Source organism: Halopiger aswanensis (assembly GCF_003610195.1).
GTDB lineage: Archaea > Halobacteriota > Halobacteria > Halobacteriales > Natrialbaceae > Halopiger > Halopiger aswanensis.
Map to the genome: position 1 here is coordinate 774912 of NZ_RAPO01000002.1, position 230686 is coordinate 1005597.

General features: G+C 65.3%; 196 protein-coding genes, 2 tRNA genes and 2 pseudogenes (2 of these 200 only partly in view). 94 read left to right on the forward strand and 106 right to left on the reverse strand.

What is annotated here, in order from left to right:
• From ATJ93_RS10920 to ATJ93_RS10945, 6 genes and pseudogenes are all read left to right on the forward strand, one after another.
• On the forward strand, positions 1-124 hold the 3' end of the coding sequence (locus ATJ93_RS10920) for a coiled-coil protein (protein WP_120244671.1). It extends 758 nt beyond the left edge of the window; the window shows 124 of its 882 coding nt (coding positions 759-882); the start codon falls outside the window, past its left edge; the stop codon is at positions 122-124.
• 330 nt (positions 125-454) lie between these two features.
• Complete coding sequence (gene sppA / locus ATJ93_RS10925) at positions 455-1450, forward strand: signal peptide peptidase SppA (protein WP_120244672.1); 996 nt, start codon at positions 455-457, stop codon at positions 1448-1450.
• A 119-nt stretch (positions 1451-1569) separates the two neighbouring features.
• On the forward strand, positions 1570-2928 hold the full coding sequence (locus ATJ93_RS10930; RefSeq protein ID WP_120244673.1) for a DUF373 family protein: 1359 nt from the start codon (positions 1570-1572) through the stop codon (positions 2926-2928).
• A 72-nt stretch (positions 2929-3000) separates the two neighbouring features.
• Complete coding sequence (locus tag ATJ93_RS10935) at positions 3001-3738, forward strand: diphthine--ammonia ligase (RefSeq protein ID WP_120244674.1); 738 nt, start codon at positions 3001-3003, stop codon at positions 3736-3738.
• Between the two features lie 99 nt (positions 3739-3837).
• A pseudogene (locus ATJ93_RS10940) lies at positions 3838-3966 on the forward strand (diphthine--ammonia ligase); the annotation flags it as partial.
• Between the two features lie 169 nt (positions 3967-4135).
• On the forward strand, positions 4136-4612 hold the full coding sequence (locus ATJ93_RS10945) for a YciE/YciF ferroxidase family protein (protein WP_120244675.1): 477 nt from the start codon (positions 4136-4138) through the stop codon (positions 4610-4612).
• Between the two features lie 62 nt (positions 4613-4674).
• Here the strand turns inward: ATJ93_RS10945 and ATJ93_RS10950 are convergent, their stop codons facing one another.
• Both ATJ93_RS10950 and pyk read right to left on the reverse strand, forming a co-directional pair.
• Positions 4675-5106, reverse strand: a complete 432-nt coding sequence (locus tag ATJ93_RS10950; RefSeq protein WP_120244676.1) for a DUF7312 domain-containing protein — start codon at positions 5104-5106, stop codon at positions 4675-4677.
• 93 nt (positions 5107-5199) lie between these two features.
• The gene (gene pyk / locus ATJ93_RS10955) at positions 5200-6975 is read right to left on the reverse strand and encodes a pyruvate kinase (RefSeq protein WP_120244677.1); all 1776 of its coding nucleotides are present in this window, start codon (positions 6973-6975) and stop codon (positions 5200-5202) included.
• Positions 6976-7098: 123 nt separating this feature from the next.
• Between pyk and ATJ93_RS10960 the strand changes: the two genes are divergently transcribed.
• A complete protein-coding gene (locus ATJ93_RS10960) occupies positions 7099-7386 on the forward strand; it encodes a GYD domain-containing protein (protein ID WP_120244678.1) in 288 nt (95 codons plus the stop codon).
• A 101-nt stretch (positions 7387-7487) separates the two neighbouring features.
• Here the strand turns inward: ATJ93_RS10960 and metG are convergent, their stop codons facing one another.
• Positions 7488-9602 (reverse strand): methionine--tRNA ligase, encoded by a 2115-nt coding sequence (gene metG / locus ATJ93_RS10965; protein ID WP_120244679.1) that lies wholly within the window; start codon positions 9600-9602, stop codon positions 7488-7490.
• 336 nt (positions 9603-9938) lie between these two features.
• A complete protein-coding gene (locus ATJ93_RS10970) occupies positions 9939-10274 on the reverse strand; it encodes a hypothetical protein (protein WP_120244680.1) in 336 nt (111 codons plus the stop codon).
• Between the two features lie 120 nt (positions 10275-10394).
• On the opposite strand from ATJ93_RS10970, the gene ATJ93_RS10975 reads away from it, so the two are divergent.
• Positions 10395-10703, forward strand: coding sequence for a hypothetical protein (locus tag ATJ93_RS10975; RefSeq protein ID WP_120244681.1), 309 nt, complete (start codon positions 10395-10397; stop codon positions 10701-10703).
• A 25-nt stretch (positions 10704-10728) separates the two neighbouring features.
• On the opposite strand, the gene mfnA is transcribed toward ATJ93_RS10975, so the two are convergent.
• Positions 10729-11814: a tyrosine decarboxylase MfnA gene (mfnA, locus tag ATJ93_RS10980; RefSeq protein WP_120244682.1), complete on the reverse strand. Its 1086-nt coding sequence runs from the start codon at positions 11812-11814 to the stop codon at positions 10729-10731.
• 218 nt (positions 11815-12032) lie between these two features.
• Between mfnA and ATJ93_RS10985 the strand changes: the two genes are divergently transcribed.
• Positions 12033-13325, forward strand: coding sequence for a glycosyltransferase (locus tag ATJ93_RS10985; RefSeq protein ID WP_120244683.1), 1293 nt, complete (start codon positions 12033-12035; stop codon positions 13323-13325).
• Between the two features lie 94 nt (positions 13326-13419).
• Here ATJ93_RS10985 and ATJ93_RS10990 read toward each other — a convergent pair whose 3' ends face one another.
• From ATJ93_RS10990 to ATJ93_RS11020, 7 genes are all read right to left on the reverse strand, one after another.
• Complete coding sequence (locus ATJ93_RS10990) at positions 13420-14271, reverse strand: VOC family protein (protein WP_120244684.1); 852 nt, start codon at positions 14269-14271, stop codon at positions 13420-13422.
• Between the two features lie 186 nt (positions 14272-14457).
• Complete coding sequence (gene ppsA, locus ATJ93_RS10995; RefSeq protein WP_120245252.1) at positions 14458-16806, reverse strand: phosphoenolpyruvate synthase; 2349 nt, start codon at positions 16804-16806, stop codon at positions 14458-14460.
• A gap of 176 nt (positions 16807-16982) precedes the next feature.
• On the reverse strand, positions 16983-17888 hold the full coding sequence (locus ATJ93_RS11000) for a PhzF family phenazine biosynthesis protein (protein WP_120244685.1): 906 nt from the start codon (positions 17886-17888) through the stop codon (positions 16983-16985).
• Positions 17889-17968: 80 nt separating this feature from the next.
• Positions 17969-18259, reverse strand: a complete 291-nt coding sequence (locus tag ATJ93_RS11005) for a hypothetical protein (protein ID WP_120244686.1) — start codon at positions 18257-18259, stop codon at positions 17969-17971.
• Between the two features lie 56 nt (positions 18260-18315).
• On the reverse strand, positions 18316-19749 hold the full coding sequence (thiC, locus tag ATJ93_RS11010; protein ID WP_120244687.1) for a phosphomethylpyrimidine synthase ThiC: 1434 nt from the start codon (positions 19747-19749) through the stop codon (positions 18316-18318).
• 292 nt (positions 19750-20041) lie between these two features.
• The gene (locus tag ATJ93_RS11015) at positions 20042-20662 is read right to left on the reverse strand and encodes a hypothetical protein (RefSeq protein WP_120244688.1); all 621 of its coding nucleotides are present in this window, start codon (positions 20660-20662) and stop codon (positions 20042-20044) included.
• Positions 20663-20722: 60 nt separating this feature from the next.
• Complete coding sequence (locus ATJ93_RS11020) at positions 20723-22069, reverse strand: chymotrypsin family serine protease (RefSeq protein ID WP_120244689.1); 1347 nt, start codon at positions 22067-22069, stop codon at positions 20723-20725.
• A 133-nt stretch (positions 22070-22202) separates the two neighbouring features.
• On the opposite strand from ATJ93_RS11020, the gene ATJ93_RS11025 reads away from it, so the two are divergent.
• Complete coding sequence (locus tag ATJ93_RS11025; protein ID WP_120244690.1) at positions 22203-22898, forward strand: phosphoribosyltransferase; 696 nt, start codon at positions 22203-22205, stop codon at positions 22896-22898.
• Between the two features lie 42 nt (positions 22899-22940).
• Here the strand turns inward: ATJ93_RS11025 and ATJ93_RS11030 are convergent, their stop codons facing one another.
• Positions 22941-25487: a heavy metal translocating P-type ATPase gene (locus tag ATJ93_RS11030; protein WP_120244691.1), complete on the reverse strand. Its 2547-nt coding sequence runs from the start codon at positions 25485-25487 to the stop codon at positions 22941-22943.
• 87 nt (positions 25488-25574) lie between these two features.
• Positions 25575-27041: an MATE family efflux transporter gene (locus tag ATJ93_RS11035; protein WP_120244692.1), complete on the reverse strand. Its 1467-nt coding sequence runs from the start codon at positions 27039-27041 to the stop codon at positions 25575-25577.
• 144 nt (positions 27042-27185) lie between these two features.
• On the opposite strand from ATJ93_RS11035, the gene mtnP reads away from it, so the two are divergent.
• A complete protein-coding gene (gene mtnP / locus ATJ93_RS11040; protein ID WP_120244693.1) occupies positions 27186-28046 on the forward strand; it encodes an S-methyl-5'-thioadenosine phosphorylase in 861 nt (286 codons plus the stop codon).
• Between the two features lie 33 nt (positions 28047-28079).
• Here the strand turns inward: mtnP and ATJ93_RS11045 are convergent, their stop codons facing one another.
• The 4 genes from ATJ93_RS11045 to ATJ93_RS11060 form a co-directional block, all read right to left on the reverse strand.
• The gene (locus ATJ93_RS11045) at positions 28080-29399 is read right to left on the reverse strand and encodes a methyl-accepting chemotaxis protein (protein WP_120244694.1); all 1320 of its coding nucleotides are present in this window, start codon (positions 29397-29399) and stop codon (positions 28080-28082) included.
• Between the two features lie 207 nt (positions 29400-29606).
• Positions 29607-30701, reverse strand: a complete 1095-nt coding sequence (locus tag ATJ93_RS11050) for a segregation and condensation protein A (RefSeq protein WP_120244695.1) — start codon at positions 30699-30701, stop codon at positions 29607-29609.
• Entirely contained in the window at positions 30694-34272 is a 3579-nt protein-coding gene (gene smc / locus ATJ93_RS11055; protein WP_120244696.1) for a chromosome segregation protein SMC, read from the reverse strand. Before smc ends, ATJ93_RS11050 begins: the two co-directional genes overlap by 8 nt.
• A gap of 109 nt (positions 34273-34381) precedes the next feature.
• Complete coding sequence (locus tag ATJ93_RS11060; protein ID WP_120244697.1) at positions 34382-34708, reverse strand: DUF7518 family protein; 327 nt, start codon at positions 34706-34708, stop codon at positions 34382-34384.
• 195 nt (positions 34709-34903) lie between these two features.
• Between ATJ93_RS11060 and ATJ93_RS11065 the strand changes: the two genes are divergently transcribed.
• A complete protein-coding gene (locus ATJ93_RS11065) occupies positions 34904-36952 on the forward strand; it encodes an AMP-binding protein (protein ID WP_120244698.1) in 2049 nt (682 codons plus the stop codon).
• 76 nt (positions 36953-37028) lie between these two features.
• Here the strand turns inward: ATJ93_RS11065 and ATJ93_RS11070 are convergent, their stop codons facing one another.
• Positions 37029-39260, reverse strand: coding sequence for an LUD domain-containing protein (locus ATJ93_RS11070; protein ID WP_120244699.1), 2232 nt, complete (start codon positions 39258-39260; stop codon positions 37029-37031).
• Positions 39253-39795 carry an LUD domain-containing protein gene (locus ATJ93_RS11075; protein ID WP_120244700.1) on the reverse strand — a complete coding sequence of 181 codons (543 nt, stop codon included), beginning with the start codon at positions 39793-39795 and terminating at the stop codon, positions 39253-39255. The genes ATJ93_RS11070 and ATJ93_RS11075 overlap by 8 nt, the downstream gene beginning before the upstream one ends.
• Positions 39796-40499: 704 nt before the next feature.
• Here ATJ93_RS11075 and ATJ93_RS11080 point away from each other — a divergent pair.
• Complete coding sequence (locus ATJ93_RS11080; protein WP_120244701.1) at positions 40500-42236, forward strand: L-lactate permease; 1737 nt, start codon at positions 40500-40502, stop codon at positions 42234-42236.
• 66 nt (positions 42237-42302) lie between these two features.
• The gene (locus ATJ93_RS11085) at positions 42303-42578 is read left to right on the forward strand and encodes a hypothetical protein (protein ID WP_120244702.1); all 276 of its coding nucleotides are present in this window, start codon (positions 42303-42305) and stop codon (positions 42576-42578) included.
• 29 nt (positions 42579-42607) lie between these two features.
• Here ATJ93_RS11085 and ATJ93_RS11090 read toward each other — a convergent pair whose 3' ends face one another.
• Complete coding sequence (locus ATJ93_RS11090) at positions 42608-43231, reverse strand: helix-turn-helix transcriptional regulator (protein ID WP_120245253.1); 624 nt, start codon at positions 43229-43231, stop codon at positions 42608-42610.
• A gap of 327 nt (positions 43232-43558) precedes the next feature.
• Here ATJ93_RS11090 and ATJ93_RS11095 point away from each other — a divergent pair, with 327 nt between their 5' ends.
• The gene (locus ATJ93_RS11095; RefSeq protein WP_120245254.1) at positions 43559-45340 is read left to right on the forward strand and encodes an L-lactate permease; all 1782 of its coding nucleotides are present in this window, start codon (positions 43559-43561) and stop codon (positions 45338-45340) included.
• A gap of 83 nt (positions 45341-45423) precedes the next feature.
• The gene (locus tag ATJ93_RS11100; RefSeq protein ID WP_170155558.1) at positions 45424-48537 is read left to right on the forward strand and encodes an FAD-binding and (Fe-S)-binding domain-containing protein; all 3114 of its coding nucleotides are present in this window, start codon (positions 45424-45426) and stop codon (positions 48535-48537) included.
• A gap of 323 nt (positions 48538-48860) precedes the next feature.
• Here the strand turns inward: ATJ93_RS11100 and ATJ93_RS11105 are convergent, their stop codons facing one another.
• Both ATJ93_RS11105 and ATJ93_RS11110 read right to left on the reverse strand, forming a co-directional pair.
• Positions 48861-49646, reverse strand: a complete 786-nt coding sequence (locus tag ATJ93_RS11105) for a DUF7345 domain-containing protein (protein WP_120244703.1) — start codon at positions 49644-49646, stop codon at positions 48861-48863.
• Complete coding sequence (locus ATJ93_RS11110; RefSeq protein WP_120244704.1) at positions 49612-51045, reverse strand: hypothetical protein; 1434 nt, start codon at positions 51043-51045, stop codon at positions 49612-49614. Before ATJ93_RS11110 ends, ATJ93_RS11105 begins: the two co-directional genes overlap by 35 nt.
• Positions 51046-51228: 183 nt before the next feature.
• Between ATJ93_RS11110 and ATJ93_RS11115 the strand changes: the two genes are divergently transcribed.
• Entirely contained in the window at positions 51229-52404 is a 1176-nt protein-coding gene (locus tag ATJ93_RS11115) for a DUF7345 domain-containing protein (RefSeq protein ID WP_147376642.1), read from the forward strand.
• Between the two features lie 108 nt (positions 52405-52512).
• Here ATJ93_RS11115 and ATJ93_RS11120 read toward each other — a convergent pair whose 3' ends face one another.
• Positions 52513-53838, reverse strand: a complete 1326-nt coding sequence (locus tag ATJ93_RS11120; RefSeq protein WP_120244706.1) for a dicarboxylate/amino acid:cation symporter — start codon at positions 53836-53838, stop codon at positions 52513-52515.
• Between ATJ93_RS11120 and ATJ93_RS11125 the strand changes: the two genes are divergently transcribed.
• From ATJ93_RS11125 to ATJ93_RS11150, 6 genes are all read left to right on the forward strand, one after another.
• Entirely contained in the window at positions 53832-54440 is a 609-nt protein-coding gene (locus ATJ93_RS11125; RefSeq protein WP_245977548.1) for a hypothetical protein, read from the forward strand. The two genes, ATJ93_RS11120 and ATJ93_RS11125, sit on opposite strands and share 7 nt — an antisense overlap.
• A gap of 111 nt (positions 54441-54551) precedes the next feature.
• A complete protein-coding gene (gatB, locus tag ATJ93_RS11130; RefSeq protein ID WP_120244707.1) occupies positions 54552-56042 on the forward strand; it encodes an Asp-tRNA(Asn)/Glu-tRNA(Gln) amidotransferase subunit GatB in 1491 nt (496 codons plus the stop codon).
• 148 nt (positions 56043-56190) lie between these two features.
• Positions 56191-56709, forward strand: a complete 519-nt coding sequence (locus tag ATJ93_RS11135; protein WP_120244708.1) for a hypothetical protein — start codon at positions 56191-56193, stop codon at positions 56707-56709.
• Positions 56710-56795: 86 nt separating this feature from the next.
• The gene (locus ATJ93_RS11140) at positions 56796-57833 is read left to right on the forward strand and encodes an MBL fold metallo-hydrolase (RefSeq protein ID WP_120244709.1); all 1038 of its coding nucleotides are present in this window, start codon (positions 56796-56798) and stop codon (positions 57831-57833) included.
• A 72-nt stretch (positions 57834-57905) separates the two neighbouring features.
• Positions 57906-58508: a hypothetical protein gene (locus tag ATJ93_RS11145; protein WP_120244710.1), complete on the forward strand. Its 603-nt coding sequence runs from the start codon at positions 57906-57908 to the stop codon at positions 58506-58508.
• Between the two features lie 121 nt (positions 58509-58629).
• On the forward strand, positions 58630-59355 hold the full coding sequence (locus tag ATJ93_RS11150) for a cytochrome c biogenesis protein CcdA (protein ID WP_120244711.1): 726 nt from the start codon (positions 58630-58632) through the stop codon (positions 59353-59355).
• A gap of 10 nt (positions 59356-59365) precedes the next feature.
• Here the strand turns inward: ATJ93_RS11150 and ATJ93_RS11155 are convergent, their stop codons facing one another.
• Positions 59366-60157, reverse strand: coding sequence for an N-acyl homoserine lactonase family protein (locus tag ATJ93_RS11155; RefSeq protein ID WP_120244712.1), 792 nt, complete (start codon positions 60155-60157; stop codon positions 59366-59368).
• 113 nt (positions 60158-60270) lie between these two features.
• Between ATJ93_RS11155 and ATJ93_RS11160 the strand changes: the two genes are divergently transcribed.
• Both ATJ93_RS11160 and ATJ93_RS11165 read left to right on the forward strand, forming a co-directional pair.
• On the forward strand, positions 60271-60405 hold the full coding sequence (locus tag ATJ93_RS11160; RefSeq protein WP_120244713.1) for a transporter: 135 nt from the start codon (positions 60271-60273) through the stop codon (positions 60403-60405).
• A gap of 266 nt (positions 60406-60671) precedes the next feature.
• Positions 60672-60959, forward strand: coding sequence for a hypothetical protein (locus ATJ93_RS11165; RefSeq protein WP_147376643.1), 288 nt, complete (start codon positions 60672-60674; stop codon positions 60957-60959).
• Between the two features lie 98 nt (positions 60960-61057).
• Here the strand turns inward: ATJ93_RS11165 and ATJ93_RS11170 are convergent, their stop codons facing one another.
• Both ATJ93_RS11170 and ATJ93_RS11175 read right to left on the reverse strand, forming a co-directional pair.
• Positions 61058-62827, reverse strand: coding sequence for a GMC family oxidoreductase (locus ATJ93_RS11170; RefSeq protein ID WP_120244715.1), 1770 nt, complete (start codon positions 62825-62827; stop codon positions 61058-61060).
• The gene (locus ATJ93_RS11175) at positions 62827-63960 is read right to left on the reverse strand and encodes a gluconate 2-dehydrogenase subunit 3 family protein (RefSeq protein WP_120244716.1); all 1134 of its coding nucleotides are present in this window, start codon (positions 63958-63960) and stop codon (positions 62827-62829) included. The genes ATJ93_RS11170 and ATJ93_RS11175 overlap by 1 nt, the downstream gene beginning before the upstream one ends.
• 191 nt (positions 63961-64151) lie before the next feature.
• Here ATJ93_RS11175 and ATJ93_RS11180 point away from each other — a divergent pair, with 191 nt between their 5' ends.
• A complete protein-coding gene (locus ATJ93_RS11180) occupies positions 64152-65471 on the forward strand; it encodes an NAD(P)/FAD-dependent oxidoreductase (protein ID WP_120244717.1) in 1320 nt (439 codons plus the stop codon).
• Between the two features lie 43 nt (positions 65472-65514).
• On the opposite strand, the gene ATJ93_RS11185 is transcribed toward ATJ93_RS11180, so the two are convergent.
• Entirely contained in the window at positions 65515-66270 is a 756-nt protein-coding gene (locus ATJ93_RS11185; RefSeq protein ID WP_120245256.1) for a metallophosphoesterase, read from the reverse strand.
• A gap of 90 nt (positions 66271-66360) precedes the next feature.
• Positions 66361-67377 (reverse strand): archaeosortase A, encoded by a 1017-nt coding sequence (gene artA / locus ATJ93_RS11190; RefSeq protein WP_120244718.1) that lies wholly within the window; start codon positions 67375-67377, stop codon positions 66361-66363.
• Positions 67378-67482: 105 nt separating this feature from the next.
• On the opposite strand from artA, the gene ATJ93_RS11195 reads away from it, so the two are divergent.
• The 8 genes from ATJ93_RS11195 (at position 67483) to ATJ93_RS11230 (ending at position 75674) form a co-directional block, all read left to right on the forward strand.
• The gene (locus ATJ93_RS11195) at positions 67483-67719 is read left to right on the forward strand and encodes a hypothetical protein (RefSeq protein WP_120244719.1); all 237 of its coding nucleotides are present in this window, start codon (positions 67483-67485) and stop codon (positions 67717-67719) included.
• 90 nt (positions 67720-67809) lie between these two features.
• Entirely contained in the window at positions 67810-68220 is a 411-nt protein-coding gene (locus ATJ93_RS11200; protein WP_013881355.1) for a DUF7124 domain-containing protein, read from the forward strand.
• Positions 68221-68321: 101 nt separating this feature from the next.
• On the forward strand, positions 68322-69206 hold the full coding sequence (locus tag ATJ93_RS11205) for an aldo/keto reductase (protein WP_120244720.1): 885 nt from the start codon (positions 68322-68324) through the stop codon (positions 69204-69206).
• 30 nt (positions 69207-69236) lie between these two features.
• Positions 69237-69995, forward strand: coding sequence for a class I SAM-dependent methyltransferase (locus ATJ93_RS11210; RefSeq protein ID WP_120244721.1), 759 nt, complete (start codon positions 69237-69239; stop codon positions 69993-69995).
• 89 nt (positions 69996-70084) lie between these two features.
• The gene (locus ATJ93_RS11215) at positions 70085-70621 is read left to right on the forward strand and encodes a DUF5815 family protein (protein ID WP_120244722.1); all 537 of its coding nucleotides are present in this window, start codon (positions 70085-70087) and stop codon (positions 70619-70621) included.
• A 251-nt stretch (positions 70622-70872) separates the two neighbouring features.
• Entirely contained in the window at positions 70873-71073 is a 201-nt protein-coding gene (locus ATJ93_RS11220) for a hypothetical protein (RefSeq protein ID WP_147376644.1), read from the forward strand.
• A gap of 295 nt (positions 71074-71368) precedes the next feature.
• Positions 71369-74566: a carbamoyl-phosphate synthase large subunit gene (carB, locus tag ATJ93_RS11225; RefSeq protein WP_120244724.1), complete on the forward strand. Its 3198-nt coding sequence runs from the start codon at positions 71369-71371 to the stop codon at positions 74564-74566.
• 253 nt (positions 74567-74819) lie between these two features.
• The gene (locus tag ATJ93_RS11230; protein WP_120244725.1) at positions 74820-75674 is read left to right on the forward strand and encodes a midas domain-containing protein; all 855 of its coding nucleotides are present in this window, start codon (positions 74820-74822) and stop codon (positions 75672-75674) included.
• A 21-nt stretch (positions 75675-75695) separates the two neighbouring features.
• Here the strand turns inward: ATJ93_RS11230 and mvaD are convergent, their stop codons facing one another.
• Positions 75696-76679: a phosphomevalonate decarboxylase MvaD gene (gene mvaD / locus ATJ93_RS11235; protein WP_120244726.1), complete on the reverse strand. Its 984-nt coding sequence runs from the start codon at positions 76677-76679 to the stop codon at positions 75696-75698.
• Positions 76680-76826: 147 nt separating this feature from the next.
• Between mvaD and nth the strand changes: the two genes are divergently transcribed.
• A complete protein-coding gene (nth, locus tag ATJ93_RS11240) occupies positions 76827-77510 on the forward strand; it encodes an endonuclease III (RefSeq protein ID WP_120244727.1) in 684 nt (227 codons plus the stop codon).
• Positions 77511-77610: 100 nt separating this feature from the next.
• On the forward strand, positions 77611-77877 hold the full coding sequence (locus tag ATJ93_RS11245; protein WP_120244728.1) for a hypothetical protein: 267 nt from the start codon (positions 77611-77613) through the stop codon (positions 77875-77877).
• 90 nt (positions 77878-77967) lie between these two features.
• On the opposite strand, the gene ATJ93_RS11250 is transcribed toward ATJ93_RS11245, so the two are convergent.
• Together ATJ93_RS11250 and ATJ93_RS11255 are read right to left on the reverse strand one after the other, a co-directional pair.
• Positions 77968-78789, reverse strand: a complete 822-nt coding sequence (locus ATJ93_RS11250; protein ID WP_120244729.1) for an NAD(+)/NADH kinase — start codon at positions 78787-78789, stop codon at positions 77968-77970.
• An 82-nt stretch (positions 78790-78871) separates the two neighbouring features.
• On the reverse strand, positions 78872-80188 hold the full coding sequence (locus ATJ93_RS11255) for a M28 family peptidase (protein WP_120244730.1): 1317 nt from the start codon (positions 80186-80188) through the stop codon (positions 78872-78874).
• 182 nt (positions 80189-80370) lie between these two features.
• Here ATJ93_RS11255 and ATJ93_RS11260 point away from each other — a divergent pair, with 182 nt between their 5' ends.
• Positions 80371-81435, forward strand: coding sequence for a polyprenyl synthetase family protein (locus ATJ93_RS11260; RefSeq protein WP_120244731.1), 1065 nt, complete (start codon positions 80371-80373; stop codon positions 81433-81435).
• A gap of 43 nt (positions 81436-81478) precedes the next feature.
• Here the strand turns inward: ATJ93_RS11260 and ATJ93_RS11265 are convergent, their stop codons facing one another.
• From ATJ93_RS11265 to ribH, 24 genes are all read right to left on the reverse strand, one after another.
• Positions 81479-82081 (reverse strand): hypothetical protein, encoded by a 603-nt coding sequence (locus ATJ93_RS11265; RefSeq protein WP_147376645.1) that lies wholly within the window; start codon positions 82079-82081, stop codon positions 81479-81481.
• 120 nt (positions 82082-82201) lie between these two features.
• On the reverse strand, positions 82202-84193 hold the full coding sequence (gene acs / locus ATJ93_RS11270) for an acetate--CoA ligase (RefSeq protein WP_120244733.1): 1992 nt from the start codon (positions 84191-84193) through the stop codon (positions 82202-82204).
• Between the two features lie 113 nt (positions 84194-84306).
• Complete coding sequence (locus ATJ93_RS11275) at positions 84307-85080, reverse strand: NAD(P)-binding oxidoreductase (protein ID WP_120244734.1); 774 nt, start codon at positions 85078-85080, stop codon at positions 84307-84309.
• Between the two features lie 72 nt (positions 85081-85152).
• On the reverse strand, positions 85153-85968 hold the full coding sequence (locus ATJ93_RS11280; RefSeq protein ID WP_120244735.1) for a CBS pair associated ParBc domain-containing protein: 816 nt from the start codon (positions 85966-85968) through the stop codon (positions 85153-85155).
• Positions 85969-86057: 89 nt separating this feature from the next.
• Positions 86058-86183: a hypothetical protein gene (locus tag ATJ93_RS24355; RefSeq protein ID WP_281271543.1), complete on the reverse strand. Its 126-nt coding sequence runs from the start codon at positions 86181-86183 to the stop codon at positions 86058-86060.
• Between the two features lie 124 nt (positions 86184-86307).
• Positions 86308-87783, reverse strand: coding sequence for a DHH family phosphoesterase (locus ATJ93_RS11285; RefSeq protein WP_120244736.1), 1476 nt, complete (start codon positions 87781-87783; stop codon positions 86308-86310).
• 109 nt (positions 87784-87892) lie between these two features.
• Positions 87893-89422, reverse strand: coding sequence for an NADH-quinone oxidoreductase subunit N (locus ATJ93_RS11290; RefSeq protein ID WP_120244737.1), 1530 nt, complete (start codon positions 89420-89422; stop codon positions 87893-87895).
• Positions 89422-90948, reverse strand: a complete 1527-nt coding sequence (locus ATJ93_RS11295) for a complex I subunit 4 family protein (RefSeq protein ID WP_120244738.1) — start codon at positions 90946-90948, stop codon at positions 89422-89424. The genes ATJ93_RS11290 and ATJ93_RS11295 overlap by 1 nt, the downstream gene beginning before the upstream one ends.
• Positions 90945-92987 (reverse strand): NADH-quinone oxidoreductase subunit L, encoded by a 2043-nt coding sequence (nuoL, locus tag ATJ93_RS11300; protein WP_120244739.1) that lies wholly within the window; start codon positions 92985-92987, stop codon positions 90945-90947. Before nuoL ends, ATJ93_RS11295 begins: the two co-directional genes overlap by 4 nt.
• 3 nt (positions 92988-92990) lie before the next feature.
• Positions 92991-93296, reverse strand: coding sequence for an NADH-quinone oxidoreductase subunit NuoK (nuoK, locus tag ATJ93_RS11305; RefSeq protein WP_120244740.1), 306 nt, complete (start codon positions 93294-93296; stop codon positions 92991-92993).
• Complete coding sequence (locus tag ATJ93_RS11310) at positions 93296-93751, reverse strand: NADH-quinone oxidoreductase subunit J (protein ID WP_120244741.1); 456 nt, start codon at positions 93749-93751, stop codon at positions 93296-93298. The genes nuoK and ATJ93_RS11310 overlap by 1 nt, the downstream gene beginning before the upstream one ends.
• Complete coding sequence (locus tag ATJ93_RS11315; protein WP_120244742.1) at positions 93748-94032, reverse strand: NADH-quinone oxidoreductase subunit J; 285 nt, start codon at positions 94030-94032, stop codon at positions 93748-93750. Before ATJ93_RS11315 ends, ATJ93_RS11310 begins: the two co-directional genes overlap by 4 nt.
• Positions 94033-94126: 94 nt before the next feature.
• Positions 94127-94588 carry a NuoI/complex I 23 kDa subunit family protein gene (locus ATJ93_RS11320; RefSeq protein ID WP_013881331.1) on the reverse strand — a complete coding sequence of 154 codons (462 nt, stop codon included), beginning with the start codon at positions 94586-94588 and terminating at the stop codon, positions 94127-94129.
• Complete coding sequence (locus ATJ93_RS11325; protein WP_120244743.1) at positions 94585-95688, reverse strand: complex I subunit 1/NuoH family protein; 1104 nt, start codon at positions 95686-95688, stop codon at positions 94585-94587. Before ATJ93_RS11325 ends, ATJ93_RS11320 begins: the two co-directional genes overlap by 4 nt.
• The gene (locus ATJ93_RS11330; protein ID WP_120244744.1) at positions 95685-97337 is read right to left on the reverse strand and encodes an NADH-quinone oxidoreductase subunit D; all 1653 of its coding nucleotides are present in this window, start codon (positions 97335-97337) and stop codon (positions 95685-95687) included. The genes ATJ93_RS11325 and ATJ93_RS11330 overlap by 4 nt, the downstream gene beginning before the upstream one ends.
• Entirely contained in the window at positions 97334-98041 is a 708-nt protein-coding gene (locus ATJ93_RS11335; protein ID WP_013881328.1) for an NADH-quinone oxidoreductase subunit B, read from the reverse strand. The genes ATJ93_RS11330 and ATJ93_RS11335 overlap by 4 nt, the downstream gene beginning before the upstream one ends.
• Positions 98038-98451, reverse strand: coding sequence for an NADH-quinone oxidoreductase subunit A (locus ATJ93_RS11340; RefSeq protein WP_120244745.1), 414 nt, complete (start codon positions 98449-98451; stop codon positions 98038-98040). Before ATJ93_RS11340 ends, ATJ93_RS11335 begins: the two co-directional genes overlap by 4 nt.
• A 261-nt stretch (positions 98452-98712) precedes the next feature.
• The gene (locus tag ATJ93_RS11345) at positions 98713-99351 is read right to left on the reverse strand and encodes an AIR carboxylase family protein (RefSeq protein WP_120244746.1); all 639 of its coding nucleotides are present in this window, start codon (positions 99349-99351) and stop codon (positions 98713-98715) included.
• A gap of 12 nt (positions 99352-99363) precedes the next feature.
• Positions 99364-100581 (reverse strand): 5-(carboxyamino)imidazole ribonucleotide synthase, encoded by a 1218-nt coding sequence (locus ATJ93_RS11350; protein ID WP_120244747.1) that lies wholly within the window; start codon positions 100579-100581, stop codon positions 99364-99366.
• Between the two features lie 182 nt (positions 100582-100763).
• Positions 100764-101885 (reverse strand): guanosine monophosphate reductase, encoded by a 1122-nt coding sequence (locus ATJ93_RS11355; protein ID WP_120244748.1) that lies wholly within the window; start codon positions 101883-101885, stop codon positions 100764-100766.
• A 170-nt stretch (positions 101886-102055) separates the two neighbouring features.
• A tRNA-Gln gene (locus ATJ93_RS11360) sits at positions 102056-102158 on the reverse strand.
• A 109-nt stretch (positions 102159-102267) separates the two neighbouring features.
• The gene (locus ATJ93_RS11365) at positions 102268-103017 is read right to left on the reverse strand and encodes an HNH endonuclease (RefSeq protein ID WP_120244749.1); all 750 of its coding nucleotides are present in this window, start codon (positions 103015-103017) and stop codon (positions 102268-102270) included.
• 105 nt (positions 103018-103122) lie between these two features.
• On the reverse strand, positions 103123-104271 hold the full coding sequence (locus tag ATJ93_RS11370; RefSeq protein WP_120244750.1) for a pyridoxal phosphate-dependent aminotransferase: 1149 nt from the start codon (positions 104269-104271) through the stop codon (positions 103123-103125).
• Between the two features lie 40 nt (positions 104272-104311).
• On the reverse strand, positions 104312-104740 hold the full coding sequence (ribH, locus tag ATJ93_RS11375) for a 6,7-dimethyl-8-ribityllumazine synthase (RefSeq protein ID WP_120244751.1): 429 nt from the start codon (positions 104738-104740) through the stop codon (positions 104312-104314).
• 193 nt (positions 104741-104933) lie between these two features.
• Here ribH and ATJ93_RS11380 point away from each other — a divergent pair, with 193 nt between their 5' ends.
• The 13 genes from ATJ93_RS11380 to ATJ93_RS11440 all read left to right on the forward strand — a co-directional run bounded on the left by ATJ93_RS11380 (position 104934) and on the right by ATJ93_RS11440 (position 115765).
• On the forward strand, positions 104934-105497 hold the full coding sequence (locus tag ATJ93_RS11380; protein WP_120244752.1) for a hypothetical protein: 564 nt from the start codon (positions 104934-104936) through the stop codon (positions 105495-105497).
• A complete protein-coding gene (locus ATJ93_RS11385; RefSeq protein WP_120244753.1) occupies positions 105497-106120 on the forward strand; it encodes a hypothetical protein in 624 nt (207 codons plus the stop codon). Before ATJ93_RS11380 ends, ATJ93_RS11385 begins: the two co-directional genes overlap by 1 nt.
• 102 nt (positions 106121-106222) lie before the next feature.
• Positions 106223-106600, forward strand: a complete 378-nt coding sequence (locus tag ATJ93_RS11390; protein WP_120244754.1) for a NifU family protein — start codon at positions 106223-106225, stop codon at positions 106598-106600.
• A gap of 326 nt (positions 106601-106926) precedes the next feature.
• On the forward strand, positions 106927-107502 hold the full coding sequence (locus ATJ93_RS11395) for an amino acid-binding protein (RefSeq protein ID WP_120245257.1): 576 nt from the start codon (positions 106927-106929) through the stop codon (positions 107500-107502).
• Positions 107502-108455, forward strand: coding sequence for a homoserine dehydrogenase (locus ATJ93_RS11400; RefSeq protein ID WP_120244755.1), 954 nt, complete (start codon positions 107502-107504; stop codon positions 108453-108455). Before ATJ93_RS11395 ends, ATJ93_RS11400 begins: the two co-directional genes overlap by 1 nt.
• A 288-nt stretch (positions 108456-108743) precedes the next feature.
• Positions 108744-110006 (forward strand): translation elongation factor EF-1 subunit alpha, encoded by a 1263-nt coding sequence (gene tuf, locus ATJ93_RS11405; protein ID WP_120244756.1) that lies wholly within the window; start codon positions 108744-108746, stop codon positions 110004-110006.
• A 3-nt stretch (positions 110007-110009) separates the two neighbouring features.
• The gene (gene rpsJ, locus ATJ93_RS11410) at positions 110010-110318 is read left to right on the forward strand and encodes a 30S ribosomal protein S10 (RefSeq protein ID WP_004215311.1); all 309 of its coding nucleotides are present in this window, start codon (positions 110010-110012) and stop codon (positions 110316-110318) included.
• Between the two features lie 256 nt (positions 110319-110574).
• On the forward strand, positions 110575-111285 hold the full coding sequence (locus ATJ93_RS11415) for a rhomboid family intramembrane serine protease (protein ID WP_120244757.1): 711 nt from the start codon (positions 110575-110577) through the stop codon (positions 111283-111285).
• A gap of 118 nt (positions 111286-111403) precedes the next feature.
• On the forward strand, positions 111404-112564 hold the full coding sequence (locus tag ATJ93_RS11420) for a M48 family metallopeptidase (protein WP_120244758.1): 1161 nt from the start codon (positions 111404-111406) through the stop codon (positions 112562-112564).
• Between the two features lie 103 nt (positions 112565-112667).
• Positions 112668-112739, forward strand: a tRNA-Ala gene (locus tag ATJ93_RS11425).
• Positions 112740-112907: 168 nt separating this feature from the next.
• Complete coding sequence (locus ATJ93_RS24025; RefSeq protein ID WP_120244759.1) at positions 112908-113147, forward strand: DUF7563 family protein; 240 nt, start codon at positions 112908-112910, stop codon at positions 113145-113147.
• A complete protein-coding gene (locus ATJ93_RS11435; protein ID WP_211334046.1) occupies positions 113140-113949 on the forward strand; it encodes a hypothetical protein in 810 nt (269 codons plus the stop codon). Before ATJ93_RS24025 ends, ATJ93_RS11435 begins: the two co-directional genes overlap by 8 nt.
• A 196-nt stretch (positions 113950-114145) precedes the next feature.
• A complete protein-coding gene (locus tag ATJ93_RS11440) occupies positions 114146-115765 on the forward strand; it encodes a DUF7845 domain-containing protein (protein WP_120244760.1) in 1620 nt (539 codons plus the stop codon).
• A gap of 324 nt (positions 115766-116089) precedes the next feature.
• Here the strand turns inward: ATJ93_RS11440 and ATJ93_RS11445 are convergent, their stop codons facing one another.
• Positions 116090-120124 (reverse strand): Eco57I restriction-modification methylase domain-containing protein, encoded by a 4035-nt coding sequence (locus ATJ93_RS11445; RefSeq protein WP_120245258.1) that lies wholly within the window; start codon positions 120122-120124, stop codon positions 116090-116092.
• A 251-nt stretch (positions 120125-120375) separates the two neighbouring features.
• Between ATJ93_RS11445 and ATJ93_RS11450 the strand changes: the two are divergent.
• Positions 120376-120572, forward strand: a pseudogene (locus tag ATJ93_RS11450) (DUF7692 domain-containing protein); the annotation flags it as partial.
• Between the two features lie 8 nt (positions 120573-120580).
• Here ATJ93_RS11450 and ATJ93_RS11455 read toward each other — a convergent pair.
• The 8 genes from ATJ93_RS11455 to ATJ93_RS11490 all read right to left on the reverse strand — a co-directional run bounded on the left by ATJ93_RS11455 (position 120581) and on the right by ATJ93_RS11490 (position 128323).
• On the reverse strand, positions 120581-122395 hold the full coding sequence (locus ATJ93_RS11455; RefSeq protein ID WP_120244761.1) for an ATP-dependent nuclease: 1815 nt from the start codon (positions 122393-122395) through the stop codon (positions 120581-120583).
• Positions 122396-122475: 80 nt separating this feature from the next.
• A complete protein-coding gene (locus ATJ93_RS24030; RefSeq protein ID WP_120245259.1) occupies positions 122476-122859 on the reverse strand; it encodes a hypothetical protein in 384 nt (127 codons plus the stop codon).
• A 160-nt stretch (positions 122860-123019) separates the two neighbouring features.
• Entirely contained in the window at positions 123020-124189 is a 1170-nt protein-coding gene (locus tag ATJ93_RS11465) for a P-loop NTPase family protein (protein WP_120244762.1), read from the reverse strand.
• The gene (locus ATJ93_RS11470) at positions 124186-124719 is read right to left on the reverse strand and encodes a phosphatase PAP2 family protein (RefSeq protein ID WP_120244763.1); all 534 of its coding nucleotides are present in this window, start codon (positions 124717-124719) and stop codon (positions 124186-124188) included. The genes ATJ93_RS11465 and ATJ93_RS11470 overlap by 4 nt, the downstream gene beginning before the upstream one ends.
• Positions 124716-125528: a hypothetical protein gene (locus tag ATJ93_RS11475; protein WP_120244764.1), complete on the reverse strand. Its 813-nt coding sequence runs from the start codon at positions 125526-125528 to the stop codon at positions 124716-124718. Before ATJ93_RS11475 ends, ATJ93_RS11470 begins: the two co-directional genes overlap by 4 nt.
• Positions 125525-126046: a hypothetical protein gene (locus tag ATJ93_RS11480; protein WP_120244765.1), complete on the reverse strand. Its 522-nt coding sequence runs from the start codon at positions 126044-126046 to the stop codon at positions 125525-125527. Before ATJ93_RS11480 ends, ATJ93_RS11475 begins: the two co-directional genes overlap by 4 nt.
• Before the next feature lie 2 nt (positions 126047-126048).
• Positions 126049-127872, reverse strand: a complete 1824-nt coding sequence (locus ATJ93_RS11485; protein ID WP_120244766.1) for a hypothetical protein — start codon at positions 127870-127872, stop codon at positions 126049-126051.
• A gap of 16 nt (positions 127873-127888) precedes the next feature.
• Entirely contained in the window at positions 127889-128323 is a 435-nt protein-coding gene (locus ATJ93_RS11490) for a hypothetical protein (RefSeq protein WP_120244767.1), read from the reverse strand.
• Between the two features lie 102 nt (positions 128324-128425).
• On the opposite strand from ATJ93_RS11490, the gene ATJ93_RS11495 reads away from it, so the two are divergent.
• The gene (locus ATJ93_RS11495; RefSeq protein WP_120244768.1) at positions 128426-128611 is read left to right on the forward strand and encodes a hypothetical protein; all 186 of its coding nucleotides are present in this window, start codon (positions 128426-128428) and stop codon (positions 128609-128611) included.
• Positions 128612-128856: 245 nt separating this feature from the next.
• Complete coding sequence (locus tag ATJ93_RS24540; protein ID WP_120244769.1) at positions 128857-129117, forward strand: DUF7386 family protein; 261 nt, start codon at positions 128857-128859, stop codon at positions 129115-129117.
• Here the strand turns inward: ATJ93_RS24540 and ATJ93_RS11505 are convergent, their stop codons facing one another.
• Positions 129118-129780, reverse strand: coding sequence for a transcription initiation factor IIB family protein (locus ATJ93_RS11505; protein WP_170155559.1), 663 nt, complete (start codon positions 129778-129780; stop codon positions 129118-129120). It abuts the gene before it with no gap.
• A 477-nt stretch (positions 129781-130257) separates the two neighbouring features.
• Positions 130258-130503: an ArsR family transcriptional regulator gene (locus ATJ93_RS11510; protein WP_120244771.1), complete on the reverse strand. Its 246-nt coding sequence runs from the start codon at positions 130501-130503 to the stop codon at positions 130258-130260.
• A gap of 580 nt (positions 130504-131083) precedes the next feature.
• On the opposite strand from ATJ93_RS11510, the gene ATJ93_RS11515 reads away from it, so the two are divergent.
• Entirely contained in the window at positions 131084-132097 is a 1014-nt protein-coding gene (locus tag ATJ93_RS11515) for a tyrosine-type recombinase/integrase (RefSeq protein WP_120245260.1), read from the forward strand.
• Positions 132098-132692: 595 nt separating this feature from the next.
• Here ATJ93_RS11515 and ATJ93_RS23655 read toward each other — a convergent pair.
• On the reverse strand, positions 132693-132863 hold the full coding sequence (locus ATJ93_RS23655; RefSeq protein ID WP_170155535.1) for a hypothetical protein: 171 nt from the start codon (positions 132861-132863) through the stop codon (positions 132693-132695).
• A gap of 148 nt (positions 132864-133011) precedes the next feature.
• On the opposite strand from ATJ93_RS23655, the gene ATJ93_RS11520 reads away from it, so the two are divergent.
• Positions 133012-133641, forward strand: coding sequence for a DsbA family oxidoreductase (locus tag ATJ93_RS11520; RefSeq protein WP_120244772.1), 630 nt, complete (start codon positions 133012-133014; stop codon positions 133639-133641).
• 132 nt (positions 133642-133773) lie between these two features.
• Here ATJ93_RS11520 and ATJ93_RS11525 read toward each other — a convergent pair whose 3' ends face one another.
• Positions 133774-134106 (reverse strand): hypothetical protein, encoded by a 333-nt coding sequence (locus ATJ93_RS11525; RefSeq protein WP_120244773.1) that lies wholly within the window; start codon positions 134104-134106, stop codon positions 133774-133776.
• A 151-nt stretch (positions 134107-134257) separates the two neighbouring features.
• On the opposite strand from ATJ93_RS11525, the gene ATJ93_RS11530 reads away from it, so the two are divergent.
• Positions 134258-134674, forward strand: a complete 417-nt coding sequence (locus ATJ93_RS11530; RefSeq protein ID WP_211334047.1) for a hypothetical protein — start codon at positions 134258-134260, stop codon at positions 134672-134674.
• 80 nt (positions 134675-134754) lie between these two features.
• On the opposite strand, the gene ATJ93_RS11535 is transcribed toward ATJ93_RS11530, so the two are convergent.
• On the reverse strand, positions 134755-135165 hold the full coding sequence (locus tag ATJ93_RS11535; RefSeq protein WP_120244774.1) for a CBS domain-containing protein: 411 nt from the start codon (positions 135163-135165) through the stop codon (positions 134755-134757).
• A gap of 162 nt (positions 135166-135327) precedes the next feature.
• Here ATJ93_RS11535 and ATJ93_RS11540 point away from each other — a divergent pair, with 162 nt between their 5' ends.
• From ATJ93_RS11540 to ATJ93_RS11555, 4 genes are all read left to right on the forward strand, one after another.
• Positions 135328-137658, forward strand: coding sequence for a PD-(D/E)XK nuclease family protein (locus ATJ93_RS11540; RefSeq protein WP_120244775.1), 2331 nt, complete (start codon positions 135328-135330; stop codon positions 137656-137658).
• Positions 137651-138781, forward strand: coding sequence for a hypothetical protein (locus ATJ93_RS11545; protein ID WP_120244776.1), 1131 nt, complete (start codon positions 137651-137653; stop codon positions 138779-138781). The genes ATJ93_RS11540 and ATJ93_RS11545 overlap by 8 nt, the downstream gene beginning before the upstream one ends.
• Positions 138774-142523, forward strand: coding sequence for an ATP-dependent DNA helicase (locus ATJ93_RS11550; RefSeq protein ID WP_120244777.1), 3750 nt, complete (start codon positions 138774-138776; stop codon positions 142521-142523). The genes ATJ93_RS11545 and ATJ93_RS11550 overlap by 8 nt, the downstream gene beginning before the upstream one ends.
• Positions 142524-142597: 74 nt before the next feature.
• A complete protein-coding gene (locus ATJ93_RS11555; RefSeq protein WP_120244778.1) occupies positions 142598-143140 on the forward strand; it encodes an 8-oxo-dGTP diphosphatase in 543 nt (180 codons plus the stop codon).
• A gap of 20 nt (positions 143141-143160) precedes the next feature.
• Here the strand turns inward: ATJ93_RS11555 and ATJ93_RS11560 are convergent, their stop codons facing one another.
• Positions 143161-144921 carry an alpha-amylase domain-containing protein gene (locus tag ATJ93_RS11560; protein WP_120244779.1) on the reverse strand — a complete coding sequence of 587 codons (1761 nt, stop codon included), beginning with the start codon at positions 144919-144921 and terminating at the stop codon, positions 143161-143163.
• A gap of 176 nt (positions 144922-145097) precedes the next feature.
• Between ATJ93_RS11560 and proS the strand changes: the two genes are divergently transcribed.
• Positions 145098-146579 carry a proline--tRNA ligase gene (gene proS, locus ATJ93_RS11565; protein WP_120244780.1) on the forward strand — a complete coding sequence of 494 codons (1482 nt, stop codon included), beginning with the start codon at positions 145098-145100 and terminating at the stop codon, positions 146577-146579.
• A gap of 381 nt (positions 146580-146960) precedes the next feature.
• Positions 146961-151520: a glutamate synthase large subunit gene (gene gltB, locus ATJ93_RS11570; RefSeq protein ID WP_120244781.1), complete on the forward strand. Its 4560-nt coding sequence runs from the start codon at positions 146961-146963 to the stop codon at positions 151518-151520.
• Positions 151521-151630: 110 nt separating this feature from the next.
• Here the strand turns inward: gltB and ATJ93_RS11575 are convergent, their stop codons facing one another.
• The gene (locus tag ATJ93_RS11575) at positions 151631-152080 is read right to left on the reverse strand and encodes a GIY-YIG nuclease family protein (protein ID WP_120244782.1); all 450 of its coding nucleotides are present in this window, start codon (positions 152078-152080) and stop codon (positions 151631-151633) included.
• 129 nt (positions 152081-152209) lie between these two features.
• Positions 152210-153151: a hypothetical protein gene (locus tag ATJ93_RS24035; RefSeq protein WP_245977549.1), complete on the reverse strand. Its 942-nt coding sequence runs from the start codon at positions 153149-153151 to the stop codon at positions 152210-152212.
• Positions 153152-153253: 102 nt separating this feature from the next.
• Between ATJ93_RS24035 and ATJ93_RS11590 the strand changes: the two genes are divergently transcribed.
• The gene (locus tag ATJ93_RS11590) at positions 153254-154006 is read left to right on the forward strand and encodes a hypothetical protein (RefSeq protein ID WP_120244784.1); all 753 of its coding nucleotides are present in this window, start codon (positions 153254-153256) and stop codon (positions 154004-154006) included.
• A 221-nt stretch (positions 154007-154227) separates the two neighbouring features.
• On the opposite strand, the gene ATJ93_RS11595 is transcribed toward ATJ93_RS11590, so the two are convergent.
• Entirely contained in the window at positions 154228-155241 is a 1014-nt protein-coding gene (locus tag ATJ93_RS11595) for an RAD55 family ATPase (RefSeq protein ID WP_120244785.1), read from the reverse strand.
• A gap of 121 nt (positions 155242-155362) precedes the next feature.
• On the opposite strand from ATJ93_RS11595, the gene ATJ93_RS11600 reads away from it, so the two are divergent.
• Together ATJ93_RS11600 and ATJ93_RS11605 are read left to right on the forward strand one after the other, a co-directional pair.
• A complete protein-coding gene (locus tag ATJ93_RS11600; protein ID WP_120244786.1) occupies positions 155363-156352 on the forward strand; it encodes an NAD-dependent epimerase/dehydratase family protein in 990 nt (329 codons plus the stop codon).
• Between the two features lie 400 nt (positions 156353-156752).
• Positions 156753-157625: an SMP-30/gluconolactonase/LRE family protein gene (locus ATJ93_RS11605; RefSeq protein ID WP_120244787.1), complete on the forward strand. Its 873-nt coding sequence runs from the start codon at positions 156753-156755 to the stop codon at positions 157623-157625.
• Between the two features lie 113 nt (positions 157626-157738).
• Here ATJ93_RS11605 and ATJ93_RS11610 read toward each other — a convergent pair whose 3' ends face one another.
• The 6 genes from ATJ93_RS11610 to ATJ93_RS11635 all read right to left on the reverse strand — a co-directional run bounded on the left by ATJ93_RS11610 (position 157739) and on the right by ATJ93_RS11635 (position 164758).
• The gene (locus tag ATJ93_RS11610; protein WP_120244788.1) at positions 157739-158761 is read right to left on the reverse strand and encodes an ABC transporter permease; all 1023 of its coding nucleotides are present in this window, start codon (positions 158759-158761) and stop codon (positions 157739-157741) included.
• Complete coding sequence (locus ATJ93_RS11615) at positions 158758-159582, reverse strand: ATP-binding cassette domain-containing protein (protein ID WP_120244789.1); 825 nt, start codon at positions 159580-159582, stop codon at positions 158758-158760. Before ATJ93_RS11615 ends, ATJ93_RS11610 begins: the two co-directional genes overlap by 4 nt.
• A 33-nt stretch (positions 159583-159615) precedes the next feature.
• The gene (locus tag ATJ93_RS11620; protein ID WP_120244790.1) at positions 159616-160785 is read right to left on the reverse strand and encodes a substrate-binding domain-containing protein; all 1170 of its coding nucleotides are present in this window, start codon (positions 160783-160785) and stop codon (positions 159616-159618) included.
• A 225-nt stretch (positions 160786-161010) separates the two neighbouring features.
• Positions 161011-161772: an IclR family transcriptional regulator gene (locus tag ATJ93_RS11625; protein ID WP_120244791.1), complete on the reverse strand. Its 762-nt coding sequence runs from the start codon at positions 161770-161772 to the stop codon at positions 161011-161013.
• 231 nt (positions 161773-162003) lie between these two features.
• Positions 162004-162876, reverse strand: coding sequence for a fumarylacetoacetate hydrolase family protein (locus tag ATJ93_RS11630; RefSeq protein ID WP_120244792.1), 873 nt, complete (start codon positions 162874-162876; stop codon positions 162004-162006).
• A 139-nt stretch (positions 162877-163015) separates the two neighbouring features.
• Complete coding sequence (locus ATJ93_RS11635) at positions 163016-164758, reverse strand: ABC transporter substrate-binding protein (RefSeq protein WP_245977550.1); 1743 nt, start codon at positions 164756-164758, stop codon at positions 163016-163018.
• A gap of 463 nt (positions 164759-165221) precedes the next feature.
• Here ATJ93_RS11635 and xacF (ATJ93_RS11640) point away from each other — a divergent pair, with 463 nt between their 5' ends.
• Entirely contained in the window at positions 165222-166670 is a 1449-nt protein-coding gene (xacF, locus tag ATJ93_RS11640) for a 2,5-dioxovalerate dehydrogenase (protein ID WP_120244794.1), read from the forward strand.
• A 703-nt stretch (positions 166671-167373) separates the two neighbouring features.
• On the opposite strand, the gene ATJ93_RS11645 is transcribed toward xacF (ATJ93_RS11640), so the two are convergent.
• Both ATJ93_RS11645 and ATJ93_RS11650 read right to left on the reverse strand, forming a co-directional pair.
• A complete protein-coding gene (locus tag ATJ93_RS11645; RefSeq protein ID WP_120244795.1) occupies positions 167374-168462 on the reverse strand; it encodes a Gfo/Idh/MocA family protein in 1089 nt (362 codons plus the stop codon).
• Between the two features lie 125 nt (positions 168463-168587).
• Positions 168588-169556: a sugar phosphate isomerase/epimerase family protein gene (locus tag ATJ93_RS11650; RefSeq protein WP_120244796.1), complete on the reverse strand. Its 969-nt coding sequence runs from the start codon at positions 169554-169556 to the stop codon at positions 168588-168590.
• A 163-nt stretch (positions 169557-169719) separates the two neighbouring features.
• On the opposite strand from ATJ93_RS11650, the gene ATJ93_RS11655 reads away from it, so the two are divergent.
• Together ATJ93_RS11655 and ATJ93_RS11660 are read left to right on the forward strand one after the other, a co-directional pair.
• Positions 169720-170928: an ABC transporter ATP-binding protein gene (locus ATJ93_RS11655; RefSeq protein ID WP_120244797.1), complete on the forward strand. Its 1209-nt coding sequence runs from the start codon at positions 169720-169722 to the stop codon at positions 170926-170928.
• Positions 170929-170998: 70 nt separating this feature from the next.
• Positions 170999-171688, forward strand: coding sequence for a hypothetical protein (locus tag ATJ93_RS11660; RefSeq protein WP_120244798.1), 690 nt, complete (start codon positions 170999-171001; stop codon positions 171686-171688).
• Here ATJ93_RS11660 and ATJ93_RS11665 read toward each other — a convergent pair.
• The gene (locus ATJ93_RS11665) at positions 171685-173352 is read right to left on the reverse strand and encodes a TCP-1/cpn60 chaperonin family protein (protein ID WP_245977551.1); all 1668 of its coding nucleotides are present in this window, start codon (positions 173350-173352) and stop codon (positions 171685-171687) included. The genes ATJ93_RS11660 and ATJ93_RS11665 overlap by 4 nt on opposite strands.
• A 93-nt stretch (positions 173353-173445) precedes the next feature.
• Positions 173446-173637, reverse strand: a complete 192-nt coding sequence (locus ATJ93_RS11670; protein WP_120244800.1) for a hypothetical protein — start codon at positions 173635-173637, stop codon at positions 173446-173448.
• A 261-nt stretch (positions 173638-173898) separates the two neighbouring features.
• On the opposite strand from ATJ93_RS11670, the gene ATJ93_RS11675 reads away from it, so the two are divergent.
• The 5 genes from ATJ93_RS11675 to ATJ93_RS11695 all read left to right on the forward strand — a co-directional run bounded on the left by ATJ93_RS11675 (position 173899) and on the right by ATJ93_RS11695 (position 179848).
• The gene (locus ATJ93_RS11675) at positions 173899-175461 is read left to right on the forward strand and encodes a sugar ABC transporter substrate-binding protein (RefSeq protein ID WP_120244801.1); all 1563 of its coding nucleotides are present in this window, start codon (positions 173899-173901) and stop codon (positions 175459-175461) included.
• 44 nt (positions 175462-175505) lie between these two features.
• Positions 175506-176435: a carbohydrate ABC transporter permease gene (locus ATJ93_RS11680; RefSeq protein WP_120244802.1), complete on the forward strand. Its 930-nt coding sequence runs from the start codon at positions 175506-175508 to the stop codon at positions 176433-176435.
• Between the two features lies 1 nt (position 176436).
• The gene (locus tag ATJ93_RS11685; RefSeq protein WP_211334048.1) at positions 176437-177348 is read left to right on the forward strand and encodes a carbohydrate ABC transporter permease; all 912 of its coding nucleotides are present in this window, start codon (positions 176437-176439) and stop codon (positions 177346-177348) included.
• A gap of 474 nt (positions 177349-177822) precedes the next feature.
• Complete coding sequence (locus ATJ93_RS11690) at positions 177823-178281, forward strand: universal stress protein (RefSeq protein WP_120244803.1); 459 nt, start codon at positions 177823-177825, stop codon at positions 178279-178281.
• A gap of 94 nt (positions 178282-178375) precedes the next feature.
• Positions 178376-179848, forward strand: coding sequence for a family 4 glycosyl hydrolase (locus ATJ93_RS11695; protein WP_120244804.1), 1473 nt, complete (start codon positions 178376-178378; stop codon positions 179846-179848).
• A 152-nt stretch (positions 179849-180000) separates the two neighbouring features.
• On the opposite strand, the gene ATJ93_RS24450 is transcribed toward ATJ93_RS11695, so the two are convergent.
• On the reverse strand, positions 180001-182058 hold the full coding sequence (locus ATJ93_RS24450) for an ABC transporter permease subunit (RefSeq protein WP_120244805.1): 2058 nt from the start codon (positions 182056-182058) through the stop codon (positions 180001-180003).
• A gap of 798 nt (positions 182059-182856) precedes the next feature.
• Between ATJ93_RS24450 and ATJ93_RS11705 the strand changes: the two genes are divergently transcribed.
• Positions 182857-185100: a glycoside hydrolase family 3 N-terminal domain-containing protein gene (locus tag ATJ93_RS11705; RefSeq protein WP_120245264.1), complete on the forward strand. Its 2244-nt coding sequence runs from the start codon at positions 182857-182859 to the stop codon at positions 185098-185100.
• Between the two features lie 57 nt (positions 185101-185157).
• Here ATJ93_RS11705 and uxaC read toward each other — a convergent pair whose 3' ends face one another.
• Entirely contained in the window at positions 185158-186522 is a 1365-nt protein-coding gene (gene uxaC, locus ATJ93_RS11710; RefSeq protein WP_120244806.1) for a glucuronate isomerase, read from the reverse strand.
• 134 nt (positions 186523-186656) lie between these two features.
• On the opposite strand from uxaC, the gene ATJ93_RS11715 reads away from it, so the two are divergent.
• Positions 186657-187739, forward strand: a complete 1083-nt coding sequence (locus tag ATJ93_RS11715; protein WP_120244807.1) for an LLM class flavin-dependent oxidoreductase — start codon at positions 186657-186659, stop codon at positions 187737-187739.
• 36 nt (positions 187740-187775) lie between these two features.
• Here ATJ93_RS11715 and ATJ93_RS11720 read toward each other — a convergent pair whose 3' ends face one another.
• Positions 187776-188018 (reverse strand): hypothetical protein, encoded by a 243-nt coding sequence (locus ATJ93_RS11720; RefSeq protein ID WP_120244808.1) that lies wholly within the window; start codon positions 188016-188018, stop codon positions 187776-187778.
• 150 nt (positions 188019-188168) lie between these two features.
• Here ATJ93_RS11720 and ATJ93_RS11725 point away from each other — a divergent pair, with 150 nt between their 5' ends.
• Positions 188169-189143, forward strand: coding sequence for an endo-1,4-beta-xylanase (locus tag ATJ93_RS11725; RefSeq protein WP_120244809.1), 975 nt, complete (start codon positions 188169-188171; stop codon positions 189141-189143).
• Between the two features lie 19 nt (positions 189144-189162).
• Here ATJ93_RS11725 and ATJ93_RS11730 read toward each other — a convergent pair whose 3' ends face one another.
• Entirely contained in the window at positions 189163-190845 is a 1683-nt protein-coding gene (locus tag ATJ93_RS11730; RefSeq protein ID WP_120244810.1) for an endo-1,4-beta-xylanase, read from the reverse strand.
• A 204-nt stretch (positions 190846-191049) separates the two neighbouring features.
• Between ATJ93_RS11730 and ATJ93_RS11735 the strand changes: the two genes are divergently transcribed.
• Positions 191050-193125, forward strand: coding sequence for an alpha-glucuronidase family glycosyl hydrolase (locus tag ATJ93_RS11735; RefSeq protein ID WP_120244811.1), 2076 nt, complete (start codon positions 191050-191052; stop codon positions 193123-193125).
• A 117-nt stretch (positions 193126-193242) separates the two neighbouring features.
• On the opposite strand, the gene ATJ93_RS11740 is transcribed toward ATJ93_RS11735, so the two are convergent.
• The gene (locus ATJ93_RS11740; protein ID WP_120244812.1) at positions 193243-193491 is read right to left on the reverse strand and encodes a hypothetical protein; all 249 of its coding nucleotides are present in this window, start codon (positions 193489-193491) and stop codon (positions 193243-193245) included.
• Positions 193492-193649: 158 nt separating this feature from the next.
• On the opposite strand from ATJ93_RS11740, the gene ATJ93_RS23245 reads away from it, so the two are divergent.
• Positions 193650-193877: a hypothetical protein gene (locus ATJ93_RS23245; RefSeq protein ID WP_147376646.1), complete on the forward strand. Its 228-nt coding sequence runs from the start codon at positions 193650-193652 to the stop codon at positions 193875-193877.
• 149 nt (positions 193878-194026) lie between these two features.
• On the opposite strand, the gene ATJ93_RS24050 is transcribed toward ATJ93_RS23245, so the two are convergent.
• Entirely contained in the window at positions 194027-195184 is a 1158-nt protein-coding gene (locus ATJ93_RS24050) for an ABC transporter ATP-binding protein (RefSeq protein ID WP_120244813.1), read from the reverse strand.
• On the reverse strand, positions 195181-196242 hold the full coding sequence (locus tag ATJ93_RS24055; RefSeq protein ID WP_120244814.1) for an ABC transporter ATP-binding protein: 1062 nt from the start codon (positions 196240-196242) through the stop codon (positions 195181-195183). The genes ATJ93_RS24050 and ATJ93_RS24055 overlap by 4 nt, the downstream gene beginning before the upstream one ends.
• 280 nt (positions 196243-196522) lie before the next feature.
• Between ATJ93_RS24055 and gfo6 the strand changes: the two genes are divergently transcribed.
• Both gfo6 and ATJ93_RS11760 read left to right on the forward strand, forming a co-directional pair.
• Positions 196523-197596: a D-xylose 1-dehydrogenase Gfo6 gene (gene gfo6, locus ATJ93_RS11755; protein WP_120244815.1), complete on the forward strand. Its 1074-nt coding sequence runs from the start codon at positions 196523-196525 to the stop codon at positions 197594-197596.
• A gap of 159 nt (positions 197597-197755) precedes the next feature.
• Entirely contained in the window at positions 197756-199585 is a 1830-nt protein-coding gene (locus ATJ93_RS11760) for an ABC transporter substrate-binding protein (RefSeq protein WP_120244816.1), read from the forward strand.
• Between the two features lie 439 nt (positions 199586-200024).
• Here the strand turns inward: ATJ93_RS11760 and ATJ93_RS11765 are convergent, their stop codons facing one another.
• The gene (locus ATJ93_RS11765; RefSeq protein WP_120244817.1) at positions 200025-200912 is read right to left on the reverse strand and encodes a fumarylacetoacetate hydrolase family protein; all 888 of its coding nucleotides are present in this window, start codon (positions 200910-200912) and stop codon (positions 200025-200027) included.
• A gap of 175 nt (positions 200913-201087) precedes the next feature.
• On the opposite strand from ATJ93_RS11765, the gene xacF (ATJ93_RS11770) reads away from it, so the two are divergent.
• Together xacF (ATJ93_RS11770) and ATJ93_RS11775 are read left to right on the forward strand one after the other, a co-directional pair.
• Positions 201088-202536: a 2,5-dioxovalerate dehydrogenase gene (gene xacF, locus ATJ93_RS11770; protein WP_120244818.1), complete on the forward strand. Its 1449-nt coding sequence runs from the start codon at positions 201088-201090 to the stop codon at positions 202534-202536.
• Positions 202537-202713: 177 nt separating this feature from the next.
• Positions 202714-203949 carry a mandelate racemase/muconate lactonizing enzyme family protein gene (locus ATJ93_RS11775; RefSeq protein WP_120244819.1) on the forward strand — a complete coding sequence of 412 codons (1236 nt, stop codon included), beginning with the start codon at positions 202714-202716 and terminating at the stop codon, positions 203947-203949.
• A 900-nt stretch (positions 203950-204849) separates the two neighbouring features.
• Here ATJ93_RS11775 and ATJ93_RS11780 read toward each other — a convergent pair.
• The gene (locus tag ATJ93_RS11780; RefSeq protein WP_120244820.1) at positions 204850-205215 is read right to left on the reverse strand and encodes a hypothetical protein; all 366 of its coding nucleotides are present in this window, start codon (positions 205213-205215) and stop codon (positions 204850-204852) included.
• Positions 205216-205359: 144 nt separating this feature from the next.
• On the opposite strand from ATJ93_RS11780, the gene ATJ93_RS11785 reads away from it, so the two are divergent.
• From ATJ93_RS11785 to ATJ93_RS11795, 3 genes are all read left to right on the forward strand, one after another.
• On the forward strand, positions 205360-206805 hold the full coding sequence (locus ATJ93_RS11785; RefSeq protein ID WP_120244821.1) for an MATE family efflux transporter: 1446 nt from the start codon (positions 205360-205362) through the stop codon (positions 206803-206805).
• A 112-nt stretch (positions 206806-206917) separates the two neighbouring features.
• The gene (locus ATJ93_RS11790) at positions 206918-207685 is read left to right on the forward strand and encodes an SDR family NAD(P)-dependent oxidoreductase (protein WP_120244822.1); all 768 of its coding nucleotides are present in this window, start codon (positions 206918-206920) and stop codon (positions 207683-207685) included.
• A 253-nt stretch (positions 207686-207938) separates the two neighbouring features.
• On the forward strand, positions 207939-209000 hold the full coding sequence (locus ATJ93_RS11795; RefSeq protein WP_120244823.1) for an NAD(P)-dependent glycerol-1-phosphate dehydrogenase: 1062 nt from the start codon (positions 207939-207941) through the stop codon (positions 208998-209000).
• Between the two features lie 102 nt (positions 209001-209102).
• Here ATJ93_RS11795 and ATJ93_RS11800 read toward each other — a convergent pair whose 3' ends face one another.
• The 5 genes from ATJ93_RS11800 to ATJ93_RS11820 form a co-directional block, all read right to left on the reverse strand.
• Complete coding sequence (locus tag ATJ93_RS11800) at positions 209103-209288, reverse strand: hypothetical protein (protein ID WP_120244824.1); 186 nt, start codon at positions 209286-209288, stop codon at positions 209103-209105.
• A gap of 161 nt (positions 209289-209449) precedes the next feature.
• Positions 209450-210595, reverse strand: coding sequence for a cytochrome b/b6 domain-containing protein (locus ATJ93_RS11805; RefSeq protein WP_245977552.1), 1146 nt, complete (start codon positions 210593-210595; stop codon positions 209450-209452).
• Positions 210592-211404, reverse strand: a complete 813-nt coding sequence (locus ATJ93_RS11810; RefSeq protein ID WP_120244825.1) for a hypothetical protein — start codon at positions 211402-211404, stop codon at positions 210592-210594. Before ATJ93_RS11810 ends, ATJ93_RS11805 begins: the two co-directional genes overlap by 4 nt.
• Entirely contained in the window at positions 211401-212063 is a 663-nt protein-coding gene (locus tag ATJ93_RS11815; RefSeq protein ID WP_211334062.1) for a 4Fe-4S dicluster domain-containing protein, read from the reverse strand. Before ATJ93_RS11815 ends, ATJ93_RS11810 begins: the two co-directional genes overlap by 4 nt.
• A 29-nt stretch (positions 212064-212092) precedes the next feature.
• The gene (locus ATJ93_RS11820) at positions 212093-215440 is read right to left on the reverse strand and encodes a molybdopterin-dependent oxidoreductase (RefSeq protein ID WP_120244827.1); all 3348 of its coding nucleotides are present in this window, start codon (positions 215438-215440) and stop codon (positions 212093-212095) included.
• A 264-nt stretch (positions 215441-215704) separates the two neighbouring features.
• Between ATJ93_RS11820 and ATJ93_RS11825 the strand changes: the two genes are divergently transcribed.
• Positions 215705-217906 (forward strand): hydrogenase iron-sulfur subunit, encoded by a 2202-nt coding sequence (locus ATJ93_RS11825; RefSeq protein WP_120244828.1) that lies wholly within the window; start codon positions 215705-215707, stop codon positions 217904-217906.
• Positions 217903-218535, forward strand: coding sequence for a TorD/DmsD family molecular chaperone (locus ATJ93_RS11830; RefSeq protein WP_120244829.1), 633 nt, complete (start codon positions 217903-217905; stop codon positions 218533-218535). The genes ATJ93_RS11825 and ATJ93_RS11830 overlap by 4 nt, the downstream gene beginning before the upstream one ends.
• Here ATJ93_RS11830 and ATJ93_RS11835 read toward each other — a convergent pair whose 3' ends face one another.
• The 6 genes from ATJ93_RS11835 to ATJ93_RS11860 form a co-directional block, all read right to left on the reverse strand.
• Complete coding sequence (locus tag ATJ93_RS11835; RefSeq protein WP_120244830.1) at positions 218536-218730, reverse strand: hypothetical protein; 195 nt, start codon at positions 218728-218730, stop codon at positions 218536-218538. It lies immediately after the preceding gene.
• 115 nt (positions 218731-218845) lie between these two features.
• Positions 218846-219199: a hypothetical protein gene (locus ATJ93_RS11840; RefSeq protein ID WP_120244831.1), complete on the reverse strand. Its 354-nt coding sequence runs from the start codon at positions 219197-219199 to the stop codon at positions 218846-218848.
• A 114-nt stretch (positions 219200-219313) separates the two neighbouring features.
• Positions 219314-219574: a hypothetical protein gene (locus ATJ93_RS11845; RefSeq protein ID WP_120244832.1), complete on the reverse strand. Its 261-nt coding sequence runs from the start codon at positions 219572-219574 to the stop codon at positions 219314-219316.
• A 135-nt stretch (positions 219575-219709) separates the two neighbouring features.
• Positions 219710-220540: an ABC transporter permease gene (locus ATJ93_RS11850; protein WP_120244833.1), complete on the reverse strand. Its 831-nt coding sequence runs from the start codon at positions 220538-220540 to the stop codon at positions 219710-219712.
• A complete protein-coding gene (locus tag ATJ93_RS11855; protein ID WP_120244834.1) occupies positions 220537-221517 on the reverse strand; it encodes an ABC transporter ATP-binding protein in 981 nt (326 codons plus the stop codon). The genes ATJ93_RS11850 and ATJ93_RS11855 overlap by 4 nt, the downstream gene beginning before the upstream one ends.
• A gap of 135 nt (positions 221518-221652) precedes the next feature.
• Positions 221653-223488: a S9 family peptidase gene (locus ATJ93_RS11860; protein ID WP_120244835.1), complete on the reverse strand. Its 1836-nt coding sequence runs from the start codon at positions 223486-223488 to the stop codon at positions 221653-221655.
• Positions 223489-223771: 283 nt separating this feature from the next.
• On the opposite strand from ATJ93_RS11860, the gene ATJ93_RS11865 reads away from it, so the two are divergent.
• The 7 genes from ATJ93_RS11865 (at position 223772) to ATJ93_RS11895 (ending at position 229639) form a co-directional block, all read left to right on the forward strand.
• Positions 223772-224836 carry an ATPase gene (locus ATJ93_RS11865; protein WP_120244836.1) on the forward strand — a complete coding sequence of 355 codons (1065 nt, stop codon included), beginning with the start codon at positions 223772-223774 and terminating at the stop codon, positions 224834-224836.
• A gap of 97 nt (positions 224837-224933) precedes the next feature.
• Positions 224934-225995: a glycosyltransferase gene (locus ATJ93_RS11870; protein WP_120244837.1), complete on the forward strand. Its 1062-nt coding sequence runs from the start codon at positions 224934-224936 to the stop codon at positions 225993-225995.
• Between the two features lie 125 nt (positions 225996-226120).
• Complete coding sequence (locus ATJ93_RS11875) at positions 226121-227914, forward strand: aldehyde ferredoxin oxidoreductase family protein (protein WP_120244838.1); 1794 nt, start codon at positions 226121-226123, stop codon at positions 227912-227914.
• Positions 227911-228666 carry a DUF7124 domain-containing protein gene (locus tag ATJ93_RS11880; protein ID WP_120244839.1) on the forward strand — a complete coding sequence of 252 codons (756 nt, stop codon included), beginning with the start codon at positions 227911-227913 and terminating at the stop codon, positions 228664-228666. The genes ATJ93_RS11875 and ATJ93_RS11880 overlap by 4 nt, the downstream gene beginning before the upstream one ends.
• A gap of 85 nt (positions 228667-228751) precedes the next feature.
• The gene (locus tag ATJ93_RS11885; protein ID WP_120244840.1) at positions 228752-229018 is read left to right on the forward strand and encodes a hypothetical protein; all 267 of its coding nucleotides are present in this window, start codon (positions 228752-228754) and stop codon (positions 229016-229018) included.
• A gap of 1 nt (position 229019) precedes the next feature.
• Entirely contained in the window at positions 229020-229358 is a 339-nt protein-coding gene (locus ATJ93_RS11890; protein WP_211334050.1) for a hypothetical protein, read from the forward strand.
• 98 nt (positions 229359-229456) lie between these two features.
• Entirely contained in the window at positions 229457-229639 is a 183-nt protein-coding gene (locus ATJ93_RS11895; protein WP_120244841.1) for a hypothetical protein, read from the forward strand.
• A 74-nt stretch (positions 229640-229713) separates the two neighbouring features.
• Here the strand turns inward: ATJ93_RS11895 and ATJ93_RS11900 are convergent, their stop codons facing one another.
• Together ATJ93_RS11900 and ATJ93_RS11905 are read right to left on the reverse strand one after the other, a co-directional pair.
• On the reverse strand, positions 229714-230346 hold the full coding sequence (locus ATJ93_RS11900; RefSeq protein WP_120244842.1) for a TorD/DmsD family molecular chaperone: 633 nt from the start codon (positions 230344-230346) through the stop codon (positions 229714-229716).
• Positions 230346-230686, reverse strand: the end of a protein-coding gene (locus ATJ93_RS11905) for a hydrogenase iron-sulfur subunit (RefSeq protein WP_120244843.1). Its footprint extends 1819 nt past the window's final position; 341 of the gene's 2160 nt are visible here — the last part of the coding sequence; its start codon lies beyond the right edge, outside the window; its stop codon occupies positions 230346-230348. The genes ATJ93_RS11900 and ATJ93_RS11905 overlap by 1 nt, the downstream gene beginning before the upstream one ends.

The window sequence follows — 230686 nt, forward strand, 5'->3', positions numbered from 1 at the left end:
CGAGCGCGACAAGAAGCAGGAAGAGGCCAAGGAAGAGGCCGAGGAGATCTATCAGAAGTTCAAGGAAGGCGAGACCCTCGACACCGAGGACCTGATGAAGCTCCAGAAGACCGGCCTGCTCTAGAGGTCCGTCAGTTCGATTCGTCCCACGGTCGCGGCTGCGTTGCTCCGATTTTCGGCGGGAGCGCGTCGTTCGTCCGATCTCGAGTCATTACGCTCGAGTGTGGACTGACGCGCCGTCGATGCACCACGCGAACCGGACACGGGACGGAAGCGGGCGACGCGTAGCGGAACCGATTTCTAGCCGGCGCAATCGTGTTCTCGAGAGCGTCAGTCACAGAACTCAACCTGACGACGGGAACAGTTCCTCGAGCGGCCTTGTTGTCCGTGACGGTAACGGTTAACAGGTCGGCACCCACAGCATCGGGCATGCACCGAGGTGTTCGCGAGAGCGATGGTTAGTACGGAGGGACTCGGACGACTCGCGATCGTACTGCTCGCCGTCGCGGCGTTCGCCGCGATCGGCGTCGCACTGTTCGTCGTCTATCCGACGTCGCTAACGGATCTGTTCGGCGTGCTCGTCGCGCTCGCCGTCGTCGGCGTCGGCGTCAGAGTCGGCGGGAACATCGCGTCGTCGCTGTTTCCCGGCTACAACGTTGCCGAGGTCGCCGTCGAAGGACCGATCACCCGCGACGGCGGCGGCAGCTCGTTCCCGCCGAGTCCGCGGGGGACCACCGCCGACGAGGTCGTCGAGCAGATAGAGCGCGCGGACGACGACGGCAGCGTCGGCGCGCTCCTCCTCAAGTTGAACACGCCCGGCGGCGAGGTCGTCCCGAGCGACGACATCCGCCTCGCCGCGGAGCGGTTCGACGGCCCGACGATCGCCTACGCGACCGACACCTGCGCCAGCGGCGGCTACTGGATCGCCAGCGGCTGCGACGAACTGTGGGCCCGCGAGGGGTCGATCGTCGGCTCGATCGGCGTCATCGGCTCGCGGGTCAACGCCAGCGACCTCGCCGAGAAGGTCGGGCTCTCCTACGAGCGGTTCGCCGCCGGCGAGTACAAGGACGCCGGCACCCCGCTGAAGGAACTCGAGGACGACGAGCGCGAGTACCTGCAGGGGATCATCGACGACTACTACGAGACGTTCGTCGAGCGGGTCAGCGACGGGCGCGACCTCGAGGAGGAGTTCGTCCGCGACACGGAAGCGCGGATCTACCTCGGCGACACCGCCCACGAACTCGGGCTGGTCGACGAACTCGGCACCCGCCGGGAGATCGAGGACGAACTGGCCGACCGGCTCGCGGTCGAAGACGTGACCGTCGAGGAGTTCGAACCCGAGCGACCGCTGATGGCTCGCGTCGGCGCCGGCGCCCAGCAGTGTGCGTACGCCCTCGGGGCCGGAATCGCCGGCCTCGCGGACGAGCGGGAGTTCCGCCTGCGGACCTGATCGGACCGAGTCTGCTCGCGTTCTCTCGAGTCCGATCGCCGTTACCGTCCACGATTACGCGCGGCGAATCCGTCGTCCGAGTGAGTGGTTTTATCGTCACACGGGAAGGAACGACTACCGTGACAACGCTGGTCGTCTGCCTCGACCGGACCGACGACGTCGGTCGCCGGACCGGACTCCAGTCGCCGATCGTCGGCTGGGAGGCGGTTCGCGCGCTCGTAACCGATATCGGGCTCGCGGATCCCGAAGACTCGGGAGTCAATACGCTGCTCGAGACGCTGCGGGTCGCCCAGGACCTCCGCGACGACGACGAGGAAGCCGTCGTCGCGGTCGTCTCGGGGGACCGCGAGTCGATGGTCTCGGCCGATCGGGCGGTCGCTCGGCAACTCGACGGCCTCATCGCGGAGTACGACCCCGATTCGGCGATCGTCGTCCTCGACAGCGCGGAGGACGAGCGGCTGGTCCCGATCGTCGAGAGCCGCGTGCAGGTCGATTCTGTCGATCGCGTCGTCGTCCGCCAGGCGCGGGACATCGAGTCGACCTACTACCTCATGAAGCAGTTTTTGGCGGACGAGGAGCTCCGACAGACGGTGCTCGTCCCGCTTGGGCTGACGCTGCTGGTCTTCCCGTTCCTCGCGATGCGGATCGGCGCCGCGGAGGGAGCGGCCGCGATTACGACCGTGATCGGGCTGTTCCTGCTCTACAAGGGGTTCAACGTCGACGAGATCGTGACCGGTCTCGCCCATCAGATCCGGGAGTCGCTGTACTCCGGTCAGGTGTCGGTCGTCACCTACGTCGTCGCCGCCGGCCTGACCTTCGTCGGACTGTTCGTCGGCGCGCTCGGCGTCTCGAGTCTCGGCGAGACGCAGGGGGTGGTCGTTCCGGCGGTGCGGTTCGCTTACGACAGCATTCCGTGGCTTGCGGTCGCCGCGCTGACCGCCAGCGCCGGCCGGCTGCTCGACGAGGTGATCGGCGAGGAGCCGATCCGTAGCTCCTTCCTCAACCTCCCCTTCATCGTCGTCGCCGTCGGGCTCGTAATCAGGGGCTTCGCCGCGTACTTCCTGCAGCAACAGGGCGTAATCGGAGCGGTCGGCATTCCGGCGATCGAACTCGGCGTCCTCACGATCGAGCAGTTCAGGCTCGAGGCCGGCCAGCGACTCGCGCTGTACGTCGTGACTGCCATCGTCGTGAGCCTCGTCGGCGCCCGCGTCGCCTCCTACTTCGGCGGGGCGGAAGACGGCGGCGAGCCGGCGGTTCCTAACGGCGGAACCGGGACTGGGACCGAACCGGACTCGGAAGTCACCGACGGCGGGCCGTCGCCAGCCCCGGTACCGACGCCGGCACCCGATGCGATCCCCGATGGCGAAGACGACCACGAGACCGAGCACGAGCCGCACTCGGACACCGAGACGGATGCTGATAGCGGGGCCGACACAGACTCGGAGACGGACGGCAACGCAGATACGTCAGATACGTAGCGTCGGTCACGGACGTCCGATCGGCCTCAGCGAACTCGTCACTCATTTACACTCCTGTCGCAAGTATCGACTATGAGCGACGCAGACGGCGCGTGGGTCGGCCTCTTCTCCGGTGGGAAAGACTCCTCGTGGGCAGTGTACCGCGCCCTCGAGGAAGGGCTCGACGTCCGACGACTCGTCACCGTCCACCCCTCGGACGACTCGTACATGTATCACGTCCCCGCAACGGATCTCGCCTCGCTGGCCGCCGAGAGCATCGGCATCGAGCTGGTCGACGTCGATCCGGGCGACCTCGAGGCCGAGACGGTCGCCGACTCGAGCGCCCAGGGCGACGACGAACTCGAGCCGTTGGAGGCTGCACTCGAGGAGGTCGACGACGACCTCCGGACAGCGGGCAGGGGCGGCATCGCGGGCGTCACGGCCGGTGCCGTCGAAAGCGAGTACCAGACGAACCGAATCCAGGCGATGTGCGACCGCCTCGGCTGTGACCTCTTTGCCCCCCTGTGGCAGGAGGACCCGCGAGAACTCGCCGACGCGATGCTCGAGGCCGGGTTCGAAATCAAGATCATCCAAGTCGCAGCACACGGGTTAGACGAGTCATGGCTTGGCCGAATCCTCGACGAAGCCGCGCTCGCCGACCTCGAGGCCCTCAACGAGGAGTACGGCGTCCATATCCTCGGCGAGGGCGGCGAGTTCGAGACACTGGTGGTCGACGGCCCGCACATGGATCGGCGGATCGACCTCGAGTACGAGCGCGAGTGGGACGGGACCCGCGGGCGACTACGGATCACCGAAGCTACTCTAACATAGCGTACTGAACCGCGAGTGAACGGCGTGAACGAGCGGCGTTTTTTGGTCCAGATTTTTGCACCGAGTGGTTCGCTCGCGAGACGAGCGAACCCCGAGGTGGAAAAAGGTGGTTCTGAGACACTGGTGGTCGACGGCCCGCACATGGATCGGCGGATCGATCTCGAGTACGAGCGCGACTGGGACGGAACGCGCGGGCGGTTACGGATCACGGACGCGAAACTGGAATAGGAAGTTACCGTCCTGCGAGCGAGCAAGGCTAGCGAGCGGCGCTTTTTCGCCCGTATTTTTGCGCCAATTGGGTGGGCCGTCCGCCCGCTATCCGAGGCGGAGAAGCTGGGGAGGCGTTTCAATTGACGGCCGAACCTCTTTGCGCGTCACCGGTGACGCCGTGAGTGTGATGATGGAACGCCAACGCGACCTCTTCGCCCGCACGCTGCAGGAACTCTACCACATCGAGCAAGAACTCGAGGAACTCCAGTCCGGTCTAGCTGAGGCTGCGACCGACGAAGACTTAGAGGAGTTCTACATGGCCCACAGCGAGCGGACCACCGAACAGCTCGGCCGGCTCGAGCCGCTGTTCGACGCCACAGAGATCGAGATCGAACCCGGCGTCGCCGACAACGCGGCGTTGGAGGGGCTCCGAACCGAGCGCGAGGAACTGGTACAGGATACGCAGGACCCCGTCGTCGGAGACCTCGTCGAGGCCGAACTGGGCCGGGCGATCGAACGGCTCGAGATCACGAAACTCGAGACGCTGCTCGAACTCGCCGATCGGATGGAACTCCCCGACGAGATCGTCGACCCGCTCGAGCAGACCAAGGCGGAAGCGGAGAACGGTCTCGAGGAACTCGAGGAGTTGACGGCGGCGGCCTAAGCCGACGGTCGCGATCGAACGGAAAGACCGAACTCTCAATCGAGAGTTGCAGTTGAACCGCGTTACAGCGGCAGGGAGGCGAGTCGGGCAATCACGAGGAGCATCGCAAGTGCGCCGATGACGACGAACACGACGTTCTCGAGTTCCGGATCGCCGGGTTCGACCGGCGTCGAGTTGGGCTCCGGTTCGTAGGATTCGTCCTCGTTAGCGGCCGCTCCGGCACCGGTATCGGTACTGCCATCGGCTTCGTCCCGGTCGCGGGAGAGATCGATCGGGATTCGGTCGTCCGGTTCCGACTCGGGGCCCGGTTCGCTTCCGTCCTCGTCCTCGAGACTCGCATCCGCATCCGTATCGCCGTCGGCGCCGGAGTCAGAGTCGGACCGGCCGCTACTGTCGGTGCCCCACGTGTCTGTATCGTCCCACGCACTCGAGCGGTCCCACTGGGCGTCGTCGCCTCCGGACGCGTCGCGATCGCCGGAGTCATCGTCAGCCATACGCCTGGGTAGGGGAGCCCCCGTCAAAAAGCCGCGGTCACGGGAAGTGGCGTGGCGGCCGCGTCCCCACCTCGCCGCCGCGAGTCGACGTGACTACTCGAGCGGATCGGCTCGTTCTTGGGCGGCTCGATCGCCGATGTCGCCGCCGTAGACGACGCCGCGTTCGGCGTCGATCGTCACGGTCTGGCCCTCGGCCTCCTCGGAGACGTCCGCGCCGCTGATCATCGGGAGATCCATCTCGCGAGCGACGAGCGACGGGTAGCCGGTCATCCCGCGCTGGGCGTCGATGATGCCGGCGATCTTCTCGAGGTCGCCCTCGAACTCCTCGTCGAAGTCCGACGGGACGGCGACGATCGCGCCGTCGGGGACGTCCGAGAGGTCGCCGTCGGTCAGGTGGACGAGCGGCCCCGTGGCGCGGCCCTCGACGACGACGCGGCCCGTCGTCAGCGCCTCCGCGGCGACGTGGACCTTCAGCATGTTCGTCGTGTTCGCGCCCTCGAGTTCGGTCATCATGCCACAGAGGACGACGACGGTGTCGCCGCTCTCGGCGACGCCGGCCGAGAGCGCCGCCTGCACGGCTTTCTCGACGACGGCGCCGGCACCCTGATCGGAGACGCGGGCGTACAGCGGCGTCACGCCCCACGAGAGCGCGAGTCGGCGCCGGACCTCGTGGCTCGGCGTCGAGGCGACGACCGGGACGCCCGGACGGTACTTCGCGGTCTTCAGGGCCGTGTAGCCGGATTCGGTCGCGGCCACGACCGCATCCGCGCCGATGTCGCGTGCGAGGAAGCGCGCGGAGCGGGCCAGCGCATCGGTTCGGGCCTCGCCGGCGGCGGGCACGCGCTGCTCTAAGAGTTCGGCGTACTCGCCGGAGGCTTCGACCTCGCGGATGATGCTGTCCATTGCATCGACGACCTCGGCGGGGTGATCGCCGACGGCCGTCTCGGCCGAGAGCATCACGGCGTCGGTGCCGTCGAGGACGGCGTTGGCCACGTCCGAGGCTTCCGCGCGGGTGGGCCGTCGGGCGTGGACCATCGAATCGAGCATCTCCGTGGCCGTGATGACCGGGAGGCCGGCCTCGCGACACTGCCGGATGATCCGCTTTTGAATCATCGGGACGTCCTCCATGGGACACTCGACGCCTAAGTCGCCCCGGGCGACCATGATCCCGTAGGAGGCTTCCATGATCTCGTCTAGGTTCTCGACCGCGCCGGCGCGCTCGATCTTCGAGATGATCGGAATCTCGGCGTCGAACTCCTCGAGGACCTCGCTGACCTCGTAGACGTCCTCGGCGTCCCGGACGAAACTCGCCGCGACGAAGTCGACCTCCTTCTCGGCGGCCAGTTCGAGGTCGCGGCGGTCCTTCTCGGTGACGACGTCCAGATCGAGGTCGACGCCGGGGACGTTGACGCCCTTGCGGCCGGCCAGTTCGCCGCCGGTGTCCACGCGGGCTCGGATCGCGTCGCCGTCGCGTCCGATGACGGTCGTCTCGATGAGGCCGTCGTCGAGCAGGATGCGGTCGCCCTCTTCGACCTCGTCGATCGGCAGGGAGAGGCCGACGCGGTCGGACGACGCCTCGTCACCTTCGACGAACTCGATCTCCGAGCCCGTCTCGAGGGGGACGGTTTCGCCCTCCGGAAGGGGTGCGGTTCGGATCTCGGGGCCCTGCGTGTCGAGCATGACGGCGACCGGCTCGTCGCGTTCCTCGTCGACGTCGCGGACGCGGTCGACGAGTTCGGCGCGGTCTTCGGGGCTGCCGTGGCTGGCGTTCAGCCGGGCGACGGACATGCCGGCGTCGGCCAGCTCGCGGATGGTCCGGCGGTCGCTCGAGGCCGGACCGAGGGTACAGACGATCTTCGCGTTTCTCATGGCCTGAACTAGCGGGGGCACGGCCAAAAAGCCACGTGCTTTGACTTACTCGGATCCGAGTTCGAGTTCCTGCCGTCCTGTGCCACGACAATCGTTTTCCGCGGGACCGGCATCGCTGCACGTGTGCCAACCTACGTCTCCCTCATCGACGTCGAGGACCGCACCGTCCAGAACGCGCAGGATCTCGCGTCAATCTGGGGCGAGATCAAGACGGAACTCGAGGAACACGACGCCGAACTCGTCGATTCGTACGCCGCGCTCGGCGGCCACGACTTTCTCGTCATCTTCGAGGCGGACGACCGCGAGGGCGGGTTCAAGTCGGCGCTGACGTTCCGCCGGCACGGGCTGCGGGGCCAGACGATGGAACTCGTCCACACCGACGATTTCTCGCAGTTGGTCGACGAAATCTAACCCGGCGAGGCGTCTCACCGGATCGTCGGTAGTCGAGGCAAGTCTCGAGTCGTCGAAAACGGAAATTCGTGGGCTGTTCGATGGCCGTTGCTCGGGTCGGCTTATCGAATCTTCTCGCCGACTTCAGCGTCGCCGTGAGTCGTCAGCAGGTCGGCCTCCTCGCCGGCCGCGAGGATCATGCCGTTGGACTCGACGCCGAACAGTTCGGCTTTTTCCATGTTCGCCAGCAGCACGCACTTCTCGCCGGGCAGTTCGTCGAGGTCGTGGAGTTGCTTGATGCCCGCGACGATCTGTCGGGTCTCGAAACCGATGTCGACCTCGAGGCGCGCGAGGTCGTCCGCGCCCTCGATGCCCTCGGCGGCCTCGATGCGGCCCACGCGGATGTCCAGTTCCTGGAAGTCGTCGAAGCTGATGCGCTCGTCTGCGAGCGGCTCGAGGTCGTCTGCGTCTGCCATGTCACCGGATTCGTCCGCGGCGGTGTCGTCGCTTTCGGTTTCTTCGTTCTCGTCCTCGTCCCCGTCTTCAGCCTCGGCGACGCGCTCCGCGAGCTTCTCGTTGAGTTCCGCGACGCGGTCGTCCTCGATCTTCTCGAAGAGTTCGCCGGGTTCCTCGAAGTTCCGCGGCGGGGCCTCGAGCGCGTCCTCGAGGAGGGCGTCGCTCACGTCGCCGTCCTCGCCGAGCTGTTCCCAGAGATTCTGGGCCTTGTCGGGTGCGATCGGCTCTAAGAGGACGCCGACGGCCTTGGCGATCTGGACGCAGTCGCGGATGACCTGCGCGGCTTCCCCGGGCTCCTCGTCGGTGAGCTTCCAGGGCTCGTTGCGCTGGATGTACTCGTTGCCGAACTGGGCGAGTTCGACGGCGGCCTGGCCGATGCCGCGGAGGTCGTAGTCGTTGACGGCTGCGCGAGTGGCGGCGATGGCGTCCTGGATGCGCTCGTGGACCTCCTCGGAGACGTCTGCCTCCGGGGTACCCTCGTAGTTTCGGTAGGCAAAGAGCAGCGAGCGGTACCAGAAGTTGCCCACCGTGCCCACGAGTTCGCCGTTGACCTTCTCCTGGAAGGCGTCCCAGGAGAAGTCGACGTCCTGCTGGAGGCCGCCGGTCGTCGTCAGGTAGTACCGCAGCAGGTCGGGGTGGAACCCTTCCTCGAGGTACTCCTTGGCCCAGATCGCACGATTTCGGCTCGTCGAGAGGCCCTTGCCGTTGATTGTGATGAAGCCGGTCGCGGCGATGCCGCGGGGCTTGTTGTAGCCGGCGCCCTCGAGCATCGCGGGCCAGAAGATGGTGTGGTGCTGGATGATGTCGCGGCCGATGATGTGGACGATTTCGCCGTCGTCCGTCCAGACCTGCTCCCAGTCGTACTCGTCGGTGCCGACGCGCTCGGAGTACTGTTTCGTCGAGGCGACGTACTCGATCGGGGCGTCGACCCAGACGTAGAGGACGAGATCGCTCTCGTCTTCGTCCTCGGCGGTCGGGTAGTCGATCCCCCAGTCCATGTCGCGGGTGATACACCAGTCCTGCAGCCCGTCTTCGATCCACTGCCGGGGCTGGTTGCGGGCGTTCGAGGTTCCCTCGAGGCCGTCTAAGAACTCGGTGAGGAAGTCCGCGAACTCGGAGACCTCGAAGAACTTGTGGGTGCGCTCACGGTACTCCGCCGGGTTGCCGGTGATCGTACTCGTCGGATCCTCGACTTCGCCCGGTTCGAGGTGGCGCTGGCAGCCCTCGTCGCACTCGTCGCCGCGGGCCTTCTCGCCGCAGTAGGGGCAGGTGCCCTCGACGTAGCGGTCGGGGAGGTACTGGTCGGCGTCGGGGTCGTAGGCGACCTGAATCTCCTTTTCGTAGATGTAGCCCTCTTCGTCGAGCGTGCGGACGATCTCCTGAGTGAGTTCGGTGTTCGTCTCGTCGTGGGTGTGGCCGTAGTTGTCGAACTCGACGTTGAACTTCGGGAACGTTTCGGCGTACTGCTCGTGCCACTCTAAGGCGAAGTCCTCGGGATCGACGCCCTCCTGCTCGGCGTTGACGGCGACCGGCGTGCCGTGCATGTCCGAACCGCAGACGTAGGCTGTCTCCTGGCCGAGTGTCTGGAGCGCGCGGTTGAACGCGTCTGCGCCGATGTACCCCCGCAGGTGACCGATGTGGAGGTCCCCGTTCGCGTAGGGGAGCCCGCAGGTCACGACGGCGGGATTGTCCGTCGGAAAGTCGTCGTTGTGCGTGCTCATATACGTGTGCTGTCGGTGGCGGGCGTAAAACCCGCCGGTTTCGATCGCGGATCGGTTGGTTCGGTATCGGCCGAAGGGGGTCGAACGCTACGCGTCGCTGCTGTCTCGAATCGTTCGCGTCCGGGTTTCGACGCCGCGAACAAGACCGTCTGACCGGTCGCGTCGCGGCGCGTTCCCCGGTGACGGCGCCGTCGCTACATGTACGTGTGCATACCGCGGGGCACGCGAACGCGAGAATCGACGACGGCGACGGCGCGCGTCGACATACTCACGCTCGGCTACTCGTTCCGACGGGATAACTGTTGACGGTCGCCCGCCGAGCGCGCCCTCGAGGCGTCACCCGTCTCGAGCGGTCGACTCGACGCGCCAGACGTCCCGCAGATAGCCGGACCGGCCGCCGATCAGGAGGAAGGCGCCGACGAGCCCGAATCCGAGGAAGGCCGTCATCGAGACCGCGCCGCCGATGCCGAAGACGAGCGTCCCCGCCGCGCCGACCCAGGCGAGCCACCCCAGCGCCTCCCAGACTCGGCCCGCGTACAGCCGCCAGACCGACAGCGAGAGCAGGAAGCCCGCCAAACAAGCCCCGACGAGGAGCCGCTCGAGGTCGAACAGCAGCGCCGACGCTGCGAACAGCGCGAAGCCGACGAGCGCGGCCGCATCGATCCGATCCATCGTCGTACGGGGCTCGAGCGGCGAGTACGAAATAGGTGACGAGGCTCGCATCGCCGTGAGTTGAGCCGCTCGAGATCGGTCGCCCTCTCATTAAGTACGATCACGAAACATATCGAGTGAATGCTCGACTGGATCGGCGCCCCGTCGAATCTCGCGCGTCCGGTGGTAATCGGAACTGGACTGCTGCAACTCGTCGTACTCAAATCGTATTATCGCCCGCAACGAGGGTGGCGGTACATCGTCACAGCCATTTTCTGCTGGCTCGGGTTCGAACTCGTCCTCGCTACTGAGGCCGGATCGGTCGTACCCGCTCCGTCGCGTCTCCGGTTGTCGCTCGCAGCGCTCCTGCTGATCGGGTTCCTGTTCTGCTACGTCGTCGAATTCGTCGCCATCGGGCTCGAGCCCGTACGGAACGGACAAAACGGGTGAGTTGCGACGGAACCTGGGTTGCCCGTCAGTCGTCGCAGGCGACCGGCACGCTCGCGCGCACCTCGAGCCGGTCCAGATCGCTGATGAAGGAAGCGAGCATCTCGCGGGTGACGTGGGGCATACAGACGATCCGGAGTTCGTCCGTCGCGGTCCGGGAGATCCGCCACCCCTTCGCGCGGAGGGCGTCGAACGTCGATCGCGGCACGTCGGCCGCGACCAGCGGCAGCGTCGGATCGACGACGTCGTAGCCCCGCTTCTCTAAGGCGTCGGCGAGCCACTCGGCGTTGTTCTGTGAGCGGACGTACTGGCTCCGATAGCCGCTGGGCCACAACTCCTCCATCGCGGCGACGGCGCTCGCGACGCCGGCGCCCGACCGAGTCCCGGTCAGGGTCGCCTGCGAGGTCGACTCGAGGTAGGGCGTGTCGACGGCGAGTTCGTCCAGCAGCGCGGAGTCGCGGACGAGCAGTCCGCCCGCGGGCACTGCGGCCTGGCCCATCTTGTGCGGATCGATCGCCATCGTATCCACGGGTGCGTGGGAGAAGTTCCACTCGTAGTCCGTGAAGGGGAGGACGAAGCCGCCCCAAGCGGCGTCGACGTGGAGCATCGCGCCAACCGACTGGGCGATCTCGCCGAGTTCCGGGATCGGGTCGACGCGGCCGTACTCGGTCGAGCCCGCGACGCCGATCACCGCCGCGGTGTCGTCGTCGACGGCGGCCCGGACCGCCTCGAGGTCGGCCCGGTAGCGGTCGTCGGTGGGGACGACCCGCAGGTCGACGCCCAGCAGGTCCGCGGCCTTCCGGAAGCTGAAGTGGGCCGACTCGGGCATGACGACGTTCGGGCGCGCCGCGTCGGCGCGCTCGCGGGCGATCCGGACCGCCTGGATGTTGGCCTCGGTCCCGCCGCTGGCGATGTAGCCTGACGGATCGTCGAGGCCGGCGATCTCGCCGAGCACGGCGATCGCCTCGTCCTCGAGCGCCGAGACGGTCGGGTAGGTGCCGGGGTCGCCGGGATTCGTCGCGAGAAACCGTTCGGCCGCCTCGCGCGCTACCGGGTGGGGCTCGGTACACATCGAGGAGAGCACCCGGTCGAACGCCTGCGGCTCGGTCTGCATATCACGTATGTGGACGGTCGATCGTTTATGCGTTGCGTTTATCCGCTCGTTCGGACACTCACGGTGGCCGTTTCCGGGCGTTCCAGCACCACTGGTGCCGATATCCCTTCGATCATCGCGTCGTGCGGTCGATCGCCGACCCCCGAGTACCGGTTTCACTCGCAGCGGTGGTCTCCAAGTGAGAATATTGATACCGGATCGATAAAAACCACCGAGCGATGCAATTCGTCCCGTCGCGGTTGCTCGAGCACGGCGGCACCGCGTGCGGCGTCGCCGTCCTGTTCGTGCTCGGACTCCTCCAGGGAACCGAAATACAAACACTCACGCTCGATCTGCTCGTCGTGAGCGTCAGATTCGTCGTCCTCGAGGCGCTGTCGGCGATGGCCGTCTTTACGTTCTTCGTCGGCCTCACCGGCCTGCTGTTGATCCGCGAGGTCTGGCAGTCCCGCGAGCCCCTCGAGACCGTCACGGACGGCCCGCGGCTGACGGCGATCGTCCCCGTCTATCGCGACCACGCGGTGATGGACGTCAGCGTCGAGAGCCTCGTCGAAAGCGCCTACGAGAACCTCGAGATCGTCATCGTCGCCGAACCGAACGACGAGGCGACCCTCGAACGGGCGCGCGAACTGGCGGCCGAGTACGACCCCGTCGAGGTGCTGGTCAACGGCGAGCCGGGGTCGAAGGCCGGCGCGATCAACTACGCGGTCCGCGAGCGCGATACCGACCGCTTCGCGGTCTTCGACGCCGACGAGTGGATCGCGCCCGAGTTCCTGCCGACGGCGATGGGCCAGTTGCTCGAGGGCGTAGACGTCTTCCAGGGCCGGCGGGTACCGCGGCCGACCGGGCCGGTCGAGACGGTCGCCTACTGCGAGCGGATCGTCTTCCACGCCAGCTACAAGATGGTCGAGTTGTGCGGCTTCACGAACTGCCGCAGTTCCTCGACCGCCTTTACCCGCGAGGCGCTCGAGCGGGTCGGCGGCTACGACGACATGCTCACCGAGGACCTGGACTTCGCCCACGCTTGCTACCGCGAGGGGCTCGAGGTTCGCCAGGCCCGCAACTGCACGAACACGATGGAAGCGCCCCACACGCTGCGGGATCTCTGGGGCCAGCGCAAGCGCTGGCGCGTCGGCCAGATCGAAGTCCTGCACGCGACGCTCGTCGATCTACTGCGCGGGCAGGCCGGCCGGCGCGGGCTCATCTCGGTCGGGCGCATGTGCTCGAGTCTCTTCGGCAGCCTCGTCACGCTCGTGCTCGTCTCGAAGCTCCTCCTGTTGCTCGTGCTGGACGTCGAATCGGCGTTTCTCGTGCCGGCCGCGGTCCTGATCGCGACGATCGGAGTGGTCGCCTGGCGCGACGCCCGCGACGACCGCATCGACGACCTCGGCTGGAGCCTGCTGTTCGCGCCGCTGCTGTACCCCGCGTTCGGCGTCTTGACGCTCAGGTCGCTGCTCGAGTACTGTCTGAGCTGGGACGGTAGCTGGTACCGGGTCGAGAAGACGGGCACGTAATCGACGGCGGATCGACGGCCGTTCGTCGCGCCGATTCGGCCCGAAACGAATTCGACGACGATAGTTCGGCGTGACGATACGGTGAACGCAGCGGCTACGGTGGCGCGGCCCGGAACCGGAGTTCGACACCGTCCGGGTCGGTGACGGCGAATCCGTTCGCCGTTTCGGCGATCTCCGTTTTTCGATCCGGGATTCGCTCTCGAACCGCGTCGAGGCGTTCCGAGCCCGGGACGACCACTTCGAACCAGGCGAGCCCCTGTCCCTCGGCCGGGTCCGTCCGCCCGTTCCACGTGTTCGCCCCGACGTGATGGTGATAGCCGCCGGCCGCCACGAACAGCGCGCCGGGGACGTCCGCCCGCACGTCGAATCCGAGCGTCTCCGCGTAGAAGTCCTCGAACGCCTCGAGCGAGGACACCTCGAGGTGGACGTGACCGACGTCGGTTCCCGACGGCGCGCTCGCGTCGCCCGTCGCGGCGGCTTCGATGCCGGCGAAATCCAGCGGATCGGTCGCCATCCGGACGCGACCGTCGTCGGTCGTCGGCCACTCCGCTCGCGGCCGGTCCCGGTAGATCTCGACGCCGTTCCCCGCCGGATCGGACAGGTAGAGCGCTTCGCTCACCAGGTGGTCCGCAGCGCCGTCGAGCCGCCAGCGATTCCGTATCCGCGCCAGCGCGTCGCCGAGTGCGGCGCGCGATGGCACCCTGAACGCGTTGTGGTAGAGACCCGTCTCCGCCCGCCGGCGTTCGGGTGCGTTTTCGTCGCGCTCGAGGACGAGCAGCGGCGTTTCGTCGACGCCGAGGACGGCCGTCGTCTCGGCGCGCCGCAGGACGGAGAGTCCGACGACGTCTCGATAGAATTCGACGAGGTTATCGAGAGCCGAGGCGCGAAGCGCGGTTCGTCCGAGGTGCGTTCCGTCCGGGAGCGCGGTCGTATTTGCTGTGTTCATGCGGTAATCCTGTGTGCAGAGCGGCAGGCCGCGGCGCCTCGCCGACCGTCGCCCCCGCTCCGCCCGCTCACACCGACCGATAGGACCTCCGTGCTGTTGAGTGACTCGGCCGCAGGCGACCGACTCGAGCGGTCGACAAAAATGAGCGCCGAATCGTCGGCAGTTCGCCTGAAAATCCGGGCTCGCTCAGCGCACCGACTCGAGCAGCAGTTTCTGCTCGACCCGCTTTACTTCGTGCTGGACGTCGCGGACGGCGTCGATGTTCGCCGAGATGGAGCTGACGCCCTCGTTGACGAGGAACTGGACCATTTCGGGCTTCGACCCGGCCTGGCCGCAGATGCTCGTGGCGACGTCGTGCTCGCGGCAGGTCTCGATCACGTCGCCGATCAGCCGCAGCACGGAGGGGTGGAGTTCGTCGAACCGGTCGGCCACGTTCTCGTTGTTGCGGTCGACCGCGAGCGTGTACTGCGTGAGGTCGTTCGTCCCGAACGAGGCGAAATCGATCCCCGTCTGAGCCATCTCCTCGACGGCCAGCGCGGAGGCGGGCGTCTCGATCATTACGCCCCACTTGCGCTTGTCCGGATCGATGCCGGCCTCCTGCATCAGTTGCTTGACCCGGTAGACGTCCTCCGCGTCGTTGACCAGCGGGAACATCATCTCGACGTTGTCGTAGCCCATCTCGTAGAGCCGGCGGAACGCCTCGAGTTCGTGGGCGAAGACGTCCGGTCGGTCGAGCGACCGGCGGATGCCGCGGTAGCCCAGCATCGGATTGTGCTCCTTCGGCTCGTCCTCGCCGCCCTCGAGTTGGCGGAACTCGTCGGTCGGGGCGTCCAGGGTTCGGGTCCGGACGGGACGGGGGTAGAACTCGTCGGCAACGTGGCGGATGCCCTGGACGAGTTCCTGCACGTAGGCGTCCTCGCCGTTCTCCTCGATGAACTTCGCCGGCGTCTGGTTCAGCGAGAGGATCATGTGCTCCATCCGCAGCAGGCCGACGCCGTCGGCGCCGGTCGCGGCCGCGCGCTCCGCGGCTTCGGGGATGGAGACGTTGACCTTCACCTCGGTCGCGGTCATCGGCTTGACCGGCGACTGCGGACGGACCTCCTCGACGGGTTCTGTCTCCTCCTCGGGTTCGACGCTCTTCCCCTCGAGGACCTGCCCCTTGTCGCCGTCGAGCGTGACGACCTGGCCGTCCTCTAAGACCGAGGTGGCGTTCGTCGTGCCGACGACGGCGGGAACGCCGAGTTCGCGCGAGACGATGGCGGCGTGGCTGGTCATGCCGCCCTCGTCGGTGATGATCCCCGAGGCGCGTTTCATCGCCGGCACCATGTCGGGCATCGTCATCTCGGTGACGATGATGTCGCCCTCCTTGACCTTGTCCAGGTCGTCGAGTTTCGTTACGATCCGCGCGGCGCCGCTGACGGTGCCCGGACTCGAGCCGAGGCCGTCGACGACGACCTCGCCGGCCTCTGTACTGTCGGCGCTCCCGGCGCTGCCGGAATCGACCGTCTGGACGCCGCCGCTGCCGTCGGTGACGCCCTTCGATTTTGCGGCGTCGACGGTGTCCTCGATCGGATCCGCCGCGTCGCCGCTGCTGTCGTCGATCGTGGTGATCGGCCGCGACTGAAGCATGTAGACGTCCCCCTCGACGATCGCCCACTCGACGTCCTGGGGTTCGTCGTAGTGGTCCTCGACGCGCTCGCCGAGATCGACGAGCGCATCGATTTCCTCGTCGCTGATGACGCGTTCGGTCTGTTTCTCGTCGGGGACCGGCCGTTCGACGGTCTCGCCGGTCTCCTCGTCCTTGACGTGCATTACCTTCTTCTCGGCGACGGTGACGTCGATCGAGCGATCGTCGCGCGTCACGGCGTAGTTGTCCGGCGAGACGGCGCCGGAGACGACCGCTTCGCCCAGCCCCCACGCGGCCTCGATGATCATCGTCCGATCGCCCGTCGAGGGGTGGCTGGTGAACATGACGCCCGACTTCTCGGCGTCGACCATCTGCTGGACGACCACGGCGATGTTCACGGCGGAGTGGTCGAACCCCTGCTCCTGACGGTAGTAGATCGCCCGCTGCGTGAAGAGGGAGGCCCAACACTCCCGGACGCGGTCGAGCAGGTCTTCCTCGGTGACGTTGAGGAAGGTCTCCTGCTGCCCCGCGAAGGAGGCGTCGGGCAGGTCTTCGGCGGTCGCCGACGAGCGGACGGCGACGAACGCCTCCCCGTCGCCGACCTCCCGATACGAGGCGAGAATCTCCTCGCGGAGGTCGTCGGGGAACCGCGTCTCGAGGATGAGTTCCTGGGCGCGGTCGGCGGCCTCGGCGAGGGCGCTCGAGTCGTCGACGTCGACGTCGACGGCCTCGAACAGTTCCTCGTCGATGCCCGCTTCCTCGATGAACGAGCGGTAGGTCCCCGCCGTGACGACGAAGCCCGGCGGGACGGGGAGCCCCGCACCCGTGAGTTCCCCGAGAGAAGCACCTTTGCCGCCGACCCGCTCGAGATCGCCGGCGTTGATCTCGTCCAGCCAGAGTACAGCCATCTGTATCTCCGTGGTCATCGGAACAGCTAATGAAGGTTGCGAACGATCGTTATGGATAACAACTCGTAATCGAGTGAACCGACGCCGCAGCCCGGCCAGTACTGCCGGTTTCGATAGCTGATGTAAGTAATGTATCAGTATGAATAGTCGGGCTGAACTCGGTTAACAAGCGGTCGTCAGGCCTCGAGGATGTCGTCTTCCTCGATGTCGGGAACGGTAATCGTTCCGTCCAGCGCGGTCACGCCGCGGCCGCCGACGCGAACGCCGTCCTCGAGGCGGACCCGGACCAGCCCCGGCCGATCGACGTAGTGGCCCTGCTCGAGGCGCAGTTCCTCGGGGAAGTCGTCGTCGAACGCGCCGAAGCGGTCGAGGTAGGCGGCGACCGCACCGCTCGCGGTTCCCGTAACCGGATCCTCGGGGACGCCCGCGCCGGGCGCGAACATCCGCCCGTGTAGCGTCGAGTCGCGGCCGAGCGCGTCGAACGTAAAGAGATAGACGCCGGTCGCGTCGACCGACTCGGCGAGTTCCTCGACCGCGTGCATGTCCGGGTCGGCGTCACCGAGATCCGAGAGGTAGGTGATCGGGACGATGAGGAAGGGGAGACCGGTCGAAGAGACTGCCAGCGGGATATCGTCGCTAGCCCCCTCGAGCGCCGCCTGACTGACTCCCAGCGCGTCGGCGACCCGGTCGTACCCGACGTCGACCTCGCGGATCTGCGGGTCGTCTTGGGTCATCCAGACCGTGCCGTCCGCGTCGACCTCGATCTCGAGGACGCCGACGTTGGTCTCGAGGGTCGTCGTCCCCGGCTCGAGGCCTTCGTCGTGGAGGTGGGCGAAAGAGCCGATGGTCGCGTGGCCGCAGAGGTCGACCTCCTGCGTGGGGGTGAAGTAGCGCACGCGACGGTCGGCCTCGGGGTCGTCGCTCGAGCGCAGGAAGGCCGTCTCGCTGACGGCCATCTCGGCGGCGATCGACTGCATCTGTTCGTCGGTGAGCCCGTCCGCGTCCGGCACGACGCCGGCGGGGTTGCCGGAAAGCGGTTCGTCGGTGAAGGCGTCGACCTGCACGATTCGCGTCGTCTCCATACGGCATCGGTCGGCCGAGCACGGTATGAATCCTCGGTCCTCGAGTTCTCGCGCGCTGCTGTCGCACCGTACCGCGCCCGTCAGTCCTTCGCGCTCACCACCTCGAGCGCGTCGCCGTCGTCGGTTACGCGGACGTACAACAGTACGCGGTTCGGGTCGGGGTCGGTCACGTCCTCGAGTTCGGGCGCACAGCCCATCATGCCGATCTCGTTGAAGCCGCAGGCGTCGCAGACCGCCGCGTCGGCGATCGGTTCGTAGCCGTCCTTGTCCTCGTCCTCGCGTTCGACGGCCGGCAGGTAGCCCGCGTCCTCGATCGGCTCGCCGCACTCCGAGCAGGACAGCGTCGGCGTCGAGAGCAGTTCCGTGGCCATACTCCCACTCACTGCCCGCAACGCCAAAGAACTGGGTGAACGAAGCGCCGGAGCCGTCAGTCGTCGCTCGGCGTCTCCGCGGCGGACTCGGAACCGTCCTCGAGCGACGGCCCTCCGGAGTCGTGGGTGCCGACCGGCGGCAGGTTCACCTCGGCGGCCGGCGAGGCTTCGAGGTCCGTCTCCGTGTCCAGTTCGTCCATCTCGCCGGCTTTCCGCGCATCCTGATCGATCCGCATCGAGCAGAACTCGGCGCCGCACATCGAGCAGAATCGGGCCTCCTTGTAGTTGTCCTCCGGGAGGGTCTGGTCGTGGTAGTCTCGAGCGCGGTCGGGATCGAGCGCGCGGCGGAACTGCTCGCGCCAGTCGAAGTCGTAGCGCGCCTCCGAGAGGGCGTCGTCCCAGTCGCGGGCGCCGGGCCGTTCGTTCCCGACGTCGCCCGCGTGGGCGGCGATCCGGTAGGCCGCGAGCCCGTCGCGGACGTCTTCCTCCTCGGGGAGCCCGAGGTGCTCCTTCGGCGTGACGTAACAGAGCATCGCCGCACCGGCTTGGGCGGCCATCGCGGCGCCGATGGCGCTGGTGATGTGGTCGTAGCCGGGCGCGATGTCCGTCACGAGCGGCCCGAGCACGTAGAACGGCGCGCCGTCACAGACCTCCTGCTGGCGCTCGACGTTTTCGGCGACCTTGTGCATCGGGACGTGACCCGGCCCTTCGACCATCACCTGGACGTCGTGCTCCCACGCGCGGCGCGTCAACTCGCCCAGCGTGTCGAGTTCGGCGTACTGCGCCTCGTCGCAGGCGTCGGCCAGACAGCCCGGTCGGAGGCTGTCCCCGAGGCTGAAGGTGACGTCGTGCTCGGCGAAGACCTCGCAGATTTCGTCGTAGATCTGGAACAGCGGGTTCTGCTCGGCGTGTTCTTCCATCCACGAGGCCATGATCGACCCGCCACGGGAGACGATGCCCGTCTTCCGCCCGTCGGTCAGCGGCAGGTGCTCGGCGAGGATGCCGGCGTGGATCGTCATGTAGTCGACGCCCTGCTCGGCCTGCTTCTCGATAATCTCGAGCAGCAGGTCCGTGGTGATCTCCTCGGGACTCCCCGCCTGCTTGACCGCCTCGTACAGCGGGACCGTCCCGATCGGGACCGGCGAGTGCTCGATGTGCGTCTCGCGAATCTCGTCTAAGTCGCTGCCCGTCCCGAGGTCCATCACCGTATCCGCGCCGTAGTGAACCGCGGTGTGGAGCTTCTCGAGTTCCGTCTCGAGGTCGCTCGTGGTCTCGCTGTTGCCGATGTTGGCGTTGACCTTGGTCGCGAACTCGCGGCCGATGATCATCGCATCGAGGGCGTCGTGGTTCCGATTGGCCGGGATCACGGCCTGCCCCTCGGCGACCTGCTCGCGAACGAATTCGGGCTCGCGGTTCTCGCGCTCGGCGACGCGCTCCATCTCCTCGGTGATCGTGCCGTTGCGGGCGGCGCCGATTTGGGTGTTCGCCATCGATAACTAGGTTGTATTATCCGATTATAAATAGTTGTCCCGTTGTGACGACGGGCTCGTGTCGGGTCAGTCCGTCCCGAGGAGGGGTGACCGACGCAGCGGCTTCACGGCAGCCGTGGAGTGGTCGCTTCGAATCTCGGCGGCGAATCCAAACCACGATTCCGAGACGGAGTGTCGGTTCGCGTAGCCGTCACGCGCCCGACCGGACGAACCACACCGTGACGAGAATTCCTGCGACAGAATGCTGTGAAACCGCCGGGACAGTTACCGTCGGCGACGTGCTCGGTCGTCCTTACTCCCGGCGTCGCCGTTCGACGGCCCGCAGCCGCTCGATTCGCGCCTCGGTCGTCGGATGCGTCGCCGGTCGCCACGCGAGTGCCCGGCGGACACTCGTCGTCACTGGATCGACGATTCGATCCGAAAGCCACGTTTTGACGCGTTCTCCGGCCCGATCCACGTACCCGGGCTCGTCGCTCGAGGAATCTTCCTCGACGGTCTCGACCGCGAACTGATCGACGAACCACCGATCGAACCAGTGTTGCTCGTCGTCCTCATCCGCGCCGTCTTCCCGGTCGAACGGCAGCCGTCGGGGGACGATCCCGAGCGTCGCGCTCGCGTCCAGTCGAGCGTCCCGCTCCGGGCGTTCGTCCTCGAGTTCCTCGGGATCGAGTCCGCCGACGATCGTGCGCGAACCGTATCGCGCCTGCAGGACGACGAGTGCGACGGCGCCGAAGAGCACCGTCCCGACGGCGAGCGGAACGTCGAGTTCGACCGGGACCGATCGCCCGCTCGCAGAAAGGGCGCGGCGTCCGCACCAGACGAGCGCGGAGAGCACGAGCCCGTTGACGAGCACCACCAGCGCGAGCGCACCGGCGATGCGAACCTGCAGCCGTCTATCCGGTGCGAGCGTCACGGTACGAAATCGGATCGGAACTGTCAACAGCGTTTCGGGAACACGGCGCGTCTCGGCGCGCTACTCGAGCGTCGCGATCGGTCCGCCGCGAACCCGGATCGTCACCGACTCGGTCGCGTCGTCGGGAACCGAAACCGGCAGCGTCGTCGCCGCGCGATCCTCGTCCGCGCCGATCGGTACCGTCGTCCGTTCCTCGGCGATCTCGAGCCAGTACTCGCCCGGCGCGCCGGCGACCGTCGCGGTAGCGTCGACGGTCGCGCCCGGCCGTAATTCGCCGTCGAAGTGGAGGGCCTCGAGCGTCAGCTCGGGGGTCTCGAGGTCGACCGAGACGGTGCGGTCCAGCGTCGTCACGGAGACGGGGACGCCGTCTTCGTCCTCGTTCGGACCCTCCCGGTCGCCCTCGTCACCGGTTCCGTCCGACCCCGATCCCGGCTCCGCGGTCAAAATCTCGACGCCCAGTTCCGCCTCGACGTTCGCGATCCGGTTACAGATCGTCTGTCGGGCCGACCCAGCAAAGAGGAGGCCGACGAGGGTGCCGTCCTCGAGGAAGACCGGCGAGCCGCTGTCGCCGGGTTCGGACATCGGGCCGGCGACGAGTTGCTCGCGGAGCGTCACGACGCCCTGCTCGCCGAAATCGACGCGGACGCTCGCACCGGTCGCCTCGATCGGGGCGCTCGAGACGCCCGTCGTGCGACCGGTCTTCGTTACCGTCTCGCCGCGGAGGTCGGCGTAGTTCTCGCGGCGGACGCCGGTCGGCCACGCGTCCTCGAGTTCGTAGTAGGTCGCCGACTCTCGCTCGGGATCGGCCGAGCGGGCCGCGACGTCGACGCGGACGCCGTCCTCGACGGGGACGTAGCCGACGAGATCGCCGACCCGATCGTCGCCGTCGCCGCCGTCCTCCGGCGACGGCTGGAGAACGGCCTCGCCGAGGTCGGCCGCGTTCGAGCGGGCGTAGACGTGATTGTTCGAGAGCCGAACGAGGTCGCCGGCCGCGACGTCGTCGCGCCAGACCGCACCGTCGTCGTCGGAGGCTACATCTGGGTCCTCGACCCGCGCCGGATACGGCCCGCCGGTGCCGGCCGTCGAGTTCGCGTTGATCTCGCTGACGCCGGCGGGGACGGGCCGGTGGCGGTCGGTCCGCCCGGGGGCGGCTTCGGGGACCGGCTCGAGGACCGAGAGGGCGTCGAACCCCTCGCGTTCCTCGTCGTAGCCGGAGTCGACGACCTCGACGTCCACGTCGTCGCCGGCGTCCGCGATGCGCTTCTCGACGTCGTCCTTCTCGGCCAGGCAGTCCTTCGGCCGTTTCCGAGAGACGAACACCGTGACGCGGTTGGCCTCGTCGTCGTAGTCGACGCCGATCACGTTCTCGCACTCGAGGAGGTACTCGTAGTCCTGCGTGGAGGGCATCGCTACCGAAACCGTTCGTGTTTCCAACGGATATATCTAGGTGCTATTATATGGGGTGCGAGGCACGATCGACGGACTGTATTCAGCCCACTTATGAGGATGCCGCCCGGTCACTCGAGTAGGTGGCCACCAGATGTCCGACTTACCGGACGATTTCGACTGTACGATCACGAACTGGGAGTACATTTACAGCCTCTGTCGCGACGTCAGCGACGACGTCCGGCGCGACGAGTTCGAACCGGACGTCATCGTCGCGCTGGCCCGGGGCGGCTGGTTCGCCGGCCGATGTCTCTGCGACTTCCTCGGACTGGACGACCTGACGAGCCTGAAGATGGAACACTACGTCGGCACCGCCCAGAAATCTGGCGAGCCCACGGTTCGGTACCCGATGCCAGAGGGCAGCGTCGAGGACAAGGACGTCCTCATCATCGACGACATCGCCGACACCGGCGGCTCGATCAAGCGCGCCTACGAGTACGTCGACGACCGCGGCGCCGGCGAGGTCCGCACCGCGACCCTGCAGTTGCTCCAGACCAGCGAGTTCGAACCCGACTACGTCGGCGAGCAACTCGAGGACTGGACCTGGATCGTCTACCCCTGGAACTTCATCGAGGACATGATCGACCTTATCTCGGGCGTTATGGACCAGGCCGACCAGGAGTCGTTCACGCAGGAGGACATCCGACACTACCTCGCGGAGTTCCACGGCGTCGACCGCATCGAGATGGAAATCGCCCAGCCGAATCGGATTCCGGAGGTGCTCTCGGAGATGGAGCGCCGCGATGTCATCGAGGGGAGCGGCCCCGGCGAGTGGAAACTGGCCGAGTGAGGGACCGAGCGGCGTCGCTCGTTCTGACGCCGATTTCGCCGGCTACGAATCGTTGAGCAACGGCCACGACACGTTCGCCCCGATACAGAGCGCGCCGACAGCGACGGCAGCGGTCGCGAACAGCGGATTCAGCAGGCCGGCCGCGGCGACCGGAATCGCGATCGCGTTGTAGACCAGCGCCAGCGCGAGGTTCCGCCTGACGCGCCGCCGCGCCGCCGCCGCCAGCCGGAAGGCCCGCTCGACCGCGGACAGGTCGTCCTCGACGATCGCGAGGTCCGACGCGTCCGAGGCCAGCGCGGTGCCGCTCCCGAGCGAGATGCCCAGATCGGCCTCGGCCAGCGCCGGCGCGTCGTTGGTCCCGTCGCCGACCATCGCGACGCGTCCCTCACGCTCGAGGCGCCGGACCGCTTCGGTCTTCCCTTCGGGCGGGACACCGGCGAACACGCGGTCGACGGCGTCGTGGCCGCTGAAGAACGCTGTCGCCGCCCGCTCGTCGCCGGTCAGGACGACGACCTCGATGCCGTTCTCGTGGAGGCCCGTCACGGTCTCCGCCCAGTCGCCTCTGGGTTCGTCGCCGACCACGACGTGCCCGGCAGCGCGGCCGTTCCGGCCGACGACGATCGGCAGGTGGCCCGCCTCCCGGGCGTCGGCGAGTCGAGTCTCGAGATCGTCCTCGAGTTCCCACCCGCGCTCCCGAAAGAGGTCGGGGTGGCCGACGAGGATCGAATCGGTGTCGATACGGCCGGAGACGCCGGTGGCGTGGTTCTCGAAGTCACGGACCTCGAGGCTCGATCCGCCGTCGGGACGGACCGCCTCGTCACCGTCGGTAGCGGATTCGCCGGTGTCACCGAACGCCCCTGCGATCGCCGTCGCCGCCGGATGGGACGCGCGTCGCTCGAGCGCCGCCGCGGCCGCTAGGAGGCCGTCTGGCGCGTCGGCCTCGAGAACGGTCATCTCGCCGGTCGTGAGCGTCCCGGTTTTGTCGAAGACGACGACGTCGACGTCGCGGAGCCGCTCGAAGACGGTCTCGTCGAAGACGACGATGCCGTGGGCCATCGCGTCTCGGATGTTGGCGGCGACGGAGGCCGGCGTAGCGAGGCCGAGGGCCCACGGACTCGCGACCATGATCGTTAGAAGGACGGCCAGCGCGGCGGTCACGGGGTCGCCGATCCGGACGTACTGCACGGCGCCGACGACGACCGCAGCGCCGAGGACCAGCGGTGCGATCCGCACTGCGAGCGCGTCCGCGCGGCGCTGCACGCCGTGGGCGGCGCTTTGGAGGTTCCAGACGACTTCCGTCAGCTGCTCGATGCTGCTTTCCGTCGCCGGGCCGACGTCGACGACCGCGGCGCCGTCGGTGACGACCGAACCGCCGATCACCTCGTCGCCCGACTCCTTCGCGACCGGGAGCGACTCGCCGGTGACGACCGCCTCGTCGACCGTACATGTGCCGTCGACCAGCACCCCGTCGACGGGCACGCGCTCGCCTTCCCGGACGAGCACGCGGTCGTCCGGCTCGAGGTCCTCGACCGGAACGTCGGTCGTTCCGCCGTCGGACTCGAGCACGCGAGCCGTATCGACCTGCGAGACGGTGAGGTCGGTGAGCCGCTCGGTTGCTTGGCGCTTGATCGTCGCCTCGGCGAAGATTGCGCCCATGACGAGGGCGGCGACGACGATCGTCAGGTCGTAGTAGAGGTCGGTTCGGCCGAGGAAGAAGGAGGCAGTCCCGTAGACGTACGCGCTGACGATCGTGAGCGCGGCGAGCAGTTGCGTGTTCGGCCGGCGCAGTTTCAGGCTGACGTACGCGCCGCGCAACACCGGAAGTCCGGTCAGGTAGAGGACGACGCCGGTGACGATGGAAAACAGCGGCAGGAAGAGGAGATTGTCGAAGCCCGTAAAGGCGGTATCGTAGTAGCGCAGCGGCCCCCAGTCGGAGTAGGCCGCGAGGAACATCGGGTAGAACACCGCGGCGTAGGGCACCAACAGGAACGAGCCGAAGACGATGCCGGCGATGTACTGGATCTCGAGGAAGTCGTCGCTACGGCGCTTTCGCAGGCCCGACATCTCCCGCGCGCGGCGGGTGGCGCCCGCCTCGTCGTCGGCCGTCGCCTCCTCGCGGAGGTAGGCCGTGTAGCCGACCGTACTCAGCGCGTCGCGCAGGTCGGCCTTCGAGATGCGCTCGGGATCGTAGTCGACCCTGACGGTCTCGGTAACGTAACTCGCCGCGGCGTCGGCGACCCCGTCGCGCTGCTCGGCGACCGACTCGAGGAACGACTCGCACGTCGCGGAGTGCATCCCGTCGACGCGGAAGAAGGTACGTTCGCAGTCGTCTTCGTTTTCGAGCGCCTCGCTCTCGTCGCCGCGTTGGTCGTCGCTGCGGACTGCGTCGCCGGTATCGGCCGCTGCGGGCGCCTCGAGCGCCACGTCGATCTCGCGACAGCCGCTCGAGCAGTAGGCGTCGCCGTCCGTCGCTGCGCTCGCGTCCACCTCGTCGGCGTCCGGGTCGGCAGTAACGACCGTTGCCGGAAGCGGACGCTCGCACAGTGCACACCGCGACTCGTCGGCTCGCGCGTCCGATGACGATGCCACACCGGACGTGCGCGCTCGAGGACAATAACGGTGGTCGGAACCCGTTGCTTGGCGTGACGGTACAGTCCGCTGGCAGCGCGAGTGCGCTCACTCGGCGACGGGTTCGCCGTCAGCGTCGGTCGGCTCCGGCGCCTCGGCTTCCGAGTCGGGATCGGCCCTCCCCTCGTCGACGATCGCCTCCTTCCACGTCCCGCGGGTAAACCACGCGACGGCTGCGGTCGCGCCCGCGACGTCGCCGAGGACGACCGCCGTCCAGATGCCGGTCGTCCCCCAGCCGGCGACGAAGATCAAGTAGTAGGCGAGCGGGATACGGACGATCCAGAGGCCGAAGACGGCGAATGCCAGCGCCGTCTTCGTGTTTCCGGCGCCGCGGAACGCCCCCTGAATGACCTGCAGAACGCCCATGAAGACGAACATGAACGCGGCGAACCGGAGGTACGTCGAACCGTACGCGATCGTCGCTGCGCGTCCTTCCTCCTCGGCCGTGACGAACACCGAGACGAACGGCTCCGGAAAGAGGAAGGCGAACAGCCCGGCGACGGCCATGATCGCCGCGACGACGCCGGCGCCGAGCCAGGTCGCCCGCTCCGCGCGGTCCGGTCGGTCAGCCCCGAGGTTCTGCCCAACGATCGAGTCTATCGCCTGTCCCATCCCCATCGCGGGGAGGAACGCCAACGAGATCAGCCGGTTGCCAAGCCCGTAGGCCGCGACGACCGGCGGCGGGAACGTGACGACCATCGCCGTCATCCCCGTCAGCGCCAGCGCCGTCATCGACTGCTCGAGCGACGTCGGCACGCCCAGTCGGATGATCTCGCGGACGTACTCCAGGCGCGGCCGGAGGTGGTCGGCTCGAATGTCCGGCCCGACGTCGGTGTAGTACAGCAGGTAGAACCCGATCGCCGTCGCGATCGCTCTCGAGAAGGCGGTCGCCAGCGCGGCGCCGGCCATCTCGAGGCGCGGCAGCGGGCCGACGCCGAAGATCAGCAGCGGGTCGATGACGACGTTGATCAGGACGCTGACGAACATCACGCGCATCGGCGCGCGGGTGTTGCCGTAGCCCCGCATGAGCGAGACGAACACGAAGAAGCCGAAAACGAACGGCAGCCCGAGGAAGAAGATCCGCAGGTACTCCGCGGCCAGCGGGATGATCGCCGCCTGCGTGTCGGCGTCCGCGGGCAGGACCGAGAGCATCGGCTCGGTGGCGACGTAGCCTACGATACCGAGGCCGATCGCGACCAGCGAGACGAACGAGATCGTCTGTCCGGCGATCAGGCCACCCTCACCGCTCTCGGCGCCGGTGTGCTGGGCGACCAGGATCGCGCCGGCGGTCGTGAAGCCGCCGCCGACGGCGATCAGCAGGAAGAGCAGCGGAAAGGCGAGGCTGATCGCGCCGACGGCGTCGGGCGACAGCGCGCCGAGCCAGAAGGTGTCGCCGACGTTGTACGCGACCTGCAGCAACTGAATGACGACCAGCGGCCACGCCAACTCGAACATCGGTCGGACGAGAGAGCCCTCGGTCAGCTTCCCCTCGTCCGCTACTCCACCGGACGACATACCCGTATCCTCTCGAGCCGGCTACTTGACGGCTCGTGAGATGTGATATCGATACGCAATAATCAGGAAGGAAACGGTAACCGCGGCTCGAGAGCGACGATCGAATCGGCCGATATTTGAATCCCGGTCGACCCACTACCAAGCATGACGATCGGAGTCATCGGCGGCAGCGGTATCTACGAAGCACTGCCCCTCGAGAACACCCGCAAGGAGGAGGTATCGACGCCCTACGGCGAACCCAGCGACGCGGTGACGCTCGGCGAACTCGCCGGGAAAGAGGTCGCCTTCCTGCCGCGCCACGGCGAGGACCACCAGCACGCGCCGACCGACGCCTCGTACCGAGCGAACATCTACGCGCTCAAGTCCGTCGGCGTCGACCGCGTCATCGCGACGAACGCGGTCGGCAGTCTCCGGGAGGATCTGCCGCCGCGCACGCTGGTCGTCCCCGACCAGATCTTCGACCGCACCAAGCACCGCTCGCCGTCGTTCTTCGGCGACGGGATGGTCGTCCACATGGGCTTCGCCGACCCCTACTGTCCCGCGATGGTCGATCACCTCTCGAGCGCCGCGGCCGAGGCGACCGACGACGACACGAAGACCGAGGAGGGCGGCACCTACGTCTGCATCGAAGGGCCCCAGTACTCCACCCGCGCGGAAAGCGAGTTCTACCGCGATCAGGGCTGGGATATCGTCGGCATGACCGCGATTCCGGAAGCGAAACTCGCGCGCGAGGCCGAACTGAGCTACGCGACCGTCGCCGGCGTCACCGACTACGACGTGTGGAAGGCAGACAACGAGGTCACGCTCGAGGAAGTCCTGGCGAACGCCGAAGCGAATCAGGACGCGATCAACGAGGTCGTCGAGCACGCCATCCGAACGATGCCCGAGGACTTCGAGAGTTCGGCCTGGAATGCTCTCGAGGGAACGATCAACACGCCGACGGAAGCGATCCCCGAGGAGACGCGCGAGCGCATCGACCTGCTGGCCGGCCAGTACCTCGACTGATCGGCCGGCCCGGATCTTCAAAAACGAGCGCGTTCAGTCGAGGACATCCTCGATATCCCGCTCGAGGGCTTTGATACTCGCCTCGATGTTTTCGACCATTGCGGTCTGTTGTTCGGTCGCCGCGGCGACGTCCTGTACCGACTCCGCGACGGCGTCGCCGCGTTCGGCGACCGAATCGACCATCGTCGCGATCTCCTCCGCGCTCGCGGCCTGCTGGTCGGTCGCGGTGGCGATCTCGGCGATCCCCTGATCGGTGTCCTCGATCGCGGAGAGGATCTCCCGCTGGTTCTCGACGACCGTCTCGATGTCGGCGACGACGCCGCCGATCTCCTCGTTCGTCGCCTCCACGCTGTCGACCGTCTCGAGCGTGGTTTCGCGAACCTCCTGCACGATTCGTTCGATCTCGTCGGCGCGCTCCTTCGACTGCTCCGCAAGGCTCTTGATCTCGTTCGCGACGACGGCGAATCCGTCGCTCGAGGCGTCGCTGTGGGCGGCTTCGATGTTCGCGTTGAGCGCCAGGAGGTTCGTCTGATCGGCGATGTCGTTGATGACCTCGACGATCTCGTCGATCTCGTCGATCCGTTCGGCTAACTGCGTCGCGTCCGCGGCGACCTCGTCCGCCTCCGCGGCGACGTCGTCCATCGTTTCGAGCGTGTCCTGGGCCGTGTCGACCGACTCCTCGGAGAGGGTCCGCGCCTGTTCGCTCTGGCCGCTGACCTCCTCCGCGCTGGACGCGATCTCCTCGACGGTCGCGCTGAACGTCGACACTTCGTCTTGTACGTCTCCGAGGCTCTCGGACTGATCCGCTGCGAGGTCGCTGATCTCCTGGGAGTTCTCGGCGACGTCAGACGTCGACTCGCGGAGTTCGTCGACAGCGCCTTCGACCTCGTCGCTCATTTGCTCCTGGAGGTTCTGTATCCGCTCCTGTTGTTCGATGAGAGTCGTGACCCGCATCAGAATTTCGACGGCGCCGACGACATCGCCGTCCGGTGTCGTGATCGGCACACCGAGCGCTCGAGCGTGCGCCATCTCGCCGTCGGCTGTTTCCGCGGACCGGACCTGCTCCTCGCGGATGACCCGGCCGGTGCGGAGGACCTCCTCGGCGAGCGTTTCGTCCTGCCCTTCGGTCCCGAAAACGTCGTACGCGTGCTGGCCGACGACCTGCTCGGACGGGTAGCCCGTGAGACCCTCCGCGCCGGCGTTCCAGTCCGTGATGTATCCGCCGTCGTCGACGATGAACGCGGGTTCGGGGAACGTCTCGACGAGGGAGGTAAAGGCGTGGCGCCAGAACGAAGCGCTGTCTGCGTCCGTTTCCGGTTCGATATCGTGCACCGGGCGTGTTTCGGTCGCCATTGGTTTCTGCTGAAGACACTCCCCCCGTCCCCCTTATAGACGATGGCGGAATAGATTCGGTGATACCCAGCGGAAATCGGCTCTCGTTTCAAATCGCTGTACGGTAACCACGCACCTTGCGGGACGCCGGACGCGAGGACCCTATCCGAAACGAACGCGACACGCCACTCGGAGCGGCAGCGTCTTTGCAGCGACGAAAATCCGTCGTCAGTCCGCGACCGCTTCGTCCGGCTCCGCGCCGACCGTCACCCGCTGAATCCAGAGATCGCCGAACAGTTCGTCCTGCTCGAGTTCGATCCGGCCGCGGTGGGCCAGAAAGAGCAGTGCGAGGTAGGTCATCACGCGCGAGCCGCCGACCTCGTCGATTTCGGCGTACAGCACCTCGGCGCGGCCCTGCTCGTAGTGCTCCTCGAGCGCCGCGTCGACGTCGTCGATGACGGTCTCGATGTCCTCCTCGTGGGTCGTGTGGGTGACGTCGTCGCTGGTCGGTTCGTCGTCGACGCGGAACTGGTCCTCCGAATGGTAGCTCAGTTCCTGGACGCCGCGGTCGTAGCCCCGCGGCGAGTCGCTGGTATCGTAGCTTCGCGATTCCTTCCACCAGCTATCGCGCTCGGCGCTGCGCAGCTCTCGGACCAGTTCGTCCAGCGTCTCCGGCTTCCCGCGGGCGTGCTTGCGCTCGAGGCGCCGTTCCATCTCGTTCTCGAGGTTCTCGACGGGGTCGAAGCCGGGCGGGTGGCTGCCGTCGTCGTCGCCACCTTCGGCGCCGTCCATCGGCCCCTCGTCCGCGAAGGGGGCTTCCCACGGCGGGAGTTCCTCCTCCTCGGGTTCGTCGGGGGCGAACAGTTCGTCGCTTTTCATCCGCAGGAGGACGCTCGCGTAGAACAGCGCCCGTCCCGACGTCCGGAGGTCGGCGTCCTCGATCGCCTCGAGGAACTTGTCGGTGACCCGGACGACGTCGATGTCCCAGGGGTCGATCTCGCCGTTCTCGGCGAGTTGCACGAGGAGTTCGACGGGTTCGACTTCGTCCTCGTCCGTCTCGTCGTCCTCGTCGGTAGCGGGTATCGCGTCGACGTCCGGAGAGTCGTCCGACTCCCGTTCAGCGTCCGATTCCGAGAACTCGAGGACCGTCTCGTCTGCGCCGTCGGAGCTCGAGTCGTCCGAGCCGGGTCGCTCGCGGTCTTCGTGGCCGGCGATATTCAGCGGGATGTCGTCCCCGCCGTCGGTACGAACCTCCCGGTAGAACTCGTCGTGAGCCGGAATATCGCCCTCGTCCTGCTCCCTGGGGTCGGCGTCGCTAGTCATCGGCCGGAACCTCCTCGCCCTCGCTGCTCAGGTCGATCCCGGTCACCGCGCTCACGTTGTCCTGCTGCATCGTGACGCCGATCGCCCGCTGGGAGCGATCGAGCATCGCCGAGCGGTGCGAGACGACGACGAACTGGGCCTGATCGGCCAGTTCCTCGACCATCTCGCCGATCCGTTCGGCGTTGACGGCGTCGAGGAAGGCGTCGACCTCGTCCAGGGCGTAGAACGGGGCCGGGTTGTGCCGCTGAATCGCGAAAATAAAGGCCAGCGCGGTCAGGGACTTCTCCCCGCCGGACATCGCGTCCAGACGCTGAATCGGCTTGTCGCCCGGCTGGGCCTTCATCGTCAGCCCGCCGTCGAAGGGATCGTCCTCGTTCTCGAGGTGCAGCGTGCCTGTTCCTTCGGAGAGCTTCTCGAAGATCTCCGTGAAGTGCGCGGAGATCGCCTCGTAGGCCTCCATGAACGTCTCCTTCTTGCGGGTCTCGTACTGCTCGATCCGGTCGCGGATGCCCTCGGCCTCCTCGACGAGCGTCGCCTTCGCGTCCTCGAGTTCCTCGAGATCCTCGCGGACCTCGTCGTACTCGTCGATCGCGAGCATGTTGACCGGCTCCATGGCCTCCATGTCGGCCTCGAGGAGGTCGATCATCTCGAGGACGGTGTCGTGATCGGGGACGTCCTCGGGGTCGTAGTCGCCGACCTCCGACTCGAGACCCTCGATCTCCCACTCGAGGTCCTGGACGCGCTCGCGCTTGCTCTCGAGTTTGCTCTCGACGGCGTTGACGCGATCCTGCTGCTGGTCGCGTTTCGTCCGCGCGTCCTCGAGGTCCTCGCGGAGCTCGTTGCGGTCTTCCTTGAGCTCGGCGAGTTCCTCCTCGAGTTCCTCGACGGCTTCGCGCTTGTCCTCGAGTTCGGCTTCCTTCTCCTCGATCGTCGCCTCGCACTCCTCGATGCGGTCCTCGTGTTCGGCCTTCTTGTTCTGGGCCGCCTCGATGTCGTCGTGGAGGTCTTCGATCGCGTCCTCGGCGTACTCCTTCTCGAGTTCGAGCTCGTTGAGCTTGCCGTCGATCTCGTCGATCTGGGCCTCGCGCTCGTCGATCTCGCCCTCGAGTTCCTCGATCTGCTCGGTGAGTTCCGGAATCTTCGAGTCCTCGAGTTCGGCCTCGAGTTCGTCGATGTCCGACTGGATCTCCTCGATCTCGGCGGTCTTCTCGTCGATCTCGCCGGCAATCTCGTTCATCCGCTCGTCGACCGACTCCCGCTCCTCGCGCAGGTCCTCGAGTTCGCTCTCGAGCGTCTCGATCTCGCTCTCGATGGACTCGCGTTTCTCCTCGAGGCTCTCGATCTCGCTCTCGATCGAGCGCACCTCGTCGGCGGCGTCGGTCTTGCGGTCGCGGGCGTCGTCGAGTCGCTCCTCGACGCCCCGCAGGTCCTCGCGCAGCGACTCGCGCTCCTCCTGCAGGTCGGTGATCTGCTTGGCGACGCGCTCGAGTTGGCCCTCGCCGCCGCCGGTGAACGAATAGCGGGAACCGCTGCCGGAGCCGCCGGTCATCGCGCCGCTCTTCTCGACCAAGTCGCCGTCGAGGGTAACCATCCGGTAGTCGCCCATGTACGAGCGGGCGGTCTCGATGTCCTCGACGACGAGCGTGTCGCCGAGCACGTAGGAGAAGACGCCGGCGTACTGGTCGTCGAAGTCGACGAGGTTGTACGCGAAGTCGACGACGCCCGGGTCGCTGGGGGCGTTGGGCAGTCGGCGCTGGCTCATGTCGGTCAGCGGCAGGAAGGTCGCACGGCCCGCGTTGCGGGACTTGAGGTGCTCGATACACTGCTGGCCGACGACGTCGTCGTCGACGACCACGTTCGCGAGCCGGCCGCCCGCGGCGGTTTCACAGGCCACGGCGTACTCCCCCGGCACGTTCCCGAGCTGGGCGACCGCGCCGTGGACGCCGTCGATCCCCGAGTTGAGGATCGTCGTCACCGCGCGGCCGAAGGAGGAGTCGCCGCTCTCGCCGGCGTTGGCCTCGAGTTCGGCGTACTCCTGCTGTTTCGCCTGGATCTTATCGTCCAGTTCGTCGATGTCGGACTGGATGCGTCGCTTCTCGTCTTTCAGGTCGTCGACGACGCCCGCGATGTTCGCGCGGTTCTTCTTCGCCTTCTCCAGTTCGCGCTCTAAGTCGCTCTTGCGGCCCTCGAGTTCCGGAATCTCCTCGCGTCGGTCCTCGATCGTCTGCTCCTTCTCGCTGATCTCGTTCGAGCGCCGCCGGGCCTCGTCGAGCAGGCGGTCCTGCTCGCGCTGGAGGTCGTTCTTCTCGGTCTTGGCGTCCTCGAGTTCCTCCTTGCGCTCGGCGAGATCGGCCTTCAGTTCGTCGAACTCGGTGTCGACGGCTTCGATTTCGGCCTCGAGTTGCTGCTTTTCCTGCTCGCGCTCTTGAATCTCGGTCTTGATCGAGGCCTTCTCGAGTTTGTGTTCGCGCATCTCGTCCTCGAGGTCCTCGATCTCCTCCTGCTTGCGGTCGATCTGGACGAACGCTTCCCGGCGCTTTCCTTCGGCCTCCTCGATCTGCTCCTCGCTGGCCTCGATCTTGTCCTCGAGCCGCGAGATGTCGCCCTTGATCTCCTCGATCTCGCTTTTGATGCGCAGTTGCTCGTCCTCGCCCTTGCGCTCGATCTCGGCGTTTAGGTCCTCGAGGTCCTCCTGTAAGCGGACGACCTTGCCCTGCCGTTCGTCGAGTTCGCGCTGGAGATCCTCGAGCTCCTCGCCGAGGTCGTCGACGTTCTCCTCGGCGGCGGCGAGTTCCTCGCGTTTCTCCTCGAGTTCGCTGGCCTTCTTGTAGCCCTCGTACTCCTCCTTCTCGTCGCGGAGGCGCCGATAGCGGAGGGCCGTACGGCGCTCGTCCTCGAGTTGTGCGAGCCGGTCGCGCTTCTCCTCGATGCGGAGTTCGGCCTCGTCGATCCGTTCTTGAACGGTCTCGAGTTCCTCGAAGGCGTCCTCCTTCTTGGCGTCGAACTCCGCCACGCCGGCGATCTCGTCGATGATCTCCCGCCGGGCGTGGGGCGTCATGTTGATGATCTCGGTGACGTCGCCCTGCATGACGACGTTGTACCCCTCGGGCGTGACGCCGGCTTGGGCCAGCAGGTCCTGGATGTCCGAGAGGTTGACCGAGCGATCGTTCAAGTAGTAGTACGAGTAGTAGTTGTCCTCGGTTTCCTTGACCCGGCGGCGGATGCGGATCTCGTCGACGTCGCCGACGTCGTCGCTGCCGGCGGCGTTGACGACCTGCGAGCGGTCGAGGGTGCCGTCGCTGTTGTCGAGGACGACCTCCACGGTCGCCTCCCGGGGCCCGCTCGAGGACGAGCCGTCCTCGTGGCCGGGGTTGTAGATGAGGTCGGTTAGCTTCTCCGCGCGGATCCCGCGGGTGCGGGCGAGTCCGAGCGCGAAGAGAATCGAATCGATGATGTTGGACTTCCCGGAGCCGTTCGGGCCGGTGACGACCGTGAAATCCTCGTAGAACGGGATCTTTGTCTTCCGGCCGAAGCTCTTGAAGTTGTCCAGAACGACTGCCTTGATGTGCATTCCCTTCTCGAGACCTCCGTTCCGCGATGGTCAGCGCCGACGGCGAGAGACGGAGAGAGTCGGGGTCGCACGGACCCCGATTCGCCTGCCGTCGCTTCCCAGTGTGCAGTTACGCGATAATGATGTCGTCGGTACCTGAGTCTTCCGCTTCGTCGCCGGACAGGTCCTCGTCGGCGTCCGTTTCGGCGTCGACGTTGGCGGCGTCGGCGGCCTCGGCAACTTCGTCCGGTGCCGCTTCCGTCGTCGTTGCGGTATCGTCCGTCTTGGCCTCGTCGCTCCGTCGCTCGGGGACGCGCGTCGGCGTTTCGGCATCGAGCTCCGCCTCGAGGACGCGGATGCGCTCTTTCGCTTCGATGAGCTCGTCCGTGAGTCCCTCTACCGTCGACTCGAGTTCCGCGACCGTCGATTCGAGCTGCTCGACGCGGTTGTTCGACATATCCGCTAGGGCGACACCCTGAACCATAAACGTACGTCAGACAATGATACGTTCCCTGTCACGTGAACGCGACTCAATCGAGGGGTCGTTCCGAGTCACAGCGCGGATAGCTCGACGGACGGTGGGATTCGTCATTCCGTCGGGTTCGACCCCGCGTTTGATGGTTGGGTGTGATAAACACACAGTATTAGAACCATGCCCGAGAACACCGACACCGATGCCGGAACTGACGGCGACAGCGGTCTCGAGGCCGTCGACGAGATCGTCCACGAGCCCGATCCCGCGTTCGTCGAGTCGACCAACGTCTACGCGTTCATGCGGGAGTACGGGATCGACGACTACGACGAACTGATCGAGCGAACGACGACTGACCTCGAGGGGGTCGAGGAATCGGGGCTCGAGTGGTTCTGGGACGAGGTGGTCGACTATCTCGGAATCGAGTTCGACGAGGACTACGACAGGGTACGGGACGACAGCGACGGCCCGCAGTTCTCCGACTGGTACGTCGGCGGCGAGCTCAACGTCGCCCACAACGCCGTCGACCGACACGCCGCCGTCGACGAGGAGCGGCGCAACAAAGTCGCGACCATCTGGGAGGGCGAGGACGGCGAGGTCCGCGAGGTAACCTACCACGAACTCCACCGGCAGGCGAATCAGGTCGCGAACGCCCTCGAGGAGCGCGGGATCGACACGGGCGACACCGTCGGACTCTACATGCCGATGGTACCGGAGGTCGTCTCGATTCTCTACGGCTGTCTCAAGGTCGGCGCGATCGCGGTGCCGATCTTCTCCGGCTTCGGCGTGGACGCGGTCGCGACCCGCCTCGAGGACGCCGAGTGCTCGGTGCTGTTCACGGGCGACGGGTTCTACCGACGCGGGGATCCCGTCTTCCTCAAGTCGACGGCCGACAGGGCGATCGAACAGGCGGGCCGCGTCGAGCGCGCGATCGTCTTCGATCGATTGGGTTCCAGCGACCGGGCGAACGAACACGAAATTCCCTGGACCGACGACCGCGACGAGTGGTGGGGCGCGGCCGTCGACGCGCAAGACGACGCCTACGAGACGAAATCGCTGCCCTCGAGCCACGAGTCGATGCTCCTCTACTCGTCGGGGACGACCGGGAAGCCGAAGGGGATCGTCCAGACTCACGCGGGCGTGCAGGTTCAGTGTGCGAAGGAGGTCTACTTCGGGATGGACCTCAAGCCCGCGGATCGGTTCTTCTGGGTCTCGGACATCGGCTGGATGATGGGGCCGTGGACGCTGATCGGAACCCACACCTTCGGCGGCACGGTCTTCATGTACGAGGGCGCGCCCGACTACCCCGATCCCGACCGGTTCTGGTCGATGATCGACCGGCACAACCTGACGCAGTTCGGCATCTCTCCCACGGCGATCCGGGCGCTCCGCAAGCACGGGGACCAGTGGCTCGAGGACCACGACCTCTCCTCCCTTCGCGTACTGGGTTCGACGGGCGAGCCGTGGGATCCCGAATCCTGGCGCTGGTTCTACGAGAACGTGGGGAACGGCGAGTGCCCGATCATCAACATCTCCGGCGGCACGGAGATCTGTGGCTGTTTTCTGATGCCGATGCCGATCCAGTCGCTCAAACCCTGCACGCTCGGCGGGCCCGGGCTCGGAATGGACATCGATATCGTCGACGAGAACGGTGACTCCGTGGCCGACGAGCACGAGCGCGGCTACCTCGTCGCCCGCAGTTCCTGCCCCTCGATGACGAAGTCCCTGTGGTCCGGAGACGACCGCTATCTCGAGGAGTACTGGTCGACCTGGCCGGACCTGTGGGACCACGGCGATTGGGCCCAGCAGGACGAAGACGGGTTCTGGTTCCTCCACGGCCGGGCCGACGACGCCCTGAACGTCGCCGGGCGCAAGGTAGGGCCCGCCGAAGTCGAAGGCGCCTTGATCGACCACGACGCGGTCAACCAGGCCGCAGCGATCGGCGCACCGGACGAGACGACCGGAACGGCGGTCGTTACCTACGTCGTTCTCGAGGACGGCTACGGGGAAAGCGACGAGTTACGCGAGGAACTGCGCGAGCAGGTCGGTGCCGAGTTGGGCAAGCCGTTCCGCCCGCGCGAGGTGCTGTTCGTCGACGAATTCCCCAAAACCCAGTCGGGTAAAATCATCCGCCGAGCCATCGAAGCGACCTACGCGGGCGACGATCTGGGCGACCTGAGCAGCATCGAAAATCCGGAAGCGCTCGACGAACTCGAGGCGGCCCGATGACGGAGCGAGTTGGGTCGAGGCGGCCGCTCGTTCGCTTCTCCGGCGAGCCGGTGTCGGCAGTGCGACGTCGCTCCGCTCACTCGAGCCGGGAGCGCGACTGCGGATCGAGCACTTCGACCGGGTGCACCGCGTCTCGGGCGAGCAGGTCCCCTAACTGTTCTTCGCAGGACGTCCCGCTGGCGACGACGAGCCGCTCACGGGCCTCGGGCTCGGTGAACTGCTCTGCGAGGCGGTCGCCGACGTCCATACTCAGTTCGTAGTACTCGCGCTTGTAACCGAAACTGCCGGCCATGCCGCAACACTCGACGTCGCTTTCGATCACGTCGTACTCGAGTTCCTCCAGGACGGCGCGAGTGTACCGATCGAGGCCGAGCGTCCGCTGCTGGCAGTGGGAGTGGTAGGCGATCTCCGGTCCGCCGTCGCCGGTCCGGAGCCCCGTCCCGTCGGCCCCGTTCTCGAGCAGCCCGTAGACGTACTCGAGCACGTCGTAGCTTCTCTCCCGCAGCCGCTCGTATGACTGCTCGGGGAGTAGCTTCTCGTACTCGCTGCGGAACATCGCGAGGTCGCTGGGCTCGATCGCGACGACGTCCCGACCGGCGTCGACGTGTTCGGCCAGGGCGGCGTAGACGCGACTCGCCTTCTCGTCGGCCGTCTCGATCATCCCCTGCGAGAGCGGTGCGCGGCCGCTGCCTGGAACCGACGGGATCCGGACGTGAACGCCGAGGGACTCGAGGACGCGGACGGCTGCCTTTCCGCGCTCGACGTCGACGTAGTTCGTGTAGACGTCGGGGTAGAGGACGACCTCGCGGTCGGCGTCCCCAGCGGGGACGCGCGGCCCGCGGGCTTCGAACCAGTCGACGAGCGTCCGTCGCTCGAACTCGGGCAGTTCGCGCCGGCCGTCGATGCCGACGAGACGTTCCATGAGCGACCGAACGGGGCCGACGCTCGCCGTCCAGTTCGAGAGCGGCGCGGTCGCAGACCCGAGCTTCGCGAGCGTCTCGTAGTTGCCGAACAGCCGCTTTTGCAGGTCGAGGCCGGCCGGTTCCTCGTCGGGCGTGAGCCCCTCGACGAGGAACTCGAACCGCCCGTCGTCGCCCTCGCGGTTGATCCGGTCGCGGACGACGGTGTTGATCCACGGGATGTCGATCTTCACCGGACACGCCTCGACGCAACGCGAACAGCCCGTACAGAGGTCGTTGAACTCCGCGGCGCTGTCCTGACCGTGGACGCCGGCTTCCCAGCCGGTTGCGATGCCGCCGGTGTAAGTCTCGCCGCCGAAGGCGTGACCGCCGACCGACTGGAAGTTCGCGCACGTGTTGGCACAGGCCGAACACCGGATACAGTAGAGGGTTTCGCGGAGGTGTTCGTCCTCGCGCAGCGCCGTCCGGCCGTTGTCGATCAACACGAGGTGAAACTCGCGGTCGTCGTCGCGGTCGGCGAACGCGACGTCGGGGTCGTCGAAGTCGACGACGGGCGAGTCGACCGGCGGCGTTAGCAAGGAGATGTAGGAGGTAATATCCTGGCCGGTTCCCGATCGGCCGATCAGTTCGATGAACGGCGCGAGGTCCTCCACGGAGGGCACGATCTTCTCGACGCCCGCGACCGCGACGTGCGTGTCGGGAACGACGGCCGACTTCCGAGCGTTGCCCTCGCTCGTGACCAGCATGATCGAGCCCGAATCGGCCGTGATAAAGTTCGCACCGGTCATGCCGACGTCAGCGTCGGCGATCAGTTCGCCCAGCCGCTCGCGCGCGAACATCGTCAACTCCTCGGCGGTCTCGAGCGGTTCCTCGGGGTCGAACTGCGTGTTGAAGAGTCGGGCTATCTCCTCGCGGGACTTGTGGATCGCCGGCGCGACGATGTGGCTGGGCGCGTCGTCGGCGACCTGCAGCACCCACTCGCCGAGGTCGGTCTCGACGACATCGACGCCGTCGCGCTCGAGCGCCTCGTTGACTTCGAGTTCCTCGCTGGTCATCGACTTCGACTTCACCACTCGATCGGCCGATTTCTCGCTGGCAACCTCCCGAATGTAGCGATTGGCGTCGGCAGCGTCGTCGGCGAGGTAGACCGTCCCGCCGTTTTCCTCGACTGCCGCCCGGACTTCGTCGATCAGTTCGGGGAGGCGCTCGATCGCGTCCTCCTTGATCGCGCGGGCCTCCGTTTTCAGCGCCTCGTAGTCCTCGAGTTCGGCGACCGACTCGTACCGGCCCCGATTGAAGCCGAGCGTGTTCGCCTCGACGGCGTCGCCCTCGGTCTCGAGGAGGTGGCGAATTCGTTCGGCTTTCGCCTCGCGGTCGGCACTACTCATCCGTCTCACCCGCCGTTTCCGACTCGGTCCCTCGGAGAACGACGACGTGGACCTCCTTGGGCCCGTGTGCACCTTGCACGAGCGCGCCCATGTCGGCGGTTGCACTCGGTCCGGTCGCAACGATGGCGCTGCCCCCGTCGCGGAGGTGGGGACCCAGGCGATCGATCGCGGTTTGCATGTTCGGAACGATGTCCGCCAGGCGAACGACGGCGACGTGCAGATCCGGAAAGAGACTCACCTGTTCCGCTCCCTCGTCGGTCGCGGGCAGGACGACGCTTCCGTAGTCCGCGATCGCCATCGAGGCGGCCGTAATTCCCGTCTTCGCCGACTCGAGACTCGTGGGCGTCGGATCCTCGTCGACCCACTCGGGGAGCGAGACCGATTCGAACGGGAGCGGCGTTCCGATCGCGGGGTCGCGGGCGATCGACCGTAGCGTGCGATCGAACGCCGTCGGTTCGGCGTACGTGACCGGTACGTCGAGGTCCGCGAGCGCGGCTTCGAACCGCTCAGAGGCGACTCCTGTGTCGATACTCATAGAACGATGCTACCGTCGTGACCATATTATTGTTATGTTTGTTCACGTTGAACACACCATCACGCGCCGAAAGCTCGCCCTCCGACTCGCAACGACCTTCGGACGGCGGAGCGCGCTGGCTGATTTCAGTGCCGGCTCGAACCGGAGCGATCCGACCCGCAAGAATTCGTCTCGGCGTCGAAGCGTGTGAGTCGTGAGCGCGCGCCAACCACCGTAACCTCTACACACGAATGAAATACCCAGTTCGGACGACTGAATCACCTCTACACACGACTGAATCACCTCTACATTCGACTGCAACCTCTCTACAGACGTGTAAACAGGAATTGATGCACCGTCTTCAACCTGGTCGGCGGAGCGGTCGATTCTAAATTCGCCGCGAGAGCCCCGAAGAATACGACACCAGGGCATTGTTGGCGAATGGCACGAAGGTTGCGTGAAGCGATCAGTGTAGGGATCGTAATACCGACGTGAAAGGCACTGAAGAGGCCTTTCGAGGCGTTTCAGCGGAATTATTGCTCTGCGATAGAAGCGGCTTATTATACGTCGAATCTAGCCCACTGGACGGACTAACCGACTCGAACGATCGAAGATTATATATAATCGTTGTATGGTTCCCTCTCTCATGCCAGGTTCAATTCCACATGGCATCGACAGGGACCGCATATCACCGGCTTCCGTAGCGGGGTACAGAGGTGAGACCGATGGCTAGCGGGCTCGAGATCGCGGCCGCAGCGTTGCCGCTCGTTCTGGCTGGCGTCCTCCTCGTTGGGCTGCTCTGGCCCGCCACGCGGTCGATGCCGATCGCCTACGTCACTGCAGTGGCTGTCGGGCTCGGCATCTGGGGGATGCCGGTCGATTACGTGGCCGCAGCGTCGATCGTCGGCGCCATGACGGCGATACAGATCCTCTGGATCGTCTTCGGCGCGTTGCTCCTGCTATACACGCTGATGCAGGCCGGCGCGTTCGACCGCATCAACCAGGGGTTCGCAACGATCAGCGACGATCGACGAGTACAGATCATTCTGCTCGGACTCTTCCTCGCCGCGTTCATCGAGGGGGCAGCTGGCTTCGGCACTCCGGCGGCGGTCGTCGCCCCGCTCTTACTGGCCCTCGGCTTCCCGGCGCTTGCCGCGGTGATCGCCGGACTGATCGGTCACATACTCGCGGTCACGTACGGGGCCGTCGGGACGCCGATTATCATCGGGATCGAAAACCCGCTGGCCTCGGCTGAGGCGACGAATACGGCGATCACCAACGCCGGGTTTACCGTTCAGGAGTACTCCCTCGAGGTCGCTGTGTGGGCGGCGACTTACCACACGCTCATCGGCTTCGTGATGCCGCTTTTCGCGGTCGGCATGGTCGTTTACTTCTTCGGCGACACCGAAGAACGGAGCCTCGAGCCAATGTGGGAAGTCGCACCGCTGTGTCTGTTTTCGGGAATCGCGTTCGTCGTCCCGTACTGGCTGTCGGCACAGATCAGTGCGGAGTTCCCAAGCTTGGTGGGTGCGATGGTCGGCGGTGCGATCGTCGTCAGCACGCTCAAAGCAGGCTACTTCACGCCTGACGAAGAGTGGGACTTCCCGCCCCGCGAGGAGTGGCCCGACCACTGGGTCGGAACGATCGAACCCGGCCAGTCCAGTTCGCCAGACGTGACCAGCGGCACCGGCGACCCTGCGGCTGCGGACGGCGGCGTCAGCTCGGCCAACATGTCGCTGCTCCGTGCCTGGACGCCGTACATTCTGCTGGTCGTCTTGCTCGTCGTCACGCGAGTCGTCGATCCGCTTCCGTCCATCCTGCAGCAGTTCGGAACGCAGTGGACCAACATCCTCGGCACGGGACTCAGCGGCGGGATCGACTGGGTGTACGTCCCCGGCTTCTGGTTGGTGGTCTGTGCGCTGATCGCGATCCCCCTGTACGGGATGTCCGGACGGCAGGTCAAATCCGCCTTCGCGGAGACGGGGCAGAAACTCGTTTCACCGCTGATCGCGCTCGTGTTCGTCATCGCGATGGTCCAGGTGATGCTCCAGTCGGGCGCTCACGCGGAGAGCGCCGAGAGTATGATCTTCGTCCTCGCCCAGACGACTGCGGACATCGTCGGTCCGGCCTATCCGTTCATCTCCGCGCTCATCGGCGCGCTCGGCGCGGCGATGGCCGGCTCGAACACGGTGTCGAACATCACCTTCGGCGGCTTCCAGTTCGAGGCCGCCCAACAGCTCGGGCTGCCGACGCAGATCATCGTCGGCGCCCAGGCCGTCGGCGGCGCCATCGGCAACCTCGTGGCGATCCACAATGTCGTCGCCGCGCTCGCGACCGTCGGCCTCGTCGGTCAGGAAGGCCGCGTGATGCGGTTGAACCTGATCCCGCTGATCTACTACGCGACCGGGGTCGGGATCGTCGCGACGCTGTTCAGCTACGTCCTCTTCCCCGGCCTCTTCTAGGGCCGGGAAGGAGGGTTCCATTTCGACAACCGGAGATTCGACACAGGACGGGACGTCACGAATCAGATGAATACGGTGCTACTCGAGCGACGGACCGACGACGAACGGCTGGCCAGCGTCGCCATCGTCGACGGGCCCCGGCTACTCGAGGTCCCGGGCCCGGACGCGACGGTCGACGGACCCGAATTCGCGCTCGGCGAGCACGCCGCTCCCGAGGCGCGCGACGCGATCATCGCGGGCGGCACCGGCGACGGAGGCCGCGTCGGTTCTCGGTTCGTTCTCGCTCGAGGCGTATCGACTGGTCGTGACGAACGCCGGACGCGGACGACGCCGAACCCGTGAGCGACGAACTGTCGCCGCGCGGACCGGTTTCACCCGAGCGTCGGCGTGAACCGATCGGGCCCGAGGAAGTTCCAGATGTGGCCGCGCTCTTCCGGCGGGTCGACGCCCGGCAACTCCTTCAGCGCGGGCTGGATCGCGTTCCACCAGCCCTCGTCCGTTTCGAACTCCGCGGGGTGATCCGGGTAGACGTTCTCGAGGAAGTCGGACTTTCTGGCGCTCGGGTTTTCGATGAGGTACTCGTAGGACGCGAGGAGGGCCTCCCGGCGGGCCTCGAGCGTCGCACCCGTGCCGGGGAGGTCGACCGCAGCCATCGCTTCTCGGACCGCGGGCGGCGGGCTCTCCGTCTCGGATCGGGTCGCAGTCTGCTGATGTTCCAGATTCGGATCCGGGTCCGGGTCCGGATCGCCCTCGATCGGGACCCACCAGACCCGTCCGCGAGCGCCGACCTTGCGCGTCTCGAGCGTTCCGTCCTCGACGAGGGCGTTGAGTTTGTTGTGCGCGGTCCGCCGCGAGCAGTCCAGGTGGTCCATGACGTCGTCCGCCGTCAGCGGGCGGCCGAGATCCTCCCGGTCGTCGAACGCCTCGAGGGCGGCCGTCGCCGGGATTCGGTCCGCGTACTGACCCTGGCCGTTTCGCTCACGATCGTCGCTCATGCGAAAGACCTGCACACACGTCTGCATATGCCTTTGCATCTCGCCGAATACGGGTTAGCGACCGATCGGACGCGCCGATCGAGCGCGTTCGACGGTGCGAGTCGAGTGTCGCCGTCGGTACTCGCCGGACCCGACCGGCGACCATCGAGGGAGTCGCTCGCCGCGAGTGACCGCAGAGGCGTTCGCCGATCGTCCCGCGTTAGCCGAGCGAGAAGTCGTGCGAGACGTTCACTGGGTCCGGTAGCTATAAACGGTCGATCTTCCCATGATATATTATGACATGATTAACTCGCGACGGTACTCGTGCACGGGGAAGAGGTGGAGTCGATGGCTGAGTTGATCGCGGTCGCCCTCGCGGCGGTCCCGCTGATCGTCGTCAGCGTGCTCCTCGTCGGCTTCCTCTGGCCCGCCACGCGCGCGATGCCGATCGCTTGGCTCTCGGCGCTCGTCGTCGCCGCGTTCGGCTGGGGGATGCCCGTTAGATGGTTGGCCGCGGCGACCATCGAAGGGGTGTTGATCGCCGTCCAGATCCTCTTTATTGTCTTCGGGGCGCTCGTCCTGTTGTACACGATGCTTCGGGCGGGGGCGTTCGACGTACTCAACGCCGGATTCGCGCGAATCAGCGACGATCGTCGCGTCCAGATCGTCCTGATCGCGTTCTTCCTCTCGACGTTCATCGAGGGCGCGGCCGGCTTCGGGGCGCCGGCCGCGGTCGTTGCACCGCTGCTGCTCGGCCTGGGCTTCCCCGCGCTGGCCGCCGTCGTCGCCGCACTGATCGGCCACATCATCGCGGTTACCTACGGCGCAGTCGGGACGCCGATCATCGTGGGTATCAGGGAACCGATGGCGAACGTCTCCGGGATCGCGTCGGCGATCGAATCCGGCGGGCTGACGCCGAACGAGTTCGCGGTCAACGTCGCCGCGTGGGCCGCGACCTACCACCTGCTGGTCGGCTTCGTCATGCCGCTTTTCGTCGTCGGGATGGTCGTCTACTTCTTCGGCGACTCCGACGATCGATCGATCAGACCGGCGCTCGCGGTGTGGCCCCTCTGTCTGTTCGCCGGCCTGGCTTTCGTGGTTCCCTACTGGCTGTCCGCGTGGTTCATCAGCGCCGAATTCCCGGCGCTCGTGGGCTCGATGGTCGGTGCGGCGATCACGATCGCCGCGCTCCGCGCGGGATACTTCCTCCCCGACGAGGAGTGGACCTTTCCCGACCAGAGCGAGTGGCCCGACCACTGGACCGGATCGATCCAGCCGACGGACGCCAGGAGCGTCCTCGCCGGAACACACGATATCTCGCTCGCACGCGCCTGGTCTCCGTACCTCCTGCTGGTCGTGTTATTGATGTTCACCCGCCTCTTCGACCCGTTCCCGGCCCTGCTTCGCGGTGAGCAGGTGTCGCTTTTCGGGCGGCAAGTGTCGCTCGTGCTGGGAACGACCGCGACGGAGTTCGGCGAGTTCACCGTCGGCCTGTTCCTCTTCGAGTGGACGAACGTTCTCGGGACCGGTCTCGGAAGCGGCATCAACTTCGTTTCCGTCCCCGGCACCTGGCTGCTGGTGAGCGCGATCGTGGCGGTCAGCCTCTTCGATATGAATCGTCGGCAGATCGCGGAGGCGTGGGGCGGCGCGACCTCGAAGCTGATCTCGCCGCTGATCGCGCTGGTGTTCGTGCTCGCGATGGCGCAGGTGATGCTTCAATCGGGCTCGCACGCCGAAGGGACCGAGAGCATGATCGTCGTCCTCGGTACCGCGACGGCGAACGTGGTCGGGCCGGCTTACCCGATGGTCGCCGCGCTCATCGGCGCGCTCGGCGCCGCGCTCGTCGGATCGAACACCGTCTCGAACATCACGTTCGGCCCGTTCCAGTTCGTGGCGGCCCAGCGACTCGGCTTCTCGAAGGAACTGATCGTCGGCGCCCAGGCCGTCGGCGGCGCGATCGGCAATCTCGTGGCGATCCACAACGTCGTCGCCGCACTCGCGACCGTCGACCTCATCGGCGAGGAGGGGCGCGTGATCCGACTCAATCTGGTCCCGCTCGTCTACTACACCGTGTTCGTCGGCTTCTGGGCGCTCCTGTTTACCTACGTGCTCTTCCCGGAGGTGTTCTAATCCGATGACCGAGAACGCGACCGTACCGTCCGACGACTACAGACGAACTGCAGCGACACGTAGCAACCGATCCAACCGAACACATGGCAACTGATCCAACTGATTCCACCGATCCGATCGTGTCGGCCGATCGACCGACGACAGACCAGGACCCTGCACTCGATCCGCAGGCGAACTACGACTACCGCAGCGACGATATCGATCGGCCGGAGCTGGTCGCCGACCTCGAGCGGCGGATCGCCGGCGAGGTCCGCGCTGACTCGTACTCACGTCAGCTGTACGCGACCGACGCGAGCATCTACGAGGTGACGCCGATCGGGGTCGTCTTCCCGCGATCGACCGAGGACGTCGCCGCCGTCGTCGAGTACTGCGCCGAGCGGGGGATTCCGGTGCTACCCCGCGGCGGCGGAACGAGCCTCGCCGGCCAGACCGTCAACGAGGCCGTCGTCCTCGATTTCACGAGAGACATGGACGGCGTCGTCGACGTCGATCCAGACGCGCGGCGGGCGACCGCCCAGACGGGGATCTACCTCGAGTCGCTTAACGAGGCGCTGGCACCCCACGGACTGAAGTTCGCGCCCGATCCCGCCTGGGGGGACAAGAGCGCGCTCGGCGGCGCGATCGGCAACAACTCGACCGGCGCTCACTCCCTGCAGTACGGGAAGACCGACGCCTACGTCGAGGAGGTCGAGGTCGTCCTCGCGGACGGCACCGTCACGACCTTCGGCGAGGTCGCCGTCGACGACCTGCCCGAGCTCGCCGACGGCGACGACCTCGAGGCGGCGATCTACGCCGAGGTGGCTCGCATTTTAGAGGAGCGGGGCGACCTGATCGAGGAGACCTATCCCGACCTCAAGCGCAACGTCTCCGGCTACAACCTCGACTGGCTCGTCGAGGACGCTCGCGGTGCCGAGCGCGGGATCGGCGAACCCGACGCCGAGGGCGGCACCGTCAACCTCGCGAAACTGCTCTGTGGCAGCGAGGGGACCCTGGCGATCGTCACCGAGGCGACGGTGTCGCTCGAGCCGATCCCCGAGGAAAAGAGCATGGCCCTGCTGGCCTACGAGTCGGTACTCGACGCGATGGACGACGTCGAGCCGATCGTCGACCACGATCCCGCCGCGGTCGAGGTGATCGACGACGTGATGATCGACCTCGCCCGGAACACGCCCGAGTTCGCTCCCGTCACCGAGATGCTTCCGGACGGGACGGCCGCCGTGTTAGTCGTCGAGTTCTACGCCGACGACCTCGACGACGGCAAGCGGAAGGTCGCGAACCTGCTCGCCGATCGCTGCCCGACCGTCGATCCCGACGGCGAGGCCGACGACGAGACCGATCGAACGATCTCCGACGCCGACGAGCTCGCGTTCGACGCGATCGAGGCCTACGACGCGGACAGTCGGGCGAAGATCTGGAAGCTCCGCAAGTCCGGCCTGCCGATCCTCCTCTCGCGGACGACCGACGAGAAACACGTCGCGTTCATCGAGGACACCGGGATCCCGCCGGAAAACCTCCGGGCGTTCGTCGCGGACTTTCAGCGGGTCCTCGAGGATCACGACACCTACGCCAGCTTCTACGCCCACGCCGGCCCCGGCGTCCTCCACATTCGACCGCTCGTGAACACGAAGACGGAAGCGGGACTCGAAGCGATGGAATCGATCGCCGACGCCGTGACGGACCTCGTCGTCGAGTACGACGGCTCGGTCTCGGGCGAACACGGCGACGGTCGCGCGCGCACCCAGTGGAACCGCAAGCTGTACGGCGAGGAGATGTGGGAGACGTTCCAGGAGCTGAAAACGGCGTTCGACCCCGACTGGCTCCTGAACCCGGGACAGGTCGTCTTCCGCGACGACGATCCCACCGACATGACGGAGAACCACCGGTTCGGCCCCGACTACGCGTTCGACGCCGGATTCGATCCGCACCTCGAGTGGGACAACGACAACGGCTTCCAGGGGATGGCCGAGCTCTGTCACGGCTGTGGCGGCTGTCGGGGCGAGCAGTCCACGACGGGGGGCGTGATGTGTCCGACGTTCCGCGCCGAAGACGAGGAGATCCTCTCGACGCGAGGGCGAGCGAACGCCCTCAGACAGGCGATGAGCGGGAATCTCGATCCCGACGAACAGTTCAGCGACGAGTTCGTCGAGGAGGTACTGGATCTCTGTATCGGCTGCAAGGGCTGTAAGCACGACTGCCCGAGCGGGGTCGACATGGCCAAGATGAAGGCGGAACTCACCTACGAACACCACAAGCGAGCGGGCACCTCGCTACGGGACCGCATGTTCGCCAACTTCGAGACGCTCGCGAAGCTGGGGTCGGCGACCGCGCCGCTCTCGAACTGGGCGACCGCGATCCCCGGCAGCGGCCTCGTCGCCGAGAAACTGCTCGGCATCTCGCGGGAGCGAGACCTGCCGACGTTCCGGCGAAACACGTTCGCAAAGCGCGTCGCGGACCACCGGCCAGCCGTCCCGGCGGCGGACGCCGAACGGCGAGTCGTCCTCGTCCCGGACGTCTACACCAACCACGAGTACCCCGAGGCCGGCGAGGCAGCCCTCGAGGTGCTCGAGGCCGCGGGGGTCCACGTCGAGGTCGCGGAGCCGCGCGACGTGGGCCGCCCCGCCTACTCGAAAGGGCTGCTCGACGAGGCCGCCGAAAACGCACAGCAGACCGTCCACGACCTGCTGCCCTACGTCGAGGACGGGTACGACGTGGTCCTGCTCGAGCCGTCCGACGCCGTCATGATCCAGTCGGATTACCGCGACCTGTTCGACCACGAGCAGGTCGAGGCGGTCGCGGAGAACACCTACGGCGTCTGCGAGTACCTCGATACGTTCCGTCTCGACGAGACGCTCGCGTTCGACGCACCCGACACCCACCTCGCCTATCACGGCCACTGCCACCAGAAGGCCCACGCCAAGGACCACCACGCCGTCGGGGTCCTCCGACGGGCGGGGTACGCGGTCGATCCGCTCGACTCGACGTGCTGCGGGATGGCCGGTTCGTTCGGCTACGAAGCCGAGCACTACTCGATGAGCAAGGCGATCGGGGAGGTGCTGTACGAGCAGGTCGACGACAGCGAGGGCGACCGCGTCGTCGCCCCCGGCGCGTCCTGTCGGACGCAGCTCGGAGACCGGTCCGACGCGGCCGAGGAGCCGCCGACGCCGATCGAAGTCGTCGCCGAGGCGCTCGCGGAGTAACGCGGAGCGCGGACGCTCGGCGCGAGAGTGTCGGTGACCGTGACGTCCCCTCCACTCGAGTTGGTCACCGCCTGCGGCCGCGTCGTCCCGATCTCGAGCCACCTCGGGCGAACGCTCGAACTGTGGCACCGCGAACGGTAGCGTGATCAGTCCCGGATCGCCCGCGAGCGACGACCGCGGTGGCCTGCGCAGCACGAGAGTCCCGCGGCGCTCGAGAACCTGTTCGAGGCGGCCCGGTAGTCTGCGGAATTGAAACGGAAAATCGAAGCCGACCACGACCGCGGCGGCGTCGGGTCGCGGTCGGCTAGGAGCCGTGGAACCGCCTAGCGGCGACGAGACAGCCAGACGCCGCCGCCGATCGCCACCAGCGAGCCGACGACGCCGGGGCCGGGCAGGGAGTCGCCCGTTCCCTCGGCAGCCGTCCCGCCGTCGTCCGCCGGCTCGATCGCGGCCTCGTACCCCTCGAAGGAGGTGTTCGCGTCCCAGACCGCACGCTCGGCGGTCCGGTCGGCCGGTGTCGGATCGGACGCGGCGAGTTCGTACCCGTCCGGTAGCTCGAGGACGACCGGCCGATCGGCCGTGAATCCGCTGGCGAACGGCTCGGTCACGCGGAGGGTCCCGTCCGCCGTCGCCGCGAGGCCGCGCCAGTCGGCAGCCACGGAGACGACACCGCGGTCGCCCCCATCGACCGTCTCGAACGACGTGCGGACGTTTTCGACGGTCATCTCGCGCCCGGTTTCGGAAGCTGCCTCGGCGGCGATCGTCCGAAACCGCTGCTCGGTCCGCGCCTCGAGGCGGTCGCGCTTCGTTTCGTTCTCGCGCAGCGAGTCGAAGGCCGCTCGCTCGGCTTCGTCCGTCAGGTCGAACGCGACGCGGACGGTCACCGTCGCGTCGCCGTCGTCCTCGAGGGCGACGACGAATGCCTCGTCGGAGGCCGCCCGGTCGTCGCCCTGCTCGGCGCTTTGACCGGTACCGACGCCGGGGCTTGCGGCGGCGCCCCCGGTCGCGGCGACGGCGACGAGCGCGAGGGCGAGGAGCCACGCGGCGTACGTTCGCAGACGTCCCCGACCGCGATCAGTTCGTGGATTCGTCCGTTGTATCGGTCTCATTGTCGGTCTCGTCGTCTTCGTCGTCCTCGTCCGCGTCGTCTTCGTCGTCCGAATCGTCCCGTTCGTCACCATCCTCGCGGTCCGCGCCGTCCTCGGCACGGCGGTCGTCGTCCGCGAGATCGAGTTCGAGTTCGGCCTCGAGGTCGCCGTGGGTCACGTCGATCTCGAGTTCGTCCGCGCCGTCGGGGACCGCGAACGAGACGGTGCCGTCGTCGCCGGTGGTGCCGACGGACTCGTCGTTCGCGACGACGTCGGCTCCCGACACCGCACTGCCGTTGTGCGTCACCGTGACAGTCACGGTGCCGTTCTCGACGGTAGCGTCGGTCTCGAGCGCCCCGTCGTCGTCGCGGTCGGTCTCTCGTTCGTCGTCGTTCTCGCGCTCGCTTTCGTTTTCGCGTTCGTCTTCGTCCGCATCATCGTCATCCCGTTCGTCGATCTCCGGCGCTTCGGCGTCGTCAGCGTCGCCGGCGTCGGGCGCTTCGATCTCCTCCTCGAGTTCGAAGACGGTGCCCGTTTCGCCGTCGACGCTAATCTCGGCCTCGCCGGTCGCATTGCCGGTCAGGCTGAACTCGAACTCGTAGACGCCGTCGTCGGCGTCGCTCTCGCTTTCGTCGAGCGTCCAGTTGCCGTCGACGGCCGAGAGCGCGTCAGTTGCAGCCTCGCGTGCCTCGGACTGGGAGATGTCGAGGGAGCCGTCGCCGTCGCGCGGTCGCTCGAACTCGCGGCTCCGCTCGCCGTCCTCGGTTTCGGCTTCGATCGAGACGCCACCGCCGGTCTCGATCTCGATTTCGGCTTCGCCCTGCGCCTCGCCGGTGAACTGCCGGCGGAGCGCGTCGGTGCCCGTACTGGTCAGCTGGGCGACCGCGTCGCGCTGCTCGCGCAGTTCCGACGCGGACACGTTGGCCGCGTCGAGCGCGTCGGGCGAGACGTCGTCGGCTCGCTCGAGGAGCCGGTCGTAACTCGAGACGACGCCCTGTGCGCGGGCGTTCACCGACGCGAGCCGCTGGGCGTAGGTCGATTCGTCGATGTCGCCGGCCTCGTAGGCCGCGGTCGCCTCGTCGTACTCAGCCTGCAGCGTCGCGGATCGGTTCTCGAGGACCGCAGCACGGTCGGCGATCGCGGCCGCGCGGGCCTCGTCGTCGCTGTCGGTGCGTTCCAGCCGTTCCTCGAACGCCGCGTTTTCGAACTCCGTGCGCACCTCGTTGCTCGTCGCGGTGACGAGCGTCGAGAGCTGTGCGCCGGTCGTCACGGTGACGCTGTCGTTCGTCGTCGATTCGTTTTGGGTCTGGGTCGCCACACTGGCGCCGGTACCGGCACCGGCGCCGGCGACGACCGCCGGGCCGATGGCGCTCGTACAGAGCAGTACAGCCAGGGAGGCGATCAGTAGTCGTCGGATCATCGTCGCTTGCGCATCGACGGGACGTCCCCATAAACGGGGTCGATCATCGGGCCGATTTGCGGCGATTTGCACCGTTTGCGCGGATGCACGGGAGCCCGTTTGCACCGATTTGCATCGATTTTCTGTCTATTTTCTGCCCAGACAGTACGCTTATACGATAGCTCTCACAACAGCGGGGCACCCGTGAGAACCGTATTCGACTGCATCGTAACTGCACTATTTGTTGCTGTTCTTATACTATCGGCAGCGGTCGTTCCCGTCGGCGCGTCGACGGTGCCCGCCCAATCGGGTAGCGCGAGCGACGACACGTCCCTCATCGCAACGGCGGACCTCCCCGAAGCCGACGCGACGGTCACGCGGATCGAACTCGAGGCGAACGGGACCGCCCGCTGGTCGATCTCGGTTCGGACGCGCCTCACGAACGAGTCCGACGTCGAGGACTATCGGGCCTTTCAGGAGCAGTTTCGCGCCGACCGCGAGACCTACCGCGACCGGTTCGAGCAGCGGATGACCGGCGTCGTCTCGGGCGCGGCCGACGCGACCGGTCGGAACATGACCGCGTCGGCGTTTCGCGCGGAGACGTCGATCCAGGAACTGCCGCGGCGGTGGGGCGTCGTCACCTACTCGGTCACCTGGACGAACTTCGCCACGGTTGCGGACGACGCGGTCGTCGTCGGCGACGTGTTCGAGGGCGGCCTCTACCTCGGCGACGGCGACTACCTCGAGGTCGTGCCGCCCGCGGAGTACGAACCGACGGAGACGTCGCCGCCGCCGACCGAAACCGAAGGGCGGACGGTCGTCTGGACCGGGCCGGAGGAGTTCGCCGACCAGCAGCCGACGGTACGGTTCGAACCCGCGGAATCGGACGCGACGGCCGCCGACGAGACGACCGCCTCGAGCGGGTCGTTCTCCCCGCCGCTCGTCGGCGTCGCGTCGATCGCCGCCCTCGCGCTCGTCCTCGGCGGTATCGCCGTCGCCGTCGTCTCGGACCGCAAACCCGTCGCGCGGATCCGCGCGAGACTCTCAGGTGCGTTCTCCTCCGCGAGCGGGCCGGCCGACTCGGCGGACGGAGAAGCGACCGGGGCGGCAACCGGCGTCGCCGACGACGGTGCAAGTTCGGCCGACGGAGCGGACTCCGCCTCCCCGCCGGATCCCGAACTCCTCACCGACGAGGACCGCGTCCGGCGCCTGCTCGAGCGAAACGGCGGTCGAATACGCCAGGCCGAGATCGCCGACGAACTCGAGTGGTCGGCCTCGAAGACCTCGCGGGTCGTCTCGGCGATGGCCGACGAGGGAACTGTCGAGAAGCTCCGGATCGGCCGCGAGAACGTGATCGATCTGCTCGAGGACTCCGAGTAGGGCTCGACTCGCGTACCGGCGGTCGGCGATCGATTCGGCGGGACGCCGACTGTCGCGCTCCCGACCGCCCCGAATCGCCCGCCGAAAAAAGCGAGCGGACCAGTGCAGTCAGTCGTCACCCGCGGCCGTGTCGCCGCCGACCTCGAGGCCCTGCGTCGGATCGGCCCACGAGCCGCTGGTAAAGTCGATCGCGTCGTTCCAGTGAGCGACGACCGTCGTCACCGCGAGGTCGCCGGTCACGTTCGTCATCGTCCGCAGGCGGTCGAGGATCGGGTCGACGCCGGCGACGAAGCCGACCACCTCGAGCGGCAGCCCCAGTTGCGTCAACACCAAGGTCAGCATGATCAGCCCGGTCCCGGGGACGCCGCCGGCGCCGATACTCGCGAGGACGGCGATGAGGACGACCGTCACCTGCTCGACGATCGTCAACTGGACGCCCACGAGGTTCGCCGCGAAGATGGCCACGACGCCCTGGTACATCGCCGTGCCGTCCATGTTGATCGTCGCACCCAGCGGGAGCGAGAACCCGTAGACGCTCTCGTCGATCCGCAAGTTCTCGTCGGCGTTGGACATCGTCACCGGCAGGGTCCCGCTCGAGGAACGGATCGAGAGCGCGGTGACGATCGCGTCCTTCGAGCCCGCGAGGAAGGCGACGGGGGACTGCCGGGTCAGCGCCATAATCAGCCCGCCGAGGTAGACGAGCCCGATGTGGAGCAAGATCGCGACGGTCAACGCGGCGATCAGCACCGCGAAGGAGGCGATGGCGTCGGCGCCGGCCTCGCCGAAGACGGCCGCCATCAGCGCGAAGACGCCGATGACGCCGTACTCCATGATGCCCCAGACGAGCTTGAACAGCGCCTCCGTCCCCGCCTCGACGATGTTGAATATCGACTCGATTCCCGCCTGCACCGTCTCGTCGTCGCTCGACTCCTCGAGGTACAACAGCGCGAGTCCGAAGACGATCACGAAGAAGATCGTCGCGAGGACGTCGCCCTCCGCCATCGCGCCGATCGGGTTCTCGGGGACGATGCCGACCAGCACCTCGACGAAGTCCGGCGTCTCCTCGGGTTCGAACTGGACGTCTTCGGCCAACGTCAGGCCCGTTCCCGGGTTCACCAGGTTGGCCACCGCCAGTCCGATGAAGACCGCGATCGCGGACATCGCGGCGTACAGCGCGATCACCTGGCCGCCGATCCGGCCCAGTTGCGCCGGCGAGATGCGTCTGATCCCCATCAACAGGGTAAAGACCACGATGGGGATGACGATCATGGACAGCAGCCGGACGAAGATATCGCCCAGCGGCTGGAGCACCGTCGCGGGCTGTCCGACCACCAGCCCGACGATCGATCCGAGGACGAACGCTGCACCGATCCGGTAGACGATCGGTACCGACCGGTACCGTTGCCAGTACGATTGGCTGTTTTGTGTTGACATTCAGCACACCTCCAACTAACCCTTTCACAGCATCCGGCAAAAAGACCGGCGTCGTCCCGCAATCACCCCGAACGACTGGACGACCGTCAGTCCGGATCGTCCACCTATTTGTGCTGTCAATCATCTATGGGGTGTATGCCCTCTCGAAGACAGGTCCTCGCACTCGGCGGCGGGCTGAGCACGGTCGGACTGCCGGCTGTACGGCGCTTCGATCCGGCGGCAACTCCCTGACGCTGATTCTGCTGAACTTCGATTCCGAACCTCATACCCTAGCTGTCGAACTATCCCGTCCGAACGCCGACCGCTACTCCGAGGCCGTCGTGTTGCAAGAGCAGTACGACCTCGAGGCGCCGCCGGATGATCCCGATATCGTCGCGGGGAAACACCGGAAACCGGAGGTTCTCGAGAACGACCCGTATCACGTCAGGGTGCGTCTCGAGGACGCCCCCGCGATACACGGGACGTATCGGTACTATCCCGGGTGTCCGGACGACGAGGAGCCTGATTCGCTCTACATCGAAGTCCGGACCGAGTACGAGAGCGACGAGCGGTACATCCAGTTCACACAGGATCGCTGTAGCGGCAGTTCAGGCTGGTTCTAAGTAACGTACTATCCGCCGGTCGTCTCGCGACGGGACCTACGTCCGCAACCGCCGGCCGCCGTCGACCGCCAGTCGTTACGCTTTACCCCAACCAGCCCGAATCGGGGCCCAATGACTGCCCAGACCGTCCAGCAGGGCGACCTCGTGACCGTCATCGGGCTCGAGGTCCACGTCCAGCTGGAGACCGACACGAAGATCTTCTGTGGCTGTTCGACCGAGCCGACCGACGAGCCCAACGAGAACGTCTGCCCGGTCTGTCTCGGCCTACCGGGCGCGCTGCCCGTCCTCAACGAGGCCGCCGTCGAGGCCGCCGTCAAGATCGGCAAGGCCATCGACGCGGACATCCCCGAGGAGACCCGGTTCCACCGCAAGAACTACTACTACCCCGACCTGCCCAAGAACTTCCAGATCACCCAGTACGACGAGCCGATCTGCGCCGACGGCGAACTCGAGGTTTCCGTCGAGGGCACCCGCCGCTCGGTGACGATCGAACGGGCCCACTTAGAGGAGGACCCGGGGAGCCTCCAGCACGTCGGCGGCGGGATCGACACCGCCGACTACACGCTGGTCGACTACAACCGCGCCGGCACGCCGCTGATGGAGATCGTCACGGCGCCGGACTTCCGGAGTCCCTCCGAAGTGCGCGCGTTCCTCGCCGAACTCGAGGAAGTCCTCGAGTACCTGGGCGTCTTCAACGCCGAGCGCGACGGCAGCCTCCGTATCGACGCCAACCTCTCGATCATCCCCGAGGACGAAATCGACGGCGACGGCGTCGACGAGATCGGCGAGGACGCCCTCGCGGCTGCCAACCGCACCGAGGTCAAGAACATCTCGAGCCACAAGGGCGCTGAAAAGGCCCTCGCGTACGAGGAAACCCGACAGAAGAACGCGATCCAGCGCGGCCGCGCGGTCGAGCAGGAGACCCGCCACTGGGACGAATCGCGGGGCATCACGGTCTCGATGCGCTCGAAGGAAGAGGAGAAAGATTACCGGTACTTCGAGGAGGCCGACCTGCCGCCGCTTCGCGTCTCCCACTGGAAGGAAGAAATCGCCATTCCGGAACTGCCCTCCGCCCGCCGCGAGCGGTTCCAGGAGGAGTACGGTCTGAGCGAGGAGGCCGCCTCCAAGCTCACCTCGACCAAGCAGGTCGCGGACTTCTACGAGAACGTCGCACAGGAGTTCGACCCCGACCTCGCGGCGACGTGGGTCGCGGACAACCTGCTCGGCGAACTCAACTACCGCGACATGGAGATTACGGAGATCGAGGGCCGCCTCGAGGAGGTCACGCGGCTCGTCGAACTCGTCGCCGAAGACGAGATCACAGCCAAGAACGCCCGCGAGACGGTGCTGCGCTCGATGCTGGACGACGGCCGCACGCCGGACGAGGTCGTCAAGGAGGAAGGACTGGGCAAGACCGGCGAAGACGAGGTCCAGCAGGCAGTCGTCGAGGCGATCGATGAGAACCCCGGTGCCGTCGAGGACTACGAATCCGGCGACGACGGCGCGATCAACTTCCTCGTCGGCCAGGTCATGCAGAAGACCGGCGGCAGCGCCGACCCCGGCGACGTGAACCAGTTGCTCCGGGCCGAACTCGAGGGGTAACCGCCGCACCGACGTTCTATCGACCACCGGTAGCGTACCGGTAGGCGCTGTCTCGGTTGGACTTTTGCCGCGGACCACAAGACCGTAGTTTCGTTCGAGTAGTAGTAAGAACCATCAGTTGATACTGCGACTAGTCACCGACAGCGACATGCTCGACCGGATTCCAGTCGGCGAACTCTCGTTGCTGATCGCGCTCGTCGCCGCTCTGCCGTATCTGATCAAACTCTGCCTGTATTACGGCTGGCAGCCAGCGATCGACGTCTCGTACGATACCGTTCTGAAGATACGGAACGGCTCTAACGTCCGGGTTCATGCGACGACTGAATACCATCTCGACCCGCAGATCCACGAGCGAGCGGTTTCGGAACTGGCAACAAACCGACGCCGGGAGCCGCTGTTCGAGTCGGAGAAGCTGGTCATCGAGGACGAGGAATCCCGACTCGTCCCGGGGACGACGAACGGCATCCCGCTTACGCTCGAGCCGGACACCTCGCTCCGGCTCCGCCTCTATCCACGCGTGCATCTGTCTGAATTCGGACTGCCGCGGTTCTACGGCGACGTCGAACTTCGACCGCTCGAGTACACGATCGAGGCCACGCACTCGCGGGACGACGAGGACGGCACAGCGCGGCGATCCGAGGACGTCATCGAGTCCGGACCGCAGTAGCAGCGGTCGCGGCGAAAGGCCCGAAATCCGGACGGTTCGTTCCGCGACCCGTCGAATTATGGCCGTTCGGCGAATGGTGTCCCGATATGGACAGGATCACGCTGGACAACGAGGAGTTCGAGGGGCGCAATAACGCGTACGTCCTCGCCGACGAGAGCGCCGCCGGGGATGACGACCTCGCGCTCGTCGATACCGGCATCGCGACCACGGACGCGCGAACGCAACTCCGCGAGGGGCTCGCCGAGCGCGGCTACGACTTTACGGACGTCGACGCGGTCGTTCTGACGCACTTCCACCCGGACCACGCGGGACTGGCCGGCGAGATTCAGGCCGCCGGGGACGCGACCGTCTACGTCCACGAAGCCGACGCCCCGCTGGTCGAACAGGAGCCGGACGCCGTCGAGGACTTCGAACGACGCCGCCGCGAGTCACTCGAGCGGTGGGGCGTCCCTGACGAGCCCCGCGACGAACTGCTGGGATTCCTCGCGGCCGCGGACGGTATCACGGGTGAGCCGGCCGACGTGACGCCGATCGAAGACGGCGACGTGCTCGAAGTCGGCGGCCATCGCCTCGAGACGATCCACGCGCCCGGACACGCGGCGGGACTGTGTTGTTTCGAACCGCTCGAGGGCGAGGGTGACGACGCCACCGAGGCGTTCGTCGGCGACGCCGTCCTCCCCGTCTACACGCCCAACGTCGGCGGCGCGGACGTCCGCGTCGAGCGCCCCCTCGAGAAGTACCTCGCAACCCTTCGGCGGATCGCCGACCGCAACTACGACCGTGTCTGGCCCGGCCACCGGGATCCGATCGAGGACCCGACCGACCGCGCGCTGACGATCGCCGCTCACCACCGCGAGCGGACCGAAAACGTCCTCGAGGTTCTTCGGGAGCACGGACAGGCCGACCCGTGGACCGTCAGCGCTCACCTGTTCGGCGACCTCGCGGGTATTCACATCCTCCACGGCCCCGGCGAGGCCTACGCGCACCTCGATCACCTCCGCCACGAGGGCGTCGTCGCGCTCGAGGACGGCGAGTACCGGCTGGTGGAACCAGATCGAGCGTTCGATCTCGACGATCTCGTCCCCGTACCCGTGCCCGATTCCGAAACGACGAGCGACGTGTAGCCCGGTAGGAACGACCGTATCGACGGTCGTACCACAACTGTTGTATTCGTTCAGGCCGAACTAGTTACCAGTATGGCTGATCGTAGCGAGGGGACGGTCGACCGACGGACGCTGCTTCGGGGCCTGGGTGCCGGCTCGATCGTCACTCTCGCGGGGTGTGCCGCGGGTGACGACGGCAACGGGGGAAGCAGCGAGGATGGCAACGGTGACGACGAATCGATCGAGCCCAAACCGGTCGACGTCGACGAAAGCGCAACCTGGCGCACGGCGACGCTCGAGGACGTGCTGACCGGCGAGGAGTTCGCGATCGAGGAGTTCGACCGGCCGGCGGTGGTGCACACGTTCGCGGTCGGCTGCGCAGTGTGTCACAGCCAGCACAGGCAGTTCGTCGACCTACAGGCGAGCGAGACGGACGTCGCCCTCGTCGATCTCACGATCGATCCGGACTACCCTCCCGAGCGGGTCAGCGAGCACGCGACGGACGAGGGCTTCGACTGGCGGTTCAGCGTCTCGCCGGAGGACGTCACGAGTAGCCTCGTCGACGACTTCGGGCAGGAGGTCACCGTCAGCGCCTCCTCGCCGCTCGTCCTCGTCTACCCCGACGGCGACACGTACCGCCTCGAGAAAATTGTAGACGCGGGGCCGCTCGCGTCGGTTATCGAGGAGTACCGGTGATCGGGCGTCCCTCGGCTTCGTTTTCTCTCGCCAACCGCCGTCGTCACCGAATCCGGGGCGCGGTCGACGGCAGCACCCACACCGAACTCGTCCGACAGACTGCACTCGCGCCACAGCCACGATGACGGTCCCACCCACCGCCGCCGCGCTACTCGAGTTCTTCCTGCTGGGTCTCGCGACGCCGCTGACCGCGACCTGCGTCGTGCCGCTGTATCCGAGCTTCATCGCGTATTTGGCGTCCGTCGGCGGACAGGACGAGAGCGGCGGTGCGGACGGCGCGGACGGTCCGTCGGCCATCCTGCTCGGCCTGCTGGTGGTCGCGGGTGTGCTCGCGTTCATGGTCGCCCTCGGCGTGGTATGGACGACCGTCCTGCAGCGATCGATCTCGGACGCCGTCACCGCCCTCTCGCCGCTGGCGTTCGCCGTCCTGGCCGTCGTCGGCGCCGTCCTCCTCGTCGCGCCGAACGGCTTCGCCCGTTTGCCGACGATCGAACCACCCCACAGTCGGTATCCGACGCTGTCGGCGTTCGCCTACGGCTTCTTCTTCGGAACGATCGTTATCCCCTGTAATCCCGGCCTGATCGCGCTCTTTCTCGGCCGCTCGACCGTCGCTTTCCCCGCCTTCGATTCGCAACTCGAGGTCCTGTTGGGGTTCCTCGCGTTCGGTCTGGGGATCGGGACGCCGCTGCTGGCGCTCGCGGTCGTCTCCCAATCTGCCGGCCGGCGCGCGACGCGGACCTTGGCGCGGTACAGCGGCGCGATCAACCGCCTCGTGGGAGTCGTGCTAGTTGCGGTCTCGCTGTACTATCTGATCGTCGTCTTCGAGGTCGTCCCGGTGCTGAACTAGCTCGGACGGTCTACAGCGACCGCAGTCGCTCGAGGTCCTCCCCGTCGTGCCCGCAGATCACGGCGGCGTCTCGTCGGCGCTCGAGGTCCTTGAGGAATCGCAGGCTCTCGAGCCAGTGGCGCTTGCTCCAGAGGAGGCCGCCGCCCATCGGGTGCTCGTCGTGGTAGTTCGCGCGGACGTAGGCCTGGTCGCCGGCGAGAACGACGGTGCCGGCGCTCTCGAGTTCGAGGACGACGCCGAGCAGCCCCGGCGTGTGGCCGGGCAGGTGGACGAACTCCACCCCTTCGAAAGCGTACTCGCGGTCGCCGTGGACGATTTCCCACTCGAGGTCGCGGTCGAAGTCGCCGGCGAGGTAGGCGACGTCGCCCTGGTCGGTCTTGGCGCTGTAGTACGCGTGCTTCAGTTCGCGCTCGTGGACGTAGATCGGCGTCTCCGTTCCCTCGAAGGCGTACAGCCCGCCCGCGTGATCGAGGTGGAGGTGCGTCTGGATCACGTAGTCGATGTCGCCCACGTCGTAGCCCGCGTCGTCGAGGTCGTCCTCGAGCGGTCGCAGGCCGGTGTGTTCGAAGGCGGCGTACAGGTCGTCGGGCCAGTGACCCGCGTCGGCGTCGGGGTGGGACCCGGTATCCCAGAGGATCGTCCCCTCGGGGTGGTCGATCACGACGTTGTAGACCGGTTCCTCGATCAGTTCGGTCTCGGGGTTCGGATCGTCGGCCGTCCCGAGCCGCGCGCCCTCGAGAAGGTTGTTCACGTCGGCGGTGATCGTCCCGCGCTGGATCGGCGTGAGGGTAGCCTCGACCATGCTCTCGAGAACGGGCGGCCGACAGTTAGGCGTGACTGACGCGCCATCGTCCCTTTTCCGCGGGCTGGCAATGCCGGCCGTACCGATACCCATCGTCGCGTCGACACGTCGACATGGTCAAGTTCTCCACGATCGTGATCCTCGTCGGGATCGGCCTGCTGTTCGTCCCGATTCCGCCGATCGCAACGGTGCTCGGAATCATCGTCATTCTCGTCGGAATCGCTCTCAGGGTACTCTTCGACGTCTAAGGCGGCAAAAAGACCGCGATTCGCGACTCGAGCCGTCGCAGGTTCGAGACGGCGCCTCCCAGTGGTCGGGAAGCCGGGTTCGTTACTCGGCGGTACCCGCGAAACTCGGGCTCAGTATCGGTCGTGTCGGTATCGGTGTCGGCGCACAATTCCATCGCTTCGAGCGGTGTCACGGCCTGCCGACTACGGAGTGCTGAACAGAGCGCACGGAGAGGAGCAACTCGAAGCTGGAAGTGAGAAGTGACAGTAGATCTATTAGTTGGGGTGTGTTCGGGGATACCATGGACGCAGGCATGGACGGGAGCGAAGCGGATAGCGAACTGGTCAATAACACCATTGAACTCGAGGAGGATCCGTCGGATTCCGGAGCTGCAGTTCTCGAGTCGATGGGATACGTCGATAGTGACGCCGGAACGCCAAGGACGGACGACCACTTCACCGGTTCGAAGACGTCGATTCTCAAGTCAATCGTGATTTTAGCGGTCGCAGCCGTCTTCGTGTCCAGTCTGCTGTACTACGTCGTCTCGAGCATACTGGTAGTGATTAGCATATAGCAGGAGTGAGCAGTTCGATGTGGGAGAGCTACACACGTACAGAGCACCGGAGTCAGTTTCGCTCGGCGTTCTAACTGAAAAATGCGCTCCGATCCTTGTTACGAGGACGGATCGGCGAGCATCTCCGGCTCGTCGAGATATTCTTGAATTCCCTCGGCCGCGCGGAAGGCCAGCGCCCCGACCGTGCCGGTCGGGTTGTAGCCGCTGTTGTGCGCGAACGCCGACGCGCCGGGGATGAAGAGGTTCGACGCGTCCCAGCACTGCAGGTAGTTGTTCACGACCGACTCCTCGGGGTCGGCACCCATGACCGCGCCGCCGGTGTTGTGCGTCGACTGATAGGGCGTGATGTCGAAACTGCCGTCGAGGCTCGTACTTGCGTCGACCTGGTCGGCGCCCATCTCCTGCATGAGTTCCTCGAGTTGCGGACCGATGTGTTCGACGAGGTTGCGGTCCTGCTCGCGCCAGTCGAAGGTCATCCGCAGCAGGGGCTGGCCGTACTGGTCGGTGTAGTTGGGGTCGAGGTCGAGGTAGTTCTCGCGGAACGGCAGGACGGCTCCCTGCGCCGAGACCGTCACCGAACTGTGGTAGTACTCGAGGCTCTGCTCCTTGAACTCCGAGCCCCACGCCGGCGTGTCCTCGGGGATGGGGTTGTTGGCGATCGGTCGGTCGCCGGTCTGGTTCAGCGCGACGTTACCGCCGTGGAGGAAGTCCAGGTCGGAGTGGTCGAAGTTGTCGCCGTTCAGGTCGTCGAAGGAGGCCCCGAGCGCGCCGGCGCCCATGTAGAGGTTCCACTCCTCGTCGTCGAAGAAGCCGGTCGCGCTGGCCTGGAAGTTCTGGTAACAGTAGTTCTTTCCGACGGTTCCCTCGCCCGTCTCGGGGTCGTAGGGCTCGCCGATGTCCGACAGCAGGAGGAGCCGAACGTTGTTCAGCACGTACGCGGTCAGCGCGACGACGTCGGCCGGCTGTTCGTACACCTCGTCGGTACGTCGATCCACGTAGCGGACGCCCTCGACCTGCTCCTCGTCCTCGTCGTACAGCAACTCGACGACGTCCGAGTGGGTCCGCAGTTCGAAGTTGCCCGTCTCCTGTGCGGCGGGCAGGACGGTCGTGATCGGCGAGGCCTTCGCGCCCCACTCGCAGCCGAACCGCTCGCAGTAGCCGCAGTACTGACACTGGCCCTGCTGGACGCCGTCCGGATTGGTGTACTGCTCGGTCAGGTTCGCGGACGGGGCCTGAAACGGTTCGTACCCCATGTCGTCGGCCGTCTCCTTGAACAGTTCCAGCACCGGCGAGTCCACCATCGGCGGCAGCGGGTAGTCCCGCGAGCGCGGCCCTTCGTAGGGGTTGCCGTCGTCCTGAATCTCGCCCTCGATGTTCCCCGCCGCGCCCGCGATGCCGGCGGTGTACTCGAACGTGTCGTAGTAGGGCTCGAGTTCCTCGTAGCTGATCCCCCAGTCCTGCAGTTGCATGTTCTCGGGAATCTTCTCCTCGCCGTACTCGTCGATCGTCCGCGACTCGATTTCGAAGTCGTAGGGGAGGAAGCGCCACGTTTGGCCGTTCCAGTGGACGCCCGCGCCGCCCTCGCCCGAGCCGGGGAGGAACGCGCCGTAGCGCCGCATCGGGAGGGCGGGTTCGTCGACGTTGTTGCGGAAGGTGATCGTCTCCTTCGAGAGGTCCTGCATCAGCTTGTACCGCAGCGCGTAGCCGAGCTCGTCGTGGACCGTGAAGAAGTCTTCCGTCTCCCGCTCGCCGCCGCGCTCGAGGCTCACGACCTGATAGTCGTTCTGCGCGAGTTCCTTCGCCACGATGCCGCCGGTCCAGCCCGCACCGACGGTGACGACGTCGACCGGCTCGAGTTCTTGCACCATCACCGATCACCTCCCTCGTCCGCGAGGGTGTCGTCGAGATCGCCGTCGCCCTCGCCGTCAGCGTCCGCGTCACCGTCCAAGCTCGCTCGGGTAATCCCATCCTCTTCCTCGTCGATCGCGTCGGTCTCGCCGCGTGCGGCCGCCTCGTCGACGATGTTCGGATAGTCCGCCTCCGCGGCGTCGTGGACGTGGGCGTGGCCCTCCTCGCTCTGTGCGTTCGCCGGTTCGTCGTTCTCGCCGTCGATGCCGAGCGACTCGACGTCGTCCGCGAGTTTGCGGTAGTCGCCCTCCTCGAGTTCGACGTACTCGTCCTCCTCGATCATCTCGCGGTAGCTGCCCAGCGCGCCGGGCGTCCCGGGGAACCCCTTGAGCCGCCAGCCGACCATCTCGCGGTTGCCGCCGTACATCGGGTCGCTGAACATCCCCTCGAGGGTGTTCTGCCGAACCAGCAGGAAGAACCCGTCCGGATCGATGTCGCTGTCCTCGAACGTCTCCACCTCGCCCTCCTCGAGGGCTTCGATGACCTCGTCTTGCTGTTCGTCCTCGAGTCCGGTGAACGAGTCGGCGTCGTACTCGGCCTGGACGTACTCCTCGACGGCGTGGATGCCCTGGTCGTAGGCCTCGTTGGGCGTCAGGGCGTACTGCCAGCCCTGCGTCTCGGACGGATTCGTCTCCGCCCAGGGCACTCTCGGGCTCTCGTCGATGTCCGCGGGTTCTTCCGCATCCTCCTCGAACGGATCGGTCGGATCCTTGCCGGCGAAGGGACCCTGCATGTACCACCGCTCGCCGCGGCCCCACGCCGAGTTCATCTGGCCGTCGATGAAGTAGACGACGCCGGCCTCGGGCGCACCCGGTCCGTTATCGTCCGAGGGGTAGATCCGCGCCGTCATGTCGTGGACGACCCGCGCCTGGCGAATGGTGAAGTACTCGAGGCCCTGCTCCTCGACCTCGACTTCGTCCATCTCCTGTAGCCGCGCAACGTCGAAGTCCTCCGCGTTAAAGGATCCCTGTGCCGGTGCAGCGATACCGAAGACGGCCAACCCGCCGCCGGTTCGCATCAGCCGCCGTCGTGAGACATCGCGCGTGAAGTCGAATCGCGGTTCGTCACCGTCTGGCGTGTCACCATCGGGCATGGGCTTCGGATGGCGAGAAGTCCGTTAGTGCGTCCCCCTGCAGAGGACTGGGGTATTTACGAACCGAACAACTTCCGGAGAAAATGGGATCGAGCGACGGGGCTGCTGTGGGCCGTCACAGTCGAACCGGATATAGTGTTCCTTGCACTGTTAGGTCACCGGTTTTACTCGTCGCTGACCGATTTCCGCGTATGCAGTCGACACCGCAGGTACTCGTCGTCGGCGGAGGGCTCGCCGGCCTCGTCGCAGCCCGGCATCTCGCCGCCGGCGGCGTCGACGTCACGGTGCTCGAGCGCGAGGAAACGGTCGGCGGCCGCGTTCGGACCACCGAACGCGACGGCTACCGATTCGATCGGGGGTTTCAGGTGCTGTTCACCGCCTACCCCGCCGTAAAGCGGGAACTGGACCTCGAGACGCTCGACCTGCGCCGGTTCGCGCCGGGGGCGACGATCGCCCGACCGAACCACCGGTCGACGCTGGCCGATCCGCGACGGGAACCCCGGACGTTGCCGGCGACACTGTTCAATCCGGATGTTTCGACGGGTGACAAACTCCGCGCACTCGCACTCTGGTGGGACCTGCGCAACGAGGATCCGGCAGCGATCTTCGACGGCGATGACGACGCGTCGATCGCCCAGTATCTCCGCGACCGGGGTTTCTCCGACCGGTTTCTCGAGAACTTCGTGGGGCCGTTCTACGGCGGGATCACGCTCGACCGGTCGCTGTCGACCTCGAAGCGCGTCTTCGAGTACACCTTCCGCACGCTCGCGGCGGGCGCGACCGCCGTCCCGGCGGCGGGGATGGGCGCGATCCCGGCGCAACTCGCCGACCGGGCTCGAGAAGCCGGCGCGACGATCGAAACCGGGGTGGCGGTCGAGTCGGTTGCAGCTACGTCGGACGCCCCTTCGAGCGACACACCGGCGAGTACGGACCGGGGCGCGACCGTGGACACTGCCGGCGCCGACGCCCTCGAGGCCGACGCCGTCGTCGTCGCGACCGATCCGCCGACCGCCCGCGAGTTGACGGGCGTCGACGCGATTCCGACGGACGCGCGGGCGTGCGTGACCCAGTACTACCGCCTGTCCGGCGAGGCGGCGATCGGCGCCGACCGCCGCCTCCTGTTGAACGCCGGCGAGGAGGGGCCGAACCACGTCGTTCCCCACAGCGCGGTCGCCCCCGAGTACGCGCCCGCCGGCCAGACGCTGCTGAGCGCGACCTACCTCGGGGAGCGCGAGGAAAGCGACGCGGAACTGGCCGCCCGAACTCGAGAGACGCTCGAGTCGTGGTTCCCCGAGCGCGTTTTCGACGACTTCGAACGCCTCCACACTGACCGGATCGAGTTCGCGCAGTTCGACCAGCCGCCGGGGATCCACGTGGGGCTGCCGGACGCCCGCGATCCGGTCGGGCCGGTCTACCTGGCCGGCGACTACACGCAGTGGTCCTCGATCCAGGGCGCGATGGACAGCGGCCGCGAGGCGGCAAAGGCGGTGCTCGAGGATCTGTCTGGGTGATCTTGCGTCTCGAAAGTCGACTGCGGAATCGGCGGCGAAAGCCCTACAGCAGCCGCCGACACTGCCCGAGCGGCGGGAACCACAGCGATTCCTCACGCTCGCCGTCCCAGACGGCCGGGTAGAAGGCGTCCGCGTCGGCGACAAGCGGCGACTGGAAGTCTCGAGCGCGCATGCCGTTGACGGTGGCGCCGCCGGCGAGTCGGGTGAACGCGGGGAGGACGAGTACGTCCGCAGGGTCGCCCGTGCCGGTGTCGGACTCGTAGACGCCAGGACCGTAGAGGAAACACGGCCGTTTGCGTCCCTCGATCGACAGCGCGGGGTGGTCGTGGCCGACGACGTACCGTTTCGCGTCGGCGGTCGGGCGCTCGTGGCCGTGACAGACGATCGTCTCGCCGTCCGCGAGTCGGTACTCGTCGACGACCGCGCCGTCGAACGCCTCGACTTCCGCGAGCATCGTATCGTGGTTGCCCGGCGTCACCACGAAATCGGCATCGGCTGCGGCGACCGCCGACTCGAGGGCGGATAGGTCTTGCGCGACGCCGTGAGGAATTCGATCGAACGAGTGCAGGAGGTCGCCGGCGACGACGACCGTTCCCGCACCGGTCCGCTCGAGCAGGGCGGCCAGTCGCTCCCGGACGTCGGCGCCGTCGTCGATCGGCGCGTCGACGCTCGAGGCCGCGGCGCGACCGAGGTGGAGATCGGCGACGAGCAGTGCGTCGGCGTCGGGAAGGTAGGCGGCGCGCTCGAGCGGCGAGACGGGAACGTCGACATCGACGTCGACGCCGCCGTCGGTGACGATGGCGGCGTCAGCGTCGGGTTCGCTGAGGGGAGTGTCGGAGCAGTTCACGGATGCTGGTCGAGTTGACGATAGTAACGGACGCGGACGGTATCAGTCGTCGGGTTGCCGGCCGCCGTCGGCGCGAACCTCGTCCACGCCGAGCGCGTCGAAGAGGTCGTAGTCGTTGCCCGTGAGGACGAACAGGACATCCTCGAGCGGCGCGAGCACCTCGGGGACGATCTTGACGACGAGGTAGGTGATCCCGATCAGCGCGAAGACCGACAGCGTCTGGGCGATGTAGTTGTGCGAGACGAGGAAGGAGACCCGACTGGGTTCGGCGCCGAGGTAGGTCGTCATCAGAGAGACGAGCCAGTCCTGCTGGAACCAACCGAGCGGCGACGCGAGGCCGATGAAGACGTTCCGAATCAGGTTGAGGAACCAGATGACGCCGATCGCCAGCGCGAAGGCCGACAGTTTCCGCTTGAGCGGGGCCGAGACGGCGGCGATCAGTCCGCCGAAGATGGCCATGCTCCCGAGACCGGTACAGGAGAGCACGATGTAGGTCGTCCGCCCCGTCGCCGTCTCGTTCGGGTCGAAGTCGAACCGGCTCAGATAGCCGTTTGCGCCCTCGCTGAGGCCGGGACTGTGGCCGAGTAGTTCCATCCCGAAGTGCGTCTGGGCCGCGGTCGTCTCGATCAGCCACTCGCGGACGAACGGAATCGTCTCCGCGGGTAGGTAGATCAGTCCCATGAACGCCACCGCCTTCGTCAGGAGGAACAGCGATCGGCGGTCCTGTAGCATGAGATAGCCGGTGTAGGCACAGAGCGGGAGGGCGGCAAGCGACAGCAGCGTCTCGAGGGGGCTCTGCATCTCGTAGTAGAAGTACGGGACCATCGTCAGCCAGAAGGTCCCGAACGCGAGCCACCCGCCCGCAGCGGTCAGCCGCGCCGGGCGGTCCGCGCCGCGCCATTTGAGGAGCAGCGCCGCGAAGAACGCGCCGATTGCGATCCAGACGATCGCGTCCGACAGCCCGCCGCCGGTGCTCGAAGCGAGCGGCACGGGTGCTGTGGACGCGAGGCCGGCGACCGAAACCGAACCGCTCCCGATCGCCGCGGATAGGGTCGGCATATTCAGGCCGAACCGAAGGACTCTCGCGCTATCAACTTGACGCCTCGCAGACGACCGGCGGCGACGAAACAGTTAAATAGATACTGGTGCTTGGTAACATCACACATGGCCTTCAGTGAACTGTCCGCAGGTGAGCCCTTGGGCCGCCACCTGACGGTACGCCGCGTCGAATCCGTCGAGTCAACCGCGACCGTCCGTCACGTCGATCAACTCGAGACGGACGAGTTACAGGCGTTCTACGACCTGCTCGAGGACGGACAGCCGCTGCCAGCCGAAGAGACAGCCCTCGAAGCCGGCGATATCGTCGTCTTCACCGACTATTTCCGCGTCGAAGCGATCTGAAGGCCACTCGGTGCGGCGAGCGGAAGCGACCGATCCCGGTCAACTGGAAGTATCGAAGCCGTTTTCCCCAGCGGGACCGTTCTGCCCGGTATGAACGGCGATACGGACATGACCCTGGCGTTCGAACTCGAGGCGCTGAAGGAACTCGCCTCGCCCGAGAGCGTCTTCGAGGACGCCAGAGGCTGGACCGAGTACATCGGCGTCGTCTCCGAGAAACCGACCTACGTCGTCACGAACTTCACCCGGAAGAACCGCATCCGGCAGGACTTCTTCTCCGGCCCCCGCGGCAAGGCCGAGAGCCTCGACGGCGTCAAGGACCAGTTCGATACGGAACGGTACGTCTACATCGGCGCCAGCGACGAGGACGAGAAGTTAGCCGGCCGCGTCGGCTGGGAGTATCTCGACGTCGAGGAGGCCGCCGAGGCGGCCGACTGGGTCCTCGCGACCAGCGTCGAGGACGAGGAAGACGACGCCGAACCGGTCCGGGACGACTGGCCCTGAATCGACGGCCGCTTTTCTATCCACAGCATCGCGGCGCCGACGCCGCCGCCTCGAGTCCTCGAGCGCCGACACTTATGTACGATCTCCCCTAGACGTTCGGTATGGAAACTCGTCCCCTCGGCGACACCGGACACGAGAGCACCGTCGCGACGTTCGGCGCGATCGCGCTCAACTGGCTCGAGCAGGCGGGCGCGAATCAGATGGTCGAGCAGGTCCTCGACTACGGCGTCAACCACTTCGACGTGGCGCCGACCTACGGCGACGCGGAGCTCAAACTCGGTCCGAAACTCCGCCAGCACCGCGAGGAGATCTACCTCGGCTGCAAGACCCAGGAGCGCGAGTACGAGGGCGCGCGCCGCAAACTCGAGCGCTCGCTCGACCGCCTCGGAATCGACCACATCGACCTCTACCAGATCCACGGCCTCGAGTACGAGCACGAACTCGAGACGATCACGGGCGAAGGCGGCGCGCTCGAGGCGTTCCGGGACGCCCGGGACGAGGGCCTGATCGGCGACATCGGCCTGACGAGCCACGGGAACCCGCAACTCATCCTCGACGCGATCGACCGAATTGACGACCTCTCGACGGTGATGTTCCCGCTAAACCCCGTCGTGGCCGGCAAGGACGGCGACGAGTACGACTACGAGGCCGTCCTCGAGCGCGCCGAGGAGGAAGGGATCGGAACGCTCGGCATCAAGGCCTTCGCGAAGGGGTCGTGGCCCCCGACGGACGAACTGCCGGAGGACGACCGCCCCTACGCGAACTGGTACGAACCGGTCGACCGACCGGACGAAATCAGAGAGCGATTCGACTTCGCGGCGTCGCAGGGGCTGACGACCGTCGTCACGCCCGGCGATCCGAAACTCGTGGCGATGGTGCTCGACGCCGCCGACCGCTACGAGGAACTGAGCGAGAGCGAACAGCGCTCGCTGATCGAGCAAGCGCGCCACGACGAGAGTCCGGTTCCAGAACAGCTTCACCACTAGATCGGTTTCCGTCCGCTCGAGACCCGCACGATGGATATCCCGAAAACAGTCACGACCGCCCTCGAAGACCGACCGGTCGAGGATGCGGTCTGTCTGGAAGCCGGTGCCGGCGCCGGGAATACGACCGCCGGCCTACTCGCCGGCGGTGCGGCCCGCGTCTACGCCGTCACGAACGACCGCGAGCACGCGCACACGACCGTCGACCGGTTGTTCGCGGACGGGGACGATAGCGGGAGCGGCAGGGCGGACGATCGGCGCGGTCGGGTCGCCGTCCTCGAGGCCGACCTCCGGCAGATTCCCCTCCCGGACGATTCGGTCGATCTTATCACCGCCCACGGGCTATTCAACGTGCTCTCGCCGGCCGATCTCGAGGCCGTCGCCGAGGAGTTGACCCGCGTCGCCGCACCGGGCTGTCACCTCGTGGTCGACGACTACGAACCGCTACCCGACGGCGCCGCCGTCCGGAAGCTGTTCGCCCTCGAGAACGCGGCCGCGGAGCTGGCGGCCGGCCGGCCAGCGCTGACCTTCTACCCCGCGGCGGTGCTCCGTCGCCTGTTCGCCGGCTACGGCTGGGAATTCGATCGACGGCGGACGCTGCTCGAGCCGGTGCCCTGGACCGACAAACACCTCGCGGCCCACGCCGCCGTCGTCCGCGAGCAGACGGAGCGGCTCCCGGACTCGAGCGAGACGGGAAAAATACTCGGCGAGCGCGCCGACCAACTCGCGGACTCGATCGGCTCGGAGTCGGTCGGCGAGATGTACAGCGTCGCGATGCGGCTGCCGACCTAAGGCGGGCGACTCGTGTCGGTACGGCGCCTCGAACGCCCGCGAGCCCGCAAGTCGTCGCCCTTATGCCCGCGCCGGCCGAACACGGACCAATGGCAGAGCCCCGCGTCCCGGGTTCCGGCACCGAACGGCAGCTCGAGCTTCCCTGCGGGGAGACGATGGATCCCCACGACGTCCATCTGGGGATGCGTGATTACACCTGCGCGTGTGGCGACGACCACGCCGTCGTCACCGACGCCCACCCGCCGTCGCGGTTCTTTCCGGAATCGCTCGTGGCCGTCCTTCAGGAGACGATCGAGACCGACGACGAGTTCGATCGGTTCGGCACGCCCCACCTCATGGGCGTCGTTCTGGAGGAGTTCCCCGAGAAGGTCGTCACCTACGACGCCAGCGACGACGGCGCCGTCGGCTACGCAATGTTGTGGGTCACCGACTTCGACTCGCGGCGGCTCCACGAGATCATCGTCGAACTAGTTGTCGAGCTCATGGAGCACGCGATCAGCCACGCCGACGACGACGCTGCGATTTCGGAATTCGAAACGCAGATGCTCGAGTTCGACGTGGGCGAGTTCGTCGAGCAGTACCGCGCCCAGCGGAATTTCGAAAGCGAGCACGATCGAGCGATCTGAGCCGGGCCGTCGATCGACGCCGGTTCCGGATCCAACCCATTCTCTCCGATTTCTTCTATAGCTCGAGATTTGATACGTTTTGAGACGTCGCGCCTACTTACCACAGATTGCACCGGTCAGCGCGACGGCAGTATCCGGCGATCGGGCTCGAGGAGGAATTTCACGAATGGACGTATCAGCGCCCCATGACCTCGTTCTCGCGGCGTGGAACGAACCGTGTCCGTTATCCGTCGCTGGTCCTGAAAGGTACTGTGACATCCCCCGATACCCCATCGGATCCCGAGACACCGGTACCGGCACCTGATACGAGCCAGGAACTGACGGCTCACGGCTACCGGATCACCGTCGACGATGGACGGGATACGTTCTACGCGATTCGGCTCAGCGAACCCGACAGCGATACGGCCTGGATCATGTCCGATACCGTCCGATCGCCGCGCGAGATGCGGTAGCAGCGCAGTACCGCGATAGGACGTCTCGACCAGTAGCCTGTTCCTGTCTCGTTCTCCGCGCGTAACGGCCGAGAGCCGTCGCTGGCGCGCTCGAGTGGTTTCGTCCGGACCGTCGATTCGATCGGCCCTCGTCGCGGATCCGTCGACGTCTCTCCTCTGAGTCCCGATCAGTGGTCAATTTTCCCGCCGTTCGCTCGAGGGTGGGGCCTGAGTTCGAAATTCGAAAATCCGTTTCGAGATTCGCACTGTATCGTGGGGCTTATTACGATGTACGAACTCCGGGAGAACAAGACCAATGAGTACGGACACTACAGACCGTGCAGGGGACGGACGCAAAATCCTCCTGATCGGGAGCGGCCCGATCCAGATCGGACAGGCCGCCGAATTCGACTACTCCGGCGCACAGGCCTGCCGGGCGCTTCAGGAGGAGGGTGCGGAGGTCGTCCTCGTCAACTCCAATCCGGCGACGATCATGACGGACCCGGAGATGGCCGACGAGGTGTACATCGAGCCGATCACGACCGACGCCATCGCCGAGATCATCAAGAAGGAGAACCCCGACGGCGTCATCGCCGGCCTCGGCGGCCAGACCGGGCTCAACGTCACCGCCGAGCTCGCCGAGGAGGGCGTCCTCGACGAGTACGACGTCGACATCATGGGGACGCCGCTGGACACCATCTACGCGACCGAGGACCGCGACCTCTTCCGCCAGCGCATGGAGAAGATCGGCCAGCCGGTCCCCGGCTCGACCACCATCTCGCTCGAGGAAGGCGAGGAGGTCTCGGAACTGACCGAGGAGGACCTCCGCGAACGCGTGCAGGCCGCTGTCGACGAGGTCGGCGGGCTGCCGGTCATCGCTCGCACCACCTACACGCTGGGCGGCTCCGGCTCGGGCGTCGTCCACGACTTCGATGAACTCCTCCAGCGCGTCCGCAAGGGGCTGCGCCTCTCGCGTAACAGCGAGGTGCTGATCACCGAGTCGATCGCGGGCTGGGTCGAGTACGAGTACGAGGTCATGCGCGACGCCGACGACTCCTGTATCATCATCTGCAACATGGAGAACATCGACCCGATGGGCATCCACACCGGGGAGTCGACGGTCGTCACGCCCTCGCAGATCGTCCCCGACGAGGGTCACCAGGAGATGCGCACCGCCGCGCTCGAGGTCATCCGGGAACTCGGCATTCAGGGCGGCTGTAACATCCAGTTCGCCTGGCGCGACGACGGCACCCCCGGCGGCGAGTACCGCGTCGTCGAGGTCAACCCGCGCGTCTCCCGTTCCTCCGCGCTGGCCTCCAAGGCGACCGGCTACCCGATCGCCCGCGTGACCGCGAAGGTTGCCCTGGGCAAGCGCCTCCACGAGATCGAGAACGAGATTACCGGCGAGACCACCGCGGCGTTCGAGCCCGCGATCGACTACGTCGTCACGAAGGTCCCGCGCTGGCCCAAAGACAAGTTCGACGACGTCGACTTCGAACTGACGACGGCGATGAAGTCGACCGGCGAGGCGATGGCCATCGGCCGCACCTTCGAGGAGTCGCTGTTGAAGGCGCTTCGCTCCTCAGAATATGAGCCGGACGTCGACTGGGCCGACGTCTCGGACGAGGAACTCGAGGAGCAGTATCTCGAGCGTCCCTCGCCGGACCGTCCCTACGCGATGTTCGAGGCCTTCGAGCGCGGCTACACCACCGAGGAAGTCGTCGAACTGACGGGCATCTTCGAGTGGTACACCGAGCGCTACAAGCGCATCGCGGAGTCCACCCGCGCGGCCCAGGAGGGCGACTTCACCGAGGCCGCGATCGCCGGCCGCACCAACGCCACGATCGCCGCCGCAGCGGGCGCCGACGTCGACACCGTCGAGCAGGAGGTTCCGGGCCGCACCTACAAGCAGGTCGACACCTGCGCCGGCGAGTTCGAGGCCGAGACGCCGTACTACTACTCCTCGCGCAAGAACGAGTTCGAGTCCGGCCCGCTGAAGGGCGACGCCGCCGCGGGCGAACTCGAGGTCGACCGCGACGTCGAGAGCGTGATCGTCGTCGGCGGCGGCCCGATCCGCATCGGGCAGGGCGTGGAGTTCGACTACTGTTCGGTCCACGCGGTCCGCGCGCTCAGGGAGTTGGGTATCGACGCCCACGTCGTCAACAACAACCCCGAGACGGTCTCGACGGACTACGACACCTCCGACGGGCTGTTCTTCGAACCCATCACCGCCGAGGAGGTCGCCGACGTCGCCGAAGCAACCGGCGCCGACGGCGTGATGGTCCAGTTCGGCGGCCAGACGTCGGTCAACATCGGCGAACCGCTCGAGGACGAACTCGAGCGCCGCGGGCTCGACTGCGAGATCATGGGCACCTCCGTCGAGGCGATGGACTTAGCGGAGGACCGCGACCGCTTCAACGCCCTGATGGACGAACTCGAGATCTCTCAGCCCGACGGCGGGACCGCCTTCTCGAAGGAGGAGGCGCTGCAACTGGCCCACGACATCGGCTACCCCGTCCTCGTCCGTCCCTCCTACGTGCTGGGCGGCCGCGCGATGGACATCGTCTACAGCGACGAGGAACTCGAGACCTACATCGAGGAGGCCGTCCGCGTCTCCCCGGACAAGCCGATCCTCGTGGACGACTTCCTCGAGGACGCCGTCGAACTTGACGTCGACGCCGTCTCGGACGGCCGCGACGTGCTCATCGGCGGCATCATGGAACACGTCGAGAGCGCGGGCGTCCACTCCGGCGACTCCGCCTGTATGATCCCGCCGCGCTCGCTCGACGCGGACACGCTGGCCCGCGTCCGCGAAGTCACGGAGGACATCGCCGAGGGGCTCAAGACGAAGGGCCTGCTGAACGTCCAGCTCGCCGTTACCGGCGTTCACGACCCCGACGCGGAGCCCGAGGTGTTCGTCCTCGAGGCGAACCCGCGCTCCTCGCGCACCGTGCCCTACGTCTCGAAGGCGACCGGCGTCCCGATCGCCAAGCTCGCGGCGAAGGTCATGGCCGGCGAGACCCTCAGCAGTCTCGAGGCCCAGGAGCAGATCCCCGAGCACACCTCGATCAAGGAGGTCGTCCTGCCCTTCGACCGCCTGCCGGGTTCGGACCCGCGTCTCGGTCCGGAGATGAAGTCCACCGGCGAGGTCATGGGTACGGCCAGCGACTTCGGCACGGCCTACTGGAAGGCCCAGCAGGCCGCCCACAACGACGTCAGCGGCGGGACCGCGGTCGTCGACTTGGACGTCGACGGCTTCGAGGACCACTTCGAGATCGCCGAGTTCGACGACGTGCCCCAGGCGATCCGCGAGGGCAAGGTCGACTTCGTCGTCAGCCGCGACCGCGATAGCCTCGAGATGGCCGTCGAAGAGGAGATTCCGTACCTCTCGACGGAAGCCAGCGCCACGGCCTACGTCGAGGCGCTCGAGAGTTTTGACGGCGACCTCGAGGTCGACACCGTCAGCGACCGCCCGAAGCGCGTCGCCGAGTGGGGCGGCGGCGAACTGCAGTAAGCGACCGGCGTCGCCGGGGTCGCGCTCATATCCGGTCCGTACTCACTGTTTCCGTTCGGTCGCTTCGAGCGGCTGTCGACCGATTGTGACGTTTTCTCCTCGTTTTCGACTCCCCTCGCTCGAGTTACTACGCTCTAGCGGTACTGCGCTCCGCTGGCATTCTGTCCGCGACAGGTCGCCGGTATTCGCCGGTCGAACCTTCAACCGTCGGGGCGTCGTAGCCGTCGCAAGCGCATTCGCGTGGAGATTTACGATGTCAGAGGACCCAGATCACGACCTGACGGCGGAACTGCCGGGAGCGGACGAAGAGCGTCTCGAGGAACTGACCGACCAAGCACCGATCGATCCCGAGGCGGCGAAAGACGTCGTCACCGGCATCGACGTCCCCGCGGGGACGCTGTCGCTCGCCGGCGGCGGGCTCTTGCTGCTCTCCGCGCTCCGATCGGCGGGTCGCGGACAGCTGCGCGCGATTCCGAAAGGGATCGCCGCCGCCGGACTGCTCAGCTACGGGCTCGGCAAGCGCGACGCGGACGGCGAGTTTGGACTGCAGTCGAGCACCGGGCTCGGACTCCGGTCGGACGAGGACGAGTCGTCGACGTTCGATCCGAGCAGCGTCGAGGGCGTCGAGAGCGGTACCGAGGGAAAGGAGACATCCGACGCGGCCGCCGCGGCGGCCACCCGACCCGACCTCAGCCAGCAGTCGGAGATCGATCCCGACACCGGCGAGATCGAGGAGTCCCCGACCATCGACGCGGACGAGGACGGCGGCTCGGAGATCGAGTTCACCGAAGACGCCGACGGCTCAAAGGGCGAACTCGAGGCCGAAGACGACGATCCGCGGCGCGATACGGCGGACGACGACGAGCCCCTCGAGATCGACGTCTCCGATTCGGCGATGGCTGACGAAGCATCAGAGGCCACGGGACCGGACCCGGAGCAGGCCCAGCCGGCCCAGACCGACGCGACAGAACCGGAGGAAACCCCCGACGAGGATGCGTCGGACATGAAGGTAGAGCCGGACGACGAGGAGGATATCGTCGACGGGACTGACGAGGAACCGGATGACGATGGGAGCGACTCCGAAGCCGACAACGAAGAAAGCGAGTAGGGAAGACTGCAGCGCAGCCGGTTAGAAGAGGTGCTCGTCCTCGTCGAGCAGGCGCGCGGGGCCGCCGACGTCCCAGATGGTCGTCGAGACGCCGCAGTCGGAAATCTCCTCCTCGACGTACTCGGCGTGTTCCTCGGTGGTGTTGACGTAGACGCTGGCGCCGGTGTCGGTCGAGAAGTAGACCGGAATGTCCTCCTCCTCGCGCAGTTCGCGCACGCGGTTGAAGATCGCGATGGTGGCCGGCTGCCAGTAGACCCACCCCTCCGGGCCGGTCATCGTGGTCGCGGCCAGCGAGAGCGAGTCGTGCTCGGCGAGTTCGAACGCCGCGTCGAAGTCGTCGTTCCGGAGGGCGTCGCGCATCTTCGCGATCTGTCCGTGGATGTGGGCGTTGCGCGCCTGGAACATGTGGCTCTCGGCGGCCTCGTCGTGGGCGTCCTCGGTCTCCTTGTGGTAGGGAACCAGGCCGACGATAATTTTGAGGTCCTCGTGGAGGTCGCTCGGCACCCGCCGCGAGCGGCAGTCCTCGTCGTTCATCCCCGTGTGGAGCTGCGAGAACGCGCCCGTCACCGCGCGGGCGGCCGACGCGGAGCCGACGCGCGCGATGGTCGAGATTTCCTCGCGCGAGGCGTCGAGTTCGGCGGCCTCCGCGAGCGCCATCGCCGCCGCCGCGAAGCCCGAGGAAGAGGAGCCCAGCCCGACGTTCGTCGGGAAGCTGTTCTCGCTCTCGAGGCGTACCGGGTAGACCGTGTGCGCGGCGTCGGATCGCGAGCGAGCCTTCTCGACGACGGCCTCGACGCGCTCTTTGGCTCGCCCCTCGAGTTCCTCGCCGTCGACGACGAAGGTGTCCTCGTCGTAGTCCATCGAGAACTCGACGGTGGTTCGCGTGTGGCTCGGCGCGGTACAGACGCTGATACTGTCGTGGTAGGGAAGCCGCTCGATGTCGTCGCGCATCCCGTGATACTTGACCAACCCCTGGATCGGGTGGGCCATCGCGGTCGCTTTCATACCCAGACACGGGTGTGACGGTCGCTTAAAGTTCACGACCTCGTACCGAACGGCTGACGGCCGACCGACGAGCGATTGACGACCGACCGACAACCGATGGCACCGCAAATCCGAACGCTGAAACGCCGAGCCTCCCACCACTTCCCTATGGGAACCCCACGCGAGACGAGAGCCGAGCAGGCCGAGGAGGTGATCGAGCGACTCGAGGCGGAGTATCCCGACTCGACGATTTCGCTGCGCTACTCGAACCGCCTCGAGTTGCTGATCGCGGTGATCCTCTCGGCTCAGTGTACCGACGAGCGGGTGAACAAGGAGACCGAGCACCTCTTCGAGAAGTACGACGGCCCCGAGGACTACGCCAACGTACCCGAGGAGGAGCTCGCGGAGGACCTGAACTCGATCACCTACTACAACAGCAAGGCGGGCTACATCAAGAGCTCCTGCGAGACGATCCTCGAGGAGCACGACGGCGAGGTGCCGGACACGATGGACGAACTGACGGAGCTGTCGGGCGTCGGCCGGAAGACGGCCAACGTCGTCCTCCAGCACGGCCACGACGTCGTCGAGGGGATCGTCGTCGACACGCACGTCCAGCGGCTCACCCGGCGGCTCGGCCTGACCGAGGAGGAGCGCCCGGAGGCGATCGAGCAGGACCTGATGGAGATCGTCCCCGAGGGCTACTGGCAGCAGTTCACCCACCTCTGTATCGACCACGGGCGGGCGACCTGTACGGCTCGGAATCCCGACTGTGCGGAGTGCGTGCTCGCGGACATCTGTCCCTCCGCAAAGGGCGACGGCGAAATCGACCTCGCGTCCGGCGACCCCTGGTAACTCGGCCATCGGCACTCGAGACGGGCGATATATCGAGACGCCGACTGTCGCAAGCCCAACGTCTTTTCAGGGACCGGCGGTACACCCACTCGGGATCACTATGTCCGATACCGACGATCAGCCCGAACGCGACAACACCGGCAAGGACGAACACGGGCGGGACGTCCAACTCGAGCAGGAGCAAACAGACCCCGAGGAGGCGCGCGACGGTGAGGAACTCACCGAAGAGGAGAAAGAAGCCCGCGAGCGAGCCGACGAGGAGGAGCGCAAGCAGGACATCGAGGGCAAATCCGTACAGCGAGAAGCCGACGCCCTCGAGCAGGAGAATCCGGACAACCACCGGGACGAAGAGCCGTACAACAGCTGATCACCGTTCCGTCTCAGAACGTCCTGCCGGGGAATCGTACCTTTCACTCTTTTCGCCGTTCGTAACGCGGCTCCGCTCGAGTCCGATCCGTTAGCCGTCCGCGAGGAACTCGTCCGAAACGACCAGCGTCGATAGCGCATCCTCGACCGAGATCGTGACGTCCGTCCCGAGTGACACGGCGCCGATCTCCCGCTCGTCGGCGACGACGGTGACGGCGCCCTCGTCGCGCTCGACCGCGAGCCGGAGGTCGTCGTCGGGGAGCACCCACCGCTGGGTCCGCGTGACGAACGGCGCGATCGGACTGACGGCGACGGCGTCGACGGCCGACGAGAGCTGTGGCCCCTCGACCGCGGCGGCGTAGCCGTGGCTCCCGGCCGGCGTCGCGACGACGACGCCGTCGGCGCGAAAGGTCGCGACGCGGTCGCCGCGACACCGGACGCTGTACTCGGAGATACTGGCCGGCTCCGCCGTGACGAGCGTCACGTCGAACAGTGCCCGCTCGCGGACGGGAGCCTCGTCCTCGCCCTCGTCTTCGTCGCCGGGGCTGATTTCGACCGTCAGCAACCCACGGTCACGCTCACGGGCGTCCCCCTCGAGTGCGGCCGCGAGCGCGTCCGGCAGCCGCTTCGGGGCGACCGATTCGATGCCGGCAACGCTGCCAGCCGGAAGGACGGGGGCGTCGGCCCGTGCTCGAGCTACCGCCGAGAGAGACCGTTCGCCGACCGTGACGAGTAGCGCGGGATCGGCCGCGAGGACGGTCTCGAGGTCGCCGCGTTCGATCGCGGCCGCGACGCCGCGGGAGTCGAGGGTGGCTTCGAGGTCTCGAGGGACGTCGACGCCGTCGGTATCGCGGTCGACGACGCCGACGACGGCCCCGGTCTCGTCCCCTCCACTCCGCCCGGCGGAATCCATGTCGGGCAGTTAACGCGGCCGATTCAAAAGCGTACGGTTGTCCGTCGGCGCCGGGCCAGTGTGATCGATCAATCGGCAGCCGTCAGTCGTCGTACGGCCAGTCGCCCGTAATCCGCATTCCTTCCGCGAGGTCCTGCGCTTCCAGCTCCGCGGCGATCGCCTCCGGATCGCGGTGCTCGACGGCTCGATCCGCGCTCGCGAGATCGACGACGAGTTCGGTCAGCAAGATCGCCTGCTCGCGCAGCGTCCGCCGCTCGAGTTTCTCGAGCGTGTCGGCGAAGGTGTGGCCCCAGCCGCGGCCGACATCGTCGGACGTCGACTTGACGTGGTAGCCGGGGACGCCCCGCTGGACGAACGGCCAGTGGTCGCTGTGCGGGCCGAGTTTCGGGACCGTCTCGATCGGGTGGTCGTAACGGTCCGCGACCGCGTCCACCGCGGCCTCGAGGCCGTCGAACCCGTGAGTTACCAGCGACAGCGTGCGGCCGCGAACGACGCCGTCGTTGTTGACCACCGCCTCGATCGAGTCGCGGTCGGTTTCCGCGGCGTAGTGTGCGGAGCCGGTGAGCCCGACTTCTTCGGCGCCGAAGGCGACGAACTCGACGCGCGTCTCGAGTTCGTCTTCCCGTTTGGCAAGTGCGTTCGCGAGTTCGACGACCATCGCGGTGCCGGCGCCGTTGTCCAGCGCGCCCTCTGCGATGTCGTGGGCGTCGACGTGGCTCGTCACGAGTACGCGCTCGTCGGTGTCGGGCCCGAGTTCCGCGTGGACGTTCTGACTCGTGGCCTCGTGGACCTCTGCGTCGACGGCGAGTTCGATTTCTTCGCCGTCGAAACGGCGGGCGAGCCGGGCCCCCGCTTCGCTCGAGACGCCGACGGCCGGAATCTCGCCGATGGGATCGTCTTCAGTTCCGACGCTGCCCGTCGGCGGGAGACACCCTTCGACGTGGTTGCGGTAGACGAACCCGGCCGCGCCCTGCTCGACCGCGTGGTAGTACTTCTCCCGGCGGTGGATGTACCGCTCGTAGTAGTCCGGAATGTCGCTGCGGACCATGACGATCCGGCCCTCGAGTTCGCGCTCCTCGAAATCCTCGGGGAGGCCGTAGCCGAGATCGACCAGCGGCGCTTCGACGCGGTCGGCCGGACTGCGCGGAAGCGCGATGCAGTTGCCGCCGACCGCGTCGCCGTTCGCTCGGATCGCACTCGAGCCACGGGTCCAACCCTGAATCCCGAAGGGGTCGAGGCGGGCGTTTCGCGCGCCGGCCTCGGCGAGGGCGTCGCGAGTTCGCTCGGCAGCCCGCCGTTCGCCGTCGCTGCCGGCCATCCGGTTGCCGATATCGACCAGGTCCTCGAGGTGGTCCCAGCCGACGTCGCTCGTGAAGACGTCACCGATCCAGTCGGTCATGCGGGTCACGTGGACGGGCCGGCGGGTAATTCTACCGTTCGCGGTCGATGGCGGGCTGCCGTCAGGAGGGTGTGATGGGAACCCTGCGCATCGATCGGCCATAGAGTGACCGTCTATTGATTCGAAACGTTTCGTCCACGAAGAACTGAATCTTTTTTACCTCGCTCGCTCTCGGGAGGAGTATGCGGGAGACGCTTGCCGAGTGGCGGCCGCTGGTCGACGAGGCCATCGCTGACCTCGTCCCACGGGAGATCGACGCCGACTACCTCGAGACGTTCTTCGGCGGGCCGACCTACGAGTACGATCCGGACGGCATCCAGCGCGCGCTGGCCGAGCCGCTCTGGGACCTGCTCGATCGGGGCGGCAAACGCTGGCGCGCCGTGCTCTTTCTGGTCTTCATCGAGGGATTCGGCGAGGATCCGGCGGAGTACCTTCGGTACGCCTGCATTCCGGAGATTCTCCACAACGGGACGATCATCGTCGACGACGTCGAGGACGAGGCGACGAAGCGCCGGGGGGAGCCAGCGCTACACCACATCTACGGGCAGGATATCGCACTGAACGCGGGCAACGCGATGTATTTCCTGCCGCTGAAGATTCTCACGCAGGAGCAGACCGACCTCCCGGCCGACCGGCGGCTGGCCGCCTACGAGATGCTCATGGACGAACTCAACCGGACCCACCTCGGGCAGGGAATGGACATCCACTGGCACAACGAGCGCGACGTGGAAATTACGCCCGAGCAGTACCTCGAGATGTGCGCGTGCAAGACGGGCTGTCTCGGCCGGATCGTCGCCCGGCTCGCCGCCATCCTGACCGACCAGCCGCCCGAAGTCGAGCGCGCCGTCGCCACCTACGCCGAACTGACCGCCGTCGCCTTCCAAATCGGCGACGACATTTTGGACATCGAAAACTCGCTGGGCCGGGCCGGCGAATTCGGCAAGGAGTTCGGCAACGACGTCCGCGAGGGGAAGAAGACGCTCCTGGTCATCCACGCGCTGAAGGAAAGCGACCCCGAGACGGCCGAGCGACTCCGGGAGATTCTGGCCGCCGCCGAGAACACCGACGAGGAGGTGCTCGAGGCGCTGTCGATCCTCGAAGACGCCGGCAGCATCGACTACGCCCGCGAGCGGGCCCTCGAGTTGGCCGCCGAGGCACGCGCGGCGATCGACGGCCTCGAGTTCGACGAGGAAACCGATCGGAAACTCCGCGAGTTCACGAAGTTCGTCATCGAACGCGACGTCTGAGTCCGGATTGTCCCAACTCGAGGACGACCGCCCGAAACGCACTTTAGGGAAGTCCGAGGTCGTCCCTGAGATCGCCCGTTCCGATGTCGATCCGTCCGTCCCGGTACACGGTGATCCCGTAGCCGAGCAGGTCGATCTCGAGAAGGACATCTGTCCCCGAGCCGCCGTCGCTTCTGGTCGGCTCCTCGACCGCGAACGTGATCGTCGCCAGCGTCGGTTCCGACGACGCGTCGGTGAGCGACTCGAGCGTCTCCGCCGGCACGTCCGTGATCGCGCCTTCGACGGTGAACGCGATCGCTCCCGGTTCGGTGTCGCTCGTCTCGGAGTCGTCATCCGTCGACGACTGGAGCGTGTCCATCCCCGGGGAAAGGTCCCCGGTGTCCGGCGTTTCGATGCCGACGTCGACCGTCTCGAGACGAAGCGACGCTGTCTCCGAGAGGTCGACGGCGACAGTCTCGGCGTCCGCGACCGCGAGTTCGATCTCGGCCGGTTGCAAGGACGTACCCTCGAAGCGCTCCAGTAGCTCCGACGTCATCGTGATCGTTCCTTCGGCGGCGAATTCGACCTGACTCGGCGGAGCCGTTCCGACGAGCTGCTCGGTCACCCTGATGTTCTGATTCTCGTCCACGTTAACTGTGATACTCATCGTGTCCCCCCGTATCCCGGGCTACGAGGGACGAGGGGGAAACGGTGTCGGGTACTTCGAGACGTAGCGGTCGCCGAAAAGCAGACGTGGTGCGTGCAGTCGGGTCGTCGCGCCGATGCGTTACTCGGACTCGGTTTCGATCCCCTCGGCGATCTCCTCGACGATTTCGGGATTGCGCAGCGTCGAGGTGTCGCCGAGGTCGTTGCCGCTGGCGATGTCCTCGAGGAGGCGACGCATGATTTTGCCCGAGCGCGTCTTGGGCAGTTCGGGCGTGAAGAGTACTTCCTCGGGCCGGGCGATCGGCCCGATCGCGTCCTCGACGGCCGCGACGATTCGGTCGCGCATGTCCTCGCTCGGCTCCTGCTCGTCCTCGAGGATGACGTAGGCGTAGACCGCCTCGCCCTTGACGTCGTGGTCGCCGCCGACGACGGCGGCCTCGGCGACGCCGGAGACGCCGACGATCGCCGACTCGATCTCCATCGTGCCGAGGCGGTGGCCGGAGACGTTGATCACGTCGTCGACGCGCCCGAGGATCGTGATGTAGCCGTCGTCGTCGATCTTCGCCCCGTCCTCGGGGAAGTAGACCCACTCATCCGCGTCTTCGTCGGAGTATTCGGTCCAGTACTCCTCTATGAACCGGTCGTCGTTGTTGTACAGCGTCCGGAGCATGCCGGGCCACGGTTTGTCGACCGTGACGTAGCCGGCTTCGCCGGCCTCGACTTCCTCGCCCGCAGCGTCGACGACGTTGGCGCTAACGCCCGGCAGCGGCGGTCCGGCGGAGCCAGGTTTCATGGTGTTGATCGCCGGCAGCGTCGTGATCATCATGCCGCCGGTCTCGGTTTGCCACCAGGTGTCGACGATCGGACACGCCTCGCCGCCGATGTGCTTGTAGTACCACTTCCACGCCCGCGGGTTGATCGGCTCGCCCACGGTTCCCAGCAGCCGCAGCGAGGAGAGGTCGTGTTCTTCGGGGTACTGCGAGCCCCACTTCATGAACGCGCGGATCGCCGTTGGCGCCGTGTAGAACACGTCGACGCGGTTCTTCTCGATGATCTCCCAGAGCCGATCGCGTTCCGGGTAGTCGGGCGTCCCCTCGTACATCACCGTCGTCGTCCCCAGCGCGAGCGGGCCGTAGACGATGTAGGAGTGGCCGGTAATCCACCCGATATCGGCCGAACACCAGTAGGTGTCTTCGGGCTTTAAGTCCAGCACCGCGTGGCTCGTCCAGGTCGTGTACGCGAGGTAGCCGCCCGTGGTGTGCTTGACGCCCTTCGGTTCGCCCGTCGTCCCCGAGGTGTACATGAGGAACAGCATATCCTCGGCGTCTCGAGAGACGGGATCGACCGACGCGCCCTCGTGCTCGGCGACGAGGTCGTCGTAGTCGCGGGCGTCGTTGCCGAGGAAGTGCGTGAGTTCCTCGCCGAGTCGGTCGACGACGACGCTGGTGACGTCATGTTCGACGCTTCGGAGGCCCTTATCGGCCTTCTCCTTGTGATTGAGCGCGTCGCCGCGGCGGTAGTAGCCGTCGCAGGTGACCAGATACTCGCTCTCCGCGGCGTTCATACGCGTCGCGAGCGCGTCGGCAGAGAAGCCGGCGAAAACGACGCTGTGGGGCGCGCCGATGCGGGCACAGGCGAGCATCGCGATCGGCAACTCGGGGATCATCGGCAGATAGAGGGTGACGACGTCGTCTTCCTCGACGCCGAGGTCCCGCAAGGACGCGGCGAACGCTTCGACCTCGTTCAGCAGGTCGCCGTAGGTGTAGGTCCGGGTTTCCCCCTTCTCGCCTTCCCACTTGATCGCCGCACGATTCTTCGCGCCGTTCTCGACGTGCCTGTCGAGGCAGTTGTACGAGGCGTTTAACTTCCCGTCAGTGAACCACTCGTAGAAGGGCGCGTCCTCGTCGTTCAGGACCGCGTCGTACTCCTCCTCCCACGAGAGGAGGTCCGCCGCCCGCTCCCAACACTCCGGCCAGTTCTCCTCGAACTCCTCGTAGATGCCCTCGTCGGTGACGTTCGCCTGCTCGACGAACGATTCCGGTGGGTCGAACGCTTCCTGTTCCGCCAGGCGCGCCTCGAGTTCGACGTCGCCGTCGTTGGTTTCCTCGCTCATGATACCGGAACCATCGGGCATAACCGGGATAAACGTTCCCCCGATTCTCGATGTAATCCGCCTCGAGTCGGGCGGTTTTCTTATCAGTTGGCAGTCGACGCGCGGACGGCGAGCTACGGTTGCATTCGATCCCGATCCGCCTCGATCCGGTCGAACGCCCAGTCGATATCGACGACGTTCGTCGGAGTCTCGGCGAGGCCGTCCCGGCTGACGACCTCGAGGGTTCGGTTTTCGGCGTCGGGGGTGAACGGCGCGGCGGCCATGAGCCGCGCGACGTCGGCCCGCGGGACCGACCCGGCAACGGAGTCGCCGCCCTCGCCGACGACGAGGTCATCGCGAGGCGGCGCGTTCGTGAGTCTTCCCGGACGGACGATCGTGTACGCGAGTCCCGATCGACGAAGCGCGGCTTCGGCGTCCTGCTTGGCCCGCAGCGAACCGCGAATGAGCAGTCGTGCAGGCAGTGACAACCCGCTCTTCGAACTGCCGACGCCGATGGCGCTCTGGTGGACGAAAAAGGAGACCTTAGTTCCCAGTGCGGCCGTCACGAGATTGATAACGCCCGTCCGATCGACCAGTTTCCCGCCGATAGTGTGGCGGTAGCTCGGCGGCGTCCCGACCGCGCAGTAAACGATGTCACAGTCCCGGACCGCCGCGACGGCGTCCCTGGGCTCGAAGAAATCGGCGACGGCGACCTCATCGGCACCGTGCCGCTCGAGGGTGTCGACCTTGGCGTACGAGCGGGTCGTCGCGCGAACGGTGAGATCGGTCGGCCGCAACACCGACAGGAGTTCGATGCCGGTCTGGCCGCTCGCGCCGGCGACGAGGACGCGGGTCGCGTCGGCCGCCGGTCCGGATGGCGTCGTTCCGTCAGGTCCAGTCGCAGTCATCGAGCGGAGTACTTCGCCCGAACGGATAATTGTGTACCCGACAGTCACCGGCCCCGACCGATCGGCGCCGCGCTACTCGTCGGACTGGAGCCGCTTCGTCGTCTGGACCAGCGGATGGCGCGCGTAGTCGACGACCTCGATGTCGTCGATCCGCTCGAGATTTTCCTTTTCGGCGGTCCGGGCCATTCCGAGATCGACGCCGTCCTCGCGGTCGATCACGATGACGTAGGCGTCCATCTCGTCGATTCCGAGTCGATCCGACGCGAGCACGCGGTGGTGGCCGTCCGCGAGCAACAGCGTGCCGGCGTTGTCGATAACGACCAGCGGCTCGGCCAACCCGCGCTCGAGTTCGTAGCGTCGCCCCTCGAGTTCGTCGGCGTAGACCCGGCCCTGGGTCGGCGTCAGGTCCGCCAACGGGACGGTACGCCGTTCCTGCTCGAGTTCGACGTCGTGGATCTGCTCCAAGGTGCGCATCAGTTTCCCCACCTTCTCGGGGGTGGCCCGCTCGATCTGGCTGCGGATCACGTCGGCGTTGGAGATGATACCGACGAGGTTCCCCGCGTCGTCGACGACGGGGAGTTTCTGGATGCCAGATCGGAGAATGACCCGCGCCGCGTCGGTGACTTTCATCTCGGGGTGGGCGACGAGCAGGTCCGTCGTCATCACCTTGAAGATGGGCTCGTCCGGATCGGCCAGCAGGAGATCGCTGGCGCTGACGAACCCCTCGACGCGGCGCCGCTCGCAGACGGGAAAGCCGCTGTGGGCTTCGCTTTCGGCAATGCGGGCCGCAACGTCGCCGACCGTCGCGTCCGGGGAGACCGTCACCACGTCGCGGGTCATGTACTCCTCGACCTGTGGTTTTCTCCGGTCCGACAGTATCTCCTCCATAGCCAACCGTAACGGGGCCGCGCGCAAAAGAACTGTCTTCGGGAGCGATTCGTTCGCTCACCGATGCTCGATCGCCGACTGTGTGTTAGTCAGGTCACTTTCTCCTGCTTCCAGTAGTGGTCGCAGGCGCGGCAGCCGAACTGGATGAACGTCGCCCGTTCCTCGAGCCAGACGTCGTCCGCACCGCAGTGGGGACACGACTCCCGGGACGTCATAGGCGAACGTACCTCGTCGACGCCCTTGAGCGCTCTGCCGGCGCGTTCCTCACGACTCCAGGGTTCAGGGGCGTCGTGGCAGAGAGCGAGGAGGTGACGGACGACGAGACGGAGAGACGAGAAATCACTCCTCGAGCGTAAACAGCCACTCGCTGGTCTGGGTGTAGGTGCCGACCGCCGTACCGGGCCGGGACTCGATCGCCTCGAAGAACCGCTTGGTGATCACTTCCTCGACGACGCTGACGATCGACTCGACCTCGTCCTCGTCGTCGGCGCTCGCGAGGATCCCGATCTCGAGTTGGGCGCCGGCCATGTCGGCGTGGCCGCCGGCGCTGCCGATGCGGGCGAACGCGTCGCGGAGCGTCTCGCCGAGGTCGACGTCGTTGGCCCGCGAGCGGGCCGACAGGTACGCCATTTCGTCGCGGAAGCCGAAGACGAGCGTCGTCTCGACGCCCTCCATCGCGAGCAACTGGTCGGCGGCTTGCGGTAAGGCGTCCCGGTTGTTGATCCGGCCGACGCTCGCGACGGCGACGGAATCGCGCCGTTCCCGGTTCTTGATCGCCCGCGCGATCGTCTCTAGGGTGTCGCCCTCGATCGTCGGCTGCTCGATCTGCTGGAGCAGGGAGACGTCGGCGTGGGGCCGAAGGATCGATGCCGCTCGAAAGTCCGCCGGCGCGACCTCCCGCGTGAAGTCGTTCGTGTCGACGCGAATCCCGTACAGCAGCGCCGTCGCCGTCGAGCGATCGAAGCCAATGTTGAACCGCTCGACGTACTCCGCGAGGACGGTGCTGGTCGCGCCGGCCTCCTCCCGCAGTTCGACGAACGCGCCGGGCACCGGGCCCCGCGGCGGGTGGTGGTCGATGACGATGTCGACGTCGAGGGTCTCCGGCAGCCCGTCGTTGACGCCGGGCCGAGAGTGGTCGACCAGCGCGAACGCCCCGTACTCCTCGAGCGAGTCCTCGGGCGCCAGATTTCGCAACTCGAGCTCGAGCAGGTTGACCATCGCCCGGTTCTCCTGGTGGGAGATTTCCCCGAAGTAGCAGGCCTCGGCGTCGACACCGACCGATTCGGCGATCTTGACGAGCGCGACCGCGCTCGCGATCGCGTCGGGATCGGGGTTGTCGTGGGTGACGACCGCGAGCGGGCCGTCGATCGACGCCAGCTCCTGGCGCAGCCCGATCGCGGCCTCGGCCGACCGACTCGCGGTTTCGTCGATCACCCGTTCGACGATCGCGCTGTCGGCGTCAACGACGTGGTCCGCGAGGCCGCCGAAGGTCGTCCGGTCGGTCAGCGTCGGGTTCCCGCCCAGCGAGGCGACGATCGACGCGTGCGGAAAGCGGTCGCGGGCGTGCTCGAGGGCGCTGCGGTTGACGTCGGTGCGATCGCCGCCGACGAAGATGACGTCCGGCCGATCGATATTCGCGAGCGTCGCCGGATCGCTCGGATCGGCGTGGCGCGCCGGGATGCTCTCCTCGCGGAGCGTCTCGACGACGGCCTCGTCGCTCGTCACGACCAGCAGGCGGCCGTCCCTGCGCTCGGCCACCCGCTCCGCGACGTGGCGACCGACGGTGCCACAGCCGAGCACGAGCCGGAAAACCATGTATCGCCGGTTGCGACTCCGAGCGGTAAAAGCTACCGGGTTACGCGAGGAAAGCGGACGAACGGCGAGAACGGAACCGAGAAAAGCGGAATCGAAGCGTCCGATCCGGTCAGGCGATGACCGCAGCAGCCGCGTCGACTGCCGCGTCAACGACCGGCCCGAAGCCGGGCAACAGCAGTGCGGTCATCACGGCCGCGAAGACGATCGCGGCGTACAGCCCGGTCGGCTGGGCCAGCGTATCCCGATCGACGACCGGGTCCTCGATCCAGACGGCCTTGACCAGCCGCGAGTAGTAGTACAGCGACAGCGCGCTGTTGACGACCAGCGCGGCGGCGACGATCACCAGCCCGGCGTCGAGCGCCGCGGTGAACAGGAAGTACTTGCTCCAGAAGCCGCCGAAGGGCGGGATGCCGGCCAGACTGAACATGAAGATCGCCAGCGCGGCGCAGGCGACCGGCGCCTGATTCGAGAGCCCGTTGTAGTCCTCGAAGGTTCGGCCGACGCCCCAGTACTCCGCCAGGGCGACGAACAGGAACGCGCCGGTGTTCATGAAGCCGTAGACCAGCAGGTGCATCATCGCCGCCCCCATCACGAGCTCGCCGCCGTCGGCCGACAGCCCGGCCAGCCCGATCAGCGCGTAGCCGGCGTGGCCGATCGAGGAGTAGGCGAGCATCCGCTTGACGTTGCGCTGGGTCGCGGCCGCGAAGTTCCCCAGCGTCATCGTGACGATCGCGAGGATGACGAAGGCCAGCGTCCAGTCGACGCCGACGAGATCGCTCGTCACCTCGAGCGGGAACGCGGTCGTGAACACGCGGAACGTGATCACGAAGCCGGCCGCCTTCGAGGCCGACGAGAGGAACGCGCTGATCGGCGCGGGCGCACCCTCGTAGGCCTCCGGCGCCCAGAAGTGGAACGGGACGCTGGCGGTCTTGTACGCGAAGCCGCCCAGCAGCATCAGGATACCCAGCCCGAGCAGCCCGTCGTAGGCGAACTCGCCGCCGGCAGCGGCGCTCTCCTCGAGCGCGGCTGCGATGGCGTCGAGTTGCATGACGCCGGTCGCGCCGTAGACCAGCGAGATGCCGTAGACGAACACGGCCGAGGACAGCGCGCCGATCAGGAAGTACTTCAGGCCGGCTTCGACGCTGCCGCGGTTGTCCTTCAGGATCGAGACCAGGGCGTACGACGGCAGGCTCGAGAGCTCGAGGGCGATGAAGATCGTCACGAGGCTGTTGGCGGCCGCCATCGTCGACATGCCGGTCGCCGCGAGGACGACCAGCGAGTAGTACTCGGCCTGGTAGGCGTGATCCTGCAGGTAGTCGTAGCTCGCGACCGACACCAGGGCGGTGACGACCGCGACGACGATCATGAAGTACAGCGCCAACTGGTCGACGACGAACTGGCCGTCGAACAGTTCGATGACGCCGTGGCCGCCCTCCATGCCGGGGGTACCGACGCCGGCGGTGATGAACCAGACGGCGGCGGCCAGCGAGGCCAGCGCGCCGGTGGCGGCGGTGCCGGAAAGCAGGGCGCGGTTCGTCGACCGCGGCGAGATGCTGTCGACGAGGAACAGCGCGACGGCCGTCGCAGCCATGATCAGCACGGGTGCGAGGCCGGCCCACGCGGGCAGTTCCACCGCCATTACAGCTCACCTCCGGTCTCTAAGATCGGGTTGACTGCGTCGGTAATCATCTCGAAGATCAGGTCGGGAGCCACGCCCAGCAGGATGATGAGTCCCAGCAGCACGAACATCGGGGCGACGTCGTGCAGCGGGGCGCGGCCGAGGTCGTAGTCGGTTTCCAGCCGGTACGGACCGAAGACGGTGCGTTGCAGCGCAAAGAGCAGGTAGCCCGCGACGATGACGATGCCGAACATCGCCGCCGCCGTAAAGAGGGGCGCGTAGGCGAGTTGCTCGGACTGGAACGCGCCGAAGAAGATCGTGAACTCGCCGTAGAAGCCGCTCATCAGCGGCAGCCCCATGTAGCCGAACGCGCCGGCGATCAGGATGCCGACGGCGATGGGCATCCGGTCGGCGAGCCCGGACATGTCCGTGACCATCCGGGTGTGGGTCGCGTTGTAGATGACGCCGACCGCCATGAACATCAGCCCCGAGATCAGGCCGTGGCTCACCATCTGGAACGTTGCGCCGCCGACCCCGAACTGCGTGTACGCGATCAGGCCGAGGATGACGTAGCCCATCGACGACACGGAGGAGTAAGCGACGATCCGTTTGAGGTCCGTCTGGGCCAGCGCGAGCATCGCGCCGTAGATGACGCTGATGACCGCGATAGCCGCGATCGGCACCGCGTACGCGGCGACCTGCTCCGGGAACATCGTGAAGTTGAACCGGAGCAGGGCGTAGGTCCCCATCTTCAGCAGGACGCCCGCCAGCAGCACCGACGCGGGCGTCGGCGCCTCGACGTGGGCGTCCGGCAGCCACGTGTGGAACGGGACGACCGGGACCTTCACTGCAAACCCGAGGAACATCGCGACGAACACGACCGAGGCTAACGCGGACCCGCTAAGCCCGAACAGGCCGTCGGGACCGCCCTCGAGCATCGCGTCGGCGATCTCGGGCAGCGCGAAACTGGTGACGTCACCCAGCCCGAACACGAGCGTGATGAAGGCACCGAACATCAGCAGCGAGGCGACGTTCGTGTAGACGAAGAACTTGATCGCCGCGTACTTCCGGCGCGGGCCGCCCCAGATCCCGATCAGCAGGTACATCGGGATCAGCACGGCCTCCCAGAAGATGAACCAAGCGAAAAAGTCCAGCGCGGCGAAGACGCCGATGAGGTTCGCCTCGATGAAGAGCACGAGCCCGTAGAACTGGGACTCGCGCTCGTCGATCGGCGTCCACGAGCTCAGGATCGCCAGCGAACAGAGGATCGTCGTCAGCACCACGAGCGGGAGACTGATCCCGTCGAGACCGACGAACCACGAGATCGTGTAGTCGCCCAGCTGGATCCACTCGAACTGCGACTCGAAGGCGAGTTCGCCGTCGAGCAAGGCGTTCCCGCTGCCGTCGAAGGCCGAGAACAGCCACAGGCTGAGCGCGGCCGGCACGAGGCTGATCGCGAACGCCAGTTTGCCGGCGATACGGTTCGGCGCGACGAACGTGACGAGCGCGCCGAGCAGTGCGACCGCGATCAGTGCTTCGATCATCATAGGAACCACCCCCCGCTAATGCCGAGGATCAACAGTAAGCCGATGAACCCGGCCACGAGCAGGGCCGCGTAGTTCGTCACGATACCGGTCTGAATGCGCTTGACGCGACTCCCGCTGAACAGGCTCGCCGCCGAGACGCCGTCGACGACGCCGTCGATGACGGTCTGGTCGAACCGGTCGGCGGCTCGAGCCAGCGGCAGCGCGAAGCCTTCCGCGAGCCAGACCTGGAACTCGTCCTGGTAGTAGTTGCTGCGCAGCAGGGTGTACACGCCGCCGAGCTTCTGCGTGTGGCGAGCGGGCTCGGGGACGGCGTACAGCGAGTACGCCAGGAGCGCACCGCCGAGCGCGAGTCCGACCGACAGCGCTGCGGACAGCAGCATGGTGGTCGTCTCGGAGCTAATGTAGCCCTCCTCGAAGGCCACCATCTCGTGGTAGTGGTGGTAGGTCAGCCCCTCGACGTAGCCGTACTCGCCGTCGAGCCAGTGCTCGAGGAACGTGATGTCCGCGCCGGTCAGCTTCGCGACGGGCGCGAGGTTGGCGACGCCCGCAAGCAGCGCGAGCAGCCCCAGCACGATCAGGGGCACCTTGATCGACCAGCCGACCGGGTGTGGGTTCTCGGCCGTCTCGGACCGGGGGTCGCCGTGGAAGGTCAGGAAGACCATCCGGAAGGTGTAGAAGCCGGTGAAGAACACGGCCACGAGCCCCATCGCGTAGGCCGCGAGGATGACCGGGTTCTCGAGGCCGACGATCAGCGCGTCGAACAGGACCTCGTCCTTCGACCAGAAGCCGGAGAACGGCACGATGCCCGCGAGCGCGAGCGCGCCGGCGAGGAACGTGTAGTAGGTGACGGGCGCCTTGTCCTTCAGACCGCCCATCTTCCACATGTCCTGTTCGTGGTGCATGAGAACGATGACGGCACCGGAGCCGAGGAAGAGTAGCGCCTTGAAGAAGGCGTGGTTCATCAGGTGGAAGACCCCGGCGACGTAGCCGCCGACGCCGAGGCCCAGCATCATGTAGCCGTACTGGCTGATCGTCGAGTAGGCCAGCACCTGCTTGATGTCGTCCTTGACGACGCCCATCGTCGCCGCGAACAAGGCGGTGAAGCCGCCGACGAAGGCGATGACCGCCAGCGCGGTCGGCGACTGGGCGTAGTAGCCGAACATTCGGGCGACCAGATAGACGCCGGCCGCGACCATCGTCGCCGCGTGGATGAGCGCCGACACCGTCGTGGGGCCCTCCATCGCGTCGGGCAGCCACGTGTGCAGCGGGAACTGCGCGGACTTGCCGATGACCCCGCCCAGCACGAGCAGTCCGGTGATCGTCACCCACGTCTGGGCGCCGAAGCCGAACAGCGTCTCGCCCTCTTCGATGGCGGTCTCGGCGGCGACGACGAACGACTCGTCGCCGGCGAACGCGACCGTGCCGAAGGTCGCCGCGATGGCGACGACACCCAACAGGAAGAAGTAGTCACCGAAGCGGGTGACCAGGAACGCTTTCTTCGCCGCCGACGGGGCAGATTCCGTGCGGAACCAGAACCCGATCAGCAGGTACGAACACAGGCCCACCAGCTCGAAGAACATGAACGCCATCAGCAGGTTGTCCGCGTAGACGAACGCGAGCATGCTGAACGTAAAGAGCCCGAGCTCGGCGTAGTAGCGCGGCAGCCCGGTCTCGCCCTCGTCGTTCATGTATCCGAGGCTGAAAATGTGGACCAGCAGGGCCACGAGCGAGACGATGACCAGCATCAGCGCCGACAGCGGGTCGATCAGGATCCCGAAGGAGAAGACGATCTCCTCGAGTCCGGTCGACTCGGCCGCGGTCAGCACGTCGCCGGCCGCCCACTCGTAGACCGTCTGGTGATACGTTTCGCCGCCCGCGACGGCCGCGAGCATCGCGAGCGAGAGCAGCAGGGAACCGCCCGTCGCAGCGATGCCCGCGAGCGCGCCCTTCTTCGGCATGGACCGGCCGAAGACGAGCGCGACGACGAATGCCACGAGCGGGAACAGCGCGATCGCCGGTGCGTAGTCGAATACAGCCATCTCTTACCACCTCATCGTCGTTGGAACCGTGACGTCGACGTCACGGAAGTTGCGGTACAGTACGAGGATGATCCCGAGTCCGACGGCGACCTCGGCGGCGGCCAGCGCCATCGTAAACAGCGCGAACACCTGGCCGGTGAGGTTGCCCTGGTAGAACGAGAACGCGATCAGGTTGATGTTGGCCGCGTTCAGCATGAGTTCGACGGACATCAGGAACATCAGCGCGTTCCGACGGGTGAGGATGCCAAAGAGCCCGGTGCAGAACAGGGCCATCGACAGCAGCACGTAGTACTGCACTTCGACTGCCATCAGGCCTCACCTCCGTCGTCCGTTTCTCGGCCGGTCGTGCCGCCGTCGGTCGCGGTCCGCGACGGTTCGGCGGCCGTACTCGTCTCCGCGCCGCCGGCCGTATCGGAACCGCGAGCGGCCAGCGCCGCCACCGGCTCGCCCGACTCCTCGCGCTTTGCCAGCACGAGCGAGGCGTCGAGCGCCGCGTCAAGCGTCAGCGCGATCAGCAGGAACGCGGCGAGGAACGGCTCGGTTCCCGCGACGCCGCCGGCCGACTGCAACGGCTCGAGGTCGAACAGCGCGTAGCCGATCGCGGCGGTGATCGAGGCGACCTCGAACCCGCCGTCGGCCATCGGCTCGAACGGCGTGTTCAGGACGACCAGCGCCATCAGCACGAAGAGGCCGACGGCGAGCAGCCCCGGCGCGAGCGCCGCGCCGGAACTGAGTCGAAGTTGCGGTCGATTGCGTTTGCTCATGCCTGTACCACCTCGTCGGAGTCCGCGTCAGCGTCCGCGTCCTCGCGCTGGGTCAGCATGACGGCGAACGTGATGAGGATGAGCACCCCGCCGACGTAGACGAGGATCTGCATCATGGCGACGAACTCGGCCGCCAGCATCACGAAGTGGACCGCCATGCTCATCAGCGCCACGCCGAGCATGAGCGCCGAATGCCAGGGGTCCCGCAGGAGGACCACGCCCAGCGCGCTGCCGATCGTGACGAACGCGAACAGCGCGAATGCGATTTGCTCTGGTGTCATAGATGTCCTGTCGCTCGTACGCGTGTGCGTGTTACTGCTGTTCGTACCGGTCGCTCGTCTCGAGACCGTCGATGCCGTCGGGACCGAGCGCCCGTCACTGGTAATCGACCTCCCCTTCGCCTTCGCCGATCCACGCGCCCCGGTCGGGTTCGCGCGACTCGAGCGGGTCGATGTCCTTGTACCACGGGACCGACTTCAGCTGCTCCTTGTTGTACACCAAGTCGTGTTTGGTGTCGCCGGTGAACTCGAAGTTCTGGGTGAGCAGGATGGCGTCGGTCGGGCACACCTCCTCGCAGAGCCGGCAGTAGACGCACTGCCCGATGTGGAGGTTGTACTGTTCGCCGTTGCGCTTGTCGTCCATCACGATCTGGATCGTATCGTTCGGACAGACGTTCTCGCACTGGCGACACCAGATACACCGCTCCTGGCTCCACTTGTGGACGCCGCGGAACCGCGGCGACACGTCGGGTGCCGTCTTCGGGTACTCCACCGTGAAGGTGGAGCCGTCCAGCGCGTGCTTCATCGTCGTTGCCATTGATTTGAGTAGTCCGATCATGCGATCACCCCAACGATTGCCGCAGTCAGTCCGAGGTTCGCAAAGGAAAGGACCAGCAGTCCCTTCCAGCCGATTTCGATCAGTTGGTCGATGCGGACGCGCGGGATGGCCGATCGCAGCCACTGGGTCAGCAGGAACGCCGCCCAGATCTTCACGATGAACCAAACGATACCCAGCCCCTCGGGGCCCGGTCCGGCCGGCCCGCCGAGGAAGATCGTCGCGATGATCGCCCCGCCGAGGAAGATGTGGAGGAACTCGCCGAGGTAGACGAGCACGAAGTACACAGAGGAGTACTCGGTCTGGTACCCCGCGATGAGTTCCGCCGGCGCCTCGGGCATGTCGAACGGGTTCCGGCCGACCTCAGCGAAGTTCGCGATCAGGAACAGCACGAACGCGAACGGGTTCACCAGCGCGAACCACGCCGGAATCCCCCACTCGAGGCCGGGGATCGTAAACAGCGTCGTCTGGTTCTGGACGGCGACGATCTCGCTCATGCGCAGCGAGCCCGCAAAGAGCACGACAGACATGCCGGTGACGACCAGCGGGATCTCGTAGGCGATGTTCTGTGCGACCGCGCGCAGGCCGCCCAGCAGCGAGTACTTGTTGTCCGACGCGTAGCCGGCCATCACCAGCCCGACCGACGCGATCCCGGAGATCGCGAAGGCGTAGGCCAGTCCCACTTCGGGATCGGCGAGGTGGACGCCGCTCCCCATCGGGATGACGGCGAAGCCGAGCAGCGCCGACCCCGCGACGACGACCGGCGCGAGGTCGTAGGCCGGTCGGTCCGCGTTCTCGGGAATGATCAACTCCTTCGAGAGCAGGCGGACGGAGTCGGCGACGATGATCAGGACGCCGCCCGGACCGAGGTGATTGACCGCGATACGGTCCGTGAACGCGGCCGTAATCTTTCGCTTCGCCCAGGGACCGGCGACGCCGGTCATCGCGAGCATCAGGTTGCCGACGATGAACGCCGCGATGAACGTCGCGACCAGTTCGCCGGCGAGCCCGAACCCGCTCAGGCCGGTGAGTTCGCCGATCCGCTCGGGGAGCAGTACCGTCTCGTCGCTTGCGGTCTGCAGTGGGATCGTCGCCGCGTTCATCGATCCACCTCCCCGAGCACGATGTCTAAGCTACCGAGCGATGCGATCAGGTCGGGGACGTACTCCCCTTCGGACATCTCCGGCAGCACCTGCAGGTTCGAGAAGCACGGACTCCGGATCTTGAACCGGGCCGGCTTGTCGGTGCCGTCCGAGCGCATGTAGATGCCGAGTTCGCCCTTCGCAGCCTCGACGGCGCGGTAGGTCTCGGCGTCGGCGTCCGGCTTCAGGGTGCGGGGCACGTTGGCCTGTACCTCGCGCTCGTCTTCGGGCCACTCCTCGAGCAGGTCGAGACACTGCTCGATGATCTTGGCCGACTCTTCGACTTCCTCCATGCGAGCGAGCACGCGGGCGTAGTTGTCACAGCCCTCGCGCGTGACGACGTCCCACTCCAAGTTCTCGTAGTAGCCGTAGGGATCGTCGCGTCGGAGGTCGTAGTCGATGCCGGACGCGCGGGCGACCGGGCCCGTACAGCCGTACTGTTTGGCTACCTCGGGCTCGATGACGCCGGTGTCGATACACCGGGTCTGGAAGATCTCGTTCGAGGTGACCATGTCGTGGTACTCGTCGACCTTCGCGGGGAGTTCGTCGAGGAAGTCCCGGGTCTTCTCGATGAACTCCTCGCGGGGTTCGGGCAGGTCCCACGCGACCCCGCCGACGCGGAAGTAGTTGAACATCATCCGCTGGCCGGTCAGGTCCTCGAGAATGTCCTGGACGACCTCGCGGTCGCGGAAGGTGTACATGAAGATGGCCGTGAACTCGCCGTAGACGTCCAGCGCGAAGGTACCGAGCGCGAGCATGTGCGAGGCGATCCGGCAGAGTTCGGCCCCCATGGTCCGGATGACCTGCGCGTACTCGGGGACCTCGATGTCCGCCATGTCCTCGATCGCCCGCGCGTAGGCCCACTCGTTTAGCAGCCCCGAGGAGACGTAGTCCCAGCGGTCGGGGTAGGGCATGATCTGGTGGCGGTAGGTGCCCTCCTGGCACATCTGCTCCTCACAGCGGTGGAGGTAGCCGATGTCCGGGTCGACGTCGACGACGGTCTCGCCGTCGAGCACCGTCTCGACGTGGAGCACGCCGTGGGTCGCCGGGTGGTGCGGACCGATGTTCAGGAACATCGTGTCCGACTCGGCGTCCTCGTGATCCGGCTGGATCGGGTTCGCGTGCTCGGAAAGCGTGACGACCTGCGGTTTCGTCTGGTCGTAGTCGTCCGAGAGCGGATGCCCCTGCCACGTCTCGGGCAGCAGAATGCGCCGCAGGTCCGGGTGGTCGGCGTACTCGATGCCGACGAGGTCGTAGGCCTCTCGCTCGTGCCAGTCGGCGGTGCGGAACACCGGCTCCGCGCTCTCGCTGACCGGATCCGACCGCGTCGTCGGGACGACGATGCTCACCTCGTCGGTCGGATCGCTGTACTTCTTGAGGTGGTAGATCGATTCGTACCGATCGTCGTACTGCTGTGCGGTGACACACGAGAGGTGATCGTAGCCGGCCTGCTCACGGAGATCGAACAGGACGTCCTGCACCTCGTCCGGATTGATGACGAACGCGGGCGCGTTCATGTGGTCGTCGCGCCCGATCGCGCGATCCCCGATCAGCGCCTCGAGGTCGTCCTCGGTGAGCTGGTCCGGCTGTCGTTCGATGCCCGTACTCATGGTGAATCAGCCCAGTTGTACCGCATGACGAGGTCGTCCTCGTCGATCTCGCTCGCGAGCTTCTGCACCAGTTCGTCCTCGGGGAGATCGCCGAACTCCTCGAGTTCGTACGGCTTGACGACGACGGGCGAGGACTCCCCGTTCTGGATCCGCTCCTGAAGCTTGAGGACGCCGTACAGCAGCGCCTCGGGACGGGGCGGACAGCCCGGAACGTGAATGTCGACGGGGATGATCTCCTCGGCGCCCTTCACGACGTTGTAGCCCTTCTGGAAGGGACCGCCGGAGATCGTACACGACCCCATCCCGACGACGAACTTGGGTTCGGGCATCTGGTCGTAGACGCGCTTCATGCGCGGCCCGAACTTCGAGACGATCGTCCCGGGGACGATCATCACGTCGGCCTGCCGCGGCGACGCGCGCGGGACGCCGGCCCCGTAGCGGTCGAGGTCGTGTTTGATCGCGTACGTGTGCATCATCTCGATGCTGCAGCACGCGATCCCGAACTGCAGCATGAACATCGAGTTCCCGCGAACCCAGTTCATGAACTCGTCGAACTTCGTGAGGATGAACGGCGACGCGCCGAACGCCTCGCGAAGCTTCGAGTTGAATCTGTCGTCGACGCCCTCACCGATTCGGGAGTCGCGGGTGTCCGTCGACGGTGCGGTGCTGCCGTGGATCTGCTGTTTGGGTTCGTCGCTACTCATAGTCGGTCAGTATCGCCTTCCACCTGCCGCGGTGTCTGTGCCCACTGTACTGCACCGTTGCGCCACGCCCACGCGAGCCCGACGAGGAGGATGGCAACGAACGCGACCATCGGTCCGAGGATCTCGAGCAGCGAAACGGCATCCGATTCAACAGCCTCTCGATATACGACCGCCCATGGGAACAGCAGGACGGTCTCGATATCGAAGACGAGGAACAGAAGCGCAACCATGTAGTATTGGATGTTGAACCGGACGCGCGTTCCGCCGGTCGGAACCTCGCCACTCTCGTAGGTGGCACGTTTGCTCGTTTCGGGGACGGTCGGCCGCAGGAGGTACGATACCGCCATCATCCCGAACGGTATCAGCAATCCCACGAGCGCTAACGCCCCGATCGCTATCCAGTCGTTCATCTACGTAACGTTCGGAGGTTGAAACCGCACGCACATAAGGGTTGATTGTTCGATTTCCGGGTCAATACGGGCCAAACGGTGGCTTCCGCGCCCTAATACGCGCTAAATTAATCGCCCTAGTACCATACTAATCGGTACAAAAAGTGACCGAACGGGTAATCAGGGGTTACCGATGCGACTGATGGCGGTGTCAGCGCTCGAGACGACCGAACGGGATCTTACCGCAAAGTCGGCCGCGATCCATCGACCTCGAGCGGAGCCCTACTGCTCCCCGTCCCGGAACGCCGGCGTTCCTTCGTCGTGGAGCCGGCGGGAGACGTCGCCGACGCCCTCGCGAAGACCCTCGTGGTACGACACCAGCCGTTCCCGGACCTCGTCGTGCCGGCGCGCGAGGATCTGGGCTGCCGAGAGCGCGGCGTTGAAGGACTTGCCGGCGTCGACCGCCACGAGCGGCGCCCCGGTGGGCATCCCGATGACGCTGTCGACGGACTTCTCCTGGACCGGCACGCCGATGACCGGCAGCGGGTACGCGATCGATGCGGTCATGTTCGGCAGGTCCGCGGATTTCCCGCCCGCGCCGGCGATGATGACCTCGAGACCGCGCTCCTCGGCCGTCTCGGCGTAGGCGGTCATCAGGTCCGGCGTCCGGTGGGCGGAGGTGACGTAGGTTTCGAAGGTGAACCGCTCCGCCGGCGGGTTCTCGTAGTCGGTCTGCTCGGCGAAGCCGAGTTCGTCGACGAAGGCGTCGTAGGCCCCGCGGCGCCGGCCGCCGGTCATCATCGTCTCGAGGTCCGAGTCGCTGCCCATCACGATGCCGACGTCGGGGGTCTCTTCGTCCGGGCGATCCTGCTGGGCTTCCTCGTGCAGTCGATCGATGAGGTCGGAAACGCTGTCTGCCATGAGTGGATTACGCTAGTGGTCGCCTGTGAACGTCACGGAGTCCTCGAGTTCCCGGGCCGTCTCGAGCAGGTCCTCGACGTCGGTTGCGTCGTCGCGCGCGCAGACGGTGACGTGGCCCATCTTCCGCAGGGGCCGGGTCTCGCGCTTGCCGTACCAGTGGAGGTGCGCCGCGGGCGTTTCGTGAATTTTCTCGACGCCGTGTAGCGCCGCCTTCTGGGACTCTTCGACGTCACCGAGCAGGTTCGTCATCACGGTCGGGGACCGGAGGTCGGTCGCGGCCAGCGGCCAGCCGAGCACCGCGCGGACGTGCTGCTCGAACTGGGAGCTGTGTGCGCCTTCGATCGTCCAGTGACCCGAGTTGTGCGGTCGCGGGGCGATCTCGTTGAGCAGGATCTCGCCGTCCTCTCGCGGACTCTGTCCGCTCGAGTTTTCCGAGGCGCGTGGCGCCTCGCTCGTTTCGAACAACTCGATGCCGTAGACGCCCCGTCCGTCCATCACCTCGAGGACGTCCTCGGCGACCTCGCGGGCCCGTTGCTCGGCGGCGTCGCTCGAGCGCGCGGGGACGATCGTCTCCCGGAGGATCTCGTCGACGTGGACGTTCTCCCCGATCGGGAAGGCGGCGGTCTCGTCGTAGCCCTTGACCGCGATGACCGAGACCTCGCGCTCGAACTCGACGAACGCCTCGACCATCGCCGGGCCGGCGACCGACTCGAGAGCGTCTTCAGCCTCATCTTTCGATTCGACGGGGACGTTCCCCCGTCCGTCGTAGCCGCCGGTCCGAGCTTTGAGCATGACCGGCGCGCCGTAGTCGTCGATCGCCTCGCGAACGTCGTCGGCGTCGTCGACCTCGCGGAACGGCGGCACCGGCACGCCCGCGGCCTCGAGTTCCCGCTTCTGGACGAGCTTGTCGTGGATCGTCTCGAGCGTCGCGGGCTTCGGGTGGACCGGCGTCCCCGAGTCCTCGCTGACGCGCTCTAAGACGTCCTGATCGGCCAGTTCGATTTCGAAAGTCAAAACGTCCGCCCGCGCGGCGAGTTCGCGGATTCCGGCCTCGTCGTCGAAGTCCGCGACGACCTGATCGCGCGCGACGGGCGCGGCCGGACAGTCCGGCGTCGGATCGAGCACGACCACCTCGACGCCGAGCGGTGCGGCCGCCTCGGCGAGCATTCGCCCGAGCTGTCCCCCGCCGACCACGCCGAGCGTCGGGCCCGGCGTCTGGAGCGTCGTCATTTGACGGCGGTTCTCGGCGCCCGCGCTTAAGGATTCTCAATCGTCACTGATTCCCGACCGCCCTCGCGGCTCGAGGCTGAACTCGGTCGGTTTCCGCGCGCTCGAGGGGAGCAACGACCGAGTGACGGGCGGCCGATCGCTTATCGATATCGCGAGCCGCGAAACTGCGCAGGGAAAATCCGTTAGTCGTCGCTCTCGGCGGTCGACGGAGAACCGTCGGTGCTCTCGGCACCGGCATCATCGTCGACCACGCTATCGACGCTAACCCCCTCCCAGTCGTGGTCCGCGTGGTAGCCCTCGCGCTCCTTCGCGCTGTCGGCGACGCGGATGAACTCGGCCTTCTCCCGGGCTGCGGGAACCGTGTGCCCACCGCAGTAGGACAGCCCCGACTGGATGCCCGCACAGAACTCTTTGACGACGTCGGCGACCGGCCCCTTGTAGGGCGTCAGCGCCTCGACGCCCTCGTCGGCGCGGACGTTCTCTTCCTTGTCGTCGCGGTTCTCCGCGGCGGTCGTGGTCGCCATCCCGCGCGAGCGCTTGTACTTCGTGCCCTCGACCTCGACGACCGCGCCGGGCGCCTCCGCCGTGCCGGCGAAGAGGCTGCCCATCATCACCGTGTCGGCGCCCGCCATCAGCGCCTTCACCGCGTCGCCGGAGGTGCGGATCCCGCCGTCCGCGCAGACGGTGACGCCGTGCTCCTCGGCGGCGTCCGCGCAGTCGTCGACGGCCGTCAGCTGCGGCACGCCGGCGCCCGCGACCTTCCGCGTCGTACAGTGCGAGCCCGGTCCGATGCCGACCTTCACGCAGTCCGCACCGGCTGCGGCGAGGTCCTCGACGCCTTCGGGCGTGGCGACGTTGCCCGCGACGAGGTCCGTGTCCGGGAACTCCTCGTGGATCTCTTCGACGGCCTCGAGCGTCCGCTCCAAGTGGCCGTGGGCGACGTCGATTACGAGCGCGTCGACGCCGGCTTCGACCAGGGCGGCGCTGCGCGCGATGTGGTCCTCGTTGATCCCGACGGCGGCGGCGACCCGTTCGCCGGCGTCCTTTACCGACGCGACCTGCTCGGCCTGCTCCTCGGGCGTCAGGAAGCGGTGAATGACCCCGATTCCGCCGTGTCGCGAGAGCTCGATCGCCAGCTCGGTCTCGGTGACCGTGTCCATCGCCGCGGAGACCAGCGGCGTCTCGAGCTCGAGGCTCGGTGTGAAATTCGTCTCGAGATCGACGTTGCTACGGCTGTCGACGGGCGAGCGCTTCGGCACGAGCAGCACGTCGCCGTAACTCAATCCGGTGCGAAGGTTGTCCATGACCCCTCCGTATTCGGGGATCTATTCGGATAAAGGCCTCGGCTTCGTTAGGGACTGCGCGGGTGTGGTCGAGGCTCTCAATGATCGACTGTGGTTCTGTATTCGCAACGAATGCCCAGGTCTCACGAACCGGCAACTACCGAACACGGCAAACCTAAGAAATATGATAGTAGTCCCGGGCGGATTCGAACCGCCGTCATGGGCTGTCTTCCGTGACGGAACGAACCGAACACGTCCAAAGGCCCATATGATTGGCCACTACACCACGGGACTTCACACTCCGTTCGAAGCCCCGTGTCGTTCGCAGTTCCTGCGGAACTGCTCACCACCACGGGACTCCGCGGACCTCACTCGCCGAGTAGACCGTGGTCGCACAATAGTGTTACTTTTCGTCGCGAGGCGACACCGCGATCGACCCCGCTTCCGCCCGCCGGTGACAGCTTCGACAGAGAGTGACGACATTGTCCATCTTGTGGGCATCTTCGGGTCGGTCGAACGATCGGACCGCCCGGACGTGGTGCACGTCCGGATTTTGCCCGAGTTCGTCTAATCCCGCACCGCAGTGCTGGCACTCGTAGTCGTCTCGCTCGAGCGCCTGCCGCCGAATCCGCCACCACTTCCGTCCGTACTCGATCGTTCCGCCTTCCCACTGGTGATGCTCCGGGCCGACGACGTTCGCCGAGAGCCACTCGCCGTAACACTCGAGCGTACAGAAGAAGCCGCGTTCTTGCGTCTCGAATTTCGCGGGGCGAACCTCGAGATCCGAGCCGCAAGCGCCACACTCGACGGTTACTCGCGCTCCCTTCGCCGACGGGTTTTCGGGAAGCAATCCGATCGCGTCTTCGACGCAGTCCGGACAGTACACGCCGTCTTTGTCCGACGGGTAGTACGAAAACGTCTCACCGCAGGAGTCACACGACGTCGTTTCTTTCCCGCCGCTCCAGTTGCCGTTGTGTTCGCCCGCGTTCGGATTGCAGTCGTCGCAGTACTCCCTGCGCGCCTTCGGATCGTAAAAGACGGAGCCACAACCCGAACACACCCGGTTCGGCAGCGGCTCGCCGTGCACCTTCGTGTGGTGTTGGCGCATTCCCTGCTCGGTCTGCAACGATTTCCCGCACGTGGGACAGTCCATACTGCGGGTGGGCGCGGTATCGGATATAAACTACAGGCGAGGCTACCGTGATCGAGGGTCAGACGGCAGAAAACGATCGCCGAACGATCCGCGACGGCAGCCGCGTTACAGGTAGCCTTCCTCGGCCAGTCGCTCGATGCCTTCCTCGAGTCGCTCCTCGCTGGCGGCGTAGGAAATCCGCGCGTAGCCGGGGGTGCCGAACGCGCTGCCCGGCACCGTGGCGACGTGGGCGTCCTCGAGCGCGCCCTCACACCATTCCTGATCGTCGTCGTCGACGGGCAGCATCATGTAGAACGCGCCCTGCGGTTCGGCGACGTCGACGCCGTGATCGTCGAGCAGGTCGATGACGAGGTCGCGCCGCTCCTCGAAGGCTTCGACCATCTCTTCGACGGCGGTGTCGGTGTTCTCGAGGGCCTCGATGCCGGCGTGCTGGACGAAGTTGACGGCCGACGAAACGGAGTGGCTGTGGAGCTTGCCGGCCTGGTCGATCAGGTCCTCGGGGCCGGCGAAGTAGCCGAGCCGCCAGCCGGTCATCGAGTAGGCCTTCGAGAAGCCGTTGACCGTGATGGTGCGGTCGGCCATCCCGTCGAAGGTGCCGAGGCTGGTGGGCTCGACGCCGTAGGTGATCTCCTTGTAGATCTCGTCCGAGATGACGGTGACGTCGTGTTCGACCGCGAGGTCGCGCACGCCCTCGAGGGCCGCGTCGGAGTAGACGGCGCCGGTGGGGTTCGACGGGGAGTTGACGATCAGCAGTTCGGTGTCATCGGAGACGGCGGCCTCGAGGTCGTCGAGCGCGGGCTCGAGCTGGAAGTCAGAGTCCGAGAGATCCACGCGGGTCAGGTCGCCGCCGGCCATCTTGACCATGGCCTCGTAGGAGACCCACGCGGGGTCGAGCAGAACGACCTCGTCGCCGTCCTCGACCAGCGACTGGACGATTTCGTACAGCGCCTGCTTCGCGCCGGGCGTGACGATGACCTCGTCGGTGGTGTGCTCGAGGCCGTCCGCGGCGAGCTTGTCGACGATGGCCTCGCGGAGCTCGAGAATGCCGGCGGAGGTGGTGTAGCCGGTGTGGCCGGCGTCCATCGCGTCCTTCCCTGCCTCGACGATGTTTTCGGGCGTGGGGAAGTCGGGTTCGCCGACGGAGAGGTCGACGATGTCGGCGCCCTCGTTCTCGAGTTCGGTCGCGAGCGCGGAAATAGCAAGCGTTGCGGACGGTTCGACTCGGGTTACGCGGTCGGTGAATTCCATCGTCATGGGTGTGGTAGGGTGAAGTGTCGCGTTGTAGTGTCGTAGTCTATCGGTCTGTGTCGGAATCGGGCTCCGGCAGTTCCGAAACCAGATCGAGCGCGCTTTCGACGGCCGTAGCCGCGTTCTCGACGCGCTCGCGCGCTTCGGCCGCGGACATGCCGGGCCCCGTCACGCCGAGCGTTACGGGGGTGTCGCGCTCGAGGCTCACGTCGGCGAGCCGCTGAGCGATCGCGTCGCCGATCACCTGGTCGTGGTCGGTGTCGCCGGTGATGATGGCACCGACGACGGCGACGGCGTCGACCTCGGCGCGGCGTGCGAGCCGGTCGGCGGCCAGCGGCGCGTCGTACGCCCCCGGAACCTGGACCGTCTCGTACACGTCGGCACCTGCGTCGCTGGCGGCCTCGAGGGCCGCCTGTTCCATCTGCTCGGTGACCGGGCGGTTGAACTCCGCGACCACCAATCCGAGCGCGGTCATATGGGTGGCGTGGAGAGGGGAGGTAAAAGAGGTGCCGCTTTTCGGAGGCCAACCGGCTTTCCGCTCGCCGTCTGCCCCGCCAAGACGGCCCCTCGAGCGGGAATAAACTGCCGTAAAACGTCATCAAACGAGAGAAAGTGCCGTTGATGACCGTTTGTTTATTTGATCGATCGGCTACTCACCGCCGACTGCAATGAGTCTTGACCGCTACACGACCCCCGCTGGCGTCGACCGCGATACGGTACAGTCGGTCAGCAAGCTCCTCCTCGCAACCCTCTCGCTGATCGGACTCCTCTATCTCGCCTCACTACTCCCCGGGATCGATCGGCTCGTCCCGGGCACGCCGATCACGTTCGCCGCGATCGCGAGCGTCGTCGCGACCGTCACGGTCGTCGGACTCCTGTTATTCCTCGCGCCCGCGCTCGCGGACCTCGTCCGATCGACGTTCGATGGCCCGGCCGGAGTCGTCGACGACGTCGCGTCGATCGTCCACCTGTTCGTCGTCCTCGTCGCGGTGCTGGTCGCCCACCGCGGGCTGGCCCTCGCGATCGTTCCGCTGCTCGAGGGCGGCGCCTGGGTGTACGACGTCGTCTTCCTCGCGCTCGCGCTGCCCCCGCTCGGCATCCTCGCGGCGCGGCTGTACGTCTCGCTCGATCCGATCGCCGAGTTGCTGGCCGACACGGTAACGCGAGCCGAATCGGCACCGAACGGAAACACTGACGAGGATGCCGTCGCCACGGAGCGAGGTGAGCACTAATGTCGTTCCCAACCTCCGACGCTGACGCCGCCGAGACGACGGACGGAACCGCAGCCGAGACCGGGCTCCCCGTCCTCGCGGGCGCCGCCGCCGGACTCGGCGCCTGGCTCGTCGGCTACGCCGTCACCTACCTGCTCGTCGCGAACGATGTCCGCGAGTCGCCGATTCAGCGAATGATCGAAGCGTTCGGCGGCGAGCCGGCTACCTACGAGATGGTCGGCTGGGTGTTCTACAACGCCCACCTGGCCGAGACGGTGTTCCGGAACGTCCCGCTGGTCGGGAGCCGCGCGACGTCGTACATCGGCGGCGAGAACGGGTTCACCGTCGCCCTGTATGCGATTCCCGTCGTAACCCTGCTGGTCGCCGGCCTCGCGCTCGCGGCGTACCGGGGTTCGTCGGCACCGATCGACGGGCTGCTCGCCGGCCTGACCGCGCTCCCGGGCTACCTCCTCGCCACCGTCGCGGGCGTCTTCCTCTTCGAGGTCACCGTCGGGAACGCGACGGGCGGCCCCGACGCGTTGCCCGCCGTCGTCCTCGCCGGACTGCTCTTCCCCGCAGTCTGTGCGAGTATCGGCGGCGTCGTCGGCGCCGTCGTTACCGGCCGAATTCGGAGCGATCGGTAGTCGACGCGGGCGAATGCTATTTTCGCGGCTCGTCGAACGTGGATGATTAACCATGGGTCTCGTAACCAAACCTATTCAGCGCTCGAGCGGCTAGAGCGGACAATGACTGATTCCGACGTCGAGACCGACGCGGACGGATCACTCAAGGAGCGCGTCGAGGCCTGGCTCAGCCGCGAGATGCCGATCATCCAGATGCACGGTGGGACGAGCGCGGTCCGGAAGGCCGACCCCGAGAGCGGCGAGGTCATCATCGAACTCGGCGGCGGCTGTAAGGGCTGTTCGGTCAGCGACGTGACGACGGGCAACATCGAGGCCGAACTGATCAAGTGGCCCGAGATCGACGAGGTGACGGTCCGCGTGCCGGATGCCCGCGATAGCCTCGGCGGTCCCGAGCAACCCGAATCGATCATGGGCGTCGATCGAACGGAGGGCGGCCGCGGCGACTGGGGCTCGTCGAATCCCGGCAAGGACCACCTGTAGCGGTCCGGTCCGAGCCTTGATCCGTCCAGTCCGTCGATAGTATTTTCTCATACGCGCGTAGCCGCACACCCGAGCGTCCGGGGTTCGGACAAACCGGAGTCCAGCCGACTGACTTACTCCAGCCGACTGTGTTTTCTCGACAACCCCCTCGAGACGACCGTTCGCCGTTCATTCTCGAGACTCGTGACCGGGCGTGCGGCACCGCGTGCCACGTTGACAGGGTCGGTGAGTTTTGGGAATGCCTATATCCTTTTACGCCACAATTACGGAGTCGTACACCATGACGACGTGTGGACGTCCGCAAGCCGGTGCCGGAGGTGAGAACGATGGTCGATGAGCCAGTCGTCTCCGAGGACGACGAGGAGGGGGACGACCCCGAGACCGACGGTGGCGTACAGGCCTACACCGTTCGCCTCGAGCTCGTCGACGAGCCCGGAGAGTTGCTTCGCGCCCTCTCCCCGATCGCAGAAAACGGCGGCAACCTCCTGAGTATTCACCACGAGCGCGGGAATATCACACCGCGCGGGCACATCCCCGTCGAGGTCGACCTCGAGTGCCCGCCCGACCGATTCGAGGACATCGTCGAGGCGCTACGCGACGCCGGCGTGAACGTCATCCAGGCCGGCGCGGATCGCTACGGCGAGGAGATCAACGTCGTGCTGGTCGGCCACCTCGTCGATACCGACCTCTCGCACACCCTAAATCGCATTCAGGAAGAGACCAGCGCCGCCGTGCTCGACCTCTCGCTGTCCGCACCCGAAGGAACGGAAAACATCTCGAGCGCGCGCCTGCGGCTCGCCATCGACTCCGGCGAGGCCGAGGAAACGCTCGCGCAGATCCGCACGATCGGCACGGACAAGGAACTGACCGTCGTCGAACCGCTGCTCGGAGGTGACGCCTGATGGGACAGAAACTCGCAATTCTCGGCGCCGGCGACGTGGGCCGCTCGGTCGCGGACCTCGCCGGCGAGTACGGCCACGAAGTCGTCGCGCTCGCAGACTCCAGTACTGCCGTCGTCGACCCCGACGGAATCGACGTCGAAGCGGCCCTCGAGCGGAAGGTCGGCGGCGAGTCCGTCGGCACCGCCGATCCGGAGGCCGTCTTCGAGACCGACTACGACGTCCTCGTCGAGGCGACGCCGACGACGCTCGGTGACGCCGAGCCCGGCTTCTCGCACGTCGAACGCGCCCTCGAGGCGGACCGGCACGTCGTTCTCGCGAACAAGGGTCCGGTCGCCGAACGCTACGAGGAACTGCAGGCGCTCGAGGCCGACAGCGCCGGCTCGGTCCGCTTCGAGGCGACCGTCGGCGGCGCGATTCCGGTGCTGTCGACGATCGAAGACGAGACGCCCCAGGCCGTGACCGCCGTTCGGGGCGTCCTCAACGGCACCGCGAACTTCATCCTCACGCGCATGGCCGCGGAAGGACTGGACTACGAGCACGTCCTCGCGGAAGCCCAGGATCTGGGGGTTGCTGAAGCTGATCCGACCTTCGACGTCGACGGCACCGACGCCGCCCTGAAGTTCGTCATCCTCGCGAACGTGCTGGCCGACGGCGGCTTCGCGCTCGAGGACGCCGACGTCACGGGCATCCAGAACATCCCCGGCAGCGCGCTCGACCTCGCGGCTGAGGACGGTCGCACCATCCGGCTCATCGGCGAAGCGACCCGTGAGGGCGTCCGCGTGGCTCCGCGACTGGTCCCCGAGAATGGCCCCCTCGCGGTCACGGGCACGCGAAACATCGTCCAGATCGAAACCAAGAACGCCGGCTCCCTGCACTCGAGCGGTCGCGGTGCCGGCGGACCCGAGACGGCAACTGCGGTGCTCTCGGACGTCGGCCGGCTCCCCGAACTGTAATTCTCGTTCGCTTCGACCGCGAACACGGACCGGTTCGGACACCACTCGTTCAACTGAACCTTCTCGCTGCGGTTAGAAACGGAAATCCGCCAACGTCTTCCCGTTTCGAGCCCTACTGCTGGTTGCTGTGATCCCGGCACCTACCACTTCGATCGCGCCGCGATCGCGTGTGGATGTGACACAAACCGCAAGCAGGCGTCGGGATCGACTGAATACGCTTTCGAAATGGTTTTAACCGCAACGAGCGAAAGAGACCGATATAAGCGCCTCTGCGCGTGAGCTAAAACAATGAGCGAACGACACCAGAACCTGGCCATCATCGGCCACGTGGACCACGGGAAGAGTACGCTCGTGGGACGACTCCTCTACGAGACGGGGAGCGTACCCGAGCACGTCATCGAACAGCACCGCGAGGAAGCCGAAGAGAAGGGCAAGGGCGGCTTCGAGTTCGCCTACGTCATGGACAACCTCGCCGAAGAGCGCGAACGCGGTGTCACCATCGACATCGCCCACCAGGAGTTCTCCACCGACGAGTACGACTTCACCATCGTCGACTGTCCTGGTCACCGCGACTTCGTCAAGAACATGATCACGGGCGCATCCCAGGCGGACAACGCCGTCCTCGTCGTCGCCGCTGACGACGGTGTCGCGCCCCAGACCCAGGAGCACGTCTTCCTGGCTCGTACCCTCGGTATCGACGAGCTCATCATCGGCATCAACAAGATGGACGTCGTCGACTACGAGGAGTCGACGTACAACGAGGTCGTCGAAGAGGTCAACCAGCTGCTCCAGCAGGTCCAGTTCAACACCGACGACGCCTCGTTCATCCCGATCTCGGCGTTCGAGGGCGACAACATCGCCGAGCGCTCGGACAACACGCCGTGGTACGACGGCGAAATCCTGCTCGAGGCCCTGAACGACCTGCCCGAGCCGGAGCCGCCGACGGACGCGCCGCTCCGACTCCCGATTCAGGACGTCTACACCATCTCGGGTATCGGTACCGTCCCCGTCGGACGTATCGAGACCGGTGTCATGCAGACCGGCGACGACGTCTCCTTCCAGCCCAGCGACGTGGGCGGCGAGGTCAAGACGATCGAGATGCACCACGAGGAAGTGCCGAAGGCCGAGCCCGGTGACAACGTCGGGTTCAACGTCCGCGGCATCGGCAAGGACGACATCCGCCGCGGTGACGTCTGCGGTCCCGCAGACGACCCGCCGTCCGTCGCCGAGACCTTCCAGGCACAGATCGTCGTCATGCAGCACCCGTCCGTGATCACGGCGGGCTACACGCCGGTCTTCCACGCTCACACGGCTCAGGTCGCCTGTACGATCGAGTCCATCGACAAGAAGATGGACCCCTCGAGCGGCGAAGTCGCCGAGGAGAACCCCGACTTCATCCAGTCGGGCGACGCCGCGGTCGTCACCATCCGACCGCAGAAGCCGCTCAGCATCGAGCCGTCCAGTGAGATCCCCGAACTCGGGAGCTTCGCCATCCGCGACATGGGTCAGACCATCGCGGCCGGCAAGGTCCTCGAGGTCAACGAGAAGTAATAAATGCAGCAGGCACGCGTTCGACTCGCGGGCACGAGTCCCGACGACCTCGACGACATCTGCGACGACGTCCGCGAGATCGCGAACAACACCGGCGTCAACCTGAGCGGTCCGATCCCGCTGCCGACAAAGACCCTCGAGGTGCCGACCCGGAAGTCGCCTGACGGCGAGGGCACCGCGACGTGGGAGCACTGGGAGATGCGCGTCCACAAGCGCCTGATCGATCTGGACGCCGACGAACGCGCACTCCGACAGCTCATGCGCATCCAGGTGCCGAACGACGTCTCGATCGAGATCGTCCTCGAAGACTAACGGACTCGAGGCACTCCGGATCGAGACCGAGAGCCGATCGCGATTCGCGTTCGGCTCCGGGTTGCAGTTCATTCACTTTCATCGCGTTATTTTTCGATCCCGTCGAGCGGCGCGTCCATCGTGTGTTGCTCGAGACGCGTCTCGAGGCCGCATCTCGAGGACAGGAGATGACTCGAATCAGCACTTGTCCCTCGAGTCGTAGCACAACTGAATACCGCCGCGGGGACTTTTGGTGCGTCCCGTCCCAGTACTCGGTATGGCGAATCGACCGCGTTCGCGATCCCGCGCCGACTCCCGATCGGGGCTCGCGCCCGATGCGACGGACGGGCCACCGTCGGGCTCGAGCAGTCCCATCGTCGAACTGCTGGGGATTTTCGTCCTCGTGTTTGTACTCCAGACGGTGACGGCGCTGATCGGCGTCGGCGTGATGGCCGGGTTGTTCGTCCTCGCGCCGCCCCTGACGACGAACCCGTGGACGATCGTCACGAGCGTCTACGCGCACGGCGGGCTCGGTCACCTAGTTTCGAACAGTGTCGCGCTGGTCGTCTTCGGCTGGCCGGTCGCGCGAGCGACGACGCGCCTCCGCTTTCACGTCTTCTTCGCCGTGACGGGCGCGATCGCCGGCGTTTCGCAGATCGTCCTCAGCGGCGCGTTCGCCGGACTGCCGTTCGTCGGGGACTGGTTCGCAGTCCGGCCCGTCCTCGGCGCCAGCGGCGCCGTCTTCGCGCTGCTGGGCTATCTGATCGCCTCGAACCGACTCTCGACCGGACTGGCCTCGTTCGTCGACGTTCCCGACTGGGTCTCGGCGCTGGTCTTCCTCGGGCTCGCCGTCGCGGTCACGCTGGCGACCGCCGCACCGGGCGTCGCCCTGCTGGCGCACTTCGCCGGCTTCCTGGTCGGGCTGGTCGCCGGCCGACTCCGCGTGCTGCAGGTCGGGTCTCGAGCAGGGAATGGCCCGACGGTGTGAGCGCGAGGAACTCGAGTACCGCGTCTCGAGCGGGGGTCGGTGCCGCTATTGACGCCGACCAGTGATGGCGGAAGGTTTTTGCGCGTTTTCTGTGTCGGTAGCCAACAGGTTGGATTCGATGAACGACCTCCGGCTTCGGTGTTCGTTGCTGGTACGGATGGGCGTCGCCGTCGGCGTCCTCGCGACGCTGTCGATCGTCGTCGCGCTGATCGGCGGTCTCTGCGGGGGACTGTTGGGACTCGCCGTCTGGGACTGGATCGCCACCGGACTCGAGGCCGTCGCGAGCTTCCCCGGAATCAGCGACGTGGTGGGCGTCTCGGCGCCGGTCGCGGCGCTTCTCGCCGCGCTCGCCCTGGTGGTCGTCATCAACTGGTGGCCCCTGCTCACCCGCTATACGCCCGTCGAGCACCTGTTCCAGCCGACTGCAGCGTCGTTGGTCGCGACGGCGGCGGTGCTCGGCTGTCTGTACCTCGCGGTCGTCGAAGGCAGTGCTGCGGTGACGTCGGCGATCGTTGCCGTACTCTCACCGATCCAGCGGGTCCTGCTCGGACTCGGCCTGAGCGGCCCGCTCGTCGTCGTGCTGCTGGTCGCCGGCGCGCGGCGGGAGGTCCGCGACCTGCGGGCGCAACTGGTCGACGATAGCGTTCCCGCCGCGGAGGCCGACCCGGAACTCGAGGCCACCGTCCGGCGACTCGCGCAGCTCGCGAGCGTACCCGCGCCCGACGTGTACGTCACTGACGCCGACCGGCCGGAGTCGTTCACCCTCGGCAGCGGCGACTCGGCCGTCGTCGTGGTCTCGACGGGGCTGTGCGAACGCCTCGCGGACGACGAACTCGAGGCCGTGTTGGCCCACGAAGTCAGCCACCTCGCGAACCTCGACAGTCGGATCGTGGCGGCCGCGATCGTGCCGGTGATCATCGCCGACGCCTGGATCGACCCCGACGCGAGCGATCCGGGCGATCTGTTCTGGAACGCGGTCTTCCGCGCGCTGAAACGCTACGGCCAGTTCGGCGTCGCCGTCCTCTCGCGGGGCCGGGAGTGGCACGCCGACGCCGGCGCCGCCGCGCTCGCATCGCCCGCGGCGCTCGCCAGCGCGCTCGAGACGCTGACCGACGCCAGACAGGTTCCCGAAACGGACCTACGGGAGTGGGAGGGGGCGATGGTTGCGTTGGATATTCTCCCGCCCGCGCTCGAGGAGCAGGGGACGGGACCGTTCCGGACGCATCCGTCGACGGCGGCGCGGATCCGGCGATTGCAGCGGCTGGCGGCGGAGTCCTGAGTCACAGAAGCCTCCGGCGGCGAGCAACGAGGCTGTGCGTGGCATTCACGAAACTGTGACGAAACACAAGGTACAAATAGAAACCCGAGTTAGAAAGGGGCGAGGGCTCGTAGATCAGTGGCAGATCGCTTCCTTCGCAAGGAAGAGGCCCCGGGTTCAAATCCCGGCGAGTCCACTCACGTTTTGCACGGTTTCGAATTGTCCCGATAGTCGCTGTTGTAGCGGCTAATGCGGAATTATGCAATAGTCGATTTAGCGTACAAACCCCCTCTCAGAATCGAGTGATTGCCGGTGCGGGATTCGCCCGGACGCCGTCCCACGATTACAGCGAAGGAAATCGGGGGTGGTTGGCGTGACGGTCGCACCGTGGCCGTCGGCCGGACAATCGACATGTCTTCATTGTGATTCGTTCGTCACCGACCGGTTCGGTCGCGTCTTCGGTGATGAAAGTGACCGCGTTCACCGCTGTCCCGAGTGCGATACTTACGCTCGGTTGACCCGTGGGTCCGCTGCTGGAAAAGACGTCGAGATACCGGACCCGGAAACGTCGCCCGGTCGGCACGGGGGTGAGGTCGATGTCTGAGGACGGTACTGAGCGCTACCGAGTCGGTGACGCGCTGGCCGAGCTGCGCTCGCTCGACGAGTCCGCTGCAGTGGTATGTCTCGACGACGCCTGGGCGCGGCCTGGTCGGCAAGGCGCGTTCGGCGTCGAGTACCCGACCCACGACTTCGAGACGACTGCAGAGATCGTCGACGTAGCCTGGGACGCTCTGCAGGACGGTGGTTGGCTGATCGCCGACGCCGACGACTGGCTTGCACCACGGTTGGAGACGTACATCCGCGAGGAGTTCGGCGATGTGAGTGCGTGGTATGAGGGCGGCGGCTACCGTCGCCGCGGTGGGGTAACCTACGTCGACGTAGGTGGCGATCCCGACACCAGCACACCCGGCCAGTATCTCTCAAACGGCGGCTACCCTGTCATCTTTGCCCACAAGGGCGAGACGGATCGCCGGACGACCGCGAGTGCCCGTCAGGTTGCACGCCACCCGCGGCGTGTCGAGGACGGCTACCCCTACGGCTGGGGGAGCGTAAAGCCGATCGGCCCGTATCGCGCATGGATCGAGGGCCTGACTGAGCCTGGTGAGACAGTTGTCGTGCCGTGCGCAGGAACCGCGCCGGCTGCCATCGCAGCGGAGCAGTTGGGGCGTGAGTGGATCGCTATTGACTCCGAGTCCGAGGCCCGCGAGGCCTACCTGCAGCGGCGGGCGGCTTTCCGCGAGGAAAACGAACAGACGACGCTCGTCGACGTAGTCGCAGACGGTGGGCACTCAGTAGACGCGGGAATCGATCATTCACGATTACAAGGGGGTGGCTCAGACCGATGAGGGAGTGTCCGGTCTGCGACGCCGAGAGCGCGACGGTCTACCGCTGTTCGGAGTGCGGGGCCGACCTCGTCGGTCGGGCTGACTCCGAGGAGGACCGGAGGCGATAGCCCGTGACGGACCTGATAGCCTGCGGTCGTGAGCCGCGGGACCCAGCAGCGGGTGACGGTGACGAGTTAGTCGATCAGGAGGGTCGGCGATGACGCAAGTCGAGACAACGCCTCACGAGAGTGAGGGGCGCTGGAAATGGCCCGACTGGGGCCGCGGTCCGTACGATGCACTGTCGTCGGTGATGCTCGGCCCACCGTTCGAGGGATACCTGGAGCTGGACATCGAGATCGACGGGGAGCCCTGGCACCTCGAGGTCAGTTACAGCAAGTCGGGGTTCGCGCCGCGACTGTCGGACGGAATCAACGCCGAGCGGCTCTACGAGTGGGATATCCGCGGTCGTGGACGTGGCGAGCGAAAGGCCTCGTACAATATCTCGCCGCGGTTCCCGAACATGCGCCACTGGGAGACCGGCGAGCCGGTGAATCTCCCCTGGGAGAATCAGGTCGGCGAGGTCGACGGCGTCGACGTCGAGTTCCACGTCAGTAACATCGAGCCCGACCACGGTCTCGAGTTGCTGCCGGAGTTCTTCGCAGCGATCTTCGAGCACGCCGAAGAGCGCGTGCATCCGGAGTACTTCCGGACAGACCCGCACCCGGCGAGTCGGATGTGGGCATACGAGCGGTACGTCCGTATCCGTCGACAGTGGGCCGAAAAGCTCGCGTCGGCCGGTGTCCTACAGAAGGTGGTTCACTTTCTCTCCGACCTCGAGGGAGTGAAGGCGGAACTGCATCTCGACAACGAGGAAGTGATCAACCACCAGAACCGGCTGATGCTCGATCCTACGTCGGCTGCGAAGCTACTGCCGGGCCACACCTACGGACGGAAGTTCGAGATCTACCAGCTGGCCGACCCGGACGCGGTCTCGAAAGATCATCCGTCGTACCATCCGAAGGTGGAGGTGCTGGTGAACAAGTCGAATAACGACGGCGAGGCATGGGCATGGGCTGATCGCCACGAGGTGACCCAGCAGATTGAGGAGACGCTGTTGAACGCACTTCACTGGGAAGACATCCCGCTCAGTCCCGACGGGAACGACGTGTACGTACCGGACGATCACTTCGACGCCGTCGCTCGAGACGAGCAGGTAGAACTCTACGAAGATCCGACACCGCGCCTTGAGGCGAAGACGGACCACTTGTTGATGACGACGCTGCGGGACATGGGCGAGACCGCCCGCGAGGTGACCGAGACGGTCGCGACCGACGGCGGTGGGAACGTCGACGAACTCGCAGACGAGTTGGGCAAGCACCCGGCGACGATCTACCGCGCGATCGAAGATCTTGGCGACATCCTCGAGCTCGACCAGGGCGAGATTTCGTTCCGGGCACGGAAGTACCAGGAGGAGTTGCGCGCACTCGTCGAGTCCGCTGAGTACGCCATCGAGAGCTTTGCCGATCGAATTCAGCACGTAATGGGCCTGGCCGATCACATTGCCGAGTCGTCACCGTTCCAGCAGTGGTTGGCCGAGAATGGTGCCGAGATCGAATTCGACGAGCATGGGAATCCGAAGCGACTCCGAATCGACGCGATTCTCTCGCTGCTGAAGCACGATAGCTTCGAGAACGCTCGTGCGGTCGCACAGGAAGCGATCGACGCCTGGCGGCACTCAGGGAACGACGTAGTTCCGTTCAGCAAGGTGTCGATGGTCTGGCGGACACCTGAAGGCGGCCGCGACAGCCACCGCGTGGGTTCGCTCGCCGACTGGTAGAACCGCCCTCGTGAGTGGCAACACTCTCCTGACACCTGTTTTCAGCAACTTTGCTTGTGTAATAGCGACTGTCAGTCAATTCTGGTTGTAGTTTCGACCTCGAGGGAGGTGCCGCCGGCGCGATCACGCCGGCTCGCCTGCGGGGCAGTTTCGCGCTGCGCGCGAAACGCCCCTTGGCGGGTGTCGCCAAGGCGACAGCGCCAAAAAATTACAGCGCCCAGCCCCCGCTTCCGCATGATTTCCAGTTGAAGCACATGAAACGAGGGTTCTGTGATTATACTATCTCTGATAATTTTAAAGATTCACCAGTGCCCGATAGCGTTACTACTCTCCCTCAATAGCGTCTTCAATAATCTCGATCTCTTCGTCAGTCAGTCCGTACAACTCGTACACGATCTCGTCGATCAATTCATCCGTCCGCTCAATCTTCTCGTCAAGTTCATCGGCGCGTGCCTTGGTCTCGAGGTAGCTCTCGAGGCCGTCGCGGACATCGTCGATGGCGGGGAGAGTGAGTTTCCGGAGGCGGTCGACGAGCGAGTTGTTCTTGGTGGCGGTTTCGCGAAAGTTCGCGAAGCCGCCAGCCTCGTCGACGGCCACGGGGACGAACGCCTCAATCAGGTCGGCCTCGGTTTCGGAGAGGTCCGAGATCCGCAGGGCCGGTAGGGGTTCGGTTTCGGTGTAGCCCCACTGGTCAGTTTCGTACTCGTCCTCGTCTTCGGGTTTGTAGCGGGCGGTGAGTCGGATCTCGAGGGAGGTTGGGGATTCGCGGACGATCTCACAGTTTCCAACTCGGAGTTTCTCGCGATCCTCGGCAGTATCGGTGAGGAGGGAGTCGGCCGCTCCCTCTGGGGGCTGTGCGAGGCCGATGCTGGAGAGGGTTTGACCTTGGGAGTAAGACCCAAGATGGTCGAGCAAACTGAGGTTGAGGGCATCGTAATCCGTGGCAAGTCGTTCCATTTTCTCTGCATTCTCAACCAAATCCGAATGGTGGTATTCCGAAGGAAGTGGGAACTCCACAGCGTCTTGAATCAGGATCTTCTGGAATGTGTCTTTGTTTTCATCGAGGAACCGCTTACGATGGTAGAACGTCATCAGTTTCGAATTGATAATCGCCGTGAGTGACCTGGCTCGTTCTTCGGCGTTCTCATCTCCTTTCGGGAGCAGCACGAATCCTACCTGCGTGTGGAAGAGTTCAGTATCCGAATAGGCGGCGTAAATGCCGCGACCTTCTGTCGAAACAATCTGACGAATGACACAACGAGGTTTAGTAAAGAACCGCTTCTCCCGTTCTGAACCCAACCAGTCTCCATATTTTATCCATTCTCCTCCCTTCCATGTCAATCGATATCGATTAATCCCTTTCCCCGTCGTGATAGGATAGTGCTGCTCTGTTTCCTTCTCATCTGAATGAAAGACCCGGTTTTCAATTTGCTCTTCGGTGTGTCCCTGATGTTTATCGTATGGGGTGAGTCCCAAACATGATTCGAACTCATCGCCGATCGTACCATCTATGGCCTCGATCTGCTGTATTACTTGCCGTTCGGATTCGGATGTGAATATGTCGAAGATGAGATCGTCGGTCTCTTTCCACCGGCTGATGTCTGTTTCATATACATCGGCAGCTGGTCCCGGAATATCGGAAATTTCAGCATCACGAGGGAAGTTTATCGTGTTAACAATATTGCTGCCGTTTTGACTCATCTGTGTGAGTAGAATCGCCGTCTCCATTGTAACATTTGAAAAGATTCCATCGGGAAGACGGACAATCGTCTCGATACTGTGGTTCTCCAAAATATGCTCTCGCAGCGGTTGATACGAACTTTGAGTCAGATAGGAGTTTGGAGTGATAAATCCAAATACCGAATCAGGGCCCAACAGCGTTGTCGATCGCTCAATAAACGCAGCATAAATGTTCACTCTGTTGAAACTGGTATTAAATAGCTCAAAGAGGACTTCGGGCTCCCGTAACCCCTTTACGTCGACCCATGGTGGGTTCCCAATCACCGCATCGAACCCAGCATCTGCCCGCTTCTCCCCATCGTCATCGAAGAACACCTCGGGGTACTCCAACTCCCAGTGGAAGAAGGACTCGTCGCCGCTCATCGCCTGCGCTGTCTGGAACCACGGCTCTTCGGCCACCTCGGCCCACGCCTCGTCGTCGTCGATCGCCCGGGCCAGCCGCTCGTAGGCCCCCTCGGGCACGTCTAGATCGAACTGCTCGGCGGTGTGGACGTTTGCCACCTCGAACAGCCGCTGGTAGAACGGGTCGGTCCGCACCTCGTCGTAGATCTCCTCCATCGACTTGACGTCCTCGAGCGACTCATTGTCGATCTCGAGCAGCTCCTGCATACGCTCCATGACGTGTTCCAGCGTGTCCTGGCGGACCCGCGCCAGCGCCTGCTGCAGCGTCAACTGCCCGTCGCCCTCGGCCGCGTCGCTCGAGAGCACCTCGGTCACGTCCGAGCCGACCAGCGAGTTGCCCGCCTTGAGGTGGTGATCGAGGAAGGCTAGCGGCTGATCCGCGGCGAGCGTCTCGAGCCACATCGAGAGCTTCGCGAGTTCGACCGCCATCCCGTTCAGGTCGACGCCGTAGATACACTCCTTGGCCACGTCCCGGCGCACCCGCTGCTCGTCGAAGGCCGTCGCCTCCTCGAGTTCGCGTACCTCTTCCATGACCTGCTGGGCCAGGTACTCCGTCGCCCGCGTGAGGAAGTGCCCGCTGCCCATCGCCGGATCCAGCAGCTTCAGGTCCGTCACCCGCCGGTAGAACGCACCCAGATACTCGTGGGTGCCGGGCTCGAAGCCCTGCTCTGTGAGGTCGGCCTTGATCTCGTCGACCAGCGGCCCGACCGTCTCCTCGACGATGTAGGTCACCACGTAGTCCGGCGTGTAGTAAGCCCCCGTGGCCTTGCGCTCGCCCTCGTCGTTGACGACGTAGAGCCCGCCCTCGTCGACAGTTTCGACCGCCTCCGCGACCGACACCTCCGTGGCAGGCTTCCAGACCTGCCCGCCGTCTTCCGCGACCGCCGCGTACGTCTCGGGAGCGATCCGGAACTGATGCTCGAGCAGTCCCTCGTAGACGCTGCCAAGATGCCGCGTGTCGAGGTCGGCGTAGTCGGCCAGCACGTACCGGCCCTCGTCGTTCTCGGTTGTCGAAATTCGGTAGATGACCTCCGCAAGATAGCGGTTGCTGACCTCGTGGTCAGCCAAAAAGTCGTGTTCGTCCCGATTGAACAGTCCACCATTGTACGGCGGAATCCCCAGCGATTCCTCGCCTTCGTCGATCAACCGGAACAGGTCCTCGAGCCGACTCCACATCGTCGTGGAGTGTTCGCTATAGGCGTCGTCGAATCCCTCGTCGACCTCGCCGATCTCCTCGTGGATCTCGAGCCGGAGTTCGTTGAGGCTAAAGTTCTCCTCGTACTCCGTAACGGCGTCCCCGCCTTCGGGGTGGATCAGCCCGCGCGATTCGGCGTAGAGGACGAACATCAACCGGTATAGCAAGACGAGCGACTGCTCTTTCAGCTCCGCGAGCGCGTCGTCGTCCTCGGGCTCGATCGCGAGGTCGTTCGTCTCGGCGAAGCCCCGACCCAACACTCGCAACGCGGTGAAGACGTTGTCCTGTAGGTCTTCCCCCAACTCTTGAGCGACCGTCTCGCTCTCTGAGCGGACTGAATCGAGAAAAGTCGTCCCGCCCGACTCGCGGAAGGCTTCCGGCCGGAAGAACAGGTAGAAGTACTTGAACGCCTCGAGGTCGTCTTGCTCGAGCAGTTCCGGCAGGTCGATCTCGTAGTAGGTCTGGGTCTCGTAATCCTTCGTCCCGTAGAGCCGCCACTTGCGGCCGTTGGTCAGGATCCCCCACTGGATCCGTTCAGGCGTCCGCTCGAGGTAGTGTTTGATCTGGTGGGAAGCGTTGCGGTATGGTCGCTGATCGCTGAAGCGAGTCGTGAAATCAGCGTCCCACTGCTTCGCCTCAACCAGTCCCACCCCGCGGTCGAACAGGTCGGTCGTGTCCTCAGTACTCAGGTAGACCTCCGCCGCGTCACGGCGTGCCTCGGTGTCCTCGAACAGCAACACGTCGACATACCCCCCGCCCTCGGGCAGCGTCGTCTCGACGTTCGTTCCGAACCCCAGAATCTCGAGGACCTCGTCGATCCAGTTGTCGATCAACGGGTCTTCCTTGTAGCCGTCGACCAGTCCCGACTCGAGGTCCCACAGTTCTTGCAGGTCTTCGAGAGCCTCGCTTGCGGCGGCATCGCAGTCCCACTCCTCGCGATCTTCGATTCGTTCGTCAAGATAGTACCCGGAAAAGAGATTTGAATTGGTGTACGGCCGCTTCGACAGCGTCGCCTGACTCATGATACGCATGACCTTGAATTGTCACACTAAGAAACCACTGGTAGAACCTGACCGCCTGGGGCTGCACCTCGACAGAATCCATTTCCTGAATATGCACACGAGTTAGGCAGCGCTGTATGCATATTGCTCGGCGATCGCCGTGACGATCCCGTTGACTACTCTGGTAGAGTGATAGAAATACCTCGCCGTGGACTGTATGGTCTGATCCAGTGAGTCGAAAAACTAGGATTTCCTGGGTCGTGTGTACGAATATGCAAATTCGAACCGACAGCAACTACACCTACCGCGAGGATGTGATCGAGCAAGCAGCCGACTTCTACGACTGTAACAGGACGAAAGCAGTTATCTCGGTTTGTGAAGACGTACCCCGACTCGTCGCAGGTGCACGCTAGGCTTCGAGCGCGAGGATCTCACTCACGAACAGCGCCAAGAGATTGCCTGGACACTGTTTATGTCCTATTCTAAGGATTGGCCGACAAGCCCTCCGATCTTTTCGACCACTTCCCGGACATCACCTGGAACTTCGTTTTCATTCATCCGGTTTGCAATATACATGCCGTCACGATCCTTGCTGTACGCGGTTTCACTTTCAGAGACATCATACTCTTCCCGGTAAATCCTCTCAAGCACTTCGGCCTTGTCGTCCACGTCCTCATGTTCCGAGATGATCTTCTTTACATCCGAAGGACTCATATTGAACTCGTCTGCTCGGGCCACGACATCCGGATCTAAAAGATACGATTCCAAGGAATAATCGGGCCAAGCATAGAAATTCTCTGGCGAAGTCTCCCACCATCCTTTACCATCGGAACGATTAATCTCATCCAGTAATTCTCCGACTGCTTCCTCCGGAGTCTGGTCATCTGAATCAACAACGAACAGATACGGAATATCAAACGAATACAGCAGTTTCACCAGAGAGCGGCCGTCCCGCTTCAAATTTTCTTTCCCTTCTAACTCTACGAATGCGATCCCATTCTCATCAGGATCTAGGTTTAGCTTTCGGCAGAACGCCGTTAAAACCCGTTTGTCTGACCGGCCTTCAACAAAGACAACCGCATTCGATTGGAGCAACCCACTTTTATTGTAACCTAGATCCGTTAATTCCTCGGAGATATCCCCTTCTGACACGCTTCGAATTGTGGTTGACTCATCGCGTTCAATTCGGGCAATACTGCTTGCCTCACTTCGGTTTACGAAGACCTCAGAGTGAGTAGAAACAATGACCTGGATACCTGCTTCCCGGCAGATATCCTGTATCAGCTCGAAAATTTCCTGTTCAGCTCCTGGATGAACATGAAGCTCCGGTTCCTCGACAAGAAGTAGGCTGGTATCGTTCTGGGAACTAACTATCCCTGCGATCAGTGTCAAGATCTCCTTGGAACCAGCTGAAATATCCTTTAAGTCGTATGTTTTCTCGTCTTCGTGAATTCGTATCGTTATATCATTACCACTTATGTAGGGCGTAGAAACGTCTGTGACCCCTTCCATGATTGAGACATACCGTTCCCGGAACTGGTTGAATAGCGGCCTGTGATTGTTGTAGAGGGTATTTACGACTTGGACGAGATTACTCCCGTTTGATTCTAAATCTTCCTCTCTTCCGGCAGTCTGTTGGTTCTGTGGTTCACGGAATGCCTCAATAGTTTCCCACGTTTGGGTCTCGTTTCGGATTAGACGTCGATATGGGTTAGGGAATATTGCCCCAATCCCTTGGCGATTAATGCTTTTTCTCTGATATTTTACGTTAGGTAGTCTTTCAAACTGAAGAACTTGGCACTCAGTTGGTGAGTAGCGGATATTTCGATTTTCTGCCGCTGCAATCTGAATCCAGCCTTCCTCAAAATTCGTTTCTAACTCCTCCCAATGAATGTCCCTTTCTTGTAAAGCGAATGAATGCCGGATCTTCTTGAAGTGTCCCTCAGACAAGAACTCCTTTACAATCTCTTGGGGAAGTGACTCTTCATCCTGTAGTTCAGAAAGGATTGCTTCATGCTCATCACCTTCAAGAATGAACTCTATATTGAATTCTATCGGGACATCGGTATTTTGGTTAAACGCGTTATCACGGTGCCACCGGTGGGGGCGTTCATCTGCAAATATTTTTGCATAGTCTTGGAAGGAGTCGAGAAGATTTGACTTGCCGGTATTATTCTTCCCGATCAGAATAGCGAGTTCACCGGGTTCAAATTCTGTAGCTGTGCTCTCTTCTCGGCTTTCTGTTGGTGCGAAGCTTTTGTACCCGTTAACCTTCCAACGTGTAACCTTCATTGAAAACAGCTTATTTGTGAATCGTCCTTGGGTCTTTCCCACCTCATTGAAGCGGCATCTCAATAGAAACGGCAGCTAGCTCAGAACACGTCGCTGATTGAAATCTTTCCCTGCTTGGTCCCTCGGTGATCACCGCCTCCGTGCCACCGAAGCAGCGGGAGATCACACGCACGAACCATCTTGTCCCTGACAATTGTTAGCCCCGAGCGACCGTGGGGTCGGTAGACGGCAAAACAGTACCATCCCTCATGCCGCCGTAATTTCTTGTGATATTCCCGATATATCTTGAAGTTCCCCGGTTGGCCATTCGAATGCTCGAGCATGGTGCTCTTGATTTCGACGGGCGTTCCGTTCCCAAATCGAGCATCGTGCCAGCTGGCGCGCTCGAGATCGAACCGCCGCTTCCGGGCCATCCGCTTTTCGCAGATCGTGCCGAAGTGGTTGGCGCGCTTCGAGCGGTTCACGCGGACCACGCGCGTTGCGCGCCGCTATATATACTCCTCCGCTGCCTGCGACCCGCCCGCCCATCGGTCGTGTCGCTCCCGATCGGGAGCGACCGGGACCGCCGATGGGCTGTAGTAAACCCGGGGCAGTTTCGCTTTACGGGTTGACACCCCGACGCCCTCATGCAATCACCTGCTCGACGATGTTAACCCAGTCGGCCTTTTCGCCGCCGTCGTCGATTTCCTTCCACCAGTTCGAGACGGTAGCGTGGCTGTAGGGGACGAATTCGGCGGTTTCGCGCGCGGACATTCCCTGTCGACGGCACTCTTCCATCGTCCAGGCGGCGACTCGCTTCACGTCTTCCTCGGCGATCGCCTCGCCTTCCTTATCGTCGCCTTCGGGCGCTTCCCACGCCCAATCGGCTTCGTCCTGCGTGTGGAAGTTCCAGTCCGTCGGCGGGATGCCCTCGAGCGGGCGAGGATCAACGTCGACGAGCTTCCCGCCGGAAACCCGGTCTGCGACGACGGCTTGCTTCTTCGATTTCTTCTTGATAATCGTGCCGACGCGCCAGAGGAGCGGATGAATCGACGATTCGTCGTGCCCGATATAGATGAGCGCACCGCCGTACTTGCGGATCTTGAATACGAGCGGCCCCATCTTCTGGCGAACCTTGTGACCGTCTGCGCCGGTCCCGCTGGCGTTCGTCGAGAACTCGTCGCCGATGAACAGCTTCGGCTGCTGGGGATTCTCGACCGGGTCACCGTCTTGTGTCGCCCATTCCTCGAGTAGCGGGTAGTGTGGAATCCAGCCGTCCTCAACGGTGCCGTCGTCGCGCACCCAGTCGTCGAGTCGGTCGAGCGTCCGGATATTCGACCCGACCAGGAGGTCGCCGTCGACCCACCGCTCGCGCAGTTGGCCCAACAGCCCAGCAAAGTCAGTCTTGCCCGCACCCATCTCGCCGAGGACGACGATCACCGGCGCGGGGCCGGCGACGATCTCCTGCAACCGCGTGACCGCTTTGATCCCCGCAAGGTCGGCCTGCTGCGAGGGATCGCCGATGTAGTGTTTCAGTGTCAGCGTATCGCCGTTCTCGAGGGCGTTGCGGGCGGTCGCGCTGCCTTCGGCCCGCAGAATGTCGCGGTTCTTGCCGACGGCCATGTAGTCCTTCGCAGCTTTCCCATCCCAACGATCCACGTCGTGATGGATCGCCCGCATGGCCAGCTGCCGATCGACCTGCTCGTCCCGGACGAATCCCGAGTGCGGGAGCACTTCGTCGGGATCACGCTCGAGGTTGTTCGCCTGGTACTCGCGAAAGCCGCCGACCGTGTAGTTGTCTTGCTCGTCGCTCATCGATCAGTCCCTCCGTCAGTCGCTAGTCGGTCATTCGATACCTCTCGCTCCGGCTGCGGCCACTCCTCGAGCGCGGATAGCGCGAGGACGAGATACGCCGCGCCCATGCCCACGCCAGCGAGCACGTCGGCCGGGTAGTGCACGCCGATCGCGATCCGCGAGGTCGCAACGATCGCGACGACCACCGCCGCGCCGATCACCGCGCGGCACGTCCCGATTCGGTTCGCCAGCAGGCCATACACGACCGTCGAACCGAGCGCGTGGCCGCTCGGGAAGCCGTAGCCGCCGACGCCCGCGCCGGGCGGTCGGGGCAGTCCGAAGGCCATCTTCGCGACGGTCGCCAGTCCAATCCCGCCGAGCACGACGACGGCGAATGGCACTCGGTCGCCCTGCTCCTCGAGCACGGCGACACCGATCATCCCGACGAGCACGACGGCCGAGTAGTCGCCCAGGTGCGTCGCGACACCCAGCGCCTCGATCGCCGCCTCGGGGAGCGCCGACCGGATCGCCTCGAAGCCGATCGCCCTCATTGCTCGCGGCCCCCGTCGGTCGCTGCTTGCTCTGCTGCCTGTTCCTGCGTCATGGGCGGGCCGCTCGCCGTCTCGATGCCGTGCTCGTCGGCGTAGTCCTCGACAAATCCGTTGATGTCCTGAATGCCGTCCGTGGCGTTCTGTTCGGCGTCTTCGCGAGCCGATTCGAACCGTTTCTTCACCGTCGTGCGGGGATTCATCAGCCCGCGCTCGTCGGCTTCGGCTTCCTCGTTGACGACGTCTTTCTGAATCTGGAGCCCCATCTTCGAGATCCTCCCGCGGAGCCGATTCGCTGCGAGGTACTCTTCGACGAGGTCGCTGTGGATGTCCTCGAGCATGGCCTGGACTGTGACGAGTTTCGAGTCGGCGAGCTGGCTGAAGTAGCAACCACGTACAACCAGCGTTTCGGTGTCGTCGTGCCAATCGAACTCCCGAACTTCGAACGCCGAACCGTCGTTGACGTTGTACGGGGACGGTCCCTCGACCGTCTTCTCATCCCACACCTTCGGTTCAACGTAGTACTTCTCGCGGGTGTCCGTGACGCCATTGATGTGGTGAACCGGGATCATACGCCGTTCTCGAAGTTTCCGTACACCGGTCACGAACAGCCCGAACAGCGGCGGCCCGAACAGGAGCAGCGCCGCTAGTATCCCTTGTGTGATGGGCGGGACACTCGGGAGCGACGGCTGCCAGAGAAACAGCGCCACGCCCAGCGAGAATAGGACACCGAGCGCGACGAGCTGGCCCTGTGCCAGGATATACGTGAGTCGATCGGCCCAGCCGCCGAAGGTGGCGCTGGTCTCGCTCATGCTTGAATCACCCCGGAGTCCTCGCGTCGAAGCACGTACATTGCTGCTGTGCCCGCGAGACCGACAGACATCCCAATCCCGGTGAACAGCCCGGAGAGGCCACCGAAGTACTGCAGCGGGTCCTTTGGCTCGTCATCGAACTCGCTCGAGAGCCGGACCGCGAGACCGTCAGCGGAAACGCTGACCATCGAGCCGCCCTGGTACTCGCGGACGTCCATCGTGATCGGGGTCCTCCCGCGGGTGAGGTCGTATTCCTGTTCGGGGACCTGTACCGCACCGTCTTGGTCGACCCCAGCAAGTCCGTCCGAAACGACGACCGTCTTCGGTTGCTCCGCCTCGAAGGTGATCCGCGCTTCCCCGTCCTTGAGGTCGTACTCGAGGATACGGAGATCGTCGCCGAATTCGATCTCGGAACCGTCGGCTGCGGTTTCGTTACTGTCCTGTGCGACAGCCGTTCCGCCCATGCCCATCGCCAGCGCCGCCGCTACGACGAGGACACAAAAAAGAAGCCGCCGCATGGTCAGTCACCCAGGAACGGAACGAGATCGGTTACGAGGCTGACGACGACCAAGAGAACACCTGCGATGATCGCGAGTCCGAGCATCGAGTTCCCCGATTCGAAATCGAACGGGTTGCCGGGAAGCGACAGCCCGTTCCGCTCGTCCTCGAGTTCGACGACGACTTCCTGCTGTTCGGTCTCGAGGTCGCGCTCGAATTGGGATAGCTCTTCCATCGACTCGATGAGCGCATCGTAGTCAGCTGGACTTTCGGAGGTCGACGTTTCGGTGTAGGTGAGTTCCTCGACATCGGTCACCTCGCCCGTTTCCGGATCGACTTCTTTCGCGTCGGTGATCGTGAACGGCTGCCGGAGTTCGACGATATCCGACTGTACCTCCCCCTCGTCCTCGACGTGATAGCTCATATAGAACCTCGACTCGAGGTCGGCTGGATCGATCGTCTGCCCGACGCTGAACCCGCCTGAAGGATGTGGCCGTGCGGTAAGGGTGCCAGATAGCTCGACGGATTCGTACGCGCCGTCCTCGCCGACCGGCAGTTCGGTTTCGACCGTCACCGTCTCCTCGGGCAGCGACATGCCCATCGTTGAGAGCGCTGCCCCGGAGAAAGCGTACGTCGAGTTCTCGGGCGACGAGGCGGCGAACATCGAGGGCGTGAAGAAGTCCGCCGCGTCACGATCGCCGTTGACGATATCCTCATACGCCTCGTCGAGGAACGCCTCGATCTCAGCGGTCACGTCGTCAACGACGGTGCGGATCTCCTCGATCGCCTCCGCCCACAGCCCAAGGTGCAGCAACACTGGGTCGTCCCACCGCTCGTTGATCGACGGGGGCTCGATGTCCTCCTGGCGCTCTTCGCTGAGTTGGTCGTACTCGTCTTGCGGCCAGTCGGGAACGCGGAACCCAGCAGTTTCCCAATTTTCGGCCGCAGGGCTCACGTCGGAGACGATTTCAGCACCTCCGAGTCCAGAGACATTCAACACCAGATTGTCACCCGCACCGGGTCCACTCCCGTCGTTTTGCGGATAGTAGTCTTCGGTGAACTGATAGAGCGTGTGGGTGATCGTCTCGCCGTTTAGCAGTTCGTACTCGACAGTTCCTGCTTCCTCGACAGAGCCCTCTTCCAGAACATAATCGTAATTCGGATCGTCCGCGCTGAGGTCGCCTGTATACTTGAGTAGCTCGTGCGGTTCCAACTCTTCGAGGATTTCGGCGTCTTTGAGAGCGTTGACGAAATCGAGGATGTGGACGTGGCCTTCGTCGATGAGATTTTGCTCGACGCCGGCGAGTCCTTCCTCGACGTACTCGACGCCCTGGTCGATCGCCTCCTGACGGCTGGCACCGTCTTCAGCGGCGACCAGCGCCTCCTGCGTGGCTTCGATCGTCCACTGGAGGCGCGACATCTCACCGACATCCTGGCCGAGCGTGGTCGTGGTGAGCGACGCGGCACGGTTCCGAAGTGCCGTCTGATAGACTTCGGCCCAGTGACCGAGCCGATTCAGTTCCTGGTATTCGCTCTGTTCGGAGGTTCCGAAATAACCAGCTACCCAGGTCGCCGCTTGATAGGCGGCGTATCCGGCTGCACCAGCTGGCGAGCCGGCGATCGCTCCCGCAGTCGCAACGTCGACCGCGTCGATCGTGTCGTCGTCTTCCTCGTCTTCGCTGTCGTCACTGCTATTCGTGGTGTTTCCATCCTCGGCGGCCGCAGCGACTGGCGCCGTGCCGGCGATCGAGGTGCCGGCAGCACCGAGTCCGGCCAGAACGGTACGGCGACTCGCATCCGATTCGAGTAGTTCGTTGGCAGTACTCTCTGAAGATTGGTGTTCCATGTCCTATCTCCTCCGTTCAGCGGTAGGCCAGCAGGTAGAAGCCGGCGCCGTTGAGCATGATCGTAAACAGTCCCAGCCACCAGTACGACGCGAGCGCGATGTTGACCGCGGGCACCAGCGCCGCGAGGATGTTCAAGATGAACATCGCCAACATCACAGCCAGTTCCTCGTCGGTGTAGTCGTCGAGCGAGGTCTGATCGTTCGAGACCCAGGCGGTCGCGATGACGATCATCGTGATGACGAACGCCCAGGTGAACTCGGTGCCGTGGGCTGAGTAGATCGCATCACTCATGTACCAGTCGAACGGGTCGTCGATGCCGATCGTCCCCAATCCCGAGACGACGAACGTCGCCGCCACGAACAACGGGGCGAGCAGGCTGTCTATCAAGTCGATTCCGTCTTTCCGCCGGACGTTAGTTGGTACAGCGTCAGTCAGGCCTGAAAGAGCCATAATGCGCAGTGGCGTCGCACCCAGGGCAGGGAAAAACTGAGGAATCCCTTGGGATACCCAACAGTCACCAGATTTAACACACATCGGGTTGCCCGCCGGGGTATGGCGCTGAACAAACTCCGCCAGTTGGATTCCGATTCCGCCGGCCTCGCCCTTCCGAAAGACGATCTTCGCCTCGAGGGGCTGCTTGACGACGATGGGCAGATCGATGGCGATCACTTCCTCCACATTCGCCACCTCGAGGACGGGAAGTGGTCGGTCGAATTAGTCGAGGAGATCGAGCCGTGACTGAAACCGCTGGAATGGGGTCTTCAGATCCGACCCCACAGGGTTGCGCTCAGATATATCGGGAGACCTCGATGTATGCACCCCGTCATAGACAATGGGCTTGCGAGGTGCATAGAATCGAGAATTCTCCGACCGGCCGCTGTGCTGATCATGCCGTCCTCCGAACCCACCTAGTTAAAAAATGGACCAGTCACTCACCGGAATTGGACGCGAATCAATCCCCCATGCATACATTTGCTTAAACCATGACTAAGCGAACCAGTCTAAAACTCACCGATGAACGGCAACGAAAACTTGACCGCGCCAGCACAATCGTCGCTCAGGACGAACACGACGATCCACCAATGTCTGTTGTAATTGATGCTGCACTCACTCATTTGCTTGAAAGCGAGAAGAATATTCAAGAGGCAAGAAGTGAATATGATCCAAGGACAATTCAAGATGTTGCAAATACATCAGTTCTCACATTACGGTATAGGACAAGCGTTGAAAGTAGGTGGCGATAGCTAATAATCAAGGTCTTCTCCGGCCAAGAGTTCGAGTTGTTCACGGTATCTATTTCGAATGGTTTTCACACCAGATTTACAGACATCGGCTACTTCTTGCTGTGTTTTCTTCTCGTTTTCTAGAAGGCAGGCGAGATAGATCGCTGCGGCTGCAAAAGCAGTCGGTGATTTCCCAGAATATGCTCCATGTTCCTCACATACATCCAGTATTTCAACCGCTCTTTCTTCTACTTTCTCACTTAATATCAACTCTTCACAATATCTTGGAACATAGTTCCGTGGGTCTACTGGACCTGCTTTTAGATTCAAAGTATTAACTAAATCTGAAAAGGCCTTTTTGAGAGGTTTTTCTCCAATTTCACCGCTCCTCGCGAGCTCTCTTGCAGAATAGGCTTGGTTTTGTGTTCGACAAGCCGCATAGACGGCGCCACAAGTTAAGTCACATAACCTATGTCTCTGGATAACCCGCTCATCTAACGATCTTTGATATATTGCTTTTGCAACTTGATTTACTTCATCAGGAAGCCCAGCATCATCACATATTTCATCTATTCGATAATAGGCCACCTCAATTGTCTCTTCTCCCCATTCTTTTGTTCCAACATACTGGTGTAGCAGCGATTCAATCTTCTCGTCTTCAATTTCGTCTGGTGTTTCACTCATGTCCATCACCGTTTATTACTAAACCCAGGCAGAGTCCGAGAATGACCATAAGTGTATCTCGGATTGTTCCTGAAATAAAGAGTATGGCTTCTGAACGGCTGATCCAATTTACGTAGACTGAAACTGCCAAGATCAAGATTAGGGCCATTGACAGACCGATCGAGGCATAGATCAGAAGGCGCGCCCTTTCGGTCAGTTTAAGTAGGGGGGTTAGGTCCCCTATTCTAAACGACCCTTTCTTACTCAAATACCCCGCACTGGGAGCACCCACACTCACCAGTACGGGAACAGGATATTGCGGGTAGACTTACCCGGTGGATGATCATACATCGTGAATGGGTTTTCATGCATAAAAATGGTTTGGTCGTCTGATCCTCTGCATAGCATATTTCCATATTTCTACCGGTACAGGCCCTAATACGGCATATCCGAGGTATGCACTATCAAAGTAAGGACAGAAGGGTAGAAATGGGTGGATTATTCAAGGTCTTTTGCATCAATCTCCCCTGCAAGATAGGCGCGTCCTTGATCAGTAATTTCGTATATTCCTGCTTCCTCGTCATAGTATGCGACCAGGTCCTCCTCTAACAATTTTCTCATCCTTTGTCTGATGTATCCTGGATTAAAATCGATGTTTTCTGCGATCACACGCGGTGTAGCGACTATTTCGCGATTTCCTTCATTAAGTAGGAATTCAAGGATATGATCGTCAGCATTCGTCATCCATCCAACTCGTGGTCGTCGCATCTTGTGCTTTCTGCATACTGTGACTTGAAAATTTGACCGATCTCATTGCTGTGGATGATTATATTGTATCCTTCAGCTAACAGAGTAGTTAGTTAATTATAAGTGAGCAGGATGTTTGACTGGGAGTAATGGAAGCCAGACGGACCCGCCGCTGCCCAGTCGGGTCCATGAGAGAAATGCGGACCCGGTGTTAGGGTCACCGGCCCGCCTGGCTTCCGTAGCCTCGGTACGGAAGCATGCAATTGCACGACACCGCGGGGAATAAACGTCCCGCTCGAGAGTCGTATCGGCACTACGCAATCACATACGGTCACAGATCGAGACGAATCAGTACTATCACCGCGCCGTATAGCGGTTTTCGCCTTTCCGGACACTTCCGGACATTTTCCGGCCACTTTCCGGACACGGGATACAACGCTTCACGACGCTGTTCTCAACCGATAGAGCAAGTATCAGCGTTTTCCGGTCACTCCCGGTGTAGCACTAATGTCCGGAAGTTCGTTCTGCCGTGTATGTTCGATGAGACAACTGGATGGACTCCAGTGGGTGGTTCCGAATGAGCGACGATCTCGAACCGATGACTCCCCAGGAGGGCGTCGAGCGGTTCCTCACACACCGAGAGCCGAGCGTTCGAGAGTCGTCGATGCAGAACGCCAAACACCGACTGTCGGTCTTCCTCGAGTGGTGTGAAGAGGAAGGGATCAACAATCTGAATGAGTTGACCGGTCGCGACCTATCGCTGTTCGTCAGCTGGCGGCAGGGCGATGTCGCGCCGATCACGCTCCAGAAGCAGTTGAGTAGCGTCCGGATGGCGTTGCGATGGTGGGCCGATATCGAGGCCGTCGAAGAAGGGCTCGCCGAGAAGTTGCATGCACCCGAGTTACCGGACGGTGCCGAATCTCGCGAAGTGTTCCTCGAGGCCGAGCGCGCAAAGCGAGCGCTTCGATACTTCGACCAACATCACTACGCGAGCAGGGATCATGCCCTGATTGCGCTTATTTGGCGAACGGGGATGCGACGAGGCGCGGTCCGTGGGCTCGACGTTGACGATCTCGACGAAGACAACCAGGCAATCCGAGTCGAGCACCGCCCCGAGACGGGGACACCGTTGAAGAACGGCGATGGCGGGAGCCGGTGGGTCTACCTCGGTCCGCGCTGGTACAAGATCCTCGCCGACTACGTGGACAACCCCGACCGGAAAGATGTCGTCGACGAGCACGGTCGCCGTCCACTGTTCACTACTCAGCAGGGAACCCGTCCGACTGGCCACTCAATCTACAAGTGGGTGATCCGGGCGTTACACCCGTGCACGTACGGGGAATGTCCCCATGATCGGACACCGTCCGACTGTGAAGCCAGAAGCAGCAGCTCGGTTCCGTCAAAGTGCCCGTCGGCGCGATCGCCTCACGCGGTCCGCCGGGGGGCGATTACGAATCACCTGAACGAGGAGACGGCACCCGAGACGGTCAGCGAACGGATGGACGTGTCGCTCGAGGTGCTGTACGAACATTACGACGCGAGAACCGAGCGCGAGAAGATGGCGGTCCGCCGCCAGGACGTTCCGAAATAAACTATCAGAATCAAGTAAAATGATGACTACACCCCTACGCTCTGCCGCGATTTCAACATCCCGGCGAGTCCATAATTCTGCGGCGCGAACCGATTCGTGAGCGCCGCAAATTGTCGTCGAAGCGGGATTTGAAGCCCTGGAAGTCACAGCGCAAGCGTAGCGAGCGACCGTCTTTCTTGGGGTTCAAATCCGGCGAGTCGAGCCGTTTCCCCTCGGAAAGCTCGAGTAGTTGCCAGGGGTATCGCTATAGGCCTCGAGTAGCGGAGAACGAACGGAGCGTAACAAAAACAACGACCGGATTACAGCGACAGCGACCACTCGTGGCCGCAGTTCGGACACTCGAAGTCCACGATGGTCTCCCCGCCGGAGACGTACTTATCGAGTTGTTCCCCCAACCCGTCATCACAGTCTGGACAGCGAGCGATCATCCGATCTGTGAACCTAGTGACCCAGTCCCGATGAGTTCACGTCCCAATATCTTTGGCCGGAAAAGAGGCGCTTGTGACGGTCGCTGACCGATCGTGGTGTCCCGGACGCACAGTCGCCGAAAGCAAAAGAATCGTCGAGCCACCGGGACGGCCTCGAGGACGCAGCCTCACCGCAGCGGGCGGAACTCGTCGGACCCGCAGGAACAGGTCTCGACGCCGATCGGGCGGAGCGTCCCGTCCGACCGCACCGCCGCGTACGCCGACCCGCACTGTTCGCAGACGGCGACGACGCGATCGGAATCGCGGTCGTTCAGGGTGATCACCCCGAGAAGGGACACGTAACCCAGCAGTATCAAGCCAGGGTTATCTCGAGGCTGCGAGTGGCGGAGAGTAGCGGCACCGCACCGCATAGCGCTGACCGCGCGACTAGCGGTCGAAAGACCCGCCAACAACGACGTTTTGTGTCGCGTCTCCCAAACGGGTCGTATGAGTCAACAGACCGCCGACGCCGTACTCGTGTACGCCGATTACGTCTGTCCGTTCTGCTTCCTGGGGTACGAATCCCTCGACCGCTACCGGGAGGGACGCGACGAGCCGCTGACCGTCGACTGGCACCCCTTCGACCTGCGCTCGCAGCAGCGCGGTCCCGACGGAGAGATCGACCACGACGTCGACAACGGCAAGGACGACGAGTACTACGAACAGGCAAAACAGAACGTCGAACGACTGGCCAACCGGTACAACGTCGAACTCGACCAGTACATCCGGAAGGACGTCGACTCCTACGACGCCCAGCGCGTCGCCTGGCGCGCGGCCGACGCTCACCCCGGCGCATTCGAGGACTTCCACCGCAGCGTCTTCGACGCGCTCTGGCGCGAGGGCCGCGACATCGGGGAGCAGGACGTCCTCGAGGACCTCGCCGCCGACGCGGGCCTGCCGGACGGCTTCGTCGCGGAGACGCTTTCGGACGAGGCAAGCGCCGACGAACTCGAGGCGGCGTTCACGGACGCCCAACAGACCGGCATTACGGGCGTCCCGACGTTCATTTCGGGCGAGCACGCGGCCCGCGGTGCGGTCCCGCCGGAGCAGCTCGAGCGACTGATCGAGGGAACGTAAGGCGCCGGTAGCACGTCGGCGGAGACGCTTCGCAGTCGAACTGAATCCTATTCTGAACTCGAGGCTCGCGAACACGAACCAGCTGCGAGACCGATCGCGACGCCTCGAGAAGAACCGGTTCGCCTCGCCGGACTACGCCGAGCCGTCCTGCGCGCCGGTCTGTGCCGCGAGCCACTCGTCGATCCGCGCGACGACGGCCTCGGCGACCGCGTCGGCGATCCGATCGGGCGACTCCGAGAGGTCCCAGACGTAGTCGCCGGTTCGGGTGACGGTCACCCACTCGACGTACTCTTGCCGATCTAGTTCGAGCAATAGATTCTCGAGGGTCGACGGCTCGAGGGAGACGCCGAGCGTATCCTCAACGGTCCGTGCGAGTTGCGTGGTCGTGGTGAGGAACCGGTCGTCGTCCGCGGGGACCTGTGTGTCAGTCGTCGGGGTCGGCGGCGATGGAGGTTGGTCGGCCATTGTCGACCACCGGTTGTGAGTCGAGTATTATTAATTCCGGTGGTAGTCACGCCACGTGTAGGCTCAGGATCACGTGAGGAATCACGGACCTGACTCTCACCTCGCGGGGACCGGGAGTACACCCAAGGGTGTTGCACGCTAACGCTTATCTATGCCCGACGAGAGCGACACCGACCGCGATTCCGGCCGCCGACCCAACCCCGAATCCGACGAGCAGGCGGCGATCGAGGAAGATCCGACGGACACGCTCGATCTTGCCCGCCCCGAGCGCGTTCGCGTCGGCGTCACCCGCGGCGAACACGACCTCGAGATCGGTCCACCGCGGGATTATCCGGATCGAGCGGACGTGTCAGTCCGTCCGGAAGGCGAAGGGGAGGGCGAGGGCGAGGGCGAGGGCGAGAACGAGGACGACCACCGCGTCGTGTTGAGCCTCGACGTAATGGCCGGCGACCACGGGACCGGCCTCGCGGACGTCGAACTCACGCCTGCGGAAGCCCGCACGTTACGGGACCGACTGGACGAGACCGTGCGGTGGATGGACGGATCGGATGCGGACGACGGCGAGTAGCTTCGAGACAGCGCAGACGGGCCCGACAGCCGACTGGCTCCTCGAGAGGCTACCCCGTCCTCGCGAGAAGGAGAAACCCGCTACTCGTCGACGGGGCTCGGCGATTGGACGCGCGAGAGGTACGACGCCAGGTCCGTCGTCGAGACCATGCCGATGACGCCCTCGTCCTCGTCGACCACGGGCAGGTGCTTGAACCCGTGTTCGATCATCGTATCCGCGGCGTCGCGGATGCCGTCCTGCGCCGAGGCCGTCACGACGTCCTCGGTCATGTACCGTTCGACGGTCGTCTCCGCCTTCGGATGACTCTGTGCGACGATGTCGACGAAGTCCGTCGACGTCAGGATGCCCTTGAGTTCGTTGTGCTCCCCGACGACGACGACGGAGCCGATGTTGTTCTCGAGCATGAGCTGTCCCGCATCCTCGACGAGCGTGTCCCGTCCGACCGTGTGCAGCGACGTGGACATGACTCGTGCGACGAAAATGTCCTCCATACTCGTCGCTATGGGTCGGTTCTGTAATAAGAATTGTCAACAGGTATCGCAGCACACGGCGTTCGAGTATCCCGGCGGACCGCCGTCGTCCCGTGAAAACGACGGGCCGTGTGGCGCCGTACATTTAAGTACGTAGTCGAGCATACACGGGGACAGTCACCGATGTCTCGGTCCCGCACCGCCGATGCCGACGCCGATCTCGAGGGGCGCTGTAAGCTGCTGGCCGCGCCGGCGCCGAGCGACGCCCTCCTCGAGTTCGTCGCCGACGAGTACGCCGCGCTGGCCGCCGAACACGGCCCGCGGAACGTGCTGGTGCTCAAGCGACACCCGGCGGGACTGGACTCGCTCACCGACGCGCTCGCCGACGCCGAGGTGGCCGACGGAACCCCACAATCCCCCCGAGTCGAGTCCGTGCCGGAACACGCCTCGAAGGTTATAGAGGAGTACGATCCGACGCTGGACCGACTCGAGTACGAGGAGCGTATCGAACTCATCTCGCTGGTGATCGACGGCGCGAGCCGCGAGGTGCCGCCCTACCTCGAGCGGGCCGCGGCCCACGAGAGTTTCACCCGCGACGTCGGGCAACTGCTGCTCGAGGCGACCCGTCAGCGGCTCCGACTCGCCGATCTGGACGAGCAGGCGGTCCACGACTGTCTGGCCTTCCTCTACGCGATGAACGACCGCTTCCACGAGGAACTCGAGTCCCGCGGGTTCGTCGAGCGGGCGGACGTGATCCCCCAAGCGGTCGAGCTGCTCGAGGCGAACGCCGACGGCCTGCGCGATCGCGTGACGGCCTCGTTCGACGCCGTCCTCGCGGTCGAGTTCGAGGAGTACCGGCAACTCGATCGCCGGTACCTCGCCGCGCTCACGGGTGGCGACGTCGAGCTGGTCTGTCTCGGCGAGCACCACGCCAGCGTCGAACGTACGCGCGTCGAGTCGGGGACTATCGACGACGTGGTCGGAAACGGCCTCGAGGTGGAGACGGTTCCAGTCTCACCGGACTCGACGTCGAACTCGGAGGACGGCGCACCCGGCGGCGCTTCGAGCGCTGACCGTACCTCGCCGCCCCACGAGACCATCGCGAGATTTCTCGCAACCGACGAGCGGCCCGCGTCCGCAACCGCGGATCAGCCGACTCGAGACGGCGGAATTCGAGACGGCGAAACGGAAACCGGCGCGGACCCCGAGCCGGTCGGCCGCGCCCGACACATCCGAACCCGAACCGCCCGCGAACAGGTCGATGCCGTCGCGACCGAGATCCAGTCGCTGGCGGACCGGCGCGACTGGAGCTACGACGAGTTCGCCGTCGCCGTGCCGAGCATCGAGCGGGTCCCCGAGACCCGGCGTCGGCTCCGCGAGGCCGGCATCCCGACGGCGACGATCGGCACGCCGTCGCTCGCGGAGGACCCCGCCGTGAACGAACTCTACGCGTTCGTCACCGTCCAGTGCGAGCGCGAACGCGCGGGGAATCGCGTCGACGCCGGCCCGAGAACGAGAACCGAGACGGACTACGACCGCGAACTCGAGCGCCTGCGGGCCCGGGTCGACGACTTCTCGCCCGCGCTGCTCGAGGACTGTACCGGGCCGAGCATCACGGACTCGCTCCGGTGGTGGATCCTCCGAACCGATTTGAAGGGCCGGATCGCCGCGGGCGAGGACTGGGTCGACGCCCGCGAGCAGTACGCGAGCGTCCGCCGGGTGCTCGAGATCGCAGAGTTCGTCGAGGAAACCGACCTCGTCGGGCCGGACTGGGAGGGACTGCGCCGGATGCTCCGGCGGACGATCCGGTACGACGCGCCCTACGTCCACGCGGTCGAGACCCAGTCTCCAACCGGCGGCGTAACGGTCTGTGCGGTCGACGACCTCAAGTACGACTCCCGCGAGGTCGTCTTCCTGCTCGATCTGATCGACGACACCTATCCGGGCGAGCAGTTTCTCACCCAACTGTTCCCGTCGGCCTGGCTCCGCGAGATGCCCCACTATCCCGCCGTTACCGATCCCTCGCCGGCGGACGTTGCGTCGACGTTCGCCACTGCTGACGGCGACGGAGCCGGTGATCCCTTCGAGACCTACCACGCCCAGCGGGCCCGACGACGACTCGCGCTCGGCGCCCGCGCGGCGACGGGTCGTCTCTACTGCTGCTCGTACGAGCGTGGGTCCGGAAGCCTGCGCCGGACCCACGACCGCTCGCGCTACCTGAAGCTGCTCGAATCGACGCCGGGCCTCGCTCTCGAGGACGTCGACGCCGCGGCGGGCGCCGCGATCCACGGCGAGACGAACGCCCTCGAGGCGCTACTCGACCAGCCGCGGGCCGAACTCGAGCGGGTGCTGCGCGAGGCGAGCACCGGCGGCGAGGCCGACCTGGCGGACACCGAGGAACTGTTCGAGGAGATCGCCGTCGTGCTCGAGGACGGCGATATCGACGCCGAACTCGCCGAGGCGGTCCGCTCGCAGTTCGAGTTCGCGGCGGGCGAGGTGGTCCGAGATGACTGACGGCGCCGCGACCGACGGGGGGACGAGTAAGAATCGACCGACACTCTCCGCCGACGGCATCCGGACGTATCTCCGCTGTCCGCGCCGGTACGAGTTCGCGCACGTCCACGAGTTCGACGGCGACGAAGACGATGCGGCCGCCGCAACCGCGGCTCGCGTCGACCTGCTGCGCCGAGCGATCTGTACCGCGCTCGAGCGCACCGAAATCGCCGATCCCGACGACGGGGACGCCGCCGCTGGCGACGCTGCCGACGCCCTCGAGGACGCCGCGCTCGAGCAGTTGGCGACGCTGTGGGACGAGCACGACGAGCGGTTCCACTCCCGCGAGCAGCGCCGCCACGAACGGCGCGTCCTCGAGGCGACGGCGAAGGCGTACGTCGAGGACGTCGGCGCGGACCACGGAGCGGGCGTCGGCCGGCTGCTCCGGAGCGGCGACGAACCTGCGAGCGCTGACCACTTAATCGGTCCCGATATCCGACTCTCGAGCACTGTAACACCGGAGATAGACGACGGAACTGGATCCGAATCGGGTTCGGACCTCGAGCCCGTGACGATCGATGCGACCGTCGACTACGTCTACGGCGACGGCTCGTCGGTCGTCGGCGTTCGCTTCGTCCCCTCCGTCGCCCCGCTCGGCATCCTCCGATACCGTTCGGACTGGGAGCGCGTCGCGGAACTGTTCGTCGACCACTTCGATCCCGAGGCCGAGGCGTTCGAGCCCGGTCCCGTCGGCGCGCTGTTCGAAACCGCCGTCGTGCTCGACGGGTTGCGGAACCTGTGCGATCGGCTCGGACTCGAGGACCGGACCTGTCGCTACGTCCAGATTCCGCTGGCCGACCGCTCCGGGACGTCGGTCAATTGGGTTCGCGGGACGGTCGAGACCAGCCTCGAGCCGGTCGACCTCACCGACGTCTACATCGACCACCTCACCTACGGCCGGACCCACGAACACCGAAACGAGACGGTCGACAACCGACTCGCGTCGGTCGTCGGCCGAATCGTCGCGGGCAGGTTCGATCCGTCCGATCGGTGGGAGCAGGTCGCGGAGCACGCCTGTCCCGAGTGCGCGTACACGGTTTGCTGCGGGGAGTACATCGCCGAGGAGGTGCGATTCGATGGATAACCCGGCCGACGAGAACGCTCCCGCAGAAGACGCGGACGAGAACCTCGAGCCGAAGGGCAACCAGCGGGCGGTCATCGACAGCGACGCGGCCTGCGTCTCCGTCGACGCCGGCGCCGGGACCGGGAAGACGACGACGATGCTCATGCGGATCGAGCACGCCATCGAGACGGGGGCGGTCGACCCCGACGACGTGCTGGTGCTCACCTTCGCGAACGAGGCCGCCGGCAGCATCCGCGACGCCGTCGCCGAGCGGCTCGATCCGGATACCGCGGCCGCGATCGACGTCTACACTTACCACTCGTTCTGTTACCGGCTCGTCCGCGAGTACGCCTACTACCTCGGCTACTCGCCGGAGTTCGAGGTCGTCACCGAGCGCAAGCGCCGCCGGATCGTCGGCCGCCTGCTCGCGACCACCGACTACGGCTTCGCGGCCTCGCCCGAGCGTCACGGTCCACAGTCGGACCTGACCGACGCTGTCGACGACTTCATCCAAACGATGAGCCAGGAGGACGTCACCCCCGAGCAGCTCCGGGCGGGCCTGCCGGACGTGCGAACCATCGAACTCTGCAACGAGTTCGTCCTCTGGCTCGAGCGCCGCGCCGGACAGGATCTCTCCTTCGATTCGGAGGCGCTGCGATACTTCAACCGCGACGAGCACCTCGAGACGGCCCGCGAGTCGCTGGTCGGCTACGGGAAACTCGTCGAGTACTGCCGCGAGAAGATCGCCGAGTCGCCCGAGCCGTTCCGCGAGGACGCGGTCGTGCGGGACGTCGACCGCTATCTGCGGGTCCTCCAGACCTGCGTAACGAATACCATCGAGGCGCTCTCGCTCGAGGAGCCGACGACCAAACAGCTTCCGCGGGCGCTGTTCGGCAACGAGATCTGGCGGCAGAAAACGGAGCGCATAGAGCAGAGCCCGTTCGGCCGGCTGAAACACTACGTCGAGTTCCTCCGGCTGGCGCGCCACTACGCCGACGTCTACGCGGATTACCACGAGGCCTTAGCCGAGGAGCGCGCGCTGGATTTCGACGAACTGGTGCGGACGGCCACGGAGTTGCTGGACGACGAGGCGATCGCGGACGAGATCACCGGCCAGTGGGACCAGGTCTACTGCGACGAGTTCCAGGACACCGACGAGACGCAGTTCGGCCTCATCACCGAACTGACCGACGGGTCCGACCGACCGGACCTGCTCGCGATCGGCGACAAGGACCAGGCGATCTACGGCTGGCGCGGCACCGACCGCGAGGGGCTGGATCGGCTCGCCGACGAGTACGACGACCACGAGTCGATCGAACTCGAGCTTAACTTCCGTTCGCGCCAGGAGATCCTCGATCTCACGAACCACTGCGATTACGGCCCCCAGTCCTCGAAGACGCTGCGGGAGGTCGGCCGAGAGAACGGCGAGAGAGCGGACGCCGCAGAGCCGGTCGACCGCGTCGTCAAAGTCGAGAGCGCCGACGTCCCCGGGTCGACCGCCGACCAGGTCGCGACGACGGTCTCGAGGCTGCTCAACGGCGAGGCCGAAACCGTTCCCCAGCGGAGCCTCGAGGACGTCGCGATCATCGTGCGGACGAACCGTCACGCGCAAGCGGTCGCGGACGAACTCCGGGAGCGACGGATTCCCTACGAAATCTCGGGCTCGCCGCGGGGCGAAATCTCGCCGGGAATTCGGACGGTGCTCTCCTACCTCCGCACCCCCGTCGATCCGGACGCCGACGTCCACCTCCGGCGGGTGCTGCTCTACCGCTACCGGCTCTCGGAGGCCGACCTAACAACCCTGCAGGGACGCGACGGATCGCTCTACGACGCCGTCTTCGATATCGATCCCGACGCCCTCGAAAACCCGGACCGCCTCGAGACGGCGCGCGAGCACCTCGAGGAACTCGCGACGCTGCGGGACGTCTACCCGCTCTCGGGCTTTATCCGCCGGTTCCGCGAGTTGACCCGGATCGAGTGGTTCCTCACGAGCGACGAGCGGGCGGACCTCGACCGTCTCGACCGGTTCGTCGAGCGCTACGATCCCGAGACCGTCGTCGGGACGCTGACGTCCGAGTTCGTCGATGCGCTGGAGCGGACGCTCCGAGGCGGCGGCAGCGACCGAACGCGGGGCACCCAGTCGACGGACTCGATCGACGTGATGACCGTCCACCAGGCGAAGGGCCTCGAGTTCGACACCGTCCTCGTCCCCTACCTCTCCGACGAGGAGTGGTGCGTCGAATCCGACTACGCCCAGCGCGCCCGCGAGCGGCTGCTCGCGGCGACCCTCGACGACGAGATCGAGTCGCCGCTGTGTTCGGATCTGGCCGCCGAGACCGTCGCGGAGGAGTGGCGCGTCCTCCACGTCGCGCTGACCCGAGCCGAAAATCACCTGTTCGTCTTCGGCGCCGAGTACGACTACGACGGCGGCGAGGAGGAACTCGGGGTTTCGACCGCCGACGCCTGTCTCGCGGCCGATATCGAGTGGTCGACCGCCGGCCAGCGGATGAACCTCTGGTCGTCGCTGACCGAGAGCTTCGAACGGGTGCGGGCGCAGTACCCCGAAACGGTCGCCGACCGGACCGACGAAATCGCCCACTCCGCCGACGTTACGCCGGGTTCGATCACCTACTACAGCGACTACGACGAGCGGGACGTCGAACCGCTCGAGACGCGCGAGGCGATCGAGACCGTCCACCGGCTCGGTCAGCTGTTGCGGGAGGGGACGTTGCTCCCGGCGGCCGACGCCGCCAGCCACGGCGACGAGGACGTCCGCGAGTCGGTCCGGATGCCCAGCGGTCGCCGGCCCTCGGCGCTGACGACCGACACCGTCCGGTTCCCGGTCGAGACGCTCTCGGATGCGACCGAGCTCCCGGTCGCGATGCGCCACAGCTACAGCGCGATGGCAACCCACGACACCTGCCCGCGAAAGCACTACCTCGAGCACGTCGTGACGGCGATGGACGACCCGCTACCCCTCGGCGCGGTCGATTCGCGGGGCGGGAGCGGGGCCGGCGGCTCGCGGATCGTCGGCACCGTCTTCCACGACGTCGCCGAGGAGGCCTTCTACCGGGAGTACGAGACGCGCGACGAGTGGCGCGAGGCCGCCGTTCGACAGCTGACCGCGCGGGACCTGCTCGAGCACCGCGAGCCGGTGCTGGCCTGCATCGATCGCTACTTCGAGGCGACTGCGCCCGGATTCGACCGGCCGGTCGCGGAGTGGGAGCCGCTCGCGGCCGAAGTGCCGTTCTCGCTGTCCGAAGTCGACGGCGTGGCCGGCGACGTGATCGGCTACGTGGACTCGATTCGGCGGCTGCCCGCGGACGTCGCGGCCGACGCCGACGCTGGTGCACTGTCACGGCCCCGAGAGCGAGCCGGCGACCTCGCCGTCCTCGACTACAAGACGACGGCCGAGCGGATCGATCCCGACGACGCGGTCCAGTTGGCGCTGTACGCGCGGGCCTGCGAGCAGCGCTTCGACGAGCCGATCGGCGCCGTCGGCTACGTCTACGTCGGCGACCTCGAGGGCGCAGACACAGAAACTGGGGGCGAACCGCGCGTCGAACTGTTCGACCCCGACGACCTCCCGCCGTGGGCGAGCGTCCGCGGGACGCTCGAGTCCGTCGACGATCCCGCCTACCTCGAGACGACGCCGGGCGACCACTGTCAGTACTGCCCTCACCGGTCGCTCGGCTGTGCGCCCGACGAGTACCTCGAGGACGTGGCGGTCGGTCTCGAGTCGCGGTCGCTGACGGACGATTGAGCGGCTGCGGTCGTCGAACCTCGCGTCGCGAATACGGACGTTTATTCCCCCGCAGTCGAACCGCTACGTGTACGATGATCGAGGCGACGCTGTGTTTTCCGATGCGCTCGCGGTCGAATGGCGACGACCCGACAGCTAGCGCCGACGACGCTCCTGACGAGGTCCTCCTCATCGAGAAGCGCCGCGGGCTCGGCGAGGGCTGGTACAACGGCCCCGGCGGTAAACTCGAGAGCGCGGAGACCCCCCGGGAGTGCGCCGTCCGCGAGACCCGCGAGGAGGTCGGTCTCGGGATCGATCCGGCCGACCTCGAGAAGGCGGGCGAGCTCCGATTCCTGCTGAACGGCGAGGAACACACGTTCTGTCACGTCTTCCGGACGACGGAATTCGACGGCGAGCCGGCGGCCTCCGCCGAAGCGCGTCCGGAGTGGGTCCCGGTCGAGGACGTGCCCTACGACCAGATGTGGGAGGACGACCGGCTGTGGCTGCCGACGGTGCTCGAGGGCGAGACCGTCCGCGGCGAGTTCCGCTTCGAGGCTGAGGGCGACGAGCCCTTAGACGAAGCCGAGTTCGTCGACCACGACCTCGAGACCGGCGTCTCGTTCGAGGCGGGCGACTAATCGAGCGGCGTCGCGGTACGTTACGCGTCCCAGCCCTGATGCTCGGGGTGGGTCGCAGCCCGATCGTGGTTCCGGCCGCGCTCCCAGACGTCGCCGGTGGCGCCGGACGGACCGCGCCGCGTCTTCCACTCGAATTCGCCCGGATCGTCGATCGTGACCTGCCAGACGTTACCCGCCGACCAGGTGCCCTCGACGCCGCCGCCCCAGTTCGTGAGTTCGTCGGTCCCGCCGGTGAAGTAGACGGATTCGCCGGGTTCGACCTCGACGGTCACCCGTAACGTGAGTTCGCCGTCAGGTCGGGCGGTTTCGCCCCGACCCTCGGGCGCGTACATCACCCATCCGTTGGACGGAACGGACAGTTCGACCCAGCCGTCGTCGTTGGTGGTGATCGACCCTCGGTGCCCGGTGTAATCGACGAGCGGTTCGTTCACCCAGGACGTTTCGACCCACTCGGTTCGCTCGGCGGGGCCGTTGTTGATCCCCGCCAACAGGTTCGCCTCCCGCTCGAAAGCGTAGAGGTCTTCGCCGACGTACCGATCGATAGCCGGCCCGGACGCGAGGTTCCGTTTGATCCAGATCAAGTCCTCGAGGTACGGGTCGTCGACGGCGGCGCTGCTCTCCGCGGTGAGAAAGAGCATCGGCGTCCCCGGGAACGAGAGGACGTAGGCGTGGGCGAGTTCGACTTCGGTGCCTTCCTCGTCGTAGTTCGCCGGATCGTCGCCGTCGTCGATGCCGACGTTCGGGCCCGGAGCGTCGTGGTTCTGGACGAACGTCACGGCGGCGCTCGGGTCCTCGTGGACGATGCCCCGCGCCGCGTCCTGTGCGAGCGCGGTCATGTCGCCGCCCTCGAAGGCGTCGAGGAGGGCGTAGTACAGCGGGTAGTCGAAGACGGTCATGCCGGTGTTCGCGAACTCCGTGACCGTGTCCTTGTCCCCGTCCCAGACCTCGCCGACGCGCCAGAGGCCGAGGTCGTCGGCGAGCGGGTTGATCTCGGACTCGAAGTACCACGGCCAGACGTGACCGGCGGCGTCGAGCCGCAGTCCGTCGGCGCCGAGGTCGGCGATCCGCTCGATGTAGTCAGCCTGCTCGCGCTGCACGTGAGGGTGTTCGTGATCGAACGAGGGCAACCCGAGCAGATCGCACTCGTAGAGCGCGCGCTCCTCGTCGTTCCCCTCCCCTTGCCAGTAACAGTCCTCGCCGAGCGTCCCGTAGTCGTGAAAGTGTTCGTCCCGATCGAATTGGGGCAGTTCGACCGCGCCGTCGGGACCGGTCGCCGACGCCATGTGATTGAGCACGGCGTCGACGACGACGTCGATGTCGTGCTCGTGAGCGGTCTCGATCATCGACTCGAGCGCCGCCTCGGTCCCGTAGGGCGAGTCGAAGTCCCGGTAGTCGACCGGCTGGTAGCCGATCGGCGGATGGGGCTCGAGGTAGCCGTAGTCCGGGTGCGGATCGCCGTAGTAGCCGTCCTGATCCGCGGTGGTCTGGTCCGCCCACTCGAGCATGGGTGTCGCCGGCTGCGGGACCCAGATACCGTCGATCCCGAGGTCGGCGAGGCGCTGCAGGTCGTCTTCGACGTCCCGCCACTCCGCGTGGAAGTACTGGTAGAGAACCGGTTCGCCGTCGGCGTCCGAGGTCGGACCGTCCGGCATCGCCCGCGTGCGCTCGGTGCCGACGGAAACGCCGGCGACCGACAGCGCGCCGAGCGTCGCACCGGCTCGCAGCAGCGTTCGTCGGTCGACGTCAAGTGCGTCTCGATCGCGAGAGTCGTTGGCTTCCATGCGGAACCGTCCACAACATGTGAAGTAATAAAACATAATACTTTTAACTAAATTTAGTACGTCGATATTTTATCCGAATACGGACCCGATATTTGTCTCCGGTTCGACCGGCACCGCCCGGGTTGCGGCGTCGCCCCTTCGTATCGTTTAAGCCCGCGGTGGCAGTGAGACGATGTATGAGCGACGAGAGTCAGGAACTCGGGATCACCGAGTCGAAATCGCACAAGCCCGGCGAGTGGTACGCCGAAGTCGTCCAGAAGGCCGGTCTCGCGGACTACGCGCCGATGGGCGGATTCATCGTCACCAAGCCTCGCGGCTACGCGCTCTGGGAGTCGATCCAGGACGCGCTCGACGGCTGGTTCAAGGACACGGGCGTCGACAACGTCTACTTCCCCATGTTCATCCCCGAGTCCTTCCTCGAGCGCGAGAAGGACATCGTCGAAGGGTTCGACCCCGAGGTCGCCTGGGTCACCCAGGGCGGCCACGAAGAACTCGAGGAGCGGCTCGCGGTCCGGCCGACCAGCGAATCGATCATCACGCCTTTCATGGCCGACTGGGTCCGCAGCCACCGCGACCTGCCGCTGCGGCTGAACCAGTGGTGTTCCGTGGTGCGGTGGGAGGCCACCGAGACCAAGCCCTTCTTCCGGACGAAGGAGTTCATGTGGCAGGAGGGCCACACCGCCCACGCCTCGAGCGAGGACGCCTGGAAGGAGGTCTGGACCCGACTGGGCCAGTACGAGCGCGTCTACGAGGACGTCCTTGCGATTCCGGTGCTGCGCGGCAAGAAGCCCGAGCACGACAAGTTCCCCGGCGCGGACACCACGACGACGGTCGAGGCGCTGATGCCCGACGGCAAGTCCGTCCAGGGCGGCACCAGCCACCACCTCGGCCAGTCCTTCGCCGAGGCGTTCGACATCACCTTCGTCGACGAGGACGAGGAGGAACGGACCGCCTACACCACCTCGTGGGGGCTCTCCTGGCGCGCGCTCGGCGCGCTCGTCATGACCCACTCGGACGATCAGGGGCTCGTGCTGCCCCCGACCATCGCGCCCACGCAGGTCGTCATCGTCCCCATCTGGCAGGAAGACACCAAGGAGGACGTCCTCGAGTACTCCGAGGGGATCGCCGAAGAACTCGAGGAGGCCGGCTTCCGCGTCGAACTCGACGACCGCGACGAGCGCAATCCCGGCTTCAAGTTCAACGAGCACGAACTCAACGGCGTCCCGCTCCGCCTGGAGATCGGCCCCAACGAGGTCGAAGACGAGGAGGTCACGCTCGTCCACCGCCCCGACAACGAGCAGTCCGTCGGCGACCGCGACGAGATCGTCGACACCGTCGACGCGCACCTCGAGGAGATCTACGACAAACTCTACGAAACCGCCGAGGAGAACTTAGAGGAGAACATCCGCGAGGCCCACAGCCCCGAGGAGATCATGGGCACGATCGGCAAGCACGGCGGCTACGTGAAGACGCCGTGGTGCGGCGACGAGGCCTGCGAGGAGGCCATCAAGGAGAAGGTTGCCGCCGAAATCGTCATGCAGCCCCTCGAGGACGAGGGCGGCGAAACCGCGGGCGAGGTGCCCGAACCCGAGGAGGACGAGTGCGGCGTCTGCGGCGAACCTGCCGACGAGATCGCGTACTTCGCGAAGTCGTACTGAACAGCCGATCTACCGCCGATCTCGGCGGCCGACGTAACCGGTCAGGACAACCGAACCTAATTCTTTAACCCAAGAGGGCTTACCAGTGGGGCCGAATGTTTAGCTGTGGTGTTCACTCTGGTGGGTGAACACTACGTGCCTCTGACATAACCCTTTCTGCAGTCAGGTCCAGTATTCGTTCGAGTCTCGGGAGCCGCCCGCACCGCAAGTCCCAATAGCACCGTCTGCAGCCGCTGTATCAGCGGATACGTGATCCGGATAAAACATAATAATATATCTGTATAAATTGTATCTATATCCCTTATATCCAATTGTATGTGTCTATAATACACTTAGTCATTATGGAGTAGCCTCTTATAGCTGATCTGGCTAGGGTGGGGTATGTCACAGCCACACGGAGCGTCATCCACCGAGCGTTCAGCGGGGCTCGCCGACCCCGAGGACGCGCGGTCGAACTGCGGCGTCGGCGTCGTCATGGACCTCGACGGGGATCGGGGCCACGACGTCGTCGCCGACGGACTCGAACTACTCGTCAATCTCGAGCACCGCGGTACCACCGGGGCGGAGAAAGACACCGGCGACGGCGCCGGGATTATGCTGCAGACGCCGCACACCTTCTTCGAGAGCGTTCTCGAGACCGATCTGCCCGACACCTATGCTGTCGGCTCGATCTTCTTCCCGCAGGACAGCGCCGCCCGCGAGGAACTCGTCTCCCTCGCCGAGGACACCTTCGCGACCTACGATCTCGAAGTCCTCGAGTGGCGGGACGTCCCGACGAACAACGAGGAGCTGGGGAAGACGGCCGTCGACTCGGAACCGGACGTCCGGCAGGTCGTCGTCGCCCCCGAGGACGACGACCTCTCGCAGGAGGACTTCGACCGTCGGCTCTACGTCGCGCGACGCGCTCTCGAGAACGCCGTCGAGGAAGCGGATATCGAAAACAAGGAGCGGTTCTACGTCGTCTCGCTCGACTCGAAGACGGTAGTCTACAAGGGGCTGCTGAAGGGCGAACAGGTCGCCTCCTACTACCCCGATCTGACCGACGAGCGAATCGACTCGAACTTCGTGATGGTCCACGAGCGGTTCTCGACGAACACGCTCGGCGCCTGGCACCTCGCCCACCCCTACCGGAACATCATCCACAACGGCGAGTTCAACACCATTCAGGGCAACATCAACTGGATGCGCGCCCGCGAGACCGACCTCGAGAGCGACGTCTTGGAGGATCTCGAGGCGGTCAAGCCGATCATCGACGACCCCGAGCAATCGGACACGGCCAGCGTCGACAACGCCCTGGAACTGCTGATGCAGGACGGGCGCGACCTCGCCCACGCGCTGCGCATGCTCGTTCCCGAAGCCTGGCGCGGCGACGAGGCGATGGACGAGGACCGAAAGGACTGGTACGACTTCCACGCCTCGCTCGTCGAGCCGTGGGACGGCCCCGCGCTGGTCGCGGCGACCGACGGCGAACGCGTCGGCGCCGTCCTCGACCGCAACGGCCTGCGTCCCTGCCGGTACGACGTCACGACGGACAACCGGCTGATCATGGCCAGCGAGGCCGGCGCGCTCGAGACCGAACCCGAGAACATCGAGGAGCGCGGGCGCCTCCAGCCCGGCCAGCTGTTCCTCGCCGACCCCGAAGAGGGTCGCGTCATCCCCGACGAGGAGGTCTTCGAGGACCTCACCGACGAGCGCTACGGCGAGTGGGTCGAGCAGGAGCAGGTCCACCTCGACGACATCAAGACGACCGACGACAGCGCGCCCCAGCAAGAAGTATCGGGCCTGCGCGACTACCAGGCCGCCTTCGGCTACACCCACGACGAACTCGACAACCTGATCGAGCCGATGACCCAGAAGGGGAAGGACCCGGTCGGCTCGATGGGCGACGACACGCCGCTGTCGGTCCTGACCGAGTTCAACCGGCCGCTCTTTTCCTACTTCAAGCAGCTGTTCGCGCAGGTCACCAACCCGCCGCTGGACTACATCCGCGAGGAACTCGTCACCTCGATGGAGTCCCGGCTGGGCTTCCAGCGCAACCTGCTCGACGAGTCGCCCGAGCACGCCCGTCAACTCGTGCTCGACTCCCCCATCCTGACGGACGCCGAACTCGAGTCGATCCGCGACTGTTCGGCCAACGACATCACGGCCGCGACGATCGACATCACCTACGAGCCCGAAAGCGAGGAACTCGGCGCCGACCTCGAGGCCGCGATCGAGCGCGTCCGCGAAGACGTCGTCGACGCCATCGAGGACGGCCACGACGTGATCGTCCTCTCGGACCGCACCGTCGACGAGGATCGCGTCGCGATCCCGAGCCTGCTCGCGACCGGCGGCGTCCACCACCACCTCGTGCGTAACGGCCTGCGCAACCACGTCGGACTGGTCGTCGAGTCGGCCGACCCGCGCACGGTCCACCACTTCGCGACGCTCGTCGGCTACGGCGCCGGCGCGATCAACCCGTACCTCGCCTACCAGACCATCGAGGACATCACCGCCGGCCCGGACGGTGCCGACACTGAACGGGCGATCGACGCCTACGTCGGCGCGGTCGAGGACGGCCTCCTGAAGATCATGGCCAAGATGGGCATCTCGACGGTCGAGAGCTACCAGGGCGCCCAGATCTTCGAGGCCGTCGGCCTCGACTCGGACCTCGTCGCGGAGTACTTCGAGGGCACCGAGAACCGCACCGAAGGGATCGGCCTCGCCGAGATCGAGGAAGACCTCCGCGAGCGCCACGCGGTCGCGTTCGGCGACGACGGCGAGGAGTCGGACCTCCAGCGCCACGGCGAGTTCGAACACCGCTCGGGCGGCATCCACCACCAGTGGAACCCCGACACCGTCGGCGCGCTCCAGCAGGCGGTCCGCTCGAACGACTACGAGCGCTACCAGGAGTTCGCCGCGAAAATCAACGACCAGCAGCAGAACCTCCAGACCCTGCGGGGGCTGCTCGAGTTCGACACCGATCGCGAATCGATCCCGCTCGAAGAGGTCGAGCCGATCAAGGACATCGTCGAGCGGTTCTCGACCGCCGCGATGTCGCTCGGCAGCCTGTCGCCGGAAGCACACGAAAACAACTCCATCGCGATGAACCGGCTGGGCGGCAAGTCCAACTCGGGCGAGGGCGGCGAACCGCCCGAACGGTTCGGCACCGAGAAGGAGTGTAACGTCAAGCAAGTGGCCTCGGGCCGCTTCGGCGTCACCTCCACCTACCTCTCGAACGCCGAGGAACTGCAGATCAAGATGGCCCAGGGCTCCAAGCCCGGCGAGGGCGGCCACCTCCCCGGCTCGAAAGTCAACGAGATGATCGCCCACGTGCGCAAGTCCACGCCGGGCGTCGGCCTCATCTCGCCGCCGCCGCTGCACGACATCTACTCGATCGAGGACCTGAAGCAGCTGATCTTCGATCTCAAGGCGGCCAACGAGGACGCCGACATCAACGTGAAACTCGTGAGCGAGGCCGGCATCGGCACCGTCGCCGCCGGCGTCGCGAAGGCAAACGCCGACGTGGTCCACATCTCGGGCCACTCCGGCGGGACGGGCGCCTCGCCCAAGACCTCGATCAAGAGCGCCGGTCTCCCGTGGGAACTCGGCCTCGCGGAGGCCAACCAGATGCTCTGTGCGACCGGCCTGCGCGACCGCATCCGCGTCTCCGCGGACGGCGGAATGAAGACCGGCCGCGACGTGGCCGTCGCCGCGTTGCTGGGCGCCGAGGAGTACATCTTCGGGACCGCCTCGCTCGTCACCTCGGGCTGTGTCATGGCCCGGCAGTGCCACAAGAACACCTGTCCCGTCGGCGTCGCCACCCAGCGCGAGGACCTGCGCAAGCGGTTCCCCGGCGAGCCCGAGCACGTCATCAACTACATGACCTTCATCGCGCAGGAGCTGCGCGAGATCATGGCCGAGTTAGGGTTCCGGACGCTCGACGAGATGATCGGCCAGGTCGACGTCCTCGAGCAGCGCGACGACGTCGACCACCCGAAGGCCCGTAACGTCGACCTCTCGGAAGTGCTGGCCGATCCCGGCAGCGAGGTCCGACGGAAGATCCGCGAGCAGGACCACGAACTCGAGGACCAGATCGACCGCGACCTCATCGAGGCCGCGGCCGACGCGATCGAGGATCAGGAGCCGGTGAACCTCGAGGCGGAGGTTACGAACGTCGACCGCACCGTCGGCGCGATGCTCTCGAACCGCATCACCAGCCGCTACGGCGAGCCCGGCCTCCCCGAGGACACCATCACGGTCGACCTCGAGGGGACCGCCGGCCAGAGCTTCGGCGCGTTCCTCGCCAGCGGCGTCTCGATGCACTTGAACGGCAGCGCCAACGACTACGTCGGCAAGGGCCTCTCCGGCGGCAAAGTGGCGATTCGAACGCCCGAGACGGCGGGCTACGATCCGAGCGAGAACATCGCCATCGGCAACGTCGCGCTCTACGGCGCGACCGACGGCCAGCTGTACGTCAACGGCGTCGCGGGCGAGCGCTTCGCCGTCCGCAACTCCGGCGCGAAGGCCGTCGTCGAGGGCGTCGGCGACCACGGCTGCGAGTACATGACCGGGGGCGTCGTCGCCGTCCTCGGGGAAACGGGCAAGAACTTCGCGGCCGGCATGTCCGGCGGCGTCGCCTACGTCTACGACCCCGACGACGAGTTCAAGGCCAAGGCCAACACCGGCATGGTCTCGCTCCACGACGACCTCGAGGACAAAGACGAGGAGATGCTGCGTCGCCTCGTCGAGAACCACGTCGCCTACACCGGCTCCGAGCGGGGCGAACGCCTGCTCGAGAACTGGGACGCGGCCCTCGAGAACTTCGTGAAGGTCATGCCCGAAGCCTACCACGAGGCGATCACCGAGGAGGGCAGCGACGACGTCCGCGACGAACTGCCGGGTGCACCCGAGGCTACCGTCGAGGCCGAGTCGGCGAACTTCGCGGCGAGCGACGACTGACGACCCGGCCCTGTTCGGGTCGTCGCCTCGAGAACGCAGTTTTCGGCTTTGCTCTCGGTTTTCGTATTTCGTTTGTCACCCAAAAGCACCGCGTAGCGATTGCGCACTCGCTACGTGCCGTCGTCTCGAACGCCGCCCGCGTCGACCGCTGCCTCGAGCACCGTCTCGAGCGACGGCGCGGTGAGCAGATGTGCTGAACAGTCGCAGTCGGAGGCCCCGAAGCCCTCGACCGGCTCGCCGGGCAGCGATGCGGCCAGTTCACACTCCCGGTCGGCCGCGGGGAACGTGACGACGGTCTCGAGGGTCGTATCCGAGTGACCAAGCAGGTAATCGACGTGCCAGTGACGGGCGTCGCGCTCGCCGCGGGCGAGTTCGCGGTGGCGGTCGACGCGAGCGAAGCCGCCGGGACCGAACGCGCTACCGACGTAGGCGTACGCGCCCGCACCGAATTCGCGGTCGCCGAGCGCGCCGACCTCGATCGTGGTCGTTCGCGGGACGTCGATCGCGAGGACGTAGGTGCCGCCGGAACTGTCCGAATCACTCCCGTCGATACTGCCCATACCGGGCGTCGGAACGGGATCGCCAAAAACGAGGGTGATATCGGCTCGAGGGTGGGACTGTAATCGGCAATGTCGGCGGTCGGCGTCGGAACAGGGCGACCGCCGTGTGCCCGGACTCGTGAAGCGCGATTAGCTCGAGCGGTCGTTCCGATCGCGGTCGCGGTCTCGGTCAGACGTCGGATCGCCCTCGTGGACGTGCCGGCGGTTGCTCATGTCCTCGTCGCGCTGGTCTTGTCCCTGCTGGCCCCGCTGGTGCTGCTGATTCCGATCACGACCGGACGAGCCTTCCGCCCAGTCGCCCTGTTCGTACCGACGGCTTTGCTGGCTGTACTGTAGCCCGCCGCCGGACTGCTCCTGATTGATCGAGCGGGTACCCGACCGATCGGTGTCGCGGCCCTGCTGATAGTCGGAGCCGGAGCCGCCGAAGTCGCGACCCTGCTGGCCCTGTTGACCGCCCTGTCCGTACTGGCCGATTTCGGAGCCGCCTCGGCCGTGCTGACCGCGCTGTTGCTGTCGGTCACCCTGCGATTGGCGGCGGCCGCTCTGTTGACTCCGTCCGGATTGGCGGTCCGCCTGGTACCGGTTCTGCTGGTCTCGCTGGCCCTGCTGTTGGGGCCCCTGCTGGCGCTGGAGGTCCTGATTGCCGCGGTCCTGACCGGCGAACGCCTCGCCCTGACTGCGCTGGTAGCGACCGGAGGGCTGCTGTCCCTGCCGGTACTCCTCCTGGGGCTGGTCGTGCCGTCGGCCCTGCCCCTGGCCCTGTCGGCTCATCTGGGACCGCGGATCGTCGCTCGAGCGGCGTCGCTGGCCCTGATTGCGGTTCTGGGATTGATTTTGCCGTTGCTGCCGGTCTTGCTCGAGTTCGCCGCGCGGTCGTCGCTCGCCGATGCCGCGGTCGTGGCTCTGCTGGCTCTGGTTCTGCCCGCGAGACTGTCCGTACTGTTGCTGATCGCGCTGTCCGCGGTCACCGGATCGGAACTGTGATTCCGACTGTCCACGGCCCTGTGATCCCTGCGATTGGGACCGCTGCGAATGACGTGCTTCACCTCCGTACTGGAGGTTCTCGCCCATCGGGGGCTGAGTCTCGAATTGGCTGTGACCCTGCCGCTGCCCGTGGCCCTGTCTCTGCCCCCGGTTCTGCTGTTGGCCTGAACTGGTGCCCTGCGACCGATAGTGACCCGGCTGACCCTGCTGTTCCCAGCCGCCCTGCTGTTCTCGGGACTGCTGGCGGCGATCCGACTGATATCCCTGCTGTTGGCCGCGCTGGTGTTGTTGACCGGCCTGCCGCTGTTGGCCACGCTGGTGCTGCTGACCGGCCTGCCGCTGTTGGCCACGCTGGTGCTGCTGGCCGTCCTGCTCCGACCGCTCGGACCGTTGTTGGCCGCCGCGCTGCTGGCCGCCCCCGTACTGCTCGCGGGCACCGCGTTCATCTCGGTCCGACTGGCGGGCTTCGCCGCCGTACTCGAGGTTCGCTTCGGTGCGGGCGTTCGTTGCGAAGCCGCTTTGGTCACCGTGCTGGCCCTGGCCCTGCCCCTGCGCTCGTCCCTGCCCGCCCCGCTGGGACTGCATTCGGGAGCCGCCCTGGCGCTGGTACTGCCTCTGTTCGTACCCCTGACTGCCACCGGAGCGGTGACCCTGCTCCGGTTGGGTAGTGGACCGGCGCCCCATCCCTGGTTCACCGGTCGACTCTTCTCGTTCCTCGGCCCACCGGGGCCGGGCCGATTCCTGGTCTCGATTCCGATCGCCGTGCTGACGCTGCTCCTCGGATCGCCGGCCTCGCATTTCGCCGCGCCGACTCGAGGCGCCCTGCAGCCAGCCGCGGTCGCGGTCGCCCTGTCGTTGGTGCTGGTCGCCTTGGTTACCCTGACGGCGCTGATCGTGCTGGTTTCTCCGCTCGTCGTACTGGTCCGATCCGTGCTCCCGTGACTGTCGGCGTTCGTCGTTGTTGTCGGTCATAGCTGTGAAGGTGTGAAAGTGATCGGTCGTCGGCTGTCGGTTCGCTGCGGGACTGACGCACTGACCGTTACCGACTGCAGTGCAGGCGTCTGCACGACGGGCTACAGCGAACGGAGGGTTCAATCCTGAGCATGAGTGCGCGTGCACGAACTGGCGGCGGGAAATCCCTCGAGACAGGGCTCGAATGGCCGTTATCGCTGCGGGCGCTCGTGCATCGGTACCGGTCCCGTGTCCTCGTAGACCTCGCGTGCGTCGGTCGACGGTCCGAACGCGAACAGGCCGCGAACTGGCTCGTACTCGTAGGTCACCCACTGGGGAAGGAACTGCGCGCCGATCAGTTTCCGGACCCCGAGCTGTTTGAGCCGTGCGTTCGCCGTTAGCTGATCCGTCAACCGGAGGTCGACGATGCCGTCGAAGACGTACTCAGCCTCGGGGTACGGGTCCGCCCCGGCGGTCGTCGCCCCGGCGACGATCGGCACGAACCGGCCCTTACAGACGGTCGCGCGAACGTCCTTGACGAAGTTGTGGACCGACTCCTCCCGCAGCAGCGAGTCGAGTTCGTCGAGCGAGTCGATCGTCACGAGCCCCGTCTCGGACATCTCGAGGTCGTCGAGGACGTCCTGCAACCTGCTTGCGACCGCGGCCAGATCGCTCGGATCCTCGACTTCGACGAGCGCGTCCGCCGCGGCCTCGCCGACGAAGTTCGTCCACTCGGTTTGGGTCTCGAGGAATCGCTCCCGATCCTCGAGCCGGTGGGTGAAACAGTCGATGACGGTCAGTCGGTCGTCCTCGAGCGCCGGCAGGACGTTCCACCCGTTCTGGAAGAACCGCTCGAGCGTCGCCGTCGGCGGGTTCGCGTAGGAGACGACGACAGCGGGTTCGCCTCGCTCGAGAGCGCGCCAGACGAGTTCAGTGAGGAGTTCGCTCCGGCGGGTCCCTTCATCGCCCGAGAGGAGGACGAACGCGTCCGCAGGAATGCCGTTCGGCAGGAGGGAGTCGAGCGGTTCGATCCCGGTGACGACCCGTTTGTACGCATCGGGCTCGGGCATCGTCGAGTCGTCTTCGGCGGCGTCCTTGCAGGCCGTCGAACAGAAGTGGCCGTCACCGTCGTCGGCGCGTTTCGCCTCGCCGGGAATCGGATAGTGGCAGTGGTCACAGCGGAACGGAACGGCCTCGCGCTGGTCGGTCCGGATCTGTTCGGTCATGCCGTGACGGCCACCGAGAAACGAGAAAAAACCACCCCCTGATTGCCGGACGGGACGGCCGTCGACCCGGCACCGTCGCCGTCATCGTCACCGTTTTCTCCCGAAGCGACGACGACCGGACATGGACAGCGCACTCGTCATCGGCGGCACGCGCTTTATCGGCCGCCACCTCGTCGAAGAGTTGCTCGAACACGAGTACGACGTGACGATCTTCAACCGCGGCAACCACGAGAACCCCTTCGCCGACGACGACCGCGTCGACCGCATCGAAGGCGACCGAACGAACGAGTCCGCGCTCGAGGCCGCCGCGATGACGGTCGATCTCGACGCCGTCTTCGACTGCGTCGCCTACCAGCCCCGCGACGTCCGCGCGGCGACCACGATCTTCGACGACTGCGAGGCCTACGTCTACATCTCGAGCGGGGCGGCCTACGGCCGCGAGGACATCCCGAAGCGGGAGGACGAAACGCCGCTCGAGCCCTGTACGGCCGACCAGGCGACCGACGACTCCCAAGAGACCTACGGAAACCGGAAGGCAGAGGGCGACCGCGCGGTCTTCGCGGCCGCCGAGGAGGGCGTCAACGCGATGGCCGTCCGCCCGCCGATCGTCTACGGCCCGCACGACTACACCGAGCGGCTGGACTTCTGGATCGACCGCGTGAACACCTACGACCGCGTTATCGTCCCCGGCGACGGGACGAACATCTGGCACCGCGTCTACGTCGAGGACGTCGCTAACGCGTTGCGGATCGTCGCCGAACGCGGCGAACCCGGCGAGGCCTACAACGTCGGCGACCGCCGCATCGTCACGCTCGAGGAGATGGTGGACCAGATCGCCGATTGCTTGGATACGTCCGTCGACGTCGTCCACGCCGGTCCGCGAGAACTCGAGGCCGCCGACCTCTCGCTCGACGACTACGTCCTCTACCGCGACTACCCCCACGTCCTCTCGACGGCCAAAGTCGCCGACCTTGGCTGGGACTCGACCCCGCTCGAGGAGGCGATGCAGCGGTCCGTCGACGATCATCTCGAGAGCGATCGCGACGGGAGCGAACACGGTCCGGATCGAGACGCCGAAGAGCGAGTGTTAGGAATTCTGGACACGCTGTAACGATCTGGTTCGACCGTATTGTCTCGCTTAGACGAATTATTACGAAGTCGAGTAAACTAACAAAGTAGCGGATTTCGTATGTTTGGGATAGATAACATTCGGGTCGGTTTCAATAATGGAGATATCGGCGATACCCCGACCATAGCGCGATAATACGGCCGAAAAGATCGGTGTCTGTCGATGAGGTAGATATGGTATGCTCTCGTCGGAAATAATCCAGAAAACGCCTGAAAGACGCAATTCCAACCATTTCGTCGATCAGAGCAGACAGAGGCAGAATGCAATCATCATTCGTTACGTATGGTATAAGACATAGCTGTCGGACAGATATGTTCGTTTGCGAGCGATCAAACGCCCCGCAAAGCTAGATTCAAGTAGAAACGTCCGAAACACCGAGAGCATGACACGATACGAACGCGTCGCGGACACGACGGCCCACACCGGCGAAGGGCCGCTGTGGCACCCCGAGGAGGAACTGCTCTACTGGGTCGATATCCCGGCCGGGAAACTCTATCAGTACGATCCCGAAACCGACGAGTACGAACTGGCCTACGAAACCGGCGGGGAACCACTCGGCGGCTACACGATCGAAGCGGACGGCACGCTTCTGCTGTTCACCCACGGCACCGTGAGTCGCTGGGAACCCGGCACCGACGAGGCGGAGGCGGTCGCCGAAATCGAGGACGCCGAGACGCGGTTCAACGACGTCATCGCCGACCCCGAGGGCCGCGTCTTCTGCGGCACGATGCCCGGCGACGACGAACTCGGCGACCTCTACCGCCTCGAGACCGACGGGACGGTGACCCGCGTCGTCGAGAACGTCGACATTCCCAACGGAATGGGCTTTACCGAGGACCTCGAGACGTTCTACTTCACCGAATCGGAGGAACGCGTGATCTACGCGTACGAGTACGACCGCGAGACGGGCGCGATTTCGAACCGGCGGCCGTTCGTCGAAGTGCCGAGCGACGACGGCGTACCGGACGGCATGACGGTCGACGACGAGGGCTACGTCTGGTCCGCCCGCTGGAACGGCGGTCGCGTCGTTCGCTACGATTCTGGGGGTGAACCGGTCGGCGAAATCGAACTCCCCGCGCGGAAGGTTTCCTCCGTCACCTTCGGCGGCCCCGACTACGAGGACCTCTATCTGACGACTGCACTCGCGGGCGGCGACCGAGCAGCCGAGGGCGACGGTGCAGGCGCGCTCTTCCGCGTCCCTGACGTCGGCCCCGGCGGCGTACCGGAGTTCCGCTCGCGGATCGGCCTCGAGTGATCCGTCTCGGGTCCGGACCGGCGATTCGCGGCTCTCGGCTCTTGGCTCTCGTTTCTCGAGGCCGTTTATAGCGGTTCAAACCAGATACGCAGTTCAAAAACAGGGCTCGGGAGTCAATCCCGGAGCACGATGTCGACCATCACGGCGCCGATGATCACTGCGCCGGTCAGCGTCTCCTGGATGTCGACGGACATGTTATTCAGCACCAGCAGAACGGGGATGACGGCGATCACGAGCGAGCCGAGGAACATCCCGGAGATGCTCCCCTCGCCGCCGAACAGGTTCGTCCCGCCGATGACGACTGCGGCGATGATCAGCAGTTCGAAGCCCCGACCCGCGGAGCCGAACATCGAGCCGTAGTAGGAGATCGCCACGACGCCGGCGAAGGCGGCGACGAGCCCGGTGATGACGAAGTTCGCGATCTTGATGCGGTCGGTGTCGATACCGCTCCGGTCGGCGGCGGACTGGTCGTCGCCGGTCGCGTAGACGTGGTGTCCGAAGCGAGTCTTCTGGAGGACGAGCCCGAACGCGATCAGCAGTCCGAACATCCAGAACACCATGTAGGTGATCTCGACACCGGCAACCGAGATCGAGCCGCCGAACAGCTCGAGCAGGGCCAGATCGTCCGGGGTCTGCTGCGAGCCGCCGGAGGTGAGCATGTAGGCGACGCCCCTGAGCATGCTCATCATCCCGATCGTCGTGATAAGCGACGGGATGCCGACCTTGGTCACGACGACGCCGTTGGCCAGCCCGACGGCCGCGCCGATGACGAGGACGGCCACCAGCGCCGCCGGCACCGTCAGTCGGTAGTCGGTGAGCAACATCGCGAACGTGAGTCCGGCGACGCCGTACATCGAGCCGACCGAGAGGTCGAACTCGCCGCCGATCATCAGGTAGGTCATCCCGATACCGATGATCACGTACGGCGCGGCCTGGCGCAGCAACCGCGAGACGATGTTGCTGAGGCTGTCCCACGAGAAGAACAGGTCCGGTCGGGTCGCGCCGATGAGGCCGAACAGGAGGAGGAACCCGACCAGGACGCCGATCTGTCGCCGCTGCAGGAGCCGGCGGAGCCGCGAGTCGGTCTCGCGGCTGACGGCGTCCCCGTCCGTGGCCGGTGGCGTCGCGCCGCTCATGCTGCAGCCCCCTCCTCGTCGGCGGAGTCGTCGACGGACGTGAGTTCGAACTCGTCGATCTCGTCCTCGTCCTCCGCGCCCATCATCAGCGCGATGATCTCGTCGCGGGTCGCCGAGTCGGTGTCGCGGACGCCCATCAGTCGGCCCTGCGCGAGGACCGAGACCCGGTCGGCGAGCGTCAAGACCTGCCGGATGTTGTGGCTGATGAGGATGATCGACAGCCCCTCGTTCCGCAGGTCGTCGATCACGCGCAGAACGTTTCGCGCTCCTTCGATCGAGAGTGCGCTGGTCGGTTCGTCGAGGATGAGGATGTCCGGATCGGACTGCAACGCGCGGGCGACCGCGACCGCCTGCTGCTGCCCGCCCGAGAGATCGCTCACCCTCGCGTCGGGATCGACCGGGATCTGCACGCGGTCGAGACTCTCTCGAGCGCGGTCGCGCATCGCCTGTTTGTCGACGACCCCGAGGAGGCGGCCGAGGAGGTCCGATCGAACCGGTTCCTGCCCGAGGAACACGTTCGCCGCGACCGTCTGCTGTTCGGCCAGCGCCAGGTCCTGATAGACCGTCTCGATGCCCATCTCGCGGGCGTCGCTGTAATCCTCGAATTCGATCGGCTCGCCGTCGATGCGGATCTCGCCGCTGGTCGGTTCGTGGACGCCACAGAGCATCTTGATGAACGTCGACTTCCCGGCGCCGTTGTCGCCGACCAGCGCCATGATCTCGCCCTCGCGCAGCGAGAAGTCGACGCCCTCGACCGCAACGACGTTCCCGAAGTGTTTCGTGAGTTCGACCGTCTGAAGTATCGAATCGGTGTCCGACATAGGTGGTAGAGACTGGTGTGGTGAATGCGCCGCTTACACGCCGTGGTAGTCCAGCAGTTCGCCCCAGTTGCGCCGTTCGAGCGCGAAGTCGATCGTCTCCTGATCGACGATCTCCGCACCGGTCATGATCTCCTTGGGCGGCATGCCGCGCTCGAGGTAGGCGAAGGCCTGGTGAACGGGGAGGTACCCCTGGCTGTAGGGGTCCTGGCCGGTCGTGTAGTTCATCACGCCCTGCTGGATGTAGTCGAGCGTGTTCTGGTCTAGGTCGAAGCCGCCGATGACCATGTCCTCGGCCATGCCTTCTTCCTCGGCCGCCTGCCCGATGAACCACGAGTAGGCGTCGCTGCCGGCCATCCCGTCCAACTCGGGATTCGCCGCGAGGTGATTCGCGATGCGGGAGACGCCCTCGTTGGAGTCGTCGGTGTAGTTGACCCGATCGGTGATCTCGATGTCCGAATTCTGCCGGATGGCGTCCTCCGCACCGCTCGCACGGGCGGCCTGACCGCTGTGGGCGGGGTCGGCCAGGCCGATCGTCACCTTGCTCGCGTCGTCCGGCAGCTTGTCGAGCAGGGCCATTCCGTTGGCGTAGCCCGACGAATACTGGTCCTGGCCGACGAACGGGAGGGCCTGTCCGAACTCCTCGCGCATGTGCTGGCGGCCTTCCTCGCGGAGGCTGTTGGTGTTAAACGTCAGGACCGCGATGTCGTTGTCCAGCGCGTCCTGAATGACGCTGTTGTACGCCTCCGTGTCGCTTACGGTCGTCACGATGGCGTCGGGCTCGGACGCCACGACGTTCTCGAGGATGTTGACCTGCTCCTCGACGCTGAAACCGCCGGACGGCCCCGTAAAGGTCGCGTTCCAGCCGAGCTGGCTGGCGGCGTCGTGCAGGCCGCCGATCGCAGGGTCCCAGAACGAGATCGCCGCGTTGTGACACACCATCGTAATGTCCCGCTCGGGGGGATCGCGGGAGAAGTCCAGCTCCGTCGGCGGTGGCGTCAGATCGACGCGCTGGTACGAAGGCGCGGTGCCGTCGGAGTCGGAACCGGAGTCACCGCCGTTGCCGCTGTCCTCGTCACCCTCGTTCCGTTGCAGGCAACCGGCTAACCCGCCGACCGCCGCGATTGCACCGAGCTGTTGCATCACCCGCCGACGCGAGATGCCGCTCCCGACTCTCACGCTAATGCGATCGTCATTGTCTGCCATACAGTCAGAACCCTGTACTCTACTATTATAATGATTTTCCTATTCGCAAAAAGGACGCGGGACTTCACTCGGTGGTTGTCGGCTATTACTACTGCTCCGTCCGCCAGAACTGTCTCGGCAGGCTGACGTTGCCGATGTCGTCAGCAAAATCCGCAACTGCGGTCGTCGATACGATCCATTCAAAACGTCGAATAGAAACTCGGCGCCAGAACCCGGCAGGAGCCGTTAGGAGTAGTTGTGCTCGAGTTCGATCACGTTCGCCGTCCCCAGCACCGCCTCCGGCAGGTCCTGGTAGAACCGCTCGTCGCCGACGCGATGGACGGGACAGGAGACGCTCACGGCGGCGATACTCCGATCCTTATCGTCGGTGATCGGCGCCGCGATGCAGCGCAGGCCGTTGAGCCGTTCCTCCCTGTCGACGGCGTAGCGCTGGTCGCGCACCCCCTCGAGTTCCTCGTAGAACGTCTCGCGGTCGGTGATCGTGTGTTCGGTGACCTTCGGCAGCCCGTTCGCGTCGAGGATCTCGTCGACCTCCTCCTGCGGTCGGAACGCGAGGATCGCCTTGCCGAGCCCGGTACAGTGCAGCGGGACGCGCTTGCCCTCGTGGGTGTCGAGTTCGACCGCGTTCTCCCCTTTCGCCTGATAGAGGTAGATCCCCATACCGTTTTTCTCGACGAGGAGGTTCACGAGTTCGCCCGTCTGGTCGGCTAGCTTGTCGACTTCCTTTTGGGCGGTATCGTAGATCGGCGTGCGGTTGCGCGCGTACGCACCGAGGCCGAGAAAGGACAGGCCGATGTGGTACTCGTCGCCGTCCTTGTCGACGTACTCGCGGTTTGCAAGCGTCGTCAGGTGGTTGTGCACCGCGCTCTTGCCGATATCGACCCGTTCGGCGATCTCAGAGATCCCTGCACCGTCGAGTTCCTGAATGATCTCGAGGATCTCGAAGGTCCTGTCGACGGTTCGAACGGGGTGTTTCGGTTCGGGCATACACTCATGATTGATTTCGACATACATATAGATTGTTCTGCGTAGCGAAAACGCGTTTCTCATAACTCGCACAGTTCGATCCGTCGCGGAACACACTGAAGCGTTAGTGAACGGAACGACAGCGGAGAAGGCATCGTCGTTCGAAGGCGGCTGTCAACACCTGTGTTTTGGCGCTAGGGATGCCGCGAACGCTACGAACGACGGGGAACGGCACTCGCGTCCGAACTGCACTTAGACTTCGACGACGGTGTTCGAGAGCGTCCCGATGTCGTCGACGCCGATTTCGATCAGGTCGCCCTCGCGGAGCGTGAAATCGTCGTCGGGAACCAGGGAGGTCCCGGTCAGCAGTACCGAGACCTCGGGGACGGCGTTGTGGCTGGTATAGCAATCGACGAGTTCCTCGACCGAGCGGACCATCTTCCCCGTGTTCGTCGAATCGTCGTAGAGCACCTCACCGTCTCGGCTGATCGTCATCCACATCTCGAGATCGTGAGGATCCTCGAGCGAGGCGGCCGAGCGAACGCAGGGACCGAGCGAACAGCAGCGGTCGTAGACCTTCGCCTGCGGGAGATAGAGCGGATTTTGACCTTCGATCGAGCGGCTGCTCATGTCGTTACCGATCGTGTAGCCGACGATCTCCCCGTCCGACAGCACGACGCCCAGCTCCGGCTCCGGGACGTCCCACTCCGAATCCGCGCGGATGCCGACCTGCTCGTCCGGGCCGACCGTTCGGCTCGGCGTCGCCTTGAAAAAGACCTCCGGACGCTCGCTGTCGTAGACGTCGATGTACATGTCCGCCATCGAACTCTCCTCCTTCCGCGCCTCCTCGCTGATGCGGTAGGTGACACCGGCGGCCCATACTTCGCCCGACGAGACCGGCGCTGCCACCGCGTCGTCCGAAAGCGCATCCGACGACAGGACTGGTGCGTCCTCGAGCAGCCGTTCGGCGATGGTATCGAGAGAATCGCCGGTGATCGTCGCGGCGGTAAGCAGATCCTCGAACGTCCGTAACTGTGGCTTCGCGTCCGTCAGGTCGTACAGGGTATCCCCCGTTTTCGCTGCGAGACGAGGTGTGCCCTCCTCCCGGAGCTGATAGTAACGCATGTGCTGCTCTCCTTTTTTAGTCCGACCACCTTAGTTTTAGCTGCCGGGACCGGGACGTCCTCACGCAGCGAGCGCCGGCCGGAACGATTCACCCGCTGAAACTGTACTAACGGAACCGTGTCACACGCCGGTGCCGAGATCAGACCCGTTCGAGCCCGTTCTCCAGCAGGTAGTGTGTGAGACGGTTCGAGGTCAGCCAGTCGTCGCTCTCGAGGTCGAAGTTCCAGTCCTCGGTGTTGACCCAGTAGTGGCCGCCGCCCCAGGGGAAACAGACGGCGGCCGGCAGCAGCTGGTTATGGACCCAGGCGAGGTTCGTCGCGTGAGAGACGAGTTCCTCCTCGGAGTCGGCCGTCGACATCGCTTCGAGTTCCGCTGGAATGTTGAACGTGACCGTATCTCCGTCCGGGTTGCCGACTTCGGGCACCTCAACGTCTTCCTCGACGATTCCGGTCCGCTCAGTAAAGAGTCCCAGATTCGTATCATTGAATATCCCGTCGAAGTCGGAGTAGGGATGGTAATTGCGGGCTTGTCCGTAGTTCAGGTGGACCGTTAGGTCGAAGTCGAGGTCGGCCCGCGTGGTCGCCTGCCAGGTCGGCATCTCCTCGACGTAGTGGTCCACGTCGATCCCGAACTCCTGCAGGTTGTTCGAAATCACCTCCGAGTGGGACTCGAACCAATTGCCCACGGAGAAGTTGAGCGTCCAGGTGTCACCCTCCGGGGTCTGCCACGTCCCGTTGGAACGTTCGAAGCCCACGCTCTCGAGCAGTTCCGCGGCCCTGTCGGTGTCTTGGGGCGCGTAGTTCGGCATCGCATCGAGGGCGTCGGCGTCGACGTAGTCCTCGACGTACAGCGAGTCGATTCCCGCGGAGTATTCGTCGTACTCCGTCCCGTCCGTGGCGGTGCTTTCGGTGAGGTACGGAACGTCGACGGCGTAGGTGATGGCCTTGCGCACTTCGGGGTGGTCGCGGATGTACTCGTCGTTGTTTCCGAAGATGATCGCGAACGACTGCCCGTCGTACGGTAGCGGTCCCGTTCCGTATTTATCGGGAACGTCCCGAATCTCCGGGGTATCGTCTCCCCAGTCGACCTCGCCGGACTGGATCCCCTCTTCGTCCACGTACATGCCGGTCCGCTGGAAGAATTCCCAGTCCTGTGCGATCGGATGCTCGGGGTTCGGGACCTGATCGGCGAACTGTTCGTTTGCCTCGACGAAGACCCAGGGGCCCGAGTACATGACCTCGTCCCAACTCACTTCGTAGTTGATGAGACTCTCTTGGACGCGCTGGGTCTCGTCTTCAGTCGTCGCCTCTTCGAAGTCCTCGACGAAGTGACCGTACTGGGCCTCGGACACCGTCAGATTCGTCTCGGCCCATTCTGTCATCCACAGCTCTTCTTCCATGTCGCTGTACTCCTCTCGGGGTTCGATGACGAGCGTGTAATCGTCCTCGGCGTAGATCCCTTCCTCGATGTCGACGAAGTCCTGCATCCCGAGCCCCATGTATCCGTCCAGCTTGTACGCGGTGACGAAGTCGTGAGCGGTGATGTCTTCACCCGTCGACCAGGCGTACTCCTCTGAGAGCGAGACTTCGGTTCGAAGGGTGTCGTCGTCGATCGACCAGTCGTCGGCGATTCGTGGCAGGTACTCGCTGCGTTCGGTGTGGTATATCGTCAGATACTCGAACCCGAACTCCTGTCCCAGGTCCCCAGGGTTCCACCGCGGATGGTACGGATTAAAGATATAGTCGTCGTCGACCGGATTGAGTTCCGGCGACGGGTACACGACCTCGAACTCCTCCTCGTAGTTCTCGTTGTAATCGACGTCCTCGAGGACCGGGTCCAGGTCGGTTTCGTCGAGGAGATCCTCGTCCTCGTTGTCGTTCATACAGCCGGCCAGGGCAGCCACTCCAGCAGCCCCTGAAGCGGCCAACATTTGCCGGCGCGAGACGTACCGCTGGTACTTGTTGGCTTTCGAAAGTTGGCTCCGCGGCGGATTCCGCTGGCGATCGTCGGAGTCCGTTAGCTGTCGCTGCGACGAGCGTCGCTCACTCCTGTCACTTGTTGACATCTGTGTACCAATGCCTTATCGTCAATTATAAAACATTCGGATTTTGCTATGTCCGCTCCATCGGAACCGAACAATTTCGGTCGGGGACTCCCATCCCGATCTGGCGCACGCCGTCAGGAGATCGAGGATAATAGTCGCGCTTCCCGAGCGGTGTATCGTCGGAAATCGAGACGAGAAACGAGCGGATCCGCCGAGAGCCTCGAGCCGAAGATCCGTCAATGTCGGCCGGGACAGTCGCCGAATCATAAGAACCGTATACCGTCCCCACCGTAGTCGAGTCATGGCCGAGCGGTACCACAATTACGTCGACGGGCAGTGGACGGAGTCGGAAACCGGCGAGACGTTCGAGACTACGAATCCCGCGGCCCCGACAGAGGTCGTCGCCGAGTACGAGCAATCGAGCGCTGCGGACGCCGACGCGGCCGTCGAAGCGGCCGCCGCCGCACAGGAAGCGTGGGCGAATACGCCTGCACCCGAGCGCGGCGCGATCCTGCGCGAGACGGCGTCGATCCTCGAGAACCGCAAAGCGGAGCTAACGGAGCTACTCACGCGCGAGGAGGGCAAGGCCCACGCCGAAGCCAGCGGGGAAGTTCAGCGCGCGGTCGATATTTTCTACTACTACGCCGAGAAAGCCCGTGATCTCGGCGGAACGGTAAAGAGCGCCAGTGGCCCGCACACCAACCTCTACACGGTCAGCGAACCGGTCGGCGTCGCCGGGCTCATCACTCCCTGGAACTACCCGATCGCCATCCCGGCTTGGAAGATCGCACCTGCGCTCGCGACGGGCAACACCGTCGTGCTCAAACCCGCAGAGGTCGCCCCGGCCGTCGCGCTGGAGCTTTTCAAAGCCCTCGACGAGGCCGGCATCCCCGACGGCGTCGCGAACGTCGTCACCGGCTTTGGCGCCACCACCGGGGACGCCGTCGTCACCCACGACGAGGTCGACGCCGTCTCCTTCACCGGCTCCGGCCAAGTCGGCCAACTGGTCTACGAGAAGGCGACCGAGGACGGCAAGCGCGTCCAGACGGAACTCGGTGGCAAGAACCCGACCGTCGTCACCGACAGCGCTGACGTCGACGAAGCCGCCGAAATCGTCGCCAACGGCGCGTTCGGGACGACCGGCCAATCGTGTACCGCTTGCTCGCGGGCGGTCGTTCACACGGACGTCTACGACGAGTTCGTCGACGCCGTCGTCGAGCAGGCCAAATCCATCGAGATCGGCCCCGGCGACGAGTACGATATGGGCCCGCAGGTGAGCGAAAGCGAACTCGAGGGAACGCTCGACTACATCGAGATCGCCGAGAACGAAGGCGCTATCCTCGCGACGGGCGGCGGCCAGCCCGAGGGCGACCGCTTCGGCGACGGCTACTTCGTCGAGCCGACGGTCTTCACCGACGTCGAGACCGACTTCCGCATCGCCCAGGAGGAGGTCTTCGGTCCCGTCCTCGCGGTACTCGAGGTCGAGGACTTCGACGACGCGCTTGCGGTCGCCAACGACGTTCAGTACGGCCTCTCGGCCAGTATCGTCACCGACGATCACACCGAGGCCGAACGCTTCGTCCGCGACGTCGAAGCCGGCGTCGCAAAAGTCAACGAGAAGACCACCGGCCTCGAACTCCACGTCCCCTTCGGCGGCGTCAAGAACTCCTCGAGCGAGACCTGGCGCGAACAAGGTGACGCAGGGATCGACTTCTACACCATCGAAAAGACCGTCTACGACGGCTTCTGATGCCCGATACTCACACAGAACTCGATTTTCTAGTAGAGAAACCGGGTCCGGCGATTCGAGTTTCAGTTACGGAAAGCCGGAGACGAAAAAGAACAGTGAGCGAATTGGACCGTTTGTTCGGCGATGGTTGACTATAGCACGAACGTCACTTCAGGATACAGAAGCCGATGTATTCATAGTAAATACCGTTTTGATATACATACTCACGAGTTCGGTTTCAACCACCGACACTGGTACCGTTCGTCGGCCGCAGTACCGATAGGAAGACGCCAGTACACGGGGTTTTCCGCGTAATATGATATTACAGCCATACGGCTGTAATCCACCGGCGCCGGTACTCAGCAGCTGCCAGAGCAGCAGTCGGTACTGCCGGCCAGTGCGCTGGTTTCTAGCGCTCTCCGGCCGGTAGCTGGCGGTTTCAGATCGGAACGACGAGCGAGTAGCCGACTGACGACAACCCTATTCGGCACTAGGTTATCGTTACCACACGCCGTTCTATCATTGATAATAATGTTTTTAGAAACAGAATTGTCAACCAGTATCGGACAACCCAGTACACGGTGGTTTCGTCGACACTGGCACGTCTCTGGCCGAGTACGGACCAATCACAAATACTAATTTCTATCAGTAACCGAACTCTTTCAACCGAGACGGATGCTCGAGATGACCGACGGTCGGCGACTCGATAGCGTCCGCCGAGTGGTCACACGGAAACGGATTCGACGGTGTCCGTCAGCAGTTCCTGAACGGCGACGGGATCACCGGTCTCGCTGCTTCGGATCGCCGCCTCGACGAGCGCCATCGACTGGAGGTTGTCCTGCACGTTCGTCGCCATCGGCTCGCCGCCGTCGAGCCAGTCGACGAACTGCTCGACGAGCCACGTGTTCGCCCATTTTTCGCCCTCGAGCAGCGGTATCCGTTCGGCGTCGTCCGCGTCCACGCCCGCGGCGAGCTGCGGTTCGGCGTCCGGATCGTAGGGGTAGCGCTCGAGCTGCCGGCCGTCGAGCTCGAGCGTCGCGTCGCGACACTCGGCGCGGACGTACTCGTTGCCCCAGCCGTTGAGGGCGGCGGCGTTGGTCTTCGCCCCCTCGTAGACGGCGCGAGTGCCGTCCTCGAAGGTCAGGTTGATCAGCGCCTGCGCGTCGCCGGCGTACTCGCCCCACTCCGGCAGCCACGTCTGGGCGTACAGCGTCTCGCAGCGGGCGTCGGCCAGATCCGCGAGGATATCGAGATGGTGAACGCCGCCCTCGATCAGCAGCGGATCCTCGATGTCGTGGCGAAACGCGCCCCAACTGCCGTACGAGCGGCAGTTACACGTAAAGCGCAGCATCAAGTAGTCGAGCGGGCCGTACTCGCCCGAGCGCAGTTCCCGCCGGAGCGTCGTTTTGTCCCGGTCGAACCGGTGACTCATCGTGACGCCCATCTTCCTGTCGGCGCGGTCGACCTTCTCCGCGATGCGGACCGCCGCCTCCAGCGTGTCGGCGATCGGCTTCTCCGAGAGGACGTGGAGGTCGTGGGCTAGCGCCTCGTCGACGATGGCCTCGTGATACTGCGGCGGGACGACGATCGTACAGCAGTCGGCGTCGTGCTCGGCAAACGCCGTCGCTGCGTCGGCGTAACACTGCTCGTCGCTCAGTCCGAGGCCCGTCTTCGCGTTCTCGAGGGCCGCTTCGTCCGTGTCGACCGCGGCCACGACGTTGAGTAGCCCGTCCTCGACGTTCGGCGGGAGATACTGTTTGCACCATCGCTCGCCCTGCCCGCCGGTCCCGACCTGGATTACGTCGTACGTCATTCGGTATCGCTCGCCGATATGTCGGGCGGACGGATATAGTTCGGGTTCGTGTCGGTCTCGCGGCCGGATCTCTCCGTTCCCGGGTCGGATCGACGAGTGCGTCCGCCGGTGATGGCGGCGCGTCGTTACTCAGCCCAGTAGGCTTCGCCCGGCGTCGTCTCGAAGACCGCTCGAGAGAGGACGTCGACGGCCTTCTCTAAGCCTTCGCGGCCGCTGGTCAGCGAGTCCTCGTGTTCGATCGAGAGCGCGCCGTCGTAGTCGACCATCCGGAGCGTCGAGACGACGTCCTTCCAGTGGGATTCGTCGTGGCCGTAGCCGATCGAGCGGAACAGCCACGAGCGATCGGGCTCGTCGGTGTACGGCGTCGTATCGAGGACGCCCTTTTCGCGGGCGTTGGCGTCGTAGACCTTCGTGTCCTTCGCGTGGAAGTGGTGGATAGCGTCTTCCTCGCCGAGCAGGCGGATCGCCTCGGTGACGTCGATCCCCTGCCAGTAGAGGTGCGAGGGATCGAAGTTCGCGCCGACGCGCTCGCCGGTCTCCTCGCGGAGCTTCAGCATGCCCTGCGGTTCGTAGACGAGCATGTTCGGGTGCATCTCGATCCCGATATCGACGTCGTGCTCGTCGGCGAGATCGTTGATCTCGCTCCAGTAGTCGATCGCGACCTCCCACTGGTACTCGAGCGCCTCGAGGTGCTCGCTCGGCCAGGGCGCCGTAATCCAGTTGGGCGTCTCGTCGTTCGGACTGCCGCCGGGCAGGCCCGAGAAGCAGGTGATCGCGTCGACGCCGAGCTGGCTGGCCAGCTTAATCGCGTCGCGCAGTTGCTGGTCGTCTTCCTCGGCGCGCTCGTCGTCCGGGTGCAGCGGGTTGTTGTGCGTCGCGAGCGCGCTGATCTCCATGTCGTATTTCTCGACCGCCTCGAGCACCTCGGCCTGCGCGTCCTCGTCGTCTAAGTGCGTGTCCGTGCTGAGATGACCGTCACCGGTGAAGCCGCCACATCCCAGTTCGACGGTCTGGACGCCGATTCCGGCGAGGTACTCGAGCGCCTCATCGAGGGGCTGATCATCGAGCGGGGCCGTGAGTACGCCGACTTTCATATCCGTTTCAACCGTGTGTCGGCCTGTCACATAAGTGTATATATCGGAGCGAACTCCGGCCGGCGAATCGAGGCCGCTCCCTGGGTGTGAACCCGGTTCGGAATCGAGTCACACGCGAACACCTCCCAAAGAATATTAACAATCGCTTTCGTAGGGAATACTCATGAGTTCGATCGAGTTCGAGGACGTTACCAAGGTGTACGACGGCGATATCCTCGCCGTCGAAGCGTTCAACCTGACGATCGAAAGCGGCGAATTCCTCACGCTCGTCGGGCCCAGCGGCTCCGGGAAGTCGACGCTGCTCCGAATGGTCGCCGGCCTCGAGGATATCACCGACGGGACGATCTCGATCGGCGGCGAGCGGGTCAACCTGTTGCCCCCGCGCCACCGCGACATCGCGATGGTCTTCCAGAGCTACGCGCTGTATCCCCACCTGAGCGTCCGCGAGAACATGGCGTTCGGCCTCAAACGCTCGACCAGCCTCCCCGAGGAGGAGATCTACGAGCGCGTCGAGGACGCGGCCGAACTGATGGGCATTCCGGAACTGCTCGACGACCGGCCCAAACAGCTCTCGGGCGGCCAGCAACAGCGCGTCGCGACCGGCCGCGCCATCGTTCGCGAGCCCGCCGTCTTCCTCTTCGACGAGCCCCTCTCGAACTTAGACGCGAAGCTGCGCAAGCACATGCGTACCGAACTCCAGCGAATCCAGCAGGAACTCGAGACGACGACGATCTACGTCACCCACGACCAGGAGGAGGCGATGACGATGTCCGACCGGATCGCCATCCTCAACCACGGCGAACTCCAGCAGGTCGGCACGCCCCGCGAGGTGTACAACGACCCGCGGAACCTGTTCGTCGCGCAGTTCATCGGCAGCCCGTCGATGAACATCTTCAACGTCCGGTACGAACCCGCCGAGAACGGCGGCCGGCTCACCGGCGACGTCGACATCCCGCTCGAGCCCGAGTACGCTGAGCAGGTCGAGACCGCCGGGAGCACGGACCTGAAGCTCGGCGTCCGGCCCGAACACATCACCGTGAGCCGGACGAGCGACGCGGGCGACATCGCCGCATCCGTCGACATTATCGAACCGCTCGGGGCTCGCGACCTGCTGTACTTCGAACTCGAGGACGAGGGTGACGAGACGCTCGTCTCGAGCGACGCTGCAGCGCTCGAGGACGACGAGGAGACGGCACCCGAGGAGGAAGTCGAGGAGCGCAAGGCGTTCATCGACCCCGAGTCGATCCCGCAGGACGCCGACGAGGTGTTCCTGAATCTGGATCTCGACCAGGCGCACCTGTTCGACACGGAGACGGGGCTCAACATCGCACATCTCCTCGAGCGAGAGCAGGAAGCGGCGCCGACGCCGTGAATCCGACCGAGTCCGCGGTCGCGGCCCCGCCGAGCGCCATCTTTTTTACCGCCCGAAAAGAGGTGAGCGTATGAGCCGTCGCGCGAACGCACCCGCTCGCGGGAACAGGTGGACGGCAGTCCGGCCGTGGCGAAAGCTCGTCCGAGCGAACGACATCGGGGAGATGGTCGACGTGGTCGGCCGGTACGGCTGGCTGCCGGCGCTGGTCGGGCTCGCGCTCCACGCGCTCGCCCGCGGCGCGTTCGAGTACCTGAGCGAGCCGTACATCGTCGTCGAGGGCTACGTCTTCCCAGGCTGGCCGATAGCGCTCGCCGTCAACCTCGTGTTCGGGGCGGCCGTCGTCGCGTTCTCGTGGTTCCTCTACTTCGGTCTGGTCGGCGCTATCGCCGGCTACTTCTCCGAGAAACACGATCTGGCGATAGAGACGTTCAAGTTCGGTGGCTACCTGAGCGTCCTGTTCGCGCCGGTCTTCATCCTCGGCGCCGCGTTGATCGCGACGATCACCGTTCCCGAGGGTGCGACTGCAGCGGCTGCCGGGAGCGGCGAGGAGGCCGTCGAGTTCGCCCTCTCGGCCCACTCGTTCGTCTACGACACGCCGCAGATGCACGCCGTCCGCGTCCTCAAGGCGGTCACCTGGATCGTCACCGGCTTCCTGCTGCTGCCGGTCGTCCAACAACTCTACGAGATCGACGAGAAGCAGAGCGTCCTGAGCGTGCTGCCGGTGACGCTGCTCGGCGTCGGGACCGCGTTTCTCTTCTAACTGGGGGTCCCGGAGGAACCGGCGGCACCAGGCAACTCCTCCGGATCGAACGGCGGCGCGGTGTTTCGCACGACGCTGTCGATCCTGAGCAGCGAGTTCGCGAACTCGACGCTGCGGGCGAGGCTGCTCGTCCGAACCAGTTGCGCGTCGAGCGCGCCGCCGGCCGCGACGACGTCGTCGACGAGGTCGCCGTTCGCATCGATGCCCGCCCGCGTATGCCCTGCGTCGTGGCGCGCGCGCAGTTCGGTGACGGCGTCGATCGGATCCCGACCCGCGTTCCGGGCGAGCGTCCGCGGGATCGACTCGAGCACGTCGGCGAACGCGTCGACTGCAAGCTGTTCGCGGCCGTCGAACTTCGGCGCCAGCTCGCGGACGGCGCGGGCCGCCTCGAGTTCGGCCGCACCGCCGCCGGGGAGGGCAAATGGCCGTTTGACCGCGGCGCGAACCGCGTTGAGACCGACCTTGATCCGCCGCCGCGCCTCGTCGGCGGCGCTCTCGGTCCCGCCCCGGACGACGAGCCCGACGCTGCGCGGATCGACGTGGGCGGGCGCCGTGACCTCGAGCCACGTCGTGTCGTCCTGGGCCTCGCGGAGTCGGACGGCGCCGCGACCGCACTCCTCGACGGACGCGGGTGCGGTCGGCGTGACGGGACCGCGGATCGTCGCGCCCGTGACCCGCGAGAGGACCTCGGCGTCCGAGTCCTTGACGTTCCGAAAGCAGGCGATTCCGCGGTGGGCCAGTTCGGTGCCGATATCGTGAGTGACGTCGCCGGTGACGAACACCGCCGCGGCGTTCGCCCGGGCGATCGCGTCGGCGACAGCCGCGGCTTCGCGCTCGAGATTCGCGACGTTGCCCGCGTAGTCGCCGTCGATCGTAACCGAGGACGAGCGGATCTCCCGGGGCTCGAGCGAGCCGTCGACGACGAGGACGCCCCCGTCGACCGGCAATGTGTCCTCGATCATCGGCTCGGAGGGGAGGAGGCTGCCGGGGATCAGCTTCGAATCCGCGGCGTCGCCGCCCGGGATGGCCTCGATCGACACGTAGCCCAGATGGACGGTCCCTCGCTGGGGTTCCCACGCGCGGAGAACGGCGTCCACGACGTCGTCGCCGAGCCGCTCGAGCGGCCACGAGCCCGCGCGGCCGTTCGTCATGCCGCAGGTCGCGATCCGCTCGAGTCGCGATTCGTCGAACGCCGCGCGGGTAGTTGGGTGGCCGTTAGTGGCGACTGGAATCCCGAGGTCGTCCCAAACCTCGAGCGTTCGCTGGGCGCCGATCGAGAACCCCTCGACGACGGCGACCGGGGGGACGCCGTCCTCGATCAGGTCGATCCCGGTCGCGAGCAGGTCGCTGGCCAGCAGGGTCGTCGTAGTCGTGCCGTCGCCGATCTCGTCCTCGTGGGTCTCCGCGAGCCCGATGAACTGGTTCGCGATCGGGTGGTCGGTCTCGCCCTCGAACTCCTCTAAGATCGCCACGCCGTCGTTGGTGACGAACCCGCGTAGCCGGTCGTCCTGCATGCGCCGGACGATCATCTTGTCGACGCCCAACGGCCCGAGCGTACTCCGGACCAGCTCGCCCATCTCGAGGGCGGCGCGGCGAATCCCCAGTCTCGTTTCCTCGGGCGATAGCCGTTCCCAGCTGCCGATCGTCGCGTTAGACTCCGCCATATCCATCGGCCTGTGTATCGTTCTCGTATTGCATAAATTCTTTCGTAGTGGGTCTCGTCGTCGGTCTCGCCCTCCGCTGCCACCGTCCGCCGGCTACTGGACGAACAGCCGGTCCGCGACGATCGCGAAGCCGATGAGCAGGGCCAACAGGTACGCGACTTCGAAGACGAGTCCCCACCCTTGCTCGAGGATGTACTGGATGCCGGCGTACGCGAGGATCAAAAACGCGAGCGAGAGTGCTCCGGCTATCCCGACGGTTCGCGACGAGAGACGCTGTACTGCCATCGTGGTTCGACAGGTCCCCGTGGATCGTAATAAAATATGGTGATCGATCACGACATGTTGGGCGGGTAATGGGTGGAGAAAGCGCGTCCGCGTTCGGAGCCGGTGGGCGTTGAATAGCAAATCAGTCGTTCCGGCGTCCGATAGCGGCGTCTCGAGGTTTGCTCCCGACAGCAACCCAATGATAGATCAGGAAGTAGTTTAATTCTGGATACCACTTTGAAAAGATACTTATACGATACCATGTACCATCTCAGTACACCTATGTCACAGAGGGACATGTCTGGTGGGAACACCCATGACACAGCGGAGCCATCGGCATCGACCGACGAGCCGGACGCCGAGGAGTACTCGCGGCGCGGCTTCATGGAGACCGCGGGTGCGATGGGTGCCGCCGGTGCGACCGCCGGCCTGGCCGGCTGTGTCGGCGGGGACGACACCGAAGGGACCGGCGAAGGCGACTTCCTCTGGTGGACGATGCGTGGCTACATTCAGGAGGAGGAGCAGGCGCTTCGGGACACCGCTGCGGAGTTCGAGAACTGGTCGGACGAGGAGGTCAACCTGACAACCGAGGTCATCACGTGGGATCAGGTGTTCGAATCCTGGGCGTCGGCGATTCAGGGCCAGAACACGCCGAACGTCAGCGAGATGGCCAACGAACACGCCGTCGACTACGGCTCGCGCGGCGTCGTGCGGCCGAACACGGAACTGTTCAACGAGTACGACGACTGGTACGACACGCCGTCGTACTGGGGTAACTACGACGGTGAGGTCTGGGGCTTCCCGTGGTTCGTCGAGGTCCGGAACTTCTACGCGAACACGGACATCCTCGAGGACGCCGGCCACGATAGCGTCCCCGAGACGTGGGAAGAGATGGTCGATACGGCCACGGACGTCGAGAGCGAGACCGATAAGACCGGGTTCGTCTCCGCCGGATCGCAGTCCACGGGGACGGGGCAGGTTCTCTACGGCGCGGCCGTCCAGGCTGGCGGCGAGTTCTACAACTACGAGGACGACCAGTGGACCGTCGAACTGGACTCCCCGACGTCGCTGTTTGCCCACCTCTGGATGGCCAGCATGCAGGAGGAGTGGGAGATCGGTCCCGGCGGCTGGGCCGGGATGGACGGCACCGACGCCGAACAACTCTACCGCGAGGGCGAGGCCGCTTTCATGATCAACTCGGGCGACGCGGCCAACAGCATGATCGACGAGGGCGACGCCGTCGCGGACTCGACCAGTCTCGAACTGATTCCGGAGGGCCCGATGGGTACCAACACCGCCTTCATGGGCGGAAGTTGCCTCTCCGCGTTCGAATCGGACTTCACCCAGCACAACGTCGAGGACGGCCTCTCGATGTCGTTCATCGAGTACATGACCAACCCCGACACCATGGAGGGGTACTACCCGGACGCGACGCCGAACTTCCTGCCCGTTCGGGAAGCCCAGGAGGAACTCCCGCCGTTCACCGAGAACCCGACGGACATCCCCGACGAGTGGATCCAGAACCGGCTGGACCAGGCCTCGGACAGCGCCCGCTACGGGATTACCGGCCCCCAGCGGAACGCGCCGTTCCTGGGCGACCTCGAGGGTACGACCGACGCGTACTCGGTCGCCATCTCCGGGATCCTCGGCGCGAATCACGATCCGAAGGAGGCGCTCGTCGACCTCGCGAACGACGTCCGCTCGACGATCAGCGACTCCGACGCCGTGGACTACGAACTCGAGCAGAGCGACGAGCAACCCTCGCTCGACGACCCACCGGACGAACTGCAGGACTGGATCGACGGCAGCAACGGCACGCCCCAGATCTGGAACCCCTACGAGTAACGGAATCACCTAGCTTTATAGACCACCTTGATGGGAACTAACACATGGCAACGCGATTAGGCACGCTCCGCGAGTTCGAACTCCCGCGGGAGTACTACCACTGGCTCTCGAAGGAGAGCGTCTGGGGCTGGCTGTTCCTCCTGCCGTCGCTGCTCGCGCTCGGGCTGGTGAGCGTCTATCCCCTCTTCCGGGGGATCTACCTCAGCTTCTTCGAGTACGACGGCATCGGCGACCCCGAGTGGGTCGGCCTCGAGCACTACGCCCAGATCGTCGGCTGGACGGAGTTCTGGGTCGTGATGCGAAATACGCTGGTGTGGGCGTTCGCGGCGGTCGTGATCATGGCGCTGATCGGGCTCGGGTTCGCAACCCTTCTCAACCGGGAGTTTTACGGCCGCTCGGTCGCGACGACGCTGCTCCTGCTCCCGTGGGCGATCCCGTTCATCTCGATCGCCTTCAACTGGCGGCTGATGTACGACTACGAACTCGGCGCGATCAACGGGCTCTTCCGCACGCTCGGGCTCACCGACGGCATTCAGTGGCTCGCGAGCTCGCGCTACGCGCTGTTCTCGATCATGCTCGCCTGGGTCTGGCGGAACTTCCCCTTCTTCATGCTGACCTTCCTGGCCGGCATGAAGGGCATTCCGGGCGACCTGTACGAGGCGGCTCGCGTCGACGGCTCGACGCGGCTGGACACGTTCCGGCACATTACGCTGCCGTTCCTGCAGCCGGTTGCAGTCGTGATGACGCTGCTGATGAGCCTCTGGACGCTGAACCACTTCACGCTGATCTACGTGATGACCGGCGGCGGCCCGGGCAACTCCTCGATGGTGTTGCCGGTGTACATCTACCGGCAGGCGTTCCACCTCCAGAACATGGGGCTGGCGAGCGCCATCGCGGTCGTCATGCTGCTGGTCATGCTGACCTACGGGCTCATCTACCTGCGACTGTACCGCGAAGACATCGGAGGGAAATAACATGGCAACGGACACGCAACCCGACCCCGCTTCGGTTCCGGAGGGCGAATCGAACGCCGGCTTCCTGTGGCTGGGTCCCGAACGCACCGCGCAGGCGAAACGGGTTGGCTTCCACGCGCTGCTGTGGTCGCTGATCGCGCTCGTCCTGTTCCCGGTGTTCTGGATGTTCGTCGTGTCGGTCAACCAAACCTCCTTCGAGGCGTTCATCGGCGATCCCGTCGGCTGGGCGGCGAACGCGAACCTCGAGGGCTACCGCGACGTCTGGTTCGGCTCGGACTTCCGCTACTGGTTCCGCAACAGCCTGCTGGTCAGCATCGGCGCGACGATCTTGAGCATCGCGGTCTGTACGCTCGGCGCGTACAGTATCGGCCGCCTGCGCTACCGCGGCCGGAAGGCGGTGGCGACGTTCCTGCTGATCACGCAGATGTTCCCGGCGATCCTGATCGCGATCCCGCTGTTCCTAGTCTTCCGGGACATCGGGCTGTTCAACACGCTCACCGGGCTCGTCATCGCGTACGTCGCGTTCACGCTCCCCTTTGCGATCTGGATGCTGCGCGGGTTCTACGAGAACCTCCCTGAGTCGCTCGAGGAGGCGGCGATGATCGACGGGAGCACGCGGTTCGGCGCCGTCGTACGAGTGATCCTCCCGCTGTCGGCGCCGGCGATCGCGACGACGGCGATCTTCACGTGGGTCCAGGCGTGGAACGAGTTCGTCTTCGCGCTAATCTTGATCAACGACTCCCAGACCCAGACGTTGCCGCCGGGGATGTCCCAGTGGGTCGGCCAGTACGCGCTCCAGTGGGACATGCTGATGGCCGGCGCGCTCGGCGCGACGCTGCCGATGCTGATCGTCTTCTTCCTGCTCCAGAGCTACATCGTCAAGGGGCTGGCGGAAGGCGCCGTCAAGTCGTGATCTGTTGGTCGAACGTCGATCCCGATCGCGACGGTTTGTTTTCCGTTCTCGAGTCGTTCGGCTACGACTGCCCGTCTCTCGAGGAGCGACTCGAGCCGCAATCGTCGCTCCTCGTCTCGTCCTCGAGAACAGCGTCGATTCTCATAGTCGAAACATCGTTCGATAATCGATAACGCGTTCTAGATAAACTGCTGTCAGGAGACGAAAATTGATCCACGCGGAGACGCCGGATAGAGCCTTGCTACCAGCCCTCGATCCGATCTTCCGGTATGAACGGAGAATCAATGCTATTTCGCGTGTGTCTATGGCCGCTGGTTCAGATAGAACGCTGTTCTCTGATATGATACACTACTGAATCATACTCTCGAGGTCACTCACCTACTGCGCAATGGTGAGCACGTCGCTACGTATAGGGCGTAGCAGCGTTCCGGTCCGGGCGGTACGTTTATTTGATCGTGAACGAATGCGGGAGACATGGATCGCGCACTCGTCGTCGTCGAATCGTCGGAGTTCGCCAAACGCCTCATTCGGGAAGCCGGCGAGTTAGCCGCCGGCGTCGACGCCGAACTCAAACTCCTCGCGACGATGGACAAGGACGAATACGAACAGGACATCGAAACCATGTCGACGATCGCGAACGTCGAGGGAACGTCGTACTCGCCCGACGACGTCAAAGAGAGCGGGCGCCAGTTCGCCGCCGACCTCGCGAAGTCGCAACTCGAGGATCTCGACGTCGACTACGAACCGCTCTGTATCGTCATCGACGACGGGCCGGAAGCCCAGGAGATCGTCGCGACGGCCGAGAGGCACGACTGCGATCACATCTTCATCGCCGGCCGCAAGCGGTCGCCGACCGGAAAGGCGCTGTTCGGCGATCGAACGCAGGGCGTCATTCTCAACTTCGACGGGATCGTCTCCGTCGCAACGAACTGACCGGCTGAACACACTTCGCCGGTCGGGAACGAATACGGATTGATCTTACTCGTACCCCGGGTTTTATGCCAGTGGATAACACTCACTCCGTACGATGTCACAGCAAGTACACTCTGCAGTCCGCTCCGAATCAGCGATCGACCCCGACGATATCACGATCGCGTACATCGGCGGCGGCAGTCGACAGTGGGCACCGAACCTGATCCGCGACCTCGCGCAGTCGGACTTACACGGACAGGTCCGGCTCTACGACGAGTACTACGAGAGCGCCCAGTTGAACGCCGAGTTCGGCAACTGGGTCCACGACGAGGCCGACGTCGAACCCTCGGCAGACTGGTCCTACGAGGCCGTCGAAGACCTCGAGGCGGCGCTGTCCGGCGCCGACGTCGTTATCCTCTCGACCCAGTACGATCCGGCGGAGACGTTCGTTCACGACCTCGACATTCCGAAGGAGTACGGCATCTACGGGGCCGTGGCGGCGACGATCGGCCCGGGCGGCATCTTCCGGGCGATGCGGACCGTCCCGCAGTACCGAAAGTTCGCCGCCGCAATTCGCGAGCACTGCCCCGACGCGTGGGTATTCAACTACACGAACCCGGTCCATTTCGTGACGCGGGCGCTCTACGACGAGTACCCCGACATCAACGCGCTCGGGCTCTGTCACGAAGTGCTGGGCACCCGCCACCGCCTCGCGCACTACGCTCGCGAGGAACTCGACATGGACGCCGAGCGGGACGACATCTCGGTCAACGTCAAGGGGATCAACCACTTCACCTGGGTCGACGAGGCCCGCTGCAAGGGTGTCGACCTCTGGCCCGTTCTCGAGGAGCTGGTCGAGAGCGACCACGCCCGTCAGGAATTTTCCTGGGACGACCTCGCCGAGGAGAGCGTCTTCGTCGACAACTGGCAGGTGACCTGGGAACTGTTCCGGCGGTTCGACGTCCTCCCGGCGGCGGGCGATCGCCACCTCGTCGAGTACGCGACGTGGTTCATCCAGGACGGCCAGGAGGGGCTCAACCGCTGGGGCGTCAAGCGCACCGGCAGCGACTACCGCTCGAAACACTGGACGCCCGCCGAGTCCGACCAGACGACCGACGTCGAAGCCTGGCTCGAGGGCGAGAAGGAGTTCGAGCTAACCGAATCCAACGAGGTCTTCGTCGATATCCTCCGCGCGCTGGTCGGGCGAGACACCTACGTCACGAACGTCAACCTCCCCAACGTCGGCCAGGTCTCGGACCTACAGGACGGCGCCGTCGTCGAAACGAACGCCGTCGTCCGTAACAACGAGGTCAAGCCGACGGCCGCCGGCGGCTTCCCGCGGCCGGTCCGCAGCCTTATTCGCGGCCACGTCGACACTATCGAAACCGTCATCGAAGCCTCTCGCGACGGCGACGTCGACGCCGCCTTCCAGGGCTTCCTCATCGACCAGCAGACTCGGACCCTCCAGACCGAGGAGGCCCGCGAACTGTTCGCCGAACTCGTCGCCGCCGAAGAGTCCTACCTGCAGGACTGGGCGCTCGAGGACTCGTCGGTTCTCGCGGAAGCGGACGCGTACCCGGCGAACTAATCCAGCGCTGATTTTCGGCGTCTCGAGAGTCGAGGGCGGTGCTCGTTCGCTGCAACCCAACTGCTCGCTCGAGGCGACCGATAGTGACGAAAAGCGTCGAAATCGAAGGGGAAACGAAAACCCGAATCGAACGGAAAACGCGTTTCGGCGGCTCAGACCGGCTCTTCTTCATCGACCGACTTCGCGTGGCGGGCGCGGATCCGCGGGTTGCTGATCCGGTCGAGCGACTGCGAGACGAGGATCAGACCCATCGACAGGACGATGATGAACACCGCCGGGACGGCGATGTAGTGAACCTGTCCGAGAGAGTACAGCGCGTTGTTTCGCTGTGCTGCGTCGAGGACGACCCCCCAGTTACGGGTGCTGCGCGGCAGGAAGCCGAGGAAGTACAGCCCCACCGAGGAGAAGATGATGTTGCGGGCGTTGTTGGCGAGGTTGATGAGGATGTACGGCCAGATGTTCGGCAGAATGTCCTTCAGGATGATCGAGAACGTATTGACGCCCATCGCGCGAGACGCCTCGACGTACTCCTGACTTCTGACCTTGAGCACTTCGGAGCGGATCGAGCGCCCGAGACCACCCCACGCTGCGACGGAGAGGACGAGCCCGACCATCGCCGGGTGGCGCGGTTCGACGATTGCGGCGATCACGATGATCAGCGGGAGGCCGGGAACGGAAACGATGATGTCACACAGCGTCATCAGCAGACGATCGGTGTTGCCGCCGCGGAACCCGGCGGCTGCGCCGATACTGACGCCGAGCGTGACCGTCGCGAACGCACCGACCGTAATCATGATCAACACCGGCGAGGTTCCGTGGACCATCAGCGAGAGCAGGTCCTGGCCGCCGTTGGTCGTTCCGAGCGGGTGTGCGAGGTTCCCGTCGAGGGGCGACACCCACCGCTCGAACGTCGCCGTCGGACTCGGAACGAATCGCGGGCCGAAGACGGCAAGCAGTACGAACCCGCTCAGGATCGAGGTCCCGAGAAAGCCCCGCCAGTCGCTCAGCACGATCTTCGCGGGCGCGTAAAGGGACCGATCGAACTTCCGGTAGAGGACGTCCTTTCGGTCGACATCGATAATGTCCTCCTCGCCGAAGAAGCCGTGGGTCGTCGTGCCACCGTCGGCACGCTTTTCGCTGCTGTTCGTCAGGCGCTTGATGTAGCGCTTGATCTGGGTTCGGATCGGAACGCCCGCTGCGCTCCCGTAGACCTCCATGTCGTCGCCGCCCGTCTTCGCGCGCGGGTCGAGGCGGCTGTACGTGAGGTCCGCGATGAACATCATGATGACGACGGTGATACAGATCACCATGAACCCGCCGACCATCAGCGGGTAGTCACGGTTCTGGACGCCCTCGTACATGTACCACCCCATCCCCCGGTACTGGAAGATGTCCTCGAGAATGATCGAGCCGCCGATCATGAACCCGAGGAGCAGGAGGAGGCCCGTGTACAGCGGCAAGATCGCGTTTCGCATGACGTAGCGTAGGGCGATCCGAGTCGGCGGGAGCCCGCGGAGGCGAGCGACCCGTATGTGGTCTGAGCCGAGGACGCTGATCGAGTTCCCGCGCATACTGAGCGACGCCGCCGCCCCCGTCACGATCATCGAAAGGATCGGCAAGGCGGCGTGGTGTAACGCGCCGAAAATGAACTCGCCGTTCAGACCGATATCGGCGCCGCCGGGATACCGCGAGCCGGTCGGGAACCAGCCGAGCTGGTACGCGAAGACGAACGACATCAGGAGCGCAACCACGTAGTAGGGCGTCGAACTCTCGACGACCGCGACGACCGTCATCGCCGTGTCGAACTTCGATCCCTCGTAGTAGGCCATGATCGCGCCTAGACAGATGCTCGTCGTGAACGTGACGACCATCGCGATGGACATGTAGAAGATGGTCCACGGTACTGCCTCGGCGAGGATCTGATTGACGGATTCCTGCTGTGACATCGAGTACCCCAGATTACCTTGCAGCATCGACGACATGTAACTGAGGTACTGCTCGTACATCGGCGCGTCGGGATTGATGTTGATGTAAATCTCGACGAGCCGCCGCGCCGCGTCCGGGTTGTTCGGATTCTCGGACAACATCTGAGCAACCATGGCCTCGAACGGGTTGCCCGGCATCAACCGCACCAACGCGAACGTCAGGTGGAACACGACCACGACGGTCAGCACGCTCTGTCCCACTCGCTTAATAAGCCAATTAGTCATCGTTTATTGATACTGATGTACTGCTTCCCAACCCTAATAAAATTACTGTTTCAATAAGAACGGACTGCCGCGAAAAGGGGCGTATCCCTCGAGATTGTTCGGCGATTATCCAACAATCGGCTACCTTTTCAGTGAAATAGGCGGTATCATTTCGGAGTTGACGGCGGAATCCCGTAGAACGATAGTTACGTTTCGGACGTCGATTCCGGCAGGTCGGTAGCGACAACTCGGTCGGACGGGTGGGCGAGCGACGATCCCCTTCGCCATATCGTTCGTCCGCTGATTGAGGATACAGGGGTGAGCAACCGAACTAATGACCAGACTTAGTTCTGTATAAGAGAATTCTATTCTTCATTACATCGGATAGCTGGAGCCATTTCACACGATATGCGAAGCAGTAGCATCGGGATCGAGAGGGAATCGCTCGATGTCCGGGAGAAGATTACACGCGTACCAGTGTAATACTTCGGGCGGCGGTGTGATGTCGAGTGGCGTGATCGTTCGTTTACCGAGTTTAGTGTTAGACAGAACATAGTTCTCTATGGAAGAATCGGATCCAATATAATCGAATAGAGGCGAAGCTACGGGACGAGCCGTTGCACGAGCGGCGAACGATGACCTGCCGCCACCTCGTTGACCGCTTGCCGATCGCTCGCCGCTATTGCCGCCGCGAAACCACTGTCAGAAATACTAAGACGATCGCTCACAACGGGTCAGGATGTGACACCAGAGCCTACCGCTGCGTATCAGGACGAATCGGAATCCGTCGAAAACCGAGTCGAAGACCTCGTAGAGCGGATGACCGTGGAGGAAAAGGCCGCCCAACTGGGCTCGGTCAACGCCGATCGACTCCTCGACGAGGACGCCGAGATCGACTGGGACGCCGTCGACGAGTGGCTCGCACACGGGATCGGCCACTTCACGCGACTCGGTGGAGAAGGAAGTCTCTCGCCCAGCGAGGCCGCACGCGTGACGAACGAACTCCAGACCTACCTGCGAGAGGAGACGCGGCTGGGGATCCCCGCGATTCCGCACGAGGAGTGTCTCAGCGGCTACATGGGACCGGAGGCGACGACCTTCCCGCAGATGCTCGGGATGGCCAGCAGCTGGAATCCCGACCTCCTGCAGACGGTTACCGAGACGATCCGCGGCGAACTCGAGGGGATCGGCACGGTTCACGCCCTCTCGCCGGTGCTCGACGTGGCGCGTGATCTCCGCTGGGGGCGCGTCGAGGAGACCTTCGGCGAGGACCCGTACATGGTCGCCGAGATGGCGCGGGCGTACGTGTCGGGACTCCAGGGCGAGGGGCGCGCGGACGGTATCTCGGCGACGCTGAAGCACTTCGTCGGCCACGGCGCGACCGACGGCGGAAAGAACCGCTCCTCGCTCAACGTCGGGCCGCGGGAACTCCGCGAGACCCACCTGTTCCCCTATGAGGCCGTCATCAGCGAGGCCAACGCCGAGTCGGTGATGAACGCCTACCACGACATCGACGGCGTCCCCTGCGCCAGCTCCGAGTGGCTCCTGACCGACGTCCTGCGCGGCGAGTTCGGCTTCGACGGCACCGTCGTCTCGGACTACTACAGCGTTCGGCACCTCGTGACCGAACACGAGACCGCGAACACGAAACCCGAGGCCGCCGTCCAGGCCCTCGAGGCCGGTATCGACGTCGAACTCCCCTACACGGAGTATTACGGAGAGCATCTTGTCGAGGCCGTCGAGAAAGGCGACCTCGCCGAAGAGACGCTGAACGAATCGGTGCGTCGCGTCCTCCGTGAGAAGTTCCGGAAGGGCGTCTTCGACGACCCCGCGGTCGACGCGGACGCGGCCGCGGACGCCTTCCACAACGAGGAGGCCCGCGAGGTCACCCGCGAAGCCGCCCGCCAGTCGATGACCCTGCTCAAGAACGACGACGAGTTGCTCCCGCTCGACGTCGACGACGTGGCCGTCGTCGGTCCGAAGGCCGACAATCCGAAGGAGCTGATGGGCGACTACGCCTACGCGGCACACTACCCCGAAGAGGAGTACGAGGCCGACGCCGTCACCCCGCTCGAGGCGCTCGAGGCCCGCGACGACGTCGACGTCACCTACGAGCAGGGCTGTACGATCTCCGGCCCCTCGACGGACGGCTTCGACGCGGCGACCGACGCCGCCGCGGGCGCGGACGTCGCACTCGCGTTCGTCGGCGCACGCTCGGCGGTCGACTTCTCCGACGTCGAGGCCGAGAAGGAGGAGAAGCCCAGCGTCCCGACCAGCGGCGAGGGCTGCGACGTGACCCACCTCGGCCTGCCCGGCGTGCAGGAGGAACTCGTCACGGAACTGCTCGAGACGGATACGCCGGTCGTGGTCGTCCTCGTCAGCGGCAAACCCCACGCCATCGAGGACATCGCCGAAGAGGCCCCCGCGATCCTCTACGCGTGGCTCCCCGGCGACGAGGGCGGCCCGGCGATCGCCGAGACGCTGTTCGGCGAGAACAACCCCGCCGGAAAGCTCCCCGTCTCCTTGCCCAAGTCGGTCGGTCAGCTGCCGGTCTACTACAACCGGAAAGAAAACACCGCGAACAAGGACTACGTCTACACCGACAGCGACCCGGTTTACCCGTTCGGCCACGGCGAGAGCTACACCGAGTTCGAGTACGGCGACGTCTCGCTGTCGACCGACAGCGTCACGCCGCTCGGATCGGTCACCGCGAGCGTGATGGTCACGAACGTCGGCGACCGCACCGGCGACGAGATCGTCCAGTGTTACACCCGGGCGACGAACGCGAGTCAGGCTCGTCCCGTTCAGGAACTGCTGGGCTTCGAGCGCGTCTCGCTCGAGCCGGGCGAATCGAAACGCGTCAGCTTCGACCTGTCGGCCACGCAGTTGGCCTTCCACGACCTCAGTATGAACCTCGCCGTCGAGGAAGGGCCCTACGAGATCCGCATCGGCCGCTCGGCCGGCGACATCGTCGCGACCGCTGCCCTCGAGGTAACGGACACGAAGCAGGTCCCGAAGACCGCGCGGACGTACTTCACGGAGACGTCGGTCGACGCGGAGTAAACGCTCGTCGACTCGTCGTTTCGGTTCGGGTGCGAACGCGAACCGACGGGACGCCGATCAGAACCCGTACAGTTCTTTCGGCCGGTCGTACGCAAGCCGTTCGACGAGGTCCCGCGCAACGTCCATCGGCACCTGCCCGCGGTCGACCTGTTTTCCGACGACGTTCGCCAGCGAACGGCGGAACATCTCGAAGCGCGAGCCGTACGACAGCAGCTTTCGCGAGTCGCTGACCATGCCCGCGTGCTGGGAGAGCAGTTCGACGGTACCGACGTACTCGAGTTGCCCCTCGATGCCGAACGGGCTGTCGTTGAACCACCAGGCCGGGCCGATCGTGACGTTCGGGAAGACCCGCGCGATCGTCGCGATCGTCGGGTAGTGGGTCGGGTCGATCGTGTAGAGCACGACGTCCATCTCGTCGTCGAACCGGTTGAGGAAGTGCTCGAGGGGCTTCGCGAGGTCGACGTCCCGGGTCGAGATGTCGCCGCCGGCGGCGGGGCCGAGCCGCTCGAACAGCGAGTCGCGGTAGTTGCGGACGGGCCCGATGTGTAGCTGCGTGACCCACCCTTTCGCGGCGTTCAACTCGCCGATGTACTCGGTGAGGTACGCCTGGAAGTCCTCGACCTCGCGCTCCGAGAGCGAGCCGCCCGCGAGTCCCCGCCGGTAGATCTCGCGTGCGCGTTCGTCGCTAACCGGCCGCGAGACGGGCTGTTCGATCCCGAGGTCGCAGGCCCGACAGCCCCGCCCGGCGAAGTAGTCGTGTGAGGCCTCGAGCGCCGCGAGGAAGCCGTCGAAGTCGTCCGTGCTAACGTCGGTCGCGGCCTCGAGTTCGGCGACGAAGTCGGTCCACTCGGGGCGCTCGATTTTGACGGCCCGATCCGCGCGCCACGTCGGGACGATGTCGACGCCTTCGACCTCGTCAGCGGCGCGCTCGTGGTATGCGAGGTCGTCCGTCGGATCGTCCGTGCTGCCGACGACCTCGACGTTCATCTCGGCGAGCAGTTCCTGCGGGCGCATGTCGTCGGCGGCGAGTTGGGCCTTCGTTTCCGCCCAGATCTCGTCGGCCGTCTCGGCGGAGATCGGCTTCTCGATACCGAAGCGCCGTTTGAGGTCGAGGTGGACCCACTCGTAGGTCGGGTTGCCGGCGAACTGCGGGAACACCTCGGCGAGGGCGGTCCACTTCTCTCGGTTGTCGGCGTCGCCGGTGATCAGTTCCTCGTCGACGCTGCAGTTGCGCATCAGTGCCCAGACGTAGTGGTCCGTCGCGGCCTCGACCTCCCAGATGTCGTTCCAGCCGTCGTTTGCGACGATTTCGGCGACGTCGGCGTGGGTGTGGGGATCGACGATCGGCAGGTCGGCGATGGCGTCGTACAGCTCTCGGGCGGCGTCGGTCTCGAGGAGATAGTCCTCGTCGAGGAAGCTCATACGCGTCACGTCCCGGCGAATCGACTATAAAACTACGGATGCACCGCGCGGCAGCGCCGCCGGCGGGACGCCGACCCCTGGCTGGGTCGCGAAACCGCCCACCTATTTACCGCGAGTCGACGAATCACCCGTCCATGAACGGCACCGATCCGAGCGACCTGCACTTTGGCTGCCAGGTCGTCACCTACGGCGACGTCTCCGGTACCGTCGAGCAAGCGAAACGCGCCGAGGCGGCCGGCTTCGACGTGCTGACGCTGCCCGACCACCTGTTCCACCCGACCGGATCCGACGAGTTCCTCGTCGATCCGCCCTGGGAGGCTTTCACCGTGCTCGGCGCGATCGCCCAGCACACCGACAGCGCGACGATCATGCCCGGCGTCACCGATTCGGTGCGCCGTCACCCGACGGAACTGGCCCACAGCACCGCCACGCTCGATCGGATGACCGACGGGCGCGCAGGGCTGGGGATCGGCGCCGGCGAGGCGTTCAACTTCACGCCGATGACCGACATCGAGTGGGACGACCCGTTCTCGCAGTTCGTCGAGGCGGTCAAAGTCATCGACGGCCTCTGGAACTCCCGGGCCGACGACCCCTTCAACTTCGACGGCGACTTCTACGGCCTCGAGGACGCCCACATGGGCCTCGATCCGGTCCAGGAGCCCCGCCCGCCGATCTGGGTCGGCGGCTACGGCCCCAGCATGCGCGGCTTCGCCGGCGCGGTCGCCGACGGCTGGTTCCCGTGGATTCACTCGCCCGAGCAGTACGCTGCGGATCTCGAGCGCGTGCTCTCGGCCGCTGAGGACAGGGGCCGCGACCCCGAGTCGATCGACCGTGCGGTGATGGTGCCGACGACCGTCACCGACGACGCCGACGAGGCTCGAGAGATCGCGGTCGAGCGAAACCGGACGACGCTCGCGCTCCGGCCGCCGCTGCTGGCCGAGATGGGGTACGAGGAGATCGCCGATGAGACGCCGATCATGCGGGAGATGGCCTTCACGGACGAGCAGGAGGAGCAGTTGCTCGCAGCCGCCGAACGGATTCCGGCGGAAGCGGTCGACGACGTCACGATCTCGGGCGACCCCGAGCGGGCGATCGAGCGGATCGAGGCCTTCGCCGACGCGGGTGTGGACAATCTGGTGCTCATCCCGGTCGGCGACTTCGACGAGACGCTGCGCCACTACGAGGACGAGATTATTCCGTACTTCTGTGAGCGCTGACCTGAACTGAACGACGGTGACGCGCCAGCGAACACCTCACCGACGACGCTCCCGCTCTTCGAACGGATCCCGCGTCTGCTCGGCCGCGTCCACGCGATCGAGATCGCGCATCCGGCGTTTGTACTCCCAGTAGCTGCCGACGCCGAACAGGCCGGCCACGACGATGCCCGTCACGACCTCTCCGCGCGTCGTGAAGTACAGAAGGCCGAGCGCGCCGACCAGGACGGAGAGGCGCATCCCCCACTTGGCGACCGCGCGCTGCGTCTCAGTCGTTCCCATGGGACAGGATTCGAAAACCAGCCATACAATCCTTACGCCTGTGGCGCCGCCCGACGCGCTCGAGCGGCGCAGCGCGGTGTTCGCCTCGCCCGCCGTGCCATCCTGCCGCGTTCACACGTTTTATGTGACTCGTTACCGCTGTTCGAGACGATGTCTGACGAGCCAACGCTGCGTACAGTCGCCGATAGCAACGAGTTCAGGATCGGCGCCGCGCTCGATCCCGACGCGCTGCGCGTCGACCCGAGTTACTGGAAGACCGCCAAAAACGAGTTTAACGCGATCACGCCCGAGAACGCCCTGAAGATGGGGCCGCTCCGCCCGTCGCGTCACACCTACGACTTCGAAGACGCGGACGCGATCGTCAACTTCGGCGTCGAGCACGACATGTACGTGCGCGGGCACACGCTCGTGTGGCACAACCAGAAGCCCGGTTGGTTCCAAGCCTGGGACTACACGCCGGACCAGTTGCGAACCTTCCTGCGAGACCACATTCACACCGTCGCCGGGCGCTACCGGGCGAAAATCGACGCCTGGGACGTCGTCAACGAGGCCGTCGACGACGACGGCTCGATGCGCGAAACCGTCTGGTCCGACGCGCTCGGCGAGGACTACCTCGCGGACGCCTTCCGGTGGGCCGCCGAGGTCACCGACGCCGACCTCTACTACAACGACTACGGCGCCGACGCGGTAAACGAGAAGTCAGACGCCATCTACGACCTCCTCGAGGAGTTGCTGGCCGACGGCGTCCCGATCGACGGCGTCGGCCTCCAGCTACACGCGCTGGGCGACCACCCCGATCCGGACTCGATCGCCGAAAATATCGAACGGTTCCAAGACCTCGGTCTCGACGTCCAGATCACCGAGATGGACGTGGCGTTCCACGCCGGCGAGGCGCCCGAAAACGCCGACGAGGTTCAGGCCGACTACTACCGCGAGGTCGTCGACGCCTGCCGCGACGCGGGCTGTGACACGATCGTCACGTGGGGCGTCCACGACGGCAGTTCCTGGCTCCGGAGTTTCAAGGACTTCGGCGAGCGCTACACCGGCGATCCGCTGCTGTTCGACGATCGGTACGACGAAAAGCCGGCCTACGACGCGGTGAAAGCGGCGCTCGCGGACCGGTAGCGCTCGAGCCGACGACTCCTTACGACTCCTCCTCGTCGCCCCGCATCACGGCGTAGCCGGCGAGTCCCGAGAGGCCGGCAAGCCCCGTAGCGACGCCGAGGCCCGGAACGCTGTCGTCGGTGTCCCCGATCCCGTCGGCGCCGCCCTCATCGTCACCGCTCCCGTCGGCATCGCCGCCGTCGCTCGAGTCGCCGTCGCTCGAGTCGCCGTCTGAACTGCCACCCGAGTCGCCCTCGAGCGTCAGTTCGACGGTCTCGCCGCCGTCCGAAACCGTCGCCGCGGTCGTCGTCTCCGCGCCGTCGTACCGGGCGGTGATCTCGTACTCGCCCTTGAACGCCCGCGTTTCGTAGACGCCGCCGTCGGTCTCGCCCGTTTCGTCGGTCCACCACTCGTCGAAGACCAGGTCCGTGTAGTGGTCGTGGGCCGGCTTTGTGTTCCAGTCCAGATCGAAGAGGACGCCGTCGGGTTCGGAGCCGTCGAAGTCCGGGGCCCAGTGGACGCCGTCCCAGTGGCCCCACACGAGGAACGAGTCGGTGTCGGGGTGGCTGAACCACGTCTTCAGGAAGGTTCGGAGGAACTCGCCCTGTTCCTCGGGGCTCTCCCAGTCGCCCTGGAAGGTGTCGAACTCGGTCGCCCGGAAACCCGCGCCGTAGCCCTCGTAGCGCTCGAGGTCGGCGAGGAGTTCGTCGGGTTCCAGCGTCTCGTCGGCGGCGAAGTGACACTGGAAGCCGATTCCGTCGAGGTCGATCCCGCGCTCGTTGACCAGGTAGTCGATCTGGCGCTCGTACTCGGCCTGGGTGTCGTCGTAGCCGCCCTCGAGCGCGTTGTAGTCGTTGACGGCGATCTCGACGCCGTACTCGTCGGCGACTTCCTCGGCGTGCTCGTACCAGTCGCCGAGGATCTCCGCGGTGGTCGGGTCGACGTCTTCGCCCTCGACGGCCTCGATCATGGCCGTCTCGTGGAGGACCTCGTTTTTGACCTCCCACTCTTTGATGTCCTCGCCGTAGTGGGAGATGATCTCCTCGATGTGCTCGTTCGCGCGCTCGACGACGTACTCCGGGTCGTGGTCGGGGTCGGTCGCGCCGCCGGCCTCCCACTCGATCCCCATCGCCTCGACGACGTCGGCCGGGATCGCCCAGGCGCCGACGTTGCCCCACAGGCAGACGTGGCCGCGAACGTCCATATCGCGCTCGACTGCCCAGTCGACCGCGTTGTCCGCGATTTCCTGGTTGTCCTCCCACTGGTTCCACTTGTGGAGGTTCTCGAGAACGACCGTGTTGAACAGGTCCGCGACGGTCTCGCGGTACTGCTGTCGGTCCTCCTCGTCGAATTCCGTGCCGTCGGGCGCCTCGAGCGGACTTCCCCACTCGGTCCCCTCGGTGAGGAACTCCGCGTGGATCATCGTCCCGAAGTCGTACTCGTGGGCCTGCATTTCGACGTCGACCTCGGCACCGTCGAGTTCGGTCCCCTCGCCGTCGGTGACCCGCACCTCGAGGTCGGCAGTTCGGTGCTCCCGAATCCGCTCTTCGGCCGCAGTCTCCCAGTCGGTATCCTGGGCTGTCCCAGCGGCCGCTCTCGCAGTACCGGCACCGGTCCCGACGGCGCCGGCGACGCCGAGCGCCCCCAGCGACGCCAGAACCGGCCGGCGCCTGATCGTCTTCCGATCGCAGTATCGGCTGCTCTCCATGCTATCGTCTCGCATCGTATCTCCCCAGTCAAGACAGGCAACTATAACGTTTTTTGTTCTAAGAAATGCCGCCTGTTTCGAGGGGAAGTTTCGAGGGGAAGAAATCTACGTAGTTGCACGTCGCCGACCCGACTCCGCACCGTTCGCGCGGTCCTCGAGTGCCGGCGCGGTCGCCTAACCGGGAACGTTTTTAGGGTGGTGTCACTCATGGCCACACGAATGTTCGATACGACCTACGACGACTGCTGGCTCCGGTACGAGCGCGTCGACGACTCGAAGCGCGCGTCGTACCGCCGGCGACTCTCCCACGCGTACGTCTCCGAAGGTGCGCCGGAACTGGGCGCCGTTCGCGCCGAACTCCGAACGGGCCTCGAGGGCATGCTCGGCCGGGAACCGCACTGCTGGCAGCACCCGCCCCGATCGGTCGATAGCTTCCTCGTGATCGGCCACCCCGAGGAGATGCGGCCGATTCACCAGGCGATCGAGCCGGACGAGGTCTGGGCCCTCCACGAGGACGGCTACGTCATCCGCACGGTCGAGTGGGAGGGCCACGAGTGTACCGTCGTGACGGCCCCGAGCGACCGCGGGCTGGTGTACGGCACCTTCCACCTCCTGCGGCGCGTGGCGCTGGGGAAACCGATCGACGACCTCGACATCGTCGAGGAGCCCGCAAACAACTCCCGAATCATCAATCACTGGGACAACCCGTTCCGCCGCTCGGTCGAACGCGGCTACGCCGGCCAGTCGATCTTCGACTGGGAGCGCCTGCCCGACGTCCGCGAGCGGTACTACGACTACGCGCGCCTGCTCGCGTCGGTCGGTATCAACGGCGTCGTGCCGAACAACGTCAACACGGGCATTCCCTCGCGGCCGACCGCCAATGACGCCGTCGCCGAGCGGGCCGGCTGGCAACTGCTCGAGTCCGAGAACTTAGAGAAACTCGAGGCGCTGGCCTCGGTCTTCCGCCGCTACGGCATTCAGATCTACCTCTCGATCAACTACGCCGCGCCGATCCGGCTGGGCGACCTCGAGACGGCCGACCCGCACGATCCGGAGGTCCGCCAGTGGTGGCAGGACAAGGTCGACGAGATTTACGAGATCGTTCCGGACTTCGGCGGCTTCCTCGTCAAGGCCGACTCCGAGGGCCAGCCCGGCCCCTACGACTACAACCGGTCACATGCAGAGGGGGCGAACGTCCTCGGCGAAGCCTTCGAGGACCGCGACGGCCGCGTCTGGTGGCGCGCGTTCGTCTACTCCGAGCACGACGACCGCGCCGTCCAGGCCTACGAGGCCTTCGAACACATCGACGGCGAGTTCCACGACAAGGTCACCGTCCAGATCAAGAACGGCCCGATCGACTTCCAGCAGCGCGAACCCGTCTCGACGCTGTTCGGCGCGATGCCCGAGACGAACCTCGGCTGCGAACTCCAGCTCACCGGCGAATACACCGGCCAGGGCGTCCACGCTACGTCCCACGTTCCGATGTGGAAGGAGGTCCTCGAGTTCGACACCTACGCCGACGGCGAGGGCACGCCGGTCAAGGACGTGCTCGCCGAGCGCGACGGGCAGGGCATCGCCGGGGTCGGCATCGTCGGCGAAGACCCCAGTTGGACCGGGAACCTCCTCCTCCAGTCGAACCTCTACGGCTTCGGCCGCCTGTGCTGGGATCCCGATCTCGAGTCGGGGGCGATCATCGAGGAGTGGGCGCGCCAGACGTTCGGCCACGACGAGGCGGTCGTCGAAACCGTCACGGAGATTCTGCTCGACTCCTGGCAGGCCTGTATCGACTACCACACCGGCGGTCTCGGACTGATGCACATGATGTACAACGGCGAGGATGCCCTCGAGAACCACTACGATCCGGGCCCCGAGGAGTGGCCCGAGTACGTCGGCGCGACCGAGGACGGCATCGGCGTCGACCGCACCTCCGAGGGTAGCGGCTACGCCGCCCAGTACCGCGATCCGATCACCGAGCGGTACGACGATCCGGAGACCTGCCCGCGGGAACTCCTGCTGTTCTTCCACCACCTCCCCTGGGAGTACGAACTCGAGGACGGCCGAACCGTGATCCAGACGCTGTACGACAACTGCTACGCGGGCGTCGAGGAGGTCCGGGAACTGCGGGCGAAGTGGGAGTCGCTCGAAGGCGTCGTCGACGAGCAGCGGTATCGACACGTCACCGAGCGATTCGACGAACACGTCGTGCAGGCCCAGCGGTGGCGCGACCGGCTCTGTGAGTACTTCTACGAGCACTCAGGGGTTCCGGACGAGAAGGGGCGCGTTCCGCGGGAGTAACGACGGCGTCGCACGGTTTTCGCCTCGAGCCTCTCAAGAGACTCGAGGAACACGAGTCGAATTGGTGACGAGTGCGTGGGAAACCGGTGAAAAAGCCCCGCAGACGGTTCGACGACGTTACTCGAGCTTCGAGCGGCGAATGCGCCACTGGCGCAGCACTTCGGTGCTGTACGCGATGGTGTAGACGGCGATGTGACCGATCACGCAGATGATCAGCACGGCCATCGTGTACAGGGCCAGGAATCCGGCCCACGTGTTGGCGCCGAGGACGCTCGCGATAACTGCGAACGTAAACAGGACGCAGGCGATCGGCACGAGCGCCAGCAGGTACGGGTGCTCGAACTTCTCCATGTAAACGTCGATCATGATAGAATGGGTCGGTGCCACACCATATCAATCATGCGGTCTGCCATCACGGCCGACCGGTTCGCCCCCGCGACTTGTTTCCTCGAACGGTGGCTACACCGGCGCGAAGAGCGGCTCCCGTACGTTTATCTACGTAGACGCGCTAGTCGTTCGCATCGATGTCACGCTCGAGCACTCACTCGCGCCAACCATCCAGTTACAGCCAGCAGCTCTGGATGTGGATGTTTACCCTGTCAGTCGCGTTCCTGCTGTTGCTCGGCTGGTCGTTTCTCTACCTCGAGCCGGGAACGCCGTCGTACGTCATCGGCCAGGTGAGTGCGGCGGCCCTTTCGGTGACGGCCGTCGGGACGGGACTCGCACTCTACTCCGACTGGGAACCGTTCTAGCGGTCGGCGACGATGCAGGATCGACGGTAACGGAACGGGAACTCGAGCGCAGAACCTCCATCGAGAGTCACAATCACAGGACGGTTGCAGATCGCAGGTAGTTCGCGAATGTCGATTCGATCTCGTCGGAAACTGCTACTAAAACGAGTTCAGTCGGCCGCCGAGGAATCGTCGATCGTCGACGACTCCTCGAAGGCATCTTCGTCGACGAGGTCCTCGCTCTCCCAGTACTCGTGGTCCTCGACCTCGCGGAAACACTTCGTCTTGTGGGGCTCGTCGCTGTCGCTCTCGTAGAACTCGGGTGACTGCTCGCGGCAGGCCTCCCGGGCCTTCGGACAGCGGGTGTGGAACCGACAGCCCGACGGCGGGTTCGTCGCGTCCGGGATGTCGATCTTCCGGACCGGCGGCGACTCGCGCATCGCCTGTTCGGCCTGTTCGGGGTCGAGTTCCGGCGTCGCCCACTGGAGCACCTTGGTGTAGGGGTGTTTGGGGTTCTGGATGATCTCCTCGGCCGTCCCCAGTTCGACCAGTTCGCCGAGGTACATCACGCCGATCTTGCCGCCGGACTTGCCGGCGAGGTAGCGGGCGTTCGCTAAGTCGTGGCTGATGAACACGAACGAGGTGTCGAAGATCTCCTGCAGTTCGAGGAAGAGATCCATCACGCCGATGCGAAGGGAGACGTCGAGCGCCGAGACGGCTTCGTCGGCGAGGATGACCTCGGGCTCGACCAACAGCGCGCGGATCAGGGCGACGCGCTGCTGTTCGCCGCCCGACAGCTGGTGGACGTACCGCTCGGCGTAGTCCTCCGGCGGGCTGATCCCGGTCCGCTCGAGCAGTTTGAGGATCCGCCCGCGACGCTCGGCGTAGTTGAGTTCGGGGTGCCAGCGCTTCAGCGGGACCTCGAGGTTCTCGAGGACTGACCGGTAGGGGTTCAGCGCGGAGCCGGGGTCCTGGTGGATGATCTGCAGCGAGCGGCGGATCTCCTCGAAGGTGATGTCGTCGTCCTTCCCCTCGCGGACGTCCCAGATGTCGTGACCGCGGTACTCGACGGAGCCGTTCGTGGGCCGAGTCAGGCCGACCATCGTCTTGCCGAGGGTGGTCTTGCCGCTGCCGCTCTCGCCGACCAGCGCGAGGACGTCGTTCTCGCCGAGGTCCAGGCTGATGTCGTCGACGGCGTGGACGGTCGGGTCCTCCTCGAGGCCGAGCCGGTCGCTGAGCCACGACGGCGTCACGGAGTTCAGCATCGAGGAGTCCTCGAAGTGCACGTCGAGGTTCTGCACCGAGATCACGGGGTCGTCGTCGCTCATTCGTCGTCACCTCCGAAGGAGAGGGGGACCGCTTCGTCGGCCTGCTCCCAGTAGTGACAGCGGACCTCGTGGTCGTCGTTGACGGTGATAAACTCCGGATCGTCGACCTCGCAGCGCTCGTCGCTGAGCGGACACCGCGGATGGTACGAACACCCCTGCGGGTGGCTCACCGGGTCCGGGCTCTCGCCCTCGATCGGCCGCATTTCGTCGAGCGAAATCTCGAGGTTCGGCGTCGACTTGAGCAGCGCCCGCGTGTAGGGGTGGACCGAGTTGCCGAGGATCTCGTTGGCCTCGCCGACCTCGACGAACTCGAAGGCGTACAGCACCGCCAGCCGGTCGGCGAACCCGGAGACGATCGGCAGGTCGTGGCTGATAAAGACGAGCGTGACGTTGTACTTGTCCTTGATGTCGTACAGCAGGTTCAAAATGGAGCGCTGCATCAACAGATCGAGCGCGGCGGTCGGCTCGTCCATGACGAGCACTTCCGGTTCGAGAATCAGGCTCAACGCGATCAGCGCGCGCTGTTTCTGGCCCCCGCTGAGCTCGTGGGGGAACGAGGACATCATCCGGTCGGGCTCGAGGTGGAGATCCGAGAACAGTTCCCGCGCTCGCTCGAGACCCTCCGCCTTGTCCCAGTTGTGGGCGTCGAGGGTCTCCTCGAAGTGTTCGCCGATGCTCATCGTCGGGTTGAACGCGCTCATCGCGCCCTGGAAGACCATCGAGATCTTCTCCCAGCGCAGTTCGCGCAGTTCCCACGGCTCGAGGTTGAGCACGTCGACCGGTTCGCCGTCCTCCGGATAGAAGGTGATCTCGCCGGTCAAGATCCCCGGATCGACGACGGCGTCGAGCAAGGCGTCGGCGAACATCGACTTCCCGCTGCCGGACTCGCCGACGACGCCGAGGGTTTCCCCGCGGTGGATGTCCATACTGACGTCGTTGAGCACGTTCGACGTTCCCTTGTCCATCTCGAACCGAACGTTTGCGTTTCGAACCGTGATGACGGGATCCGCCGCGGTTCGATCGTTCATCTCCGCCGTATCGAGCGTATTACTTGACATGTTCACTCACCCTGTCGGACGATGTGTGCAACCGATTGGCACACAGTGTTGAGAGACCACAGACCGATGGCACGTGACATTCGATATCACGTTTGGGCTTTCGTCATATATATCATTCCATCATGTGAGACCCGGCGTTTTGGGGGCTAGCCGGAGACGAGCCGATCGTTCCACGGACCTCGGAGGCGACGGCCCGTGACGAATTGCCATCGGCCACCGGTCAGCACAGTGCGCACGTAACCGTAGCGATTTATTACGGGGTATCCGCAACCAACTGTACATGGGGTTAGACGACGTACGCGACTACCTAGAGTCGTTCACACATCGGGATTGGCAAGCGTCGGCGGACGACGACGGCGTCGTCCGGTTCGCGCTGGTCGGCCTCGGATGGTGGACCAGAGAACGGGCGATGCCAGCGATCGAGAACTCGACGTTCTGCGAGACGACCGTCGTCGTCAGCAGATCGGCGGCAAAGGCGGAACGGGTCGCCGCCGAGCACGACACCGTGGAGGCGGGACTGTCGGCCGAGGCGTTCCACGACGGCGCCGCTGTCGACGCCTACGACGCCGTCTACGTCTGCACGCCGAACGCTCGCCACCTCGAGTTCGTCGAGAGCGCGGCCGCCCACGACAAGGCGGTCCTCTGCGAGAAACCGATGGAGGCAACCCTCGAGCGCGCGGAGCGACTCGCGGACGCGGCAGCGGACGTGCCCGCGATGATCGCCTACCGGATGCACACGGAGCCGGCCGTCAGGCGAGCTCGCGAACTCGTTCGCGCGGGCTCGATCGGCGACCCCGTCCACGTGCACGGAAACATGTCCCAGTCGATCACCGGCTGGGGGCCCGATCAGTGGCGGCTGGATCCCGACCTGGCCGGCCCCGGCACGAGCGTGACCGACCTCGGCATCTATCCGCTGAACACGACGCGGTTCGTCCTCGAGAGCGATCCGGTCGCCGTCCAGTCGATGATGGACTCGAGCCACGAGTACTTCGAGGACGTGCCCGACGAAGTCGCGAGCTTCAACGTGACCTTCGAGGACGGGACGCTCGCGAGTTGCACGGCCAGCCAGCACGCACACCTCGACAGTTTCCTGCGGATCGTCGGCAGCGACGGGCGCCTGTGCATCGAGCCCGCGTTCCACTCGGAGAGCAGCCTTCGAGCGACGGTCGGTGAGACGACGATCGACATCGAGACGCCGCAGGTCGACCAGATGGAAGAAGAGTTCGACTACTTCGCCGACTGCCTGCTCGACGATCGATCGGCGTACGCGACGCCCGAACACGGCCTCGTCGATATGCAGGCCATCGAAGCGATCTACGACGCCGCCGAGCGGAACGAGACGCGCACGCTCTGACGGAAAACAGATATAATGGTAAATCCGAATACTGGTGTGGCGCCGCGCCGGACTGGTTGAACCGATACTGGATGGTCTCGAACGATGTGGTAGCGTGCCCCCATTGTGTGTGAGACACCCCCGAAACGTTTATAATGGATAATATTACATATTAGGCCGATGCCAGCAGACAATCAGAGCAAGGAGTATCTATCGCGACGGAAGATGTTGGCCCTGACCGGTGCAGCGGGCGCAGCAACGATCGCAGGCTGTTCCGGGGGGAACGGAAACGGCGACGATCCCGACGACGTCCTCGGTAGTAATACGGAAGAAATCGAAGCCGAGATCCCCGAGAACTACGAGGAGGAGATGCACGAGGCGAACCCGGGGAGTTCAGCGAATCCGTACAACGGAGAGTATATCTTCAACGAGTACCACCAACTCTGGAACGGCGGCGACATGCAGGAGACCTGCTTCGAGTACCTCGCCGTCTACAACACGGAACGCGGGGAGTACATCCCCCGCGTCGCCGAGGACTGGACCGTCGACGAGAATAACAACGTCGAGGTGCAACTCAGCGAAGACTACGGCTGGCACGACGGCTCCGACATCACGGCCGAGGACTTCGCAGCCAGAATCCGGATGGACGGCTACATGCAGATGGGGATCGAGCAGTACATCGATCCCGACGAGGGCGTCCGCGCCGTCGACGACTACACGCTGGAGATCGAACCCCGCGACGAGTACACCGACCTCGAGCAGGGCCTGTGGGAGGCCCAGTGGGCCGAGACGCTGCTGACGGTCTCCGCGGAGCAGTACGGCGACTTCCTCGAGCAGTTCGAAGAAGCGAGCTCCGAGGAGGAACAGCAGTCGGTTCAAGAAGACGTGATCGGCTTCGAGCCCCAGTGGAACGAAGTCAAGTACTCGGGGCCGTTCTTCTACGCGGAAGCGAACGAACAGTACGCGGACCGGCTGCCGAATCCGAACCACCCGATCGCGCAGGATTGGGAGTTCTTCCTCCGCGTCGGCATCTACGAGGAAGAGGAGGGACTGCGGTCGGGCGACGTCGACTGGCTCCACAACGACCCGACCCTCGAGGACCTGCCGGAGAAGTACGACGAACCGCCGGTGTCCTACTCGGGCCAGACGCTCGCGATCATCTTCGGCGGCGAGGACGAGTACATTCGGGACTACCCCGAAGTTCGCCAAGCGATCGCGTACGCGGTCGACATGCCGAACGTCACCGAAGTGACCTCGCCCGGAACGCCGGTCGACGAGTACTCCGGCGGCATCGACTCCGGCTACATCGAGAACTTCGTCTCGGAGGACGTGCTCGACGCGATGCCCAACTACGCACCCCAGGACACCGACCGTGCGGCCGAACTGCTCGAGGAGGTCGGCTTCTCCCGCAACGGTGACGACATGTGGGAGACGCCCGACGGCGACCTGTGGACGCTGAACTTCCCGGTCGGGGACTGGTTCGAGACCCACTCGGAGATGGTGTACAATAACCTCGCCGAGTTCGGGATCGACGTCGACTGGTACGTCCAGGAGATGCCGACCTGGCAGGCCGAAACCCAGAACGACCTCGCCTACGACCTGACCATCCACCTCAACTACGGGATGGCCCGCGAGTACCACGCGCACTCGGACCTGTACGAGGAGATGTACAGCACCACCCGCGGGATCTTCACGACCGACCGCGACCTCTTCGCCGAAGAGGTCGAGGTGCCGGAGGTCGGCAACCCCGACGGCGACACGGTCACGATCAACATCCCCGAGGAACTCGAGGCGCTCTCGACGGCCGACACCGACGAAGCGGTCCAAGAGCACGCGAGCAATCTCGCCTGGGTGCACAACCAGCTCCTCCCCGCCGCGATGGTCTTCCCGTGGAGCGAACACTACTGGGTTAACGCCGGCGAGTGGGACTTCGACCTCGAGACCGACGACTGGCTGACCTCGAACCGCATCACGCACTACCTGCTCCAGAACGACCTCGCACCGGAATAAGACGGCGACAGACGCGAACGTAGCGAGTCGAATAGAGCCGCGACCGCGATCACTAAATCCATGTTTCATTTTTCGGGTCCCGCGTATCGTCGAGCCGTTGCTGCGTCCCCACACGCACCCCCCACGAGCGGGCAGCCAGCGTCGGCACCGATTCACTGTCCGGCGCAATATCTTCTGGTACCACTCCGTTGATTACGATTCGACACCTCGACTCGAGCGGGTCGTCTCGGTCGTCAACCACGAGAGTCTTGCCCCTAGCCAGACCACGTCGCCGGTGTCGTTCTGGGTAGACTATCCCGACGACCCGTTTCCGATCGGTGCCTCGAGTCCGCAGAGAAGCGTCTAAAATGCCTGTTCCGACGAGACGTGGGATCGGTGACGGCGCACGATTACGCCCAGCAATCAGAAATGAGGGCTACCGATACCGAATCGCAGTGAGTTATACTTCGACGACGGTGTTCGAGAGCGTCCCGATGTCCTCGACGCCGATTTCGATCAGATCGCCTTCCCGAAGCGTGAAGTCGTCGTCCGGAACGAGCGAGGTCCCCGTCAGTAGCACCGAGACATCGGGAACGGCGTTGTGGCTGGTGTAGCAGTTGACGAGTTCCTCGACCGAGCGCACCATCTTCCCCGTATTCGTCGAGTCGTCGTAGAGCACCTCACCGTCTCGGCTGATCGTCATCCACATCTCCAGATCGTGGGGGTCGTCGACCGAATCGGCCGAACGAACGCAGGGACCGATCGCACAGCAGCGGTCGTAGACCTTCGCCTGCGGGAGGTAGAGCGGGTTGCGGCCCTCGATCGAGCGGCTGCTCATGTCGTTACCGATCGTGTAGCCGACGATCTCCCCGTCCGACAGCACGACGCCCAGCTCCGGCTCGGGCACGTCCCACTCCGAATCCGCGCGGATGCCGACCCGCTCTGCCGGGCCCACCGTTCGGCTCGGCGTCGCCTTAAAGAAGACCTCCGGGCGCTCGCTGTCGTAGACGTCGATGTACATGTCCGCCATCGAGCTCTCGGCCTTGCGCGCCTCCTCGCTAATGCGGTAGGTGACACCGGCTGCCCACACCTCACCGGTCGAGATCGGTGCCGACACGGCGCCGTCGCCGTCGCGCTCCGTATCCAGCACGTCGGGCGAGAGCACGTCCGCGCCGTCGAGTAGTCGCTCCGCGACGCGGTCGAGCGAACTATCGGCGATCGTCGCAGCAGTAAAGAGATCCTCGAGCGTTCGGAGTTGCGGTTTCGCCGCAGTCAGATCGTACAGTCCATCCGTAGTCTTCACTGCAAGGCGAGGAGTCCCCTCCTCGCGAAGCTGGTAATAACGCATGTCGGTACTACCATTTCGCTCGTCCGTCTTAGCTCTGGTGTTCATTTCGAGTTACGACTACCGCTCACGAACTCGAGTCGGAGCGGAACGGTCTGATAGTCCGTGCCAATACATGCCATACGAAAATCCCGCAGGGATCACAAGAATCGTATAGGATGACCGTGAAAGAACACGTGTGACCGAACGCTACCAAAACTACGTCGGCGGAAGTTGGACGGACTCCGAGACAGGCGAAACGTTCGAAACGGAAGACCCGGCCGCTCCCGCGGAAGTGGTCGCCGAGTACCAGCAGTCCAGCGCCGAGGACGCCAACGCGGCCGTAGAGGCTGCCGCGGCCGCCGAAGAGGAGTGGGCCACCACGCCCGCTCCCGAGCGCGGTGCGATCCTGCGCGAGGCCGGCTCGATTCTGGCCGACCGCAAGGAGGAACTGACGGAACTGCTCACGCGCGAAGAGGGTAAGACCCACGCCGAAGCCGGCGGCGAGGTCCAGCGCGCGATCGACATTTTCTACTACTACGCCGAGAAGACCCGCGACCTCGGCGGTAACGTCAAAAGCGCCAGCGGCCCGCGCACGAACCTCTACACGGTCGATGAGCCCGTCGGCGTCGCTGCGCTCATCACCCCGTGGAACTACCCCATCGCCATCCCGGCCTGGAAGATCGCCCCCGCGCTCGCGACCGGGAACACGATCGTCCTCAACCCGGCGTCGGTCGCCCCCGGCGTCGCGCTCGAGATCTTCAAGGCGCTCGACGAAGCCGGCATCCCGGACGGCGCCGCCAACGTCGTCACCGGGCCCGGCAGCACGGTCGGCGACGCGATCATGACCCACGACGAGGTCGACGCCGTCTCCTTCACCGGCTCGAGCGAAGTCGGCGAGATGGTTTACGACAAGGCGACCGACGACGGCAAGCGCGTCCAGACGGAACTCGGCGGCAAGAACCCGACCGTCGTCACCGACAGCGCCGACGTCGACGAAGCCGCGGAAATCGTCGCCAACGGCGCCTTCGGCGTCACCGGCCAGGCCTGTACCGCCTGTTCCCGTGCCATCGTCCACACGGACGTCTACGACGAGTTCGTCGACGCCGTCGTCGAGCAGGCCGAATCCATCGAGATCGGCCCCGGCGACGAGTACGACATGGGTCCGCAGGTCACCGAGAGCGAACTCGAGGGGACGCTCGACTACATCGAGATCGCCGAGAACGAAGGCGCCACCCTCGCGACGGGCGGCGGCCAGCCCGAGGGCGACCGCTTCGGTGACGGCTACTACGTCGAGCCGACGGTCTTCACCGACGTCGAGAACGACTACCGCATCGCCCAGGAGGAAGTCTTCGGGCCGGTCCTCGCAGTGATCGAAGTCGAGGACTTCGAGGACGGCCTCGAGACGGCCAACGACGTCCAGTACGGCCTTTCGGCCAGTATCGTCACCGACGATCACACCGAAGCCGAGCGCTTCGTCCGCGAGGTCGAAGCCGGCGTCGCGAAGGTCAACGACAAGACCACCGGGCTCGAACTCCACGTCCCCTTCGGCGGGTTCAAGCGCTCCTCGAGCGAGACCTGGCGGGAGCAGGGCGACGCGGGTATCGACTTCTACACCATCGAAAAGACCGTCTACGACGGCTTCTAAGGCCGGAGACGAGTAGTCGGTTTCACGTCGTCGCTCATTTCTTTTTGGTACAGATCCGTTCTGTAAGAGTGAACGTTGGATATCTCTCGAGCGCCGAGTAAAACTGTCGGGTCGTAGTCACGTGCGACGGCGCAACATGCCAAACGTGATATACCCCGACGCGTATGCATTGATCGTATGCCGAACTATCGGACATTGCGAGATCCGAACGCAGAGTACACGATGCGGGACCTGTCCTCGGAGACGATGGGTCTCGAGGCCGACCGCGGACCGCGCGACGTCGAGATCACGGACGTCCAGACGACGATGGTCGACGGGAACTACCCGTGGATCCTCGTGCGCGTCTACACGGACGCCGGCATCGTCGGCAACGGCGAGTGTTACTGGGGCGGCGGCGACGACGCGATCATGCAGCGGATGGCGCCCTTTATTATCGGCGAGAACCCGCTGGACATCGATCGCCTCTACGAGCACATGATCCAGAAGATGTCCGGCGAGGGCTCGATCTCGGGCAAAACGATCTCCGCCATCTCGGGCATCGAGATCGCCCTCCACGACATCGCCGGGAAGATCCTCGACGTGCCGGCCTACCAGCTCGTCGGCGGTAAGTACCGCGACGACGTTCGCATCTACTGCGACCTCCACACCGAAGACGAAGCCAACCCGACCGCCTGCGCCGACGAGGGCGAGCGCGTCGTCGAGGAACTCGGCTACGACGCCATCAAGTTCGACCTCGACGTTCCCTCGGGCCACGAAGTCGACCGCGCGAACCGCCACCTGCGCAACCCCGAAATCGACCACAAGGTCCAAATCGTCAAGGAAGTCACCGAGCGCGTCGGCGACCGCGCGGACGTCGCCTTCGACTGCCACTGGGCCTTCAGTTCCGGCAGCGCCCACCGCCTCGCCGAGGCTCTCGAGGAGTACGACGTCTGGTGGCTCGAGGACCCCGTCCCGCCGGAGAACCACGACGTCCAGCGGGAGGTCACCCAGCACACGACGACGCCGATCGCCACCGGCGAGAACGTCTACCGAACCCACGGCCAGCGCCGCCTGCTCGAGGAGCAGGCCGTCGACATCATCGCGCCGGACCTGCCCCGCGTGGGCGGTATCCGCGAGACGGTGAAGATCGCGAACCTCGCGGATCTCTACTACATCCCGGTCGCGATGCACAACGTCTCGTCGCCGATCGGCACCATGGCCTCCGCGCAGGCCGCCTGTGCCATCCCGAACTCGCTGGCCGTCGAGTACCACAGCTACCAGCTGGGCTGGTGGGAGGACCTCGTCGAGGAGGACAACCTTATCGAGAACGGGCGCATGGAAGTGCCCGAAAAGCCCGGGCTCGGCCTGACGCTCGACTTCGACGCCGTCGAGGAACACATGGTCGAGGGCGAAACGCTGTTCGACGAGGCGTAACGGCATCGAGTTCGCGAATCGCTGATTCGCGGTATTCGACGCGGAAGCCGACGTCGACTCCACGGAGCACCGCTCCGTTCGGCTCAGCGTCTCGAATTACACCATAGTCGTCGCTCATTTCAGTTTTCGGCCGGTGGAACGCGGTTTCCACCGTCGTTTTCCGAGTCGATCGATTCCGAAGACCAGCGACCGCACCGAACGGTCAGTTCTGCTCTCAGCGTTCTGGATCGATAGGGTACTCTGGATCGATACACAATAGCAACTACTCCTCGAGAATTACTTTCATTCATACAGAACATCCCGTCAGTCAATTACAGTAGTGAAAGGCAGCATCGAAGGAAACGGGAAACTGAAGAAACAGCCGGTATTCGTCGGTTCCAAACCGTTGGCTCGCTCGCAGGTGGGGCAGTAACGAAACGGGAGGACGACGAATCACAGCCGATACTCTCGATCGAATAACTGTGGAGAGGGCATATAATATTACACGAGTACGCTCGTAATCCACTACCAGATATCGGCCAAATACAGAGATATATTACACTCGTACTACTGTAATTGCAGTCGGTGACGGGAGCTGCTATAGAATCAAAGATCGCAGAACTAGCGACTGTTTCTATATCACAGAATCCTGTTTAGGAATAGGACCGAGCACGGGTACTACGCAACACAGTGTGGATTGATTGCGAGACAGTCGGGAAAGCACTACGTAAGCGATCAGGAGAACGGACTTCCGTCACGGAAACGACGGGTAGCCGTCGAATCGAGCAGAAGAAGAAGAAAAAGAACAGTGAGCAGACCATCGTCTCTGTAGACGCTGCCCTCGAGGAATCTCACGTCAGGACGAAGCGGGCCGTGCTCGCGGGGTTCGAACGAAAAGCCGTCAGCGCCGCTCCCGCAGCGTTACGCTTCCATGTGTCCCTTCGAATCCCAGATCGAAGTCACCATATCGGCGAAGACCTCGGTTCGAACCGGGTAGCCGCTGTCGCCCGTCTGCTCGAGCGGGCTGTTGCCGACGTTCGTGGTGAAATCCTCGGTGTAGGCCCAGTCGAGCAGCGAGTCGCGGACGTCGATCGTGATCGTGTTGTCGTCGTCGGTCGGCAACCAGGCGGCCGCGCTCTGTCGATCGTCGTACTCGAGGGTGTACGTCTCGCCGCCGATCAGTTCGACGACCGCGTCCATCGGGCCGATCTCGATCCGCGCGTCGTCGTCCTCGAGGTAGAGGGTGCCGTTCTCGACTGCCGCCTCGTATCGCGTTCGGTCCGTCATTGTGTGCCCGTATGGCACGGGGACGGATATATCACCACGGTTTCCCTCGAGTCGTTCCGGTCGCCGGGCCGCGGACGAAACGGAAGTCCTTGCCGGCTCACGATCACCTATGACCGACCGATCGAAACGGGGTGCGTGACTGTCGTGCTTCGGGACTCGAATCCGGTGCGGTTGACGATACTCGCGATCGGGCTCGCGCTCGCGCGGATCGGCGTGATCGACCGCGAGCGCGCCGTCGAAACGACGGATCTCGCGTGGCCGCGCGTCGTCACGGGACTCGCGCGGATGTCGAAAGGCGCCGTCGACGTGGCGATGGTCGGCGTCGCCGTCGGCACCGCCGCGGTCGCCGGCGTCGGCGTCGCGGGTCCCTACTGGGGGCTCGCCTTCGCACTGGGCGGCGGCGTCGCCGGTGGCACGATCGCGCTCGTCTCCCAGCGGTTCGGCGCCGAAGCACACGACGAACTGGCGCTTGCCGTTCGGTCGAGCACGCTGCTGGTCGTCGCGATCAGCGTCCCGGTGACGGTCGTCTTCTGGCTGTTTCCCCAGCAGCTCGTGGCGCCGATCGCGAGCACCGACCGGGCGCTCGAGTACGGCGCGACGTACCTGCAGATCGTCGGCCTCGGCATTCCGTTCGCGGGGCTGAACCTCGTCGGCAGCCGGACGCTCGTCGGCGCCGACGACGCCTACACGGCGATGCAGGTCCGCGCCGGCGGCGCGGTCGCGAACATCGCGTTGAACGCCGTCTTCATCTTCGGCCTCGAGTGGGAGGTCGCCGGCGCCGCGCTGGGGACGGTCCTCTCGAACGTCGCCGTCACCGCGGTGTTCGCGGTCGGGATCGCTCGCGGTCGAGCACCCGGCATCGGCGAGTTTCCGGTCCAGATCGATCCGTTCGGCCGGTACTACGACGTCGGGACGCTGACCGACCTCGTGAACATCGGCACGCCCATCGGCGCGCGGAATCTCGTCTGGACCGTCGCGGAGTTCCCGATGCTCACCGTCCTCGCCATCTTCGGCGAGCCGACCCTCGCGGCGTTCGTCATCGCTCGCCGGATCTGGGGCATCATGAACACGCCCGGCTGGGGGTTCGGCCTCGCCGCCTCGAGTCTGGTCGGCCAGTCGCTGGGCAAGAACGACGAGCGAGTCGCCGAGGCGTACGGCCGGGACATCGTCCGGTTTTCCCTCGCGACGTACGTCCTCTTCGCGGTCCTGATCGCGCTGTTCGCGGACCGCATCGTCGTCTTGTTCGCCGAGGATCCGACGAGCCCGGAGATTCCGATCGCCATCAACCTCGTCTACGCAGCCTGTATCGCGGTGCTCTTCCAGGGCGTCGGCGGCGCCGCCGCGGGACCGCTCGACGCCAGCGGCGATACGCGGATTCCCTTCCTTAGCCAGGCGCTGGGCGTCTTCTGCGGCGCGATTCCGCTGGCGTACCTGGGTGCGACGACGAGTCTTGGATACTGGGGCCTCTACCTTGCCTTCCTCGCGGAGGCGTCGATCCCCGCCGCGATCAACTACTGGCGGTTCCGCACCAACAAGTGGAAGGCCATCAGCGAGGGGTACCGTCCCGATTCGGCGTCCCCCTCCGACTGACGGTCTGGCGTCGTCGCTGTACTCGCGCACACAGACACAACCACGGCGAGGTCCGCTCCGGACAGCGAAATCGAAACCGTGACCACGACCGCCCCTCGAGTACCGGTCGCATATGACAGACAACTCTGGCGCGATCAGCGTCGACGACAAGAACGTCGTAATTATCGGCGGGACCAGCGGCATCGGCCTCGAGATCGGCCGCGCGTTCGCGCGCAACGGCGCGGACGTCGTCGCATCCAGCCGCTCCGAAGACAGCGTCGCGGACGCGGCGGCCGAACTGCGCGACCTCGGCGCCGAGACGGCCGAAGTGACGTGCAACGTGCGCGACCTCGAGTCGATCGAGAATCTCAAGGACGAGGCCGAGGCGGCCCTCGGGGAGATCGACGTCCTCGTCAACTCGGCGGGCTCGGTCGCAGCCGCACCAGTCACGGAGATGACTGAAGACGAGTGGTTTCAGGATATCGATGTGTGTCTCTCCGGCGTCTTCCGGGCGACCAAGGTGTTCGGCGCCGCCATGGACGAGGGCAGCATCATCAACATCTCCTCGATGTCGGCCGAACAGTCCCGCGAGGAGCGTGCGGGATACGTGTCGGCGAAAGCGGGGCTCAACGGGCTGACGCGCGCGACCGCGGCCGATCTCGCGCCCGACATCCGCGTCAACGCCATCGCTCCCGGCTTCGTCAAAACGGAACTCGCCGGCCCGAAACTCGAGGACGGCTCCGAATTCCGGGAGGGCGTCGACGAGCGGACGTCGATGGAGCGAGTCGCGACGCCCGACGAGATCAGCGGCGCGGCGCTGTACCTCGCTAGCGACGCGGCGTCGTTCACGACCGGCGAGATCATCACGATCGACGGCGGCTACGATCGCAGTTCGGTTTGAGGATTCGAACGAGACGCTCGAGAAGCGGCTACCGGAGTGCAGATATATCCGTGTTCCTAGTATCATTCGAGTTTGGTAGATAGGGCATGTGAAGTGAAACGCGGAGCAGCGGATCGGCGGAATCCACTTGATCGGCGCCGGGCGGCGTGAATCCGTCGGACCGCGCGGTCGGCGATCGGTCGTGGTCTCGGCAGTCGGTTCCGATCGGCCGAGAGGAAAAACACGTATGACCCGCGGGTGAGACAGGGTAGGTATGTTCGAGAAGTCGACGTGGATTCGCCTGCCGCGAAACGTCGTCGTCGGTCACGGCGTCCGCTCGTCGGTCGTCGAGGTCGTCGACGACCTCCACCTGCAGGGACGGCCGCTGCTGGTCACGAGTCCGACGCCGCGAAAGGTCGCCGCGGATCCGGTCGCCGCGGACTTCGAGGCCGCCGGCATCGATCCCGCGATCGTCACGATCGAGACCGCGACCTTCGACTCGGTCGAGCGGGTGATCGAGACCGCGGAAGCCGAGGAAGCATCGTACCTCGTCGGCGTCGGCGGCGGGAAAGCCATCGACATCGCGAAGATGGCCAGCGACCACCTCGAGATGGGTTTTCTCTCGGTGCCGACGGCGGCCAGCCACGACGGGATCGTCAGTAATCGCGGCTCCGTCCCGGAGGGCGACACCCGCCACAGCGTCGCGGCCGAGCCGCCGCTGGCGGTCGTCGCCGACACCGAGATCCTCGCGGAGGCCCCCTGGGAACTCACGACTGCGGGCTGTGCCGACATCATCTCCAACTACACCGCGGTGATGGACTGGCGGCTGGCCACGCGGCTCAAGGACGTCGAGTACTCCGAGTACGCCGCCGCGCTCTCGGAGATGACCGCCGAGATTCTGGTGGACAACGCCGACCTCATCCGGCCCGGCCTCGAGGAGTCGGCCTGGGTCGTCACCAAGGCGCTGATGTCCTCGGGCGTCGCGATGAGCATCGCCGACTCCTCGCGGCCGGCCAGCGGCGCCGAGCACCTCTTTTCGCACCAGCTCGACCGGTTGGAACCCAACGGGGCCTTACACGGCCACCAGGTCGGCGTCGGCTCGATCATGACGGCGTACCTGCACGGCGGCGAGGACGGCGTCTGGCAGGACATCCGGGCCGCGCTCGCGAGCATCGACGCGCCGACGACGGCCGCGGAGTTGGGCATCGACGACGAAACCGTGATCGAGGCGCTGACGACCTGTCACGAAATCCGCGACCGGTACACGATTCTGGGCGACGGGATGAACGAGCGAGCGGCCCACGAAGTCGCGCGGAAAACGGGCGTTATCGACTGACGGGCGAAGATCGTTCTCACTGGCGCCGGTCGGCGGCGGCGATTCATCGAAAGGGCTCGAGCAGCACGCTATCGGCGGCGCGCTCGAGCCGCGTATAGGCCGCTACAGCAGGAACTCGGCGATCAGCGCGGCGATAAAGAGCGCGGCGACGATCACGAGCACGTCGTAGCGGTAGTTTCGACCCGCGGTCCCGCCGCCGCTTGGTGTCCCGAAGGCGACCCCGACGAGCCCGCCGACAGCGACGACGAGGACGGCGATGGCGTAGATCGAGTACAGCAGGTCTGCCATACTATCGCACACGACGTAACGGCACGTAAATCCCGGTGCGAGTCGTCGGATTTCCGACGGACTCGAGGCGCGTAATGAGCGCTTACACAGGCCACCAACGGCAAGACGATAGCTGGATACTCAACTACCCTACAATTCTCGAGCGAAGAAAACTGCGGAATTTAGTCGTCGTTGGGATCGGTGGACCCGTGATCTGCTGCGGATCGGTTCGTTTCACTCACCTCACCGCCATCAGATCTTGGATCTGATGTGGATCGGTTCGCTCCGCTCACCTCACCGCCGTCGGAACGCGGTTCCGACGAGGATCGCTTCGTTTCACTCGGCTCACCGCCGTCCGTCGCCGCCCCCGTCGCCCGCTGATCGCGACGACTCACGTATCGCGCCCGCAGGACGTTGCCGTACATCGAGAGCACTAACCCGAGCAGCAACACGAAGATGCCGGCGTTGATGCCGATCGTCCGGAGCACGCTGCCCTCGCCGAACGCCAGCGTATCCGGCACGGGGTAGCCGCCGTACTCGAGGCTGGCCATCATCACGCTGACGACGCCGACGACGACGAGCACGGCGACGACGTTGGTCGCCCACCGCCACGAGGGTTTGCGCCGGAGGCGCTCGATGCCGGTCGTCTCGTACTCGTCGGGGTCGCCGTGGAAGTTCGGCGTCATATCCTTCGGCAGGAACGCCTTCATTTCGACGGGGTAGAACGCGGGGTGGAACCCGTGCTCGAAGGTGTGGAACATCACGCCCATCAGCATAATGATCCCGAGGAGGCCGTGGAAGGCGACGAAGGCCATGGCGACCGACTGGGAGTTGTAGAAGTCGATCAGCCACGTCTTCCGCCAGATGAGCAGCCCCGAGATCATCAGCAAGATCAGTTCGACGGTGAAGATCCAGATGACGCCCTTCCCGACGTACGATAGCAGCGGCACCTCGTCGGCCTTGAACCCCGCGAACTGGCGCGCCGACGGATGGCGCTCGTCGGCCCAGCCGAGCGCGAACTTGACGTCCTGCAGGAACGCGCGTGCATCGTCCGGGCTCGGCAACACGGAGCGGAAGTTCGAGCGACTCGAGGAGCGAAGCAGCATGTACGGTACCCAGAACCCGGTCAGCGCGATCAGCGAGAAGCCGGCGGCGCGGTGGATCGAGAGCACGCCCTCGTTGCCGCCCATGAGCTCGACGAGCCACCACAGCTCCGTGTTGAAGGCGATGGCGTAGCCGGTAAAGAACAGGACGAACACGGTCAGCGCCAGCAGCGAGTGGAACATCGTGGTGGCCCGCGAGAACTTCCCGTGGTCGAGGTTTGTCACGGGCGATCACCTCCGGTTTGGTCCGTATTTCCAGCACCAGCACCGTCGCCGTCGGCATCGGCATCGCCATCGCCACCGCTCCCGCTGACGCCACCGTCGGTCGCCGCGGCGGTCTCCCGCCGCTGCGTCCCGCTGGGCGGGCGCATCCGCGCGCCCAGCCGTCGGAACGCCGCCCAGTGGATGAACACCATCACGAGGATGAAGATTCCCATAACGACGTCCGCGAAGTGGACGACGGTGATCATCGCCTCGAGGACGGGTTCGGTGTTGCCGACGACCCAGTCGGCGCCGACGCCGCCGCCTTCGACGGACGGGCGGACCCGCAGCACGTCCTCGAAGAACGGCGCGCGGCCGGAGACGAGCGCGATAGAGCCGACGGCGAGGGCCAGCCCGAACAGAGCGCTGAGCCAGAACGCGACTCGGTCGCCGCGGCCGCCGGCCGACGGCTGGCCGGCGGGTTCGCCCGGTTCCTCCGGCTCGGGTTCCGTCCCGGATTCGGGTGCTGACTCGCGGTCGCGATCGCGTTGCTCCGGCGGCCTGCGTTCCTCGCTGTACCCGCCGTCGGCCTGCTCCTGGTTTTGCTCACGGCGGTCGGTCGGTTCGTCGCCATCAGATTCCAGATCTGATGAGGATCGCCTCGTTTCACTCGGCTCACCGCCGGCCGTCGCGTTCGGCGGATCCGCGGTCGATTCGTCTACCCGCCCGTCGTCGGTCGGGGCATCCGAACTCGAGGCCGAATCCGGCGGCCTCGGTGACCCGGAAGCGTGGTCGTCTCGATCGTGGTCGTCCGGTGGTCGTTCGTCGCTCATTGCTCTTGCTGATCGGTTTGGAACAGTTGGGCGTCCTCAGCGCCGAAGATGACCTCCATGGCCTCGTCGTTGAAGAACGGCTGGCTGCCCCGCTGCTCGAGTTCGTCGGCGATCTCGCCGGCGCCCCCGACGAGGATGGCGTCGGTGGCACACTCCTCGGCGCAGGCCGGCCCCTTCTGGACCTCCTGGCGCTCGCGGCAGCCGGTACACTTGTCCATGATGCCGCCGGTGCCGAATATTTGGGCGGAGCCGTCGTCGCTGTCGGGGAACTGCGGCGCACCGAACGGACAGCCCGACAGGCAGTACTGACAGCCGACACAGAGGTCCTCGTGGACCGCGACGAAGCCGTCGTCCTCCTTCTGCAGGGCGTTGGTCGGACAGACCGACACGCAGGGGGCGTTCTCGCAGTGGTAACACTGCATCGGCAGGCTCGTCTCGCCGGGGTTCTCGCCGGCCTCGAGGCGGCCGGTCTTGTCGGCGTTTTCGCCCTGCGGGCCGGCGACGCCTTCGGCCATGGTCGTGATGTCGATGCGCTGGTTCTGGATCTCCCGATCCCAGGTGCGTTTGCAGGCGACGACGCAGCCGCCGCAGTCGATGCAAGCCTCGACGTCGGGGAAGATCCGCATCCCCTCGCCGGTGCTCATTACGCCCTGACTCATCACCTGGCCGGGCGGGTCGTTCTGTTGGGTCACAGTTGCTCACCTCCGTCGTACATGTCCCACTCGCGGACGTCGTACTGCTTCTGCGTGCCGAGCCCGTGCTCGTCCTGCGGATAGTCGATGAACTCCATGTCGTAGTCGTTGACCACCGACTGGGTGGCCTTCTGGACGTGGACGACGCCGGATTTGGTCTCCTGCATCTGGGTCTCGGCGTCGAACCCGCTCGGCGTGATGATGTTCGCGCTCTCGCCGATCGCGAGCGGTTCGGTGCCCTCGGGCCAGTTCGGCGTCCGGTCCTCGCCGTGGAAGACGCCGCCCCAGTGGTAGGGCAGGAAGATCTCCTCGTCGTTGACGCGGTTGGTCACCTTCGCCTTCACGAGGATCGCGCCCTTGTCGGCCGATTCCACGATGACGTGATCGTCGCCGCCGACGACGTCGAGCTCCTCGGCGAGCGCGGGGCTGATCTCCGCGTACATGTGGGGCTGGCGATCGGCGGTGTACTCGTTGTTCCGGGTCTCCGCGCCGCCGCCCTGGTGCTCGACCTGGCGACCCGAAGTGAGAATTACGGTCCGGCCGCTCTCGGCGTCGCTGCCCAGCTCCGTGTGGACGGCTTCGGTCGCTTGCTGCTGGACGCTGGCGTTGTTCTGATCGAGCCGCCAGAAGTTCTGCTGTTCGCCGTTGGCCGGCCACTCCTCGACGAGGTCCGGTCGCGGACTCTCGACCGGTTCGCGGTGGACCGGCACCGGATCGAGGAAGTTCCAGACGACCGCCCGGGCCTTCCCGCGGCCGGTCGGCGGATCGGGCTGGGCGTTGTCGTACTCCTCGTACTCCGCCGGATCGACGTCGACCTCGTCGCCGTACTCGTCGGCGATCTCCTGAGCCGCGTCGTAGACCGACTCGTCCTCGTCTAAGGCCATCTCGACCGGCGTGGTCTGGCTCGAGGGGTTCGTCGGATCGTCGGGCAGGATCGTCGCGTAGCCGGGATAGGAGGGAACGCCCTGTACCTCCTGGTCGTCCCACCACGGCGCCTCGAAGGAGTCGGCGATCAGATCGAGGCCGTCCTCGCCGTGCTCGTCGTAGGTTTCCTGGAGCGGGTAGTCGTTGTCGACGTTCATCTCCTCCCACTCCTCGGGCGTCGGCGCCTGCGTCCCCCAGTTCTCGCGGAAGTCGTGCCCGCCCTCGCGGGGGTCGGCCTCCTTCGTCCAGATGATCGGCGAGCCGGGGTGGTCGTCGCCCCAGTAGGGCCAGGGCAGCGACCAGTAGTCGCCGTCGACGGGCGTACCGGTGTTCTGCGCGCGCAGATCGTCGGCGTTGAACGCCCAGTCGTACTCCTGGTGCTGCTGGAGCTTCTCGGGCGACTGCTGGTAGCCGATCGAGCGCACGCCGAGGTTGATCTCCCGGAGCGCGTCCTCGTAGGAACTGCGCCCGTTGTGGACCTCCGGCCCGTTCCCCCAGTCGAAGTGCTCGCCGAAGCCCATGTACTGGGCCAGTTCCTGCATGATCTGGAGGTCCGGCTTGGAGTTGTGGGCCGGCGTCGCGACGGCTTCGCTCCACTGGACCGATCGGTGCGAATTGGTGACCGATCGGACGTGCTCGTACTGGCTCGAGGCCGGCAGCAGGAGGACGTCCGCGTCGTCCGGCAGCGTCCCGGCGACGGCGGGGAAGACGTCGACGACGACAAGCAGGTCGAGGTTCTCCATGGCCTGCTTCATCCGGTCCATCTCGCTGATGGAGTTGGCCGAGTGGCCCCAGAAGAAGGCCATGTTCAACGGCTCCGGCTGGTAGAGGCTCGACTCGAGCAGCCGCTCCTCTTGGGGGAGGGCGGCCTCGTACCAGCGGGCGACGGTCAGCCCCCGCTGGAACATCATCGACTGGGGATCCGCGTCCTCGATCGGGGCGTCTTCCTGGAGCCCCTGTTCTTCGCCGTCCTCGTCGCCGCCGTCCTCGCCGTCGCCACCGCCGTCTTCCTCGTCGCTTCCCTCTTCGCCCTCGTCTTCCGACTCGGCTTCGCCCTCCTCGACTGCGGTCGGCACCTCGAGGCCCGACCACATCTCGTCGGGCATCCGCTCGAACCTGTCGTACAGGTCCTCGAAGGACGTGCTCCCGCTGGTCCAGGGGCTCGTATCCCAAACGTCCGCCCAGTGCTCCCACGAGCCCGGCGCGTCGACGCCGTAGTAGCCCGGCAGGATGCTCGCGTCGACGCCGAGGTCGGTCGCACCCTGGACGTTCGCGTGCCCGCGCATGACCTGGAGGCCGCCGCCCGAACGGGCGGCGCTCCCGGTCGCGAGGCTGAACAGGGCGTAGGAACGGATGTTCTGGGTCCCGTTGTTGTGCTGGGTCCCGCCCATCGCCCACTCGACCTGAATCTGGGGCTTGTTCTCGATGATCAGGTCGCCGATCTCCTCGAGATCGCCCTGATCGATCCAGGTGATGTCCGACACCGTCTCGAGGTCGTACTCGTCGAGTTCGGCTTCGGCGTCGGGCCAGCCCATCACGCGGCCCTCGAGGAACTCGTCGTCGAGTTCGCCCTGCTCGTTGACGTAGTTGAGCAGGCCGAACACCAGCGCGACGTCCGTCCCCGGGCGCAGCCGGTAGAAGTAGTCGGCGTGGGCCGACGTCTTCGTGTAACGCGGGTCGATCGAGACGATCGTCCCGCCCCGGGCCTGGCCCTCGAGGATGTGTTGCATCGCGATCGGGTGGGACTCGGCGGGGTTCTGCCCCAAAATGATGAGCAGGTCGAAGTTGCGGTAGTCGTTGATCGTGTTGGTCATCGCGCCGAAGCCCCACGTGTTCGCGAGGCCGGTGACCGTCGGGGAGTGGCAGATCCGCGCCTGATGGTCGATGTTGTTCGTCCCCATGAACGCCGCGAACTTGCGGCTGGCGTAGGCCGCCTCGTTGGAGTGGTGGGCGCTGCCCAGGAACATGACGCTCTCCCGGCTGTACTCCTCGATCGTCTGCTCCCACGTGTCGGCGATCTCCTGGTAGGCTTCGTCCCAGGTGACGCGGCGCCACTCGCCGTCTTCCTTGCGCATGGGATGTTTCAGGCGCTTGGGCGAGTGTTCCGTCTCGAGGATGCCCGCGCCCTTCGAACAGAGCGAGCCGTTGTTGATCGGGTTCTCGAACCACGGCTCCTGGGCGACGAAGGAGTTGCCGTCCTTGACCGCCTTGAAGCCGCAGCCGACGGCGCAGTAGTTACAGATCACCTTCGACGTCTCCTGGCCCTCGGGGACGCCGTCGTCGCCCTGCTCCTCCTGCGTGCCGCCGAGCGCGTGGCCGGCGGCCCCGCCGCCGAGGAAGACCCCGCCCGCGAGCGCGCTGGCTTTCACGAACGAGCGCCGGTCGAGGTCGATCGTGACCGGGTCTTCCCCGGCGCTCATTGCGATACCCCTGTCGTGACGATCGCGTATCGCACCGCCCGATGCGACACCATGCTATAGACACCCATACCTAGACCGGATCGTTCCCGGTCAACGGTTATGAATATTTGCTCGAGTACGCTGCGATGAACGTACAATTCCCCTATGTTATTCCCGAATTGAGTCGAACATTCTCACGATGATACTCGTTTATATGAAAATACTCGTGAAACACAATCGTTCATTACATAACGCTATTACCGTGCCACCTGATAGCACAACGGGATGAACGTCGGAAGCTTCGTCTGTTCGTGCGCAGACACTTGCGATATCGACCTCGAGGGTGCTCGGGACGGGATCGAGGGCGTCGACGTCGCGGCGAGTTCGCGCCTGCTGTGCGAGGACGGCCTCCCCGCGATGGAGCGGGTGATCGAGGAGTACGACCTCGACGAGGTGATCGTCACCTGCCCGGAGAAGCGCGTCCAGCGAAAGCTCCGGCGCGTCGCCGAGCAGCAGGGCGTCCACCCCGACGCCGTCTCGTTCGTCGACCAGCGCGAGAGCGCGGGCTGGGTCCACGACGAGGCCGGCGCGACGGCCAAGACCGCTCGCACGATCAACGCCCGCACGGCGGGTCTCGAGGCCGAGTCGATTCCCCGCTCGATCTCGCGGGAGGCCGGCGACAGCGTCGCGGTCGTCGGCGACCCCGAGACCGCCGCCGCGCTGGCCGAAGACGCCGACGTAACCCTGATCGCCGACGGGCGAGAGTACGTGGACAGCGCCGCCGATCTCGAGGACGTCACGATCGAGCGCGGTCGCGTCGTCGACGTCGACGGCCGATACGGCGAGTTCACGGTTCGGCTCGAGGCCTGCGTTACCGAGGACTGCATCTCCTGTATGAAGTGCGTCCACGAGGGTCCCGACGGCGCCGTGACGCGCTACCCGGTCGACGTCGATCCCGACGCGCCCGACGGCGCGTGGACCGAGGTCTGTCCGACCGACGCCATCGACCTCGAGGGCGTCGAGCGCACGCTCGAGGTCGATCAAATCGTCTATCCCGCCGCGAGCCGGCGGACGCGGGGTGGCCGGATCGGCTTCTACACCGCGCCGATCGACGCGGCCACGATCGCAGCCGTGAAACGCCACGTCGGCGGCCTCGAGAAGCCCGACCACCTCGACCTCGAGATGGACGTCTGTGCAGCCGGCGACTCGAGCCAGCCGGGCTGTAACGAGTGCGTCGAGGCGTGTCCGCACGACGCCGTCGAGCGGACGAAGATCGACGAGGTCGAGTTCCACAAGGACGCCTGCCAGAACTGCGGGGCCTGCACCAGCGCCTGTCCGACCGGCGCGACGCAACTGCGCGAGCCCTCGAACGAGCGCATCGCCCGCGAAATCGAGGCGCTCCTCCGGCGGACCGACGACGAGGGCGGCTGGCTGCTGAACCGGTCGGGCTCGGACCTCGAGACGCCGATCGTCGCCTTCGTCTGCTCCGAAGAGGCCGACGACGCGCTGCGGGAGTACGGCCGGCTGGCCGCCGCGGGAAAAGTCGACGTCGAGTACCCACCGATCCTCCCCGTGCGCGTGAACTGCACCGATACCGTCGGGGAAGCCCACGCGATGCACGCGCTGGCCTGCGGCGCCGACGGCGTGGCGATCGTCGGCTGCGGCGGCGACTGTCTCCACTCGGGGCCGGACCCGAAGGCCGACCTCGTCCGCCGGCTGAATCGGGCGAGCCGCGACCTCGAGTTGGGCGAGCGATTCGAATTCTTCGCGCCCGCCCCCGACGAACCGGGCGCGTTCGTCGAAGCGATCTCGACGTTCGCAGTCGAACTCGAGGAGTCGCCGATTCCCGAGGGCGAGCACGAAGCGACGGGGACAATCGACGACTCCGGCCGCGAGAACCCCGCCTTCGACAGTCACGGCTGGACGCTCGAGAGCGTCCGCGCGATCCTCGAACACGTCGACCCCGAGCGCGAGGTGATCCGCGGGTTGAAGGACTTCGGTCGGCTGGCCGTCGACGATAGCTGTACGTTCACGCCGACCTGTTCGACCATCTGTCCGACCGATGCGATCCGGCGGGACGAGGAGGGGGCCGTCCTCGAGTTCAACCACGAGCGCTGCGTGAACTGCGGGACCTGCGAGGAGGGCTGCGTCGAGGACGCCATCACGATGCACGACGGCCTCCACCTGTCGTTGCTGCCCGAGCGCCGCGACGACGAGTCGGAACCGGCCTGGGTCACGGTCCACGACGGCGAGATGCGCGAGTGTCGCAACTGCGGCGAGCCGTTCGCCAGCGAGGGCACCGCGCGGAAAATCGAGGGCGAAGTCGGCGAGGTCGTCGCCGGCGTCGCGTCGAACGCAGCGGGCAGCGTCTTCGACTACTGCGACAACTGTCGTGCGCAACTGCTGTACGACCGCGGGGGCGGATCCAACAGACCGAGCGGTCCCGACACCGCCGGCCGCACCGACACCGGAGGTGAACGCGAATGAGCGTCGACCAGCGCGCGCTCTACGAGGCCCGCCTCGAGCTCGTGAACTTCCTGATCGACGCGTTTGCGGACGTGCCGACGACGGAGTTCGTCGCGACGCTGCTGAACGACGAGGTCACCTTCCCGGAGGGCAGCGTCAACGACCGACTCGATCGGGGCTTCGAGCGGCTGGATTCGTTCATCGCCGAGAACGAGCACCGCGATCCCGACGCCGTCCAGGAGGCCCTCGAGCGCGAGTTCACGCGGCTGTTCGTCGGGCCGCGACCGCCGATCCTTCCCCACGAGACCTACTTCCGCGAAGATACGGATTTCCGCGGTGCGGGCCTCGCGAAGGTCGAGGCCAGCTACGGCGCGGCCGGCTGGTCGCCGCCGGAGGACTACCCCGAGGAGAACGACTACGTCGCCGTCGAACTGGCGTTCCTCCGGAACCTGATCCGACGACAGCGCGAGGGCTACGAGGAGACGTTCGGCTACCAGCGGGTCTTCCACGAGGAACACCTCTCGGAGTGGATTCCGGCATTCGCCGAGGACGTCCGCGAGCAGACCGGGGAGCCGTTCTACGCGGCCGTCGCGGACGTCCTCGAGGGCTACGTCGCGTTCGAGGAGGAGATCGCGGTGCAGATGGCCTGACTACCCGTCGGTCGCGTCGTCGACCTCCGGCTCGTCCTCTACGTCGTCGACGAAACCCTCGAGCACTTCGTCGGAGAACGAGACGTCGCCGTCGCACTCGGCGTCGTTGACGTAGTGGGGCGCCGTGTGCGTCCATACCTTCTTCCCACGTTTCCCGTCGGGACCCGCGTTCGTCTCCCAGTTGGTGTGGGTCATACGTCTACGTGTGATTCAGTGGCACGGATATAGCTTTGTGGCGATTTCGCTGTCAGTCATGGTACTTTAGGCGTCGGTCGAACAGCAAAGGCGCCGACTCGAGCGAGCCGCGGCGCTACCGGCCGGGCCGCGGATCGTCCGACGACTGTGCGCCTTCGCCCGAGCGGTCGTCCAGAAAGGCTCGAGCGAACAGGTTGACGTGCATCTCGAGCACGTCCTCGGGGTCGACGCCGTGGCGCTCGGCCTGACGCTCGAGGAACGTTTCGAGCTCCGGACTCGGCTCGTGGTGGATCGTCTCGCCCTCGACGGTGAACTCGACGTCGGTCGCGTCGGCGACGAGGTGTTCGATCTCGAGCAAGGCCTGCTCGGCCTTGACCTCGAGGGCCTCCTCATCGTCCATCAGTCGGTTGTCGCCCCAGTCGGCGGCGGCAGTCTGAAAGCGCTCGCTGACGGTGATCGAGAGAGTCATGCTGTACCTCCGAGACCGGATCGAGATTGCACTCGAACGTGCAAAGGGGTATCGTCGTGAATCATCGGATGCGAGAGACGTGACGGCGCGGGATGGACTCCTGCAGGTGACGGACTACTCCTCGGGTGGCCACTCGTCGGGCGCCGGATCGGGCTCGCCGAGTTCGCCGAGCGCGACCAGAATCAGCGCGAGGAAGGTGAGCAGGACGATCAGCCCCATTAGCCCGCCGAAGCCGTGCTGGCCGACCCAGTTGCCGGGCGTGACACCGCCCATCTGTCCGGCGACGTTGAACCCGATCAGTCCGGTCCAGACCGCCGCGAACAGCAGTCCGAACGCGACCAGCGGGTTGTGTCCGATGGCAGTTCGAAGTCCCATAGGCGAGGCCTCACCGTCCAGTGTGAAAACTTCCCACGCTACCCGTACGCGACGGTGACTGTCACGTGCCGGAAAGAGAGGCACCGAAACGGAATCGACCGCCGAGCTACGATCGCGAGTCCGGTCGCCGAACCCTCACCCGAGATCGACGCGATCGAAGTGCCACAGTCCGAGCGCGACCGGCACGACGAGCCAGGCGACCAGCACGAGCACGGCGACCTCGGGCTCGAGGTACGCGGGCACGTCCGTGGTCCCGGTGAGCGTGATCTCGTCGTTCGGGAACGCCAGCGGCATGGCTTCCTCGTACGCGACGGTCGGGCTGAGTCGCCGTACGAACTCGAACGCGTGTTCCGAGATGCCCAACCCGAGGCGGTCGTTCAGCGCGTACTGGAACAGGCCGACGATCGAGAGCCCCGGGAAGACCATCAGCAGGTTGCCGACGAAGTAAAAGCCGATCGCGCCGCCCATCGCGCGCGACCGGGAACTCGTCGCCGCCGAAATGCCGATCGCGACCGCGACGTACGCCAGCGTAAACAACAGCGTCAGACCGACGACTCGAGCGAAGGTGGCCGCCTCGAGCGACGGATACCAGAGCAGCGTCAGCACCGCACCGACGGCGAACGCGAAGACGATCGCGGCGCCGACGACGGCCCCGCGGGAGAGGTACTTCCCGAGGACGACGTCGCGGCGCGTGTTCGGCAACGAGAGCAGGTACTTGATGCTCCCCGACTCCCGTTCGCCGGCGATGGCGAGGTAGGCGGTGACGAGCGCGATGAGCGGAATGAACAGCGCGCCGATGCTCGCAAGCGAAAGGAGTTGCATGATGACGTCGGGTTCGGACGTGCTGATCTGGCCGAGGTAGAAAAACAGCACCGCGAACAGCGTGTACAGCGCTCCGACCGCCCAGACGGTTTTCGACCGCCGAACGTCGAGCAAATCCTTCCTGGCGACCGAGAGGGTGCTCATGCGGATACCTCCTCGACGGCTTCCGACGACTCAGCACGGTCAGCGCCGGCAGCTCCCACTGCCGGCTGCTCGCCGTTCGTGTACGTGTTGAACAGCTGCTCGAGCGACGTGTCCTCCGAGACGATGTCGCGGACGTCGGCGACCTCGCCCACCGCCGTCACGACGTCGTACTTCACCGGCGTCGCGGCGCAGGAGACCGCGATCCTCGAGTCGTCGACGGTCACCGAGCGGACGCCCTCGTGGCGCTCGAGGTCGTCGACGAGCGCGTCCGGCACGCGCTCGACCTCGAGCGTGATCGAGGCGTCGAGGTCGAGATCCGCCCGCAGCGCGTCGAGGGTTCCGGTCGCGACGAGCCGCCCGGCGTTCATGATCCCGACGCGGTCGCAGATCGCCTCGACCTCGCCGAGGATGTGGCTCGAGAAGAACACCGTCGTGCCGCGGTCGGCTTCGGCGGCGATGATCTCGCGCATTTCCTGCATGCCAGTCGGGTCGAGCCCCGACGAGGGTTCGTCGAGGACGAGCAGATCGGGATCGCCGACCAGCGCCATCGCGAAGCCGAGCCGCTGTTGCATCCCCTTCGAGTAGCCGCCGGCGGATCGGTCACCGTCCGCGGGCTCGAGACCGACCCGCTCGAGCAGGGCGTCGGGGTCCTCGTCCGACCCCTTGGTGTCGATCACCCACTCGAGGTGTTCGCGGCCGGTAAGCCGATCGTACAGCGTCGCACCTTCGGGGAGGACCCCGATACGCTCGCGGATGACGTCGGCCTCGTCCTGCGCGTCGTGGCCGAGTACCGTTGCGCGGCCTGTGGTGGGCCGGACGAAATCTAAGAGCATATTGATCGTCGTCGACTTCCCGGCGCCGTTGGGGCCGAGAAAGCCGAATATCTCGCCGTCCTCGACGACCAACTCGAGGTCGTCGACGGCGAGGACGTCGTCGCCGTACCGTTTCGTCAGTGCGGAGGTTTCGATAGCGGGCACACGAAACCCGACGGCGAGTAAGTGTAAATAGTTCTGGAAGTTATTTCAACACGTGATAGCGCTCCGTCCACCGCTCGAGTCGGGTCGGGTGCGGCCTCGACGGCGGGGGCGACCGCGCTCGACCACGTTCGCCGCTCAGACGTGCTCGTCGAGGAAGTCCGCAATCGCGGAGTAGGCCTCGATGCGGTTCTCGAGTTTCGAGAAGCCGTGCCCCTCATCCTCGAAGATCAGCTTGCGGACGGGGACGCCCTGCGCCTCAGCCTTCTCGGCGATCTGTTCGGCCTCGCCGACCGGAACGCGGGGGTCGTTCTCGCCGTGGAGGACGAACAGCGGCGCCTCGATGTTTTCGATGTTGTTCGTCGGCGAAATCTCCTCGAGGAACTCCCGATCCTCCGCGAGCGAGCCGTACTCGGCTTCGCGGAGTTCGCGGCGCCAGTCGCCGGTGTTCTCGAGGAAGGTCACGAAGTTGGCGATGCCGACGACGTCGATTCCGGCCGCCCAGAGGTCGGGGTACTCGGTCAGCGCGGCCAAGACCATGAAGCCGCCGTACGACCCCCCTTTGGCGGCGATGCGGTCGGGGTCGACCGCGGGGTGGTCCTGCAGCCACTCGACGCAGGCCTCGATGTCCGCCACGGAGTCCATCCGTTTCTCGACGTCGTCGAGGGTGGCGTAGTCGGCACCGTAGCCCGCGGAGCCGCGGACGTTGGGCTCGAAGTAGGCGTAGCCGCGGTCGAGGAAGTACTGCTTGACGGAAGAGAAGGAGGGGCGGCGCTGGCTCTCGGGGCCGCCGTGGATGTCGACGATGACGGGGACGCCGTCGCCGTCGTTCGCGTCGCCCTCCTCGTAGTCGTCCGGGAGCGTGAGAAAGCCCGGCACCTCGAGCCCGTCGAAGCTCTCGACGTGGACGAGGTCGGACTCGTCGAACGTTTCGGGCGGGATACCGGCGGTGGGTGCGCGGGTCCACTGCTCGGTCTCACCGGTCTCGAGGTCGACCACGAAGACGTTCGTGTTGACCGCGTCGCCGGTCGTCGACAGCGCGAACCGCTCGGCGTCGGGACCGAAGCTGACGCCGCCGGAGATGCCGCCCGGCAGGTCGGGCTCGGGGAACGTCTCGAACTCGGTCGGCGCGTCGGGATCGAACTCGCCGACCGTGAGATCGGTGTAGCCCTCGACGTTGCGCGAGTAGACGAACCGACCCGTCTCGTCGTCCAGCGCGATGCCGTCGACGTTCCAGCCGTCCCCGTCGGCGACCGTCTCGAGGTCCTTCGTCTCGAGGTCCAGATACGCGAGGTAGAGGGTATCGGCGTCGCCCTCGTCGGTCACGAGGTAGATCCCCTCGCCGTCGGGCGCCCAACTCGCGCTCTGGTAGCGCACGTCGCCCTCGTGGGGCGTGAGGTGCTCGAGGTCGGGGTCGTCGGCCTCGAGGTCGAGGACGTACAGGTCCTGGTCGAAGTTGGAGTAGGCCTGCGAGACGAGCAGGCGGGAGTCGTCCGGGCTCCAGCCCGACAGCGAGAGCCAGCCGTCGCCCTCGTAGACGAGTTCGGCGTCCTCGCCGGTCTCGTCGCGGCCCTGCACGTAGATGTCGAAGACGGCCTCGTCGCGGCGGTTCGAGGCGAACGCGAACCGGTCGCCGTCGTGGCTCCAGCCGCCCCAGCGGTGCTTGGCGTCGGGCATCGCCGTCAGGTTCTCGATCTCGCCCGTCTCGGCGTCGAGCCGGTAGATTTGGGCGCGCTCGTTGCCGCCCTCGTCCATCCCGAAGATCAGTTCGGGTCGCTCGGGCGACCACGAGGCGAAGCTCACCGTTTCGTCGTAGAATGTCCGCTGTTCGGGCCACTCCTGGGGCTCCCGAACCGTCCAGACCTGTGCCGTGCCGGTCGTGTTCATCAGGAAGGAGAGGCGCTCGCCGTCGGGGCCGAACGACGCGCCGTAGGCGCTGCGAATGTTGAGATAGCGTTCGATGTCGTAGCCCATACCGGAGTCGTCTCGACTCGAGGCGGTAGTCGTTTGGGTTCCGGAGAGTTCCCCGGGACGAACTCGGCGGGAGCAACCGAAATCTTCGCTCGAGTCGGCGATATGGCGAGACTATCAACGTAGGGCGACCGTACAGCCGCGCCGTCGGCGATTGCGGGCCGAGCGCGGGTCCCTCGATTGGGTGCGAACGATGGCGACGTGCGGAGCAATAGCCGACGCGACCCGACGGACGTGCGTTACTGTACCGTGCTTAACAAAGCCCGGCGACTCCCGTGGACCTGCTATGACAGACGCGGCCGCGGACGGAGCGGACGATCGGGACACGGATCCGGATGCGGATTCGGATCGAGGGGATCCCGTCGGCGTGGTCCTCATGACGATGCTGATCGTCCTCGTCTCGTGTGGCGCGATCGTCGCCGCCATCGGTCCCGAGTTCGTCACCGACCCGTCGCCGGTCGAAACGGAGGGGGCCGAGGAGGGCGACCAACTCGAGTCGATCGGGGGCGATGACGACGGTCGCGTCGCCGACGCGTCGCAGTCGATCGACGACGCGGACTCGAACTCGAACTCGAGCGAAACCGAGACGGATTCGGCGGACGGTTCGACCGACGCCGAGACCGACGAAAACGAAACGACGAGCGACGCGGCCGCAGACGATGGGGACGAAGGAGACGGAGCGGACGAGGAGCAAGCGGAGGACGATGATTCGGAAGCCGAAGCGGACGAAGGTGAGGACGGCGAGGATGACGAAGCTGAGGACGGCGAAGATGACGATCGAGAGGACGAGGAGGACGACGACGAAGCTGCTGATGAGGACGAAGACGGTGAAGACGAGGCGGACGAAGATAACGCCGATGAGGACGGCGAGGACGACGAGAGCGACGGAGGAGAAGACGAAAACGAGACCGACGAGGAGGACAGGACGGATGAGAATGACGGCGAGACCGACGACGAGAACGAGGACGAACTCGGGACCGATGGCGGCGACGGATCCAGCGAGACGGATACCGAGGACGAGGAGTCGGAAGACGACGCGGCGTCCGATTTCGATCCCGAAGCGGACGCGGAAGACTCCGACGACGATGACGAGACCGACGCCGCGGACGCCGACACCGCGGCGGACGAGAGCGAAGCCGATGCAGACGACGACGCGGTGGACGAGTCATCCGAGACGGACGACGAAGCCGGCGAGGAGGGAGACCAGGACGCCGACTCCGAGAGCGATGCCGGCGACGCTGGCGACGAACCCGAATCGGAAGACGACGCTGACGACGACGGATTCTTGGGCCCGATCAATTCCTTCCTCGAGGAGGTCTTCGATTTCGGCGATGACGACGACGGCGAGTAATACCGTACGAGGGTCGCCTCGCCGCGAAAACCGTCGCCGCTCGTCGAACGAAACGAAAAAAGTGACTTTATAGCCCGGGACTACGTGGCGACCGAGTATGCGCGTCGCGTTCGTCTCGTTAGCAACGGTCCACCACCGCGACACCGAGACGAACCGGCGCATGCAGACGATCTGGGAGTTACTCGAGGAAGCGGGCCACGACGTCCACGTCTTCTGTGCACAGTTCTGGGACGGCGAGCACGACACGTTCGAGCGCGAGGACGTGACCTACCACGGACTCGTCAGCGAGCCCGACGCTCGCTCATCGTTCGCGCTCCGGCTGCCGACCGCACTCGCCGGCGCGAAACCCGATATCGTCCACGCGAGCGCGAATCCACCAAGTCAGGTGGTCGCCGCGAGCGTCGGCGCGACGCTGGCCCGCGCGCCGACGGTCCTCGAGTGGTACGGCGACGGCGGCGTCCGAAACGACCGGTGGCACCGCTGGGCGGCCGGCCGCGCCGACCGGATCCACGTGCCGTCGGAACTCGTCGCGACGTGGCTCCGGGAACTCGGCGTCAGCGAGGACGCCATCGAGACGGTCCCGAACCCGATCGATCTCGAGCGCATCCGGTCGGTCGAGCCCGACGACCGGGTCGACGTCGTCTACGCTCGCCGGCTCGACGAGGGGGCGAACCTCGAGAGCCTCCTGCTCGGGCTGGCGGAACTCCGCGATCGCGACTGGTCGGCGACGGTCATCGGCGACGGCCCCGAGCGCGAGAACTACGAACAACTCGCGAGCGACCTCCGGATCGACGACCGAATCACGTTCGCGGGCGAGTGCTCGCTCGAGGAACGGATCGCCGCCTACCGCGGCGCCCACGTCTTCGCACAGACGGCCGAGCACTGCGTGTTTCCGACGGAGATGCTCTGGGCGCTCGCGTCGGGCTGCGTCGGCATCGTCGAGTACCACGTCGACTCGAGCGCTCACGAACTCGTCGAGGGCTGGGACCGTGGCTTTCGGACCACGAGCGAGGAGGAACTGGCCGACGCCATCGTCGCAGCCGGCGACCTCGAGCACCGCGAGTACGACGACCGGTTCGCGGAGTACGATCGGGACGTCGTCCGCGACCGCTACCTCGTGACCTATCGAACGCTGCAGGAATCGACCGGCTTCTTCTAACTCCCGGCCCGCGGGTCCAGGTCCGCTACCGGAACGACCGCGAGAAGCTATAAGCTCGCGTGAAAGTCAACTTCGCAAAGCGAGACACTTTTCCTTCCGTCCGGTCGTTACTGGGACGAGACTGTATGGGAGAGGGGGACTCCATCGTCCGGGTCGATCTCACGACCGAAGCCGTCACGACCGAGCCGGTGCCCGCGGAGTGGCGCCGGAAGTACGTCGGCGGGAAGGGACTGGGCGCTCGCTACCTCTACGAGGAACTCGAGGCCGGAGCGGACCCGCTCGGCGGCGAGAACGCCCTGCTCTTTCTCACGGGGCCGCTGACCGGCCATCTTCCCGGCGAACAGCGGTACGTCGTCGTCACGAAGTCGCCGCTGACCGGCGCCTTCTTAGACTCCTACGCCGGCGGCTCGATGGCCGACCGGCTCGCAGGATCGCTCGGCGATCACGTCGGGGTTCTGGTGACCGGCCGCGCGGACGAACCCGTCGCCCTCGAGGTCGCCGACGGCGAGGTGTCGATCGAACCGGCCGACGACTGGTGGGGACTCGACGCCCGGGAGGTCGACGAGCGGGTCCCCGACGCGGCGGTCGCGTGTATCGGCCCCGCCGGCGAGAACGTCGTCTCGTACGCGACCATCGCCTCGGACGGCGGCGACCACCACGCCGGCCGCGGCGGCGCAGGAGCGGTTATGGGCTCGAAGCGGCTGAAGGCGGTCGTCGCCCGCGACGATGCGCCCGAATCGCCGCCGGAACTGCGGCGGCTGAGAGAGCGCGACGAGGCCGCGTTCGCCGACGACGAAACCGGCCGGTGGCACGCCGCCAGCGAGACGGTCGAAACCGTCGACTTCGCGAACGAGGTCGGCGTCCTCCCGACCCGGGGCTGGCAGAAGGGCCGCTTCGACGGCGCCGATTCGGTCGGCATCGAGGCCGTCCGCGAGGCCGCCTTCGAGCGCGAGCGGGCCGACGACCCCGTTCCCGGCGGCTTCCGCGTCGGGAGCGACGACGGCGACACCGTCCCGCGGGGCTCGACGCCGATCGCGCTGGGCTCCGGGCTCGGCATCGACGACTTCGACGCCGTCGCGACGCTGGGCTCGATCTGCGACCGGCTCGCGGTCGACGTCATCTCGAGCGGCAACGCCGTCGCCTGGGCGATGCGCGCCAGCGAAGAGGGCCACCTCGAGCGGGACCTCTCCTTCGGCGACGAGGACGACGCTCGTACGCTCATCGAGGAGATCGCGACGCGCTCGAGTCCATTAGGCGACGCGCTGGCCGACGGCGTCGAGGCGGCGGCCGACGCCTACGGCGCCGACGAGTTGATCCCGTCGGTGAAGGGGATGGAACTGCCCTCCTACGATCCGCGCGGCTCGGCCGCGATGGCGCTTGCCTACGCGACCAGCGACCGGGGGGCCTGCCACCGGCGGGCGCGACCGGTCGAGACCGAGGCGATCGAGGGCGACTGGACGATCGCCGAGCGCGTCGTGACGGTCGCCGCCGAGCAGGACCGTCGTGCGGTCCTCTGGAGCCTCATCGCGGACGATTTCTTCGGCGAGGCGCTCACGCCCGACCTCGGCGCGGAGTGGCTCGCCGCGAGCGGCCGGGCGGCCGACTACGACCCCGCGGAACTCCAGCGGGTCGGCGAGCGGATCTGGACGCTCGTGCGGCTGTTCAACGTCCGCGAGGGGTTCTCGCGGGCCGACGACGAACTGCCCGCACAGCTAACCGAGCCGCTCGAGGGCGGCCCCAACGACGGCAACGCCGTCGCAGCTGAGGCGTTCGAAGGAATGCTCGATCAGTACTACGAGTACCGCGGCTGGGACAAAGAGGGGCGACCGACCCCGGAGACGCTCGAGCGACTCGGGCTCGCGGATCTTGCGGTCGATGCAGTTACGAACGCGAACGCGAAACGAGGTGACCAACAGTGACCGAACGAATCGACCTCGACGAACTCGACGTCGGCGACGACGACGAGCCGGAGGAGGAATCGAACCCCGGCGACTGGTTCTGGCGCGGCGAGGGCGACCCGGAGGACGAGCCGCCGCGAACGACCGGCCCGGCGGTGAAGTCGGACGACGCTGGCGAAGATAGCGACGGCGCGGAGGCACCCGGCGCCGACGGGAACGCGAACGCAGTCGACCAGAACTCGCAGCCGGCCCCCCACGTACCGAAAGCGGAGTCGGGGAAGCCGGTCGGGATTCCGGCGGCGACCGGAGGCGCCGGTGCCGGTGCCGGCGCGGACGACGGTGGGGAGCCAGGCGCAGCCGAACCGGCGGAACCTCGCCCCGCAGGATCGGCCGCGGAGGGACCCCACGGCGGCGGCGTCGACGACATGACGATCGCCTTTACCTACCAGGCGCTCCAGCACCTCGAGCATCCGGCGGCCGTCTTCGCGGACGCCTACAGTTGGAGCGACTGGATCGGGATCGTCGGCGACGTCGGCACGCCCGCGATCACGAAGTTCCAGCGCGATCACAACCTCGACGCCGACTTCTTTACCGGTAGCGGAACGGACCCGAGCGAACGGCTCGCCGAGATCGACCGCACGTCGATGTTCTACGCCGAGCGGATGGTCGTCATCGGCACCGGCGAGCGCGGCGAGACCATCGCCGACGCCGCCGACTGGGAGTACATCCCGCTCGAGACCGCGGCGGAAAAGGCGGGCTGGGAGCTGTCATAGGGACGACTACTTTTCCGCCTGCGACGGTCACGGGCTCCGAAACGTTAATACTGCCCCAACAGACACGACCAGTCGAGAGATAGCTATGGGACTCCGAACGGCGTTTCGGCAGAACAAACTCGTACTGATCGGGCTGCTTGCGTTCGGTGCGTGGGCTTTCCTGACGATACTGAACGTCTCCTCGAGCATGGGAGCGGTCGTCTACGGCGACTGGGTCGGCCAGAGCGGCGTCGTCGGCCTCATCGGGCTGGGCGTCCTCGGCGCGATCGCCCTCCTCGTGGTGCTCGTCTACGGCGAACTCGGCGAGACCGAGCCGCTGCCAGAGGAATTCCCGCCGGAAGGGACCCAGTAACATGCCCGAGACCCTCGAGATCGAACTGAGCGACCGCTTCCTCGAGGCCGCCCGCGAGTGGGGGGACTCCCGGCTCACGGACGAGACGACCGCCGTCGAGCAGAAGGTCGAACAGGCTTTGCTCGAGATCGAACACCTGGTCTCGGGAGCGCGGAACGTCGCGTTCGCGGTCGACGACGAGACGATGACCGTCCGGTACGAACCGACCGACGACCTCGCCTCGCTGCTCGAGCGTCAAGCGGAGACGCACGGCCTCGAACCCGAGGCCGTCCTCGAGATGCACGTCGACCTGTTCGCGCGGGCGTTCCTCGAGGAGACCGAACAGATGCCCGAAGCCTGATCGAATCGACCTATCGACCTTCTTACCTGACGAATCGACAACGGAAATCGACGCGAGCGGAAGGATTATACGACGATCGACGCAACCAGAGAGCAACGATGCAGCGCAAACAGACCGACTGGAAACCGAAGAACGGGGAGACGGACGACGACGCGTGGACGCATACCGGCGCGCACGAGGTCACCGAGGGCGAAGTCGACGGTAACGTCGAGTTCGACGACGAACTCAAGGAGAAGTCGCGGAAGGCCTCGGAGTCGTCGGACGCGTCCGACTCGAACTAACGCGACCACGCGTCTCGAATCGGAATCGAACGGAGCAGCTATACTCGCTCCGGGAATCTGTTCCGCGCGATCGCTCAGCTAACCTGCAGGGCGATCTCTTCTTCGAACGCGGCGTAGCCGGCGAGAAGGTGGCCGACCGCCTCGTAGAACGGCTCGTCCGCTTCCTCGACGATCGACGCCGCGCAGTCGTCGATCCAGTGCGAGAGGTGTTCCTCGTGGAAGACCCGCTGGTAGCCCAGCGTCTCCTCTCGGCCCTGGTACTGGGACCGGACTAAGTACCGCAGGAAGGCGAGTTCGACCGCGACGTGGTCGTTCTCCTCGGGGTAATCCTCGGGCGGACTCCAGCCCGCCGCGCCGTAGCTCGCTTCGACCTTCGGGAGGCCGTCGCCCAGGTAGTCCGTGTCCTCGCGGTGGTACGTCTCGTGGGGAATTACCGGCGGCCGCGGCCCGACGAACAGCCGCGTGTACTCCACCTCGAGCTCGTCGGCGACCTCCTCGAGCGGCCGGTCGCGGTTTTGGTCGATGAACTGTTCCAGCAGGTCGAATCCCGTATCGAGGTCGTCGTTGACGCTCCCCGAGGGCGACGCAACGTCCCCGCTGAGGACGTCCTCGAGGAACTCCTCGGGCGGCGCGTCGTGGGTTGCGGTGATCAGGAACTCGACCAGATCGAGTCGTGCCGCGTAGACGGCTTCCATATCCATACTCATCAGTCGTCACCTCGGCTGTACAGCAGCATCGAGCGACACTCCGGACAGTAGTCGAAGATGCTGCCGTCCGCGTTCGGGGCCATCCCCGAGACGAGGTCGCCGACCTCGCCTTTGATCCGTTCGGCCGATCGCTCGCTCGTGAACTCCGTGCCGCAGTTCTTGCACTCGAGCATCGAGCCCTCGAAGACCTGGGTCCACGCGGGATCCGCATCACCGTCCGCGTCGTCCGCACTCTCACTCGGCTGATTCTCGGGCAGCAGGGAGAGATCGAGCCCTTCCTCGACCGTAATCGCGTTCTCCACGCAGCCGTCCTCGCAGAGGCCGCAGTTGACGCAGCGTT

Excerpts from the sequence above, each read along its gene's own strand:
- ATJ93_RS11600 (WP_120244786.1), top strand. The coding sequence starts at position 155,363 with ATGGACAGCGCACTCGTCATCGGCGGCACGCGCTTTATCGGCCGCCAC.
- proS (WP_120244780.1), top strand. The coding sequence starts at position 145,098 with ATGAGCGACGAGAGTCAGGAACTCGGGATCACCGAGTCGAAATCGCAC.
- ATJ93_RS11760 (WP_120244816.1), top strand. The coding sequence starts at position 197,756 with ATGCCAGCAGACAATCAGAGCAAGGAGTATCTATCGCGACGGAAGATG.
- ATJ93_RS11390 (WP_120244754.1), top strand. The coding sequence starts at position 106,223 with ATGACTGATTCCGACGTCGAGACCGACGCGGACGGATCACTCAAGGAG.
- ATJ93_RS24050 (WP_120244813.1), bottom strand. The coding sequence starts at position 195,184 with ATGAGCGACGACGACCCCGTGATCTCGGTGCAGAACCTCGACGTGCAC.
- ATJ93_RS11875 (WP_120244838.1), top strand. The coding sequence starts at position 226,121 with ATGGGAGAGGGGGACTCCATCGTCCGGGTCGATCTCACGACCGAAGCC.
- ATJ93_RS11475 (WP_120244764.1), bottom strand. The coding sequence starts at position 125,528 with ATGAGCGAGACCAGCGCCACCTTCGGCGGCTGGGCCGATCGACTCACG.
- ATJ93_RS11250 (WP_120244729.1), bottom strand. The coding sequence starts at position 78,789 with ATGGATTCCGCCGGGCGGAGTGGAGGGGACGAGACCGGGGCCGTCGTC.
- ATJ93_RS11515 (WP_120245260.1), top strand. The coding sequence starts at position 131,084 with ATGAGCGACGATCTCGAACCGATGACTCCCCAGGAGGGCGTCGAGCGG.
- ATJ93_RS11535 (WP_120244774.1), bottom strand. The coding sequence starts at position 135,165 with ATGGAGGACATTTTCGTCGCACGAGTCATGTCCACGTCGCTGCACACG.
- artA (WP_120244718.1), bottom strand. The coding sequence starts at position 67,377 with ATGCCGACCCTATCCGCGGCGATCGGGAGCGGTTCGGTTTCGGTCGCC.
- ATJ93_RS11895 (WP_120244841.1), top strand. The coding sequence starts at position 229,457 with ATGCAGCGCAAACAGACCGACTGGAAACCGAAGAACGGGGAGACGGAC.
- ATJ93_RS11530 (WP_211334047.1), top strand. The coding sequence starts at position 134,258 with ATGCCCGACGAGAGCGACACCGACCGCGATTCCGGCCGCCGACCCAAC.
- ATJ93_RS10970 (WP_120244680.1), bottom strand. The coding sequence starts at position 10,274 with ATGGATCGGATCGATGCGGCCGCGCTCGTCGGCTTCGCGCTGTTCGCA.
- ATJ93_RS11495 (WP_120244768.1), top strand. The coding sequence starts at position 128,426 with ATGGCGCTGAACAAACTCCGCCAGTTGGATTCCGATTCCGCCGGCCTC.
- ATJ93_RS11860 (WP_120244835.1), bottom strand. The coding sequence starts at position 223,488 with ATGGGCTACGACATCGAACGCTATCTCAACATTCGCAGCGCCTACGGC.
- ATJ93_RS11200 (WP_013881355.1), top strand. The coding sequence starts at position 67,810 with ATGAACGGCGATACGGACATGACCCTGGCGTTCGAACTCGAGGCGCTG.
- ATJ93_RS11245 (WP_120244728.1), top strand. The coding sequence starts at position 77,611 with ATGTCCGATACCGACGATCAGCCCGAACGCGACAACACCGGCAAGGAC.
- ATJ93_RS11650 (WP_120244796.1), bottom strand. The coding sequence starts at position 169,556 with ATGAAAGTCGGCGTACTCACGGCCCCGCTCGATGATCAGCCCCTCGAT.
- ATJ93_RS11550 (WP_120244777.1), top strand. The coding sequence starts at position 138,774 with ATGGATAACCCGGCCGACGAGAACGCTCCCGCAGAAGACGCGGACGAG.
- ATJ93_RS11775 (WP_120244819.1), top strand. The coding sequence starts at position 202,714 with ATGCCGAACTATCGGACATTGCGAGATCCGAACGCAGAGTACACGATG.
- ATJ93_RS11330 (WP_120244744.1), bottom strand. The coding sequence starts at position 97,337 with ATGAGTACGGGCATCGAACGACAGCCGGACCAGCTCACCGAGGACGAC.
- ATJ93_RS11160 (WP_120244713.1), top strand. The coding sequence starts at position 60,271 with ATGGTCAAGTTCTCCACGATCGTGATCCTCGTCGGGATCGGCCTGCTG.
- metG (WP_120244679.1), bottom strand. The coding sequence starts at position 9,602 with ATGAGCACGCACAACGACGACTTTCCGACGGACAATCCCGCCGTCGTG.
- ATJ93_RS11435 (WP_211334046.1), top strand. The coding sequence starts at position 113,140 with ATGTCTGAGGACGGTACTGAGCGCTACCGAGTCGGTGACGCGCTGGCC.
- ATJ93_RS11675 (WP_120244801.1), top strand. The coding sequence starts at position 173,899 with ATGTCACAGAGGGACATGTCTGGTGGGAACACCCATGACACAGCGGAG.
- ATJ93_RS11070 (WP_120244699.1), bottom strand. The coding sequence starts at position 39,260 with ATGAGTAGTGCCGACCGCGAGGCGAAAGCCGAACGAATTCGCCACCTC.
- ATJ93_RS11615 (WP_120244789.1), bottom strand. The coding sequence starts at position 159,582 with ATGTCGGACACCGATTCGATACTTCAGACGGTCGAACTCACGAAACAC.
- ATJ93_RS11560 (WP_120244779.1), bottom strand. The coding sequence starts at position 144,921 with ATGGAAGCCAACGACTCTCGCGATCGAGACGCACTTGACGTCGACCGA.
- ATJ93_RS10950 (WP_120244676.1), bottom strand. The coding sequence starts at position 5,106 with ATGGCTGACGATGACTCCGGCGATCGCGACGCGTCCGGAGGCGACGAC.
- ATJ93_RS11170 (WP_120244715.1), bottom strand. The coding sequence starts at position 62,827 with ATGGTGCAAGAACTCGAGCCGGTCGACGTCGTCACCGTCGGTGCGGGC.
- ATJ93_RS11285 (WP_120244736.1), bottom strand. The coding sequence starts at position 87,783 with ATGGTTTTCCGGCTCGTGCTCGGCTGTGGCACCGTCGGTCGCCACGTC.
- ATJ93_RS11555 (WP_120244778.1), top strand. The coding sequence starts at position 142,598 with ATGATCGAGGCGACGCTGTGTTTTCCGATGCGCTCGCGGTCGAATGGC.
- ATJ93_RS11795 (WP_120244823.1), top strand. The coding sequence starts at position 207,939 with ATGTTCGAGAAGTCGACGTGGATTCGCCTGCCGCGAAACGTCGTCGTC.
- pyk (WP_120244677.1), bottom strand. The coding sequence starts at position 6,975 with ATGAGAAACGCGAAGATCGTCTGTACCCTCGGTCCGGCCTCGAGCGAC.
- ribH (WP_120244751.1), bottom strand. The coding sequence starts at position 104,740 with ATGACCGCGCTCGGATTGGTGGTCGCGGAGTTCAACCGCCCGGTCACC.
- ATJ93_RS11025 (WP_120244690.1), top strand. The coding sequence starts at position 22,203 with ATGTCCGACTTACCGGACGATTTCGACTGTACGATCACGAACTGGGAG.
- ATJ93_RS11480 (WP_120244765.1), bottom strand. The coding sequence starts at position 126,046 with ATGCGGCGGCTTCTTTTTTGTGTCCTCGTCGTAGCGGCGGCGCTGGCG.
- ATJ93_RS11100 (WP_170155558.1), top strand. The coding sequence starts at position 45,424 with ATGGCAACTGATCCAACTGATTCCACCGATCCGATCGTGTCGGCCGAT.
- ATJ93_RS11655 (WP_120244797.1), top strand. The coding sequence starts at position 169,720 with ATGAGTTCGATCGAGTTCGAGGACGTTACCAAGGTGTACGACGGCGAT.
- ATJ93_RS11845 (WP_120244832.1), bottom strand. The coding sequence starts at position 219,574 with ATGGGACTTCGAACTGCCATCGGACACAACCCGCTGGTCGCGTTCGGA.
- ATJ93_RS11520 (WP_120244772.1), top strand. The coding sequence starts at position 133,012 with ATGAGTCAACAGACCGCCGACGCCGTACTCGTGTACGCCGATTACGTC.
- rpsJ (WP_004215311.1), top strand. The coding sequence starts at position 110,010 with ATGCAGCAGGCACGCGTTCGACTCGCGGGCACGAGTCCCGACGACCTC.
- ATJ93_RS11355 (WP_120244748.1), bottom strand. The coding sequence starts at position 101,885 with ATGGACAACCTTCGCACCGGATTGAGTTACGGCGACGTGCTGCTCGTG.
- ATJ93_RS11175 (WP_120244716.1), bottom strand. The coding sequence starts at position 63,960 with ATGCCCGATGGTGACACGCCAGACGGTGACGAACCGCGATTCGACTTC.
- ATJ93_RS10945 (WP_120244675.1), top strand. The coding sequence starts at position 4,136 with ATGATGGAACGCCAACGCGACCTCTTCGCCCGCACGCTGCAGGAACTC.
- gfo6 (WP_120244815.1), top strand. The coding sequence starts at position 196,523 with ATGGGGTTAGACGACGTACGCGACTACCTAGAGTCGTTCACACATCGG.
- mfnA (WP_120244682.1), bottom strand. The coding sequence starts at position 11,814 with ATGCAGACCGAGCCGCAGGCGTTCGACCGGGTGCTCTCCTCGATGTGT.
- ATJ93_RS11000 (WP_120244685.1), bottom strand. The coding sequence starts at position 17,888 with ATGGAGACGACGCGAATCGTGCAGGTCGACGCCTTCACCGACGAACCG.
- gltB (WP_120244781.1), top strand. The coding sequence starts at position 146,961 with ATGTCACAGCCACACGGAGCGTCATCCACCGAGCGTTCAGCGGGGCTC.
- ATJ93_RS11660 (WP_120244798.1), top strand. The coding sequence starts at position 170,999 with ATGAGCCGTCGCGCGAACGCACCCGCTCGCGGGAACAGGTGGACGGCA.
- ATJ93_RS11265 (WP_147376645.1), bottom strand. The coding sequence starts at position 82,081 with ATGAGTATCACAGTTAACGTGGACGAGAATCAGAACATCAGGGTGACC.
- nuoK (WP_120244740.1), bottom strand. The coding sequence starts at position 93,296 with ATGGCAGTCGAAGTGCAGTACTACGTGCTGCTGTCGATGGCCCTGTTC.
- ATJ93_RS11765 (WP_120244817.1), bottom strand. The coding sequence starts at position 200,912 with ATGCGTTATTACCAGCTTCGCGAGGAGGGGACTCCTCGCCTTGCAGTG.
- ATJ93_RS11085 (WP_120244702.1), top strand. The coding sequence starts at position 42,303 with ATGAATACGGTGCTACTCGAGCGACGGACCGACGACGAACGGCTGGCC.
- ATJ93_RS24355 (WP_281271543.1), bottom strand. The coding sequence starts at position 86,183 with ATGACGTCCCGGGAGTCGTGTCCCCACTGCGGTGCGGACGACGTCTGG.
- ATJ93_RS11780 (WP_120244820.1), bottom strand. The coding sequence starts at position 205,215 with ATGACGGACCGAACGCGATACGAGGCGGCAGTCGAGAACGGCACCCTC.
- uxaC (WP_120244806.1), bottom strand. The coding sequence starts at position 186,522 with ATGAGCTTCCTCGACGAGGACTATCTCCTCGAGACCGACGCCGCCCGA.
- ATJ93_RS11400 (WP_120244755.1), top strand. The coding sequence starts at position 107,502 with ATGGGACAGAAACTCGCAATTCTCGGCGCCGGCGACGTGGGCCGCTCG.
- ATJ93_RS11685 (WP_211334048.1), top strand. The coding sequence starts at position 176,437 with ATGGCAACGGACACGCAACCCGACCCCGCTTCGGTTCCGGAGGGCGAA.
- ATJ93_RS24540 (WP_120244769.1), top strand. The coding sequence starts at position 128,857 with ATGACTAAGCGAACCAGTCTAAAACTCACCGATGAACGGCAACGAAAA.
- ATJ93_RS10975 (WP_120244681.1), top strand. The coding sequence starts at position 10,395 with ATGCTCGACTGGATCGGCGCCCCGTCGAATCTCGCGCGTCCGGTGGTA.
- ATJ93_RS11215 (WP_120244722.1), top strand. The coding sequence starts at position 70,085 with ATGGCAGAGCCCCGCGTCCCGGGTTCCGGCACCGAACGGCAGCTCGAG.
- ATJ93_RS11255 (WP_120244730.1), bottom strand. The coding sequence starts at position 80,188 with ATGACCGACTGGATCGGTGACGTCTTCACGAGCGACGTCGGCTGGGAC.
- ATJ93_RS11815 (WP_211334062.1), bottom strand. The coding sequence starts at position 212,063 with ATGAGTCAGGGCGTAATGAGCACCGGCGAGGGGATGCGGATCTTCCCC.
- ATJ93_RS11680 (WP_120244802.1), top strand. The coding sequence starts at position 175,506 with ATGGCAACGCGATTAGGCACGCTCCGCGAGTTCGAACTCCCGCGGGAG.
- ATJ93_RS11540 (WP_120244775.1), top strand. The coding sequence starts at position 135,328 with ATGTCTCGGTCCCGCACCGCCGATGCCGACGCCGATCTCGAGGGGCGC.
- ATJ93_RS11840 (WP_120244831.1), bottom strand. The coding sequence starts at position 219,199 with ATGACTCTCTCGATCACCGTCAGCGAGCGCTTTCAGACTGCCGCCGCC.
- ATJ93_RS24055 (WP_120244814.1), bottom strand. The coding sequence starts at position 196,242 with ATGTCAAGTAATACGCTCGATACGGCGGAGATGAACGATCGAACCGCG.
- ATJ93_RS11690 (WP_120244803.1), top strand. The coding sequence starts at position 177,823 with ATGGATCGCGCACTCGTCGTCGTCGAATCGTCGGAGTTCGCCAAACGC.
- ATJ93_RS11335 (WP_013881328.1), bottom strand. The coding sequence starts at position 98,041 with ATGAGTAGCGACGAACCCAAACAGCAGATCCACGGCAGCACCGCACCG.
- ATJ93_RS11110 (WP_120244704.1), bottom strand. The coding sequence starts at position 51,045 with ATGATCCGACGACTACTGATCGCCTCCCTGGCTGTACTGCTCTGTACG.
- thiC (WP_120244687.1), bottom strand. The coding sequence starts at position 19,749 with ATGGCGAACACCCAAATCGGCGCCGCCCGCAACGGCACGATCACCGAG.
- ATJ93_RS11595 (WP_120244785.1), bottom strand. The coding sequence starts at position 155,241 with ATGACCGAACAGATCCGGACCGACCAGCGCGAGGCCGTTCCGTTCCGC.
- ppsA (WP_120245252.1), bottom strand. The coding sequence starts at position 16,806 with ATGGCTGTACTCTGGCTGGACGAGATCAACGCCGGCGATCTCGAGCGG.
- ATJ93_RS11505 (WP_170155559.1), bottom strand. The coding sequence starts at position 129,780 with ATGAGTGAAACACCAGACGAAATTGAAGACGAGAAGATTGAATCGCTG.
- smc (WP_120244696.1), bottom strand. The coding sequence starts at position 34,272 with ATGCACATCAAGGCAGTCGTTCTGGACAACTTCAAGAGCTTCGGCCGG.
- ATJ93_RS10985 (WP_120244683.1), top strand. The coding sequence starts at position 12,033 with ATGCAATTCGTCCCGTCGCGGTTGCTCGAGCACGGCGGCACCGCGTGC.
- ATJ93_RS11415 (WP_120244757.1), top strand. The coding sequence starts at position 110,575 with ATGGCGAATCGACCGCGTTCGCGATCCCGCGCCGACTCCCGATCGGGG.
- ATJ93_RS11635 (WP_245977550.1), bottom strand. The coding sequence starts at position 164,758 with ATGAACGACAACGAGGACGAGGATCTCCTCGACGAAACCGACCTGGAC.
- ATJ93_RS11865 (WP_120244836.1), top strand. The coding sequence starts at position 223,772 with ATGACAGACGCGGCCGCGGACGGAGCGGACGATCGGGACACGGATCCG.
- gatB (WP_120244707.1), top strand. The coding sequence starts at position 54,552 with ATGACTGCCCAGACCGTCCAGCAGGGCGACCTCGTGACCGTCATCGGG.
- tuf (WP_120244756.1), top strand. The coding sequence starts at position 108,744 with ATGAGCGAACGACACCAGAACCTGGCCATCATCGGCCACGTGGACCAC.
- ATJ93_RS11470 (WP_120244763.1), bottom strand. The coding sequence starts at position 124,719 with ATGAGGGCGATCGGCTTCGAGGCGATCCGGTCGGCGCTCCCCGAGGCG.
- ATJ93_RS11050 (WP_120244695.1), bottom strand. The coding sequence starts at position 30,701 with ATGACTAGCGACGCCGACCCCAGGGAGCAGGACGAGGGCGATATTCCG.
- ATJ93_RS11105 (WP_120244703.1), bottom strand. The coding sequence starts at position 49,646 with ATGAGACCGATACAACGGACGAATCCACGAACTGATCGCGGTCGGGGA.
- ATJ93_RS11210 (WP_120244721.1), top strand. The coding sequence starts at position 69,237 with ATGGATATCCCGAAAACAGTCACGACCGCCCTCGAAGACCGACCGGTC.
- ATJ93_RS11825 (WP_120244828.1), top strand. The coding sequence starts at position 215,705 with ATGAACGTCGGAAGCTTCGTCTGTTCGTGCGCAGACACTTGCGATATC.
- ATJ93_RS11830 (WP_120244829.1), top strand. The coding sequence starts at position 217,903 with ATGAGCGTCGACCAGCGCGCGCTCTACGAGGCCCGCCTCGAGCTCGTG.
- ATJ93_RS11095 (WP_120245254.1), top strand. The coding sequence starts at position 43,559 with ATGGCTGAGTTGATCGCGGTCGCCCTCGCGGCGGTCCCGCTGATCGTC.
- ATJ93_RS11670 (WP_120244800.1), bottom strand. The coding sequence starts at position 173,637 with ATGGCAGTACAGCGTCTCTCGTCGCGAACCGTCGGGATAGCCGGAGCA.
- ATJ93_RS11080 (WP_120244701.1), top strand. The coding sequence starts at position 40,500 with ATGGCTAGCGGGCTCGAGATCGCGGCCGCAGCGTTGCCGCTCGTTCTG.
- ATJ93_RS11280 (WP_120244735.1), bottom strand. The coding sequence starts at position 85,968 with ATGGAGGAGATACTGTCGGACCGGAGAAAACCACAGGTCGAGGAGTAC.
- ATJ93_RS11075 (WP_120244700.1), bottom strand. The coding sequence starts at position 39,795 with ATGAGTATCGACACAGGAGTCGCCTCTGAGCGGTTCGAAGCCGCGCTC.
- ATJ93_RS11445 (WP_120245258.1), bottom strand. The coding sequence starts at position 120,124 with ATGAGTCAGGCGACGCTGTCGAAGCGGCCGTACACCAATTCAAATCTC.
- xacF (WP_120244794.1), top strand. The coding sequence starts at position 165,222 with ATGGCCGAGCGGTACCACAATTACGTCGACGGGCAGTGGACGGAGTCG.
- mvaD (WP_120244726.1), bottom strand. The coding sequence starts at position 76,679 with ATGAAAGCGACCGCGATGGCCCACCCGATCCAGGGGTTGGTCAAGTAT.
- ATJ93_RS11135 (WP_120244708.1), top strand. The coding sequence starts at position 56,191 with ATGCTCGACCGGATTCCAGTCGGCGAACTCTCGTTGCTGATCGCGCTC.
- ATJ93_RS23245 (WP_147376646.1), top strand. The coding sequence starts at position 193,650 with ATGTCACGCTCGAGCACTCACTCGCGCCAACCATCCAGTTACAGCCAG.
- ATJ93_RS11705 (WP_120245264.1), top strand. The coding sequence starts at position 182,857 with ATGACCGTGGAGGAAAAGGCCGCCCAACTGGGCTCGGTCAACGCCGAT.
- ATJ93_RS11005 (WP_120244686.1), bottom strand. The coding sequence starts at position 18,259 with ATGGCCACGGAACTGCTCTCGACGCCGACGCTGTCCTGCTCGGAGTGC.
- ATJ93_RS11310 (WP_120244741.1), bottom strand. The coding sequence starts at position 93,751 with ATGAGCAAACGCAATCGACCGCAACTTCGACTCAGTTCCGGCGCGGCG.
- ATJ93_RS11665 (WP_245977551.1), bottom strand. The coding sequence starts at position 173,352 with ATGGCGGAGTCTAACGCGACGATCGGCAGCTGGGAACGGCTATCGCCC.
- nuoL (WP_120244739.1), bottom strand. The coding sequence starts at position 92,987 with ATGGCTGTATTCGACTACGCACCGGCGATCGCGCTGTTCCCGCTCGTG.
- ATJ93_RS11810 (WP_120244825.1), bottom strand. The coding sequence starts at position 211,404 with ATGAGCGACGAACGACCACCGGACGACCACGATCGAGACGACCACGCT.
- ATJ93_RS11720 (WP_120244808.1), bottom strand. The coding sequence starts at position 188,018 with ATGGGAACGACTGAGACGCAGCGCGCGGTCGCCAAGTGGGGGATGCGC.
- ATJ93_RS11885 (WP_120244840.1), top strand. The coding sequence starts at position 228,752 with ATGGGACTCCGAACGGCGTTTCGGCAGAACAAACTCGTACTGATCGGG.
- ATJ93_RS11645 (WP_120244795.1), bottom strand. The coding sequence starts at position 168,462 with ATGACGTACGACGTAATCCAGGTCGGGACCGGCGGGCAGGGCGAGCGA.
- ATJ93_RS11275 (WP_120244734.1), bottom strand. The coding sequence starts at position 85,080 with ATGACTGCGACTGGACCTGACGGAACGACGCCATCCGGACCGGCGGCC.
- ATJ93_RS11620 (WP_120244790.1), bottom strand. The coding sequence starts at position 160,785 with ATGGCAGACAATGACGATCGCATTAGCGTGAGAGTCGGGAGCGGCATC.
- ATJ93_RS11870 (WP_120244837.1), top strand. The coding sequence starts at position 224,934 with ATGCGCGTCGCGTTCGTCTCGTTAGCAACGGTCCACCACCGCGACACC.
- ATJ93_RS11065 (WP_120244698.1), top strand. The coding sequence starts at position 34,904 with ATGCCCGAGAACACCGACACCGATGCCGGAACTGACGGCGACAGCGGT.
- ATJ93_RS11730 (WP_120244810.1), bottom strand. The coding sequence starts at position 190,845 with ATGCGAGACGATAGCATGGAGAGCAGCCGATACTGCGATCGGAAGACG.
- ATJ93_RS11525 (WP_120244773.1), bottom strand. The coding sequence starts at position 134,106 with ATGGCCGACCAACCTCCATCGCCGCCGACCCCGACGACTGACACACAG.
- ATJ93_RS11350 (WP_120244747.1), bottom strand. The coding sequence starts at position 100,581 with ATGACGACGCTCCAGACGCCGGGCCCGACGCTCGGCGTGGTCGGCGGG.
- ATJ93_RS11295 (WP_120244738.1), bottom strand. The coding sequence starts at position 90,948 with ATGATGATCGAAGCACTGATCGCGGTCGCACTGCTCGGCGCGCTCGTC.
- ATJ93_RS11510 (WP_120244771.1), bottom strand. The coding sequence starts at position 130,503 with ATGACGAATGCTGACGATCATATCCTTGAATTCCTACTTAATGAAGGA.
- ATJ93_RS11610 (WP_120244788.1), bottom strand. The coding sequence starts at position 158,761 with ATGAGCGGCGCGACGCCACCGGCCACGGACGGGGACGCCGTCAGCCGC.
- sppA (WP_120244672.1), top strand. The coding sequence starts at position 455 with ATGGTTAGTACGGAGGGACTCGGACGACTCGCGATCGTACTGCTCGCC.
- mtnP (WP_120244693.1), top strand. The coding sequence starts at position 27,186 with ATGACGATCGGAGTCATCGGCGGCAGCGGTATCTACGAAGCACTGCCC.
- ATJ93_RS11205 (WP_120244720.1), top strand. The coding sequence starts at position 68,322 with ATGGAAACTCGTCCCCTCGGCGACACCGGACACGAGAGCACCGTCGCG.
- ATJ93_RS11140 (WP_120244709.1), top strand. The coding sequence starts at position 56,796 with ATGGACAGGATCACGCTGGACAACGAGGAGTTCGAGGGGCGCAATAAC.
- ATJ93_RS11260 (WP_120244731.1), top strand. The coding sequence starts at position 80,371 with ATGCGGGAGACGCTTGCCGAGTGGCGGCCGCTGGTCGACGAGGCCATC.
- ATJ93_RS11725 (WP_120244809.1), top strand. The coding sequence starts at position 188,169 with ATGTCTGACGAGCCAACGCTGCGTACAGTCGCCGATAGCAACGAGTTC.
- ATJ93_RS11020 (WP_120244689.1), bottom strand. The coding sequence starts at position 22,069 with ATGCCCTCCACGCAGGACTACGAGTACCTCCTCGAGTGCGAGAACGTG.
- ATJ93_RS11380 (WP_120244752.1), top strand. The coding sequence starts at position 104,934 with ATGAGTCTTGACCGCTACACGACCCCCGCTGGCGTCGACCGCGATACG.
- ATJ93_RS11340 (WP_120244745.1), bottom strand. The coding sequence starts at position 98,451 with ATGAACGACTGGATAGCGATCGGGGCGTTAGCGCTCGTGGGATTGCTG.
- ATJ93_RS11630 (WP_120244792.1), bottom strand. The coding sequence starts at position 162,876 with ATGCGTTACTATCAGCTCCGGGAGGAGGGCACACCTCGTCTCGCAGCG.
- ATJ93_RS11455 (WP_120244761.1), bottom strand. The coding sequence starts at position 122,395 with ATGAAGGTTACACGTTGGAAGGTTAACGGGTACAAAAGCTTCGCACCA.
- ATJ93_RS11735 (WP_120244811.1), top strand. The coding sequence starts at position 191,050 with ATGTTCGATACGACCTACGACGACTGCTGGCTCCGGTACGAGCGCGTC.
- ATJ93_RS11060 (WP_120244697.1), bottom strand. The coding sequence starts at position 34,708 with ATGTCGAACAACCGCGTCGAGCAGCTCGAATCGACGGTCGCGGAACTC.
- ATJ93_RS11545 (WP_120244776.1), top strand. The coding sequence starts at position 137,651 with ATGACTGACGGCGCCGCGACCGACGGGGGGACGAGTAAGAATCGACCG.
- ATJ93_RS11440 (WP_120244760.1), top strand. The coding sequence starts at position 114,146 with ATGACGCAAGTCGAGACAACGCCTCACGAGAGTGAGGGGCGCTGGAAA.
- ATJ93_RS11325 (WP_120244743.1), bottom strand. The coding sequence starts at position 95,688 with ATGAACGCGGCGACGATCCCACTGCAGACCGCAAGCGACGAGACGGTA.
- ATJ93_RS24035 (WP_245977549.1), bottom strand. The coding sequence starts at position 153,151 with ATGGGCGAGAACCTCCAGTACGGAGGTGAAGCACGTCATTCGCAGCGG.
- ATJ93_RS24450 (WP_120244805.1), bottom strand. The coding sequence starts at position 182,058 with ATGACTAATTGGCTTATTAAGCGAGTGGGACAGAGCGTGCTGACCGTC.
- ATJ93_RS11420 (WP_120244758.1), top strand. The coding sequence starts at position 111,404 with ATGAACGACCTCCGGCTTCGGTGTTCGTTGCTGGTACGGATGGGCGTC.
- ATJ93_RS11465 (WP_120244762.1), bottom strand. The coding sequence starts at position 124,189 with ATGAGCGACGAGCAAGACAACTACACGGTCGGCGGCTTTCGCGAGTAC.
- ATJ93_RS11835 (WP_120244830.1), bottom strand. The coding sequence starts at position 218,730 with ATGACCCACACCAACTGGGAGACGAACGCGGGTCCCGACGGGAAACGT.
- acs (WP_120244733.1), bottom strand. The coding sequence starts at position 84,193 with ATGAGCGAGGAAACCAACGACGGCGACGTCGAACTCGAGGCGCGCCTG.
- ATJ93_RS11605 (WP_120244787.1), top strand. The coding sequence starts at position 156,753 with ATGACACGATACGAACGCGTCGCGGACACGACGGCCCACACCGGCGAA.
- ATJ93_RS11850 (WP_120244833.1), bottom strand. The coding sequence starts at position 220,540 with ATGAGCACCCTCTCGGTCGCCAGGAAGGATTTGCTCGACGTTCGGCGG.
- nth (WP_120244727.1), top strand. The coding sequence starts at position 76,827 with ATGGGAACCCCACGCGAGACGAGAGCCGAGCAGGCCGAGGAGGTGATC.
- ATJ93_RS11800 (WP_120244824.1), bottom strand. The coding sequence starts at position 209,288 with ATGGCAGACCTGCTGTACTCGATCTACGCCATCGCCGTCCTCGTCGTC.
- ATJ93_RS11790 (WP_120244822.1), top strand. The coding sequence starts at position 206,918 with ATGACAGACAACTCTGGCGCGATCAGCGTCGACGACAAGAACGTCGTA.
- ATJ93_RS11145 (WP_120244710.1), top strand. The coding sequence starts at position 57,906 with ATGGCTGATCGTAGCGAGGGGACGGTCGACCGACGGACGCTGCTTCGG.
- ATJ93_RS11575 (WP_120244782.1), bottom strand. The coding sequence starts at position 152,080 with ATGGGCAGTATCGACGGGAGTGATTCGGACAGTTCCGGCGGCACCTAC.
- ATJ93_RS11625 (WP_120244791.1), bottom strand. The coding sequence starts at position 161,772 with ATGCCCGAACCGAAACACCCCGTTCGAACCGTCGACAGGACCTTCGAG.
- ATJ93_RS11395 (WP_120245257.1), top strand. The coding sequence starts at position 106,927 with ATGGTCGATGAGCCAGTCGTCTCCGAGGACGACGAGGAGGGGGACGAC.
- ATJ93_RS11120 (WP_120244706.1), bottom strand. The coding sequence starts at position 53,838 with ATGTCAACACAAAACAGCCAATCGTACTGGCAACGGTACCGGTCGGTA.
- ATJ93_RS11385 (WP_120244753.1), top strand. The coding sequence starts at position 105,497 with ATGTCGTTCCCAACCTCCGACGCTGACGCCGCCGAGACGACGGACGGA.
- ATJ93_RS11365 (WP_120244749.1), bottom strand. The coding sequence starts at position 103,017 with ATGGACTGTCCCACGTGCGGGAAATCGTTGCAGACCGAGCAGGGAATG.
- ATJ93_RS11345 (WP_120244746.1), bottom strand. The coding sequence starts at position 99,351 with ATGGCAGACAGCGTTTCCGACCTCATCGATCGACTGCACGAGGAAGCC.
- ATJ93_RS11195 (WP_120244719.1), top strand. The coding sequence starts at position 67,483 with ATGGCCTTCAGTGAACTGTCCGCAGGTGAGCCCTTGGGCCGCCACCTG.
- ATJ93_RS11320 (WP_013881331.1), bottom strand. The coding sequence starts at position 94,588 with ATGATCGGACTACTCAAATCAATGGCAACGACGATGAAGCACGCGCTG.
- ATJ93_RS11290 (WP_120244737.1), bottom strand. The coding sequence starts at position 89,422 with ATGGCGGTGGAACTGCCCGCGTGGGCCGGCCTCGCACCCGTGCTGATC.
- ATJ93_RS11180 (WP_120244717.1), top strand. The coding sequence starts at position 64,152 with ATGCAGTCGACACCGCAGGTACTCGTCGTCGGCGGAGGGCTCGCCGGC.
- ATJ93_RS11820 (WP_120244827.1), bottom strand. The coding sequence starts at position 215,440 with ATGAGCGCCGGGGAAGACCCGGTCACGATCGACCTCGACCGGCGCTCG.
- ATJ93_RS11230 (WP_120244725.1), top strand. The coding sequence starts at position 74,820 with ATGTCAGAGGACCCAGATCACGACCTGACGGCGGAACTGCCGGGAGCG.
- ATJ93_RS10990 (WP_120244684.1), bottom strand. The coding sequence starts at position 14,271 with ATGAACACAGCAAATACGACCGCGCTCCCGGACGGAACGCACCTCGGA.
- ATJ93_RS11900 (WP_120244842.1), bottom strand. The coding sequence starts at position 230,346 with ATGAGTATGGATATGGAAGCCGTCTACGCGGCACGACTCGATCTGGTC.
- ATJ93_RS11090 (WP_120245253.1), bottom strand. The coding sequence starts at position 43,231 with ATGAGCGACGATCGTGAGCGAAACGGCCAGGGTCAGTACGCGGACCGA.
- ATJ93_RS11715 (WP_120244807.1), top strand. The coding sequence starts at position 186,657 with ATGAACGGCACCGATCCGAGCGACCTGCACTTTGGCTGCCAGGTCGTC.
- ATJ93_RS11485 (WP_120244766.1), bottom strand. The coding sequence starts at position 127,872 with ATGGAACACCAATCTTCAGAGAGTACTGCCAACGAACTACTCGAATCG.
- ATJ93_RS11155 (WP_120244712.1), bottom strand. The coding sequence starts at position 60,157 with ATGGTCGAGGCTACCCTCACGCCGATCCAGCGCGGGACGATCACCGCC.
- ATJ93_RS11695 (WP_120244804.1), top strand. The coding sequence starts at position 178,376 with ATGTCACAGCAAGTACACTCTGCAGTCCGCTCCGAATCAGCGATCGAC.
- ATJ93_RS11035 (WP_120244692.1), bottom strand. The coding sequence starts at position 27,041 with ATGTCGTCCGGTGGAGTAGCGGACGAGGGGAAGCTGACCGAGGGCTCT.
- ATJ93_RS11045 (WP_120244694.1), bottom strand. The coding sequence starts at position 29,399 with ATGGCGACCGAAACACGCCCGGTGCACGATATCGAACCGGAAACGGAC.
- ATJ93_RS10935 (WP_120244674.1), top strand. The coding sequence starts at position 3,001 with ATGAGCGACGCAGACGGCGCGTGGGTCGGCCTCTTCTCCGGTGGGAAA.
- ATJ93_RS11490 (WP_120244767.1), bottom strand. The coding sequence starts at position 128,323 with ATGGCTCTTTCAGGCCTGACTGACGCTGTACCAACTAACGTCCGGCGG.
- ATJ93_RS11740 (WP_120244812.1), bottom strand. The coding sequence starts at position 193,491 with ATGATCGACGTTTACATGGAGAAGTTCGAGCACCCGTACCTGCTGGCG.
- ATJ93_RS11315 (WP_120244742.1), bottom strand. The coding sequence starts at position 94,032 with ATGACACCAGAGCAAATCGCATTCGCGCTGTTCGCGTTCGTCACGATC.
- ATJ93_RS11890 (WP_211334050.1), top strand. The coding sequence starts at position 229,020 with ATGCCCGAGACCCTCGAGATCGAACTGAGCGACCGCTTCCTCGAGGCC.
- ATJ93_RS11150 (WP_120244711.1), top strand. The coding sequence starts at position 58,630 with ATGACGGTCCCACCCACCGCCGCCGCGCTACTCGAGTTCTTCCTGCTG.
- ATJ93_RS11370 (WP_120244750.1), bottom strand. The coding sequence starts at position 104,271 with ATGACGATGGAATTCACCGACCGCGTAACCCGAGTCGAACCGTCCGCA.
- carB (WP_120244724.1), top strand. The coding sequence starts at position 71,369 with ATGAGTACGGACACTACAGACCGTGCAGGGGACGGACGCAAAATCCTC.